The following is a 230686-nucleotide window of genomic DNA, read 5'->3' as shown; positions in this document are numbered from 1 at the left end:
AGATGTGAATTTATCCTGGAACTTCGCCTGGAAAACTGCTAACTCATAAAACAATCGATCCTGAAAAAGATTTCCCTTGGAGCCAACCTCAAACTGTTTACCAACTTCGGGTTGGAGCCCCTCGTTCAGTTCGCCGGTAGTAGCAATCACAATATTTCCGGAAACCGGGGTATTGTAGGCTTTGCTATAAGAAGCATATACCGAAAATTGCTCACTGAAGACCTTATTTATCGCAATATGTGGAGCAACAAGCCCCTCATATCGAGCATGTACATCGCGGTTTAGATCACTTTCAGGATCGTAGAGGCGATCTTCGGTGTCAATACTGCGATTGCTGGTACTGATTCCTGCCGTAAGAGAAAGATCTTCAGGAAAAGCCAGCGTCCATTGCGTAAACAGTGTATTGGTTTTTGACTGAATAGCCTGGTTGCTGCGAATGGCGCCAGTGATATTGTAACCTTCAGGATTCTCCGGATCTTCAACCATCCGGTAGCTCAAACTATTAGCATGCTGCTGCTGAAATTCCAGACCGGCGATACCGTTTAAGGAAATGGTTTCAGCAACATCAAAATGGAAGTCAAACGCGGAACGTATTCCGTAATTAATAGGATCCTTATCGGTCCATCCACCTGCTGAACTGGCGTTGGTACTCCTTCCGGAGCCAAAAACAGTAGTGGCATTCTGCAACCAGGAATTGAACTGGTAGGAATGGCTGAGCCCGGCACGAAAAGCCGTCACCTCGCTATGTGCATTATTCTTGATGTAGCGGGCATTTCCACTGTAATCCTGATTTTGATACTGCTCGATGGTCAACTCCCCGCCTCGCTCATCATAGCTATTGCTGTAGCCGAAATAGGTGCTGATAATCTGATCGTCATTGGGTCTGAAATCAAAAATAGCATTGACGTAGTCTTTTTGTGAAGCATTATGACTCATATAACCATCTGAAGTCTGGTGACCATAATTTACCAGTAATCCCGTACGATCTGTCCCATGTTGAAATTGTGTGGTAAAGCGAGCCAGGCCATAATTACCAATGGTCACATTTTGTTTCAGCGCGGTAATATTAGGCTGGGGTTTTACTGTTTCCAGGTTAATCGCCCCGGCAATAGCAAAACCGTACAAACTTCCAGCGGGACCTTTTACCACGTCTACCTGTCCAAGGCTTGCAAAATCGATATCATCCATCAAGGTGACTCCTTCGGCATCGGTGATCGGGATATTGTTGTAGTAGACTTTGTATCCCTGCCCATCGAAATTGTTGGTCGCTCCACGGAAACCAATTCCGTTTCCATAACCGCGAATATTGAATTGTTGGCCCGAGGAAACCCCGCGACGGTTCATTGTGACGCCGGGAACATTCGTATTGATGGCATCATCCAGGAAGATGCCAGTACCGCGTTCCAGTTCATATTTTTCCACATGGACCACAGAGACCGGTTTCTCCAGCGTTTGTTGACGGTGAAGCAAGCCTGAAAGCTGGACTTCCTCCAGGTCATCAATAGCGGTTCGAAGGGAAATAGTTAGAAATTTAGAACAATCTGATACTTTCAGATCAATAGGTTCATATCCTACAAAAGAAACCTGGAGTTCCAATCCTGTTTCGCAAGGAATGGAAAATTGGCCATTTTCTTTTGTAATATAGATTTCGCCAGTGGTAGTTCGAATACTGGCACCGCGAAGCGGACTGGTTGTTTCGGCATCCTGAACGATACCTTTCACCTGTTGTGGGAAGATAGAAAATCCCACCAGAAAGCCTAAAAAGGCCAGGTAATATTTAATCATTTTTTTACTATTTTAAAATTGTATAAAAATTGGGTGCATCCCATGTCATCACAGGATGTAGATTTTTAAACTCTGAAGAAAATCAGCTGAATTTTGGCGGGGGAATCTGCACGGTTCCAGGCAGACTTTTAAAGAGGTTTTTGTAGAAATCAGGTATTATTTCCTGGGAAACCACAAATTCGGTCGTAGTTTGAAATGCTGGATGTTCGCTTTGCGGGTAGACCTTGATCAGTTTAAAAAGATTGTTTTTGCGAGTATTCTTGAGGTTTTTCAGCACTCGGTCCAAGGCGGAAAAAAGGAAAGTTTCTTTACTGTCATCATAGCAATAAAAGTTAGTTTTATTACCATTTTTTTCGGAAAAGATCACGTCGTACATTCGGCCTTCAAACCGGAATTCATGATCCTCCACCCAGTTCACGTGATCCAATTCTTCCTTCCCAAAACTGATCTTTACAAGGTCCTCTATCTCCAGGCCGTTCTGGATCTTCACGATCGCTTCTCTCCTAATCTGGTGTAAATGAACATAAAAGAAGACCATATATCCTCCAAAATTGAAAAGCAGCGCCAGCAAAATGAAAACCGACAGTGATTTCTGAAATGGTCTTTTTCGAAACATGTTTTTAAAAGTATGAAAATCGCTCGATTTGTAGTTAATACCAGCCCTTTTTCTATTCCGAAGAAGCAGAAAAGATTTTCCCAAACAAAAAATGCCACCTGTAGCAGATGACATTTTTCTAATCAAAATTAAAAACAAACTTACTCTTTCACAGGCTCCTGGATAGTTTCTTTTACCTGGTTCTGGATAACCTGCTTATCGCCCACCACGATCAGCGTCATTTTTTCAGGATCAATGTATTTTTTGGTCATTTTCTGAACATCTTCCGGAGTGACCGCGTTGATATTTTTGACTTTATCAACCAGGAATGATTCCGGCAGATCATGGATATCCAGGAAATTCAGCTGACTAATGATTCCCCCCGGAGTCGAATTCTGAAGTACGTAAAGACCAGATTCATAATTCTGAATACCTTGTAACTCCTCCTGGGTCGGCGCTTCTTCCTGTAAACGTTTGATCTCTTTCGTGATCTCCGAGATAGATGCGCCCGTGTGTTCGGTGGTCACATCGGCGGCTTCGAACCATAAACCAGATTTGTAATTGGCGTATAAAGAACTGTAAGGAGAATAGGTATAGCCTTTGTCTTCCCTGATATTACTGGTGATACGAGAACCAAAAGATCCGCCAAGAAGTGAATTGGTAATGTCCAGGGCGATATAATCTTCATTGGAAGGATCGGCCACTGGCAACCCATAGTAAATAGTCGATTGCGGAGCTCCCGGGCGATCCAGTATGCGGGTGGCACCATTCGACTGGGCCTCTGCGACCGAATAATCTACTGAAGGGCCTTTTTTCCAGTTTCCAAGTTCCTGCTCAACCAGTTGTTTTACGGCATTTGCATCAAACATTCCCACCACATAGACCGTGGTTCGCTGTGCACCGAAATTGTCATTATAAAATGCTTTTACATCCTCCAGAGAATAAGAATCTACCATCTCGCTGGTTGGATAGAGTCTTCCGTAAGGATGGTCTGGATACATTTCAGCAAAAAATTCTTTTCTGGCCTGGGAGCCGGGACGTGACAAAGAAACCGTAAGGTTCCTTTTCATATTGTTTTTCAATCGTTCAAGTTCACTTTCCGGCAGTTTTGGATCGGTTAAAATATCGGTAAGTACCTGTAGCGCTTCCTTAGCAAATTCTGAAAGTACGCTGGTGCTGAGTGTTGTGGTGTGCAATCCTACTCCAACATTCAGGTTACCCCCCATTCCTGCCAGGCGATCTTTTACGGAATAATCTTTATTCGTGCCTTCTTCCATCAAATCGGACAACAGGTCAGAAACCCAAACCTGGTCTTCTTTCTCGTTGATGTTCCCTGTCTTCAGAGTGATATTGATGGTTGCTTTTGGCAGGCTGCCATAAGGCACCAGGACCAGGCTAAGACCATTGTCATAATTCACCACTTCTTTTTCCGGAAGGCTAAATCCCTTGGGTTCTCCTCCAGGTGGCGGAGTTTGTTTTTGAGCGCTGGTAGTAAAAATGCTTAAAAGCGCCAATACGAAAATATATACTGATTGTTTCATTAGTTCACTTTTTCATTGTTAGCAAGAAGCGGATTGACGCGCAAAACGGTGCGATTGGATTTCCGCAGATATTCTGAAACAGTTTTATTAACGGTCTCAGGTGTGATTTTGCGAAATTCTTCCTCAAGATGATTGATCCGTGAAGGATCGTCGTCAAACAGGGCGAAACTGCACAAAAGATCGGCACGTCCCAAACCAAAGGTACTGCCAAGATTATCGTACAACTGTGAACGCATTTTGACCATCGCATTATCCAGCATTTCCTGGGTAACCCCATCTGAAAGACTCGCTACAACTTCATCTACGGCAGTTAAAATATCCTCCTGGGACGTATCTGTGTCGTAAGTGAAATTGAACATCATCTGCATCGGGCCATTGTAATTGAACATGTTCCCAAGGTAATTGATCCCTCCAGAAACATTGGACGTGTAACCCAACTCATCTACCAGTTTTTTCTGAAGTAAGGCGTTGTCGCCTTCGATCAAAATCTGGTTCAATAATCCCATGGCGAAATATTCCGGGGTATTGCGCTCCGGCATGTGGTATGCGATGGCAATTGCAGGTTTATTGGCAAGGGAATCGTTCTTCACGAACATCTTTTCTTCCTGTTGCTTTGGTTCTGAAATATCCGGAATTGGAGGCACTTCCGCAGAAGGGATATTTCCGAAATATTGCTCAATCCAGGCTTTTGCCTGCTGTGGATCAAAATCTCCCACCACTGAAATTGCAGCATTGTTTGGCGCATAATATGTCTTGAAGAAATTTTCCACATCTTCCAGATTGGCCGCATCGAGGTCTTTCAGGTCACCATAAAAATTGTGTGCATTATACCAGTTAGTATTGGCATACTGCGGCATGTCCAGCCAAGGAAATCCGCCATATGGCTGGTTTAAAACGTTCACTTTTACCTCGTTCTTTACCACACCCTGCTGGTTAGTAAGATTATCCTGGGTAATATCCAGGCCACGCATTCTATCGGCTTCCGCCCAGAGCATGGTTTCCAGTTTATTAGAAGGAACGATCTCGAAATAGTTCGTAAAATCAAAACGAGTGGAACCGTTCAATACTCCTCCATTTTGCTGGATTAGTTTAATGAATTCCATTTTGCCCAGGTTTTGAGAGCCCTGGAACATCATGTGTTCAAAAAGGTGCGCGAAACCGGTTCGATCTTTAGGTTCGATCCTGAACCCGATATTGTAATAAACTGCAATAATTGCCGTTGGCGAAGTATCATCTGGCGAAAGGATCACCTTAAGGCCATTATCCAGTTTGTAATATTCCACAGGAACATGGAATTCATTAGATTGCTGTTGGTTGGAATCCTGGGCGAATGCCGGTATAAGCATTCCCAGCATCAACAGCAACGTGACTGTTTTTTTCATAAGCTGTAGTTTATAGTTTAAGAAAGTTTGTAATTACTTGACTCAGAATCAGCCAAAATGTTACAATATTTTCAGGTTTTCTGAATATAATGCGCAAAATTTAGAATAAAAACTTCCATTCGATTAAATTTTAAAGTGCAGACTGTTAAAATAGAGGATTAATTAATAATTTTCATTTTCAAATTTCTGATAAACGTCAAATTACTTCAATCATTCATGTTCAGGATCTTCCGAAAAACCCGAAAATGGTTGCTGAGTCAGCAGAAATTCAGCAAATACTTTATATATGCCTGTGGCGAAGTGCTTTTGATCGTGATCGGGATCCTGATCGCCCTGGCCATCAATAACTGGAATCAATCAAACCAGGCCCGGGACCGGGAAAGGTTTTACCTACAGGGACTACACGATGAGTTTTCTCAAAGCCGCCTTAAATTGTTGAATTTAATGGAAGTGAATCAGAACAGCTATCGCGATGCCAGAAAGCTAGCCGTAATGATGGAACAAAACATCATCTCCAATGAAGCAGAGTTGTCTACACTGCTGTTCAATTCGCTGAGTTACGAGATCGATTACAATCCTAATAATTCGTTAGTAACCGAAATTATCAACACTGGCGGATTAAAGGATATTTCCAACCCGGAACTGCGCAGCCATTTGACCATGTGGGATTCGTACCTCCAAAGTATTCGCAGGCAGGAGAATTCCTTACGCGAGCAACGGGAAAAACTTCTGGATCTCTTTCGGAAAGAAACCTATAGCATCCGGACCATTCTACAAAATACCGATATCAGCGGGCCGGTTTTAGGAAATTCTCAACCAAATCCTGAAATTTCTAATCAGCATATCCTGAAAGACCGGGAATTTGAAAATAATTTACTGATTTAAATAGTTACCGGCCTGAGTTCCGAAAACTATCATTACACCCCACTTTTAAAGGAAATAGACCAGATTCTCGCCACGATCGAAAAGGAGTTGGAAAACTGAGGTTTCAGCAATTATTAATAAAACGCCAAAAATCTAACCGTCACACGTGAAACTTTCTTAAAGCCAGCATCCAGCCTTTTCCTATTGCCTAATTTTAAGGGAGTAAACGGAAGTTTCAATCTTAAAAATCAGACTATGAAAAGTAAAGTTGTCGTGATTACCGGTGCTTCTGCCGGCGTTGGGCGTGCCACTGCGAAAGAATTTGCCAAACAGGGCGCTAAGATCTTATTGATCGCTCGCGGTAGGGATGGCCTGGAAGGAGCAAAAAGAGAAGTGGAAGAAGCTGGCGGGCAGGCGTGGATCTATGAAGCAGATGTCGCCAATGCTGACCAGATTTATACCGCTGCTGATTTTGCTGAAGAAAACCTGGGCCCCATTGACGTCTGGGTTAATAATGCGATGGTTAGCGTTTTCAGTAAAGCGATGGAAATGCATAATGATGAATACAAACGCGTGACTGAAGTAACTTACCTGGGACAGGTTTACGGAACACTTGCGGCATTGCAAAAGATGAAAACAAGAAACTGCGGAAAGATCATTTTGATAGGCTCCGCACTTTCTTACAGGGGAATTCCTTTACAATCGGCATACTGTGCCTCCAAGCATGCAATCCAGGGCTTTTTTGAATCACTCCGCGCAGAGCTGCTGCACGATCAAATCAACGTAGACCTTTCTATCGTACACCTGCCGGCGATGAACACTACACAGTTTGGTTGGGTGAAGACCCGTTTTCAGCAGAAGCCAAAACCCATGGGAAGGATTTTTCAGCCAGAAGTCGCAGCTCGTGCCGTTGTAGAAGTTGCTGAGACTGGAGAACGCCAGCGCCTGGTTGGCTTTCCTACCGTTCAAACCATTTGGGGAAATAAGCTCGCACCCGAATTCTTAGACCATTATATGGCAGAACACGGTTTTAGTGGCCAGCTTACCAACGAGCCGGAAGAAGCCGATCGTAAAGACAATTTATGGGAACCTGTACCGGGTGATCAGGGAACTCATGGAACTTTTGATAAAAAAGCACATAATTTCAGTATTTGGGATACCATACATGATCATCGCAAAAGCCTTGCGCTGGTCGCAGGAACAATTATAGGAGGAGCGGTTTTCAAGTCTTTATTGAAAAGTTGATTCCATTTCAATCCCAAAACCGGAAAAATCAATTGTAAATTCTCAAGTAAATTTTATTAAAAAGAAAACTATGAAGTATCAAAAAGCTGGTTCCACCAACCTTCAAATTCCACCAATCGTTTTTGGAGGGAACGTTTTTGGCTGGACCGCCGATAAAAAAAGATCTTTTGAACTGATGGATGAGATCCTGGATATGGGTTTCAACATGATCGATACCGCTGATGTGTATTCTCGCTGGGCCGATGGTAATTCAGGTGGGGAATCTGAGCTTATCATTGGGGAATATATGAAAGACCGTGGAAACAGGAATAAGATCACTCTTGCAACGAAAGTGGGCTCGAGCATGCAGCAAGGAGGCAATAAAGACATTTCCGAAAAGCATATTTTGAAGGCAGTGGAAGATTCCCTGCAAAGATTGCAGACAGATCATATAGACCTGTATTTCACACATTGGGATGACGATCAAACGCCAATTGAGGAAACGCTGGGTGCTTACCAGAAACTCATTGATCAGGGAAAAGTGCGGTATATAGGCGCGTCGAACTTATCATCTTCCAGGTTAATTGCTTCGCTAAAAGCTGCTGAAAGAGAAGACCTACCGAAATATGAGGTTTTTCAGCCAGAATACAGTTTAATCGAGCGGGAGAAATTCGAAGGAGATATTCAGAAGATCTGTGAAAACTACAATCTGGGTGTCACCAGTTATTTCTCTTTGGCTAGTGGGTTTTTGACCGGAAAATACGCCTCAGAAAAAGATATTAAAGGAACAGGAAGAGAACCATTCTTAAAAGACTATTTTGATGATCGTGGGAAACAGATCCTCCAGACTTTAGAAGAGGTTGCGGAACAATATGAAGTTTCGCAGGCCGCAGTCGCACTTAGATGGATCATGCAGCGACCAGGGATCACCGCTCCCATTGCCAGTGCCACGAAATCTGGTCATCTCCAGGCATTTCGGGAAGCTGTGAGCCTGGAGCTTGACGAGGAATCCATGCGCCAGCTAACAGAGGCCAGTTCTAAAAAGTCTACTGTAGCTTAGCAATTAGCTCGTCCAGGTTTAAGACCAACTGTTCCCCTGATTTCATATGTTTCAGGGTGAATTTTTTCTGGGCCATCTCTTCGTCTCCAGCCAGTACAACAAATGGAATATCCCGTTTATCGGCATATTTCATTTGTTTTCCCATTTTAGCATCGTCCGGATAAAGCTCGGCAATGACGTTTTCGGAACGTAAATTTCGCACCGCCTTCATCGCATACAAAGCTTCTTTTTCACCAAAATTGAGAAATAAGACCTTGGTATTTTGGGTAACGGTCTCCGGAAACAAATTCAATTCTTCGAGCACCAGGTAAATCCGGTCCAGACCAAAGGAAATACCGATCCCGCTCATATTTTTTAAGCCGAAAATCCCGGTAAGGTCGTCGTAACGACCTCCACCACCGATAGAGCCCATTTTCACACCCTCTGGAGCCACAACTTCATAAATAGCACCAGTGTAATAATTAAGTCCGCGGGCCAGGGTCACATCCAGGTCTAAACTGGCCGTTTTAAGCGGCATATTTTCAATAGCCTTCTGAATAAATTCTAATTCTGAAATACCTTTCATTCCTGTTTCCGAAGAGGAAAGAATAGCCTTAATACCTTCCAGTTTTTCTGAAAAATCACCCTGGAGTTTAAAAATCGGTTCAATTTTACTGATCGCGTCTTCAGAAATTCCTTTTTCGCGCATTTCTTTTTTGACTCCCTCCTCGCCTATTTTATCAAGCTTGTCAAGCGCCACGGTGAAATCGATTAGCTTATCTGATTCTCCAATCACTTCCGCAAAACCTGATAAAACTTTACGGTTATTGATCTTGATGGTTACGCCATCTAATTTTAAAGCTGAAAATACGGAATCATACAGCTGCACGAACTCCACTTCCTGCCAGAGACTCGTGCTTCCCACTACATCAGCATCACACTGGTAAAATTCGCGAAATCGACCTTTTTGCGGCCTGTCTGCTCTCCACACCGGTTGGATCTGGTAACGCTTAAAAGGAAACTCGATCTCGTTCTGGTGTTGTACCACGTAACGTGCAAACGGAACGGTAAGATCATACCGTAGCGCCTTTTCGCTAATCGAAGTTGCCAGTTTGTTGGAGTCTTCTTCAGTCAAAGCATTCTTATCAGCTTTCCGTAGAAAATCTCCTGAATTCAGGATTTTAAATATCAGGCGATCACCTTCTTCCCCATATTTTCCCATCAGCGTGGAAGAATTCTCAAAACTTGGAGTTTCAATAGGCTGAAATCCGAATTTTTTAAACTCGCTGCGGATGGTCTCGAAAATATAATCGCGTTTCGCCACTTCAGCAGGAGAAAAATCGCGAGTTCCTTTAGGGATAGATGGTTTTTGCGCCATGGGTCTTTACTTCTTTTTCAGGTTTGCAAATATCTTAAAATTTAGGCGAACCCAAACAAATTTGAAATTTTAAGTAACATTCTGCTACTTTTATAGTCTAACCGGTAACATCAAAACCAACATATGTTTTCACTTTTTAGGGAAAATATCAGGATCGCGCTGAGTTCCATTCGTAACCAGGCGCTCCGAACCATCCTTACCGTTCTTATCATCGCCATCGGGATTACCGCGCTGGTTGGTATTTTAAGTGCCGTTTCAGCTCTGGAAAATACCATTAGCAGTGACTTTGCCTCTATGGGGGCTAATACTTTTAATATTCAGCGATACGATTTTCGCTCCCAGAGCTTCGGAAATAACCAGGATCGTAAGGTCAACCCCATCATTTCTTATAATGAAGTGCGCGAGTTTGAAGACCGCTACCAGTATCCTTTTACTGAAACGGCTATCTCCTTTACGGGCACTGCTTCAGCTGAAGTGAAATATGAGAACGAGAAGACCGATCCTGAAATCCGGGTTTTAGGTGTGAATGAATTCTATTTGAACAATACGGGGCTGGAAGTGGAAGAAGGCCGCCAATTCAACTATTTCGATATTCGGAACAATAATAATGTGGCCATTGTAGGTTCAGATTTCCGAGACGGACTTTTTAAGGGCCTCGATCCCGTTAATAAAACAATTAGTGTACGAGGTGCAAAATTCAAGATCATCGGGATTCTGGAATCTAAGGGAAGTACCTTCGGGAATAACCAGGATCTGCGGGTATTTATCCCAATTCAGCATGCACGCTCCATCTTTTCCCAGCCGAATATCAATTACGATTTGAGTGTACGCGTTTCAAATAAAGAGCTGCTGGAAGAAGCTATGGACGAGGCCATTATCACCTTTAGAAATGTTCGCGGACTGAATCCTGTGGAAGAAAATAATTTCGGGCTGGAACGAAGCGATGATCTCATTAACCGGATTCTTAGTATTACCGGAGCCCTGAATATCGCAGCCTGGATCATCTCGATCATCACAATTTTCGGTTCTTCCATAGCGCTGATGAATATCATGCTGGTAACCGTTACCGAGAGAACCCGCGAGATTGGTGTGCGAAAGGCGCTGGGTGCCAAACGCAATACCATTGCCACCCAATTCTTTTTGGAAACTCTGGTCATTGGCCAGATGGGTGGAATTTTAGGGATTCTGCTTGGGATCGGCATTGGATTTGCCGTCTCCTCTGCCCTGGATTTCAAATTCACCACACCGTGGATGGCTATGTTCTGGGCAACCGCAATTACCGTTCTGGTCGCTATTCTTGCCGGTAGTTATCCTGCTCTTAAAGCCTCCAGGCAAGACCCGATCGAATCGTTGAGATACGAATAAGAATAATAATTATTCCTGGACGACTTCCTGCATGTAGCGATAGAGTTCGCCCTTGGTAATATTGGCTCCCTGTTGGATCAGTGCGAAAATATCCTTATTTCGGTCCTCGGTCAGTGCCTTGGTCGAAGTGTAGATATTCACTTGATCATCCATTAAATTCTGCTGCAGCCAGCCATAACCATTTTGGGTCGTAATATCGATACCTTCTACTTCCACCTTAATGGCGATCAGGTTAATGGTCGCTTCAGAAATATGGAAAAGAAAAAGCTGTTTTTCTGAAATATGCTCCAGGTATTCTACTTTATTCAGAACGCCTTCCCAGATCAGATCACTGAAAATATCCAGTTCTTGTTCGGCTACCTCTGGCTTTTCGGTTTTGATCTTCTGCCATTCATCTGCTGTAATAGACTGGGTTGCCAGGAAATTGATGAATTCCTGGTGCATTTCATCAAACTGTTCTTTGGTAAGTCTTGAGTATTTCATTGGGAATAAGATATAAAAAGAAAAGCCTACTCAGAGTATGAGCAGGCTTTCCTGTTATAAATTCATGCTATTAAGCTTCGGCTACAACGTCAAAAGTGAAGTTGCTTACCACTTCGCGGTGGAAACGAAGGGTAGCATCGTACTGCCCTAAACGTTTAATGTTACCACCAGCAATGTTGATATATTTCTTATCAATTTCAACTCCTTCTTTAGCAAGTGCATCAGCAAGATCTGCATTGGTAATAGAACCAAACAACTTATCTCCGGCACCGGCTTTAGCAGTAAGTTTAATATCAAGGCCGTTCAATTTCTCAGCCTGCTTCTTAGCTTCATCGATATGCTTTTGCTCTTTGTAAGCACGTTGCTTCAAAGTCTCTGCCAGCATTTTCTTAGCTGAAGGAGTCGCAAGCTCAGCAAATCCCTGAGGAATCAGGTAGTTACGACCATATCCGTTCTTCACAGATACCACATCGTCTTTAAAGCCTAAATTATCTACGTCTTGTTTAAGTATTACGTCCATAACTGCCTGTTTTTATTTTAATAAATCACCTACATAAGGCATTAGTGCTAAGTGACGAGCACGCTTTACAGCAGTAGCCACTTTTCTCTGGTATTTCAAAGATGTACCGGTAAGACGACGAGGAAGAAGTTTTCCTTGCTCGTTTACGAAGCTCATCAAGAAATCAGGATCTTTGTAATCGATATACTTGATACCTGATCTTTTGAAACGGCAGTATTTTTTAGCCTTAGTAGTTTCTATGTTAAGCGGAGTTAGATACCTGATCTCTCCGTCTTTTTTTCCTTTTGCCTGTTGTTCAATAGATGTTGCCATGATTACGCTTTTTCCTTGTTACGTTTTCTTCTCTTTTCAGCCCAGGCGACCGCATGCTTGTCTAACTTCACAGTTAGGTAACGCATCATACGTTCGTCTCTTCTGAATTCCAACTCTAAAGGCTCAATAACTTCTCCTGGAGCCTTAAACTCGAATAAGTGATAAAAACCACTCTTTTTGTGCTGGATTGGATACGCTAGCTTTCTAAGCCCCCAATCTTCTTTAGCTACCATCTCGGCCCCTCTAGAAACAAGAAAATCTTCGTATTTCTTAACTGTTTCCTTTATCTGCTCATCAGATAAAACGGGATTCAAGATGAAAACAGTTTCATAATTGTTCATAAATACTTACTTTAAATTAAATCGGCTGCAAAAATAGTATTATTATTTCTATTTTCAAAGCCCGAAATAAAGGATGTAAAACAAATTTTATCGACCACAAACTCAAATTACTTTGTATTTTAATTTATTAATGCCTAATATTGTTAAATCTAACCTGAAATAGACCGTGGAAGAAGTATTACTTAAATGTGCCGTTGTAGATGATTCAAGCCTTCAGCGACTTTCTATTGTAAAGTTGATCAAAGATCATCCCAATTTGAAGTTGGTGGCTGAATACAATAATGCGATCGAAACAAAAAACGGACTTTTAGACACCGAAACCGATCTTATTTTTCTGGATATCGAAATGCCAATTCTTTCCGGTTTTGAGCTGCTTGACAATTTACCGAACAAACCGCAGATTATATTCGTAACCGGTAAAACCAAATATGCCTTTAAAGCTTTCGATTACGATGCCGTGGATTATATTCATAAACCGGTAACCAAAGATCGATTCAATAACGCCGTGAATAAAGCGGTGAATCTTTTTAAACTGAAACACCAGACTCCTATTCAGGAAGACGATGATTTCATCTTCGTAAAGAGTAACCTGAAGAATCGTAAGGTTTTCCTTAGTAAACTGAAATATATACAGGCGCTCGGGGATTATGTGAAGTTCGTTACTGAAAAAGATAATTTTGTCGTACTGGCCACCATGAAGTCTTTTGAAGAACAGTTGCCAAACGACCGATTCCTTCGTACACATAAATCATATATCATAAACCTCGATAAGATCGAACGTTATAACAGTAAAACTATCGAGATCGATAAAGAGAAGTTGCCTCTTAGCAGGCACAAAAAAGCCAACCTGGTAGAGGCGCTGAGTGCCCTTCAGGAAGAATCATAACAACTTGTTTTTCAGAATATACTAAGGGCCATTTTTAGAAAATGGCCTTTTTTTATTGCGGGTCCACGTTAATGATCACCCTCACAGAACGGAACGCAGCGATCGTCCCGAAACTGGATAAAATCCTGTGGACCATTGCTTTGGTTTTTCCTAAAGATTGCTTCTGCGGAATTTTAATCAGGATATTTTTATAATATTCGTTCCTGATCCTTGCCACCGGCGGAAATTCCGGTCCTAATACAAAACGCTCAAAAACTTTCTCCAGAGCAGTTGCCAGCCAGGCTGCCGCATCATTCGTTTTCGAAAAATCCCGACTTTTTACAGTTAAGCGTATTAACCTGAAGTATGGCGGATATTTGTACTGGTAACGCTCTTCCAGTTGTTCACGGTACATTTCCGAAAAATTTCCTGTGGAAACCTGCTGAATGATTCGATGATAGGGATTGTAAGTTTGAATTAGTACTTTTCCGCGTTTTTTGGTTCGCCCGGAACGTCCTGCAACTTGCTGCATGAGCTGGAAACTTCTTTCATGTGCACGAAAATCAGGAAAATTCAGCAAATTATCAGCATTCATGATCCCGACTAAATTCACCTTCCGGAAGTCCAGCCCTTTGGTGAGCATTTGCGTGCCCACTAAAATATCAGTTTCAAAATTCTCAAAAGCCGTAATGATCTTTTCATAAGAATGTTTCCCCCGCGTCGTATCCTGGTCCATTCGGGCGATACGGGCATCCGGGAACAAGGCTCGCAGTTCGGTTTCCACCTGTTCGGTCCCGAATCCCTTAGTAGAGATTTCATCACTTCCGCAGGCCATACATTTTTGCTGCATGGCAATATGATAGCCACAATAATGGCAGCGCAACTGGTTATTATGACTGTGATAAGTTAAACTTACATCACAATTGGGACACTGCGGAGAATGCCCGCAAGTATTGCATTCCAAAATTGGCGAAAATCCGCGTCTATTCTGAAAAAGGATCACCTGTTCCTCCTCTTCCAGAGATTCCTTGATTTCTTCAATCAGCCTTTCAGAAAAATGGCCGGTCATTTTCTTTTTGCGATGCGCCGTTTTGATGTCTACCACTTCCATATCGGGCATCAGAACCTCGCCATATCTCCTGTTAAGCTCGACCAGTGCATATTTATTATGGTCGGCGTTGAAATACGATTCCAGGGAAGGCGTGGCAGAACCGAGCAAAATAGCAGCTTTAAACTGGGCTGCCAGCACTACCGCAGCATCTCGCGCGTGATAACGTGGTGCAGGATCAAATTGTTTAAAGGTAGTTTCATGTTCTTCATCGACGACGATCAATCCCAAATTCTGAAACGGTAAAAAGATACAGGAACGAGCACCAATAATGATCTGTCCTTTTTCTGAATTGCTGAGCACGTGTTTGTAAACTTCTACTCGTTCATTCAAAGAATAGCGGCTATGATAGACCAAAACCTTATCGCCAAAATAATCCTGAAGCCTTTTAATGAGCTGTGTAGTAAGAGCGATTTCCGGCAATAAATAAAGTGCCTGTTTTCCTGTTTTCAGGACATCTTCAATAAGCCTGATATAAATTTCAGTTTTTCCCGAAGAAGTCACCCCGTGTAAAAGGCAAACCTGTTCTTCTGCGAAATAAGATTTTATCTGGTCAAATGCCTGCTGTTGGTATTTATTAAATATGATCTCCTTATTGAAGGTTTCCCCTTTGAAACCTACTCTATCTGTCTGTTCATAGTACTCTTCGAAAATTCCCTTTTTCACCAAGCTCTTTAACACCGCGCTGGTAGCTCCAGACTTGTCGCAAAGCGTTTTAGCCTTCAAAGGTTTCCTGCTATTGGCGGTAAGAGAAAAATAGGTAAGCAGAATTTCTCGTTGCTTAGGGGCGTTGCTCAATTCATCCAACAGCCGGTGCATGGCTGCTTCCGCTTCAAATTCCGAACGCAACCGAACGAACCGAACTTCTTTAGGTTTGTATTGCTCATAAATTTCCTGGTTCAGCTCAACCACTTCCTTTTCTACCAGTAAATTGATAACAGGCAGTACACTTTTCCGATCCAATAATTCCTGAATTTCCTGGATCTTCATGGAGGATTGTCGCTGCAAAGCTTCCACTACCAGGAATTCATCATCATTCAATTTTTCTTCCGGAAAATCAAAGTTCTTCCGTAGCTTTACAATGCTTTCACTTTCCAGCAAAAATGCTCCTGGTAAAGCGGCACGCATCACTTCCCCTTCGGAACAGAGATAGTAGTGTGATATCCAACTCCAGAATTTCAGCTGATGCAGGCTCACCAGCGGCTTTTCATCCAGGATCTGGTGTATGGGTTTCGCCTCATAGACCTGTGGAGGATTCTGATGAATTTTAGCCACAATTCCCGTGTAAATGCGGTTTTTACCAAATTGTACAGCCAGTCGCATTCCCTCACAGATAAATTCAGCTTCAGCATCAGACAAGCTATAGGTAAAGCGTTTATCCAGCGGTAACGGGAGAATAAGGTCTGCGAAATAGGCCATTCAGAATAGGTTAAAATAAAAACTGCCTCTAAAATTTAAGACAGTTTAGACTGTAAATTTAAAATTTTAAAGGCAGTTTCAAACAGTAATTCTATTCGGCTCTTTCCCAGACTTTCGTTTTGTAGAAAAATGCGAGGTAGCCACGAACATTCAACCTATCAGGATCATTTTCATCCAGCCAGATCTTACAGCGGTATTCCTTACCGCTTTTGGGATCAACGATCGTCCCGCCGGAATATTCAGAGCCATTCTTTTCCAGGTCCCACATAAATGTCATTCCTTCAATTGGCTGATCTTTCAGCTCACCATCGCACTCCGAACAAACACGGTCACGATCTTCCTCCTTCATAATCCGGTCTACCTTTCCGAAGTATTTTCCATCTTCCTTATATATTTCAATAATAGAATTGACGGTGCCTTCGTGGTTCCGGTTTTCCCATTTCCCGGTGACTTCCTGCGCGAACAGGCTCTGCCCGAGAAATATCAGCAATATTGGGGCTAAGAAATATCTCATATTATTTGCCTAGCATGGCTTCTTTCAAATCATCATCTGCTGGGCGGTTGGATAGCCAAATCCCGAAAAGCGCTTTTTTGAAATCGAGTCCCTCAATGGTACCAAGCATCTTATCATTTTTGTAGGCTACCACTCCTTTCCCGGGAAGGTACACCAGGTCAAAAACATCGTTTTTATGGATCTCTTCCATAAAGAAGCTGCGGAATTTCTCGATTTTGGTTTCCAGAGGGGCGGTCTTACCGTTAGTAGCATTTTCGAATCCTTCGTTTACGGCATCGATCATTTTATCGCTGGAAATAAGCTTGGAAATAATATGCAATTTGATCGCCATTGGTTTATCTGCACTGGCAATAGTATTGGCATCAGAAGATTTTTCAGTGAGATACAATCCTCCCGCATAGAGGTCGATCCAAAGTTTTTCCCTCACACCTGCTCCATTGAGCATTAGTTCAGTACCCTGAAAGGATTGAGAATTCGGAAGGCTCACATCGCCCACCTTCGTCTGTGCCACGCCAAGGTTTAAACTCAACACTGCAGCCAGTAAAAAAAGCATTTTTTTCATGTTCAATTGGTTTTTGGTTTTTTCTAAAGTTATTTAAATTTTTTCTTCAGTTTTATCAGAGAAGCATTTAATTCGAACCCTAAAAGTAATACATTGGAATTCAGCCAGATGTAAAACATTAAAATCAGTAAAGCTCCTATCGACCCGTATAATTCGTTATATCTCGAAAAATTGGTAATATATAAACTGAATAAATAGGTGGTCAACATGATCAGGATCGTCGTGAAAAGCGCTCCAACCGAAAAGAATCTCGCCTGTCTTGCTTCCCGTGTTCCGAAATAATACAATATTGCCACCGCCGTATAAATTAAAATGATAAAAGCGATGAAATTTATCAAACTGGCTCCAAAACCATTATCGTTTATAACGCCAAGAGTGGTAAGATCATCGATCGCATAGGTTAAATAAACCGCTACGATAACCGAAATAAGCAACAACAGTGCCAATATAAGAGATACCCCTATCGCTACCACGTATTGCCGGATGATCGATCGGTTAGCCTGTGTATGGTAACTGAACTCAAAACCGGTGAAAATAGCATTCACGCCGTTGGTCATCAGGAAAATAGAAAGAACAAAAGACACCGAAAGCAAGCCACCACGAGGGTTTTTCGCAATATCTTCAAAAATATTACCAAAGAAATCCCCTGTCTCCGGCGGAAGCAGTCCATCAATGAAGATCAGAAATTCCAATTGAAAATCATCTATGAAGGTCACATAAGGTATCAGGTTCAAGACAAATAACAGGAATGGAAAGATCGCCATAAAAAAACTAAAAGCGATGGAGCTGGCCCGAGTTGAAAATGTACCTTTTACAATTCCGCCGGTATAAATCACCCAAAGATCCCAAAGAGACAATCCTTCCAGGCCAGGAAGTATGATCTTGTTCGTTTTTCGTTCCCACCAGGATGAAAAACGTTGCAACCACGACTGGATCTCGGTTTGAATGGCCATGTTACACGGCTTTTAAACTAAGATCGAGATTGTATACAGAATGTGTAAGGGCGCCGCTGGAAATAAAGTCCACACCGCATTCAGCATAAGTGCGGGTGGTTTCCAGGGTAATACCGCCGCTGCTTTCCGTAAGACAACGGTCCCCGATGAGTTCCACAGCTTTACGGGTATCTTCAAAACTGAAATTATCGATCAGGATTCGGTAGATACCTTCAGATTTCAGAATTTCCTGAATTTCTCCAAGATTTCTTGCCTCTACAATGATTTTCAAATCCAGGTTATTTTCTTCCAGGTATTTTTTCGTTTTGTTGATCGCTTTGGTAATTCCCCCGGCGAAATCGATATGGTTATCTTTTAGCATTATCATATCATAAAGCGCAAAACGGTGGTTCTCTCCTCCCCCGATCTTTACCGCCCATTTCTCGAGCGCCCTGATCCCGGGAGTGGTTTTACGAGTATCAAGAATCCTGGTTTTGGTGCCTTCCAGTTTTTGCACGAATTCCGAAGTTTTGGTAGCGATGGCGCTCATTCGCTGCATCGCATTCAATACTAGTCTTTCTGCCTTTAGAATAGATTGGGAACTGCCTTCAACGGTAAAGGCGATATCTCCTTTTTTGATCGGTTCACCGTCTGCAATGAAAATTTCCATTTTCAGATCGCTGTCTACATACTCGAAAACTTTTTGTGCAAAGGCTACCCCGGCAAGAATACCGGTGTCTTTAACCAGTAATTTGGCTTTGCCCGTGGCCGAAGCCGGGATGCAGGCCAGTGAGCTGTGATCTCCATCGCCAACATCTTCGCGAATGGCATTTTTTATGATTAATTCAATTTCTTTTTCAAATTGTGCCGGTGAGATCATATTTCTCTGCTTATTTTTGTAAATGTAGTAAAGTCTGTAGTAAAATCACGGGATGACAATAAAATTAGTCTGTATTGGGAAAACTGATAAGAAGGAACTGGAAGCACTGATTTCGGTCTACTCCAACCGACTTCAGCATTATGTGAAATTTGAAACTGAAATCATTCCGGACCTTAAAAAAGTGAAGAACCTGGATGAAAATCAGCAAAAGACCAAGGAAGGGGAATTGATCCTTAGCGGAATACAAAACTCCGATTTTGTGGTGTTGTTGGATGAAAAAGGAAAACAGTTCTCTTCAGAAGATTTTTCAGAATACCTTCAGAAAAGAATGAATACCGGCCTGAAACAACTGGTTTTTGTCATCGGCGGACCGTACGGATTTTCAGAGGAAGTTTATCAAAGAGCCAATTCCAAAATTTCCCTCTCCAAAATGACCTTTTCCCACCAAATGGTGCGCCTGTTTTTTACCGAACAGGTTTACCGGGCTTTTACTATATTAAAGAACGAACCATACCACCACCGATAATATGAAACTTGTATTTGCTACGCACAACCAGCATAAATTTGAAGAAATTAAAAACCTGTTGCCGCCACACATTGAGCTGCTTTCCTTAACTGAAATTGGTTGCGAGGAGGATATTGCCGAAACTGCGGAAACTATTGAAGGAAATGCCCAGCTCAAGGCCGACTATGTTTTTGAACAGTATGGCTACGGTTGTTTTGCTGATGATACTGGGCTGGAAGTCGCGGCTCTTAATGGTGCTCCCGGAGTTTATTCCGCACGATATGCCGGTCCTCAGAAAAATTCAGAAGACAATATGCAGAAATTACTGAAGGAACTGGAAGAAAAACCGGATAGATCTGCTCATTTTAAAACGGTCATTGCTTTCCGAACGGAAAAAGAGCAGAAACAATTTACAGGGATTTGTGAGGGCAGAATCGTGAAAGATCGCAAAGGCTCACAAGGTTTTGGATATGACCCGATCTTTCGTCCCGATGGGAAAGACCAGACATTTGCCGAAATGACGCTGGATGAAAAATCAGAAATCAGCCATCGTGCCCGGGCATTTCGGCAACTGGCAGAATACCTTCAAAAGTAACATTCTGGCCTACTCGGCCATTTATCAGAAAAATAGCACTATATTTGCACGCGATTTCCTCAGGGTGAGGACGTGTTACGGAGAAGTTTAGGGTTTTTTAAGTATGTCGGTTCTCTTCTTGTGTAACATCATAACAAGCAATCGGATACTTATTTTTACATGAACAAATTCCAAACATTAGGCCTGGAAGCAAACCTACTTGAGGCTATTAAAGACCTTGGATTCGAAACTCCAAGTGAAGTACAGGAAAAATCAATCCCAATTCTTTTAGAACGTGATACCGATCTGGTGTCACTGGCTCAAACCGGAACCGGTAAAACTGCCGCTTTTGGATTTCCGCTTATTCAGAAAATTGATTTGAACAGCAGGAAAACCCAGGCTTTGGTCTTGGCTCCTACTCGTGAGCTGTGTTTGCAGATCACTAATGAATTAACTTTGTACGCCAAGTACAAGAAAGGTTTAAATATCACTGCGGTGTATGGTGGCGCCAGTATTACGGAACAATCCCGCCAGTTAAATCGCGGGTCTCAGATCATCGTGGCAACTCCGGGAAGAATGCAGGATATGATTCGCAGAAACCTGGCTGATATCACTGCAATTTCATACTGTGTGCTGGATGAGGCTGATGAAATGCTGAATATGGGCTTCTACGAGGATATTAAATCCATTCTTTCCCATACTCCGAAAGAGAAGAATACCTGGCTTTTTTCCGCAACCATGCCGAAAGAAGTAGCGAAAATTGCCAAAAAATTCATGAGTAATCCTGCGGAAGTGACTGTAGGCTCAAGAAATACGGGAACTGATAAGGTCGCCCACGAATACTACCTGGTGAATCACCGCCTTCGTTATGAGGCCCTGAAACGCCTGGCAGATGCTAATCCTGATATCTTTTCGGTTATTTTCTGTAGAACTAAGAGAGATACACAAAAGATCGCGGAAAAACTGATCGAAGATGGCTACAATGCTGCCGCACTTCACGGCGATCTGAGCCAGAATCAGCGTGACCTCGTTATGAAAAGTTTCAGAACGAGACAAATTCAAATGCTGGTTGCTACAGATGTGGCCGCAAGAGGAATCGATGTAGATGATATCACTCACGTGATCAACTACCAGTTGCCAGATGAGATTGAAACCTACACCCACCGAAGTGGCCGTACTGGTCGTGCCGGTAAAAAAGGGGTTTCCATGGTGATCATTTCCAAGAGCGAACAGCGTAAGATCAAAGCTATCGAAAAGATCATACAGCAGTCTTTTACCCAGAAGCAATTGCCAGACGGGAATGAGATTTGCCGAATCCAGTTGTTCCACCTGGCCAATGACATCAAGAATACCGAGATCAACCATGATATTGACGAATACTTGCCGGCTATCAATGAAACGCTGGCTAATTTTTCCAAAGAAGAATTGATCAAAAAAGTATTTTCAGTAGAATTCACAAGATTCCATAATTATTATCAAAATGCCCCAGATCTTAGCGTTCAGGAGAGCAATAGCTCCAGAGAATCTTCATCTGCTCCGGCCGGAGGAACGAGGTATTTTATCAATATTGGTTCAAAAGATGGCCTGGATTGGAAAAAACTGAAAGACCTTCTGAAAGAAGAATTGAATCTAGGACGCGACGAAGTTTACAAGGTAGACGTAATGGGAAGTTTCTCCTTCTTTAATACAGATGAAAACCTGGAAAAGCAAGTACTGGAAACTTTCAATAATTATGAATACCAGGGGCGCGGCGTGAATGTGGAAGTCACTAAAGACAAGTCAGATAAAGGCGGTGGCCGCGGAAAGAAATTCCGTAAGCCAAAAGGAAAGCCTGGTTTTAAAAGCGATCGTTCCAAAAAGCCGGGAAGAAAGAAAAACATTGAAGGATCTATCAAACGCCGTCGTTCAAAAAGATAGGCGATAGCACTAATCTTTCAGTTTGGCATTGTTTTTTATACAAAATTCCTATTTTTAGGTCCTGTTGTTATGAAAAAAGTCCTACTTCTGTTTTTGCTGTCATTTTCAGCGATATCCTACGCACAGGATACCATTCGCGGAACCATTATGAACGCGGCTGATGATAAACCTATTGAAAATGTTCATATCGTAAACCTGAACCAGGTGGTTGGTTCGGTGAGTGATGAGAAAGGGGAATTTCAGCTGCAGGCCACTGTGAATGATACGCTGTATTTTTCCTATCTAGGGTTCAGGTCTATCAGGGTTCGTGTGACCAATGACTGGCTGAAATACGGCAACGTCAAGGTAAAAATGACCGAAGTAGGTTTTGCCCTGGAAGAAGTGGATGTGAATTCTATAAAACTAACGGGATATTTGGAGATCGACGCGAAGAATATCCCGATTTATGACAATTACCGCTACAGTATTTCCGGTCTTAACAAGGGATACGAGGGAGGTGACAAATCTCCTGGCGCCGTAAGCAAAACCCTAAAATCACTTTCCAATCCTGCCGATCTCGTGTATAATATCTTCGGAAATAAGCCGAGGCAAATGCGTAAACTGCGGCAGATGAAAGCTGATGATAATATCCGGGAACTGCTTCGGAATAAATTTGACCGTGAAACACTGATGGCCTTTCTTCAGGTGAACCGTAATGAAATTGATGAGATTCTGAATAATTGCAACTATTCACAGGATTTCATGAAAACGGCGAACGACCTCCAGATCCTTGATGCGATCAGCAATTGCTATGAAGAATATAAGGTTCTTCAGAAAAGATAGAATTACCGGTTGTTCTCCTCCAGGATATGCTTGAGATTCTTGAGTCCGTTTTCCAGGTTGTTCCCCAGAATTTTTTCAGGAGGGTAAAGTAAACTGATAATGGTTAACGGAAAAGCCAAATGCCCGCGAACGCCCCAGACCATTTTTGTTTTTTCTTCCTCCAGTTCTTTTACCCCAATATAGGTAAGCGCATGTACTTTGATGGGTTTGATGAATAGAATACGTGTTTCCAGAACCCTTCCGAATTTTGCTTTAACAATACGCTGAATGCCTTCGCCTGCTTTGCTATTTCCTTTCCAATAGAAACTGGAGCCCAGTTTGCCGTCCTCTCCCTTGTACTTCTTAATAGCTTCAGGATCCCGACGAAACCAGGGGTTCCAATGTGGTTGGTTGCGTAATTTCCGCACGAAATTAAACACTTCCTCCCGGGAAGCATTGATTACAACAGTCCTGCTTACATCGTAATCTTTTTTCGCCCAGGCATGTAGAAATGCGAAAAAAGTGATGATAGCAATGATTACATAAAAAAATAATGTCATTGGTTGGCTACTAAGGGCAGTAAAAGTTACGAATTATTACGAATTATGGAAACGTTCTATGATTTGATCAGAATTTTTTATCGTTTTTTTAGTCCAAGCCAGTTCAATCTGGAATTTCTCTGCTGCTGAAAGTCTCCACGGAAGGTTGGATCGTCTCATTTTTTCCGTAACCGATTGTAGGATAATCGCTGCGGAAACCGAAATATTGAGGCTTTCCGTAAAACCAACCATCGGGATTTTCAACGTACTGTCAGCTTCCTCCAAAATTTCTTGAGAAAGCCCTTCCCTTTCGGTTCCGAAGAAAAACGCCGCGGGAGTGGAAATATCAAAATCATCCAGCATAACGGCATCTTCATGAGGGCTGGTAGCGACGATACGATATCCTTTCTTACGAAGTGTATGCAGGCAATCTTTCGTAGCACTGTAGCGTTGCACGTCCACCCATTTTTGCGCGCCCATTGCAATTTCCTTATCAATTCTTTTCGGCATACGCTCCTCGATCACATGAATATTCTGAATGCCAAAGACATCACAACTGCGAATCACCGCACTGGTATTATGCAACTGGTACACATCCTGGGTAGCAACGGTAAAAAAATTGGTTCGGTTGGTTAAGACCTGCTCGAACAACTGCCTTCTTCTTGGCGTCAAAAGTTCTTGTAAATGCTGAAGTATCTCTTCTTCTGTCATGCCGTAAAATTAAAAAAGCCCGGAAACATCCGAGCTTTTTCTAATTCAAAATTCGAAATAATTATTCGAAATTCGCTAAGCAGTTAGAAACAGTTCCAAGACTTGTTTGTGTAGTTTGCCAGACCAAAAAGGCTAAAAATTGATCATTTTGAAACTATTTCCCTTACTTACCGAAAGGTTCCGTTGATGCTTATCGTGGTTAGGTTAACACTCAAAACTTAGATAGATTCCCAGAAAACCAAGAATTGGAAAATTCTTGATAACTTGGAAATATTTCCGAAACCTGTGTCTAAGACGTTGAAAATTAAAAAAGGTTGCGCAAAAAACCAATTTATTTTAGGCGCCAACAGTTAGTTTTCTGGCGCTCAGGAATTGAGGGTTAAAACTTTAACAGAATGCTTATAATTTTTACGAGATGAAGAAGATTGTGGTATTAACCGGTGCCGGGATTAGTGCAGAAAGTGGTATCAAAACCTTTCGTGATGCCGACGGGCTTTGGGAAGGTCATGATGTCATGGAAGTAGCCTCTCCACAAGGCTGGGAAAAAAATATGGGACTTGTTCTGGACTTTTACAATCAGCGTCGTAAGCAACTCCTACAGGTTTCTCCCAATGCCGCTCATAAATCGCTGGTGGAACTGGAAGAAAATTTTGATGTGAGCATCATTACACAGAATATTGATGATCTTCATGAACGTGCCGGCAGTTCTAAAGTGGTTCATCTTCATGGCGAACTGCTCAAAGCAAGAAGTACTTTTGATGAAAAGCTGGTGATGGACTGGAAACAGGACATTAAACCTGGTGATTTTTGCGAGCATAATTTCCAGTTACGCCCCCATGTGGTCTGGTTTGGAGAAGCTGTTCCTATGTTTGAAATAGCCGGTAAGATTACTGAAGAGGCTGATATCCTGATGGTAATTGGCACTTCTATGCAGGTCTATCCCGCGGCGAGTCTGGTCCATTTTGTGAAGCCGGAAACCCCTATCTATTTCATAGATCCCAAACCGAATATTCAGCCGTCAAAATACCTGAACATCATTCCGGAAACTGCGGTTAAAGGCGTACCCAAACTGGTAGCTGACTTAAAAGAGCATTCCTAAGGTAAAATATGGGCATTTTTTTTCTGAATTGATCTGATGGCGTATCTTTACGTTTTTCAAAAATTCAGCAACAAATGACACCACTAACGGCCATCTCTCCAATAGACGGAAGATACCACTCCAAAACCAAAAAACTTTCAAAATATTTTAGCGAGGAAGCTTTAATTCGGTACCGTATCCAGGTCGAAGTAGAATATTTCATCGCGCTATACGAGCAGGGTTTACCGCAACTTCAGGATGTTGACATTAATAACTTCAGCAAACTGAGAGATCTTTACGAAAACTTTACGTCACTCGACGCACAGGCTATTAAAAAGATCGAAAAAGTAACCAATCATGATGTAAAGGCCGTTGAATATTTCCTGAAAGAAGAATTTGACAAACTGGGGATGACCTCTTCTAAAGAATTTATCCATTTTGGGCTTACTTCGCAGGATATCAATAATACCGCCATTCCGTTAAGTTTAAAAGATGCAGTGGAACAAGTCTATGTACCGGAACTAGACGAAATCATTGAAAAACTTAGCAGTCTATCCAAAGAGTGGGCTGCAATCCCTTTACTGGCAAGAACCCACGGCCAGCCGGCCTCTCCTACTCGTCTGGGAAAAGAGATCCAGGTATTCGTGGAAAGATTGGAACAGCAGAAAGCACAGCTACTGCAAATTCCTCACGCTGCCAAATTTGGTGGTGCTACCGGGAATTATAACGCTCATCAGGTGGCTTATCCGGAAATAGACTGGAAGGCTTTTGGTGATCATTTTGTAGAAGACATCCTTGGATTGCAGCATTCCTTCCCCACAACTCAGATCGAACACTACGACCATATGGCGGCGCTATTTGATGCGTTAAAAAGGATCAATACGATCCTGATCGATTTGGACCGCGACATTTGGACCTATATTTCGATGGATTATTTTAAGCAGAAGATCAAAAAAGGGGAAATCGGTTCTTCGGCCATGCCACATAAAGTAAATCCTATTGATTTTGAAAACAGTGAAGGAAACCTGGGAATAGCCAATGCCATTTTTGAGCATTTATCGGCAAAGCTTCCTATCAGCAGGTTGCAAAGAGATCTCACCGATAGCACGGTTTTACGAAATGTAGGCGTTCCGGTGGGACATACGCTCATCGCATTCAAATCAACTTTGAAAGGTTTGAATAAACTTTTACTGAATGAGGAAAAACTACATGCCGACCTTGAAAATAACTGGGCGGTGGTAGCAGAAGCGATCCAGACCATTCTTCGACGTGAAGGTTTCAAAAATCCGTATGAAGCACTAAAAGGTCTAACGCGAACCAATGAAAAGATCACGAGTAAGAGTATTGCTGATTTTATTGAAACCCTGGAGGTCAGTACTGAAATCAAGGAAGAGCTCAAAAAAATCACTCCGCAGAATTACACTGGAATATAAAAAAAGCCCCATTTTGGGGCTTTTTCTTTTCAACTAATTAAGGTACTTATTCTGAAATGGAGTCTGTTTCCACCGCAGTGGTATCATCTTCAGAAGATTTTACAGTAGTAGAATCTTTCGTTTTCTTATCATTTCCCATAATTCCGATAAGGCCTTCCAGTCCGCTGGCGTCGATATCTTCTTTTTTCAAAGATTTCATCATTTCCATAATTCCAGCAGGATTCATGTCCTCGCCTAATACGCGGGCCACACCTAAACCTTTGGAATCATCATACCCGTAAACGATCAGTTCATCTATAGCATCATCTTCTCCCGTGAAATAAAGCGCGGCTTTCCTGGTGCCTCCACCGTATTTCATCAATAACTGATATTTTTCATCAGTAAAGATTTCGTCCAGTTTTGCTTTCTCTTTCTTGAATTTTTCAGGATGTTGATCGGCTCTTAAGGCAAGTACATTGATCTTTTTGATAGATTCCATGGTTTCGCGCTTCTCGGCATCCATGGCGTCCAGATTGGCGAACATGCTGGTAGGGACATCCAGTGCCATAAAATCAGCATCTTCCTGGTTATCTACATAGTACTTCTGGATAGATTTATCGTTCTGGCAGGCAGTGATTGCCAGAATACTGAATAATACTGTTAGTTTTTTGATTAGTGTCATGATATTAGGATTTTTTGTTGGCATCTTTCAGTTTTTCAGCTCCAGGCACTTTGAGATCAGCTGTAAGCTTGGATAGTTGGGAAAGGTCTATATCTCCCGTAATACTCAGGATAACAGTCATGGGTTTATTGGAGTTGCTTCCCTGCAGGTACATGAAAAGCTCTTTCACATAATTGTCGTTTTTACCCGGAACCGAATAAAATTTAATATTCTGGCCGTCGTCTTTTACCCGCATCAGTTCTTCCAGTGAACCTTTTTGAAGGTAGGCCTGAACATCTGTAGCCATTTTCTGCATCACATCCGGGTTGGATGATTTGTAGATCTGGATCCGGTCCAGGTTTTCAATAAGCTTCATGTATTCCTGAGCCTCAGGATCACTTTCGCTAAGGTCTACTTTTGCCAGCATTTTGAACATTTTGCTGGTCATGACCATGGCATCTACATCTTTCATGTTCTCATATTTCTCGAAATTCTGAGCCTGAGAAAACAATGGCGCCAGGGCCAGGAGGAGGGTGATTATTATTCTATTCATGATTTCTGGTTTTTAATCTAGTTGAATGATTTTGTTTTTAGTGTTATTGAATTCTTTCAGGTAAACAAGGTCTGCAGTTCCTTCGTTCATAAATTCTGAAACCATTTTCAGGGTTTCCTTGGTTTGCTCCAAAGCCATTTCTTCTTCACTGAGGGAAGCCACCTGCTGCTCCTGCATGGTCCCGGAATGATCATTGAAAAAATAAATTCCAAGCATGATCGCAATCATGGCAGCGATACTGGTCCAGGCGTATTTAGCTTTAGACGCTTTAACCGAATCTTCGGCTTCAAAAGTTTCTTTTTTCTCTCGGCTCACATAAGCAAACATTAGTTTGTAAGCGTAAAGTTCTTCCGGAACCTCATTAGTACTGAAATATTCCCGGAGTTCCTGTTCTTCTGCCAGGCTGGTTTCCCCTTCATCGTACCTGGCCAGCAATTTCTCTAATTTATCCCATTCCATAGTTGTGCTTTTTTACCAGACTTTCCCTGATCGCCTTACGAGCTCTTGAAAGTGCCACCCGGATTGCCGTCTGGTTCATTTCCATTATTTCTGCAATTTCCTCATATTCATACTGTTCCACGTCCCGAAGCTGAAAAATCATACGTTGCTGTTCGGGTAGATCATTTACGATCATGGAGAGCCAGTTCATCTCATCATTCAGCTCGATCTCTTTTTGAAGCGAAACGTGATGGCTTTCATAATTTTGATGAACGATCCGCAAATGGCTATTCTGTTTCGACTTCAACTGGTCCAGACAGTAATTTTTTGTAACTGTCATCGCGAAAGCCTCGACATTGGCATAATGCTTGATTTTCTCTTTGCGGCTCCATAATTTCAAAATAACTTCCTGTGTAGCGTCTTCTGCTGCTTCCTTCGATGTAAGCAAGCGCAGTGCCAAACGGTACATTTTGTCCTTAACAGGATCAATTATTTTCAGGAAGGCGCGTTCTTTCATTGTTGATGGGTTGGTTAGTGAACCTTCTCACCTCTAATACGAATGAGTAATTGTTTTGTTACAAATTATTTTGAAATTCTTTTAAAGTGTCTAATTTTAGAAAAAATTGCTAAACCTTTATTTAACATATACCTATTTTATGAAAATTACTAAATATTTGATGCTCTTCGTTTTTGGAGGGCTGCTGATGACTTCCTGTTCCAAGGAAGATAATGACGATACTCCAGTAGATCCGCCTACCTCTGAAAGAGAGATCACTACAGAACTGGAGGTAAAAGACTTCGTTTGGAAAGGTATGAATGAAATTTACCTTTATAAGTCTCAGATTCCGGAGCTGGCAGATGATTATTTTGATACCCAGGATGAATTATACGACTGGCTGGAAACCTGGGACAGTCCTGAAGACCTGTTCTACGATGGTCTGGTGGCCGAGCAGGATCGTTTCTCTTTCATTACAGATGATTATGTGGAATTGGAAAATATGTTCAGCGGGATTTCTGAAACTACCGGTGTAGATTATAGACTGTACCGTTTTTCTGGCTCTAATGATATTTTCGGGGTTGTGCGCTACATCGTTCCGGGAAGTAATGCCGATGGCCAGAATATTGAACGTGGAGATCTTTTCACCAAGATCAACGGAACCACCCTTACCGTAGATAACTATCGCGAATTGCTTGGAAGTTCTTCTCAAACTTTCACCATTGCTACCATCAACGATAACACGGTAAGTGAAACCGGCGAAGAAGTAACTATTGCAGCTCAAACACTGACCGAAAATCCTATTTTAGTTAAAGAAGTATTAGATGTAGATGGCATCAAAGTGGGATACCTGATGTATAACAGTTTTGTGGCTGATTTTGACGATGAACTGAATGATGCTTTTGCCGAGTTTAAAGCTGAAGGTATCCAGAAGTTGATCCTCGATCTTCGCTACAACGGTGGTGGCCGAGTTAGTTCTGCTACCAGACTTGCCAGTATGATCACCGGCCAGTTTACCGGGGACGTATTTGCAAAACAGCAATGGAACGACAAATACCAGGCTTATTTCCTGGATCAGAATCCTGATAGATTATTCAACTATTTCACTGATGAAATTGACAATGATGTGGCGATCAACAGTCTTAATTTGACAGATCTTTATGTGATTGGTACAGGAAGCACCGCTTCTGCCAGTGAATTGGTTATGAACGGTTTGAGCCCTTACATCGATGTGGTTAAGGTGGGAGACACTACCGTAGGAAAATCCCAGGCTTCGGTAACTCTTTATGATTCACCTAATTTTGGACGGGATAACGCCAATCCAGACCATTTATACGCCATTCAGCCACTGGTTTACGAATCTGTAAATGCTGAAGACAACGTGGTGCCTTATAACGGGTTGATTCCAGATGTAGCTATCGAAGAGCGAATCTCAAATCTTGGAAAATTGGGAGATCCTTCTGAACCACTTCTGGCAGCAGCTATTGATGCGATCAAAAATAACAGAAGATTCTATCCTGAACGAGAGTTCTGGTATAGTGAGTTCAAAGAAACAGGTTTCAATAGCCCTGTATATCAAAGAATGTATATCGATGAACTTCCCGATACAGGCGGCCAGAAATTAGGCGCGAAGCTGGAGAAGAATTAATATTAAATCAGAGTATTTATAAAAAAGCCCCGCAAATTGCGGGGCTTTTTTGATTAGTTGAAATAGACTCCGTTAGGATTGATCTCTACTGAATAGGTATCCAGTAACTGCCCTGAAAGGTCGTATTTGTAAACCGTTCCGTCACCGGTAAAGTCGGCGGTTGGTGAAGAAACAAAGATCGCATCATCAGTCACGTCAAAACCATAGATCGAAGCTGGTTCCGTCAGGCTAAAAGAACTGCTTCCCGGAAGGGCTCCACTACCACTCCATTCGAAAACATCAGAATTAATAATATACAATAAATTTCCTCCCACTACTGAAAGGTTTCCGGCATGTCCAGCGCTGAGCTCAAAATTCCAGGAATCAGACACTTCGTCGCTGTCCAAACTGATTTCAGCAATACTGGAAGCTGTTTCTTCCGAAGCATACGAAGGCTTTCCACCGCTTAAAACGTAAAGATCACCATTGGCCACCACCATAGAATTTGGGACATCCCCTACTTCCAAAGTCTTTTCGACAGTATTGTCTTCAGAATCAATGATGCTTAGAAGATTATTAAATGAAAAACCGCCCTGGTGTGCGACGTACAATTTGTCGTTGATAGCCCGGATGTTTTCAGGCCCCTCTGCTACCGCAATCTTTTCAGCAAGAGTAAAATCTGCAAGCTCAAAAACAGCAACGAAATCATCCTCGCTGTCCATTCCGTCGCCCCAATTCGTCACATATAACTTCCCGTTTGCGATGGCTGCGTAGCGTGGGTTCTGTAAATCAGTACCAATACTGGCCACCTGCTCGAAGGTGTATCGATCTACCACTTCGATCTTGTTGGAAACGTTCAGGATGATAAAAGCAAGATCTTCGTAAAACGCAATAGACTGGGCCGTATCTCCAAGATCAGTTCCGTTTACCGCGCTAAAAACAGATCGTTCCACATTTCCGTCAGCATTGATAAAACTGACCGTGGCGTTGGAAGAGCCAAAATTTCCTTCGTTGAGAACAAAGATTCCGCTGGCAAATGCTGCCTCTGGTTCAGGAGTGGTGGGGGAATCATCCTCGCTACAGGAAAAAAAGAGTAATGACAAGGTTGCAAAAAATAAAAATTTCTTTTTCATGATTAAAAATTGATTGTTAGTAAAGCTTTGTAATTTCTACCTGGCATTATTCGCGAAGGCATACTCTGGTATTCCTTACCGAAAATATTATTGGCCTGGATTTGTAATTTCGTGGCAGGCTTCTTCAATAGCGGAAAACTTACGCCAAAATCAGCGAGATAGTAACCCGCCAACTCGTAATTGTTATCAGAAGAAGTAAAGATTTTTCCATTGTAAAGCGACTGGAAAAAAATTTCCAGATTCCCAATCTGATAGGTCCCTGTCAATGTCGCTTTGTGAAGTGGCGTGTAAATTAACTGGTTTTGGTTCGCCAGGTCGATGGCTTTGGTATAGGCATAAGTGGAGTGCATTTCCAGCTGATTTTTTCCGATCTTCGTTGCGAAATCTGCAAAAAATTCCAGTCCGTAATTCTCAGCTTCGGCAGTGTTTTCCGGTTTCCAGATACCTTCTTCCGAAGGAACCCAGCGAATTAGGTCCCGAATGCTGATATAAAAAACATTCAGTCGAAAACTGACTTTTTTCAGACTGATGGACTGCCCAATTTCTCCCTGCACCGATCTTTCCGGATGGAGATAAGCATTTCCGCCGCTGCTCCAGAACAGGTCATTAAAAGTGGGTATTCGATAATTCCGTGAAAAATTCGCCGAAAGCTGGTAATTTTCTGAAAATCGATATTCTGAACCGATATTGATCAGTAAAGGCGAACCAAAATTGGGAGTGAACTCCTGCCTGAAACTGGCTTCGTATTGAAGATTATCGGTTCTACCATTATATAAGACTGCCAGCCCTGTAGTTTGCCGGTTATTATCAGTGATGCCGGAACCCTTTCCGTCAATTCGGGTATGATCGGCAATAAAATGGATGCGATTCGACCGATTCCATTTGAAACCAAGATCATACTTAAAAATGGCCGTTTTCGCGTCCCCATAAGTAAATGCTTCCCGGTCCCGATTTTCAAAATATCGAAATTCTTCCTTTAAAAAAGCAGTTTTCAGGCTACTGCTCCACCGCCCCTTTAAATATTTCCATTCCAGTAAATTCCGGGAATTCCTGTCGAGATATTTGCTGTTGGACGGAATGTTCATTGTTCCGGAAAAACCTCTATCGCCTTTGTTGTAGCTCGAATATATTTTCAGAAGATGATCTTTGACGATCCAGTGCGCTGCCGAAGCATTTAAGGAATAATTGCTGAAATCCCCATTCGTATTCGAGCGATCAGTTCCCTTATAAGGATAATCATTTTGAGAATCAATTCCCGATAATTTAATCTTTATAGCTGTTTGATCGCTGCTGAAATTACCAGAATAGTTTGCGCTATACGTTTCAAAACTGCCATAACCGATGTTTAAACGCTGAGATTTCGCTCCGTTGAACTGAAAATCATCATGAAGATGTACTGTTCCACCAATGGCACCACTTCCGTAAACCACGCTTCCAGCGCCGGGACGTACGTTTATTGCGTCATAAGCGGCAGCATTGATCGTATTAAAATCGGTCTGCCCCGTAAATTGAGAATTGATGTTTATGCCATTCCAGACCACGGCTGTTTGCGAAGCACCCGTTCCTCTAACCGATACTGAGGAGACCATTCCGTAGCCGTTTTCACGAAAAAAATAGGGAGAATTGAATTTCAATACATTGGTAAGTAGTGGTTCGCTTCGTTGTAATGCAGCAGAATCGACCGTTTTTACAAACTGCCCCGTGGAATTGGATTTCAGTTTGACATCTGCCAGCCGAATCTCGTCGAGGTACTCAATAGTATCCTGGGCATACGACTGAAGCCAGAAAATAAAAAATAGTATGAAAAACAGGTTCTTTGCCATGATCTGTGACTTTTATCCCGAAAGTCATTCGATGTTAGTTTGAACTCTGGCAGGTCTCCTGGCTCGCGTACTGCAAAATACCTTCCCAACAAAAAACGTCAGTGGTTTGAAGCGTTTTGCAGCCGCCCGTGCGGGCTTAGCTTACAGTTGCGGGAACAGCTCAGGCATTTACCTGATTCCCTTTTAATCGGTACAGAAATTCGATACCGAACCAAAATTTCAGTGCGAAAATAAACAATTCAACGAGACGGTAGCGACAAAAATTTAAATAATCTTACTTTTGAACATCAAATGAACGTTTTGAGAAAACACTACCTGATCATTCTATTCATTCTATGCCTGGCTTGTAAAAACGAGAAACAGCCGGCAATTTCCGAAGCTATTAAGCCTTCTGAAAATTTGGTTGAAGATGCGGAAGGCTTTAGTTTGCAAACCTATCCCGGCTATAAGATCCTGAAGGTCCAAACTCCCTGGCCTGATGCTGAAAACGCATTTACCTATCTGCTCTATTCGAAAAAGGAAGACATTCCCGAAAATGCCGAATACGATGTGGCGCTTCAGGTTCCTGTCAAAAATCTTGTGGTTACTTCCACCACGCATATCCCGGCGTTGGAAGCTTTGAATGTTTCAGAAAAACTGATCGGTTTTCCAGGCCTGGATTACATTTCTTCGGAAAAAACTCGCAAACTGATCGATTCCGGAAATATTACTGAAATTGGCCAAAACGAAAATTTAAATACCGAAGTTTTGATCAACCTGGATCCCGCCGTAGTGGTTGGATTCGCGATCAATGCTTCCAATAAAAGCCTGGAAACCGTTTCTAAAACCGGAATCCCCGTGATCTATAATGGTGACTGGACGGAGACCACGCCACTGGGAAAAGCTGAATGGATTAAGTTCTTTGGGGCATTGTTCCAAAAGGATTCCCTGGCTGCTGAAACTTATAATTCGATCAAAACAGCCTATTTAGAGGCCGAAGAACTCGCCAAAACAGCTGATGATAGGCCTAAAGTGATTGGCGGTTCCATGTTCAATGACCAGTGGTACATGCCGTACGGAAATTCCTGGCAGGCGCAGTTCATCAAAGATGCCAATGCCGATTATCTGTATGCTGAAACTACAGGTGAAGGCAGCCTGTCACTGGCATTTGAAAGTGTGCTGGAGAAAAGCCAGGATGCCGATTTTTGGGTGAGCACGGGACAATTTAAAACGTATCAGGACCTGGCAGATCAGTCCCCACATTACTCTCAATTTAAGGCCGTTCAGGAGAAAAATGTGTATAGCGTCAGCCTTGCCACCGGCGCAACCGGCGGCGTGATATTTTACGAACTGGGACCACAGCGCCCAGACCTTGTGTTAAAAGACCTGATCCATATTTTTCATCCGTCTCTCTTAAAAAATTACGAAACGGTGTTTTTTAAACCGCTTTCTGAGTGATGCTTAAAAGAACGTACATCCTGGGAATTCTTTTTCTGATCGCACTGGTCATTTTTACCAGCATGCTTAATATCAGCCTGGGATCGGTTAAAATTCCTTTTTCTGAAGTTTTTGCCAGTCTAACCGGTCAAAAAGTTGAAAAGGAAACCTGGAACTATATCATTTTGAATTACCGCCTGCCAAAAGCACTTACGGCAATCATTTCCGGCTCTGGACTTGCCCTTAGCGGTTTGTTGATGCAAACTCTTTTCCGTAATCCACTGGCTGGACCTTACGTATTGGGTCTGAGCAGTGGGGCTAGCCTGGGAGTCGCGTTGCTATTTATGGGTGCCTCTATTTTTGGTGCTACGGCATCGGTTATATTTCTTTCCAGCTGGAGCCTGGTGGTGGCTTCAAGTTTGGGAAGCTTGCTGGTGCTGCTGGCTGTTATCCTGGCTTCGATTCGTTTGCGTGATACCATGGCGATTCTCATCATTGGTTTGATGTTCGCCAGTTTTACCGCCGCAATCGTAAGCGTCCTGGCCTATTTTAGCCCAGCATCACAATTACAGCAATACGTTTTCTGGTCTTACGGAAGCCTCGGAAACCTCGCCTGGGACCAGGTAAGCATTTTGGGACTGTTCTGGTTTGCCGGAATTCTGATCAGTATTTTCAGCATCAAAAACCTCAATTCTTTGTTATTGGGAGAAAACTACGCGAGAAGTCTCGGGACAAATATTCAGAAAAACAGATTTTTGATTATCCTGGCCACCAGTTTACTAGCTGGTAGCATCACCGCTTTCGCAGGCCCGATCGCATTCATTGGCTTGGCAGTTCCTCACTTGATCAGGCAGGTTATCCCTTCCGCAAACCACGTCACACTGGTTCCGGCCGTTCTTTTTGGTGGCGCGATCCTGATGCTTGTTTGTGATATGATCGCCCAGTTGCCGGGAAGTGAATATAGCCTTCCTATTAACGCTATTACCTCCATCATTGGAGCGCCGGTGGTCATTTGGTTGCTGGTTCGAAAAAGAAAATTCAATTTTTGATGACTTCGGAAACTTCCCATATTGTCCTCGAAACTCGTGAGCTGGAGATTGGTTATCGAAAGAAAAAAGAACTGATTTCCATTGCAAAAAATATTGATTTATCGATTGCTGAAGGGGAATTAGTAGCGGTTATCGGGGAAAATGGCTCTGGTAAATCCACCTTATTAAAAACTTTAAGCGGTATTATTGAAAGCATTAAAGGTCAGTATTTTATAAATTCAAAGGATATTTCAAAATCTGAGCCATCAGAATTGGCAAAAGAGATCAGCCTGGTCTTGACGGAGCAAAGTGTTTCCAGAAATCTTACGGTAGCGGAACTGGTGGCTTTAGGCCGGCAGCCGTACACCAACTGGATTGGCCGTCTTACCCAAAAGGATCTTTCAGCCATCATGAAGGCCATGCAACAGGTAGGTCTTGAGGATATTCGCCACAAAAAGTGCTATGAGTTGAGCGACGGACAATTTCAGAAAGTGTTGATCGCCCGTGCTCTTGCCCAGGACACTCCTCTTATCATTCTGGATGAACCCACCACTCACCTTGATCTTTATCATAAGGCTTATGTTTTGAATCTTCTGAAACAAATTAGCCGGAATACCGGTAAAGCCATTTTGTTTGCCACGCATGAAATCAACCTGGCGCTGCAGCTATGCGATAAACTGGCCATTTTGAAAGACGGAAAAGTTCAGTTTGGTACGCCAAAAGAACTTATTTCCCAGGAAGCATTTCATTCCCTATTCCCGGAAAGTCTTATTTACTTCGACAAAACTTCGTCCAGCTTCAAAGTGAAGTAATTTTTAATAAGTTTTTTTCAGCAAATTCGAGCTGCAAGCAGATTTCGGTATCTTTGAAAAAATCATCATTTTTATGAGCGACGTTTTAATATTTCTACTCATTTTCATCATTGCGCTGGGTCTGGGAATCTTTTTCGGAAGACTGATTGCAAACCTGAAATCTAAATCGGAAGCAGGAAGATTGGAAGAGCGAAACAATCAATTATCACTTCACATAGAAGATCTTAAAAAACAACATTCCAGCGATTTAAATAATTTAAAAAATGATTTTGAAAATCAGCGGAATGAGTATCGTGCACAAATTACAAAGCTGGAAGAATCTCTTAATAAGGTTCGGCAGGAAAAGGAAAATATCGGGTTACAGCTCACCAGGAAAATTTCGGAATTTAATAATCTCCAGGAACGAAACGAAGAACAGAAAGCTGAAGTAGAAAAGCTGAATGAAAAATTTCAGAAAGAATTTGAAAATCTGGCCAATAAAATACTGGACCAAAAATCTGAAAAATTCACCTCTCTCAATAAGCAAAATATTGAGAATATTCTGACTCCGTTAAACGAAAAGATCAAGGAGTTCGAAGAAAAAGTGACCGTTACCAATACAGAATCTATTAGGAGACATGCCGAATTAGGTGAAAAATTGAAGAATCTTCACGAACAGAACGTGCGTATTAGCGAAGAAGCTACCAATCTGACCAAAGCCCTTAAAGGAGATACGAAAATGCAGGGGAACTGGGGAGAAATGGTACTGGAAAGGGTTCTGGAACGAAGCGGATTACAGAAAGACAGCGAATATTTCGTGCAGCAAAGTTTCAATACTGAGGAAGGGCGCCGCGTGATGCCCGATGTGATCATCCATATGCCAGGCGATAAAAAGATGATCGTAGATTCCAAAGTTTCCCTAATTGCCTATGAACGCTACATAAACGAAGTAGATGAGCAGGAAAAGACCGCACATCTTAAAAATCATCTTATTTCAGTAAAAAACAGGGTGAATGAATTGAGCAATAAAAATTATCACACTCTGTACCAAATGGACAGTCCTGATTTTGTGCTGCTTTTCATCCCGATCGAAGCCGCTTTTGCCATTGCTTCTAACGAGCAGCCGAATCTCTACAGCGACGCCTTTGAAAAAAACATCATTATCGTCACTCCAACCACGCTCCTGGCCGTTTTGAAAACGATAGACAGTATGTGGCAGAATGAGAAACAAAAACAAAATGCGATACAAATAGCCACTCAGGCAGGTGCTTTATATGATTCTTTCGTGAATCTGACCGATGAATTGCTGAAAATTGGTCGGCAAATTGGTACGGTTCAAAATTCTTATGAAGGTGCCATGAAAAAGCTTACCGGAAAAGGAAATCTGATCCGCAGAGTAGAAAAGCTGAAAAAACTCGGTGCCAAAGCTAGTAAGCAAATGGACCAGAAACTTTTGAACAGGGCTGAAATTGAACAAGAAGACGAGGAAGAAAGTGTTGAAAATCCAACTTTAAATCTCGAATAATTGTGAAAAAGATCTTCTATTCCCTTCTGTTATTCTTCTTCGTTAGCACGCTACAGGCCCAGAAAGTGTATTTTCCACCTGCTGGCGAATGGCAAACAAAAACCTCAAAAGAATTCGATCTTGATTTTTCAGAAGCGATACAATTTGCTGAAGAAAATGAATATTCTGAATCCCGAGACCTGAGACAGGCCATTTTAAAGGGGTTTCAAAGCGAACCCTATCATCAATTGCTTGGACCGGTAAAAAGACGGGGCGGCCCTGCCGGATTAATTCTTAAGAATGGCTATATCGTTGCGCAGTGGGGAGCTGTAGATCGTGTGGATATGACCTTCAGCGTAACTAAAAGCTTTCTTTCAACCACAGCCCTGATTGCGCTTCAGCAGGAAAAGATTAAAAATGTTAATGATTCCGTAGCCCGATATATTTGGGATGGAACTTTTGAAGGATCTCATAATTCCAAAATCACCTGGAAGCACCTTCTTCAGCAAAATTCTGACTGGAGCGGGGAACTTTGGGGTTCTTATGATTGGGCAGACAGACCTCCCAGAGATCAGAACATTGACCAGTGGCGTTCACGAGCATTGCACGAACCGGGATCTTATTTTAAATATAATGATGTACGGGTGAATGTTCTCGCCTATTCCCTGCTGAATATTTTTCGCGAGCCCTTGCCGAAGGTTTTGAAAAACAACATTATGGATCCTATTGGAGCTTCTTCGTCCTGGCGATGGTTTGGGTACGAGAATTCCTGGACTGCGATCGACGGGCTCCAAATGCAATCGGTAAGCGGGGGCGGGCATTCCGGGGGTGGGATGTTCATCAGTACCACAGATATGGCAAGATTCGGTTTACTTTTTATGAATAACGGTAACTGGAATGGCCAGCAATTGCTCCATCCTGATCTGATCGAGGAAGCTGGCATGCCTTCCGAAGCCAATAGCAATTACGGGTATATGTGGTGGTTGAATGCAGCTGGTGATCGCCATATGGAAGCAATTGACTCAGAAATTTTCTACGCTGCCGGTTTTGGCGGAAATTTTATCGTGGTAGATCAAAAAAGAAAAATGGTGATCGTAACCCGCTGGCTAGAACCATCAAAATTCGAAGAATTCCTCAATCTAGTTTATAAAGATTTATAATGAAGAAAACCCTGTTTTACATACTGGGCGGTATTTTTGTGCTCTGGCTATTATATTACGCTTTCATTTATTTCGTGCCCTATAGCGAAGGAACCAGGACCGGCGAATTGATCAAATTCAGTCGCAAAGGCGTTGTTTCCAAGACCTGGGAAGGTGAGATCAGCCAGGGAATCAGCGGTGCTCAGATCTTTCAATTTTCAGTTTTAGATAAGGATGACGAGGTAATTGACAAGTTACAGCAATATGAAGGGAGTTACGTACGCCTAACTTATATTGAGCGTTTTTCCACCTTTTTCTTCTGGGGTGACACCAAATATTTTATTACAGAAGTAGAACAGGCACAAAGTCCGCATTTCAGAAATTAAGTTTATGAACGATTTTAAAACCGTAAAAGAAAGCCAGGTCGTCATTTCAGAGTTGATGCTTCCCTCCCATTCTAATTTCAACGGTAAGATTCACGGAGGCTATATTCTCTCCCTGCTTGACCAGATCGCGTTTGCCTGTGCTTCCAAACATTCGGGGAAATATTGCGTAACGGCCAGTGTGGATACGGTAGATTTTCTGAAGCCTATTGAAATTGGGGAGCTGGTTACGATGCGTGCTTCGGTAAATTTTGTAGGCCATAGTTCGATGGTTATCGGTATTCGGGTGGAAGCTGAAAATATTCAGACCGGCCAGCGAAAACACTGTAATTCCTCCTATTTTACCATGGTCGCCAAAGATCAGGAAGGAAAATCAGTGAATGTTCCCGGTTTGATCCTGCAATCTGAAAATGAGATCAGGCGTTTTGCGAAAAGTATCAAGCGGAAGGATATGAAAAAGAAACGGAGTAAGGAATTTCATGAAACCGATTTTTCTTCCCACGAATATCATGATATCCTGGAGGAGTACAAAGTACAAATCAGGAAAAACTCTTGAAATTTAACGGATTTATAGTCGGAATTTTTTGCATGATTGCCGGTGCTTATTTTTTTCCGGAAGGCACCGATCTACTACCGTTAAAGACGATTATCGACATCGGGATAGGACTGATTTTCCTTTTTTACGGACTCAAACTCTCCCCTTCTGAATTTAAGGCCGGTATTCTGAATTACAGGATTCACCTGTTGATACACCTATCTACTTTCCTCTTATTTCCGCTGCTTTGTCTCGCCTGTCTCCCTTTATTTCCGGAAGGTATTCATTCCAATTTCTGGATCGCCCTGTTTTTCCTGGGAACGTTGCCTTCAACCGTTTCATCTTCGGTCGTGATGGTCTCGCTAGCTAAAGGAAATGTACCTGCCGCAATATTCAATGCCAGTCTTTCCGGGTTGATCGGGATTTTTGCGACTCCATTTTGGCTCAGTTTGATCTTAGGAAAAACCGGAGAATTTGATTTTTTAAATGTGGTGCAAAAACTGGTTATCCAGATCATTGTTCCCCTGGTAATAGGCTTGTTTCTGCAACGATTGTTGGGGAACTGGGCGAAAAAATATTCCAAACAATTGGGATTGTTAGACAAGGGCACAATCCTGCTTATTGTGTATTCAAGTTTTAGCGAATCTTTCGGCTCCGGATTATTCACTAGCGCATCAAAATTTCAACTGCTGAAATTAGTGATACTGGTCGTTATTTTCTTCTTGTTCGTCTATTTTCTATTAGGATATGTAGCTGAAAAACTTAATTTAAAAACTGAAGATAAGATCACGGCGCAATTCTGCGGAACCAAAAAATCACTGGTTCACGGTTCCGTTATGATCAAGGTCATATTCGGGCAAAGCGCCAGTGCGGGATTACTCCTGCTGCCAATAATGCTTTACCACTCCATGCAACTGATACTTATTTCCTGGTTTGCGGAAAAATATCGTCGCAGGGAAGCTTCACCAAAATAATGTAATATAGGTGATGGTCATAGCACCTAATAGCACAATGATTAAGTTTCCTAAGGATTCAAAGGACGTACTACGTAATAACTGAGGAAACTCTTTAGTAGGGTTAGCAGATTTTCTCATGGGTCGTTTGGTTTTATCCTAATTTCAAAACAAATTTCTTTTTTAGCAAATTTTTAACATTCTAAAAATCATAAAATTTATTTCAGCAGATTTTTAAGCCTTAAAATCAGCATTTTGACAAAATTGTTTATTGGCTATCTTAAACTTTTACTAAATCGCATATCTAATGAAATCGGGTTGTCGTTATAAGAGAAAGTTTAATAACTTGGTGAACATGAACGGCAAAATTTTTATACGGACTTTTACCGCCTTTCTTCTCGGTGGAATTTTCCTACTTTCAGGATGCAACAATCAGTCAGAGAAACATGCTGAAAAGCGAGTGGAAGAAAAAATCAGTGAACCTGAAAAACTTCCGGTCAAAAAACATAAAGAATGTTTTGCGATGGAAAATAGCAAGGATTCGATCTATCTTTCCATAACGGTTACTGAAGATCATATGGTTTCCGGAGATCTTAGTTACAACTTGTATGAAAAAGATAGCAATCGTGGGGAGATACAGGGAAGATTTTCCGGAGACAGCCTTTTTGCCGATTATTCTTTTAATTCGGAAGGGCAACAATCTACCCGGGAAGTTTTTTTCCTAAAAACCGCTGACGGCTTAAAGGAGGGTTTTGGCCCCATTATCAGCAAAGGCAACCGTACACAATTTGATGATCATCAAAATTTACAGATCAATAACAATATTGTGTTACAGAGAGTGGATTGTCGTGACTAAGGCTGAAAATAAGGCGCGATGGACATGATTTCAATAGTGAAAATGATCCATCCAATGATCAGCAATAAACCGCCAAACGGGGTGACCGGCCCCAGAAAGCTAAGTTTTTTCCCTCTGGAAGCAAACCACGTAAGTCCATAAATACTGAAGGAGAACAGAAAAACGCCGATTATTACTGCCCAGGCAAATAGCACCTGTCCTGTTTCCAAAAACGGAAAGGCAATTCCGCTTACCAATAGCAAAATGGCATGGTACATCTGGTAACGCACCCCTGTTTCAAAACTTTTCAGCTGGTCATCATTGAAAGATCTTTTTAAGGCATGGGCTCCAAAAGCACCCAAAATCACTGCCAGCGTTCCATACATCCCGCCGAAAAACAAAACCAATTCTCTCATTTCAAGTATATATTCCGTATAAAGTAATAAAAAACGGACCTGAAATAGGTCCGTTTTAATGTAATATTATGATCAACTTATTTACTTAAGTACATTTTTCTACGAGTATAGATCTCGTAAAAATCATCATCTCTCAAACTGTCAATGAATAAGATACTTTCACCGGTACTCTTCATCTCAGGCCCCAGTTGCTTATTCACTTTATGGAATTTATTAAAAGAGAAAACGGGTTGCTTGATCGCATATCCATCCAGTTTTGGTTCAAATTTGAAATCTTTCAGTTTCTTTTCGCCGAGCATTACCTTGGTCGCATAGTTTACATAAGGCTCTTTATAGGCTTTTGCAATAAAAGGAACCGTACGAGATGCTCTCGGGTTCGCCTCAATAATATAAACCTGATCATCTTTAATTGCAAACTGAATATTGATCAAACCAACCGTGTTCAGCGCTAAAGCGATCTTCTTCGTATGGTCTTTGATCTGTTGCAGCACAAGATCTCCTAAAGTGAAAGGAGGTAGCAACGCGTTGGAATCACCGGAATGTATTCCACAAGGCTCCACATGCTCCATGATCCCGATAATATAAACATCTTCGCCATCGCAGATCGCATCAGCTTCGGCCTCAATGGCTCCGTCCAGGTAATGATCTAGTAATAGTTTATTATTCGGAATTTTTCTTAGAAGGTCAATTACGTGAGCTTCCAGATCTTCCTTGTTGATGACGATCTTCATACCCTGACCACCCAGAACGTATGAAGGTCTTACCAGAATTGGAAAATTCAGATCGTCTGCCAGTTTTAAGGCTTCTTCAGCAGTTTCCGCTGTTCCGAATTCAGGATAAGGAATATCATTTTCCTGAAGCAGTGTGGAAAAACTTCCGCGGTCTTCTGCAAGATCCAGCGCCTTAAAGCTGGTTCCCATGATTTTTATTCCGTAGCGATCCAGTTTTTCAGCTAATTTCAAAGCAGTCTGGCCACCAAGCTGCACGATCACTCCTTCGGGTTTTTCATGCTGAATGATGTCATAGATGTGTTCCCAGAAAACCGGTTCAAAATAAAGTTTATCAGCAATATCAAAATCGGTAGAAACAGTCTCCGGGTTACAGTTGATCATGATGGTTTCATAACCGCATTCCGCAGCTGCCAACACCCCGTGCACACAGCTATAATCAAATTCAATTCCCTGCCCGATCCTGTTAGGACCAGATCCCAGAACCACAATTTTCTTTTTATCTGAAGATTCGCTCTCATTTGCAACGTAAGATTGCCCTTCCTTGCTCACGATCTCTTCCTCGAAAGTGGAATAATAATAGGGAGTTTCCGCTTTAAATTCGGCGGCGCAGGTGTCTACGAGTTTGTACACCCGTTTTACGCCAAGCTCTTCGCGTTTTTTATAAACGTCGCTCTCCAGGCAATCCAGCATATGAGCGATCTGCCTGTCAGCAAAACCTTTTTGCTTCGCCTCCAGCAATAGATCTTTTTGAACCGAATTTATATCGAACTTGGTTATTTCAGTTTCCAGGACATAAAGTTCCTCGAACTGCTTCAGGAACCACATATCGATCTTGGTGATATCGTGAATTCGGCTCAGCGGGATTCCCATTTGTATGGCATCATACAATACAAAAACGCGGTCCCAGCTTGGATTGGTTAATTTATCGATAATCTGGTCGTAGTTTTTATAGCCTTTTCCGTCGGCACCCAGACCATTTCTTTTGATTTCAAGAGATTGTGTGGCTTTATGAAGCGCTTCCTGGAAGGAGCGCCCAATTCCCATTACTTCTCCAACAGATTTCATCTGTAGACCGAGTTTTCTTTCGGCACCTTCAAATTTGTCGAAATTCCAACGTGGAATTTTAACGATCACATAGTCTAAAGAAGGTTCAAACAATGCAGAAGTAGATTTGGTGATCTGGTTATCCAGCTCATCCAGGTTATAACCTAATGCAAGTTTTGTTGCGATCTTTGCAATAGGGTAACCCGTCGCTTTGGAAGCCAAGGCAGAAGATCTGGATACGCGAGGATTGATCTCAATTGCATAAATATCTTCCTTTTCATCAGGGCTTACTGCGAACTGTACGTTACATCCTCCTGCGAAATCACCAATACTGCGCATCATCTTGATCGCCATATCACGCATTCTTTGGAAAGCGGTGTCACTAAGGGTCATGGCCGGAGCCACAGTTATGGAATCTCCCGTGTGAATCCCCATAGGATCCATATTTTCAATGGTACAGATGATTACCACGTTATCATTCTTGTCACGAAGCAGTTCTAACTCGTACTCTTTCCAGCCAAGTAGGGCTTTATCGATGAGTACTTCATGTATAGGGGATGCTTCCAGGCCTCGGGTAAGCATTTCGTCAAATTCTTCCGCTTTATGTACGAAACCAGCTCCACCCCCTCCAAGGGTGTAAGATGCACGAATTACCAGCGGATAACCAAATTCCTGCGCAACTTCTTTCCCCTGTAGATAAGAAGTAACGATCTTAGCAGGAGCCACCGGGATATTAATACGAGACATCAATTGCTTGAACTCTTCACGATCTTCACAAATATTGATCGCATCAATATCAACACCTATCAGGCGAACATTGAAATCTTTCCATATTCCTTTCTCATCAGCTTCAATACAAAGGTTCAGAGCGGTTTGCCCACCCATTGTTGGAAGTACAGCATCAATTTCCGGATGTTCCTTCAGAATTTCAACCAGCGATTTGGTAGTAAGCGGTTTTAGATATACATGATCGGCCATGGAAGGATCGGTCATGATGGTCGCCGGGTTGGAATTGATGAGGATGGTTTTGATCCCGTCTTCACGTAAAGATCTTAAAGACTGAGTTCCTGAATAATCGAATTCACAGGCCTGCCCAATGATAATAGGACCGGAACCTATGATAAGTACGCATTTGATTTCTTTGTTTTTAGGCATTTTTCTAAGTTGTGTTGCAGTAAAATTAAGAAGTGAAAGGATATAAAAAAAGGCGTTACCCAAAAAGTAACACCTTTATTTATTTCGTAAAGCGTGATTCATTAGTGTTTGTGTCTGTTTTCAGAAGATACAGATAATTTTTTTCTACCTTTTGCTCTTCTTCTTGCAAGGACTTTTCTTCCGTTAGCACTAGACATACGCTCTCTGAAGCCGTGCTTATTTTTTCTCTTCCTTTTAGATGGTTGAAACGTTCTTTTCATTTTAAATATCTTTTATCTTCTGTAAAACTCGTTTTTGGCTGTCTTTAAAACTGCGTGCAAATATACAAAGCTTTTTATCTACTGCAAATACTAATTAAAAATAATTTCGAATAGTTTTTATTACCTTTGCAGCCTGAAAAACCAAAGCGCAAATGTTTCATAAAAATATCAAATTAGTTCTTGCAGGCCTGGTAATCGCTGCCGCAGTATGGCAATTTATTGAAGGTCACATAGGTAATGGTATTTCTCTTATTCTCCTAGCCGGAATTTTTATCTTCCTTTATTTCAAAAACGAAATCATCCTTCTTGCCTTTTTGCGCCTGAGAAAACAGGATTTTGAAGGAGCAAAAAAATGGCTTGATAAAATTAAAGACCCGGAAAAAGCGCTAACGCAGAAACAACAGGGCTATTACTGGTACCTTCACGGTCTCATGGTTTCGCAATCTAATATCACTCAAGCTGAAAAGCATTTCAGAAAAGCGATCAGGCTTGGCTTAAGTATGGATCATGACCTGGCAATGGCGAAACTAAATCTTGCAGGGATCGCTATGACCAAACGTCGTAAACGAGAGGCTACCATGCTTTTAGCTGAAGCAAAGAAGCTGGATAAACATGGAATGATGGCCGATCAAATTCGCATGATGAAAGACCAAATGAAACGTATCTAAGTTGTTAATTTTTGAAAAATTATCTTAACTGATATTTTCAACTAATTTCTGTGCTTTTCAACGAGTAAATTTCTACTGAAGATAAGCTTAGACTAATTTCGCAAATGTTACGCCCCACAAACATTTGCATGAAGAGACTTTTACTTGTTTTTCTTTTTTTAAGCCCCACCCTTTTTGCTCAGATCATACAAGAGCCTGAGCCAGAGAAAGTTTACTTCTCTGAAGCTTTGGCCATGCATCTCGATGATTATAACAAAAAAGCTGATTTGGCTTACCGCTTCCGCGATTATGACAAAGCGGAACAACTTTTTGACTCTCTTACCAATAATCTTCTGGAGGGTTCCTATATGAATGATTTTGAATTTCATACACTGGCCCGAAAAAACAATACTATACGTCTTTCAGATTTTGACAAACCGGTTTTCCTAATCACCTACGCTTCATGGTGTGTCCCCGGAAAAGGACAAATTCCGGCCTTGAACAAACTCGCTAATCAATTTGCCGGCCGTATCGATTTTGTAGTCCTTTTTTGGGACAAAAAAGATAAGGTCGAGGAACTTTCCAGCCAGTTCAATGAGCAGATCAAGGTTGTGTATGTAGATGAAACTAAAAACAATGGTGCTTACGTGGTTAAACAACTGAAGCACTCTCTTGGCCTTCCAACCTGTTTTCTGATGACTGCCGATAAGCGTATCGCAGATATTCGCAGAAGTGTTTTCCCAGCCTTTAACGCTGCGGAGGAAACAGCCTACCGCGAAAATTACCAGCAAATGGAAGCTTCCATCGCCAACAATCTCATCAACAAATACGAAGATGATTATGTTGGCAATGAATAGATCTTATTTTACTGCTGGATAATAACCTTCTTCCGGAATTGAAATATAATAGGCTTTTCTTGAAGCGTTCTTTAAATGGTCATCCCGCAGCCAGGGATTATGGATTTTCAGAGTCTTATAATTGATCCCGAATTTCTCAGCAAAATCTGGAAAATCCTTTACCACTGTATCTACTCTTACCTTTTTAACAGGAACAGGCTGATATAGATCATCTGGCTGGTAATCGAAACCATATTTTTCTGGATTGTTCATGATCTCTTTCAAAGCAAGGATTCTGAAAACATATCTTCCGGTCTCCTCCCCTAGCAATAGATCATAATAACCTGACACTTTCTGGCGGCCGAGTTGTTTATCAACACCATATTGCCCTGCGTTGTAAGAGGCCGCAGCCAGGGTCCAGCTACCAAAGCGTTCTTTGGCCTTCTTCAAATAATCACTTGCAACGCGTGTAGATTTTTCAATATTATAACGTTCATCCACGTTATCGTTAATCTCCAGTCCATACTCCTTCCCGGTACCTTCCATTAATTGCCAAAAACCTACTGCACCTGCGGGTGAAACAGCCTGTGTGAGCCCGCTTTCAATCACCGCCAGATATTTAAAATCTTCTGGTACACCTTCTTCTTTCAAAATCTCTTCGATTACTGGGAAATACTTATTCGCTCTTTTGATTAATAAAAGTGCGTTTGATTGCCAGTACGTATTTACCAGTAATTCCCTGTCTAATCGTTCATATACATCAGGATCATTTAATGGGGCGCTTTCTCCAGCAAAAGATGCTTTTTCAGGCACTGGCAGCGCTTTGATACGGTACGTTTCTGCAACACTTTTTTCAGAAATTGTGGAATTGACATTCGTTTCATTTGGTTCCTCAACACGATTTGGCTGCTGCACGGCGTTGATGCTCAAGGCACTCACGCTCAGTACTCCTATTACAATTCCTATTGTTTTTACAGTTTTCATATTAGCTGATTTTTTCTTTTTTAATTTTTTTCTTCAATTTTCCGGTTAGGATCAAATCGGGTAAATTTTCGTTAAACCATCGAAAACGGTTGACGATCATAATATGAGTTCCACCCTTCACTAAAATTGCATCTTTCACATATTTCACCGGAAAGACTTCATCTTTATCACCGTGAATATGAATAACCTTTTCATCTGGCAATTCGCATTTCCAGGTAAGCATTTGCTTAATAGCCCAATCCAGGTATTGCTTATCAGTAATCGAAATATATTGCTTGTATAATTTCGCACGCTTTTTCAGAAAATTTCCTACTGCTACTTTTTCGAACTGATCTACATAATTTACCAAACCTGTAGGCAAAATTTTAAATAAACCTGTTTTCGCAGCAAACTTCATCCTTGGTGGAAGCTCATCGGTACATTTCACACTGGAAATAATGATGAGGCGTTTTAAATCAAGGAACTTTGCCATTTCCTGGACGATGACACCACCAAAAGATACGCCAATGAGTACGGCATGCTCATGTTTAACAAATTTCGACATCTTTTCAGCATAGGCCTCGAGGCTTTCATCCCGATCTGGCATTTGCCATTCCAAAAGGTGCATCTCGAACCGGCTTTCGTCTAGTATAAGATTCTCAAAAATAGAAGGAGCCGCAGCCATACCAGGCATGAAATAAACATGAGTGATTTTTGAAGCTTCCGTCATTTTAACAAGTGTATAACAGCAAAAATTCGGCTTAAAGCGTAAATTTACTATTCAAAATTACCGGATTACTACCGACTTTCAAATAAACCTTACCTATTATTATGGAAAAAGTTTTTCACCCAGCGAATTCGCGCGGGAAAGCCGATTTTGGATGGCTTAAGGCAAATTATTCATTCAGCTTCGCCAATTTTTTTGATCCTAATAAGACCAATTTTGGGCTTTTACGGGTTCTGAATGATGATACTGTAGCAGCAGGTATGGGTTTCGGGACACATCCGCACCGGGATATGGAAATTATCACCATTCCCCTTTCTGGCCAGGTACGTCATCGCGATAGTATGGACCACACCAAAGTGGTGAAAGCAGGAGAAGTTCAGGTAATGAGCGCCGGAACCGGTGTGGAACACAGTGAAATGAATCCTTCACAACACGATCTCAATATGCTTCAGATCTGGATATTCCCCGAAAAACAAGGCCTGGAACCACGATATGACCAGAAAAATTATGAGCATTTACTTCAAAAGAATGAGCTAATTGACCTCGTTACTCCAAAATCAGACCAAAAGGAAGAGGCTGTTTGGATCAACCAGAACGCCTACCTAAAGCTAGGAGAATTTGAAAGTGGCAGGAAAATTGCTTATAATCTTCAGAATCAAGAACATGGCGTTTATATATTCTTAATTGATGGAAGCCTGAAAATTGACGATCATACTCTGGAAAAACGAGACGCCATGGGTGTTTGGAAAACTTCCAGCCTTACAATTGAAGTCTTAAAACAATCAAAGGTTCTTTTAATCGAAGTGCCTATGAGTTAAAATAAAACTATGAGCAGCACTGATTTAGTCATTACAGATAACGAATTTCTAAGGCAATTTGAGACCCGGTTCGGCGACGAACTGGCGACTATAGAATATTCTCAGCAGGAACGCAAGATCTTTCTCACAAAGATAAAATTACCTGAAAACGCAAAAGACCAGCAGGAAGAATTTATCAAAGCGGTGCTGGAAGAAATTAAAACGAGGAATACCAGAGTTGTTCCCACTAGTCCTGAAATTGCTGGTTTTATGCGGCGGAATCGCAGAAAATACAAAGATCTGCTTCCGGTAGGGATCAATATTTAAATCAGCTCAATACCGCTTGCGGCTCCGTGACATATTCAAAACGAACAAGCCCGTCTTCATCAATTTTTGTCAGCTTAATTTGTTGAAGTGTATTGACTAATTCAGGATTCCAGGGAGTTTTCACCTTCACATAGTTTTCCGTAAAACCGTGAATATAACCTTCTTTGTTCTCCCCTTCAAAAAGAACTGTCCTAAGCGTTCCAAGCTGACTTTCATAAAAGGCCCTTCTCTTCTTAGCTGAGAGACCTCTGAGCATTTTACTGCGCTTTTTCCGAACCTTTAAAGGAACCACTCCATCCATTTCTGCGGCTGGCGTATTATCTCTTTCCGAATAGGTGAAAACATGCAGGTACGAAATATCCAATTCGTTCAGAAAATTATAGGTTTCGAGGAAATGTTCTTCGCTCTCGCCCGGAAAACCTACAATCACATCCACACCTATACAGGCATGTGGCATCACTTTTCTGATCTGCGACACTCGGTCTACATACAGATCACTCAGGTAGCGCCTGCGCATTTTCTTCAGAATATCATCGCTTCCACTTTGTAATGGAATGTGGAAATGCGGAACAAACGTACGGCTGGAAGCCACAAAATCGATCGTTTCATTTTTCAGCAGGTTGGGCTCAATGGAAGAAATTCTCAAACGTTCGATACCTTCCACTTCATCCAGTGCTTTCACCAGATCCAGAAAAGTATGCTCATGCTTCTTATTCCCGAATTCGCCTTTTCCGTAATCACCAATATTGACGCCAGTAAGCACAATTTCCTTGATTCCCTGTTCTGAAATTTCCGCGGCATTTATTAGCACATTTTCCAGTTTATCACTTCGGGAAATTCCACGTGCCAGCGGAATCGTACAGTACGTGCATTTATAATCACATCCATCCTGAACCTTCAGGAACGCGCGGGTCCTATCCCCAATGGAATAAGAACCAACGTAAAAATCGGCTTCATTGATCTCACAGGAATGCACTTCACCGTGATCATTTTTAGTAAGATCGTTCAGATAATCGGTGATCTTGAATTTTTCAGTAGCCCCAAGGACCAAATCCACCCCGTCTACTGCGGCAAGTTCTTCGGGTTTTAGCTGGGCATAACAACCAACGGCGATCAGGAACGCATTTTCATTGGCTTTCTGCGCCTGTTTAACGATGGTTTTAAAACGCTTATCGGCATTTTCAGTAACTGAACAGGTATTGATGACATAAATATCCGCTTCTTCTGAAAATTCAACCCTCTCAAAGCCTTCATTTTCAAAGGAACGAGCAATGGTAGACGTTTCTGAAAAATTCAGTTTACATCCAAGGGTATAAAACGCTACTTTCTTCTGTTTGGTCATAATCCTAATTCTCTGCAAGCCAATTTGGGCCTGCAAAGATACCAACTAAAATGATTTCTGAAAAACCTTTCACAAGACGAATTCCTTACAAATATTTGATTTTCAACTATTGTATCAAAAATATTTGTATTTTTAGAATTGTTCAGCTAATGAAAATGCAATCTGCAAACCCCAACCAAAGTGCTGTTTCCTTGCGGAAAAAGCCCAGAAGTCGAAGATCCTACTCCAGCACCCTAAGGATGGAGAGAGACTTTCAAAAAGGTCGTTTAACTGAAGCGGACCTAGAAGAATTTCAGAAAAGTATTATTGAGTTCAATAAAAAGCGTCAATATCGCACGCTGGCGGTGTTCGCCATGATCGTGCTCAGTATGGGTGTGGCCTGGTATCTCTTTTTATATTAGAATCTCCGCCATTTCGCAGTTTCTTCGAAAACATGTTCCAGGATGTTCTTATCGGCATCTGTTAATTCCAGGTTTCGCCTTTTAAGAACCAATTCTGCTGTTTCAAATACTTTGTCGAGTTTATATACGCTCATACCGGCGCTTCCACCCCAGCTGAAACTCGGAACAAAATTTCGTGGAAAACCACTTCCGAAGATATTGGCACTCACACCAATTACCGTCCCGGTATTAAACATGGTATTAATAGCGCATTTACTATGATCCCCCATGATCAATCCGCAGAACTGAAGTCCGGTTTTTGAAAAACCCTCTTTATCATAATCCCAAAGCCTTACTTCCGCATAATTATTTTTGAGATTTGAATTATTGGTATCTGCACCCAGATTACACCATTCACCCAGCACCGAGTTCCCCAGGAAGCCGTCGTGGCCTTTATTGGAGTTCTGGAACATGACCGAATTATTGATCTCTCCTCCGGCTTTGCAATTGGGACCAATAGTCGTAGGGCCATAAATCTTTGCACCCATTTTAATGATTGCATGATCTCCTAAAGCAAAGGGCCCACGAATGTGCGTTCCCTCCATCACCATCGCATTTTTACCAATATAGATCGGGCCTGAACTCGCATTCAGCGAACAAAATTCGACTTCTGCACCTTCTTCAATAAAAATAGACTCTGGATTTTTCGCGTGTACGTGCTGCGGAATTGGCTGGGAAGTTCTTCCCGTGGTGAGCAGCTTAAAATCGGCTTCAATAGCCGCAGCATTTTTGGAGAAAATATCCCAGGTATGCTGAATTTGAAGAATTTCACGGGTATATGGAACATCTTTGTAAGAATCGGTTTCTTCAAAATAAACCAAAACCTGAGCATCCTGAACGAGTCGTTCTCCCGGTTTCAGTTCCTGAATTGCCTGTATTAAATCTTCATCAGGACACAGGGAAGCATCTATAAAAATATTGGAGCTTTCTTTTTGAGCTGGCCATTTACCACGGAGATAATCCTGAGTCTGGATGGCTAATTTGGTTTCTAAAACATGTTGCCATTTTTCTCTAATGGTTAGAATTCCCACCCGGATTTCAGCCACCGGCCGTGTAAAAGTAAATGGCAGCAAGTTATTCCTGGATGGACCGTCAAAAAGAATATAATTCATCAATTCTGATTTTGATTCAAAAATAAGAGTTCCTGAAAATATCAGCGTTTAGATTAGGTTAAAATAAAAAAGCCGCATATAGCGGCTTTGTATCTTGAATCTAAGCGTAGAAATTATTTTTTCTTGAACTTAGCGTATTTGTTCTTGAACTTGTCAATTCTACCAGCACTATCAACCAATTTGGTTTGCCCAGTGTAGTATGGGTGTGAAGTTCTGGAAATTTCCAGTTTTACCAACGGGTACTCAGTTCCTTCAACTTCAATAGTTTCTTTGGTCTTAGCAGTAGACTTTGTAATGAATACGTCATCATTAGACATATCTTTAAAAGCTACTAATCTATAATTTTCCGGATGGATTCCCTGCTTCATCGCTTTGATCTTTATAATTTTTCGAGGTGCAAATTTAAATAATATTTCTTCATGAGCAAATAGCTTCAGAAAAAAATTTAGAAATTTCTCGTGTAACGTTTTCCTATATTTGTTAACTAACTGCTAAATTAACTATCTAAACAATCAAAATTATGGAAAGTCCCGCAAAAAAAGTATCGGTTGCTTATGGTATATACCTTGGCGTCGCACTGATCCTTATTACTGTTTTAGCTTATGCGTTTGACCTGGCCCTGTTCACCAAGTGGTGGTTCGGGATCCTGATCATTCTGTTCACCATTATCATGGGAGGTTTTGCTGCCAGTAAAGCGAAAAAAGCAAGCACCGAACTATTCTCGTTCAAAAAAGCCTTTGGCTCTTATTTTCTAACCATTTTCATCGGAACCTTCATCGGTCTCCTATTCTCGTTCTTACTATTCAACGTGGTCGATCCTGCTGCTTCTGAAACGCTTACCGAACTTACAATGGAATCTACCCGTTCCATGATGGAACGCTTTGGCGCTCCGGAAGACCAGATCAATGAAGCCTTGCGCAATATGCAGGATAACAACCAGTTTTCACTGGTAAACCAATTAAAAGGTTACGCTTTTCAACTGGTATTGTATGCATTGTTAGGACTTATTGTATCTTTGATCGTTCGTGAGAAAGAGCAAGTAAACGTCTAAGAATGCAAATATCGGTTGTAATACCACTTCTAAACGAAGAACAATCTTTAGTAGAATTATATAATTGGATCGCAAAAGTCTTGCGATCCAATTCCTTTTCATATGAGATCATTTTCATAGATGATGGTAGTACCGATAATTCCTGGAAAACCATTGAATCGCTTTCGCTGAATGATGAAAACGTCAAAGGCATTCGTTTCAATAGAAATTATGGCAAATCGCAGGCTCTACATGCCGGTTTCCTTAAAGCCTCCGGTGACGTGGTCATCACGATGGATGCTGATCTTCAGGACAATCCGGAAGAGATCCCGGAACTTTACCGAATGATCACCCAGGAAGATTACCAGCTGGTGTCAGGCTGGAAGAAAAAAAGATACGATAATGTGCTCACGAAGAATATTCCTTCCAAAATCTTCAACGCAGCCGCCAGAAAAACTTCCGGAGTCCAATTACACGATTTTAATTGCGGACTCAAGGCCTACAAGCAGGAAGTCATCAAGAATATCGACGTTTACGGTGAAATGCATCGATATATCCCGGTTTTAGCCAAAAATGCAGGCTTTTACCGCATAACTGAAAAAGAAGTAAAGCACCAGGCCCGTAAGTACGGAAAGACGAAGTTTGGGATCAATCGGTTCATTTACGGTTTTCTGGATCTCATTAGTATCTGGTTTTTATCCAAATTTGGCCGCCGCCCCATGCATCTTTTCGGCTCCCTGGGGGTTTTGATGTTCATTATCGGTTTTATTTCCGCAGGCTGGATCGGCTTTTCCAAATTATACAAGCTTTACCATCATCAGCCCAATACATTAGTGGCGCTCAATCCCTGGTTTTACATAGCTCTTACCGTAATGATCATTGGAACGCAGTTTTTCCTTGCCGGTTTCCTCGGTGAATTGATCCTGAGATCGAAAAGAGATAAAGAACGCTACCTCATTCGTAAAACCACAGCGAATATTTAAGGCCTTTACAGGAATTATCTTATTTTTGTTTTTCCAATAAATTGAACCAACATGGCGAATATCAAACCTGAAATTCTTCAGAAAGCCGACGCGTGGCTTAGCGACACATTTGACGAAGAGACAAAAGCGGAAATCAGCCGAATGAAAGCTGAAAATCCGCAGGAACTGGAAGAAAGCTTTTATAAAAATGCCGAATTCGGAACCGGTGGCATGCGCGGCATCATGGGTGTGGGTACCAACCGCATCAATAAATATACGTTGGGAAAAAACACTCAGGGTCTTTCAGATTATCTGAAGAAGTCTTTTCCTGGCGAAGAATTAAAGGTTGCGATTGCTTATGATTGCCGCAATAACAGTCAAAAACTGGCACAGGTGGTAGCTGATGTTTTTTCAGCGAACGGGATTAAGGTCTTTCTGTTTTCAGAATTACGCCCTACGCCCGAATTATCATTTGCTGTAAAGGAGCTTGGATGTCACTGCGGAATCGTTCTTACTGCCAGTCACAACCCGCCGGAATACAACGGTTATAAAGTCTACTGGCAGGATGGTGGCCAATTAGTTCCTCCCCAGGACAAAGAATTGGTGGATTTGATCAATAATCTGGAATATGAAAAGATCAATTTTGAGGCAAATTCAGCATTGATCGAGAAAATTGATAAAAAAGTGGACGAGTCTTTTGCTGAAGCTTCAGTCAAAAACGGAAGTTTTGATATGGAAGCTTCCGCTAGGCAAAATCTGAAAATCGTCTTCACTTCTCTACACGGAACTTCGATCACACAGGTTCCGGACGTTTTGCAGAAAGCCGGTTTTACTGATGTGCATATCGTTGAGGAACAAAAGGAACCAAACGGCAATTTTCCAACTGTAAAATCTCCGAATCCTGAAGAGCCGGCAGCCCTGAAAATGGCGCTGGAACTGGCAGATGCCAAGGATGCCGATATCGTGATTGGTACAGATCCCGATTGTGATCGCCTTGGAGTGGCTGTTCGTGATCTTGATAATAAAATGATCCTTCTTAATGGAAACCAGACCATGTTACTCATGTCCTGGTACCTGCTTGAAAAATGGAAAAAAGAGAACCGGATCCAGGGCAAGGAATTTATGGCTTCTACCATAGTTTCTACGCCCATGCTGAAAAACCTGGTGGAAGATTATGGTGTGGAATACAAAGAAGTTCTTACCGGTTTCAAATGGATCGCAAAACTGATTAAAGATCACCCGGAATTGAATTTCATCGGAGGGGGTGAAGAGAGTTTTGGTTACATGGTAGGAGATTTTGTGCGTGACAAAGACGCTGTCACTTCTACCCTTCTGGCCTGTGAGATCGCTGCTGACCTCAAATCTAAAGGCAGCTCGTTCTACCAGCAGCTCCTCGAACTTTATGTAAAATACGGTTTGTATAAGGAAGAATTGATCTCGTTAGTAAAAAAAGGAATTCAGGGTGAAAAAGAGATCAAGCAAATGCTGATCAACCTGCGTGAAAATCCCTGGGAAATGGTTGATGGTGAACAGGTGGTGTTAGTGGAAGATTACCAGTCTTCCGTAGCCAAAAACGTTCAGAACCATACGGAACATCCCATCGATATTCCCAAGTCAAATGTTCTGATTTATTATACGGAAGCCGGTACAAAGATCGCGGCAAGACCAAGCGGCACCGAACCGAAGATCAAATTTTACATCAGCGTGAATACTGATCTTGCTGCTGTTTCAGAATATGAAAAAACCGAAAAGGAACTTTCAGAAAAAATTCAACGAATCAAATCAGAACTCAGTCTGGGTTAAGCAAAGTTTTAAATGACCTATTTTCGAAAAATCATTCAGTTCGCGAAACCTTATAAGATTTACGCGATACTGAATATCATTTGTAATATTTTCTATGCGATCTTCAGTACGCTGTCGTTCATCGCGCTCATTCCAGTGATTAAGGTCCTGTTTGACAAGACCGAACGGGTAAACGAACAACCTGTCTGGGAAGGAATTGGTCATTTAAAAGACTACGCCGTTGATTATTTCAATTTCTATGTGACACAACGCGTGAATGAAGACGAGATTTCTGCACTCATCTTTATTTGCGGTATCGTGGTAGCCCTGTTTTTCCTGAAAAACCTGTTTGGCTACCTGTCATCTTTTTTTCTCACCTTTCTTCGGAACGGTGTACTAAAGGATGTTCGCGATGCACTCTACCATAAGATCCTGGAACTCCCGGTAAGCTATTTTTCTGAAAAGAAAAAAGGAGATATTATTTCCCGAATTACTGCGGATGTCAATGAAGTTCAGGTTTCGTTTTTATCGGTTTTGGAACTCATCGTTCGGGAGCCGTTGACGATACTTTTCACTATTCTGGCCATGTTGCTGATGAGCGCCAAGCTCACCCTGTTCGTATTTGTTTTTTTGCCTATTTCCGGATTTGTTATTTCATTAATTGGAAAAAAACTAAAAAAACAGTCCAATTTAGCGCAGCAGGAAAACGGGCATTTTTTGGGAATCGTGGAAGAGACACTTTCCAGTTTAAAAATCATCAAAGGCTTTAATGCAGAGAAGCGTTTTGATGCCCGTTTTAAGGAATCCACCAGCAGGCTCAATAATATTCTGAATAGCCTCATAAATCGCCAAAATTTAGCTTCCCCTACCAGTGAATTCCTCGGGATCTTTGTGATCGTGATCATTTTATGGTTCGGTGGAAACATGGTACTGGTAGATGGTACACTTGATGCGGCTACTTTTATAGCGTTCCTGGGTCTCGCTTATAATATTTTAACTCCCGCCAAACAAATTTCCAAAGCTTCCTACAGCGTGAAGAAAGGAAATGCGGCTGCGGAAAGAATCCTAGAAATCCTGGAAACCCCTTCCAATCTTACCGATGCCCCTGATGCGATTGAAAAAAGAGCGTTCGACGAAAAAATTAGTATCGATCAGGTAAACTTCAGTTACGAAGACGAAAAGGTGTTGAAAAACTTCAGCATAGAAGTACCAAAGGGAAAAACCGTCGCACTGGTGGGTCAATCTGGTTCAGGAAAATCAACCATTGCCAACCTGATCACCCGTTTTTATGACGTTCAGAAAGGTTCGATTTCCATGGACGGTATAGATATCAAAAAAATTAAAAAATCATCACTGCGCAACCTCATGGGCTTGGTCACTCAGGACAGTATTCTCTTTAATGATACGGTGCGGAATAATATTATCTTGGGAAAACCAGATGCCAGCGATGAAGAAATTATCGATGCACTCAAGGTTGCCAATGCCTGGGAATTTGTGAAAGATTTGCCCCAGCAACTGGAAACCAATATTGGGGACAGCGGGAATAAATTAAGTGGCGGGCAGAAACAACGTTTATCTATTGCCCGGGCCGTGCTGAAGAATCCACCACTAATGATCCTCGACGAAGCCACTTCGGCCCTGGATACCGAAAGTGAAAAACTGGTTCAGAAAGCCCTGGAAAATATGATGAAAAATCGTACTTCAGTAGTAATTGCCCACCGACTTTCCACCATCCAGAACGCTGATAATATCGTGGTCATGCAACGTGGGGAGATCGTGGAACAGGGAAAACATCAGGAATTGATCGCCAAAAACGGAACCTACAAAAAGCTGGTGGAAATGCAATCTTTTGACTAGTTCTTCTGCTGAATTTCTCCCAATTCCAATGCTTGCTCATAGTTCACCGAAATACTGGAAAATGCATTGAAAAATTTTCGACCATCCAGTCTTTTCAGGATTAACCTGGTATAAGCTTTTTTAGTTTTTACGGCACTAACATATAATGGAACGCCATGCAGGCTTTTGAAATTGACAACTCCATTTTTCTTTAAAATGAAGTTTTTCTGAGGTGCTAGCAATGATTCCAAATGATGATATTCAGAAACATGAAGGACGAAACGATCGCCAATAACTGGTTTTTTATCCTGAGCCAGAGCAGAAAAACCCATTAATATCACAAAAAGAAGAATTTGAAGATTTCTCATTTTTAACCATCTTTTTGACTAAAATCTTAAAATTTACGGTGTAAAACAAGAGAAATGAAAAAACGGATGGTAGGTCCATCCGTTTTTTATCAATATACCGTTTCCACTTTGGGGCTGCTGGAAACGATCTTTGAATTCAATCTTAAGGGCAAAAAAAGGTTGAATTATTTCGTAATGAGGTAAATGTAGGAATCAAACCTATACGTCACAAATAAAATATGCTTTTTGTCAATATTTTATGTATTTCATCGATTTAAGAAGTGTTATTTGTAAGATTTTACTTTCTTTTCAGAGGTAGAGATTTAAATTTTTCTTTATACCACCTTTTACTACCTTTATCGCCCGATCTAAATTCCAATAATCTTTAAAATTGAATAATTCCGAAGAGCAATTTATAGCAAGGCTCCAGGACGATAAGACTGCGAGGGAAGCTTTCAGTGAGCTGGTAAACAATTACCAGCAGCGGCTCTACTGGCATATTAGGAACATGGTCAAAGATCATGATGATGCAGATGATGTGCTCCAGAATACCTTTCTAAAGGTGTATCGAAATATCAAGAAATTCAAAGGAGACAGTAAGCTCTACAGCTGGATGTACCGCATCGCTACCAATGAAGCCATTACTTTTTTAAATCATAAAGCCCGCAGACTAAAGATTTCTTCGGAAGAACTTCAGGAAAAGATCATCGATAACCTGGAAAGTGATGTGTATTTCGAAGGTGATGAGATCCAGCTAAAATTACAAAAAGCCATCGCGACCCTTCCTGAAAAACAACAGCAGGTTTTCAATATGAAATATTTTCAGGAACTAAAATACCGGGAAATTTCAGAAATCCTGGAAACAAGTGAAGGAGCCTTGAAAGCCTCCTATCATATCGCGGTGAAAAAGATTGAAGAATTTTTAAAAACCAATTAAACCTTTTAAAATACCAATAGTCAAAAGACCACATGAAGAAGAAATTTTCAAAATATGATCAGGATTCAGGCTTTCGAGTGCCAGGTAACTATTTTAGTGACCTGTCTTCTCGTATTATGAATGAGCTGGATGACACACAGAACATTCCTGTCGCTGAGCCCGGTTTTGGCCTTCCTGATGACTATTTTGAAAATCTTGAACAGAAAATTTTCTCGAAAATAGACCGGCCTGAACCGAAAGTTGTGCCGTTCTATCGAGGGAAATTCTGGACGTATGCTGCTGCAGTCGTGGTTATTGGCCTTTTGTTATTCGCAAATCTTTTCAAATCGAAACCTTCTCAAGCTGTGAGCTGGGATGATATAGAAGTTTCCGTAATGGAAGATTATATTGATGAAGGTTACGATATGGGCATTATTGACCTCGACACCGATGACTATTCAGAATTTATTTTTGATGATGGCAAACTTGTTGATGATGCCGACTTTGAAAACGTGAATTCGGATGCCGTGTATGATTATCTCGAAGAAAACCTTGATGATCGGGCAGATATACTGGAATAATATGAAAAATCTAATTTTTACCATTTTCCTGGTAGTGGCCTTTGGCCAGGTTGTTAGTGCTCAGGAAGAAGATCCTCAGGAGCGCTATGAGCGCATCAAAGCTTTGAAAGTCGCCTATTTTACACAGGAAATGAAATTCAGTGATAAGGTTGCTGAAAAGTTCTGGCCCATCTACAATCAATATGAGGTGGAGCGGCGGAAATTATACGAGCGAGAACACATTGAACTCAATAACGTGGAATGTATGAGCGAGGACGAGGCAGATAAGCTGATGACCGAGTTCCTAACCGTGGAAAGTGAAGAGTATAAGATCAAAAAGCAGCTGTTTCGGGATCTGAAGAATATTATGTCAGCCAAAGACATTATCAAACTCCAGCAGCTGGAAGATGAATTTCACAAAAAATTGATTAAAGAATACCGGTCTAAAAAAGACCGCGGACAGTCCTAAGAAATGAGTAGGTAACGCTATTCATATTTAGTTTTTTGGTTAGTTAGTAGTTGATAATCCGGCAATCTTCATTGATTGTCGGATTATTATTTTACCGAAAATCTAACCGGGCAATTCGTCCTTTTCCAGCGGCATAGGCGGTAGAATCATTTAAAAACCGGATCGTGTAAAATCCTTCTTCGGATAGATTTTTCCAGGTCTCTCCCCCATCTGAAGTATAATCGATTCCCGTAAAACCAACCGCCACAATATGCTTTGCATCACCATTTGGAAAGTAACGTACACTGCTTTTGTAGCCGGGATTATTTCCATCGGCAATCAGTTTCCAGGTCTTCCCTCCATCCGAAGTAATTGCCTTATTTCCAGAATTTCCTTCCGGTTTGGTATAATCTCCACCGATAATGATTCCGTTTTCCGCATCATAAAAGTCCATGGAATATCCACCCTGTGTAGGTTCTCCCTGTAGTAGCGGGGTGTCGAAAACTTCCCAGGTATGACCTTTATCAGTAGAATGATAGATTCGTGATTTAACGCCACCACTAAGAACCCAGGCCTCGTCTCCCTGAATGGCGATATTAGAATTGCTGGCAGCAAAAGCTGCTTCACCTTCTTCAGCTTTTGGCAACATACTGCAATCTAATTTTTCCCAGTTTTGCCCCCCATCGCGTGTCACGATCATAGAAAGGCATTTATCGGTTGGATCACCAATGGCGATTCCTTCATTCTCATTCCAAAATGCCACGGCGTCATAAAAAGCTTTTTCATGGTCTTCCTGGTAAACCAGTTTCATCTTCCCATCATCGCCGGTTTTGTACAGTAAGGCAGGACTTCCAACGCTCAGCATAAAGAAATCATTTGCTGTACTCGCCAGCGAACGAAATTCCGGAGTGATCGTATCGAATTCCTGAGTGCTGATTTTCCAGACTTTATTAGCGGAATTGAACAAACCGTAGGAACCCTTGTTTGCGGCAAAAACCACGTTTTTTCCAATAATTTCGATAGCTCTGATGCTCAGTGAATCATTTTCAAGTATCGGCTCAATGTTGACCTGGGTATATTTTTTAGAAAGTTTAGGTGTATCGGCTTCTTCGGAAGTGTTCTTTTGCTCGTTTTTACAGGCTACAAGCAAAATCAATAAAAGCGGAAAGAGTTTTCTCATGATTGCATTTTGAATCAAATATAAAGGTTTCCCTTTCAAAAAAACGTACCTTTGCGGCCTTAAAAAACAGAATTATGCGATTACACCGAAACCTTGTTTTTGCTACAATAGATGCCCTTTCAGAAATATTTAATGAAGGAAGCTATGCCGATAAGGTCATTGAAAAAACGCTGAAGCGCGATAAGCGCTGGGGTTCTCGAGATCGCAGTTTTATTGCTGAAACTACCTATGATATCGTTCGCTGGAAAAGATTGTATTCCGAAATTGCAGATGTCAAACAGCCATTCAAACGCGAAGATCTTTTTAGAATGTTTACCGTTTGGGCGGTGCTGCGAGGAATTGAGCTACCAGACTGGCCGCAATTTGCCGGCACCCCGGAACGACGGATCAAAGGTCGCTTTGATGAGCTGAGTAAAACCCGGAAATACCGTGAATCTATTCCAGACTGGATGGATGAATTAGGTGAAAAGGAACTCGGAGCAGATACCTGGACCAGGGAAATCAAAGCTTTGAATAACCAGGCGCCGGTAGTCATTCGGGCAAACCGTTTGAAGATCACTCCAAAAGATCTGGTGGCTGTTTTGGCACAGGAAGAAATTGAAACCCACAACCTGAAGAATTATCCCGATGCCCTTGTTTTGAAAGAGCGGGCAAACATCTTTAAAACTAAGGCTTTCCAAAATGGACTTTTTGAGGTTCAGGATGCCAGTTCGCAAAGGGTTGCCGATTTCCTTGATGTGAAACCTGGAATGCGTGTGGTAGATACCTGTGCCGGCGCGGGAGGAAAATCCCTTCACCTGGCTGCTTTGATGGAAAACAAAGGCCAGATCATCGCTTTGGATATCTACGGAAATAAACTGAAGGAATTAAAACGCCGCGCGAAAAGAGCCGGTGCACATAATATCGAAACGCGTAGTATCGATAATAATAAAGTGATCAAGAAGCTTTACAACTCTGCTGATCGTGTACTGATCGATGCGCCATGTAGCGGTCTGGGAGTTCTGAGCAGGAATCCCGATGCTAAATGGAAACTTCAGCCGGAGTTCCTGGATAAAATTCGGGAAACGCAACAGCAAATTCTTCAGCAGTATTCAAAAATGCTTAAAAAAGGTGGGAAAATGGTCTATGCCACCTGTTCTGTTCTGCCTTCAGAAAATCAAAAACAGGTAGAGTTTTTCCTGAATTCCGACGAAGGAAAAGATTTCAAACTGCTGAAAGATGAAAAGATCCTTTCAAGTGACAGCGGTTATGACGGTTTTTACATGGCGCTTCTGGAGAAAAAATAGTTTTTCAATCAATAGATTTTAAGATAAGGCTGCCATCCTGGCCATGGATGAAAGTGCCAGTAACCTCTTCATTATGATCCAGTGCATTGGTGAGTGCGTCACAAAGTGAATTGCAGTCAATATCATATTCCGATAATAATGAGTATTGCCCATTTGCATCAGCGATAGCAAAATTGGTATTCTCCCATTTTAATTTGATAGTAAAATGTTCATCAGGATTCACCGCCTCTTTTGATATAACCTTTACCAATGTAAATTGTACAGAACTGGCATCCTGTGGTGGATTTTTTACCTTTTTCTTTCTCACTTTTAACTGATAAATATATCCAGACTCGTAATCGAAGCCCGCTATATTATCATAAAAGTTTTCCCACCGGCCGGAACCTATGTCATCCCCTGCCTGTACCAGCATTACCAGCATTGGCTCCATTCCAAAAGCAGATTGCTTGTAGTGATTGATCCGTATCTGTTCCGTACCAGTATTTTCTTCGAGACCCTGGATCGAACAAGTTTGAGCTAGAAATATCAACATCATCCCTAGCCAGAAACGGATATTTAGTTGGAAGAAAATCACGATGAAAACATTTGATAAAAGATACAAAATTTGTCTTTCAGGAAGAATTTTCCTTTCTTAAATTTTCATTTTAACCGACAAAAAAATCATAAATTTGTTCCTTTCAAAAACAACACAAACAACGACTAAATGATCCTTTTCTTCGGAAACCAACTTACGAAAGTTTATGCGGTAGAAACGCATTCTGAACTTTCGGCTCAGGAAATTAGTAAGCTTAACTGGCTTTTCGGAAATACTCAACAAATCAATAAATCTGCGCTGGCAGATTTTTTTGTTGGTCCGCGTGCCGCCATGATCACTCCCTGGAGTACCAATGCCGTGGAAATCACCCAAAATATGGGTATTCACGGTATCATTCGTATCGAGGAATTTATGCGCGTGGATGAACATTTTCACGATTTTGACCCGATGCTTTCCCAGAAGTATAAGAAACTGGATCAGGATATTTTTGATATCCATATCAATCCCGACCCCATCAAAGAGATTGACAATATTGCGGAATATAACCTGCAGGAAGGCCTCGCGCTGAATGACGAAGAAGTAAAATACCTCGAATCTCTTTCTGAAAAACTGGGAAGAAAATTAACCGATTCTGAAGTCTTCGGCTTTTCACAGGTGAATTCGGAACATTGCCGCCATAAGATCTTCAACGGCACTTTTGTGATCGACGGAAAAGAAAAGCCGCAATCGCTTTTCAAAATGATCAGGAAAACTTCGGAAGCACATCCCAATGAGATCGTTTCTGCCTACCGTGATAACGTTGCTTTTATCAAAGGTCCCAAACTGGAACAATTCGCACCAAAATCGGCTGATATTCCAGATTATTATCAGAACACCGAATTTGATTCGGTTATTTCTTTAAAAGCTGAAACCCACAATTTCCCGACAACTGTAGAACCTTTCAATGGTGCTGCCACAGGAAGCGGTGGTGAAATTCGTGATCGGCTTGCAGGTGGTAAAGGCTCTTTGCCACTGGCCGGAACTGCAGTTTATATGACGTCTTATTCGCGACTTCAGAAGGATCGTAAATGGGAAAATGGAATGAAGGAAAGAAACTGGTTGTACCAAACGCCGATGAATATCCTTATCAAAGCTTCCAATGGAGCTTCAGATTTTGGAAATAAATTCGGTCAACCGCTTATTTCGGGATCTGTGCTAACCTTCGAACATGAAGAACACGATCGCAAACTGGGATATGACAAAGTCATCATGCTTGCCGGCGGTATTGGCTACGGGAAAGCCGACCAGGCCAAAAAAGATACTCCTCAGAAAAATGATAAAATCGTCATTCTTGGAGGAGAAAATTATCGAATTGGGATGGGTGGTGCTGCTGTATCTTCTGCCGATACAGGAGAATTCAGCAGCGGTATTGAACTAAACGCTATTCAACGTTCCAATCCAGAAATGCAGAAAAGAGCGGCCAATGCCATACGCGGAATGGTGGAAGCTGAAACTAATCCAATCGTTTCCATACATGATCACGGTGCCGGCGGGCACTTAAATTGTCTTAGTGAACTGGTAGAAGAAACCGGTGGAAAAATCGACCTGGACGCCTTGCCCGTAGGAGATCCTACGCTTTCCGCAAAAGAAATCATCGGTAACGAATCTCAGGAACGAATGGGACTGGTAATTGGAGAAGCTGAAATTGCAAAATTGAAACGCATTGCCGATCGCGAACGTTCGCCAATGTATATGGTTGGGAATGTGACCGGCGATCACCGCTTTGTTTTTGAAGGTTCTGAATCTGGTAAAAAACCGATGGATCTCGATCTTTCTGATATGTTCGGAAGTTCTCCGAAAACAATCATGAATGATCAATCAATAGACAGAAAATATCAGCCACTCTCCTATTCTCCTGAAAAAATTCAGGAATACCTGGAGCAGGTCCTTCAATTGGAAGCTGTTGCCTGTAAAGACTGGTTGACCAATAAAGTTGACAGATGCGTTTCCGGACGCGTGGCAAAACAGCAAACTGCCGGGCCGTTGCAACTTCCTCTGAACAACGTGGGAGTTATGGCGCTGGACTACAAAGGAAAAAACGGAGTGGCAACCTCAATTGGTCATTCCCCCGTTTCTGCGTTGGTTGATCCGGTTGCCGGTTCCAGAAATTCAATCGGTGAAGCATTATCCAACATCATTTTTGCTCCTTTAGAAAAAGGAATAAAATCGGTTTCTCTTTCTGCGAACTGGATGTGGCCGTGTAATAATGAAGGTGAAGATGCTCGTTTATATGATGCTGTGGAAGCAGTTTCAGAATTTGCGATTGATCTTGGAATTAATGTGCCTACCGGAAAAGATTCCCTTTCCATGAAGCAGCGCTATAAAGATGGGGAAGTTCTATCACCAGGTACAGTCATTATTTCGGCTACCGGGCATTGCGATGATATTACAAAAGTTATTGAGCCGGTTTTCCAGAGAAACGCCGGAGATATTTACTATATCAATCTTTCACAGGACAGCTTTAAACTGGGTGGATCATCTTTTGCCCAAATTCTGAATAAAGTTGGAGATGAAGTTCCAACAATCAAAGATTCGAAAAAATTCAAGAACGCTTTCAACGCGATCCAAACAATGATCAAGAAGGATATGATCGTTGCTGGACATGATGTGGCCTCTGGAGGGTTGATCACTACCCTGCTGGAAATGTGTTTTGCCGATGTGAACCTTTCAGCAGATCTTGACCTTTCTGGTTTAGCAGAAACAGATTCAGCAAAATTGTTGTTTAATGAAAACTGCGGAATCGTTTTTCAGGCTTCAAATGACATGGCTGAACAATTTCTGAAAGAAGTAGGCGTAGCATGTTTTAAAATCGGAAAAGTAGCGCCGGGCACTTCCTTAAAGATTCAGAATAATGACGATTCATTCGAATTTGATATTCCGAAGTTGAGAGACAAGTGGTATCAAACCTCTTTCCTGCTTGATGAAAAACAAAGCGGAAAGGATAAAGCTGCTGAGCGTTACCATAACTATAAAGAACAGCCGTTAGAATTTAAATTTCCTGCTCATTTCACTGGAGCATTACCAGAAATCAATTCAGACAAACCGAAGATCAAAGCAGCGATCATTCGCGAAAAAGGTTCAAATTCTGAAAGGGAAATGGCCAGAGCCATGCACCTTGCCGGTTTTGATGTAAAAGATGTTCATATGACCGATCTGATCACCGGTCGCGAAACACTGGAAGATATCAAATTCATTGCTGCCGTTGGAGGATTCTCCAATTCTGATGTTTTGGGAAGCGCTAAAGGTTGGGCCGGCGCATTCCTATATAATGAAAAAGCGAAAAAAGCACTGGACGATTTTTTTGCCAAAGATGATACGTTATCGCTTGGGGTTTGTAATGGTTGCCAGCTTTTCATTGAATTGGGATTGATCAATCCCAATCATGATCAGAAACCAAAGATGCTCCATAACGAATCGCATAAATTCGAATGTAACTTCACTTCCGTAGAAATTCAGAAGAATAATTCGGTCATGTTATCTTCTCTGGCAGGATCAAAACTGGGAATTTGGGCAGCACACGGCGAGGGAAAATTCAGTTTTCCGTATGAGGAAGAAAAATACCAGATCGTTGGAAAATATGGCTACGAAGGCTACCCTGCCAACCCAAATGGTTCGCACTACAACACCGCAATGCTGACCGATGATTCCGGAAGACACCTCGTCATGATGCCTCATTTAGAGCGTTCTACCTTCCCATGGAACTGGGCTTATTACCCAAAAGATCGCAACGACGCGGTTTCTCCATGGCTGGAAGCATTTGTAAATGCCCGAAAATGGCTGGAGAAAAAATAGTATTTTAAAACATTAAAATTTTGAGGGGATGCTAAAAACATCCCTTCTTTTTTGAATATTCAATTTGAAGTAGACCGCTTTTTTGCTATTTTGCAAGGTATATCTGAAAACTACCCTTTTTCATGAACGAGATTAAGAGACTTTTTGATTTCCCCTATTTTCAATTAGAAAATCATCCTTTAAATACTGCTTTAGCTACGAAATACGACGGAAAGTGGGAGAAGCTTTCCACGAAACAATATATAGACAAAGCCAATACCTTAAGTCGGGGTTTACTGCGTTTAGGAGTTCAGCCCAACGACAAGATTGCTGTGATCTCCTCCACCAACCGCAACGAATGGAGCATCCTGGACATCGGTGTTTTACAGATCGGTGCTCAAAATGTTCCTATTTATCCAACTATTTCCGAAGAAGATTATGAATATGTGCTGAACCATAGCGGCGCAAGCATTTGTTTTGTTTCTGATACGGAAGTACTGGAGAAAGTCCAGAGCATTCGGAATAATACACAGTTGAAGGAAGTTTACAGCTTTGACCAAATTTCTTCATGTCCCAACTGGAGTGAAGTGCTGCAGCAGGGAGAAGATAAAAGCAACCAGGATGAAGTAGAAAAACTGAAAAAAAGCGTCAAAGCTGAAGATCTTGCCACGCTTATCTACACTTCCGGAACAACCGGAAGGCCTAAAGGCGTGATGCTGAGCCATGAAAATATCGTAAGCAATGTTTTGGGAAGCGCGCCACGGGTGCCATTTGAAACGGGTACGTATGTTGCCCTAAGCTTCCTGCCCGTTTGCCACATATTTGAACGCATGATCCTCTATCTATACCAGTACTACGCGGTTTCGATCTATTTTGCGGAATCTATCGATAAGATCAGTGATAACCTGAAAGAAGTAAAACCACACGTGATCACGGCAGTACCGAGATTGCTGGAAAAGGTATACGACAAGATCATAGCCAAGGGAACAGCTTTGGAAGGGATTAAGAAGAACCTCTTTTTCTGGGCTGTGGAACTGGGTCACGAATACGAACCATACGGAGCTAATGGTTGGTGGTACGAATTGAAGCTGAAAATTGCCAGGAAACTGATTTTCTCCAAGTGGAAAGAAGGACTTGGAAATAATATTGAATTAATAGTCTCCGGAAGTGCTGCCCTGCAGCCCCGACTGGCGAGAGTATTTGCAGCTGCAGGAATCCCGGTTATGGAAGGTTACGGCTTAACCGAAACCTCTCCTGTAATTGCGGTGAATGACGAGCGCGATCACGGTTTCCGAATTGGGACTGTTGGAAAGGTACTCCATAATGTGGAAGTGAAAATCGCCGAAGATGGTGAGATCATGGCTAAAGGACCTAACGTAATGAAAGGTTATTTCAAAGACCAGGAAAAGACAGATGAAGTTCTGGATGCCGATGGATTTTTCCATACCGGTGACATCGGAGAATTAGATAAGGATGGCTTCCTCAAGATCACAGACCGTAAAAAAGAAATGTTCAAAACATCTGGCGGGAAGTACGTAGCCCCACAATTGATCGAAAATACGATGAAACAGTCTCGTTTTATCGAACAGATCATGGTGGTTGGTGAAGGTGAGAAAATGCCAGCCGCTCTTATTCAGCCTAATTTTGAATTTATTGAAGATTGGGCCAGAAGGAAGAATATTGACCTCGGAGATGGAAGCCAAAAGGATATAGCCAATAACAAAATGGTTCATAACAGGATCCAGGAAGAAATTGATTTCTACAACCAGAAATTCGGAAAATGGGAACGGGTAAAGACCTTTGCTATGACTCCCGAAGTCTGGAGCGTGGAAGAAGGTCATCTTACACCCACCATGAAACTAAAAAGACGGAATGTAAGAGATCGCTATAAAGACCTGTACGAAGGACTTTATGGACGTTAAATTTACAATTTGATAATTTTCACCCCCAACTCTCCCCTGCGGAGAGTTTTTTTATGAAAAAAATTAAAGATTTTTTAATCTATTTATTATGCATGCATAATATTTTTTACTAATTTTGGAAGACTCCAATGAGTAAAATGAAAGAAAAGACGATCGATTACGTACTGCGTGCCACGTGGATGGGCGTTTCCAAAATGTATAATGAGGAAGCCGGGAAAGCCGGTAGTACGATGGCAACAGGTTTTGCTCTTTTGAGCATCGATCCTGAAAACGGAACCCCTTCTACTTCGCTCGGCCCCAAAATGGGTATGGAAGCCACCAGTCTTTCCAGAATCCTAAAAACTATGGAAGAAAAAGGTCTGATTATTAGGAAGCGAAATCCTAATGACGGGCGGAGCGTATTGATTCATCTTACTGATTTTGGTAAGGAAATGCGGGATTATTCCAAACGTGTGGTGCTTCGGTTTGACGAGGCGGTGAAAGAAAATGTTTCCGAAGAGGACCTGAAAACCTTTATTGAGGTTGCCAATACGATTATGGATCTTATTTCAGATAAAAAGATCTATACCGAAGAAATTCAAGTGAATACAAATAACAATTAATCAAAAAATAGCTGAACCAAATAATGAAACGACGAATTAACAAAGTTGCAGTGATTGGTTCCGGGATTATGGGTAGTGGTATTGCCTGCCATTTCGCCAATATTGGCGTAGAGGTATTACTGCTGGACATTGTTCCGCGAGAACTGAATGAAAAAGAGAAACAGAAAGGCCTGAGCCTGGAGGATAAGGTGGTTCGCAACAGGATCGTAAATGATTCTTCGCAAAGTGCCTTAAAGTCCAAACCTTCACCGATCTATCACCAGAAATTTGCCAGCAGGATCCATACCGGAAACCTGGAAGATGATATTCAGAAGGTTTCTGAGGTAGACTGGATCATCGAGGTCGTTATTGAGAGACTTGATATTAAAAAACAGGTTTTTGACAATCTTGAAAAACACAGAAAGCAAGGTACTTTGATCACTTCAAATACTTCTGGAATTCCTATTCATTTTATGACAGAAGGAAGAAGTGATGACTTCAAAAAACATTTCTGCGGTACGCACTTTTTCAATCCCCCGAGATATTTAAGATTATTTGAAATTATTCCTGGACCAGATACTTCTGAAGAAGTCCTGGATTTTCTTCATATGTATGGAGAGAAATTCCTGGGAAAGAAGCCTGTTCTGGCAAAGGATACTCCTGCATTTATCGGTAACCGAATCGGTATTTTCAGCATTATGAGCCTTTTCCACCAGGTCAAGGAAATGGGAATGACGATTGAAGAAGTTGACAAACTTACCGGTCCAGTGATCGGGCGTCAGAAGTCCGCTACCTTCAGAACCGTTGACGTGGTTGGTTTAGACACACTGGTGCACGTTGCTAACGGTCTTTACGAAAACGTTCCCGAAGATGAAGCACATGACCTGTTCGCTCTGCCAAATTTCATCAATACCATGATGGAAAATAAATGGCTTGGTAGTAAAACCGGTCAGGGTTTCTATAAAAAGATTAAAAAGGATGATGGTTCCAGCGAGATCAAAAGCCTGGACCTTGATTCTATGGAATACCGCGATCAGAAAAGAGCTTCTTTCACGACTCTTGAAATGACCAAAACCATTGATAATGTTGCTGATCGTTTTGAGGTTCTGATCAATGGAAAGGATAAAGCCGGAGATTTCTATAGAAAGAATTTCTCGGCATTATTCGCTTATGTTTCCAATCGAATTCCTGAAATCACCGATGAACTTTACAAGATCGATGATGCCATGCGTGCCGGTTTTGGCTGGGAACATGGTCCATTCCAAATATGGGATGCGATTGGCGTGAAGAAAGGAATTGAAATGATGAAGGAAGAAGGTTACGAGCCGAATTCCTGGGTGACCGAAATGTTGGAAAAAGGCAGCGATAGCTTTTATACCGTGCAGGAAGGAAATACCTATTATTACGATATCGACCAGAAAAAACAGGTAAAAGTTCCTGGTCAGGATGCGTTTATCATCCTGGATAATATTCGCGAATCAAAAGAAGTATTTAAAAATAGCGGTGTTGTAGTAGAAGATCTTGGCGACGGAATTTTGAACGTAGAATTCCGCAGCAAGATGAATTCTATTGGTGGTGATGTGCTGGATGGGATCAATAAAGCCATCGATATAGCTGAAAAAGAGTATCAGGGATTGGTTGTTGCCAATAATGGAAAGAACTTCTCTGTAGGCGCGAATATCGGGATGATCTTTATGATGGCCGTAGAGCAGGAATATGACGAGCTCAACATGGCTATTAAATATTTCCAGGATACGATGATGCGTATGAGATATTCGGCAATTCCTACTGTTGCCGCTCCACATGCAATGACGCTTGGTGGTGGTTGCGAATTATCGCTTCATGCTGACAGAGTTGTTGCAGCTGCTGAAACGTATATTGGTTTAGTGGAATTTGGGGTCGGGGTTATTCCTGGCGGTGGTGGAACCAAAGAAATGACGGTTCGTGCTTCAGACACTTATCAGAAAGATGATGTGGAATTGAACAGATTGAGAGAACATTTCCTAACGATCGGTATGGCGAAGGTTTCAACTTCAGCTTATGAAGCATATGATCTCAACATACTTCAGAAAGGAAAAGATATTGTGGTGGTCAATCCAGATCGCCAATTAGCGATCGCCAAGAAACAGGCATTGTTAATGGCTGAGAATGGTTATACCAGGCCTATTGAAAGAACCGATATCAAAGTTCTTGGTAAGCAGGCATTAGGAGCATTCCTTGTGGGAACTGACCAGATGAGAGCCGGAAAGTATATTTCAGAACATGATCAGAAGATCGCAAACAAACTGGCATATGTTATGGCCGGAGGTGACCTTTCTGCCAACCAGGAAGTTAGTGAACGATATTTGCTGGATCTTGAAAGAGAAGCCTTCCTATCACTTACCGGGGAAAGAAAGACGCTGGAAAGACTCCAGCACATGCTGAAGAAGGGGAAACCGCTTCGTAATTAAGTAGATTGTAAAACTGTAGACTGTATACTGAGCATTCATGAATTACTTCAGAGATTTAAAAGTTTGGCAGAAATCAATTCAATTAAGCAATCTGATTTATTCTGCAACCAAAGAATTTCCAAAAGAAGAAATCTATGGATTAACATCTCAGATAAGAAGATCTTCAGTTTCAATATCTTCAAATATAGCTGAAGGTTGCGGTAGAGAGTCGAAAAAAGAATTTAAAAATTTTCTTGGAATAGCTTTGGGATCAGCTTTTGAATTAGAAACTCAAATGATCATTGCGCTGAACCAAAACTTCTTAGATAAAATTGAGTTTGATGAATTTGAAAAAGAGATTCAGCATATTCAAAATATGATTATCAAATTACAATCAACCCTTTAGCATTATACAATATTCAAAATACAATATACAATGAAAAGAACTGCATATATAGTCAAAGCATACAGAACCGCGGTGGGAAAAGCGCCACGAGGAGTATTTCGCTTTAAGCGTCCTGACGAACTGGCTGCAGAAACCATCGAATATATGATGGATAAGCTGCCTGAATTTGACAAAAAACGAATCGACGATGTAATCGTTGGTAACGCGATGCCTGAAGCGGAACAGGGACTGAACGTTGGCCGTTTGATCTCTTTGATGGGCTTGAACACTGTTGAAGTTCCAGGAATGACCGTAAACCGCTACTGCGCTTCCGGTTTGGAAACGATCGCTATAGCATCGGCTAAAATCCAGTCTGGAATGGCTGATTGTATTATTGCTGGCGGTGCGGAATCTATGAGTTACATTCCAATGGGAGGTTACAAACCGGTTCCAGATTACAAAGTAGCGAAGGAAGGTCACGAAGACTATTACTGGGGTATGGGTTTAACTGCGGAAGCAGTGGCCAAGAAATATAATGTTTCGCGTGAAGACCAAGATGAATTCGCATTCAATTCGCATCAAAAAGCGATTAAAGCTCAGGCTGAAGATCGTTTTCAGGATCAGATCGTTCCGATTAAGATCGATGAGACCTATGTAGATAGCGACAATAAAAAGAAAACCAGATCGTATACGGTGAGCAAAGATGAAGGTCCGCGTAAGGACACTTCCATCGAAGTTTTGAATAAACTACGCCCTGTATTTGAGGAAGGTGGAAGCGTAACTGCAGGTAACTCTTCTCAGATGAGTGATGGAGCCGCTTTTGTGATGGTCATGAGTGAAGAAATGGTGAAAGTACTGAATGTTGAACCAATTGCCAGGCTAGTCTCCTACTCTGCTGTTGGTGTAGAACCAAGAATCATGGGGATCGGACCAGTTTATGCAATTCCTGAAGCTGTTAAAAAAGCTGGAATAAAGCAGGATGACCTGCAGTTAATTGAGTTGAACGAAGCCTTCGCCTCTCAGTCATTGGCTGTAATCCGTGAACTTGGACTTGATAAGGATCGACTAAATGTGAATGGTGGAGCAATTTCAATGGGTCATCCTCTTGGATGTACCGGGGCTAAATTGTCGGTTCAGATCTTTGACGAAATGAGAAAACGAAATCTTCAGAATAAATATGCGATGGTAACCATGTGTGTTGGTACGGGACAGGGTGCTGCCGGAGTTTATGAATTCCTTAATTAGATATGAGATCTTAGAAGTAAGATTTTAGAAATAATAAAAAACAAATAAGAAATAAATGAGGTGAAAGGATCTAAGATCTAACATCTCAAATCTAACAGCTACAAAAATGAGCACAGAAACTGAAAATAAAGAGATATTGCGCGGTGGGCAATTCCTGGTAAAAGATACCGACTGCAACGAAATCTTCACTCCTGAAGATTTTACCGAGGAGCAGCAAATGATGAAAGATTCCGTAAAGGAATTTGTAGATCGTGAGATCTGGCCGAACAAGGAAGAGTTCGAAAAGAAAAATTATGCGTTGACTGAAGAGATCATGCGTAAAGCAGGTGAACTCGGATTTCTTGGTGTAGCGGTTCCGGAAGAATTTGAAGGTCTGGGAATGGGGTTTGTTTCAACCATGCTGGTTTGTGATTATATTTCCGGGGCTACCGGATCGATCGCGACTGCTTTTGGAGCACATACTGGTATTGGAACAATGCCAATCCTACTTTACGGTACTGAAGAGCAGAAAAAGAAATACATCCCAAAGCTTGCCACAGGTGAATGGTTTGGTGCATATTGCCTGACTGAGCCAGATGCAGGTAGTGATGCGAATTCAGGAAAAACGAAAGCAGTTCTTTCTGAAGACGGAAAATCATACAAGATCAGCGGACAGAAAATGTGGATCTCCAACGCGGGATTTGCCAATTTATTCGTGGTTTTTGCAAGAATTGAAGATGACAAGAATATCACCGGATTCATCGTTGAAAATGATCCTGATAATGGGATCACATTTGGTGAAGAAGAGAAGAAATTAGGAATTCACGCATCTTCTACAAGACAGGTTTTCTTTAATGAAACAGTCGTTCCAGTTGAAAATATGCTTTCTGAAAGAGGAAATGGTTTCAAGATCGCCATGAACGCTCTAAATGTAGGCCGTATCAAGCTTGCTGCTGCTTCTTTGGATGCACAACGACGTGTAACCGACCTGGCTACAAAATATGCCAATGACCGTGTTCAGTTTAAGACACCAATCGCGAAATTTGGAGCAATAAAGGCGAAATTAGCCAATATGGCTACCTCAGCATGGGTCGGAGAATCGGCTTCTTACAGGGCTGCAAAGAATATCCAGGATCGTATTGACATTCGTGTTGAAAACGGGGAATCTCACGAGGCTGCAGAATTGAAGAGTTTCGAAGAATACGCTATCGAATGTTCTATTCTGAAAGTGGCTTGTTCAGAAGATATTCAGAATTGTAGTGACGAGGGAATCCAGATCTATGGCGGAATGGGCTTTTCAGCCGATACTCCAATGGAATCTGCTTGGAGAGATGCTCGTATTGCCAGAATTTATGAAGGTACGAACGAGATCAACCGTATGCTTTCCGTAGGAATGCTGGTCAAAAAGGCCATGAAAGGTCATGTGGATCTTTTAGGTCCTGCCATGAAGGTTGCTGATGAATTAACCGGAATTCCTTCTATGGAAACTCCAGATTATTCTGAAACGCTTTCTGAAGAAAAAGCGATGATCGCCAAACTGAAAAAAGTCTTCTTGATGGTTGCTGGTAGCGCCGTTCAAAAATTCGGACCTCAGCTGGAAGAACATCAGCAGTTACTGTTAGCTGCTTCAGATATTCTTATTGAAGTTTACATGGCAGAATCGGCTATTCTTAGAGCTGAAAAGAATGCTAAGAAGAATGGTGCAGAGAGCCAGAAATATGAAATTGCCATGGCCAAATTGTATTTATACAATGCCGTGGACACCATCACCATGAAAGCGAAGGAAGGAATTGTATCTTTTGCTGAAGGTGACGAACAACGTATGATGTTGATGGGTCTTAAACGATTCACCAAATATCACAATCAGCCGAATGTGGTGGAACTTAGAACCATGATCGCTGAAAAATTAACTGCTGAAAATAAGTATTGTTTCTAGTGAGACATTCTATTGAACTGAAAAGCCATTCTGAAAAGAGTGGCTTTTTTATTTCATGCCTTTGACCTTCATATCAAGCACAAAAACCGAATTGGACGCCGTTATGAAAAGCTTGTTCCTGTCCTTTCCGCCAAAAGTTACATTGGCTGTCCAATCCCTTTCGATAGGAATATGTTTGACCTTCTCCCCTTTTGGATTGAAAACTGTCAAACCTTTCCCGGTTAGATACACATTCCCGTTTTCATCTATCGTCATCCCGTCACTACCCATTTCGGTAAACAGTTTTTTATTCCGAAGTGTCCCATCCTCTGCGATATCATACGAATAGGTTTTACTATCGCCAATATCAGCAATGTATAGCTTTCGGTCCTTTGAGGAACCGATAATACCATTTGGTTGAACCAGTCCTTCTGCAGCTACTGACAGTTTCTTATACGGACTCAAATAATAAACTCTTTGCTCGGTAATTTCAGGTTCTTTTCGCTCCCAGTAATCTCGTTGATAATAGGGATCGGTAAAATAAATACCGCCATTTCCATCAACCCAGATATCGTTGGGACCATTCAGCCTTTTCCCTTCATAATCCTTTACTAAAGTCTGATGATTCTTATCATCATCAATTTTCCATAATTCTGAATTTTCATCGGCCGCGGCTAATAGACTTCCCTGACTATCGAAATACATGCCATTGGCTCTGCCCGCATTTTCCATATAGACTGAAATTTCATTAGTTTGGGCATCCCATTTTAAAATCCTGTTGTTTGGCTGATCGGTAAAAAAAACATTTCCAGCTGCATCTGCAGCAGGGCCTTCAGTAAAACTGAATTCATCAGAAATCAGCACCGGTTTTTCCTCGTTATTAACAATTGGCTTTTCAGTTTTACAGCTGGAAATGACCAAAACCAAGACGAAAGCGAGTAGTTTGAATGTGTTCAAAATATAAATTTTATAGGGAATGTACGAATTCCACGAAATCCTTATAGGTTAAAATTTGTAAAATCGGTTCGTGGTCTTCATTTGGTTTTAGTAGTTTTAAAATAGCAAAATCCACTGAAATGATCGATCTGGAAAGAAACGCTCTGAATTACCTGATCATCGGAATTGTAGTTCTGATCGTAAGCTTCAGTATTTCGTTTTATATTCTGAAAAAAGTGGGAAAAAATCCACGAAACATACTTCCGGTAAATTTTGCTCAAAAAATTCGAATTCCTTTACTGATCTTTCTGGCGGCGCTCATTTGCAAGATTGCGTTGATCAGCGACATTTTTCGGTTCGAGGCGACCAAGGAAGTGGTTGGCCATCTTAGCACCGTTTGCATCATCCTGACAATTGCCTGGATCCTCATCCTGATATTTAAGGTTTTTAAAGCCCGGATGCTTCGGAAATACGATATCGAGGGCACGAATAATCTCAAGGCCCGAAAGGTTTATACGCAATACATGATCCTGGAAAATATCATCATTTTCATTATTGTGATCCTCGCTATCGGGATTGCGCTGATGAGTTTTGAAAGTATTCGCTCTGTAGGCGTAAGTCTTTTAACCTCAGCTGGAATTGCTGGTATCATCATTGGTCTGGCCGCGCAGAAAGCCATCGGAACCCTGCTGGCGGGGATCCAGATCGCCCTCACCCAGCCCATCCGTGTGGATGATGTAGTGATCGTGGAAGGGGAATGGGGATGGATCGAGGAGATCAATCTTACCTATGTGGTGGTGAGAATCTGGGATAAACGCCGTTTGATAGTTCCAACCACTTATTTTATTGAAAACACTTTCCAGAACTGGACGCGAACTTCCGCAGATATCCTGGGAACGGTCTTCATTTATACCGATTACGGAATCCCTTTTGAAGCCGTAAGAAATGAACTTTCAAGGCTGCTGAAGGAGACTGATCTCTGGGATGGAAATGTAAACGTCATGCAGGTCACCAATGCCACGGAAAAAACCATAGAACTTAGAATGCTCGTAAGCGCTAAAGACTCTCCTACTGCGTGGGATCTCCGGGTGTATCTCCGGGAAAAACTGGTGGATTTTATTCAAAAAAATTACCCGGAATTTCTTCCGAAAACCCGGGTAAGTTTAGAAAAGCAATCAGAAAATTAATTATTCCTGAAAGATCATATTCTCTTTAGCAATTCCTTTGCTGAAATTGGCTGCGGTTTCGATCAAAGCCAGGTGCGAATAGGCCTGAGGGAAATTCCCCAGTAATCGTTTCGTCTTAAAGTCGATATCTTCACTAAATAGCCCGAGGTGGTTGCTATAAGAAAGCAGGCGATCAAACATTTGTTTCGCTTTATCTTTCTCACCGATCTTATATAAACTGTCAATAAGCCAGAAGGTACAAATCGTGAAGGAGGAAGAAGGTTCCCCAAAATCATCTTTATTCTTATAGCGGAACATCAGCCCATCCTGACACAGTTCTTTCTCAGTTGCCTGAACGGTGCTAACAAATCTTGGATCATCTGCTTCGATAAAACCATAGCTTTGCATCAGCAAGGTCGAGGCATCAAGATCTGAAGATCCATAATATTGCACATAAGCCTGCTTCTCTTCATTCCAGCCATTCTCATAGATATCCTGATAAATTTCTTCACGAACGGCTTTCCATTTGGTATCATTGATACCCATTCTCAACACTTCTCCAATTTTGATCGCACGATCCATCGCTACCCAGCAAAGCAGTTTTGAGAATACGAAATGACGGTCTTCCGTACGAAGTTCCCAGATTCCTTTATCTGGTTTTCGCCAGTTCTCCTCAACGATCATGACAATTCCTCGAACGACGGTCCACAATTGTTCTGAGTTTTCCAGAGAAGTTTCGAACATTAGGAATTGCTGGTATATCACTTCCATCAAAATTCCGTAGATATCATTCTGCTTTTGGATATAAGCCGCATTCCCCGTACGAACAGGTTTGGACCCTTTATATCCTTTCATATGGCTCAATATGTGCTCGGTTAGCTCTTTTTCACCATTGATGCCGTACATGATCTGGATCTTCTCATCCTTATCAGGGATAATATCGATAATGAACTGAAGGAAATCCCTGGCCGACTTGATGTGTCCCAGGCCTGCCATTACCTTGATCACCATCGAAGCATCACGAATCCAGCAGAAACGGTAATCCCAGTTACGTTCTTCCCCAATGGTTTCGGGAAGCGAGGTGGTTGCTGCAGCAAGTACAGCTCCAGATTTTTTATAGCTCAACGCCTTTAGAACAAGCGCTGAACGCATGATCTCATTTCCGTAGTGAGTATAGCGAGTAGTCTTTTCGCTCCAGTTCATCCAGTATACCTTGGTACGCTGGAATTTCAGGTACGAACGGTCTAAGGATTGTTCGATCAGTTTTTCGTGATAGCCAATGAGGCAGTAGGCATTGCCGGTTAATTCTACTTCCTGCCTGTTCAAAATACTATTCAGGTCAAAAGAAGAATAAAAGAACAGCGAATCGTATTTGCCTTTTTTGGTATAACTTTTTATATAATCACCTTTATTCTCGTTGTAGGTCTGCTCTTTTCCGAATTCCAGACGAGGATCATATACTAATGTAAATTTTGGTTTTCCGCTAATCAGCCTGAAAAACCGGATAATGTCTGGCGGGGCATAATATGTGCCGTCTTCGCGGGGGTAGCGCGGCATGAAATCAATCAGCTGAAAAGAATCGGTCCCATTATCGAATACCGTGCTCAGGATATTTGTTTCCCAAAGGTATTCCTGTTTGATCTCGTAAGAATCATCTATCTGAATCTCAAAACTTCCGCCAATTTCGTCATCAAGTATCTTGGCAAATATTGCTGAAGAATCAAAATTGGGCATACAGCACCATTCAATAGAACCATATTTGGAAACAAGAGCCGCACTTTTACAATTTCCAATTATACCATAATCGAGGTTATCCATATATCTTAAAAATCTTATAAATCAATTGTGTTCTGAAATGAATTTCGGAAATTTAAGAAAAATCAAATTCGTCACAACAGTTTTACAGCAATTATGAGCAAAACCATCATTATTTCCAATAGATTACCTCTTCAAATATCGATCGATCAGCATAAGCTGGAAGTCACTCCCAGCGTTGGAGGCCTCGCAACCGGCTTAAAATCATTCCATAAGGACGGGGATAGCGTTTGGATTGGCTGGCCCGGACTCACGGAGGAAGAAATTCCTGAAGAACTGAAGGAACAGGTCCAGGAAAAGGCCCGGGAAGAGAATTGTGTGGCGGTACATTTGAATGCCGCTGAAATTGATGGTTTTTACTATGGTTTCAGTAACCGCACTATCTGGCCCCTATTCCATTATTTTATGGAATATACCGAATCTGACGACACTTACTGGGAATATTATAAAACCGTCAATCAGAAATACGCCGATGAAATTCTTAAACATTACGAAGAAGGCGACGTGATCTGGGTACATGATTACCAGTTGCTGCTGGTCCCGAATATGATCCGGGAACAGGCACCCGACGCCGTTATTGGCTTTTTTAACCATATTCCTTTTCCGTCTTACGAGGTGTTTCGTACCCTTCCATGGAGAGATGAAGTGTTGCAGGGAGTTCTCGGTGCCGATCTCATCGGGTTTCATACCTACGATTATGAACGTCATTTCCTGAGTTCCGTAAGTCGGATCCTGCGTCACCAGGTCGACTTCAATGAAATCACCCTTCCGGATCGTATCGTAAAGGTCGATTCTTTCCCAATGGGGATCGATTATGAGAAATTTGAAAAAGCTGCTTTAGAACATTATAAAAGTACTTCTGAAGAACAATCTGAACTACAGAGAAGACTGGATCACCACCTGGAAGCGACGCCTGATGCGAAGATGATCCTGAGCATCGATAGGCTGGATTATACCAAAGGGATTGCTCACCGAATTCGGGCGTACGAATATTTCTTAGACAAGTATCCGGAATTCATCGAAAAGGTACGACTGGTCATGCTGGCTGTTCCTTCACGCTCCAATGTGCCGCAATACCAAAAACTGAAAAGAGAAGTGGATGAGCTGGTGGGAAGGATCAACGGGAAATTCAGCACCGTTAGCTGGACCCCAATTTGGTATTTCTATCGTTCCATGCCTTTTGAAAACCTAATAGATCTATACACTTCATGCGATATTGCCCTCCTCACTCCTATTCGGGACGGGATGAACCTCGTGGCGAAAGAATATATCGCGACCAGAACAAACCATACCGGTGTGCTTATATTAAGTGAAATGGCCGGAGCAGCGCACGAAATGAATGAAGCACTGATCATCAATCCGAATAATTTTGACCAGGTTGCACAGGCTTTAAAAACTGCGTTTGAGATGCCCGAAGAGGAACAGATCCAACGAAATAAAATGCTTCAGAAAAGATTACGCCGATATGGCGTAGAGAAATGGGCGCAGGATTTTATGAAAGCGCTGAAGCATACCCGGGAAAATCGTGATTCCTTTAAATCGATCAAGATTACCGAAAAGATTTCCGAAGAGATCATGCAACAGTTTGAAAATGCTGAAAAGCGAATCTTGTTCATCGATTACGACGGGACCTTGGTAAACTTCACCGATAAACCTGAAAATGCCAAACCCGATGCAGAACTCAAAGAACTTATCCGTGAGATCAACAAAGATGAAAATACTCACGTAGTGCTTATCAGCGGAAGAGACAAGAATACTTTGGGCAGTTGGTGGCAGGATGTTCCTGTAGAGCTGATTTCGGAGCACGGCGTTTGGTTCCGTAAAATTGATGGCGACTGGGAACTTTCAGAAAATGTCAAAAGCGAATGGATGGATGCAGTTAGGCCCGTAATCGAGAATTTTGTGGACCGCACTCCTGGAACCTTTATTGAAGAAAAGAATTATTCCCTTGCCTGGCATTATCGAAAGGCCGATCCTCAACTGGGCGAAATCAGGGCGAATGAACTCAGCAATACACTCAAAGAATTGATTAGCAACCGTGGCCTGAGTGTTCTTGAAGGGAACAAAGTGCTGGAAATTAAAAGCAGTGGTGTGAACAAGGGGAAAGCTTCTTCGAAAATGTTGGTTGGCCAGCACTACGATTTCATATTTGCCATTGGAGATGACTGGACAGATGAATATATGTTCCGTGAACTCCCGGAAGATTCATATACCGTTAAAGTGGGAATCAAAAAGACCAGCGCCCGGTATTATGTAGAAGGAACCGGAAAGGTACGCGAATTACTTTCAAGCTTTAAAAAGCATCAGCAATAAGCTGTTAAAATATTTAATAAATGTCTGAAAAGTTTAAATATACATTAACTGAGACTTTTCGCTAACGGCCTGATTTCTGTTTAATTTTACTGGAAATATTTATTAGACACAAATTAAAACTTAACTCTATGAAATCAGGAAAATTGTTATTAGGACTTGCTTCTGGCGCGCTTGCCGGAGCAGTTGCAGGAATATTGTTCGCCCCTAAGAAAGGGAAAGATACAAGAGCTGCGATCTCTCAAAAAGGAGATGATTATATTAAGGGAGCTAACAGAAGTATCAATGATTTTACAGATTCTTTGAATCATAAAGTAGAAGCATTGAAATCAAGAACAAAGGCGAACTTATCCAACAGTAAGTCCAAGCAGAAAATAAATGAAGCGAAAGCTGAAATGCACGATATGCAGGCTTAATTTTAAGTTAGTTTGATTAATAAACCCCGGTGTTGCAGAACATCGGGGTTTTTCTTTTTAAAATAGTCTAAAAGTGAGTACTTTAGAAGGCCTAAAAAATAATTATGAAAAGAAACTACCTATTTGGCCTGCTTTCAGGCTTTATTTTACTGAATTCTTCACAAACTTTTGCCCAGGAAACCGATTCCAGGATTTACGATATTATTCAAAAAATATCAGCTGATAGTATCGAAAATAGTATTCGAACACTGGCTGGTTTCGGAACAAGGAATACCTTCAGCGACACTGTTTCAGACACCCGTGGGATTGGCGCTGCAAGAAGATGGATCAAAAGCAAATTCGAAAATATTTCCGGAGATTGTGAAAACTGCCTGGAAGTCTTTTATCAGAAGGAATTGGTAACTCCGGAAGACGGAGAGCGCATTCCGCATAAAGCTTATGTCGTGAATGTGGTCGCCATTCAGAAGGGTTCCAAATATCCGAACCGGTATATCATCATGAGCGGCGACATTGATTCCCGGGCCAGTAACGCCACCGATTTTACGACCGATGCCCCCGGTGCAAACGACAACGCCAGCGGAATGGCAGGAACTATTGAAGCAGCTCGCGTTTTGTCACAATATGACTTTGAGAATAGCATTGTATATCTTGGTCTTTCTGGGGAAGAGCAGGGTCTTTTTGGAGGTCAGGCTGTGGCTGAATATGCCAAAGAGCAGGGCTGGGAAATCATAGGTGTTTTGAACAATGACATGATTGGAAATATAGAAGGTGTAGACGGAATCATCGATAACCGCAGTTTCAGGATTTTTTCGGAACCAGTATCGCAAACCGAAACCGAGAGGGAACGAAGAATGAGAAGATATTATGGTGGTGAAGTTGATGGAATTTCCAGGCAACTAGCCCGGTATATCCATAAAACTACTCAAACTTATATGCCTGAAATGAACCCGATGATGATTTACAGGCTCGATCGGTTTGGAAGAGGTGGCCACCATCGCCCTTTCAATGATCTTGGATTCGCGGGAGTTCGTATTATGGAAGCACACGAAAATTATAATAGGCAGCATCAGGATATTCGCGAAGAAAACGGAATCAAATACGGCGATGTGGTAGAAGGTGTCAATTTTGACTATGCGAAAAAGCTTACGGCTGTCAATGCCATTAACCTGGCAAGCCTCGCCTGGGCACCACCTGCTCCGGGAAATGTGGAGATTGGAGGTGCTGTGGCCCCGGCTGCAAAATTAAAATGGGAAAAAGTCAATGGAAACATAGCCGGATATAAGATTTACTGGCGTGATACCACCAGCCCGGTTTGGCAATATTCCCGATTTGTTGGAGATGTAACCGAATTTACCCTGGAAGGTATCGTGATAGACAACTTCTTTTTTGGAGTTTCCAGCGTGGGAGCGAACGGATTTGAAAGTCCGGTGGTCTTCCCTTCCGGTGTATTCAGATAATTATGTAATTATGAAAAAAATAAGCCTGAGCATTGGGGTCTTTTTAATGATCCTCTTCGCAGCCTGCAAAGATCAGAAAGAGTCAAAGGAAGAGCCTGTAAGAGCCTCTTCCGAAGAAAGCCAGGATATCACTGAACTATCTGACTCTCCGCGACACCATGAGTGGATAGACCTGGAACAGGACGGTCGAACCTTGAAAGCTTTTGTGGTGTATCCCGAAAAAAAGGAAAAAGCAAAGCCCGTTTTAGTCATTCATGAAAACCGGGGTTTAAATGATTGGGCGCGGGTTTTCGCTGATAAACTTGCTGAAAAAGGATACCTCGTTATAGCGCCAGACCTGATCTCCAACACGGTTCCCGGCAAAGAGTTGACCAGTGATATGGATAGCCCGGATGAGGCTAGAACTGCCATTTATCGCCTGGATCCTGAACAGGTAACTAAAGATCTTGATGCCTGTTATGATTATATTCGAAAAGATCCGGCAGGAACAGGGGAAGTTGCCGTGGTTGGATTTTGTTGGGGTGGATCCCAGACTTTTCGATATGCTACGCATAATCCAGAAATCACTTCTGCACATGTATTTTATGGAACTGCTCCGGAAGCCGATTCCTTATTGGCAAAGATCGAAACTCCTGTGTATGGATATTATGGTGGGAATGACAACCGTGTGAACTCCACTCTGGAAAGAACAAAAGCTCAGATGGATTCCCTAGGTAAAGCTTTCGAATATGAGATTTATGAAAGTGCCGGTCATGCGTTTATGCGTAGTGGTCATGAAGCAAATGGGGAGCCTGGAAATAAGAAGGCCCATGACCAGGCCTGGGACAGGATGCTGAAATTCCTGAAATAATATTTTTAGCTGAAAAATGAAAAGCCGGGCCTTGTCCCGGCTTTTTTATTTCAATGAATTAATTAACAATACTTTACCGTAAACTTAGAAAAAATTTGCAGCCGCACCGGTTAATTTAGTTATACTAATCAACAATCTAATTCATTATGGCTGAAATAAGAGTAGAAAAAAAAAGACCGGTATGGCCATGGTTACTGGTGATCATTGTTCTTGCCATCCTGGCATTTTTATATTTCTACGGAAGTACGGAAACTGATGATAACAATGAGACTGAAACCATTGATGACGTAACCGCTATGACCATCCCGCAACATCACGTCATACAAACAAAAACAATTTAACCAAAAGATCAAGTTATGAGTACAGAGGTAAAGAAACACTTATATTATTTAAGTGAACTGAAGGATTATAAGGTTAATTCTCACGACAAAGATATTACGGGCTGGCCCGTGAAAGATCTCGACAACAGAACCATAGGAAAAGTAGATAACCTTTTAGTGAATATTGACTTGGGGAAGGTGGTATATGTAGATGTGGAAGTTGACCATTCCATTATCAGCGCGAACCATGATCCCTACGCACCGAATCATCGCGAGAATTTGCGGGAGTTCATTAATAAGGATGGAGAAAATCACATTATCATTCCTATTGGTCTGATCGATATTCACGCTACAGATAAATATGTGTACACGGAAACGATCGATTATCAGACTTTTGCCGAAACAAAAAGATATCGCTCCGGAACTGCTATTAGTCGGGAATATGAGGAAGATGTCCTGCACTCGTATGATCGCCGAAATTATTCCGAAACAGAGGACTTAAAACGTACCCGAACTGCTTATGAAAATGATTCTATTCGCGAAGCAGAACTAAGAGAAGAACAACTAAGACGGGAACGGCTGCAGGAAGAGCAACAACGTCTTCGGGAAGCTGAAGTTCGTCGCGATGAATTCCCACATTCCAGCGAAACGGTAGAGGAGCGTATGGAACGTGAACGGGCAAACATGAAATATCGATCAGATGATCGCAAAACCGGTATCAATGATGTGGACAGACCTGTTAATCGCGATTACGATCCAGATCTAACTTATGATGAATCTCGCGACTGGGAACACGATAATCACGATCCTTTAGAAGATGATCCTTACCGCAAAAGAAGGCGCGTACCCAGAGAAAAAGACGATACTTTTTACAACCGAAGGGAATTTCGGGAAAAAGATTACCGATAATAAAAAAGAGGAGATTGCATCTCCTCTTTTTTTATATAATTCCAATTTCTTTAGAATGCTGAATGGCCTCATCGCTCTTTTTAAAATAGCAGGTTGCTGTACCCATACTTTCCATATTCCGAAGAACGGAAACCACTTTCTCTTTTTTCTTTTGCCCTGTCTGCCGGATGTAAACCACCCTGATATTTTTCGGAAAAGTTTTAATGATGCGTTCGTATAAAAAAGGGTCGTGTTGGGAATCATCTCCCAACAGTACATATTCCAGGTGCGGATAAAAACTCAGAATATCCTTGATCTTAATAAATTTATGATCGTGATTGCCCCTGCCCGTGGCCACAAAATCTCTTAAACCGGTTTTGATCTTTTTCAGCTTGATGACCGCTTTAGGAAGGTCGTGTAGAACAGCAAATTCCGCAATGAAATCATACAGGTTCCATTCGCTGCTGGATACATAGAAAAAAGAATTCGTAGCTTTCGAGCTCTCCTGCCCTGCCTGGCTAAGTTCCTGGTAGTGCCGAACCACATCATCAAAAACCTTTCGTGTATTGACATTCTTAGAGAGCATCACGTAGAGTTTCTTAAAAAAATTGTTGCTATGGGAGATCAGAAAGGTATCGTCAATATCTGAAATGATCCCGAGTTTACTGGGATAAGGTTTCAGCAGTTCTCCCCTTTCCACGATGCCAAATTGGCCAAATTTACAGGTAACCTCATAATTATGCCATCCCGGTTCCAGTTCTTCGTCATACGGAATCGTAAACCTGAAGTACCCATCTTCAAGCGTTTTAGTAGTGACTTCCAGATCACGAAATTTCAGGTTGATCTTATAATTTTCCAGTGGCTTGATTCGGAATTTATGCAGAATGGCATACGCATGCTTCAAACCTTTTTTTTCGATGCTATATTTATCTGGCGCCCAGGACTGGAAAAGGTGGCCAAAAACTATTAATTCTTCATCGTTAACATAACCTCGATAAAGCTTAAGATCCAGTTTCAAAATATTGGCCTTTTTTTAAAATTTCCTTCCTTCCAAATTACTTAATTTAGAGTAACTATCAGGATAATATGGTGAATTTTAAGGAAGTTTTATTGGTCGTGAATCCCATTTCCGGAGACATTTCCAAAGATAAAGCACAACGACAGGTAGAACAGGAAGTAAAGCAGCATAATGCTCATTTTCATCTTTATAAAACTACCGGGGAAAATGATGCGGAGGAGATCAAGGAGCTCGTAAAAGAAAGAGAAATAGACCGCCTGGTCATTGCCGGCGGTGACGGCACCATCAATCTGGTGGCAGATGCTGTAAAAGATTTTGATGTTTCTATAGGGTTGATTCCCGCAGGTTCTGCAAACGGGTTATGTACCAACCTGCAAATTCCGCAGCAATTGGAACAACAGGTACAAATTGCACTCAGTGATCATTGTATCGAACTCGACATGCTGTGCCTGAACGAAAAAATTTGCCTGCACCTGAGTGATCTCGGTATCAACGCTGAATTGATCCGTAATTATGAGGGTAGCAATATCCGCGGAAAGTTTGGCTATCTACTGCAAACTATTCCCACCCTGATCAAAAGTGAGTATCCTTTTGAATTTCGTATCGAAACCGATGGGAAAGAATTTGTGAGGGAAGGCGTGTTACTCGGTATCGCAAACGCGAATAAATACGGCACCGGTGCCAACGTCAATCCGGAAGGAAAGCCCAATGACGGTATCTTCGAAATACTTGTTTTTAAGCGCCTGAATTTTTTCGATATTCTGAAAACTCTTCGGAATGAATCACGTATCGATCCTGAATTTCTGGAAACCATTCCCACCACTGAAGCAACCATTACCTGTAAACCACCGATTTCTTTTCAGATAGACGGCGAATTCATAGGTAAAGAAACGAAGATCGATGTTTCCATCATTCCGCAGAAATTAAAGGTGGCCGTTCCAGTAAATTACAATCCTTAGGGCTGATCGATCACCGGAAGAAACACATCTGCCCGCCATTGGGGAGCGTGAATATCGGTTTTTGGGTTGTTATAAAAAATTTCCAGGGGAAGTGCACTGGTTTTAAGATTCTGAGCCCTGGCTTGTGCAATGAGATCGTACCAGGCAAGGTCAGAAATTCGGTAATTTCCATGGAAAACAGCCTGTAGCGACAAGGATGATGGTACCTGCCGAAATTCCACTTTTCCTTCGGGCCGGATATCCTGTGCTAGATTTACGGGAAAACAGAAGTCAAAATCTACTTTATCATTCTGGCGGTCCCAGGCAGTAATTTTTACAAAGGGATTTCCAGTTAACTTCAACTGGTGATCCAGAACGTATTCTTCCAGGTAACCAATGGTCTGCACCATTTCCATGGCTTTTGACTGTACCGGAATAGCTTCGGAATGATGGCAGATGCAATCAAAGGCCGGAGACATTTTCAAACTGTCTTCCAGCTTGACGGAGTATGAAGATTGCTGCTTTTTCAGGTTTTTCATTAAGTCCAGCATATCTGTTTTGATGCTGTCTATAAAAACATTTTCAGCAAAAGGGTTTAAAATCTGAAACCTATTTTTAAAGCGATCCTTATTGCTTCTCACCCAGACTTTGACCTTTGTAATGGAATCAGTATCCGACTCAAAATTCCATAAAAAATCCAGTCTGGCATTTTCGGTTTGTAAAGACTGGGAAATGGCGTCAAATTCTCGAACACCGGTTTGTTCCAATTTCGAGTATTCCTTATTCAGCTCCTTCCAATGACTGATCTCCCGAAAAGCCACACCCTGTCCATATCGCGTCTCGAACTGAAATTCATAATCATACTGCTTCACGAAGAAAAACCAGATCATGCCGGCGATAAGCAGGAACAGCACAATAGAAACGATCTTATTCATCTATTTCGAAGCAATTTCTCCATCTGCCTCTTTTTCTGAGGTCATTTGAAGCTTATTCACCACGAAATTCCCTAGCGCACGTCCCTGTACAAGACCAACTTCAATGGCCGAACGATAATGAATCCCGCCATAAAGCCTGCTTCTCGCAGCTTCTGCCGAAGCTTCATTGAAAGATTTGAAAGAACGCATTGGTAAACCAAAATCTTCTTCCGTATCATCATCAAAAGCGAAATTATCACCGAAAATACTGGTTAGCGAAATCGCTGCGGCTCCGGAAACGACCGAATGACCGCTGGTGTACTCCGGAAATGGCGGAGTTTGCAGTACAGATTGCCAGTTTTCATCTACGTACTTATTGATGAGGGTTTCTGGCCTCACCAGGTTGCTACGGTATTTTTCGTCCCAACAGCTAATGAAAGCATCAGCAATGGCTACGGAAGTTTTTGCATAGGCATAAACAGATTTATCAAAATCAGCATCGGCTTTTTTGCAGGCGATCTTGGTGATCCCGATCCAGTGACCTCCCGGTGTAATTTTCTTGGTTGCAAACATCAGGTGACCTCGAAGAATGGAAACATACGGGTTACAGTCCCAGAATTTAGCAATAGCCATTTTCTCACTGTTTTCCTCATCTTCGGCAATCTCTTCCCGGATATTATAAACTTCCATTAGTTCATTATGGAATTTGCTGCCTTCCTCCATGGAAAATTCCGGAGGCGGCGCAGGCTTAAACTGATCTGCTGCGTTGATTGCGAAAGGACGAATTTTCATCCAGTGTGGCTCGATCCCATCCATATAGGAAGGCGGAGTGGGCTGCCATCTTGCCTCTTCTTCCGTATGAACCGAAAATTTAGGCATGGTACGAGTTTCAGCGTAATTATCCTGTTTCATCCAGTCTTTGATATGCTGTGCGACTTTAAGGCCATAAGCTTCGGAAACCTTGAATGTTTCTTCATCTATTTCCTTCCAGTTCTGGAAAATACTGTCTCTTTTAGACTTCAGCATATCTTCGGAAAAAACCAGGCTCGTGCCAATATCATAAAAAGCCACAAGCGCGGCGATCTTGCCATTTGTTTTTTCAGATTCCGGTGCGGGCACTGGCTTGAGATTGGTAAGCTGTCCGGCAAGACTCTGGTAGGCAGGATCAAACTGAGCTATGGTCTCATATGCGGCGATATTGGTATAAGCGTATACGCGGCTGGCAACCGGCGGTGAAAAAATATCATGGACCATCGTCTTACTCACATAATCATTGGCATTGTGAAAATCGTTTGCCGTAACTTCGATCTCTTGCTTTTCAGAACAGGAGATCAGTAAGAACGATAGCATCGCAAAAACCAGGATTTTATTCATTGACCGATGTAATTTCATACAATAAGACTTTGGAATTATTGGAAGTTACCAGCAAATATGGCTTCTTCCCTATTTCAATTACTGAAAGATTTTTAACAGAATTTTGTGATAAATTTAAACCAATTTCAACGGAATTCAGAATTTTATCCTTGTTAAAATAAAGGAGTCCGCCTAAACCGTCGAACTTACCGTGATACGGGGTAACACCGAAATAGTTTCCCGCAAAAAGAACTTCTTCTTTTCCATCTTGATCGAAATCATAGCGAAGCATGCTTCTAATCGGTGCAACCTGCAGCTGGGAAGGGAAAGCGTGGAAAACGAATTTTCCATCCCTGTTTTCGAGGTAACCGGAAGCCAGCGTGTGAATCTCGAACAAGGTCGCATCATTCAGTTCTTCAGGAGTGAAGATCTCATTCACGGCTTTCCCCGCAAATTTTTGATAGGAAGTAAATCGTTTCCTCAATAAGGTGCTTAGTTGCGCGGAAAGATCGTCCAGACCTCCAATGAAATAATATTTATCATTTTTTTCAGCAGCGATCAACGTTTCAGTAAGGCCATTCCCATCAAAATCACTGTAATACATCCGCAGAGGCGTTTTCTCATCAGCTTTCAGCTTGGTATTCAGTCCCCAGTTACCCAAAAGATAATCTTCATCCCCATCGCCATCTGCATCAAATGGCTGGATGCTTTGCCACATACCATTCAGCTTTTCGGAAATCAAGTCTTGTGTCACGTCCTCAAATTTTCCACTGTTATTTCTGAAAAACCGTGGTGACATCCACTCTCCTACCAAGATCAAATCCAGGTTACCGTCCTGATCGAAGTCTGTCCAGCTGGCATCGTTCACCATCCCGATATTCTCAAATTCTGCATGCTGAAGTTTCGTGAACTGTCTATTTTCATTTAGAAGCAATGCAGATTTTGGCATATTTCCGTAGTCATAATTAACTGAATTTGCGCCAATAAATACATCCAGGTCACCGTCTTTATCGAAATCGGCTGATTTGACTATCGATGAATTGGCAAAGGTTTCCGGGAAAAGAGTGTCTTTTACAAAACCATTTTCAGTACCAAGATACAATCGATCTAACAGCCAGTTATTCGCCCCAACCGATTCTCCTCCACCGGAAGCTACCAAAATGTCTATTTTTCCATCGTTATTGAAATCTCCCGCAGTAGCGGAAACATCTTCGGCAAGGGAATCTTCAGCAATACTTTCATAGCTTTTAGCGTGGAAACCATCAGTTCCCTGGATAAAAATCTGCGCCGGTTGGAAACGGGAGGCCCCGAAAAAAACATCTTCCAATCCGTCATTATTAACATCAGCAACTGTTACTGCAGGACCAAGATCAGAAAACTTATGAGGAATCAGTTTCTGCATATCAAAATCACTGAAATCATTTTCCAGGTGTTCATAATTCAAGCCAAAATCATTGGCCAGTAACTTAAATAGTTGGCTCTCATTATTGTATTTAAAATTCTTAAAATCAGTATCTTGAATAAAATCCTTATAATGAACCTGTAACAATTGATTTGGTTTGACATTTTTCAAAGTCAAGGACTTTCCTCCAGGCCATTCCAGGTGTAAAGAATCTATTTTCACGTCTTTCGGAATTCCAAAGTGTAGAATAGGTTGGGAAGCTGACTGGTAGGATCTGGTGGCATATAATTGCCGGATTTGGGTTCCTTCGCTTGTAAATAACACGCCAGTGGAACCGATCCCAAAGGTATTACCAGAATCATTTCTGAAACTTACCTGTAGATAATTTCCATCTGCCTGGTCATTGCGATAAATGCTAACCGGGCTGTTCACGTTGTTGGTCACGATATCGAGATCTCCGTCGTTGTCCAGATCGCCATAAGCTACACCTGTAGAAATAATCGAATCGTTCTTGATCCAGTTTTTAGTATCATCTTCGAACATTCCGTTTCCCATTCCACGAAAGAAATAATTGGTAACCCTGCCTTCAGGCATCAGGTCCAACGCCTGGTTATCGACCAGAGTGGTTTGATCCAGTTTTTTCTGTATCTGCTCATTTGAAATGAACTTAACGTAATCCAGATCGTTCGGTCGTTTCGGAATTCCATTGGTAATGAACAGATCTATTTTCCCGTCCTGGTCATAATCAGCAAAAAGTGGCCCCCAACTCCAGTCAGTAGCAGCGACGCCGCTCATAAGCGCGGTTTCGGTAAAGAACTGGCCGTGATTATTCAGCTGTAGCATATTACGGGTATATTGTGGCTGGTAACCCAATTTCCCGGTTTTCAGTTCATGTACGTTGTAACTATCGTCACCGGCACTTGCTTTGAGTACGGTTTCATCTTCCGCCAGCATATCCAGGGTCATGAGGTCTACATAGCCGTCATTATTGATATCTGCAGCATCGTTGCCCATTGAAAAACGGGAAATATGCCCAAACTGATCTTTCAGGCTCTCGCTAAATGTGCCATCGCCGTTGTTGATATAGAAATAATCATCTTCGTGAAAATCATTCCCCACGTAGATATCTGTAAAGCCGTCGTTATTAAAATCGGCCGTAGTAAGTCCCAAACCATAACTGTTAGCACCACCAAAGATTCCCGCTTCCTCACTGATATCGGTAAATTTCCCGCCATCGTTGCGCATCAGCTTGTCGCCACTTTCATACACTCGTTTTTCGCGAATGCTCGAAGGCCCAAAAGATTCATTGGTGTGCACGGCATGATTTAAAATATACACATCTAAATCGCCGTCATTATCAAAATCGAAAAAAGCTGCCTGAGACGAAAAACTTTCCTCATTAAGCCCGTATTTGGCCGACATTTCAGTGAAGGTAAGATCACCATTGTTAATGAATAACTCATTGTGACCGCGAAATCCATTAACGCCAACTACTGCTGAAACATAAATATCCAGGAGTCCGTCGCCATTCACGTCGGCCATCGTACAACCTGTATTCCAGCTGCTTTCACCGGCAACTCCGGCTTCTTCTGTTACGTCTTCAAATTCAAAATTGCCTTTATTCAGAAACAATTTATTTTTTACCTGGTTACCCGTAAGATAAATATCGGCCAGTCCATCATTATTGATATCGCCAATACTTACCCCCCCGCCGTTGTAAAAATACAGGTAGTCGAGAATATTCGCATCCCGGTTTTCCGTTAGCTGGTTGGTAAAGTTCAGACCGGTTTCTTCTGCGGAAGGATTGCTGAAGAATGTCTCAGGAACCTCCGATTCCTGTTCCTTCTGGCAGGAAACAATTGCCATCAGGCCGAAACAAATTGCCGAAAATTTAATTGATCTCAAAAACTCTAGGTTTTTCATTGTTAATAGCTGCGATTACGAAAGTCTTGCCGTTCTTATCATGGAATTGCTTCAGGAATTTGATTTCTTCCTTAATATTAAAACCACTTTTCGAATAATCCTGCCAGTCAAAATTCATTTTTCCATCCCCCAGTAAAACATTTCCGTAGCTGGCATCCAGGCGTGAAAACTGTGGTTTAAACTCGAAATCATTACCGCCCATTACCAGGTCCAGGTTTCCGTCGTTGTTCACATCCGTACAGGTAATTCCGCAAACACAGGAAAACTGGGCACGGGCAGGCAGTTTCTGAATTCGGAACTGACCGTTGCCATCATTGACTGCGATCACTGATTCAGAAATCACTGCTTTTTTAATGATTGAATTCTTGATCCTGTCTGAAGGAATTAACTCCTGTATCGTCCTTTTGGCATAATCTGAAGCTTTCAGGTTTCCTTTCTTTAAGAAAACAAGCTGCGAGATCATTTCGCTTTTCATATGCAAGGGATAATCCTTCCCGTCTTTTTGTTTGGTAACGATCTGTTCAATGGTTCCGTTATTGTCAAAATCGTTTACCCACATTTTCATCGGCTCCTTTTCAGAAGTTTTGTAGGGCACATTTTCGCCTTTATTACCCAGCACAAGGTCCATATCCCCGTCATTATCAAGATCTGCCGCTTCCACCGTATTCCACCAGCCCTCGTAATCCTGGAGGTTGCTTTTCAGGTAGCTCAGGCGTCTACCGGAATTGGTAAAAACCCGTGGCGCTCCCCAATCAGAAACCGTTACAAGGTCTTTCTTTCCATCGCCATTTATATCTTCCCAGATGGCAGCGGTAATCATTCCGGCGTATTTGAGATCATAAGCAATGCGCTCCGTTGCGTTCACAAACTCCCCATTTCCACGATTTTCTAGGAACAAATGCTGCGGATCAATTCCGTAATTCACCGCTACACTGCGCGATGCCACAAAAATATCCATGTCGCCATCGCCATCAAAATCATAAGGTGCGATCGCGGAAATATTCTGGTTGACGGCCGGGATGGTTTTATCTGTATTGCTAAAATTGCCTTTCCCGTCATTCAAATATAATCGGGGACGGTAATTCTTCTCCTCGCCGATCTCGTTTCCGCCGGACCCAATCATCAAATCCAGGTCCCCGTCACCATCAGCGTCGAAAAAGGCGGCTGCAGTATCTTCATAATTGGAATCGGCATCCAGGTTTTTCTGAACGCTTTTCTGAAGTTTGCCATTCCCACGATTCAGGTAAATGGTACCGGGCTGTTTTTTTGCGCCCCCAATGAATACATCTTCGTTTCCATCTCCGTTTATATCACCAACAGCCATTGCCGGACCTTCCTGCGAAAGTTTTTTATAGATCATTCCTTCGTAATCAAAATCAGTATAACTGTTCTCCTGGTGACTTTCCAGTGACTGGTTTGGAATTTCTGTAAGTAATCTTTGTTTTTTTTCTGGTTTCGGGGCTTTATATGCTTCATTCGCCTTCTGGATATCCAGTGTTAAAAGCTGGTTTACGGGAATATTCTTTAAAAGTTGCGACCTGTTATTAGGCCATACGATCCGGAGGGAATCAATATTTTCGGTCTTTCCGAGGCCAATATTCAGCACATAATCCATAGAAGACTGAAACCCTCGCGAGGGATTTTGTTCCTGCATCATAACTTCTTCACCGTGATAAAGCCGGATGATGCTGCCAATGCCAAACTGGTTCTTTTCAGAACCTTTTAATTTCAACCGCAGAAAGTTATGTCCCTTGTGTTTTTCAGAATTATTGCGATATACAAAAGAGGTCATATTCACATTATTGACCACCAGATCCAGGTCACCATCATTATCCAGGTCACCGTAAGCACAACCGTTTGATAAACTGGGTGTTCCCATTCCCCAATCTTTCGCTGCATCTTTGAATTTCAGGTCGCCAGTATTGTGAAATGCATAGTTGGGCAATGGTGTCACCGGCATTTTCTTGATAATGCTGTCTATCGCCTCTTTTTTCCCTGTAAGAGCCATTTTCTGAATGATCTCATTGGCAAAAAACTGTACAAAATCGAGATCGGTAAGGTCATGGTTGATCCCGTTAGTCACGTAAATATCACGAAGACCGTCGTTATCCATGTCAAAAATGAGGCCGGCCCAGCTCCAATCGGTACTTTCCACGCCGCTAAAATGGGCAATTTCAGAAAAGGAATTGTTCCCGTTGTTCAGCTGTAGTGTATTGTGGATATACTGCTGAAAAAAGTCCTTACTTTGTTTCAGTTTAAAGACGTTATACCCCTCAAATTCCATAACTGATTTTACCCGTTCTTCCGAATCGGGAAGCATATCAGTAATAAAAATATCGGCAAAACCATCATTATTGATATCGGCCATATCAATTCCCATCGCCGAAAGACACAGGTGCGAAGTCCAGTTTTCAATATCTTCCGTAAAAGTACCATCCTGGTTGTTGATGTATAGGTAATCTCTTTCGTAAAAATCGTTGGAAACGTAAATATCGGGATACAGGTCGTTGTTGAAATCGCTTACCATGACGCCAAGACCGAAACCGATCAGGCTTCCGTAGATATTGGCCTCCTCGCTAACATCAGTAAACTTCCCGTCATCATTTCTTAAAAGCATATCGCCAACCCCACGGAAGATCTTTGGAACGCCCTCCCAGTCCTGGGCCCGAACGTTTCGCTGTTCCGCATACCCAAGGCTGCTTACAGGAATATTGCTGTTATTCAAGATATAGGCGTCCAGATCCCCATCTTTGTCATAATCGAAGAACGCGGCATGCGTGCTAAATCCCGTTTCGGCAAGGTTGTATTCTTTGGCCATTTCAGTGAACGTGAGATCGCCGTTATTAATGAACAGGTCGTTATTGTGGTTGTCACCTTCCATGTTCCCGGCATTGCTCACATAGATATCCAACAGGCCGTCATTATTGATATCAACCATATTCACGCCGGTAGACCAGGGTTTGTTGCCGGCAACTCCAGCCCTTTCTGTAATATCTTCAAACTGAAAATTTCCTTTGTTCAGGTACAGCTTATTGCTGGTCATGTTTCCGGTGAAATAAATATCCGGAAGCCCGTCATTGTTGATGTCTCCAATGGCCACGCCACCGCCGTTGTAGAAATTCCGGTACCTGAAAATGTTGAAATCAGGTTTGTTCTTGACCTCATTGAAAAAATCGACTCCGGTAGAATCAGCAGACATCAGCGTGAAAAGGGCATTTTCATTCAGTTCTTCGGAAGCGCTCTTTTCTTCTTTCCGATCATCAGATTTACAGGCTGAAAATAACGCGATTCCCAATCCTAAAAAACAGGATATCCAATTAGTCTTTATGTTCATTTTCTGATAGATTAAGTTCCAGAACGGCCGGTTCACCTCCATTGAAGGTCACCACAAGATGCGGCCGGCCGTTAATATTGATTTTTTGAATATTTCTCGCCGGCCCCTGAAGGAACGGTGTATTTGTTGAATTTTTGAATGCTCCTTCGGAATTATTTAAAAGCAAAGCTCCATGAAGTGCATCCAACCTCCCCAATTGCGTACTGATTTCGTAATTATTCCCAACCAGGTACAGATCTGGGAAACCATCGCCATTAAAATCTTCCACCGCGATGTCAAAAACCGAAGAAACCTGAGCTTCAAATCCCAGACGGTGCTTTTTAAACTGAAGATCTCCCGTATTCTCAAAATAGCAGCTTCCCAATTCGTAAACCTTACGAAGACTCGCGTTTTCCAGCTTTTCCTCCGGAAAGATAGAAGAAAATTCAGCCTGTGCATATGACTGGTAGGTGGTGAATTTTTTCTTCAGAAATGGCATCTGGCGATCCAGCTCGTCTTTGGAAGCAAAAGGAGTTTCCTCATTTTTATAAAAATACGTGATAACCGGATCTTTCGAACCATTCTCGTCAAAATCATTCAGGTACAAACTCAATGGTTGTTCCACCGAAGCTTCCAGCCTACTGTTCAACCCCCAGTTTCCTGCAACCAGGTCCAAATCACCGTCCTGGTCAAAATCGGCAACGCGAATACAGTTCCACCAGCCATTGCTATTTCCAAGTTGACTATCCAGTTTTCGTAAAGATCTACCTTTTTCATTGATCAAAATGGTGATGGGCATCCAGTAGCCGGCTAGCACCACGTCTAGAAAACCATCCTGATTCAGGTCTATCCATTCCATATCATGCACCATTCCTGCACTTCCAAAATCTTCAGAAAACTGCTGGGTAACATCAGAAAACTGACCTTTCCCGTTATTCAGGAATAAATACTGCCGCGGGATTTCCCCAAATTTTCCGGGAACCACATCAGCGCTTATCGCAACATCCAGGGCGCCGTCATTATTAAAATCAACGGCCTTCACGCGGGACGCATTCAGTTCGATATTTTGAAAAGCCAGGCTGTCTTCTGTAAATTTGCCATTTTCCTGAAAGTACAATCTTGGCTTCAGCGCAGCTCCTTTCTGAAATTCATTTCCTCCGGAAACCATCAGGATATCGTTGAGGCCATCGCCATTAGCATCAAAAATCACCTGATCAGTGTTCTCAGCAATCGCATTGCCAGCGAGCATATTTTCCAATTTTGTAAATGTTCCTTCCAGATCCTGCAAATAAACTTCTGCTTGCTGAGATTTTCCGCCGCCAAAAATGATATCTTCCAATCCGTCATTATTCAAATCACCCACGCTACAACGCGGAGAAAGATTCGTCGATGCATAAGGAATGAGCACTTCGCGGTTAAATTCTAAGCTGGACTGCTCTTCATGCACATAATCAAAAACAGCATCTTTTGGCTCTAGAAAGTTAGAGTTTTCTTTTCTGACAGGCTTGCTGGGAGCCTTTACGGCATTGCTATAGTCCAACACCAGCTTTTGATTGGCTGCTACCGATCGAAGAATTTCTGAAGAAGCATCTGGCCAAACGATCCTTAAAGAATCTATTTTCTTATGCTTGTCCAAACCAAAATGTAATCCTGGGGCCAGCGATGAAAGATAGCCGCGCGTGAGATAATGCTCCCGAAACTGTAGATTGCCTTTAGTGTAAACAAATACTTTCGCGCCTATCCCGTTTCTGTTATTAGCCGAACCGTTAAGTTCAACATCCAGGAAATTGGTGCTTTCTGAGTTCATATTATTTCTATATACGAAAGCTTCCTCATCGGTATTATTCACCACCAGGTCCAGGTTCCCATCATTGTCGAGATCGGCATAAACAAAGCCGTGGCTGAAACTGGAAATATTTTCGATCCACTCCCCATTGCGATCTTCAAAAACATGATCTCCATTATTCTGAAAAAAGCAATTTGGCACCTTTTTCTCCGGAAGTTCCTGGATGATCTTTTCAAAATTTGCATTTTCACCCTGGCTTAGCTGTTTCTGAATTTTTTCATTCGAAATAAACCGGATATAATCCATGTCGTTCGTAGCGCCCTTGATCCCGTTGGTAATGTAAACATCCTGGAAGGAATCGTTGTCAAAATCAGCAAACAAGGCTCCCCATGACCATTCAGAAGCTGCAATACCGCTCAAAAAGGCTGTTTCTGAAAAACCGGAACCATTATTTAGCTGCAAGGTATTTTGCATGTATTGCGGGTTGAAACCATTTCTCAGGTAATTGCTGTAGGTCTGGTAAGGATGTTCGAGACCAGAAGTTTTATAGGTCTCCAGATCCTGCGGAAGCATATCCAAAGAAAGAATATCAGGCAGGCCGTCGTTATTCACATCGGCGATGTCATTGCCCATAGAGAAATGAGTGGTGTGACCAATACCTCCGTGCTCTTCCGCATTAATATCGCGGAAAGTTTTATCCTGCTGGTTGATATAGACGTAATCATTTTCAAAAAAATCATTCCCTATGTAGAGATCGGGGAAACCATCAGCGTTGAGATCGCCCACTGAAATTCCAAGCCCGTAACCAATAATTCCCTGGTGCAAACCGACTTCGGCAGAGACATCTCGAAATTTTCCATTTTCATTTTCGTACAGCCGGTCGCCAGATTTGGCATCCACGGAATTTCTTTTTGAACCGCGGCCATAATTGCGATTGGGATGCGTGGAATGATTGAGCAAATACATATCCAGATCACCATCCAGGTCATAATCAAAAAAAGCCGACTGTGTGGAATATCCCTGAAAAGCCAAACCAAATGCTTCAGCTTGTTCCTTAAATTTCGGAACGCCGTTGCCGTCTACTCCCAGATTCAGATACAAGCGATTGTGATCACGCGGATCTGACAGTTCACTGACCTTGCAAACATACAGGTCCATCAAACCATCATTATTAATATCTACATTGGAGACACCGGTCGTCCAGCCGGAAGTATTATCGATCCCGGTAAGGCTTGTCACGTCTTCAAACTGAAAATTGCCTTTATTGAGATATAGCCTATCAGCAGTTTGATTGCCGGTAAAATACAGGTCGATGAGGCCGTCCCGGTTAAAATCGGCCGCGGCAACACCCGCGCCATTGTAGTAATAGAGATAATTGAAAATATTAAACGGAGATTCCGGATCAAGATCATTCGAAAAGCTGATGCCGGTTTGAGAAGCGGGCAATCTTTCAAATAAGAAAGAGTCTTTCTTGCATGACGCAAAAAAGCAGATGCAGGTAATTACTAAAAAAAACCTGAAATATTTATCCATCACACAAATCTGCCCTTTAATTTCTTCGAATATATAAAAACTGATGTAAATTTTTTAACAAATCTATAACAAAAAAGAGGGCCGAAGCCCTCTTTCCTATTTTGGTTACCTAAGTAATTAATAACCCGGATTTTGCGTTAAGTTCGGATTGGAAATAATTGCCGAAGCCGGGATTGGGAATAATGTTCTGAATTCTTCCGTATTATCTTTGAATTCCCAGGTTTCAGTAAACTTACCGAAACGGATCAGGTCATTCCTTCTCCAGAACTCTCCGTACATCTCTCTACCTCGTTCATCGATAAGATCATCAGCTGAAACTGAAGTTAATGGAGTGGCTTTACGAATCGTTCTTAACTCGTTAACGATCTCCAGTGCATCACCGCCACCGCCGTTCATAGCTGCTTCAGCCTTCATCAATAAAGCATCTGCATAACGGAAGATGATTTTATGACCGGTGTACGACCCGTTGGATGGGTGATATTTCAACATACGAACTCCAGTGCTCTGCCCGTTACCAAGCAGTCCTGGTAATTCTTTGGTGAAAATAAGGTCTTTACCAACTTCAGCCTGAAGCTTGGAACCATCGATCGCGTATTGCTGGCCAATTAGAAGACCGAAACCAATTTGTGAACCGTCAAGCATTCCGTCGCCGTCTTCATCCAGGTCATCTGGCACACCGTCACCGTCGAAATCTACTCCAACAGCGCTACCGGCTTTTGGAACAAAACCACGTCTTTCTTCCTGGCCGTCACCTTCGTAATTGGAGTTTGGATCTCCTTCAAAAAGATCATAAAATTCAGAAAGTGTGGTGAAACCATTCCATCCTCCACCACTGTTAGCCGGAGTTGTTTGGTTATAATGCAATGTATTCCAGATCACGTTTCCAACACCTGAATTGGTGTACCAGATAGTTTCATTATCGATCTTATCAGAGAAAATCCCGAAATATCCGTCAACCAATCCAAAGCCCATGCCTTCAATAGCATCGACATGGCTCACCACTTCCTGCATATCACTGGCAGCAGGAGAACCTGAACCGGTGTAAATATGCTTATTAAGGTATAATTTTGCCAATAGGAAATGAGCAGCTGCTTTAGTAGCCTTATTCGTTCCAGTTCCCGGTCCAACAGCTTCCAAATTGGAAACTGCCACATTCAGGTCATTCACGATAAAATCAAAAGCTTCAGTTCTTGTAAGTACTCGAGGATCTACATCGATTCCTTCGTCTGGCTCTCTAAAAGGCACCTGCCCGTAAAGATCCATCACCCAAAACATACTGAAGGCACGAAGAAAACGAGCCTCTGCTTCCTGAGAGGCAGATGGATTACTTCTGGAATCAATTACTTCCGTAGTACGGAAAACATTTGAGTTCTGTTCGTTCCATACATCACGCACGTACGGGTGAATTGGCGACCAGGAATGCTGGTGCAAAGTTCTCCAAACCCCGTTATCTCCCCAGTCGGTTCCACGAGTAGGCACTAAATATTCATCTGAACTTACTTCGTTCAGTGCATACAGGTTTGCCTGGTTTTCCAGCTGTCCGCGTACGGCATCATAAATACCGTTTAAGGTCGCATCAACATCTGAAACCCCGGTGAACTCCCCTGTCTGGTTTACAATTATCGAATCGGTCTCCTCGATCTCGAGGTCTGTACAGGAACTGATTCCCAACGCACAGAAGGCCGCGACTATTAAATTTAATCTATAATTTTTCATTATCAATTTTTTAGAATTTAGCATTTAAACCGAAAGTGAATGTTCTTGGCCTTGGGAAAGAGGTATAATCGATCCCGGCTGTTGGCAGATTGTTCAAAGGAGTCTGCGTGTTAACTTCCGGATCAAGTCCACTATAATCTGTAATCACAAACAGGTTTTGACCATTTACATACAGTCTCAGGTTATCCAGGAATGAATTCTCATTCAGATCAAAAGTATAACCAATGCTGGCGTTCTGAAGTCTTAAGAAATCACCTTTTTCCAGGAATCTTGTAGATACGTCTGGAGCGTTCGCTGGAGATTCACCCGAGGTCAGTACATCAGTCGTCACATTTCGACCACTGTTGATACTACCTGCTGTAAAGAAGGCGTTCGCGGTGTTGTTATAAATATAGAAACCGTACTGCCCAGAGAAGAACAAAGATGCGTCAAAGTTCTTGTATTCCGCACGAGTGTTAATACCAAGGTTTGTAGTTGGCAGGGCGCTCTTGTCTACGAATTCCTGCTGATCTCCGTTTGGATAAATTGAAATTCCGTTAGCATCGTATCCGGCGAATTCTCTTAAATAATAGGAGAACAATGGTCTTCCTTCAGCAAGCAGCTGAGCGAAAGCACCGGTAAGACCCTGGCCAGAGATCTGAGCAGTCTCGATAAGACCGTCAAAGTTTCTAAGCTCGTTATCGTTATAAGAAATATTGAAACCAAGATTCCAGAAGAAATCTTCTGAATCAAGAATATCATATTCAATAGCGAATTCCACCCCTTTATTGATCACGTTTCCATCAATATTCGTAAACGAGTAGGCGGCTGGACTCGGCTGTGCGTTCTGAGCCAAGAGCAATAGGTCCTGAGTATCCTTATAATAGAAATCCAGACTACCAGAAAGACGATCGTTTGCAAAACCGAAATCTACCCCTACGTTAGCCTGAGAAGTTTCTTCCCATTTAAGGTCTGGGTTGGCGAAACCGGCAGTTCCTAATCCACCACCGTTGATGTTTCCACCGTTATCGATTCCATAACCATTCAGGATTCGTCTTGTAGTAAAGTTTCCGTATCCAAGTCCTTCCTGGTTACCGGTGATCCCGTATCCTAGACGAAGTTTGAACGTAGAAAAGCTATCTGGCATAAAAGCCTCTTCATCGATCTTCCATGCGAAAGCTGCTGAAGGGAAGTAACCGTAACGATTTTCAGGTCCAAATCTTGAAGAACCATCAGCTCTCATTGTGAAAGTAAACAAATACTTATCCATTAAAGAGTAGTTCAAACGAGTGAAGAATGACTGAAGTTCATCAGTATTGTCATAAAGACCACCAGTAATCGTTCTGGTACTGATCCCCGAAGGAGCAGTTTGAGAGATTCCTGTTTCCACATCAGGGAATAAGGCATCGATCAGGAAACCGGAATCGCTATAACGCAATTGCTGGTATGATCTATTGATAGCTCCTTCCAAAGCTCCAAGATCACTTCTGAACTGGCTAACCATTTGGTCCATATTGGTAGAAGCAAATCCAAAAGCCGAAGCATTTCTTCCTTCTCTATGGAAATCCTGGAAGGAATAACCTAATAATGCAGAGAAATTAGAATTTTCGAACTCTTTCTCGTAGTTCACTACGAAATCCAACAAGCGGTTGGTCGCTTCCAGATCGTAAAGAAGTCCGCGGCCGTTCCCTGGAGCACCGTTGGCGAAACCAACAACATCTCCGGAAACCACGGCTGTTTTTTCAGCTTTTGACTTATCATAACCTAAGGTCACTTTAGCGTTCAGGTTATCCAGAATATCATAATCCGCTGAAAAGTTGATCAATGCTCTGTTAGTCTCGGTTTGATCCTGAACATATTCAAGGATCTGTAACGGGTTGATCGCATTTCCAACAGGATCGAAACTTAATTCCGCAGGCCATGTAGGGTTCGCATAATAAGCAGCCCCCAATAAATCCCCGGTTGAACCGGCATTATTACTAATTGGCGCTGCCATATCATCTACTTTTGAAAGCGTAGCCTGAAGCGAAAGATTTAATTTATCATCAAAGAATCTATGGTTTGCATTCAACCTTCCGGTTAAACGTTCCATTTCAGAATTTTCCACAACTCCTTCAATATTATTATAACCTAATGAAAGACGAAGGTTTCCAGATTTGTAACTGTTCATAAAGGAAAAAGCGTGGTTCTGAGAGAAGGCAGTTCTGGTAATCACATCCTGCCAGTCAGTATCTGCTCCAAAATCCTGTGCATCGCGGTCTCCTCCATACTGTTCCACAGCATTCAGGAATTGCTCACGATTCAGCAGATCATACGTATTAGAAGCATTGGCAACACTTACGGAAGCATCATATGAAAATGAAGTTCCGCGCATTCCACGACCAGATTTGGTCTGGATGATCACCACCCCATTGGCACCTCTGGAACCATAGATCGCAGTAGCTGAAGCATCTTTCAAAACACTGATACTTTCGATATCGCTTGGATTTAAGAAGTTCAAAGGGTTTCTTGCTGAACCAGAACCAACACCAAGGTCACCAGTACCTGAAGTCGTGTCGTCTCCTGCCAATGGCACACCGTCTACTACGAATAGCGGGTTGTTATTAGAACGTACCGAAGTCGTACCCCGAATACGCAGGGCGATTCCGGCACCTGGCTCTCCACTGGCCTGGGTGATCTGCACCCCGGCGGTTTTACCCTGGATCAATTCCTCGGGAGAAGAAATATTCCCTTTGTTGAAGTCTTCTGAACTTACCGAAGCTACGGCCCCGGTCGCATCCCGAACGGTTGTTTGACCGTACCCAATCAGTACGACTTCATCGAGTTCGGAGGCATCGGTCGTCATGTTCACATCAATAGTCGAACGACCTCCAACTCCAAGTTCCTGAGTTTCAAAACCCACGAAACTAAAAACGAGAGTAGCATCTCCGGGAACATTGTTCAATGTGTAATTCCCGTCAAAATCGGTAGTAGTACCGTTAGAAGTTCCCTTTACTGAAACGTTCACTCCTGGCAGCGGCCCACTCTCGTCGGTTACCGTACCAGAAACAGTTTGCGCCTGCGCCATGCTGAATGTAAGCATAGCGATAGCGCACAAGAGGCTCCTGAAAATAAGTTTTTTCATAAGAAATAGTTTAATTTGGATAGTTTAATTAAAGCTCACAACAGTTATAAATGTATATAAATATTTGTTAATAAAGCAGCCAAAATGCAAATTTTCCACGAAAACGATTTCGCTAAATTTATAAGCGTAAATTTTACTTTTTATAATCTGAGGTCAATAAAACTCATTATTCTCAGTTTTAGAATAACTTACTATAAGATTCGTAAAATCAAAAAACCGAAACCAGAGCATGTACTCCAATTTCGGTTTTTGAAATTGTTAATAAAATGTGGAATTCTAAATCATAAGGACATGGCTTTTCCACCTCCTAATTCTTCTACAGGACCACAAGGAATATATTGACCTGGCACGGGATCGTACCACATCACTTCTTCCCCTATTACTTCACTGTTTTTCCAGGCCCAGATCGCCATTTCCCGAACACTGGTTAGATAGGCCAGCGCTCCAGCGTCAGGATCCATCGGCATTTCTGATTCCTGTTCCTGCATATCCTGGGTTTCTGTGTTTCGTTTGGCATACTCCTCCTTTTCAGCTGGAGTGGCCTTCAGGTATTTCTTCACGATATTCTCAAAATCTTCATCGGTTCCGTCTTCATGGGCCTTATCATATTCATTTTTAAAAGCTGCGGAAAAAGCTTCGGAAGATTTTACAAAATGATCTCTCCTGTCCAGGTCTGCCACCACGTCCATATACGAATCGATGAACTGAGCGATGTTCAGATCAGAAGCTCCGGGAGTATCGGTCTTTGGAATGATCACGTCCAGGATCCTTTTCAGTGCAAAACCATGGGAAGCCGATAGGAACACCGGTTGCCATTCGTAATCTGGTTCATTCTTGCAGCTTTGCAGCAAACTCAGTGTGGAAGGTCCAACGATAAAAATTCCTGCTCCCAGACCTATATTTTTTAATGCTTTTCTTCTGTCCATAATTCTGAAATTTTATGCGTTGGATTTTTTAAAGTTTTTAGAAGCATGATCGGCTGCCCTGGCGGTTAGTGCCATATAGGTAAGCGACGGATTCACGCAGGAAGCAGATGTCATACAGGCTCCATCTGTCACATACACATTAGGAACTTCATGAACCTGGTTATTTCCGTTTAAAACAGAGGTTTTAGGATCTCTTCCCATTCTGGCGGTTCCCATTTCGTGAATTCCCAATCCTGGTGCTCCGATATCATCATAAGACGAAATCTCTTTAAATCCTGCTTTTTCCAGCATCTGGATGGCCTGCTCTCTCATATCCTTTCGCATTTTCAACTCGTTTTCCTTGAATTCAGCATCAAACGTGATGGTTGGTAGTCCCCATTCATCCAGTTTGTCATAATCGAGAGTCATTTTATTTTCATGATACGGTAAAGTTTCTCCGAAAGCTAACAGTCCCATCGTCCATCCTCCCGGCTCGGTGAGTTTTTCCTTCAGTTCTTTTCCGTAACCCACTTCAGCAATCATATCCTGCCAGTTTCCGCGGCTGGCACCACCCTGGTAACCGTAGCCACGTACAAAATCAAGATTGTCTTTATTTCCTTCTAGGTTTCTGAAACGAGGCAGGTATATTCCGTTAGGTTTTCGTCCTTTATAATAAGAATCCTGGAAACCGTCATATTTACCCGAAGCACCAACTCGGAAGTGGTGGTCCATAATATTGTGTCCCAGTTCCCCACTGTCATTTCCTAGTCCGTTTGGAAAACGGTCAGATTTTGACTGCATCAGAATGCTGGTAGAAGCCATAGCCGATGCGCAAAGGAAGATCACATTTGCATAATATTCGAATTCTTCCTTGGTTTCCGTATCGATCACTTTGACGCCTTTCGCACGTTTGGTTTCTGGATCATAAATTACTTCGGAAACTATCGAATAAGGTCTCAGATCCATATTTCCGGTCTTGGCAGCAGCCGGCAGTGTAGAAGAGTTACTGCTGAAGTATCCTCCATAAGGACAACCTCTGATACATCGGTTTCTAAACTGGCATTTATTTCTACCTTCAAATTTCTTATCTCCGGTAATATGCGCTACCCTTCCGGAAGTCATGACCCTTCCGTTGAAGTTATCTGAAATACTGGTTCTGAAATAATCCTCCACGCAGTTCAGATCCATAGGCGGCAGGAATTGCCCGTCTGGCAACTGGCTCAATCCAAGTTTTTCCCCACAAACCCCAATAAAAGATTCTACTTTATCATACCACGGCGAAATGTCTTTATAACGAATTGGCCAGTCAACACCATGACCATCCAGTTTATTAGCCGCAAAATCGAGGTCGCTCCAGCGATAGCTGTGCCTACCCCACATAATTGATCTTCCCCCCACGTGATACCCGCGCATCCAGTCAAAACGCTTCGTTTCATTATAAGGATGCTTTATATCATCAACAAACCAGTGCCTGCTGGACTCGGTAACTGTATAACCGGTACGAGCCTGCTTCTCCTGTCTTTTAACTTCTTCACGTGGAAGTTGTCCTTTATATTTATAATCCCACGGATCGTCGTTCATCGTAGGATAATCTTTAACGTGTTCCACCATTCGGCCTCTTTCCAACACCAGTGTTTTAAAGCCTTTTTCGGTTAGTTCTTTTGCGGCCCAGCCTCCGCTGATACCTGTTCCAACAACTATCGCGTCATAGCTGTCATTTTCATAAAAATTGCTCACAATTGTATTGTTTATTGATAATATTAGGGTTCGAAGTCTGTCAAATATATAAATTTAACCCCAAAATTTTACATCTTTAAAAAAAAGACTACATTTAAAATTCATTATTCATAGGCAAATAACTAAAACCTTTTAGCGTCAAACAAAATGAGACTACACTACTTCAAAGTATCGCAGTTGCTGATACTCAGCTTTTTATTGGTGAGCTTTACCTTCACCTCCTGCAAAGACAATAACAATAAGGAACAACAGGGAGAAACCGCCAATGTGGATTCTACCGCGACAGACAGCCTTTTCTTTAAACTTTCACTGGCAGAATGGTCTTTGAACAAACCAATTTTCGCCGGAGAACTGGATCCTATGGATTTTGCCGAAAAAGCCCATGAATACGGTTTTGAAGGCCTGGAATACGTTACCGCTTTTTACGCACAGAGGATCAAGGATGCAGAAGATCCAGAAGCTGAAATGCAGGCCGTATTAGATACCCTGAAAGCAAAAAGTGAAGAATTTGGTCTTCGCAATTTGTTGCTTATGGTCGATGCGGAAGGCGACCTGGCCGCCAATGATTCCGTAGCGCGAAATCAGGCAGTTGAAAATCATAAAAAATGGGTAGATGCCGCAGCATTTCTAGGCTGTCATTCCATTCGTGTGAACCTATTCGGCAGTGATGAAGCCGAAGAATGGAAAACCAATTCTATAGATGGCTTGTCAAAACTGGCGACTTATGCTGAAGACAAAGACATTAATATTCTCGTAGAAAATCATGGCTACCTTTCATCTGATGCGGATCTTCTGGTGGAGGTGATGAAGGGCGTTGGTATGGAAAACGTGGGAACACTTCCTGATTTTGGTAATTTTTGCCTGAAACGTGAAGGCGGCGAACGATGGGAAGCTAAATGTATTGAGGAATACCCAAGGTATGAAGGTGTTGAAAAAATGATGCCTTATGCCAAAGCTGTAAGCGCTAAATCTTACACCTTCGATGATGCCGGAGAGGAAGAGTTGATAGATTACAAAAAGATGCTGAAGATTGTGAAAGATGCGGGCTACACTGGTTTTATCGGGGTAGAATTTGAAGGAACCGACATTTCTCCTGAGGAAGGTATCATGGATACTAAAAACTTATTGATCAATTCAGCCAAACAACTCTAACCCTACAAAATAAGTATCGAAATGAGTAAACTCGTACGCTTTCAACTATCCCTCATGATGTTCCTGGAATTCTTCATCTGGGGCGGATGGTTCGTAACCTTAGGTACCTTTTTAGATTTTAACCTGAATGCATCGGGTGCACAGATCGCTACCGCCTTCTCCACCCAGTCCTGGGGAGCCATTATTGCTCCTTTTATTATTGGGCTTATCGCAGATCGTTTTTTCAACGCGGAAAAGATCCTGGGAATCCTGCATCTGGCAGGCGCCGTACTGATGTATTTAATGTATAACAGCACCAATTTTGCAGAATTTTATCCACTTGTCCTGGGTTATATGATTGCCTACATGCCTACTCTGGCGCTGGTAAATTCCGTTAGTTTCAACCAGATGAAAGACCCTGCAAAAGAGTTTTCATTTATTCGTGTTTTTGGAACTATTGGCTGGATCGTGGCCGGTCTGGTAATTAGTTACGTATTCTTTTGGGATGCTCCGGAAGCTCGAGAAGAGGGAATGCTAAGAAACACCTTCCTAATGGTTGGAATCGCTTCAGCATTTTTGGGGCTTTTCAGCTTTACCTTACCTAAAACTCCGCCAACAGTAGACCGTTCTAAAAAAGTAAGCCTGGTAGAAACCTTAGGTTTGGATGCGCTAAGCCTTCTGAAAAGTAAAAATTTCCTGGTTTTCTTTTTGGCTTCCGTATTAATATGTATCCCTCTGGCTTTTTATTACCAAAACGCCAACTTATTTTTATCTGAAATCGGTACGGAAAATCCAACCGGGTTGATGACCATAGGTCAGGCTTCTGAAGTACTTTTTATGCTACTGCTCCCCTTCTTCTTTAAAAGATTCGGTTTTAAAATGACCATTATCGCGGGGATGATTGCCTGGACCATACGTTATCTGTTATTCGCTTATGGTGATGCCGGCGAGCTCGTTTTTATGCTCATCCTGGGAATTGCTCTTCACGGCCTGTGCTATGACTTTTTCTTTGTGGCCGGCCAGATCTATACCGATTTTAAAGCAGGTGAAAAATTCAAAAGTTCCGCGCAGGGATTGATCACACTCGCCACCTATGGCGTGGGAATGCTGATTGGTTTTTACGTGGCAGGACTTATTAGCGATTCCAACCTGGTGGGCGAAAAACTCCACGATTGGAAATCCATTTGGATCTTCCCGGCAGCCTTTGCATTTGGAGTAATGATCCTTTTCGCCTTATTTTTCAGAAACGAAAAAATAGATAAAAGTCAAATAGAAATTTAAAAACTGTTTATGAGTAAGATTAAACTGGGGATTTTAGGCGGTGGAGAAGATTCACTAATCGGCGTACTTCACCGCGTAGCGTCTTCCATGTTCGATAAATATGAAGTTGTAGGAGGCGTTTTTGACCCTACTTATGACAAAAGTCTCAACTTCGGAAAAAAACTGGGCCTGGATCCTGATCGGCTTTACCGTGACCTGGATCATCTGGTGGAAGAGGAAAATAAGCGTGCTGAAGAAGACCGAATTCAGGTAATTTCAGTGCTTACACCTAACTTCCTGCATTTCCCGATGGCCAAAAAACTCGTGGAAAACAACTTTCACGTCATTTGCGAAAAGCCACTCACCACCACTTATGAAGAAGCCAAGGTTCTGGTAGATCTGCAAGCCGAAAAAGGTAAAATTTTCGGGGTCACCTACACCTACACCGGCTACCCGATGGTGCGACAGATGAAGCAAATGATCGCTGACGGAGTCATAGGGAAAATTCAAAAAGTAGACGTCCAGTATTACCAGGGATGGATCAACCCCATCATCCACGATAAGGAAAAACGTTCGAGTACCTGGAGGCTGGACCCTGGTAAATCAGGCATTAGCTGCTGCATTGGTGATATCGGGACCCATGCTTTCAATATGGTGGAATACGTGACCGGTCAGCAGGTAGAACAGATCCTGGCCGACCTTAATTACCTGTACGAAGATAATCCTATGGATATTGACGGAACAGTGCTGCTCCGTTTTTCAGGTAAAGCAAAAGGCGTTCTCAGAGCCAGCCAGATCGCTACCGGTGAAGAAAACAATTTCACCGTACAGATTTATGGAGAGAAAGGCGGGCTCAAATGGCAACAGGAGAACCCAAATTATCTCTATTTAATGGTAGACGGAAAACCACTTCAGGTGTTAAAACCAGGCCATGTTTACAATTCAGATTTTTCTCTGGAAGGCACCAAGCTGCCACCGGGACACCCGGAAGGTATTTTTGATTCCATGGGAAATATTTACTTGGGAATTGCCAATGCCATCAATGGTAAGAAGAAATTTGACGGTGCCTATCCCCTTTTACAGGAAGGTGCCCGCGGAATGAAATTTATTGAAAAGACCGTTGCTTCTCACAAAGAGGGCAATGTGTGGATAAAACTTGATGATTAATGATGAAGACAATTAAAGGACCTGCCGTATTTCTCGCGCAGTTCATGGACGATAAAGCACCTTTTAATTCTCTGGACGGCCTATGTAAATGGGCTTCGGAATTAGGTTATAAAGGAATTCAGATCCCTACCTGGGAAACCCGGCTAATCAACCTTAAACAGGCTGCTGAAAGTGAAACGTATTGTCAGGAGCTAAAAGGAAAAGTAGAAAGTTATGGCCTGCAGATCACTGAATTAAGTACTCACCTGCAGGGACAACTGGTTGCCGTGCATCCGGCTTATGACCTGATGTTCGATAATTTCGCTCCAGATGATTATAAGAACAATCCCAAAGCCAGAACCGAGTGGGCCGTCAATCAGTTAAAATATGCTGCAAAAGCAAGCAGATTCCTTGGTTTAGACGTTCATGGCACTTTCAGCGGTTCGCTACTTTGGCACACCGCTCACCCATGGCCACAGCGTCCTGATGGCCTGGTGGAAATGGGCTTCGAGGAACTGGCAAAAAGATGGATGCCTATTCTGAATGAATTTGATGAAAATGGCGTGGATGTTTGCTATGAAATTCATCCCGGGGAAGATCTTCATGATGGTGATACATTTGAGCGATTTCTGGATGCCACTCACAATCACAAAAGAGTGAACATTCTTTACGATCCTAGCCACTTCGTGTTACAGCAGCTGGATTATATTGAATATATCGATCACTATCATGAGTACATTAAAATGTTCCATGTCAAGGATGCTGAATTTAATCCAACCGGTAAAAAAGGCATGTTCGGAGGTTATAATGACTGGCGTGATCGAGCCGGAAGATATCGGCACCCGGGAGACGGGCAGGTAGATTTCCAGACGGTTTTCTCTAAGCTTACTGAATATGGCTGTGATGTTTGGGCAGTGCTCGAGTGGGAATGCTGTATCAAGTCTCCTGAACAGGGAGCACGCGAAGGTGCGCCTTTCATCGCCAAGAACATCATTGAAGCCACCCAAAAAAGATTTGACGATTTCGCTGGTTCTGAAATTGATGAAAACCGACTTAAAAAAATACTTGGACTTAAAACCGACTAGCATGAAAAGAATAATATTGGCAGCCGGCTGTTTTGCAATGCTCGCTACAACCGCCTGCAAGAATAATAATGATCAGGAGGCTAATGAAAGAGATCAGGCCATGGTCACCGATACCACTGCTCAAACCACGAAAGATGAATGGAAAGATCTTTTTAATGGGGAAAATCTCGAAGGCTGGAAAGCTTATAATAAAGATAGTATTTCAAGCCAGTGGCGCGTGGAAGATGGAGCTCTTGTCTTCACTCCTGCTGAAGAGCGAAATGGTGCAGAAAACCTGATTTCAAAAGAAGAATTTGAAAATTTCGAACTTAAGATAGACTGGAAAATTTCCGAAGGAGGAAATAGCGGGATCATGTGGGCCGTTCAGGAAGATGAAAAATATGGTGAACCCTATTTAACCGGCCCTGAAATTCAGGTGCTGGACGATGAGCGCCATCCTGATGCAAAAAATGGTCCTAACCGGCTTTCGGGCTCTCTATATGATATGGTGCCCCCGGCAAAAAATGTAGTGAATCCTGCTGGAGAGTGGAACCAGGAGGTCATTCATATCGATCATCAGAAAAATGAGGGCTGGGTGGAACTTAATGGTGAGCGAATCGTAGAATTCCCGGTAAACGGAGAAGGCTGGAACGAATTGGTTCAGAATTCCAAATTTGCCAGTTGGGACGCTTTTGCTAAAGAGACCAAAGGTCATCTGGCATTGCAGGACCATGGCCATGCCGTTTCATTTAAAAATATCAAGATTAAAGAACTGTAAAAAGTTTATTAGTTGAATCCAAAAAGCCATCCTCATCCGGATGGCTTTTTTCTTGCGGAAATGTTCGCTTTTGTTAATCTTATGGAAAGACAGGCGCCGCATTGTTAAGCTATCCTTAAATCTTTGGTAACTGCAGGTTTTAGGGTTACTTTAGATTCGATTTAACTGAAAAATAAACCAATCGAATGATTATGAAACGTATTAGTTTATCCCTGATTTTTTGTGCTGGTCTGGTACTTACCGGATGTAAAGACAACAAAAAAGAAAACGATGAGATGGATTCCATGGATAAAGAGTCAAATACTGAAATGACTTCAGACATGGATCAAAAAGACATGGAAGTTAAAAAGGCAAAAGTGACGCTTCAGGCCACCAACGATTCAGGTCTTACCGGAAATGTGGTATTTACCCAGGAAGACGGTGAAGTTTCTATGACCGCCATGATTTCTGGTCTTGCTGAAGGCGAACATGCCATCCACATCCACGAACAGGGCGATTGTAGCGCGGCAGATGGTTCTTCCGCAAAAGGTCACTGGAATCCAACCGGAGAGCAACATGGTAAGTGGGGTGACTCTAAAGGATACCACAAAGGTGATATCGGGAATTTCAAAGTAGACGCCAATGGTAATGGAACCATTAGCATGAGCACCGATGAATGGTGTATTGGTTGTGGAGACAAGAATAAGGATATTCTTGGACATGCCATCATCGTACATAACGGAGTGGATGATTTTACTTCTCAGCCATCAGGAGCTGCTGGAGACCGCGTAGGTTGTGGTGTGATCGAAGAGAGCACTGGAATGAGCAGTGATATGGATACTGAACAATAGATTTTTTTGAATATTAAGAATAAGCGGCTTAGCGGCCGCTTTTTTTATTTCGGTGTAATCCATATATTTAAAACTTCAATTCCTAACCTATGCAACAAGACGGACTCATCCTGGAACTTCAGAATGGCAATGAAAAAGCCTTTGAAAGAATTTATGAACTCTATTCTGAAAGTGTCTACGGAATCATTTACAGTATCGTTCATGACGAAACGATAGCCGAAGAAATCATGCAGGATGTTTTTCTGAAAATTTGGGAAAATGCCGCCTCCTACAATTCCAGTAAAGGGCGATTCTTCACCTGGATTCTCAACATCGCCCGGAATGCATCGATAGATCAGATACGCTCCAAAAGCCATAAGAACAAACAGAAAAACCTTGCAGCAGATAATTTCGTAGATATTTTAGAGAACAAATCGCATTTCTCTTCCACGACAGATGCCATTGGGATCTCTAAATATATTAATGTTTTGAAGCCAATATGTAAAAAGCTTATTGACCTGTTGTTCTTCAAAGGTTTTACTCAAAAAGAAACCGCCGAAGAACTCGAAATGCCCCTGGGAACGGTCAAGACCAAGAACAGAGCCTGCATAAACAAGCTTCGTGAAATTTTAGCAGAATAATATGGATATACAGGAATATATATCATCCGGAATTCTCGAACTCTATGTTTACGGTGCCTTAACAGAACCGGAAAGCAGAGAGGTAACGGAAGCTTTAAAAGAGTATCCGGAAATTCGCAAAGAAGTAGAAGAAATTGAAAAAGCACTGATAAGTCTTTCATCCGCTGCTGCCCCATCATATGATCCAGAAGCATTACTGGCGAGTATCAAGCGCAAAATGGGCGGCGAAAAAACCGAAACTCCGGTAAAACGCCTCGAGCCACAGGAAAAAACCCATTGGACCGCCTATATTGGCTGGGCCGCCTGTCTCCTTGCCATCGTTGGCCTTTTCTTCATGATTGGTGACAACAACTCCCTGCGGGAACAACTTAATTCTGAGCAGGCACGAAATGCACAAATGGAGCAACAGATCGCTGATGCCCGTGAGAACGCTGATAAAGCGGAAGAATTACTGGCGGTACTCAGAAATAAGGAAATCACACGTATTTCTCTTGAAGGCCAGACAGCCGCTCCGGGAGCTTATGCCTCCGTATATTGGAATAAAAAGGAAAACAAGGCATATATAGATGCGAAAGACCTTCCGGAACCTCCGAGAGGAAAAGTATACCAGGTTTGGTCATTGAAACTGAACCCGCTTACTCCTACCAGTATTGGTTTACTGGATGAGTTTGACCAGGATGATAACAAGATTTTCCAACTGGATAATGCGAACGAATCAGAAGCATTCGGTATTACACTGGAACCTGAAGGTGGAAGCGATGCGCCTACCATGGAACAATTATATGTTCTGGGAGCGGTTGCTGCAACACCATAAGCTCAAATTATACCAAATGAAAAGCCCGGATCCCTCCGGGCTTTTCTCATAAACGCCCGAAGGACTCTCCGGGGGGAGGTTGCCACTTCAGACGTTTAACCAACCAAAAAAATCAAAAACTCAAATCGTCAATCTGACCAAAAAAGTTTTACAAATAGGTATTTGTATCTAGATATACGTAGAGTTCTGATCCCCGGTTTTAGAGAAGTGCTATTTTAACAGTTTTTATCAGTGTTCCAGCCAGGTTTTGAAGTCTTTAACCCGTTCCCGGCTTACGATAACCTGGGAATCTGTGTGACCTGCCAGCTTTAATTCCAGTCGGGAATTAGTATACGAAATAATGTCTTCGATCGCCCTGATGTTGATGATGTGTTTTCGGCTTACACGGAAGAAAACTTCAGGATCCAGCTCTTTCTCCAAATTTTCCAGAGATTGATCTAACAGGTAATTCCGGCCGCCCTGGCTCTGAATGTAAGTAGCTTTATTTTCTGAATAAAAACAGGAAATTTCCGAAGTATTGATCAGTTTCAAATGCTGGCCAACCTGTGCAGTGAAACGGTTACGATAGGTTTTAGAAGATTTCAATCCCAGTAGTTCCTGAAGTTTTCCCACTTCTACCTGCTCACTCCGTTTTTCGAAATTGGTCTGGTATTTTTCGATAGCCGCTTTCAGTTCTTCTTCATCAATAGGTTTCAGCAGGTAATCTATACTATTTACTTTAAAGGCCTGCAACGCATATTCGTCGTAGGCGGTGGTAAAAATAATCGCGCTCTGGACTTTTACGTGTTCAAAAATTTCAAAAGAAACCCCGTCGCTCAGCTGGATATCCAGGAAAATGAGATCGGGATCCTTATTGGCCGAAAGCCAGTTCACCGCTTCTGCAACCGAGTGTAACATAACATCGGTTTCCAGACCGATCCTGCCTAGCATGCGCTGCAGTCTTCTGGCCGCGGGTCTTTCGTCTTCAATTATAATTGCAGTCATCTATTCCCAGCGCTTTTGATTGTCTTTTTCCATATATTCCCGGATCTTGCGCTCTTCCCATTCTTTATTGAATACTGGATTCAACCTAAAGGTTTTCATGGCGTCAAAAGCCAGACCTATTCCCCAGCCGAAAGTTGCCCAGAGAAACCAGGGATAAGCCCATTCATTCGTGTAGTAATTAATACCGGCTAACAAGATGTTGATTACGATGAAGGTAAAAAGATGATTATAGAATTCCCGCAATTCTTTGACGCGTTTCTGGGCTTCCAGATATTTCTGATTAGTTTTTTCCATGACCTGTATGATTTTGAAATTTTTCTTTTTTAATGATCTCTTCGATCTTGCGACGTTCCCAGTCTTTACCTAGGAATGGGCTCCATTCGAAAGCGGCCATCCCGTGGAATAGCAATCCCAGCCCCCAACCCAGCATTGGGAAGAAGAACCAGTAAAAGCTGGTAGTTAGAAAATTGATGATTGCCAGGGCTGGAATAATGATGCAGTAAGCGGTAAGGTTTCCGTAAAATGCACGTTGATTTTTAACCATTTCCTTAGCTCTTAGATAAGAATCAGCTTCGTACTGATCCTGAATGCTTGGTGCTTCCATAATAGTGATTTTAGTTAGTAGTGGTAATGCCACTTTAAATTCGGTGGCAGTTGTGGTAATCGTTACCTGCCGGTGCGTCACCAGGTCGTAGCGGGCTTTAATATTGGCCAGGCCTACTCCGCTCCCTTTTTTAAGAATTTCCTTCGGCTGGAGATTATTGGCAATGATTAGCTGACCTTCTTCTTCCATAATGCGGATTCTTAAGGGCGACTGGGCAGATACCTGGTTGTGTTTGATCGTATTTTCGAGCAGTAACTGCAGGGAAAGGGGAACGATTTTGGCTTCCGGATTTTTGATTTGATCAGGAATTTCAAAGATCAGTCCTTCCTCGAAACGCACTTTGAGTAATTCTGAATAAGTTCTGGCAAATTTGATCTCCTCTTCCAGGCTCACCAGTTCTTTATTCTTCTGCTCCAAAACATAGCGATAAATTTTAGAAAGAGAACTGGTAAATCGCTGCGCCATAGCTGGGTTTTCTTCTATCAGGGAACTCAGAACATTTAAGCTGTTAAACAGAAAATGAGGATCCAGCTGATTTTTCAAGGCATCGAATTTGGCCGAAGCAGTCCCGGCAATGATCTTCTGCTCCTTAACCTTTTTGTCCTGAAGTGCTTTATAAAAGTAGAACAGGTGAAATCCCAGCGCGACGATCGTGGTAAACAACAACGGAAAAAAATAATAGCTGATGCTTTCTTCCGCTAGAAAATCATCCAGTGCCTGATTATTGAAAATGGTTTTGTCTACCAGCCTGCAAAAGAAAAAACCGGAAAGCGTCAAAACGATGGAGCCAAAACTGGCCATGGCCACCTTCTTCAAATTGGCGTTCTCCCATCCTACTCTTTTTCCATATTGCCAGAAAAACAGACTGTTTAGAAAAGTTATGACGAATGAATAGAAAAAATAAGTGCCCCAATAGGCAGGTTCCAGCATTTTATGGTAACGAAAACCGTTGAATGTCGTGTCCAGCGCGATGACGACCAGCGAAACGACTAAACTGATTTTCAATATTTTCAGGATAAATTTCATGAGCTTCAATTGTACTGCGAATGTGAATTAATTTTCAGGCTTCGGAAAAAAGGCTTTACTGAATTGTCAAAATCTCGTACTGAATCGTTCTACAAAACCGCAATTGTTGATTTCCTTTCCGAAAATTAAAAAATCTTTAACATTAAAATGAATATCTTGAAAGCTAATCAAGAAACTATTACTATGACCATTTTTGAAGCATTGCGCCAGGAACATGAGATCCAGCGTGATTTGATACAAAAACTTATTGAAACACACGGAGATACCGAGGAGCGAAAAAAACTTTTCAAAATATTAAAGCACGAACTGGAGATTCATGCTGACGCGGAAGAGCGTTTCTTCTATGTGCCGCTTATTCAGAAGGATCTTACACAGGAAAAGGCACGTCACAGTGTTGCAGAACACCATGAAATGGATGAGCTGGTAGAGCAGCTGGAAGACACCGAAATGGATGCTTCTAATTGGCTGAAGATCGCCAAAGACCTGGAACACCAGTTGATCCATCATTTAGATGAAGAAGAACAGGAAGTTTTCCAGATGGCCGGTAAAGCTCTTACAGAGAACCAAAAGACCAGCCTGGCGAGCGATTACAATAAATACATTAAGGAGAACAGGTAAATTTACACCTTATCCCTCTCGATCTCCATGCTTTTTTCATGCCCCTTAAAGGGCCTGATGATGAGGCGTGCCGCTTTATCAAAATTGATATAGTTATACGTCCAGTTAAAGAAGGTCACGATCCTGTTTCTGAAACCAATAAGGAACCAAAGGTGAATGAACATCCAGACGAACCAGGCGAAAAAGCCGGAGAATTTCCATTTATGAAGATCAACCACGGCCCGGTTGCGACCAACTGTGGCCATGGTTCCTTTATCAAAATATTCAAAAGGTTCCAGTTTCTCTCCTTTGATCAGCTTTTTTAAATTTTTTGCAAGATGTTTCCCCTGCTGGATAGCGGGTTGGGCAACCATGGGATGTCCTTTTGGGTACTCCTCTGTTTTCATAAGAGCAATATCTCCAATAGCAAAAACCGTGTCGTAGCCATTCACCTGGTTGAAAACGTTTACTTCGTAACGATTGGCTTTTTCTACCATTGCTGAGGCATTCAGACCTTTTACCGGCGCCCCGGTCACTCCGGCAGACCAGATAAAGGTTTCACTCTTGATGGCAAGATCGGTATTCGTGGTCACCAGGTGGCCGTCATAATTCTTTACCATCGTATTCAGGTGAATTTTAACACCCAGTTCTTCCAGAAACTTTTGTGCTTTTCGAGAGGCCTGTTCACTCATTGGCGGCAAAACACGATCCATGCCCTCCAGTAAGTGAATGTTCATTTCGGCGGGATTCAGGTCTGGATAATCCTTCGGAAGGATATTATTCCGAAGTTCGGCGATGGCTCCACTCAACTCCACACCCGTTGGCCCGGCTCCGGCGAGTACAAAATTCAGAAGCGCTTTCCGCTCTTCAGGATCCTCCGTAATCGTGGCCTGTTCGAGATTTTCCAGGATCAAACTCCGAATATTCAATGCCTGCGGAACGGTTTTCATCCACATCCCGTTTTCCTCGATGCTGTCATTTCCGAAGAAATTGGTCTTCGATCCCGTCGCGATCACCAGGTAATCATATATCAGTTCCCCGATATTGGTATGAATGGTATTGGTTTCTGCTTCGATCGATTTTACTTCGGCCATTCGAAAAAAACAGTTCTTACTGTTGCGCGTGATCTTCCGAAGTGGATAGGCAATGGAATCTGGCTCAAGACCCGAGGTGGAAACCTGGTATAACAACGGTTGAAAAGTATGGTAGTTATGCCGATCCAGTAAAACCATCTGGACGTCTTCTTTGAGTAGTTTGCGGGCCAGTGCCATTCCGGCAAAACCTCCTCCAATTATTACGATTCTCGGTAATTCGGTGCTTGGGATATTCATAAAAAGGTTGGTTTTAATCAAATTTACCAATTCGTTACGCGCTGAACGAGCGATTAACTTTAAATTAAAGTTTTTTGTAACATAGTAGGAAAATTCACTACCTATTAAGGCCAACCAGAAGAATTGTGAATAAAGAATTAGAACATCAGTTCGTAAAAAAACTGGAAAAACATCAGAACATTGCGCATAAGATTTGCCGGATCTATACAGATGATCAGGACTCGCACAATGATCTTTTCCAGGAGATCACGATTCAGCTCTGGAAAGCTTACCCAAAGTTCCGGGGAGATTCCAAATTTAGTACCTGGATGTACAGGGTAGCGCTGAACACGGCCATCACGCTGTATCGAAAGAAAAAACGCAACATTAAAACGCAGGATTATGATACGGTGCATTTCAGGATCAAAGCAGAAGAATATGACGGGCAAATTGAACAGAACCTGAAACTGATGTACGACGCGATCAAGCAACTGAATGATATTGACAAGGCCCTGGTCTTTCTGTACTTGGAAGATCGAAATTATGCCGAAATAGCTGAAACCCTCGGAATTACTGAGGTGAACGCACGAGTGAAAATGAACAGGGTGAAAACAAAACTAAAGAACATTATTAATCCGTAGGACACATGGATGAATTAGATCTGTTAAAAAAGGATTGGAAAAAGCAGGACAAGACCCTGCCCCATCTCTCCTATGACGAAATATACAAAATGCTATGGAAGCGCAGTTCTTCCATCGTTAAATGGATATTCATCATCAGTATACTTGAATTCCTTCTGGGAACGATTCTAAACCTGGTGCTCGCCGATGATGAGTACTGGGAAAAGATGCGGGAATTTGATATGACCGAATTTTCGATTGTCGTCTACATTATCAGTTACGCGATCACCTTTTATTTTATCTATAAATTCTACACGAACTATCGTCGAATTTCGGCCAATGCCACTGCAAAGAAATTGATGGAAGACATCTTGAAAACGCGTAAAACCGTTAAATTCTACATCGCTTTCGTACTGATTTCCAGCGGCATTTCGTTCCTGGTAGGCTTATTCCTGGTCATTCGCCACCATATGCAAACCATGACCGCGGAACCAGGAAGCAATATGCAGTTTGAAACCAACCAGTGGCTACTGTTCATCGGGGCGATCATCTTGATTTTAGGCGTGTTCCTGCTGATCGTTTGGTGTATTTACCGCCTGATCTACGGAATTTTACTGAAAAGACTTCAGAGAAATTACCGGGAACTCAAGAAACTAGAAATGTAATTTTAGTAGCCCCAGCGGCGCTGTTCGTTCAGTTCTTCCATGGCCTTGATCTCTTCCGTAGGGATCACTTTCAGGAAACTTGGGTGCTGCTCAATCGCAAATTCCAGTTTTTCCACGATCTCTTCAATAGAGTCATTTTCATAATCGATCTCCAAAGGCGGTTTGATCTGGAAACTCTGCAGAATTCCCCGCTTTTTGATACGCAGTCCTTTTTTGTCAAAAGATCGTCGGAAGCCATCAATAACGATCGGGATCACAAGCGGTTTATGATTCTTGATGATATGCGCAGTTCCCTTCCGAATAGGTTTGAAAGGTTTGGTTGTTCCCTGCGGAAAGGTGATCACCCAGCCATCGTCCAGCGCCTTCCCGATGTTTTCCGTATCGTTAGGGTTCACTTCGCGTTTTATTGATTTGCCTTTCTCTCTCCAGGTACGCTCCACGGTGACTGCTCCGGCATAGGCCATGATACGAGCCAAAAGTCCTGCTTTCATCGTCTCCTTTGCCGCAACGTAATAAATATTCATTTTAGGTTGCCAGATGTAGCCAATGTTTTTAATGCTATCCACTCGTCCGCTCAAACTGGCGTTGAAAACGTGGAACATGGCCGTGACATCGGCGAAATAGGTTTGATGGTTCGAGACAAATAAAACATTGGTTGCAGGAAGATTTTTTATGATTTCTGAACCTTCAATTTGCAGTTCGTTGAATCCGCGATAGCGCCGGTGAGTCAGCACTCCGAAAACCCGGATCAACCACTTTTTTAAGATTAAATAATGACCAAAAGGATTCTTTTTGAATAATCCCATTTTTCTGCTTGTTTATACCCTACCTATACAAGTCGGCAAATATATGAATTTGTTTAAATTTTAAACTTTCCTTAACATTTCTCGAATTTCACTCAGCATCATTCCAGTCGCCCCCCAAACGATCTGTTCGTTCAGTTTGTAAGCAGGAACATTAATATTGGTTGCGTAGGACGTGGTTAATCGCTGTTCCACCAGAGTCGCATCACTTAAAAAATCGGCAAGGCGCACCTCAAGGATCTCCTCCACTTCTGTTTCCTGCGGAACCAGTGCCGGTTTTTCTTCCATTATCCCAAGGAACGGATATACCCAAAAATTGGAAGGCGGGATGTACAACCTGGTTAAGGCGCGAAGCACCTGGATCTGATGTCTCGGGATGCCAACCTCTTCTTCAGTTTCTCTCAGGGCCGTATGGGAAAGGTCCTGGTCTTCTGCTTCCACCCTCCCGCCGGGAAATCCTACTTGGTTGTAATGCACGCCTTTATAGGTTTTCCGAAGAATCAATACAAAGTTCGTTTCCCCGGCATCCGGATAAAAAACCGCCATAACTGCGGCTTCATTCGGGTTTCTTCTGGCAATATCTATAGACTTCAGTTCCTCAATCCGCATCATGGGAGCCAGTTTTAGTTGGGCTTGTTCTCCCGGAAGTGGCATTTTTTTTAATTTTGGAACTGCATTCTTAAAATCTTCAAACCTCATGCTTATAAATCGCTACCTAATCGTTTTTATGCTTCTTTTCATTTTCGCAAGCTGTGAAGATAAGGAATCTTCTTCAAAAAAAGAGCCTGAACTTACCGCAAAAGAACGGGCTGAGCAGCGAAAACAGGATTCAATTCAGCACTACCGGGACAGTCTTTTCAAAGCTCGAAAAGCAGAGTTAAAAGAGGAACATGAAGTGACCAAAATTGAAAAAAACCCCATGTTCCCGATCGCTCAGGAAGAGCTGATTCCAACTCTTACAAAATATGGTAAAGAAAACCCGGAAACCCGAATCAGGATCAAAACCGAATATGGAAATATAGACGTTCAGCTTTACCGGGACACCCCCCTTCACCGGGCCAATTTTATCATGCTGGTCAAAAATGGCTATTTTGACGATACAGTATTTCACCGAGTAGCTCCCGGATTTGTGATACAGGGTGGGAATTCAGACAGCCAGTCGACTGCTACCATGCGCGGACAGGTAGGAGACTATCTCATCCCGAACGAGCTGGAACCAGGGCATACCCACTCTTATGGAGCCTTCTCCATGGCGAAATATGCTGAACAAAACATCAGTAAGGCTTCATCTCCATTTGAATTCTTTATTGTAATGGCCAAAAACGGAACGCCTCACCTCAATGATGAGCATACTGTGCTGGGACGCGTAGTTTCCGGAATGGATGTGGCCGAGAAGATCAGCCAGGTTAAAACAGGAGAATCAGAATGGCCAATTCGGGACATTCATATGGATATCGAGATTTTAGACTAGGATCATTGCTGCGTGTAATAATTGTAATCGTCGATCACCCGTTTCACGAATTCCATTGGGCGTTCTTCAAAACGAACATCGAGAACTTCAGCCAGCCTGTCGCTTAAATTCAGAATTATATGGTGTTCGTTGCGGCTACGGGCACGAGTATAGAGAGCTTTCACTTCCTGAATATCCTTATCGCTCAACACGGTAACCTGAGGATATTTCGGAACATAATTCTTACTGACTTCAGTCATCAGAGTACTGGAAATACTATACTTCCTACGCAGATTGATCACCGTGGTTCCGGCCGCAATATCGCCAAGTCGCTGCCCTTTTCCGTTGAAGAGAATACACACCACCGCCACTGCTCCACTGCTCAGGCTGATATCAATAATCCTAAGCAACCAGCGCACGAGATAATTGGAAAAGGAAGGCCTGCTCCCATCCTTTCGAACAACCTGAATCTGGAGTAAGGCTTTGCCAGGTGTTTTTCCATTCCATAAACTTTCCCAAAGGATGAAATACAGTAAAGCCGGTAAACCCAGTACCATGTACATGATCATGGTGGAACTTTCGCCAACCGCCCCCATTACAACCATAGCAATGATAAAATAGGCCGCAATAATAGTGGCGTCTACGATGAATGCGAGGATGCGTTCCCCTATCCCGGCAATGTTTTGTTCGATACTGATATTTTGAGCAGTCTCGATTTGAAAGTTATCCATGAAATATGTTTCTTTGAGTATTAATCAAAAAACAATGCGCGAAGCGGCTTTTGTGAGGCAAAATAAGGATAAATGGGGGAAGTATGAAAGCATCCTTCAGAATAAAAATCGCATTGCTCCGGAAGAACTTTCAGGGATCTATATTGAATTGAGCGACGACCTGAGTTACGCTAAAACCTATTATTCTGGCAGTAATACCGTTGCTTACCTGAACGGTCTTGCTTCCGCAGCGCACCAAAAGATCTATAAGAACAAAAAAGAATCTGGAAATAGGTTCGTAAAATTTTACACCAAAGAGTTTCCACTTCATTTTTACCGCTTTCGCCACCAGTTATGGCTGAGTTTTGCCATTTTTGCCCTGTTTACCCTTATTGGTGCATACAGCGCCGCCACCAACGGAGCTTTCGTTCGTTCGATCCTTGGCGATGCATATGTGAACATGACTTTGGAAAATATTGCCAACCAGGATCCTATGGCTGTCTATAAACAGGCCGCGCAAACTGATATGTTCCTGGGAATCACAATCAACAATATCAGGGTCGCTTTAACGACCTTTTCCTTTGGCGTACTGGCAGGGCTTGGCAGCGTTTATTTACTGATGCAAAATGCCGTGATGCTTGGCAGTTTTCAGTATTTCTTTTACGATAAAGGTTTGCTTTGGGAATCTGCCAGAACGATCTGGATTCACGGAACTATCGAAATTTCTGTCATCATCATCGCCGGCTGTGCTGGTCTCGTCGTGGGCCGCGGAATACTTTTCCCAGGTACCTATTCCCGGTTAAAATCGTTTATGATGGCCATTAAAGACGGACTCAAAATCGTCATGAGCACCATCCCATTTTTTATCGTAGCAGGTTTCCTGGAAGGCTTTGTAACCAGAATGACCTCGATGCCAGACTGGCTCGCGATATTAATCATCAGCAGTTCGTTAATGCTGATACTTTTTTATTACGTTTATTACCCGATTTATTTACATAAAAGAACCGAAAATGACCAAAGAACCTATCAGGTTTAAAAAAGAACGGGAACTGGGAGAAATTCTTAGCGCCACGTTTAAATTTCTAAGAGAAAATTATAAAGCGCTGTTTGGCGTACTCCTTAAGACAACCGGGCCTGCACTCGCATTATTGCTATTGAGCCTGGCATTCTATTCTTTCCAGACCGTTGGCAGTATTGGGGTTCAATCAATGTTCAGCGGTGGAACGGCATTGCTGGCAACCGCTATTTTACTGATCACTTACCTGGTTTATTACGCCGCGCTTACCGGGACCATTTACCACAGTATTCGATCCTATATTTCTCATGAAGGACAAATCATTCCGCAGGAGGTGTATTCCGGGGTGAAAAGCGATTTCGGCAACCTGCTCGCCATTTCAGTAATCTCCGGTTTGCTGGTGTTTTTCGGATTTTTATTACTGCTGATCCCTGGTATTTATGTGGCCGTACCACTTAGCCTGGCGCCAGCCATCATTGTTTTCCGGAACAAATCGGTTTTCGACGCCATTTCAGATTGTTTTGAACTGGTTAAAAATAACTGGTGGGCTACTTTCGGGAGCATTATCGTTATCAGCATCATTGTGTATATCGTTGGCCTCGTGTTCCAAATTCCTACGATCATTTATTTCATCATCAAAACGATGACCGTTTTTCAGGAAGGCACTCTTGCTGATCCCAGCTCCATGTTCGATACTGGTTACATCATTATGAACATCATTTCCTCGATGATCCAGTATATAATCTACGGAATCACTCCCATTGGTTTTGCTTTTGTGTATTTCCATTTGAATGAAAAGAAACATTTTACAGGAACTTACGAAACCATTCAAAACCTCGGAAAGAAAGACTAATTCTTGAAAAAGCTGTTATTCCTTTTCCTGCTATTGCTGCCTTTTCTGAATTTTTCTCAGGAAAGTGATACACTGGTGGACGAAAGGAAGGTACTGATGGACAGCTCGCAGGCAATGCCGCTCAGGTTCGACGAATCGTATTTCGAAAAACTGAAAGATGACCCAGATTTTTCCTATATCGATCACCAAACAACAGAAAGCTGGTGGTCCCGGTTCAAAAACTGGCTGAACAAACAGTATCAGCGACTGGTTAATTGGTTATTTGGCAGTTATTCCCCGGGCTCATTCCTGGCATTTATAATTCAATTACTGCCTTATTTGCTGATAGGTATACTGGTAGCCCTCATCATCTGGTTGTTTACCAAACTCAACCCGGCTCGTAATTATTCCAGGAACCAGGGTACGCCAGGCGTACTTTTGAACGATGAGGAACAGCTCGTCAAAAATGAAGATTTGGATCAATTGATTCAGCGAGCTGTTGCAGAGCAGCATTATCGATTAGCCGTTCGTTATTATTACCTCGCGCAACTTCGGAAATTGGATGACCTGAAGATGATTGTATATGAATTTCAGAAGACCAATATGGAATACGCTGCTGAAATCGAAGATGAACTCGTGAAACAACAGTTTTTGCAGAATACACGCTTTTATGAATTCATCTGGTACGGTGGATTTCAGGTCTCAGAAGCCGACTTTGAGGTCGCCCAGCGCAGTTTTCAGAAGATGGACCAAATAATTAAGAATACCGCGGCATGAGCAAGACCTATAAAATAGCGCTCGGTGTCTTTTTCCTGCTACTGGCAGGGCTTGTATGGCTGGAAGCGAATGAACCCGAACCCATCAACTGGAGTGAAAGTTATTCGGCAAATGACAAGATTCCTCTCGGAACGTATCTTTTTTATGAAAATTGGAAAAATCAGGATCCATCGATCAGAAAAATTGAAGTACCACCTTATGAATACCTGGAAAAACAGCCTGATTCCGGCACCTATTTCTTTCTGAACAATGTAGTGAACTTTGATAAAAGTGAAATGGAACAGCTTCTTTCCTGGGTGGCCAACGGGAATCAACTCATGATCAGTTCCCACGGTTTTGGACAGGCCCTGGAAGATACCTTGGGAATACGCACAGCCGCGTCATACCTTGCTGAAAATTTTGAATTTAAGTCGAAACCACAAGTCAACCTGGTCAATCCTTCACTAGCGCTTCCGGAAGACGGGTTTTTTGATTACGAAGTGAGCAGTTTTTATTTTACCAAATTTGATACACTCAAGCATACGGTTCTCGGAAATTTGGATCCCGGAAAAGGCCGAAAACGAGTGAATTTTCTGAAAGTCCCCTTCGGTAAGGGCCAGGTATTTCTTCACAGTACACCGGAAGCATTCAGCAATTTCTTTATGCTGAAAGGGGAAAATAAAATCTATGTGGAAAACCTGCTGAGTTATTTCCGCGGAAAAAATATACTTTGGGACGCTTATTATAAAAGCGGTAAAAGTTTTTATACTTCCCCGCTCTATATTTTGCTGAATAATCGCTCCCTGAAATGGGCTTATTATTTTATACTCATTTCGGCGATCCTGTTCATTTTATTTGAAGGAAAAAGAAAACAACGCGCCATCCCGGTAAAGCTTCCGCTTCAAAATCGCTCGTATGAATACACCCAAACCATAGGTGAACTTTTTATTGAAGACAAGTCTTTTTATCGGCTAGGAATCAATAAGATAAAATTATTCATGGAATATTTACGGAGTCATTTAAAGCTCGATATTTCAAGCGTAAATGCTTCAGACAGAGTGAAAGTCCTGGCTGCCAGAAGTGGAAATTCCCAGGAAGACACCAAAGAGTTAGTAGAATTAATCAATAGCTTTCAGCAGGAGAAAAGAAACGATAAAGAGGCTTTTCTGAAACTGAGCCGAAGCATTAATGCCTTTAAAAACAATTATGGAAAATCAAACCAACGATAACGAAAACCTGGATTTCCAGAACCGAATTCCGCTGGAAGATCTGAAAAATTCGGTCTCCCAGTTAAAAGCTCAACTTTCACAGGTGATCGTGGGCCAGGAAACCTTTGTGGAATTACTGATCGCCGGACTTCTTTCCAACGGCCACGTGCTGATCGAAGGGGTTCCGGGAGTTGCCAAGACGGTCACGGCGAAACTCTTTGCTCGCTGCCTGCAAACCGATTTTAGCAGGATACAGTTCACGCCAGATCTAATGCCGAGTGATGTATTGGGAACTTCCGTTTTCAACGCAAAATCAGCTGAATTTGAATTTAAAGCCGGTCCTATTTTTTCCAACATCATTCTGATCGACGAGATCAATCGTGCTCCCGCTAAAACCCAGGCAGCACTTTTTGAAGTGATGGAAGAACGACAGGTAACGATCGATGGCAAACGCTATGAAATGAAACCTCCTTTTATGGTACTGGCTACCCAAAACCCCATTGAGCAGGAAGGGACTTACGCACTTCCGGAAGCGCAACTGGACCGTTTTATCTTCAAAATTGAAGTGCCCTATCCGGCTCTTGAAGATGAGATCAGGATTCTACAGTCACATCATGAACGCAAAGGCAGACTGCCGGAAAGCGAGATCGAAGCAGTTCTCAGTCCGGCAAAACTGGAAGAATTAAGAATCCAGATCCACGAAATTGTAATCGAAGAAAAACTTCTGTCATATATTGCCGAGATCGTTCATAAAACGCGTAATCATCCGCATTTGTACCTGGGTGCGAGTCCGCGGGCATCGATTGCCGTAATGCGTGCTTCCAAGGCTTTTGCGGCAATAGACGGCCGGGATTTTGTAAAACCGGAAGACATTCAAAAAGCCCTGGTTCCTGTCATGGGTCATCGCTTAATTATTTCACCTGACCGTGAAATGGAAGGAATGACGAGCGCGTCAGTTATTGAAATGATTCGCCAATCTGTTGAAATCCCACGCTAGTGCTGAAATTCCTGCGATCATTATATTTAAGTTCCAGGCTGTTTTACGCCCTATTCGGCATTTCGCTGCTCTTTTTGGTTTCATTCTGGTTCAGCCCGTTATATCCTGTAACCTGGATCTTAACCGCTGCCCTGGTTGTGATCCTATTGGCCGAGATCGTCCTACTCTACCGGGAAAATGGAATGATTGCGGAAAGAATTCTACCGGAAAAATTCTCTAATTCTGATGAAAACATCGTTCAGGTGAGCATTAGGAATCGCTATAATTTCCCCATTTCAACGGAAGTTATCGATGAGATCCCGGTACAGTTTCAGAAAAGGGATTTCCTGAAAAAGTTCCTGTTACCAGCCCGGGGAGCGTACCAGTTCGAATACCTTTTAAGACCGGTGCAGCGCGGTGTGTATATTTTTGGGAATATGAACGTTTTCGCAGCTACATTCCTGAAACTGGTGAAAAGACGTTATGTTTTCAATAAAGATCAGGAAGTAAAAGTTTACCCGTCCTTCATCCAGATGAAAAAACTGGATTTCCTGGCTAGTGACCGGAAGGTCCCACAGTATGGCCTGAAAAAAATCAGGCGGATTGGTCATACCATGGAGTTTGAACAAATCAAGGAATATGTTCGCGGCGACGATGTTCGTACCATTAACTGGAAAGCTTCTGCGAAACATTCCAGACTGATGGTCAACCAGTTCCAGGATGAAAAAGCACAACCGGTCTATTCTATTATTGATGGCGGCCGACTTATGAAAATGCCTTTTGAAGGCTTGAGCCTGCTGGATTATGCCATTAACAGCAGCCTGGCTTTTTCGAATGTAGCCCTGAAGAAAAAGGATCGCGTGGGATTCATGGCTTTTTCTAAAAATCTGGACCTTTTCCTGAAAGCCAATTCCCGCTATTCCCAGCTCAACCAGATCATGGAACTGCTTTACAATTTGAAAACCGATTTCCTGGATAGTGATTTCGGCTTCTTGTATTCCAGGATCCGGAAAAGGGTTCCCAACCGAAGCCTTTTAATGCTATATACCAATTTTGAGCATATTTCGTCTTTAAAACGCCAATTGCCTTATCTTAAAGCCATCGCTAAAAAACATTTATTGGTAGTGATCTTTTTTGAAAATACCGAAGTGCTTAAATTAACTGAAGAACCTGCCAACAATCTTACCGAAAGTGCCCATCAGGTCATGGCCGAACAATTCGTGCAGGACAAAAAACTGATGCTTTCAGAACTTCAGAAACACGGAATACAGGCCGTTCTTACCAAACCAAAAGATCTCAGCACTTCCAGCATTAACAAATACCTTGAAATCAAGGCGCGAGGCTTATTGTAACAATTCAGCAGCAAAAATTGACAATTCGGTCAATGCTTTTTAAAAATCAGGTAAAGCAGGCGTAGGTTTGAAAGGAATTTAAAACTTACCATTATGAAAACAATCGCCTTACTCCTTGCCTTTTTAACAGGATCTGTACTCTTTGCTCAATCCGAAACCAACGACTCCCTGAAACCCGGGACTATTCACGTCAGCATCCCTAATGTATCCAGCGACCAAGGGGAAGTCTTACTGGCTTTATACCAAAAAGATAATTTTCTAAGCCACGCACCCAAGTTCCACGCTATGTCTAAAATCGAAAACGGTGTTGCAGAGGCTACCTTTGAAAATGTTCCTGAAGGCACTTACGCCATCGTTCTGTATCACGACAAAAATGGCAATAAACAAATGGATTTCGATGCCAACGGAATGCCTCTGGAAGACTATGGAGGCAGCGGTAATGCAATGTCTTATGGCCCACCAAACTGGGAAGACTGTAAATTTGATTTTCACCAGGAAAAACTGGAAATGGAGATCAGGTTATAAAAATTAATTCCTCACAAATGGCCGCTGGTATCAGCGGCCATTTTTTTATAGATAAAACAAACTTAAAATTTTAATCATATAAGAAAAATCTATTTAAATTTGCACTATAAATTGTGACTACATGACTATTACCCAACTCCACTATGTCCTTGCGGTAGCAGAACATAAGAACTTTACGAAAGCCGCCCAAAAGGTTTTTGTAACCCAGCCTACATTGAGCATGCAGATCCAGAAACTGGAAGAAGAACTGGAAGTAACCATTTTTGACCGGTCCAAAAAACCGATACAGTTGACAGAGGTGGGCGAAAAGATCGTTCAGCAGGCACGGAATATTGTGAATGAAAGCGATCGTATACAGGATATCGTAGACCAACAGAAAGGATTTATAGGAGGAGTTTTCAGGCTGGGAGTGATTCCCACGGTAATGCCCACACTACTCCCGATGTTTATTGGGCATTTCATGAAAAAATATCCGAAGGTCAAACTTAAGATTGAAGAACTACATACCGAAGCGATCCTCGAAAAATTAAAGGAAGGTCATTTAGATGCAGCCATAGCGGCAACTCCGTTAAAAATCGAAGGTATTAAAGAAAACGCTCTATATTATGAACCGTTTGTAGCCTATATTCCCGAAAATCACCCTTTATCCGGCATGGGAAAGCTGGAAGTGAACGACTTGGATATCAACGAATTGCTATTACTGGAGGACGGGCATTGTTTTAAAGATGGTATCATCAACCTTTGCAAAGCTTCTCGAGAATATGATGAAGATCAGCTTCAGTTAGAAAGCGGTAGTTTTGAAACACTTGTGAAACTGGCCAACGAAGGTCTCGGCATGACCTTGTTGCCTTACCTGCATACGCTGGACCTGCACGAGAGTGAGAAAAAAAATCTGAAAATGTTCAAAGATCCGGTACCGGCCAGGGAAGTAAGTCTTATTTACAATCGCAGCGAACTGAAGATGCAGATTATTGAGGCAATAAGAAGTACTATTGCCGGCGTGGTCAAAGGCGCGATCACCTTTCAGAACGTGCAGATCATCAGCCCTCTAAAACGTCAAAAAGAACTTTCTCATTAATTAAAAAGCGGCTAAAAAGCCGCTTTTTTTAAGTATTTAAATAAATTAAACATTGATTTAATTCTGGATTCTGCCTGGTTAGTGCGATAATCCAAAGTCTTAATTCCTCAATTTCATGAGGTAATAAACGTTGAATTGCCTTTTTAACCTCTTTGCAGAACAAGTTTGCATCAAAACTGACCTTGTCAAGTACAATTTTGGTGTATTCAAACATCGCTCTCGCCATAATTTGATACTGATTTAAGTTAAAGTTAGGTTGATAAATGCGTAGAAGTTTACAATAGGCAAACAGATTTTTCGGATGTTGTAATATAGCGAATTATCCTCAAAAGTGCTGTTTTCAGAAACTATTTTAACATATTAAAATCGATTATCCCCGCTGATGATATCGCCTAAACCTCCTAAAATACTGCCCTCGCCCTTATCTTTACCTCCGCACTGGGGAGCCGCCTGTAACACCCTGTTCGCAAGTCGGCTAAATGGCAGGGACTGGATATAAACCGTTCCAGGACCGGTAAGCGTGGCGAAGAATAAACCTTCTCCACCAAAGATCGTATTCCGAATACCACCAACAAATTCAATATCATAATCCACGGTTTGCGTAAACCCGATGATACAACCCGTATCTACCCGAAGGCGTTCGCCCGGAGCTAGTTCTTTTTTTGCCATAGTTCCGCCGGCATGGACAAAAGCCATCCCATCTCCCTCAACTTTCTGCATGATGAAACCTTCACCTCCAAAAAATCCTCTTCCCAGTTTCCTGCTAAACTCGATACCAATGGAAACTCCTTTCGCTGCACAGAGAAATGCATCCTTCTGGCAAATGAACTTACCGTTGAAACGAGTAAGGTCAATAGGAATAATCTTTCCGGGGTACGGCGAGGCAAAGCTGATCTTCTTTTTTCCGGAACCAATATTGGAAAATACCGTCATAAAAAGACTTTCACCGGTAAGCAGGCGTTTTCCAGCACCCAGTATCTTACCGAGAAAACCTTCATCCTGTTTAGAACCGTCACCAAAGATGGTATCCATCCTGATGCCGTCGTCCATCATCATAAAATTACCCGCTTCGGCGATCGCTGCTTCCTGAGGGTCCAGTTCCAGTTCGACATACTGCATTTCTTCCCCAAATATCTCGTAATCTATTTCGTGTGCATTCATTTTCGTGGTTTTGATTGACAAATGATTTATTATAGGTTACTGAAAATGGAGATTTGTTACATCAGGATTTCAATTTAACGGTCCATTCGAATTCAAAAACCGATACTTCAACCCCATCAGAATTGGTACCTATGGAAGTCATCCAACAGGTTTGCCCCTGCCCGGTTTGTATAGTTTTTTGCACGGCTTCGGTGATCTTCTGGCCATCATAACATTTGAACCTGATCTTTCCGGTGGCTTTCTTTTTAAAAACCGATTTATTCTGAGCCACGAGCATCGAAATCTGCTTTCCCTCCTGTTGTATTTTCGACATTACCAGGGCCCCGGTGCTTAGTTCCGCTGCCATAGCCTGGACTGCAAAATACATGGAACGAAAAGGGTTCTGATTGATCCAGCGATGCGTAACACCTACCTCACACTCGGTATTATCTATGGCTTTTACGCGTACACCGCATAACCATGCGCTTGGCAATTTGAGCATTACGAACTGGTTGATCTTGGATGCTGTGAATTTCATATATGTTTTTTAGGCTCCTCTAAATTACTAAGAATTCCGAAATCTCTAAATCTTAATTAAATGTTAAATTTAAGTACTTTGTTTTGCATAATACCTTCTTTTAGATATATATTTGCATAAGAACCTAATAGGTTATAGAAATCATCAATCAATTACATCATGAAAAAATCATCTCACATTCAAACAGTTGCGCTTCCAGAAGCGCATTTAAAAGTTCAGAAAATGAAAATGTACCTGGCCATCAGCCTCATTTACATATTGTTTCTCAGCGCCATTTTTCTATAGTATTATCCTTTTAAAGAACCATCTAATGACCACACAAATCATCAATCAGAATAAAACCCTTGCAGCCGTCCTCCATCTATCGGTCTTTACCAAGTACTTTTTTCCCCTGGGGAACTTTCTATTTCCCATGCTCTTATGGCTGGCGAAAAAACAGTATCCGTTTGTGGATCAACACGGTAGAAATGCGTTGAACTTCCAGATTAGCACTTTTTTATACACTGTTTTTCTTTTGGCGGTAGGCGCTGCCACCTTTTTCTATTTTGGGGTGAGCATGACTATGGACCATCTTTGGATCTTCCATGATCACCATTTCGAAGTAGACAGTTTTTCAGATGCACTTCCTTTTTTCATCATTATCGTGGTGTTGGGATTACTGCTATTAGGCTTATTCGTACTGGAAATTTTTGCTGTGATCATGGCGGCAATGAATGCCAGCGACGGAAAACCATACAAGTATCCACTAAGCATCAATTTCCTGGGTTCGTCATCAATTTCTGTAGATCATACCAAAGAAGAAACAGCATGAAATCAACAGTCATCATAACACTCATCGTATTTGGCATGCTGGGCTTTTCATCACAAGCCCAGCAACCAAATGACAAGATCCAGATCATGCTGGTGGGTTATGCCCACTGGGGGCAACTGGATGACGGAAGTGAACAGGCCAGTATGTTCAGCCCGGCTAAGCAGGAGTCCATTGAACAGCTCACTTCCAGTATCCAAAATTTTGATCCTGAAATGATCATGGTAGAACTTGCACCCGAGCAACAAAAATGGTGTGACAGTCTCTTTAACCTCTATAAGAAGGACAAGCTGAAATTAGAGGATTTCGAGTATGGTTCGGGCGAAACCTACCAGGTGGGCTTCAGATTGGGAAAGGCTTTAAAACTTCAGCATATCTACGGAATTGATTTCGATAATTCCACCTTGCAATCGCTTCTGAAGTCTGGTGTACATTACGAGAAGTTCGAAGAACAGCTGAAATTGCTTCAGCAGAAAGCCAGGCCGATGGGAAAACTGGTTCAGCAGGACAGTCTGTCGCTGTATGATTTTACCAGGGAGATCAATAAGCCGGAAATGCTGGAACTTACACACCGACTCATTTTTAATTTGCCTGCGTATGTCCAAAATGGAGAATGGGACGAAAATGGAATTGGTTACCACCAACTGGATCAAACTGAAAAGCAGTATGCGGGGGCAGAATACATTAGTTTATTTTATAACCGAAACCTGAAGATCTATTCCAACATCCTGAATACCCAGCTGGAAACCGGTGCCAGGAGAATCTACCTGCAAATGGGACAGGCACATATCGGGGTGTTGAAGGACCTACTGGAAAATAATCCAAATTACGAGATCATCGATCCATTAACATACATCAATTAACCATCATCAATAATCATCAATTAATCAATCAAAAAATGAACAGTTCAATTACACCCAAAAACAAACAACATGAAGATTGAAAATACCAAAGCTCAGATGCGCAAGGGTGTTCTGGAATACTGCATTCTCTCGATTTTAAGAGACGAAGACGCCTACGTCGCAGAAATTCTGGACACGCTTAAAGACGCAAAGTTACTGGTGGTTGAGGGCACGATTTACCCTTTGCTAACCAGGCTCAAAAACGCCGGACTTCTCTCCTATCGCTGGGAAGAATCTACCAGTGGGCCGCCTAGAAAATACTATGGGCTTACAGAAACCGGGAAAATATTTCTCAGGGAACTTACTGGAACCTGGGATGAATTACAATCTGCAGTAAACATCGTAACCTCTCAAAAAAAGAAAAATCATGAATAAGACAGTTAATATAAATTTAGCCGGTATTTTCTTTCATATAGATGAAGATGCCTACGCCAGGCTCCAACGTTACCTGGAGACCATTAAACGATCCTTTTCGGAGACGCAGGGTCGGGACGAGATCATCTCAGATATTGAGGCTCGTATTGCTGAATTATTCAATGAAAAAGTTCAGGATACCCGCCAGGTAATTGGTATGAAAGAGGTGGAAGAAGTCATCGCCGTAATGGGGCAACCGGAAGATTACATGGTGGATGAGGAGATCTTTGAGGATGGTCCTAAAGCCAGAACAAGCAGCAATTCCAGTCGCTCTACCGGGAAGCAACTTTTCAGAGATACCGAACATGGTTATGTAGGAGGGGTTTCATCTGGCCTTGGGCATTATTTGGGTATTGAAGCCATCTGGGTGCGAATTCTGTGGGTGCTGCTCACCATTTTCTCCAGCGGGGCTTTCATTTTGATCTATATCGCCTTCTGGATCTTTGTTCCGGAAGCAAAAACCACAGCTGATAAGCTTTCAATGCGCGGAGAGGAGGTAAACGTAAGCAATATCGAAAAAAAGATTCGCGAGGGTTTTCAGGAGGTTTCAGATAGTATAAAAAGTGTAGACTATGAGAAATACGGCAACAAAGCACGTGCCGGCGCCAGCTCTGCAGCTACAAACCTTGGTAACGCTATCAAGTTCTGTCTGAAACTTATCGTAAAATTCATTGGCGTCATGTTGTTGCTAACCGCAGGAAGCGTGATCATAGGCTTATTCATCGCTTTTTTCGTGGTGGGAACCTTCGGAATTGTAGATGCCCCGTGGACCGATTATGTAGACATGATGGTGACCGGTGCGCCGCTATGGGTCATCTCCCTGCTCTCCTTCCTGGCTGTCGGGATTCCGTTTTTCTTCCTGTTCATTCTTGGACTGAAGATACTCGTTCGAAACCTGAAGTCTATTGGTCGAATTGCGCTATTATCACTTCTTGGGCTTTGGCTACTGGCAGTTATTGGTCTTACAGTAATCGGAATTAGCCAGGCTACCAACAGGGCTTTTGATGCAGAAGTGGTACAGACCGAAAAACTCTCGATAACAGTAACAGATACACTTCATTTGAGAATGGACGAGTCTGATTCCTATTATCGCCATTCCTGGAGAGGTGACAACTTCCCCTTCGTGATTAAGAAAGATGAACAAGGGAACCCGCTTCTCTTCAGCAATGATATCAGGCTGATCATTAAATCTACCAAAGATTCGGTGGGGAAACTGGAGATCATTAAAAAAGCCGAAGGTAAAAACTACCAGGATGCCCGTGACCGTGCGGAAGACATCATTTACAATACCAGCTTTGTTGGAAATGAACTCCTGCTGGATAACTTCTTCTCCACTAATGTGAAGAATAAATTCCGTGACCAGGAAGTACAGGTTACCCTATTCCTTCCGGAAGGGAGCATATTGTATGCCGATGAGAATACCGGGAGGTTTCACATGAATTCCAGTTATTATAACGATATCCTGGTTTCAGGCCAGGAAGAACATTACCTGGAGATCAGGGAAAATGAGGCATTCTGCGGGGATTGCCCGGAAGATACCTGGATGGAGGAAGATGAAGGGGATAGCGATGATAACTCCTGGGAAGAACAGGAACAGTCACAGGATACCGATTTTTCAGATGATTTTGACAATACACCCGCAAGAGGGGAAGTAGATTCAACCGCTACACGCCAGCAAAATGCGCCGGCGGTTCAGCAGGACAGTACCATTATAAATCCATAGACCATGAGTTCACTAATCAACCTTTTATTAAGTTTAATCATGGGGATTTTCTTTGGACATGAGTCAGAAAACTCATCAACCGCACAAAACGAGGATTGGAAACCCAGGACCGAAATCCTGCTACACCTCGAAGAACAGCAGCAACTGCTTGAATGTTAATGAAAAAAGCCTCCAATCGGAGGCTTTTCTTATATTTGAGTAAATCTATTTTTATGCTAAAAAAATTACCGCTGCTCCTACTCGTTCTTTTCAGCACTATCCAGGCCCAGGAAAAAGTGCGGGGAAGCCGGAACGTAAAAAGCGAGCAATTCAACCTCACTCCTTTTCACAGTATCCAGGTCTCCGGAGATTTTGAAGTAGGGATCCTGAAGGGCGGCCGGCCTATGATGGAAGTCAAGGCTGACGATAACCTCATTGACCTCATCCAAAGTGAAGTGGTGAACGGCGTGCTCTACATCAAACCTGCAAAAGACTTTAAAAGGGTGAAAAAACAGGAAATTACCATCACGTATTCTGATACGCTCAAGAACATTGCCCTGGCTGATGACGTCGAACTGGAATCCCTTCAGGACTTGTATGTAAACGATTTTCAGTTGGAAACCAAAGATGACTCCAAGGCATTTTTGACCATTACCGCTACTAATTTCAATTTGATCCACGGGGATGACGCGCGAGCCGAGATCAATCTTACCGCACAGGAAGTGTATTTTCAGCTTAATCAGTCTTCCAAAATCGAAGCATTGGTAAATACCCCGCTATTCAAGGTGGATATTTATGAAAAAGCCGATGCCAGGATAGATGGAGATATTCAGGATTTTCAGCTAAGGGCTGACCAATCCTCCAAGTTTGACGGGGAAGACCTTAGTTGTGTTCGGGCGAATGTCCTTTCACAGGGGAATTCCCAAAGCGCCGTAAACGTTAGTGAAACACTGGAACTGGTAGCCAAGGGAGATAGCAAGACCGAGATCTACGGCCAGCCTTCCATTAAACTGAATGAACTGGCAGATGAAGCGGTAATTGCCAAAAAAGAAAAGAACAAAGGCCTTTTCTAATTATTAAACTTTTCTGAAAAACAGATTCTCACTTTCGCTTTTGCTGTAATTTTAATTTTTAAAACTGAAAAAAATGAAAGCAATTTTGAAATACAGCCTGATTTTAGGGCTCATGCTCACACTCCTCAATTCCTGCAGAAATACTTCAGAAACCGATGACGAGCAAACTGAACTGGAACAGATGATGAACGATCCGGAAAATAAAGTGGAAATCAAGGACGGCGGGGATAAGATCAAGATCGAAACCAAAGACGGCGACCAGATCAAGATCAAGAAAGAAGATGGTGACTACAAGAAAAAAGTCGAGACCGCCGAAGGGGAAGAATACAAACTGAAGATAGACGAAGATGGCGAGGTCAAGGAAAAGACCGATAATTAGCATTTTCTCTGTACCAGAAACAAAAAAGTCCCGCCAGAATGCGGGACTTTTTCAATATATATACTTCAACTAATTATACTTCTTCGGTTTTGGTCTGAGCCTCTTCGATCTCTTCTTCACTTTCGATTTCGGCAAGGTAACGTTCCGCATCCAGGGCCGCCATACAACCTGTTCCGGCAGCGGTAACCGCCTGGCGATAAATCTTGTCCTGCACATCTCCGGAAGCAAACACGCCCGGCAAATTGGTTTTGGTGCTCTTGCTATCGGTGATCAGGTAGCCGGTATCGTCCATTTTTAGAACACCTTTAAAAATATCGGTATTCGGTTTATGACCAATAGCTACAAAGAATCCGGTGATTGGAATTTCCTCTTTTTCGCCGGTCTGGTTATTGACCATTCGAAGTCCTTCCACTACCTGGTCCCCCAGGATCTCGTCCACTTCCGTATTGTAACGCAGATCGATATTTTTGGTATTCGTCACACGGTGCTGCATGGCTTTGGAAGCTTTCATGTGGTCCTTACGAACCAGCATGGTCACTTTATTACAAATATTGGCGAGATAGGTAGCTTCCTCGGCAGCGGTATCTCCACCCCCAACGATCGCCACATCCTGACCTTTATAAAAGAATCCGTCACAAACCGCACAGGCCGAAACCCCTCCACCACGCAGGCGTTGCTCACTCGGAAGACCCAAATATTTGGCAGTGGCACCGGTTGAGATGATCACTGTTTCAGCTTCCACCCATTTATTATTATCGATACAGGCGCGGTGGATACCACCCACTTTTTCTGAAAAATCCACTTCTGTAACCATTCCCATGCGAACTTCAGTTCCAAAACGTTCCGCCTGCTTCTGAAGATCCATCATCATCTGGGGACCGTCGATCCCTTCCGGGTATCCAGGGAAATTATCCACTTCCGTGGTAGTGGTTAGCTGGCCTCCCGGCTCCATCCCGGTGTACATTACCGGCTTAAGATCAGCTCTTGATGCGTAGATGGCCGCGGTATAACCTGCAGGACCAGAACCTATAATCAAACATTTTATTCTTTCTACAGTATCGCTCATTTTTGTCTTTTTTGATGTTGCTAAATTAGCCAGATTTTAAAAAAACCCGGGCCTTATGTTATTAAGATCGTTTATTTGTTGATAAACTCTAAAAATCTGTCTGAAATACCCTCGTTTCCTATCAAATTTAAAAGATAAAATTACCTTTGCCAAGCATGGAAATGAGTTTGTTCAACATACTGGATATCCTGGGAACCATCGCTTTTGCTATTTCTGGTGCGCTGGCAGCCATGAACCGCAGGCTGGACCTCTTTGGGATCTTCATCATCGCTTTCGTAACGGCGATTGGTGGTGGCACCCTTCGGGATGTGCTCATTGGCCAGACGCCGGTTACTTGGATGGAAAACCTGCTCTACATTTACATTATCGCTCTTTCCGCCATTTTTGCCATCGTTTTCCGGAATAAGCTCGATTACCTGAAAAAATCGCTGTTCCTTTTCGATACCATTGGCCTCGGGGTTTTTACCATTACCGGAGTTGAGACCGGCATTCAGAATGAACTTGCCCCCATTATCTCCATCGCTCTGGGCGGAATGACCGGTGCTTTTGGCGGGGTGATAAGGGATATTCTCTGTAATGAAATTCCAGTCATCTTCCGCAAGGCTGAAATTTACGCCACTGCCTGTTTCATTGGTGGTTTCTTTTTCGTCCTCATGTACCGTTACGACATTCCCATGGATATCATTTACGTGGTCACTTCGCTTACGGTGATCGGCATCAGGCTACTCGCCGTAAAATATCATATCACCCTGCCTCATTTTTATCCTACACGGAAAAAATCCTGATGAGGAACACTGGCATTTCCGCCGAGCAAAAGTAGCCGAATCCAGCGGCCTGCTCAGTAACAAGAGTTACAATGCCCGTTTATCCTTCGGTACTTTCCTGCTGAATATATTCCTGGATATTCTCAATCACCTTTTCTGAAAGGCGGTTTTTGGTTTGCAGACTCCATCCGGCACTGACCTTGTTGGAAATAACCTGATCGTAACCGGAAAATTTTTCGGGCAAAGAAGCCATGGCATCGCCATCAAAAATGGCAAAATTGCCCTCATTTTGGAGCCAGTTTTCAAAAGCATCCAGCTCAAACGGTCGGCCCAGAGAAGTATTGATCAGGATCTTAGCCTTACCTAATTGTTCAAATTGGGAATAGTTCAGCAATTCGGTGTGCTTTGGAAGATGGATACTGATCACATCACAGGTCTTCAGCAGCTCTTCCAGCTCCAGGAATTTTACACCTTTCTGCTCATAGTCGGCTTTTCGGGTCCTGCTGAAATAATAAATTGAGGGTTGAAATGGCTGGAGATAATCGGCCAGTAACTGCCCGGTAACTCCTAGCCCGATAATGCCAATTTTCAAACTATTCAGTTCAACCGGTTCATTTTTCCATATTTTCCCCTTGTATCCATTCAGCAGTTGTATCAATTCTGATATGATAAATTCCCCCACTCCGGGATCCCCGTAATCGAAAATACCGGTCACCGTAATCCCTTTTGACCTGGCATGATCTACGGCCACGTTAGCCGATTCAACGTCGTACAGACTACAGGCCATCCCAATGTAGCGAAGATTGGGAGCGGCATCAATCACTTCTGCAGAAATTTCGGTATGCCAGGAAACCAGGATAGCCTCGGCATTTTTTGCCCTGTCTATGATGGTTTGCTGGTCTTCAGGATAGTCTGAAAAAACTTCTACCTCATCTGCAAAATCATGAAGCCTCTTCACAGAGGCTTCGTTCATCTTGGTTTCGTCGATACAAACCAGTTTTTTAAATTTCATAGTCGAAATTTTCGCGTTTCCAGGAGTTAGTATGTAGGACTCCTGAAATCACTATTATAACGGGATATTCCCGTGTTTTCTATCGGGTCTTAAAACCGATTTTGTTTCCAGTGCACTGAAAGCTTTGATCAGTTTACGGCGCGTATCTTTCGGCATGATCACCTCATCGATAAAGCCCCGTTGGGCCGCTTCAAACGGAGTAGCGAACTTTTCAGCATATTCGGCCTCTTTTTCAGCCAGCTTCTTTTCCGAATCTTCCGCTTCCTTGATCTCTTTTCTGAAAATGATTTCCGAAGCCCCCTTGGCTCCCATTACGGCAATTTCCGCAGTAGGCCAGGCAAAATTGAAATCGGCACCGATATGCTTGGAATTCATCACATCATACGCGCCCCCATATGCTTTTCGGGTGATCACCGTTACTTTTGGAACCGTAGCTTCGCTCAACGCGTACAGGAGTTTTGCTCCGTGCAAAATGATCCCGTTCCACTCCTGGTCGGTTCCCGGTAAAAATCCAGGTACATCTACCAGCACGAGTAACGGAATATTAAAACAATCGCAAAAACGGGTGAATCTTGCGGCTTTTTTCGAAGAATCTACATCGAGTACTCCGGCAAGGCTCATAGGCTGGTTCGCGATCACTCCAACACTTCGGCCGCCAATTCTTGCAAATCCCACGATAATATTATCAGCATAATTTTTATGGATCTCAAAAAAAGACTCTTCATCGATGATCCCCTGGATCACCTCGTGCATATCATAAGGCTTGTTCGAACTGTCTGGAACGATACCTTCCAGGACTTCGCGATGTTCATCTCCCGGCTCAAACGGTAGCTTTTCAGGAGCCTCTTTGTTGCTCTGTGGCATGTAACTGATAAGCTGCTTGATATTTTCGAGACATACGATATCATTGGCGCAGGTCACGTGTGTCACCCCAGACTTGGTGGAATGCGTGCTAGCGCCTCCCAGTTCTTCGGAAGTCACTTCCTCGTTGGTCACTGTTTTCACGACGTTAGGGCCAGTCACAAACATGTAGGAAGTGTCCTCAACCATCAGGGTAAAATCGGTCATGGCTGGGGAGTAAACCGCACCACCGGCACAAGGCCCCATAATTGCCGAAATTTGAGGGATCACCCCCGAAGCTTTAACATTCCTATGAAAAATATCAGCATAGCCTCCGAGCGAACGAACACCTTCCTGTATCCTTGCTCCGCCGGAATCATTGAGACCAATGATCGGGGCCCCAACTTTTACGGCCATATCCATGATTTTACAAATCTTTTCAGCATGAGTTTCTGAAAGCGAACCTCCAAAAACCGTAAAATCCTGTGCAAAGACATAGACGAGTCGGTCGTTGATCGTCCCGTAACCGGTAACTACACCATCACCGTAGAACTTCTGCTGATCCATTCCGAAATGGGTCGTACGATGGGTCACCAGGATACCGATTTCTTCGAATGAATTTTCGTCAAGGAGATATTCTACCCGCTCCCGGGCCGTTAATTTCTTCTTTTCGTGCTGTTTGGCTATTCTTTTTTCGCCACCACCCTTATGGGCTTCCGCGATCTTTTCTTTCAATTTATCCAGATTCTTACTCATTGGGCAGAATTCAAATTTTTAGTTAGGCCTGATTTTTAGGAATTCGAAGCTGTTCCTTGTCTTCCAAATATTGTTTCAGTGCGATCAGAGCCGCGAGGCGGGCTTCTTTTTCATTATTTTCTTTCAGGGCTTCCGGCGAATAGTATTCCTTTACAAAATGCGTATTAAAATCACCACTTCGGAAGGCATCATGCTGAAAGACAAATTTCCCGAAAGGCAACGTGGTACTCACGCCCTCCACGAGATAATCATCTATGGCTTCCAGCATCATTTCAATAGCTTCTTCCCGGGTCTTTCCGTAAGTGATCAGCTTCGCCAGCATGGGATCATAATAGATTGGTACCTCCATCCCCTCTTCAAAACCATTGTCAAGACGAATACCGTTTCCTGAAGGCGTTTCATATTTCACTAATTTCCCGGTGCTGGGCATAAAATCTTCAAGAGGATCTTCCGCATACACCCGCAGTTCCATCGCATGACCTTTGATGCTCAGGTCGTCCTGGGAAAATGACAATTCTTCTCCCCTAGCGATACGTACCTGTTGTTCCACCAGGTCAATACCGGTAATATATTCGGTCACCGGGTGTTCCACCTGCAAACGCGTGTTCATTTCCAGAAAATAAAAGTTTCGGTTTTCATCAAAAATGAATTCCACCGTTCCCGCGCCCACGTAATCGCAGGATTGAGCAACCTTTACGGCCGCTTCTCCCATTTCTTTCCGAAGTTTTTCATCGAGTACTACAGATGGAGCCTCCTCCACAACCTTTTGATGGCGCCGCTGGATGCTGCATTCCCTTTCGAACAAATGAAGGTAATTGCCGTGAGTATCGCATAAAACCTGAATTTCGATATGCCGTGGTGAGGTCACATATTTTTCAATAAAAACAGAACCATCTCCAAATGCTGATTCTGCTTCGGAAATCGCTCTTTTCATCTGGTCTTCCAGTTCCTTCTCTTCGTTCACCACGCGCATTCCTTTTCCGCCACCTCCGGCAGAAGCTTTTATCAGAATAGGAAACCCGATATCTTGGGCAATTTCCCTGGCCTTTTTGGTATCGGTAATCGCTTTATCAATTCCCGGCACCAGTGGAATATCGTATTTTTTAACGGCATCTTTGGCAGCGAGCTTGCTGCCCATGATCTCGATAGCTTTTGAACCAGGGCCAATCCACGTAATTCCGTTTTCCTCCACTTTACGGGCAAAATCTGCATTTTCACTAAGGAAACCATAACCGGGATGAATGCCATCCACGCTCAGTTCTTTGGAAACTTCAATGATCTTATCGGCCCGAAGGTAAGATTCGCTGGAGGGCGCTTTTCCAATGCATACCGCTTCATCTGCGAACTTCACATGCGGCGCATTCCTATCGGCTTCAGAAAAGACCGCAACGGTCGCGATTCCCATTTTTTTTATGGTTTTCATTACGCGCAGGGCGATCTCTCCCCTGTTAGCCACTAATATTTTTTTCATGCTGAAAATTTCTCGATTTGAATTCTTCTACTCCATTTCGATCAAGAGCTCATTCTTGTCTACGGTGTCTCCTTTCTGAACACTGATTGATTTCACTACTCCGTCTCTAGGAGCTGTTAATGTGTTCTCCATTTTCATCGCTTCCAGCACCAGGAGATACTGGCCTTCGGTAACCTGGTCACCTTCCTGTACATTCACTTCGAGGATGAGGCCGGGCATTGGGGCCTTGATATCGTTTACCTGCTGGGCGCTTCCCAGGGAAAGCCCCATGTCTTCGATCAACTGGTCCAGTTCGTTCTGGATCTTCACCGAATAATTATTGGCATTGATAGTTACTTCATACTGCCGGTTCAGGAAATCAGGTTTTGAGATATTAGCCCTGAAGGAGCGATTCTCCTTCAGAAGGTGGAAATGAGTAGCATCTGTTTGCTGGGCGTCCAGCTCTTCGATCTCCTTTTGTGAGAATTCAAATGAAAAGCTGTCGTTAACTTTTACCTTGTATTTTTTATCCATACACTCGTTTCAGATTAAGCTGAGAACGTAAAGATAAAAATATCTGGCTTCTGAAATGTTGCAGAAATCTCAAAATAATGGTAAATCTGATACGTTTTCAATTCAGAAGTTCGTTCTAAGAATCGAAAATTTTAAAATTCGGCAAGATTTTCAGTAAATAAAAAACCCGGAACTCACGCCCCGGGTCAACCACAGTCAAATTATGAACTCGCTATTGGAAATCTTTAATAGCGTCGCTCAGGTCAAAAACTTTCGCATCTTTAAACTCTTTATCGAGAATACTGCTTCCGGCAGCTGATCTATACCCTCCGGCACAATGCACTACCAGTGGCTTATCTTTTGGTAATTCATCCTTTCGATCTCTCAGTTCGTTCAACGGGATCGCTATAGCGCTTTCAAAGATCTTTCCTTCTTCCACCTCGCTGTTGTTCCTGATATCTACTATCGTATACTCATCCTGGTGATTTTTAAATTCTTCCACATCCAGTTTTTCCATCGTTTTGGAAACCGATTGAGAGAGGGTCACCACGGCCTTGATCTGTTTTTCATATCCAATCTTGGCAGTTCTTTCCAGCAATCCTTCCAGTTGATCTACAGAATCGAGCACCAGGTAAAAAGGTTCTTCCGGTTGTACGATCGCTCCCAGCCAGGTCTCATATTTGTCGCTTTCTGAACGCGCCATGATATTGATGCTATTAGCGAGGTGTCCCGACTTAAAATCATCGGCATCGCGCACATCTACTACCAGCACTCCTTCTTCCACTGAAGTTACATCCAACTGAAGTTTATTCGCCCATTTGGTGCGCTGTACATTCTCAGGGCCGGTTTTATTAATATCCACATTAAACCCGAAATAAGAAGGAATAAATGGCTGATCCTTTAGAATCTCTTCCACGAATTCTTCTTCGGTTTGTTCTTTGAAAGCCCAGTTGCCCATGCGTTCGTTTCCAAGCGTGCTTGAAGATGCATCACTCATATTTTTTCCGCATAACGAACCGGCTCCATGCGCGGGATAGACTACGGCATCATCCGGCAAATCGGTAAACTTGTTCTTAATGGTATGGTACATATCCTTGGCCAGTTCCACGCGTTTTGCTTTCATGTTTCCGGCTTTCTCCCGTAGGTCCGGGCGGCCCACATTCCCAATGAACAAGGTATCGCCGGTGAAAAGCGCGGTATCCTCGCCATCTTTGGCCACTACTGTAATACTATCTGGCGAATGTCCAGGAGTATTCCTGGCGCTGAAACTGGCTTTTCCAATTTTCACCTCATCGCCCTCATCAAAAGACTGGTGAGGATAATCTGCTCCAACGAGCTTGCTCACGTAGATCGTCGCTCCGGTTTCCTCATGTATCTGCATATGGCTACTCACAAAATCGGCATGTGGATGTGTTTCAAACACTGCCACTATTTCGGCATTCTGCTCTTCGGCGTATTGGTAATACTGCATCGGGTTTCTCGAAGGGTCTACCAGGGCCATTTTTCCGTCGCTTACGATCGCATACGAATAATGAGCCAGAGGAGCATCTTTAAATTGTTTTATAGTCATGATATCTGTATTTATGTGTGTTTAACTTTTACTTTTTTTAAACGGAAAAGCCATCTGGCTGGTAAAATTCTGCGGAAACTCCTCATCCCCGCTAAAGCCTAATTCGATCTCTTTTCCACTCTTCGGGAGATAGGCGGTACCGAAAAGATAATCCCAAATGCTCAGGCTCAGGCCGAAATTCATCCCGTAAGGATGCGATTCCGGTAGTTCCTTGGAGTGATGCCAGATGTGCATTTTCGGGTTATTGAAAATGTACCCCAGCGGGCCGTATCCCCAACCGACATTGGCATGGTTCAGATGCCCTACCAGCACCGTGAACATGTGTACAATGAAGAATTCCTGTATCCCGAAACCAATCATCGCCAGCGGGGTATACTGAACCGTTTTATACACAATCGTTTCCATAAAATGAAATCGAAACTGCGCGGCGAAGCCCATTTCCTTTACGCTGTGGTGAATTTTATGAAATTCCCACAACCACGGCCTTCGGTGTAACTGCCTGTGCACATTCCACTGTACAAAATCTGCCACCAGGAACATAATAAGCAGCTGTGACCAGGCTGGCAAACCATCTACTTCAATGGCCACGATGTTCTCCATTCCGAAGAGACCAAGAAAATCATTGAATAATTCCACTCCCACATTGCTCAAGGCATTATAACCTATGAGTGAGAAAAGGAAGAAATTGAAAAAGATATAAAATCCGTCCAGCCAGAATCCTTTTCGGAAAAGCTGCTGCTCCTTCCTCCAGGGATTCACAATTTCCAGCAACCAAACCAATAGCGATAAACCTATGAGCCAGTAGAAATAACTGGTCCAGGTAGGATTAACGATTTCCTGATACAGGTAATGAAAATACCCAGTAAAAGACTCGCTGATGATTTGTACGTACTTTTCCAAATTTTAAAAATCTAAAACAAAAATATAAATAATGGGTAGTTAGGGCAGTAACTTTTGTTACAAGTCTCTACCGGCACTTTCTAAGTGTTTTCTTAAATACCTGACGGAAAATGTTACAGGGAGTTAATCTTTTTGGGCAGCGACGAAATTCCCGGTAATTTTAAGAAAAAAGAACAGCTATGAAAAAGATCAATTTCAACCACCATTTTGGCCTCGGGGGAGTAGCCATGGGAAATGGTTTTAAGGTCCTTACCGATCAGGAATCTGAGCAAACCCTACAAGCAGCATGGAATGCCGGGGTTCGCTATTATGATACTTCGCCATGGTATGGCCTGGGTTTGAGCGAAAGGCGTTTCGGGCATTTTCTGCACAATCAGAACCGGGATGACTACACGCTCACCACAAAAGTAGGCCGCGTATTAAAAGCTTCGGAAAAAATTCCGGATACCATGTGGAACAAGCCTTCACCTTTCGATTATAAGTATGATTATACGGCTGAAGCCGTTCAGCGCTCCCTGGAAGACAGCTACCAGCGACTGGGAATTGAACGCATCGATTATGTTTTTATCCACGATCTCTCGCCAGATCACAATGAGGAATATGAAGAAGGCACTACCTGGGAAGACCATTTTGAAGTGGCTAAAAGAGGAGCCATGCCTTATCTCGAAAGCCTGAAAAAAGAAGGTGTGATCAAAGGCTGGGGATTGGGCGTTAATACGATCGAACCAATATTACGCACCCTAAATACCGAATTTGAACCCGATCTCTTTCTTTCTGCTATTTCCTATAGCTTGATAGATCACCAAGAAGCATTGGATAAGCTTTTCCCGGCTATTGAAGAACATGGCTGCGGTCTCATTGCCGCCGCTCCTTTCAATGCAGGATTACTTTCGGGAAAAGAACGATATAATTACGGTGGTGATATGCCTGATGAAAAGGTGCAAAAACTTAATGCGATCAAAAAGATCGCCAGTAAATATGATGTTGATTTAAGCAAAGCTTCCATTCAGTTTTCGTATTCTCCGGAAGTGGTAAGTTGTGTGCTGGCCGGGGCAAGCGAACCAAAACAGGTTGAAGAGAACATGCAGGCATTTGATTATAAGATTCCCAAAGAATTCTGGCAAGACCTGAAAAATGAGGGCATAATTGATGAAAGAGCCGAAACCCCAGGCTAATGTAACTTTTGTCACATTCGCTTCCGTTTGCAATAAGTACATTGCCGCTGTGAATTGGAAAAACTTCATAGCGGCATTTTTATTAATGGTGTATTGCGGAAGCTACGCCTTGGCGGAACTTCAGCTTCCCGCGATCTTCTCTTCTAGTGTGGTCACGGTCATCAATCCGAATTGTAAAAAATACCAGCTTCAGAAGTCCCACAAAAATCAGCAGCAGATCAACGAATTTTCGCATTTTAAATTCCAGGATCAGCTCTGTCATATTTCTTTTCTCCTACCCCAGGTTCCAGATCTGCGGGTGAACAAGCAGGTGGAAAAACCCATTTTTGAACACCTATTAAAATCATATTCATTTTCTAATTTACCGCAACCTCCACCTCCCCGGGTTTAATTGATAAAATCGAACTTTTTTATCAATTTAAACCTTTATTCAAATGGAAAAATCTATTGCGGTACACCGTGGAAGCGTGCGCATTTTGCGCATTTTCCTAAGCGGAATCTTCCTGGTGGCCGGCTTCAATCATCTAATACACACAAAAAAAACAGTAGCCAAACTGGAACAGGCTAAGTTTAAAGGATTTGCACATTTTTTCGGCGATCCTGAAACTCTGATCATCCTCTCGGGAGTAGTCATGCTTATAGCAGGCCTGGCTTTCATCCTTGGTTTTTACACCCGTTATGCGGCGATCATTCTCGCCTTGGTCTTACTACCAATCACCCTTTCGGTTCAGGTTGGACAAATCGAAACTCTGGGACCATTATTCAAGAATATTGCCATTATGGGCGGACTACTATTTTTTATAATTAATAAAACACCTAACATTTTAAAACTCTCAAAATGAAAAGTATATCAAAAATTATCGCAATCATTGGTTTAATATTGTTCAGCGGTATACAGGCCAACGCACAAAACGCAGAAATACAGGAACACAATTATGTTGTGCTGACTAAAAAAGTACCACAGCTCAAACCCATTCTTCTCACAGCAGAAGATCTTCGGAAAGAAGACGGCGATCATTTTGGCCAGTTCGAAGTGATAGTTTGTGGGAAGACTGTAGAGGAACTTACCGATGCGGAAACCATGGCTCCATTTCTTCAGCAGGCCAAAGAGCTTGGCGTTATCATTAACGCCTGCGGATTTTCCCTGAAGAAATTCGAGGTGGATGCTTCCAAACTTCCGGAAGGGATTAAAGTCGTGAAAAACGGAATATTATATGATTTTCAGCTTCAGAAGAAAGGTTTCATGAGCCTGGGCTTATAAACCGAAAATATTCAGAAGTTCATAGGCTGCCGGCAACCGGCAGCCTATTTTATTTTCAGCTGTAGGTAATGTTTCCGGCCAACACTCAGGAAAAACAAGAGGTAACCCAGACAGCACATGACTGCAGCTGCCAGATAGACATTGTTTACGCCGGTCGTAAAATATACACCAAGATAGATCAGCAGGACCAACATGGATACAGGAAAAAAATAGGATGAGAATACGAACCCCTCTATTTTCACATGTTCCAGTTCATCAGGTTGAAGGTGCAGCATTAGTTTATTACTGCGACACCAATCTATTTTCGCTACCAGTTCCTGCTCTCCCTCTGGGACTTCAAAAGCGATGACCTGGCGATCTTCAATCGTTCCAAGCTTTTTACCATTCAGGAAAATGGCAACTTTCCTGGCTTTATTAGCCCATTCGGTTTCGCGATGCACAACGATTTTTGGCATATCCTTTCTGTAACATTTGTTACAATTTGTCTTTCAAATAACAATTAATTTTGACAAATTTTGTGTTAAACCCCAATTACACAATACTATACAACGAGGCGCCGAGTTCCTTCCCTACAAGTCGGCGCCTTTTTTATTTATAGAAATCTGCAATATCATCCAACTTCTTCCTGTAAATATCAGGCACCAGAGCATCTTCTGCAGGATAACCAACTGGCAACAGTAAAAAAGCTCGTTCATTCTCCGGCCTGCCCAGGATTCTGGCCAGAAAATTCATGGGGCTGGGCGTATGGGTAAGTGTGACCAAACCGGCTTGGTGGATCGCAGTGATAAGCATACCACAGGCTATTCCAACCGATTCATTGACGTAATAATTGGTCTGCTTCTCCTCCTTTTCATTCAATTCATACGATTCTTTGAAAACCACGATCAGCCAGGGAGCAATTTCCAGAAATGCCTTTTCGCTATCAGTTCCCAGCGGTTCCAGGTCCTTCAGCCAGCGATCGCTCATTCGCGATTCGTAATTTCGCTTTTCTTCCTCTTCAGCAGCCCGCCGAATATCACTTTTCAACTGCTGGTTAGAAATCGCACAGAATTTCCACGGTTGCTTATGAGCTCCGGAAGGTGCAGTTCCTGCACTTAAAAGAAGATTTTTAATGATTTCCTCGGAAACTTCCTTGTCTGAAAAATGCCTTACGGAGCGGCGTTTATCCAGAAATTCATAAAACTCCCTGCTGCGGCTGAAACTTTCTTTTTCTGAAAGTATTTGTTGCTCGTATGGGATGTGTTGGTAACCGTTGATAATTTTTGCGCTGGCCATGAATGAATCTTTCCTTCAAAATTAAAGAATTCACCCTAAATTTCTGAAAAATGGGGTCAGGCTTTCAGAAAACTTCCCAGTTTCCGAAGTAACGTCTTTTTGACCCCGGTAAATGGCGGCCGCAGAAAATCGGTAGGTGCAAAGGAATATTGTTTCATGACCGCTTTTTTCTTGGAGAAAGTTTCAAAGCCATCAAAACCGTGGTAATGGCCCATCCCGCTATCTCCATTTCCACCGAAGGGCAGATTATGCTGAGCCAGGTGGTAAATAGTATCATTAATGGTCACGCCACCGGAATTCGTTTCCTGAAGCATTCTTCGAATGCGTTTCTTATTGGAATCGAAATAGTACAAAGCCAATGGCCTGGGATTGGATTCCACATAGGAGATCCACCCGCTAAGAGATTCTATATTCAGCACCGGAAGCAAGGGCCCGAAAATTTCTTCCTGCATGATTCTCATGTCCTCCTGTACGCCAAAAATCAAATAAGGAAAAAACTGCCTGTCTTCCGGCTCAGAATCCCACAATGGCACCAGTTTCGCTCCTTTTTCTTCGGCGTCTTTTAGCAGTGACTGCAAGCGTTCGTAATGCTTATCATTAATGATCCATGTATACTGCCCGGCATCCAGCAATTCCTGAAAATGCTGTTGCATAAAATTCCGAGCCTGTTCTTCAATCTGGGTATTCAGACTTTCCGGACACATTAGATAATCTGGAGCCACACAGGTTTGCCCGGCATTGAAAAGTTTTCCTGTAAGTATTCGTTTTACAGCTCTTTCCACTGAATAAGAAGGATGAATAATGGCCGGTGATTTACCGCCAAGTTCCAGCGTTACCGGCGTTAAATTAGGTGCGGCAGCTTCCATAACCTTTTTTCCGGTTGTGGTAGAACCGGTGAAAAACAGGTGATCAAAACCAAGTGCAGAAAAATTCCTGGCCGTATCGGCATCACCGGTCACGCAGCTTACATAGGCCTCGTCAAAATTCGCATTCAGTAAGCGCTTTAGTAAACCGGCAGAATGTGGCGCAATTTCCGAAGGTTTTAGCAGGATATGGTTTCCAGCAGCCAGCGCATCTATCATTGGGCTCAGGCACAGCATTAACTGGTAATTCCATGCTCCCATGATGCCTACGCAACCTTTTGGTTGATATTGGTAAAAAGCTTTCGCGGGATATAAAAACCAGGAACCACTCACACGCCGACTTTTCATCCAGCTTTTTAAGTTCTTGATCGCATGCCTGATCTCGTCCTGTAAGGGGTAAATTTCCAGCAACAAGGTCTCGTCATGAGATCGCCAGCCAAAATCCCGCGCTACAGCATGTATCAATTCTTCCTGATGCTCCTCAAGGATCGAAGAGAGTTTCCGAAGCGCCTCTATTCGCCGTTCATAACCGGGAACTTCTCGTTTAAAGGCCTGTTTTTGCCTAAATAAAAGTTGTTCCAGTTCGCTGCGATCCATTATTTTTTCTGAAATAATCCCACTGTCAGATTCTGTTTGGCGCCCCAGGGAGTTACATGGTCAATATTGCGAACGCTCAAAGCTTCAAAATGTGGAGCCAGCAACCTGGTCATTTCTTCAGAAGAATACTGCTTAATGGGCAAACCACTACATTTCTCCGGACCGTTTTCTGAAAATGTCGCCAAAAAAACATATCCGCCAGATTTTACAGCCTTCTGAAGGATCTTAAGATAATCCTGCACAGCCTCTTCGGCAGTTAAAAAATGAAACGTAACGCGATCATGCCAGAGATCATATTTTGTGGAAGCTTCGAACTTCGTCACATCGCTCACGATCCAGTCGATTTTTGAAGCATTTGCACCCAGGCGGGTTTTCGCACGATCAATCACATTGGCTGCGATGTCCAGCACACTGAGGTTCTCATAATCTCTTTCGAGCAGGGCTTCAGCCAGAATACTGTCGCCACCGCCAATATCGATGATCGCCGCTTCATGAGGCAATCCAAGGGACTCAATGATATTTAGTGAAAATTCTGGTTCTGACTGGTACCAGCTGGTCTCTTCAAAATTTTTGGATTCATAGATCCCTTCCCAGTAGTTCTTATCTCCTTTCATGTATTTAATTGAATTCTGAACAATCTTCGCTTGGAACATTCACACCGGCTGCCTGCTGGTAAACCAGTTCGGCGCCATGGTGGCCGGCCAGTGTAAGCGTTACCGATCCTGCCAGCATTAGCAAAGCTACGATGTAATAGGCAGATTTTTTCCTAAATGATTCCACGTACCTCAGCAAAAGATCCAGCACCAAGGCCATAGAAAATATCCAGGCAGTAGTAGTGGCCAGGTTTTCATGTTCTTTAAGTACCGTTGGGTCACAAAGTTGCCTGGAAACGATCCCATCTGCCTGGTCACCAGTATAAACCGCGATCCAAACACTGATTACCCCCAGAATAAGCAAAATGCTGCCTCCTTCAGAATAAGTGACCTTTTTAGACCACAAACTCACAATCTTAAAAAGGGTCGCAATCAGCAACAGGACAATCGGAAAATGAACGAACAGAGGGTGGTAAACCTCTGTTCGGAAAAATTCTGGTAATTCGTTCATTTTTATTCCATGATATTAACTGAAATAGGGTCTAATCTTTTACCCTGTTTTTCAACCTCAACTTCGACCTTCTGCCCTTCTTCCAGTTCAGAAAACTCCACACTGCTACCATTGCGGGTGAGCTTCGTACTATCGGTGAAATACAGTTCCAGGGTTTTATCGTCTGCCGTATTAACGTAGATTTCAGATTTTGCCGCTTCCACCTCTTTGATCGTTCCCTGGTATGTTCCAGATTCTACTACATCTGTACTTTCCCCGCAGGCAAAGAACAAAAGAATAGTACTGAATAGCATTCCTTTTAAAATCGCATTTTTCATAATTTCGCTTTTTAAATCCAGCTTTAAATTACAGCAATTCCATGGGACGCCCATATTTTTCAATGGCTTTATCATTTATTTAGCGTTCCGCAGCGATCCACCATTCTTTCTGCTGGTAATCTTCGGAAAAATTATAAACTTCTCCAATCATTGGAGAAACCACATATAGCTCTTTTTCCGAAGCAGCACGATGAAAACGCTGCAAAGGCTCATTCCAGGGATGCATCGCCAGGGCGAATTTGGAATGATGCACCGGAATGGCCATTTTCGCCTGCAGGTCTAAAGCAGCCTGTACGCTTTGTTCCGGAAACATATGGATCTCCGGCCAGTTCTCATTGTACTGCCCGCATTCCATTACGGCCAGGTCGAACGGTCCAAAACGCTTCCCTATATCCTGAAAACTGTTGGAATAGCCACTGTCTCCTCCCAGATACACCTGGAATTCTTCAAACTGCAGGATAAAGGAAGACCATAAAGTTTTAAATCTGCTGAAACTTCTTCCGGAAAAATGCCTGGCGGGTGCGGCGGTAATTTTCAATGCATTCCAAAATTCCGCTGAATCCCACCAGTTCAGCTCAGTAATTATTGTTTCCGAAAAACCCCATTTTTGCAAGTGACTCCCTACCCCGAGACTGGTCACAATCTTGCTCACTTTCGGTTTCAGTTTGGAAACGGTGAGATAATCGAGATGATCGTAATGATCGTGCGTCAGCAGTAACAGGTCAATTTTCGGCATATCTTCCGCCTTATACACATCGGCACCGGGAAAAGCTTTTCCGAAGAAACTAACCGGCGCGGCATTCCCGCTGAAAACGGGGTCTATAAGAATGGTTTTTCCGTGCAGTTTCAACAGGTAAGAAGAATGGCCAAACCACACAAAAGCCTGCTGCGGCAGTTCGTTCAAATTGGTTGAAACGCTGGGCAGGTTCTGCTGTGGGCGAACATTTGCCGGTTTATTCATGAATTTCCAAAGCATTTTCAGAAAACTGGAATTTTCCGGACTTACCTGCGTGGGAAGTACATTCTGAAAGGCTCCATTTTCATAATTATTGCAACTTTCTATTCGCGCCTGTCGCTCTCCGCCGGGATTCGCACCAAATTGTTTTAGCATATTATTTCGTATCTGTTTCGTTATTGGAAAACCGGATCATATTAAAAGATTTCATGAGGTGGAAAAGTCCGGGTAAAATTACCGCTCCACCAATAATCAATGAAATTCCCAGCACATTAATAACACTTTCGGGTGCCGCGCCTTCCAGCATATTGATCTCTCCTTTTGCGGTAATGATCAGGCTGGGGAAATGGGTATGTACCGCGGCAAATAATACCAGCAAAATCTGGATTCCAGCGAGTATTCGGGTTTGTGTGCGATATTGTTTTTTGATTCCTCGCCAAAGCGGAAACAGTAACACCGCGGAAAGAAAAATTGCCAGTAAGGAATAGGTATTCCGAAGGAAATCCTGCACAAAGACCATTTCCTGAAAATAGCCATATAACAAAACCATCCCACCTATGATCACCAGAACCATGGTAGCAATTGCCGATTTCCTACTGTACATTTTACGCACCTCCCCTGAGGTTTCCCCAATTAGCAAGGTGGAAGCCAGAAAAGCGCACAATGCCGCATAAAAAAGCCCTGTAAGGATTGTGAAGATATTCAGCCAGGGATTCATGAAAATCTGTTGAAAACTCACTTCGCCATTTTCAGCAAATACGATCTTTCCGCTCACCAGTGCTCCGAAAGACATTCCGAGGAAAATGGGAGTGATCAAACTGGATATACGGAACATTCGGTTATACCAAACCTGTGACTGTCCCACTACTGCGTCATAATGCCGAAAAATGAAGGCGACTCCGCGCATGGTGATCCCGAGCAAAACCAAGGTTAATGGAATATGCAGGTAAATAATGATGATATTAAAATATTCCGGAAAAGCGATCCATAAGATAACGATCAGGATGATCAGCCAGATGTGGTTGGCTTCCCAGATTGGTCCCATGACCTTGTAGATGGTATCGCGATTCAGCCGTTGATTTTCCCTGGAGGAAAAAAGCTCTACGATACCTGCACCAAAATCGGCTCCTCCCAGAAAAACATAGAGAAAGATCGAAAAAAAGGTAAAAAACAGAACGACGTACAGCATGTTATTCGGTTGTTTGATTAAGCACCCTGATCTGCCTTTGCATCAACCAGAAAACGGTGATCGCTAAAATGAGATAAACCACAACGTACAGGTAAAAACTAAATTGCAGCCCCGGCATTGGAGTCACAGCCTCACTGGTTCGCATCACCTGGTACACGATCCAGGGCTGCCGGCCCACCTCTGTCACTACCCAGCCCGCCTCTAAAGCCAAAAAGCCCAACGGACTCATCAGCGCGAAAAGCCACCAAAAACTGCGTTTATCCAGCCAGCTTTTTTTTCTGAAACTGATAAAAAACAAGATCCCGGCAAGCATCATCAAGGTTCCAATTCCTACCATTACCTGAAAGGCATAATGTACGATCGAAACCGGCGGATGATCCTCTTTCGGAAAATCATTGAGCCCCTGAACTTCCGCATCAAAATCTCCAAAGGCCAAAAATGACAGGGCTTTCGGAATTTCGATCTTTCCATTGACTTCCTGATTTTCTTCATCCACAATTCCACCTATAAACAAAGGTGCACCGGCTTCGGTCTCGTAATGAGCTTCCATGGCAGCAAGCTTTACAGGTTGGCGCTTGGCTACATCTTTCGCAGAAAGGTCTCCGCTAATTGGCTGAAGAATGGCAGCCACCGCACCAAAGAACAACGCAATTTTAAAAGCCTCCTTATGCAGTTCCGGCCTTTTATTCCGAAGTATCTGGAAAGCATGAATCCCGGCCACCGCAAAACCGGTAGCGGCAAAAGCAGCCAGGGTCATATGCACCGCCTGGCTCAACCAGGCAGCATTAAAAAAGGCAGCAACAGGATCGATATTTACAAATTCCCCATTCACTACTTCAAAACCAGCGGGTGAATTCATCCAGGCATTGGCAGATACCACCAGTATTCCTGACAGAACCCCGGAAATACCAATTATGATACCGGTGAACCAGTGAAAACGCTCTGGTAATTTATTCCAGCCATACAGGTAAAATCCAAGAGCGATGGCTTCTACAAAGAATGCAGCGCCTTCCAGTGAAAAAGGCATTCCAATCACCGGGCCGGCATGTTTCATAAATTCTGGCCATAACATTCCCAGTTCAAAGGAAAGCGCCGTTCCAGAAACTGCTCCGGTAACGAAAAAAATCGCCACACCGCGTTGCCAGGCTTTCGTTAAATTAAGGTATACTTCCTTTCGGGTATTCAGCCATTTTTTGTGGGAAATGATCATGAAGAACGGCATCACCATCCCAATACACGCAAAAATAATATGGAAGCCGAGCGTGAAGGCCATTTGAAGTCTGGCAAAATCCAGGTTTTCCATAGGGCAATTTTTTGAAAGAGATCAGGAGATACATCGGCCTGATACTCCTCTTTTTCGGCTAGTAAATTTACGGAAAAAGCCTCGTTAAACCTGATGAAAGTCAGTTTGATTTCAGAAGAAATTTCAAAAAAATAAAGAAAACCCGGGCGCTGAATCAATTGCCTAACCATTCTAAAAGATCGGGATGATCTTAAAGAGAAATGTTCCTGAATTTGATCTAAGCCTTTGATGGTAATAGTAGCTTTACTAAGTAACTTTATAACCTCAACTTTTGGATTCAAGAACTACAGCAACCCGGGTAACCCTTAGAGTTTAAGATTCATTGTGTTGCCAATGACCTATAAAAATATAGATGATAATTGAAAGCTTGTGTAACAAATGTTACATAGCCATCAAAGCGTCAATTCTTTGTAAATTATATAGATTCCCATGACCAGTACAAACCAGCCGAAAGCTTTCTTCAGTTTGCTTCCGTCGAAGAACTTATTCAGGTATACTCCCAAAACGATTCCACTCATGGATAGTGCAGTGAAGATGAGCAAAAACACCCAATCTATCTGCATATGAGTGACATCACCCAGAAAACCGAGTAAGGAATTGATGGCGATAATCAGTAAAGAGGTTCCAACAGCTTTTTTCATGGAAAGTCCGGCCAGGATCACCAAAATAGGAATGATGATAAAACCTCCTCCTGCTCCAACAACTCCTGTTATTAGACCGGTGAAGACTCCCAGAACTGGAAGCATGAATGTACTCTTCTCAGCTTTCGAAACGTCGGAACTTTCCTTTAAGTCGCTTTTTTTATCCAGGATCATGGAAAAGGATGCCAGTAACATGATGACTGCAAAAAAGAGCATGATCACGATATCTTTGGTAAGCATGAAATCTCCGATCTGCGCAATTTCTTCCGGAATGGCAGGCACTATGAATTTTCGGGTGCTAAAAACGGCGATCACGGCCGGGATGGCAAACGTCAGCGCAGTTTTAAATTTGACATTCTTCTTCTGAATATTCTTTCCGGCACCCACCAGAGAAGAGCTTCCCACTACAAATAAGGAATAGGCTGTTGCCGTAACCGGGTTAATAGATAAAAGGTACACGAGAACCGGTACCGTTAAGATAGAACCGCCACCTCCAATCAATCCCAAAACCAGACCTATAAAAACGGCCCCTACATAGCCTAAAATTTGCATTAAATCCATATCAAAATTTTCAGGACAAAAGTAGCAGGTGGAGTTGGGCGTTGCAGTAACAAACGTTACACAGCTAAAGATCGATGACCTGTATCTGGTTCCTTTGCAGCTTGATCTTGCCTTCCAGCTCGAGCTTTTTCAGTAGCCTGCTCACTACAACCCTCGAAGTATGAAGATCATAGGCAATCTGCTGATGGGTATTCTGGATAGTCTCATCGCCTGTTATTTTGGCTTTGTCACGAAGGTAGCGCATCAGGCGCTCATCCATATTTAGAAAGGCAATGGTATCAATGGTATCCAACATTTCGCTGAGCCGGGTAGAATAAGACTCAAATACGAAGTTTCTCCAGCTTTTGTATTTCGCCGTCCATTCCTCCATTTTCCCGATTGGGATCATGATAAGATGCGTATCGGTTTCAGCAACCGCGCGCACCTCGCTTTTCGTTTGTCCCAGGCAGCAACTCAGGGTCATGGCACAGGTATCGCCACGTTCCAGGAAATACAGCAACAGTTCATTGCCTTCAGAATCTTCTCTCAGGATCTTGATCGCACCGGTTAGCATTAGCGGCATACTGTTCACATAGCTCCCAATATCCATGATCTTTTCGCCGGCCGGAACACTGCGATACGTGCCAACTTCCACGATCTCTTCCAGGAGTTCCTTTTCAAATAAAAATCCGTAAGCTTCTTTGAGTTCTTTTTCCATCCACCCTATTTTTTTTAAAAGTAACAAGAATATTTGGGACAGCATCCTAGCGGAATGGTAGGGAATTGACAATTCTGCTGCTGTTCAATCTTATAGAAATGATAAAATTTCCTCTATTTATCAAAATTTAAATATAATGCCCTTTTTTCTTCAGAAGCTTTAACGAGCGTTTACCACCTTTCCCGGCTAACTAAAATTAACTTTCAGTAAAATCTTAAAAATTGAATGAAATGGCAGATGAAAAGAATATTAAGACGATCAATCCCGCTACGGAAGAAATTTTGAAGACGTACGAATGGATGAGCGATGCTGAAATGGATCAGGCTATTGAAGAATGTCACAACGCTTACCTGAAATGGCGATTGGTAACACCCAAAGATCGGGCAAAGATTATCAGCAAAATTGGAGAAAAACTAACTGCACACAAAGAGGAGTTCGCTCAATTGATGACCAGTGAAATGGGAAAATTAGTGGAACAGGGAAAACAGGAAATGGAGCTTTGTGCAGCTATTTGCGAGTATACGGCCAAAAACGGACCGGAAGCGCTGCAGGACGAAGAACGCGAGTTACCAGAAGGTGGAAAAGGCCTCATTACCTATTCACCTCTTGGAGTGATCTACGGAATTCAGCCATGGAATTTCCCATGTTACCAGGCGATCAGGTATTCAATCGCTAATTTGATGGCGGGAAACGGAGTGCTGCTGAAACATGCTGAAAATGTCACCGGCAGTGCCTTACTTCTGGAAAAAATTTACCGCGAAGCCGGAGTTCCTGAAAATCTCTTTAAAGTTTTACTGATCACCCACGACCAGAGTGACCAGGTAATCGAAAATGATCTTGTTCGGGGCGTAACTTTGACAGGAAGTGCTAAAGCTGGTAAAACCATCGCGAAAAAAGCCGGGGAAAAACTGAAGAAAACCGTTTTGGAACTTGGAAGTAATGATGCCTACATCGTACTGGAAGACGCCGATGTTCCCAAGGCTGTTGAAACCTGCGTAAACGGCAGGGTTTACAATAACGGGGAAACCTGTGTGGCCGCCAAGCGATTTATTGTAACCGATAAGGTTTATGAGGAATTCAAAAAGGCTTTCGTTGACCAAATGAAAAACGTTAAATACGGAGATCCAACGAAAGAAGATTCAGACATTGGTCCTATGGCCCGAAAAGATCTGCGTGATACGGTTCATAAGCAGGTGCAGGAAAGTGTAAAAAAAGGAGCGAAAATATTGTGCGGTGGGGAATTACCAGATGAAAAAGGATATTTCTACCCTGCTACTGTTTTGGAAAACCTGGAACCGGGTCAGCCAGCATATGATGATGAAATCTTTGGTCCCGTTGCTTCGCTCATTCGGGCAAAGAATGCAGAAGATGCCCTGAGAATTGCCAATAGTTCCAGATTCGGACTGGGTGGCGCGATTTTTTCCAAAGATGAACAAAAAGCAAAAGATCTGGCCAAGCACTATTTTGATACAGGAATGGTATTCATCAATAGTTTTGGCCTGGCTAAACCAAATATGCCTTTCGGAGGAGTAAAAGATTCCGGATACGGTCGTGAGCACGGTGGTTTCGGACTTCATGAGTTTGTAAATACAAAAGCCGTGATGTTCGCCTAATTTTAATGTGATCTGAAAAATTGAAAAGCCGGGTTTTCCCGGCTTTTTTTATGATATAAAAATTTTCACAATTGGCAGTTTAACGAATTGTTTTTCAGCTATATTAGACCTATTATTCAATATAACATGCAGGTTACTATTTTCGGCTTTCAGCATAGAAAATCTATGCAGATCGGCACCAGGTTTACCTATAATTTCGAACTCAAGGAACATCTGAAGAAACTCGAGGATATTCACTGGTCGAAGACTCATAGCTGTTTTTACCTGGCAGCTACTCCTTTGAATTTTGAGAAACTGGTGGTTCACCTTCAGCAAATTGAAAAAGACCTGGTCCTGGATCTACCCAGCCTGAACGATTTTCTGGATAATATGAAAGGATACTCTAACCTACATATTGTAAATTTTCGACATTACCTGAAAGGAAAGCGTTACAGCCAAAGTACCATTAAAACCTACCTCAGTTTTACTGCCGATTTTTTGATGTTCCACACCGGAAAAATGACTTTTTCCCGCAGCGATGTGGAAAGGTTTATGGAAAGTGAAATTGCCGGTAATAAAAGAAGTATCAGCACTCACCGGCAGGCTATCAGTGCTCTAAAATTATATTTTGAATTTTCTGATCAGGCCGAATTCGATCTATCCACGCTTCATCGCCCGAAGAAAAGCAAATATGTTCCTACAGTTTTAAGCAAGGAAGAAGTGCTGGATCTTCTTAGACTCACCCGAAATCTTAAACATCGGTGTGTGATCGCCTTAATCTATTCCAGCGGTTTAAGAATTGGGGAGCTCGTTAGCCTCGAATTGCGGGATATCGATATTGACAGGAAGCAAATTCTGGTTCGACAGTCCAAAGGTCGAAAAGATCGCTATGTGATGCTGGCGGAAAGTATTCTTCCCCTACTCTACAATTACCTGCAAACCTATGAGCCCAAAAGATATTTTGCCGAGGGTTTTAATGGAAACCGTTATTCTACTTCGGCCATTAGGACCTTTCTGAAAGATTCTTGTGAAAGAGCGAAAATTCGTAAGCATGTGACTCCGCACACTTTGCGTCACAGTTTTGCGACTCATATGCTGGAGAATGGGACCGACCTACGATATATTCAGGAACTACTGGGCCATTCTAAACCGGAGACCACAATGATCTATACGCATGTTGCGCAGAAGGATGTCGTAAAAATCCAGAGTCCGCTAGACGCCAGTATTAAAAAGCTGCTGGAGCAGGCGGATAATGGCAACACAAACCTGCGTTTATCCCGCAATATTCTCGGATAAAAAACTATATTTAGGGAGATATAACGAGTTGTAGCAAATTTTACTAATGAGAATACTCCTTCTAATCTTTTTACTCTTTACACAAATTTCAATTGGACAAATTGTTCAACACGAACCAAGAAAGGCGTTTGTGATAACTTTAAATGTTCCAGAGAATACTAGGAATATGAATTCTGCTTTTAAAAAATTTGCTTTAGCAAATGATTTAAAGAGATTAATTTGCTACAGAGATGGTGAAATATCCAGCGATTTAAAATTTGATTCAAAAGGTAATGTTGTTTCAAAAATTGAAGTTGATAATAAAATAGTTCCAAAAAGTGAATATGAATATTTTAAAAATGGAGAGATTAAAAAAAATAAACATTATTCTCCTAATGGGAATTTTTATTATGGGTTCGAATATGAATACCTAGATAATAAGAAAATAACTTATAAAAATCCTGGTAAAATTTTGTACTCAGTAGAAGAAAATTATCCTCTTAAAAAAATGAAAATCACAACTGATTATAGAGAAGATGATGGATACACCTCTAAAAAGATTGAATATTACGATGGCAATAATCAAATTAAAAAGAAAGAAGAGTTTTACAACGGAGAATTCTCTAGAGAATTTGTGTATTACACAAAAAAGAGCAAAGATTATGTAGATGAAATTTCTTACTCAGAAAATGGAAAAAAATTCGTCAATACAGAAAAGATATGGAGTAATGATGTTTATAGCGAAAATGGAAATCTTCTGTTAGATTATTCAGGAGAGACTTTAAACTCAAGACTTGAATACAATAAAAAAAATAGATTAATATCAAGAACTTATTATTTGGATGGACAAAATCCACGGGAAAAAATAGAATATCGATATAGAAATGATACCATTTTAGTCAGTAAAAAGATTGATTACCTACTAGAAGATAGATCCATAAATTATGAGTTTTTATACGATGATAAAAACCACCTTAAAAAAGTGATTAAAACAACCGACAAAGGAGAAGAAGTATTCTCTTATAAATATACGTTTAAGTAAAACTTGCAACAACAAAGAACTAAGGTAAAATCCAAGTCCTTTTAAGCTAATTTGGACATATAATTTTCCTGGTAAAAACTACCTGATTTGGCGATGGCAAATGCCTGCTTCAGGAGCTTATTACAAACGGCTATTAGTGCCAGTTTCTTACTCTTACCTTTCTCTACAATCCGCTCATAAATTTCCCTGCAGGCCTTGTTGGTTTTGCAAGCAGTGAAGCTGCACATAAATAGTAGATTCCGAAGCTTTCGATTCCCGACCTTGCTTATTCGACTGCGTCCTCTTACACTGGTTCCGGATTGCCTGATCGTTGGAGTGATCCCGGTAAAACAACAAAGCTGCCTGGCATTCTCAAAACTGGTAAATCCATCTGTAAGAACTATTAAGAGCATCGCCGTCTTCTTTCCCATCCCTGGAATACTAGTTAATTGCTCCAGTTGCTTTTCCTGGGTTTTTCTAACTAAGGATTCTAGCTTGGTCTCAATCTGGGCTAATTCCTTCTCTAATTGCTTTAGCGAACGATTCAGAGATCGAGTGACAATCTTTGAAGGCGTACCGAGAGCTTTCTCCCCATGGATCTTATTCTTAACAGCAGTGCGTTGTTTCAAATAAAGATCCTGAAGACTTAGTAGCTGCAAACACTCTGCCTGCACGGCATTCCTGGCTGTATACAATGGAACTTTAGTAGCCTGTGCATATTCACAGATGGCTTTGGCATCACTCTTATCGGTCTTGATCTTGGAGAGTCTCATCTGAATAAAACGCTTGACCGAAAGTGGATTCACAACCGATACCGTTATACCTTTCTCATATAAATACTGGGCTAATCTATAATGATAATAACCAGTGGCTTCCATTACTACCAGGCTGTCATTCTTGAGGAACTTCAGCAAGCCTTTAAAGCCTTTTACGTCATTGGAGAATTGATCGTGCTTTCCATCTTGATCTACTACATCAAAGAATGATTTACTAATGTCTACTCCGTAAAAATGTTTAATTTTATCCATAAGAGAATGATTGGAAAGAACAGCTACTTTGGTTTTCATCGACTTAAAAACGAGATCCAGGTCTCACAGAACTAAACGAAATTAAAGTAGAAAAGAGAGGGGATTATCATTGTTGACGGAATCTCTAGTTCCCACGGTTCATGTAATCTTATTCCTCTCTTTTGTTCTTTCTGTTTAACTATCAAAATTTAGAGAAATTAAACTTAAGACGGTTCATCGCAAATAGGCGGTATCTGACAAAAATCCGTTAACTTTCAATTCCTAACAAGGTTAGTGCTAGCGGACAAATCCTAACGGATTTATCCGCCAACTTGCGATAACCGTATTCCAAGATCAAATCCAAGCTATTTTTAAACAATTTTATGCGGCATATTTACACAAATCAACATAGGGTGTGCCTCGTTTGATCACCGCAAATACTCTAGATAACAACTTGTTTCGAACATTATTCAAGGCAATCATTTTCGGCTTTCCTTCTGCCACTTTTCGCTGGTAATATGCTCGTAATTCTCCATCATGCTGGATCGCTGATACACTGGCCATACTCAGCAGACTTTTCATTTTTCGGTCACTCAGGGGATGTCCTTTAGCTCGTTTAAATACACTGGTTCCTGAACTGTGCTCGAAGGGTGCTGTTCCGCAGTAACTCGAGAACTGCCGCCAGCTACTAAAACGTTCAAAATTACAGGTGTGATACAGTAGTTGGCAGGCCAGAATCCGTCCTACGCCTTTCAGGCTGGTCAGAAGTTTGTAGTTCTTCCCCAGATCTTCTTCTCGTTTCAATAACTGATCAATCTGCTTTTCCAGTTTCAGAATTTGCTTGCTTAAATAAGCGATCGTGTGCTTTAAGCTTTTGCAGCTTACATCTGTTGACGGACTCGATAAAAGGCCGCTCAGCTCTTCTAAAGTACCCATAAGTCCTGAACGATTTCGAACTAACTGATCCCTTAAACTTAAAAGTCTACCCAGCTCTAATAAGGCTTCATCCCGAATGCTACTGCACTCTAACTCTTCCCGGTGCAACCAGGCATATCTGGCAATCAGTTCTGCATCTACACGATCAGTTTTCATTCTCACTAATCCAGAAGATCTTTTAACCACGATTGGATTCTCTTGCACATACACTAAACCGTTAGTCTGCATGAAGATCGCCAGCTTTAAAGAATAATTCCCGGTATGCTCAAAACAGTATAAAACTGATTTTTCATTATCGCAGAATTTACCAACCCATTTGATAAGGGAAATATAGCCTGATTTTGTATTATCGAATACCCGATGTTTACTATGATTATGAATAAAAACATCTAAAGTCTTTTTGGATACATCGATCCCTACGGCTAACTCGCAATTTTTCATATCTTTAAAATCAGTTAAATGAAGTTGCGGAAACTATCTCCTTTAACGGGTCCTAATAGACCTGGTATTCCAATTAGTTCTTCGCAACATTAGTAGAAGCTAAGGGGACTCTTACGATTAATAGGACTGAAACTAGAGACCGTTATAGTTCTCCCCTTAGTTCTCTCTTAAGATAGAAAACAAAGTAAAGGAGACCGTTGCCAGCAATATTTTAATTATGATAAAACGTTTAATCAAAGATTTAACCTACAATAAAATTTCTCTAAAAGAGGGATTAAATAGAGCTAAAATTATAGCATTCGAAATTAAAAATGATGAATTTAAAAATTGGCTTAATTCAGAGTTAAATGGTTATAAATTAAAAGATTTGCCAGAGTATCGTAAAATTTCTTGTGAAGTTGTAGCTGATATACAAAATCCTTTTCACGGCAAAAGAACAATTCCTTACGATTTAAGTGCCTGGGATAAGGAATTACAAGGAATGATTTACAAATTTAATGTATTACAAAGTATTCCTACAATAGAAACTAATTTAAAAAATGTTGAACCTACAGCTAATTCCTATTTGTACGAATATATGCCAATAGGATTGGTGCAGCAGTTTAAAGAAATGACGACAGATGGAGAAGATATTGTTTCAATTAGAAGAAAATTTCAAGCAGGTCAGGTTTTTAATATTCTTGAAATTACAAAGCAAAAATTAGTAGATACACTATTAGAATTAAATGAAAAGTTTCCTGATCTAGAAGATGACTACGAAGATAATCCTCAAAATTCAGAAATTGCTAAAACAATTATAAACAACAATATTTTAGGAGATACTTCCAATTCTAATATAAGTTTTGGAGATAACGTCAAACAAATTTTCCATAACAAAAGGGATCAAAAAATCCAGGCTTTTTTAAACCTATTGCAAGAATTAAATATTGACAATGAAGAAGTTAAAAAAGCAGAGCGAATTATTGATGAAAATAAAGATTCTCCGTCCTTAGGAAAAAAACTCTTGAATTGGACTGGCAATATTGCTTCAAAATCTATAGAAAAAGGTATTGAATTAAAAATTCCAATGATAATAGATAAAATTCAAGATTTGCTATAAAATACTGCAGGCAACAACGGCTCATCGCAAATAACGGGTATTGCCGAAAAAGTGTAATTTTAGAAACCAGGAAAGAAAACAATTAATCCGACAACTCCTCGTCCCAACTCCCGCAACTTGCGATAGCCGAGACCGTTAGCTGCAATTTTAAAAATGAAAATTTACCACTTAATTTTAATAAGTTTTTTACTGATCCAATGTGCTGAAAATAATAATCGAAAAGCTGATAATGAGTCTTTTTTAGCAAAAAAATCGGTTAATGACACAAATACTATTTCTGTTAGTAATCATATAGTTGAAAAAATCAAAAACTATTATTTGAATGGTGAAGGTGCTAAATTTCAATTTGAAAGTAATGATTTTGACTCATTAAAAGAATTAATATTTAAAAGCAGTGATAATTTTACTTTGATGAGAATTGAAATTCCTAAGAAAGAAATTATTTCGGATTCTATAAGAGCTATATTATTTCCTGATTTTAATAATGATGGATTAAAAGATGTTGTTATTAATGTATATCGAGAAGGTGGTTGGGGAGGTGGAAATGTCTTTGATAATGAAATTTTTGTTTTTAAAAATGAAGAAAATAGCTTCATACTTAAAAGTGTGAATAATTCTAAAAAATTAACCGATTGTGATACTGGGCAATTTTCATTAGTCGGACTAAAAAAAGGAAAATTAATAGGAAATTCATTTTGTTATACTCCTGATGATGGACATTGTTGCCCTTCTCTTAAATATTATACCGTATTGTCGGAGGAGAATTGGAAGCTAAAACACTTTACAAGTGAAGAAACATATTAAAACAGCAGCTAACAACGGTTAATCGCCAATAAGCGGCACCGTTAGTAAGAAAATAATTAACTTGACCAACGAAACATTACTAAGCTGACAAATCCGCGTCCCCTACTCCGCCAACTGGCGATAACCGTATTCCAAGATCAAATCCAAGCTATTTTTAAACAATTTTATGCGGCATATTTACACAAATCAACATAGGGTGTGCCTCGTTTGATCACCGCAAATACTCTAGATAACAACTTGTTTCGAACATTATTCAAGGCAATCATTTTCGGCTTTCCTTCTGCCACTTTTCGCTGGTAATATGCTCGTAATTCTCCATCATGCTGGATCGCTGATACACTGGCCATACTCAGCAGACTTTTCATTTTTCGGTCACTCAGGGGATGTCCTTTAGCTCGTTTAAATACACTGGTTCCTGAACTGTGCTCGAAGGGTGCTGTTCCGCAGTAACTCGAGAACTGCCGCCAGCTACTAAAACGTTCAAAATTACAGGTGTGATACAGTAGTTGGCAGGCCAGAATCCGTCCTACGCCTTTCAGGCTGGTCAGAAGTTTGTAGTTCTTCCCCAGATCTTCTTCTCGTTTCAATAACTGATCAATCTGCTTTTCCAGTTTCAGAATTTGCTTGCTTAAATAAGCGATCGTGTGCTTTAAGCTTTTGCAGCTTACATCTGTTGACGGACTCGATAAAAGGCCGCTCAGCTCTTCTAAAGTACCCATAAGTCCTGAACGATTTCGAACTAACTGATCCCTTAAACTTAAAAGTCTACCCAGCTCTAATAAGGCTTCATCCCGAATGCTACTGCACTCTAACTCTTCCCGGTGCAACCAGGCATATCTGGCAATCAGTTCTGCATCTACACGATCAGTTTTCATTCTCACTAATCCAGAAGATCTTTTAACCACGATTGGATTCTCTTGCACATACACTAAACCGTTAGTCTGCATGAAGATCGCCAGCTTTAAAGAATAATTCCCGGTATGCTCAAAACAGTATAAAACTGATTTTTCATTATCGCAGAATTTACCAACCCATTTGATAAGGGAAATATAGCCTGATTTTGTATTATCGAATACCCGATGTTTACTATGATTATGAATAAAAACATCTAAAGTCTTTTTGGATACATCGATCCCTACGGCTAACTCGCAATTTTTCATATCTTTAAAATCAGTTAAATGAAGTTGCGGAAACTATCTCCTTTAACGGGTCCTAATAGACCTGGTATTCCAATTAGTTCTTCGCAACATTAGTAGAAGCTAAGGGGACTCTTACGATTAATAGGACTGAAACTAGAGACCGTTATAGTTCTCCCCTTAGTTCTCTCTTAAGATAGAAAACAAAGTAAAGGAGACCGTTGTGTGTAATTAATCATATTATGGATTCTCCTTTAAAACAAGCCACTTTCATAAGAATAAAAGAACATTCAAAAGAAAATTTAGGATCTGGAACAGATGAAACTAAAATTGCAAAATTAGAATCTGCTCTAAAAATTAAGATTCCAGAAGAATATAGAATTTTCCTAGAAGAAATCGGATATGCAGAAATTTATGGAGATCAGATTTATTCGATTTATAACATTCCCGATGAAATTCCTTGTCATGGATTACACTGGTTAAATAAGAAGAATGAATATCTATCAGATGGATTTATTCGATTTTTCTCAAATGATATTGATGGAAGGTTTTATATTCATGAGCAGAGTGGTAAAGTTTACCTCAATTCAAAAGATAATTTGTTTGCAAAATCATTTTTCGATTTTATAAACAAAATGTTATCTCTATAAATATTTCTCTCTAAATGTATAAAGGAATTCAAATAACAAATCTAGAATTCTACAATTCACTATTTGAATCAGAAGAATTCACTTCTTATCTAGGAAAAGCAACCTTAGCTTCTGGAAAATTAGAAGTTGAATTAATTCATTTTCTCAAAAGAAAGAATATAAATTTAAAAAGTGAGAAAAGCTCTCTTGGCATGCTGATCCAGATTGTTGAAGAAAATAAGCTACTTGATCAAAATGCTATTGAAACTTTGAAATTATTGAAAACGCAGAGAAATTATTTAATACATAATATTTACGGCCTTTTCAGTGATCTGAAAGAACAAACTATCTTAGAAAAGAAAGATTTAATTGACACAGATGTTGAATCCTTTATTGATAAAGTTTGGCTATTAAATGAAAACCTAATTAATGTTTCCAAGATCATACAAGAATCGTGAAGATTAACTACACACAACAGCGATTAACGAGGCCAATATGCGGTATTCCAGGAAAAAGAATAACTTAGAACTCCAAACCACAAAACAACAAGCCGACTACTCCGTGTGCTAAATTCCGCACACTGGCGTTAATCGCGGCCGTTAGCTCCAAGCGTCACAAAAATTATGACTGAAAAAAAGATTGAAAATTTTATAGATTCAAATGATAAAGATTTAAATAAAGACTATTTAGATAAACTTCTAGAAAAGCTTAAAACAGTCAAAAGTGAAAATAATAAGATTCAACTATGGATGATTATTCTCGTTGTCATCTATTACGGTTTGGATTTTCAATTAATTTCAGACTTAAATTATGGTCCGTTAAGTATTAAAAGTGATCACGAATTTATAAGATTATTCATTCCTCCATTATTTACATATTTTCTATTGCAATTTGCAACACTTAATGCTCAAAGAGGTGCTTTAATAAAAAGCGTAAGAGTGTTTGGAAGAAAAATTTATAAACTTGAAAATAACATAAAAGAAAAGTCTTTTTATAGTAATGAATTTCTTCATTTAATTATGCCTTTTTCATTAGCTGAGGAAACTCAAAGTAAATATTTAGGTGATAATAATTGGGTTACGACCATACTGAGTATACCCTTATTTTTAATATTTATTAGTCCGTTAATATTTGAATATTACGCCATAAAAAATTTGATTTTAAATAATGAAGCTACCTTGTTTAACATCACAATTATTGCATTTACTATTTGGCTAGTAATTGTAATTATTGGTTATTATTTTAAACTTATTAGACTAAGTGTGAGAGAAGTAAAACAAGATTTTAAAAGAACTCCAACGCCAGGAGCTAACAACGGTTAATCGCCAATAGCCGGCACCGTCAGAAAGAAAATAATTAACTTGATCAACCAATCAATACTAAGCCGACAAATCCGCGTCCCTTACTCCGCCAACTGGCGATAACCGTATTCCAAGATCAAATCCAAGCTATTTTTAAACAATTTTATGCGGCATATTTACACAAATCAACATAGGGTGTGCCTCGTTTGATCACCGCAAATACTCTAGATAACAACTTGTTTCGAACATTATTCAAGGCAATCATTTTCGGCTTTCCTTCTGCCACTTTTCGCTGGTAATATGCTCGTAATTCTCCATCATGCTGGATCGCTGATACACTGGCCATACTCAGCAGACTTTTCATTTTTCGGTCACTCAGGGGATGTCCTTTAGCTCGTTTAAATACACTGGTTCCTGAACTGTGCTCGAAGGGTGCTGTTCCGCAGTAACTCGAGAACTGCCGCCAGCTACTAAAACGTTCAAAATTACAGGTGTGATACAGTAGTTGGCAGGCCAGAATCCGTCCTACGCCTTTCAGGCTGGTCAGAAGTTTGTAGTTCTTCCCCAGATCTTCTTCTCGTTTCAATAACTGATCAATCTGCTTTTCCAGTTTCAGAATTTGCTTGCTTAAATAAGCGATCGTGTGCTTTAAGCTTTTGCAGCTTACATCTGTTGACGGACTCGATAAAAGGCCGCTCAGCTCTTCTAAAGTACCCATAAGTCCTGAACGATTTCGAACTAACTGATCCCTTAAACTTAAAAGTCTACCCAGCTCTAATAAGGCTTCATCCCGAATGCTACTGCACTCTAACTCTTCCCGGTGCAACCAGGCATATCTGGCAATCAGTTCTGCATCTACACGATCAGTTTTCATTCTCACTAATCCAGAAGATCTTTTAACCACGATTGGATTCTCTTGCACATACACTAAACCGTTAGTCTGCATGAAGATCGCCAGCTTTAAAGAATAATTCCCGGTATGCTCAAAACAGTATAAAACTGATTTTTCATTATCGCAGAATTTACCAACCCATTTGATAAGGGAAATATAGCCTGATTTTGTATTATCGAATACCCGATGTTTACTATGATTATGAATAAAAACATCTAAAGTCTTTTTGGATACATCGATCCCTACGGCTAACTCGCAATTTTTCATATCTTTAAAATCAGTTAAATGAAGTTGCGGAAACTATCTCCTTTAACGGGTCCTAATAGACCTGGTATTCCAATTAGTTCTTCGCAACATTAGTAGAAGCTAAGGGGACTCTTACGATTAATAGGACTGAAACTAGAGACCGTTATAGTTCTCCCCTTAGTTCTCTCTTAAGATAGAAAACAAAGTAAAGGAGACCGTTGGCAACAATATTTTCACACGAAATATTTGCTATTGATTCAATTTTGGTGCAATTTTACATCAAACATAACAATCATGGCTAGACAAAGTATTTCATTTACAGAACCAAATGACGAGTGGCTGAAATCTCAAATTGAGAGTAAAGAATATTCAAGTAAAAGTGAATTGGTTAATGACCTAATAAGACAAGCTAGAAATCAGCAAATTCAAATTAATTATATTAAAAGTAAATTAGAAAAAGCTGAAAAAAGCGGGTTTACAAATGACAGTAAAGAACAGATTTTAGCAAAATCAAAGTCTTTACTTAATGAGTAAATATAAGTTAAGTAACATCGCAAAAGAAGATTTAATTCGGATTCATCAATTTGGCGTAAAAAGATTTGGAGTCACTCAAGCAGATAAATATTTCGAAACATTTTTTGAATATTTTGATCTCATTGCTGAGCAACCATTTACTTTCGAAGCAGTTGATTTTATAAAACCTGGATATAGGAGATGTGTATGCGGATCTGATAGTATTTACTACCGTATAGAAAATAATATTGTTGAGATAATGACAATTATTGGAAAACAAGATTTAAAAAGTATCTAAACTAAATCCAGTGAAAAAATACAGTTGCCAACAGCGGTTCATCTCAAATTCTGGGTAATTGTAGAAAAAGTGTAATTTTAGAAACCAAGAACCAAAACGGTAATCCGACAAGTCCGCGTCCCTACTCCCGCAACTTGCGATAACCGCAAACCGTTGTAAACAAGGCCATAAAATAATTTTATATTTCTCATCGATTACTATTCACATTAATTTAAATGTAATTTTAACTAATTTTTTAGTTCAACTAATATTTTAGTTTTATATTTATCTGCACACTTAATATTCTAATCTAAAATCCTTGTATGAGATTTTCAAGAAATACCATTTTCATTCTTCTCCTATTTTTTTGTTCCAAAGCATTTTCCCAAAACTCTTCGGGAATAATTACTTACAAAGGAGTCGTTAACAAAAAGTTTATAGATAGTTTTTAGTAGATCTAAAGAAGAAAGATATGCCAATGGCAAGCAAGCAAACATTGGTAAAGGCTTTGACAAATTCACAACCTGAAGAGTTTATCCTAAAAATTAAAAATAACGAATCCTATTATCAGCATATACCATCCTTAAAACAGGAAGGCTTTTATATGGGGAGTAGAGCTGGTACAACCCCATATTATTCCAACAACGCGACGGATACTATTATTAAAATGAGTCGCTCCTTGGGTTATATATCTCAGCCACAATTAGATTGGCAACTAACAAACAAAACTAAAATGATAGGAGATTATAAATGCTATAGAGCGAGCATAAAAGAGAAATTGTATAGCAGGCAAGGATATTATTATTATAAGGATGTGATTGCCTGGTTTACTCCAGAAATCCCTTTAAATTTTGGACCCAAGAATTACAAAGGTTTACCTGGATTAATTCTACAAATCGAGGATAATGAATATACTTTAACTGCAACAAAAATAAACCTAAATCCATCTGAAGAATTTAAAATTGAAAGACCGAAAAAAAACGCTAAAGTGATAACGAAACAGGAGTCATTTGATCGCATTAAGGAAATGGAAGATGATAGGCAAAAGTCTTTCTCTGCTAAAAATCGATAATCTTCCTATTCTAATTCCCGCTTATGATTTACAGGATATTTATATTCCTTCTACTATTTTTATTTATTCCATTTGAAGCCTTTTCTCAAAGGTCCTTAACAGGTAAGGTTACTGACAGTTTGAATAACCCTCTCGCAGGTGCCAACCTTATAGCAGAGCCAAGAGATTCCTTAAAACAACTAAAATTTGCTATTACCGGAGATGACGGAAAATTCAGCTTGCAGCTAGAAAATATATACTACACCGTTACAGCAAGTTTTATGGGATTTGAGCCCAATAGTTTCGAAATAAAACCGTCCGCAAATATGAGCAAAGATATCGTACTGAATCCCAAAGCAGAGGGACTTGAAGAAGTACTTATCGAGATGCCGGTTGTTGTCAAAGAAGATACAATAGTTTATAATGTCGACAAGTTGGTGACAGGTGAAGAACGTAAACTTAAAGATATTCTTAAAAAATTGCCGGGAGTAGAAGTAGATAGAGATGGTACTATCAGGGTGCGAGGTAAAGAGGTCACAGTCATGCTAGTAGAAAATAAAAAGTTTTTTGGAGGCGGGTCTAAACTAGCTGCTGAAAATATCCCAGCAGATGCAATAGATCAGATTGAAGTGCTTGATAATTACAATGAAGTCGCTTTTTTGAAGAATGTTTCTGACAGCAAAGAAATGGCTATGAACGTCAAACTTAAAGAAGATAAGAAGAATTTCGCCTTTGGAGATGTTGAGGCTGGCAAAGGTAATAAAGACTTTTACAGGGCACATGGGAATCTTTTTTATTACAGCCCTAAGACTAACCTAAATGTTATTGGTAATCTAAACAACATACGTGAACAGGTACTAACTTATGAGCAATATTTTAACTTTAAAGGAGGGTTGAATTCCGTTTTTAATCAGGGGAGCACAGATTTAAACTCTTCAAATATTGATTTTACGCAGTTTCTGGAGAGCCAAGATGTTGTAGAGAGCAGGAGGCAATTTGGGGCTTTAAATATTTCACAGGAGGTCAATAATAAATTGGATATTTCTGCTTACGGCTTATTTTCTAAAACAAACGAAAAAACGTTTGTGGAGGCTATAAATCGATATAATTCATTTAGTGAAATTAGTGAGAATTCATCCGCAATAGATAATGTAATAGGAATCGGTAATATCCAAGCGGTATATTTACCAAACCTGACTGATCAATGGTATTTTAAAAGCCTGTTTAAGAGAACGGACAACAAGTATAAGAAACGAATAAATTCAGTTGTAGATTCATTAAACAATACATTTTTAACCAATGAAGATGTCAGAGGATCTTTTTTTAACCAAAGCATAGAATGGCACAGAAAATCCTCAAAGGAGCATACTTTTTCTGCTGCTGTTAATTATACTTTTGAAAAACGGTTGCCAGAGATCTTATGGGAAACTTCAGATCCCATTTTGCAGGGACTGGTTCCAATTGTAGAGCAACCTGTATATTTAATAAATCAAAAAAAAAGGGTTAAAAATAATCAGTTTAATGCATTTTTTAAGCATTATTGGGTACTTAACAAGAATCATCACATTTACACGACACTAGGTAATACCTACCTAAACAATAAATTTCAAACTCATGAATATCAAAATCTAGATGATGGAAGTTTTAATGATTTCTCAAATGATAATTTTGGAAATGATTTGGATTTTACTCTGAACGATTTATTCTTAGGATTACACTATAAGTTTCAGTTGGGGATCTTTTCATTTGATCAGGGGTCATATTTACATCAATATAGTTGGAAAGTTAGCCAGGCGGATCTTGTCACAAAAAATAAAATACTGATTTTACCAAGTCTGCGGGCTGAAGCTAAACTCAGCCAGACCAAGGACTTTGAATTTGAATATCAGCTTAAATCCTCATTTTCTGATGCTCCACAATTTGCCAGTAGATATTATCTACGTACCTACAATAGTGTTGCTCAAGGAAATGAAAATATTGAAAACGGATTAAGCCATAATTTTAAATTCCGATTTAATAAATTCAGTACTTACAGGGGCTTTCAATATTATGCAGTCGCAAATTATACCCAGCAGGTTCAGGGAGTTGTGAATTCGGTAAACTATGAAGGTATAAACCAGAGTATAATACCTATTCTGCTGCAAGACCCTGAAACTCGATGGAGTATTTATGGTAGATTAAGTAAAAAAATTAGCGAAATCGACTTTCGAGGAGGAACACGTTATAATGCTTCGAGATATAAACAAATAGTAAACAGTAATTTAGTCGAAAATACAAACACTAATTTTTCTTACAATATTTCGGGTAAAGCATTATTTGATAATTTCCCAATCATTGAGCTGGGTTTTCGCCAAATTTTCGGCAGTTATAAATTAAGTGGAAGAAAATCGAAGTTTATTACCAATGAACCTTTCTTAAATGTTGATTATGATTTTTGGAAAGGCTTTATTTTCTCATTTGATTATACAGCATATAGGTATAAAAACAAAGATTTAAATCTGAGTAACAATTACGAAATTGCCAATACTTCTCTATATTATAACAAAGGTAACAGCGCGTGGAGTTTTGAAGTGGAAGCACAAAATCTATTTGATGTTGAATTTAAAAGTCGCAATAGTTTCTCTTCTTACATCATTTCAGATAATCGAACCTATATCTTACCTAGGATAATTATGTTTACCATTGGATATAAATTATAGTCTAACAGTCAAAATAAAAACTAAATTACGTAAATGGCCCAGTTTACAACAAAGAACTAAGGTAAAATCCAAGTCCTTTTAAGCTAATTTGGACATATAATTTTCCTGGTAAAAACTACCTGATTTGGCGATGGCAAATGCCTGCTTCAGGAGCTTATTACAAACGGCTATTAGTGCCAGTTTCTTACTCTTACCTTTCTCTACAATCCGCTCATAAATTTCCCTGCAGGCCTTGTTGGTTTTGCAAGCAGTGAAGCTGCACATAAATAGTAGATTCCGAAGCTTTCGATTCCCGACCTTGCTTATTCGACTGCGTCCTCTTACACTGGTTCCGGATTGCCTGATCGTTGGAGTGATCCCGGTAAAACAACAAAGCTGCCTGGCATTCTCAAAACTGGTAAATCCATCTGTAAGAACTATTAAGAGCATCGCCGTCTTCTTTCCCATCCCTGGAATACTAGTTAATTGCTCCAGTTGCTTTTCCTGGGTTTTTCTAACTAAGGATTCTAGCTTGGTCTCAATCTGGGCTAATTCCTTCTCTAATTGCTTTAGCGAACGATTCAGAGATCGAGTGACAATCTTTGAAGGCGTACCGAGAGCTTTCTCCCCATGGATCTTATTCTTAACAGCAGTGCGTTGTTTCAAATAAAGATCCTGAAGACTTAGTAGCTGCAAACACTCTGCCTGCACGGCATTCCTGGCTGTATACAATGGAACTTTAGTAGCCTGTGCATATTCACAGATGGCTTTGGCATCACTCTTATCGGTCTTGATCTTGGAGAGTCTCATCTGAATAAAACGCTTGACCGAAAGTGGATTCACAACCGATACCGTTATACCTTTCTCATATAAATACTGGGCTAATCTATAATGATAATAACCAGTGGCTTCCATTACTACCAGGCTGTCATTCTTGAGGAACTTCAGCAAGCCTTTAAAGCCTTTTACGTCATTGGAGAATTGATCGTGCTTTCCATCTTGATCTACTACATCAAAGAATGATTTACTAATGTCTACTCCGTAAAAATGTTTAATTTTATCCATAAGAGAATGATTGGAAAGAACAGCTACTTTGGTTTTCATCGACTTAAAAACGAGATCCAGGTCTCACAGAACTAAACGAAATTAAAGTAGAAAAGAGAGGGGATTATCATTGTTGACGGAATCTCTAGTTCCCACGGTTCATGTAATCTTATTCCTCTCTTTTGTTCTTTCTGTTTAACTATCAAAATTTAGAGAAATTAAACTTAAGACGGTTCATCGCCAATAAGCGGTAGCGTTAGAAAGAAAATAATTAACTTGACCAACAAACCAATACTAAGCCGACAAATCCGCGTCCCTTACTCCGCCAACTGGCGATAACCGTATTCCAAGATCAAATCCAAGCTATTTTTAAACAATTTTATGCGGCATATTTACACAAATCAACATAGGGTGTGCCTCGTTTGATCACCGCAAATACTCTAGATAACAACTTGTTTCGAACATTATTCAAGGCAATCATTTTCGGCTTTCCTTCTGCCACTTTTCGCTGGTAATATGCTCGTAATTCTCCATCATGCTGGATCGCTGATACACTGGCCATACTCAGCAGACTTTTCATTTTTCGGTCACTCAGGGGATGTCCTTTAGCTCGTTTAAATACACTGGTTCCTGAACTGTGCTCGAAGGGTGCTGTTCCGCAGTAACTCGAGAACTGCCGCCAGCTACTAAAACGTTCAAAATTACAGGTGTGATACAGTAGTTGGCAGGCCAGAATCCGTCCTACGCCTTTCAGGCTGGTCAGAAGTTTGTAGTTCTTCCCCAGATCTTCTTCTCGTTTCAATAACTGATCAATCTGCTTTTCCAGTTTCAGAATTTGCTTGCTTAAATAAGCGATCGTGTGCTTTAAGCTTTTGCAGCTTACATCTGTTGACGGACTCGATAAAAGGCCGCTCAGCTCTTCTAAAGTACCCATAAGTCCTGAACGATTTCGAACTAACTGATCCCTTAAACTTAAAAGTCTACCCAGCTCTAATAAGGCTTCATCCCGAATGCTACTGCACTCTAACTCTTCCCGGTGCAACCAGGCATATCTGGCAATCAGTTCTGCATCTACACGATCAGTTTTCATTCTCACTAATCCAGAAGATCTTTTAACCACGATTGGATTCTCTTGCACATACACTAAACCGTTAGTCTGCATGAAGATCGCCAGCTTTAAAGAATAATTCCCGGTATGCTCAAAACAGTATAAAACTGATTTTTCATTATCGCAGAATTTACCAACCCATTTGATAAGGGAAATATAGCCTGATTTTGTATTATCGAATACCCGATGTTTACTATGATTATGAATAAAAACATCTAAAGTCTTTTTGGATACATCGATCCCTACGGCTAACTCGCAATTTTTCATATCTTTAAAATCAGTTAAATGAAGTTGCGGAAACTATCTCCTTTAACGGGTCCTAATAGACCTGGTATTCCAATTAGTTCTTCGCAACATTAGTAGAAGCTAAGGGGACTCTTACGATTAATAGGACTGAAACTAGAGACCGTTATAGTTCTCCCCTTAGTTCTCTCTTAAGATAGAAAACAAAGTAAAGGAGACCGTTGTGGCCAATTATAATCGTGATTTTCCTTTTAATTGAGATAAATTGATTTTACCTTTGATAATATCAAATGATACTATCAAAATGAAACCTCCATACGAGATTACCGCAAAAATCTTAAGAATTATAACTTCAATTTCTGAGAAATTAGGAGCTATTAATGCAACTTATCTGAATAAACCTTCTCCTAAATTAAGAAAAGAGAACAAGATTAAAACAATTCATTCTTCGTTAAAGATTGAAGGAAATACATTGACTGAAGAACAGATAACTGCACTTTTAGAAAACAAAAGAATTATCGGTCCGAAGAAAGATGTAAAAGAGGTTTTAAATGCAATTGAGATTTATGAACACCTAGAAAATTATGATCCATTTAATGAAAAATCATTTTTGAAATGTCATAAAGATCTAATGCAAAACCTAATAGATGATGCAGGAAAATACCGAAAACAAGGTGTTGGAATAATGAAAGGTTCTGCAGTAGAACATTATGCTCCACCCTATCAAAATGTACCTTTCTTAATGAAAGATTTATTCGAGTATTTACAGATATCAGAAGAAATTGAATTGGTAAAAAGCTGTGTATTTCATTATGAAATGGAATTCATTCACCCATTTTTAGATGGAAATGGAAGAATGGGCAGATTGTGGCAAACATTAATTTTAATGCAAAAATATCCTGTATTTGAATATCTGCCTTTCGAGACATTAATTAGCAATGACCAGGAAAAATATTATTCTGCATTATCAGATAGTGATAAAGCTGGAAACTCGACAGCATTTATAGAATATATGCTAGGAGTGATTGATAAATCACTAGAAGAATTGCTCAATTTCACTAATAGAACTCTGACTGAAAAAGACCGATTGGAATATTTCTTATCTCTAAATAAGAGAGAATTTACCAGAAAAGATTATATGGAAGTTTTCAAAGATATCTCCGGAGCAACGGCAAGTAGAGATCTAAAGAAAGGTGTGGAACAAAATTTATTCAAAAAGATTGGTGATAAAAACAAAACTCGATATAAGATATAACTGGCCACAACAGCGATTAACGAAGCCAATATGCGGCATTCCAGGAAAAATAATAACTTAGAACTCCAAACTACAAAACAACAAGCCGACTACTCCGCGTGCTAATTTCCGCACACTGGCGTTAATCGCAGCCGTTGGCACTAATTTTTTGAACGTATGAAGAAAATCTATAAATTATTAATTATTCTTTTCGTCATACTTGTACAGAGTTGCACAAAGAAAGAAGATGACTTGATTAGTCAAAATTGCGAAATAGATTGTACGGAAATTATAGGGAAATTAATGACAGATAATGGAACAACTCCAATTTCTAATCATAAAATTACTGTTGTTTGGGACAATTCAAGTTTAGGATCAGGAACTATAAGAACAAAAGCCATGACGAGAACCAACTCTAATGGCGAATTTTATTTTAATTTTTACATTCGAGATGACGAATTAAAAGATGGTGTTTATAGAATGTATTACGATGAACTTAATGGCGATAATTTTATCAGGGCTGACCTAAATGGAATAGATGTTTTCCAGATAAAACGTGATACCACATTAGTTCGTAACCATAACATTCCGAAAAAAGCATTCTTAAATTTGACAATATTAAATTTAGAAGATATTCAAACAAATAACAGTTTTTTTATAAACTTTGAATTTGTAAAACCGCCAGGCTATTCTCAATCTATTAGCGGGATTAATAGAGGATGGTCTAATGAATTTGAGAGTAATCAATTAATTGAGATCGCAGGGAATCAACCTGTGATAATTGAAGTTATTAGAGAGATTGACAATGTTCAAACTACAAAATATGACACTTTATTTGTCAATTCGGGAACCACATCAAATTTTACCGTAGATGTTAATAACTAAAAAACTAGTACCAACAGCGGTTCATCTCAAATTACGGGTGTTCGAGGAAAAAGTGTAATTTTAGAAACCAACAAACAAACCGGTAAGCCGACAAGCCCGCGTCCCTATTCCCGCAACTTGCGATAACCGCAAACCGTTGTACACAATAATATTATGAGAATTCTGCTACTATTTTTTTTAATAATTCTTTCTAATAATTCATTTGCATGTGAATGCTCGGAATTAAATAAAAATAATGTAAATGAGTTTAAAGCTAATGTTGATTATATAATAATCGGAACAGTAATAAATCAGTTGAATCCTGAAAAAACTGAATATCTAGATTATAATTGGGAAAAAGAAAAAGAAGCTTATGATATTATTGTAAAAGTAAAAAAGGTTTTTAAAGGTAGTATTCAGTCAGATACACTTTACATTACCCAGTACCCAAATAGTAATTGCTCAAGAACATTTAGTGCAGGAAAAGATTACATCTTCACCGGAAAAGAAATTAAAAAATTCATTAATACTAATATCAATTCTAAGAGAAATTACGGCAAACTACATGATCCTATTTCAGATTCCGACAGTATTCCGATCGTAGAAATGGAAAATATACCACCGCCAGAATATAAATTTGAAAGAGGAATTTTATATGTTGATTTTGAAAATACTGATCAATGGAATTTGCTTTTAAAAAAACATCCAATGATTTTGACAAATCAATGCTATTCTTATAATATTGATGATGAACTTGGCCAAGTGTTAATTAGGTAAATATTACTGTGTACAACAACGGTTATCACAAATAGCGGGCAACCTTTCAAAGAAAATAATTAACTTGATCAACAAATCAGGTCCAAAGCCGACAAGTCCGCGTCCCTTACTCCGCCAACTGGCGATAACCGAGAACGTTAGCCATAATTATTAAAAAATTCATCTGAAATTGAAAAGAATTTTAATTACTTCACTGTTAGCTTTAATTTTTGCAGCTTGTCACGAGGAAAAATCTCAAATTGATATTTGGATTCACGAATTGGGTATTAATCCGACCGAAATTAAAAATATTGATACTCTAAAATACGATAAAGGGAATATTAAAAGTCTAACATTTCACAAATCAGCAAATGACTATTATAAATTTGTACTCTACGAAAGTGGTTTTAAAAAACAATTCTATCGAATTAAAAATGGCCAATTTCACGGTAAAGCTATAGATTGGTTTGAAAATGGAAATAAGAAATGGACAAGGGAATATGAAGAAGGGAATTTAATCGGGCACAATATTTCTTTTCAAGAAAATGGTTTTAGGGAGCAGGATTATAATACAGAGGATAATTCCGTCACATACTTTTTTCAAAATGGAAATCCAAGAGCGGTTTATACAGATTTTTCAACCACCTTCTACTACGACAACAGAAGTAAATTTGAGGTTTATACACACGAATTAAACTCAAAAAATGAAAATACAGGAAGAGGTAAAGTGGAATTTTATAGTGAAAATCAGGATTTAGTTTTTGAAGGGACTTATGATAACAATATTTTCTCCAAAAATGGTACTAAATTTAATGGAGAGATTACTAGTTATTTTAATAATGGCGAACCCTCTTTAAATTTTTATTTAAAAGATGGAATTATTCAAGGTAGATACTTCACATACCACGGAAATGGAAATTTAAAATACGAAGGAGAAACGATTGATGCTAAACAAATTTATTATAAAAGTTATTATCCGAATGGCAAACCTGAATATGAATTTGATAAATTAAATAATATCGAGAGAATTTGGGATGAAAATGGTAAACGGATAGAATAACTATGGCTAACATCGGTTCACCGCAAATAACGGGTATTCCAGAAAAAGTGTAATTTTAGAAATCAAGAAAAAAACAGGTAAGCCGACAAGTCCGCGTCCCTACTCCCGCAACTTGCGGTAACCGTAACCGTTACCCGCAAGCAAAGAAAAATCGTAACAATGAACAAAATCTGTGGAATATTAATTTTAGCCATTTTGATAATTGGTTGTAAAGAAGACAAAAAGCAAAAGCAATTAACTTCTAATCAAACCAAATTCAATCAGGAGTTAGCAAAGGAACTTAGAAGAATTGCTGAAATTGATCAAATTGCTGCCTACATTCCACAAGGTGAATACAAAAAATTAAGCCAGGAAGAATGGAATGAATTTAAAGACAGCGTTTTTACTACTAATCAAAAAAGAATTGAAGAAATTTTTAACGAATACGGCTTTGTTGGATATGATTTAGTTGGTGAAAAAGGTTCACAAGATTTTTGGCTAGTAGTTCAACACTCAGATCATAATCCAGAATTTCAAAAGAAAGTTTTAGAAAAAATGAAACAAGAGGTTGAACAAGGAAATGCAGATTCCAAAAGTTATGCTTTATTAGTAGATCGCGTTAAACTTAATACAGGTAAAAGGCAGATCTATGGAACTCAAGTTGATTATAATTTCAAATTAGCACAAGCCTATCCAAAAAAATTGGCAGATAGTCTAAATGTAAACCAAAGAAGAAAATCGGTCGGGCTTGAACCTATTGAGGTCTATCTTAATAGAATGTCAGAAATGCATTTTGAAATGAATAAAGAGGGGTATATTAAAAATGGAATAAACGAACCTAAATTATATGAGGTAGACTAATTTGCCAGCGGGTAACAGCGGTTCATCTCAAATTCCGGGTAATTGTGGAAAAATTGTAATTTTAGAAACCAAGAAACAAACCGGTAAGCCGACAAGTCCGCGTCCCTACTCCCGCAACTTGCGATAACCGCAAACCGTTGGCAACAAGCTATAGAAAAATCTGCCTTAATGAATTTTAATAAAAAAGATTATTTAGACATATTCGAAAACGCCATAAGTTGGATTGTAGTTTTAGCAATGTTCATTTACGGTTTTGGCAAACTCTTCCAATTTGAGGGAGCTGCTGAAATTGATAAAACGGTCTCCGAATTAAATGGCATGCAATTAATGTGGGCGTTTTACGGTTATTCAAAATCATTTGCAATTACACTTGGTATTTTCGAAGTCATTGGCGGCTTATTAATTTTAATAAAAAGAACTAGAATTATTGGTTGTTTATTTACGTCAACAATCTTGATAAATGTTATTCTTCAAGACATATTTTTTGAAATTCATTTAGGGGCTTTAAAAGCTGCCATTTTATACCAAGTCCTAATTTTAATTATCCTATGGATAAATAAAGAAAAAGTTATTAGGAGTATTAAAACCTTATTAGAAGCAAGAAAAATTCAACAGACAAAAACGAAATTTGCTATAAAACTTGTAGTCGCTTTTGTAATATTTGTGGGTTTGAGAATATTAGAATATTACGGAACAATTAAATGGTAAGAAAAAAATCAAATTTATCCATTGAACTTATCAGTCGATATTGCGTGTTCGCAATTTTAAATATGTACGCAGTAAGAAAGCTTTTCGGAGGTCAGTTTTATATGAAAGGAGAACTTCCTTTAGATGTTGCAAATATGACCTTAGGTGAAGTAGATAGTTTTTCCTTAGGGTGGACATTTATGGGCTATTCTATCTATTATGTTGCCATTATTGGAATTATTCAATTAATTGGAGCCTGGTTACTCCTTTGGAATAGAACAAAGCTTATTGGTGCATTTATATTAGTTCCTATTATGGTAAATATTATAATTTTTGATCTAATATTTATTAAAATATATACTGCTGCAGTTTTATCAATTATAATTTTCGGTTTATTAATTTTAATATTTCAGTTTAATAATCAAAAACTATTTGCTGCAATAAAAATATTAACATCCAACAATTTACAGACATCTTCTAAAAATGTTCTAATCAATATTGGGGCAAGTCTAATTGCTTTGGCGATGATATTCTTATTTTGCTATTCGATAGAACTTTTAACGTGGCAAACATAATTTCAAAAAGTCGTAAAATCGCCAGTTGCCAACAAAGAACTAAGGTAAAATCCAAGTCCTTTTAAGCTAATTTGGACATATAATTTTCCTGGTAAAAACTACCTGATTTGGCGATGGCAAATGCCTGCTTCAGGAGCTTATTACAAACGGCTATTAGTGCCAGTTTCTTACTCTTACCTTTCTCTACAATCCGCTCATAAATTTCCCTGCAGGCCTTGTTGGTTTTGCAAGCAGTGAAGCTGCACATAAATAGTAGATTCCGAAGCTTTCGATTCCCGACCTTGCTTATTCGACTGCGTCCTCTTACACTGGTTCCGGATTGCCTGATCGTTGGAGTGATCCCGGTAAAACAACAAAGCTGCCTGGCATTCTCAAAACTGGTAAATCCATCTGTAAGAACTATTAAGAGCATCGCCGTCTTCTTTCCCATCCCTGGAATACTAGTTAATTGCTCCAGTTGCTTTTCCTGGGTTTTTCTAACTAAGGATTCTAGCTTGGTCTCAATCTGGGCTAATTCCTTCTCTAATTGCTTTAGCGAACGATTCAGAGATCGAGTGACAATCTTTGAAGGCGTACCGAGAGCTTTCTCCCCATGGATCTTATTCTTAACAGCAGTGCGTTGTTTCAAATAAAGATCCTGAAGACTTAGTAGCTGCAAACACTCTGCCTGCACGGCATTCCTGGCTGTATACAATGGAACTTTAGTAGCCTGTGCATATTCACAGATGGCTTTGGCATCACTCTTATCGGTCTTGATCTTGGAGAGTCTCATCTGAATAAAACGCTTGACCGAAAGTGGATTCACAACCGATACCGTTATACCTTTCTCATATAAATACTGGGCTAATCTATAATGATAATAACCAGTGGCTTCCATTACTACCAGGCTGTCATTCTTGAGGAACTTCAGCAAGCCTTTAAAGCCTTTTACGTCATTGGAGAATTGATCGTGCTTTCCATCTTGATCTACTACATCAAAGAATGATTTACTAATGTCTACTCCGTAAAAATGTTTAATTTTATCCATAAGAGAATGATTGGAAAGAACAGCTACTTTGGTTTTCATCGACTTAAAAACGAGATCCAGGTCTCACAGAACTAAACGAAATTAAAGTAGAAAAGAGAGGGGATTATCATTGTTGACGGAATCTCTAGTTCCCACGGTTCATGTAATCTTATTCCTCTCTTTTGTTCTTTCTGTTTAACTATCAAAATTTAGAGAAATTAAACTTAAGACGGTTCATCGCCAATAAGCGGCACCGTAAGAAAGAAAATATTTAACTTGACCAAGAACAAAATACCAAGCCGACAAATCCGTGTCCCGCACTCCGCCAACTGGCGATAGCCGAGACCGTTAGGTGTAATTTTTCAACTTGCGGAAGTTACCAATTTTGGGTATATTTGATAAAAGATGAAAAATGAATAAAAACACGTCCATATCATTAGGTGATTACTTTGACCAATTTGTAAGAAGTAGAATAAATGAAGGTAGATACAAAAATGTTAGCGAAGTAATTCGTGCAGGATTGAGATTATTAGAAGAGGAAGAAAGTAAAGTTGCTGTATTAAAAAATGCAATTCAGGAAGGAATTGATAGTGGAATTGATTATGATTTTGATCCAAAAAAACATCTTGATTCTTTAAAATCAAATAAACGACTGAATGGCTAAATATTATTTGACCAAAAAAGCAGTCGTTGATTTGACTAATATTTGGGATTATACAAAAAAAATGGTCAGAAAAACAAGCTGACAATTACTACCAAAATCTGATTGAAAGTTTTGAGGAAATAACTCAAAAACCATTCTTGGGAAAGAATTATGAAGGAATTACATCTGGATTACTCGGATTAAAAGTAAAAAAACATATTATTTTTTATCGTGAGATTTCTAAAGATCAGATCGAAATCACAAGAATATTACACGGAAGTATGGATTTAAAAAGAAGGATTCGAGAATAAAAAACTACACCTAACAGCGGTTCATCTCAAATTCCGGGTATTGTAGAAAAAGTGTAATTTTAGAAACCAGGAAAGAGAACAATAAACCGACAACTCCGCGTCCAGACTCCCGCAACTTGCGATAGCCGAGACCGTTGCCACGCATTTTGAAGAAAGTTTATTACATATCATTAATTATCGGACTTTTAGTTCAAACAGTTTCTGCACAGGTAAAGATTAATTCAGAAACTAAAGAAAAATCTGATTTAAAAAAAATCTATAAAATTGAAATAGATAACTATCAAAAAGTTCAACTATTCAGGACTGATTATGATCAATATTATGGATTTCTAATTAATAAAGTTTGGAAACAAAAAAGACATAAAAGAACAAATGATTCTATAATCCAGAAAATTAAAATTCCGAACAAAGAAGTAAAGGAATTAATGATCAATTTGGAGAAAAACGGATTTGAATCTTTAATTGACTGCTATAAAATTAAAGATTGTATTTCCGGATTGGATGGAACAACTATAACATTTTCCTTTCAAGAATCTGATAAAAGAAATGTAGCATCAAATTGGGAATTAAATTCTGACTATTATTACAAACAGAATAAAGTGGAAGTACCAGGTGAAGTTCTAAAGGCACGAAAAATCTACAAAATCATTAATGATAAATATGATCTAGAAAATGTTTTTTCAACTTTTTTGAATAGACTTCCTAAAGGAGAATATTCTTATGGTATGCTGATTATGACAAAAAAATAACAAAACGCGAGGCAACATCGGTTCATCTCAAATTATTGATGTTTTAGAAAAAATTGTAATTTTAGTAATCAGGAAACAAAAACGGTAATTCTACAAATCCGAGTCCCTACTCCAGCAACTTGCGGTGATCTTAATCGAGATAAGCAATTTTACTATAATTATGAAAAATAGAAATTCAATAATATTACTGTATTTTTTGTTGCTCACGACTAAAACAATTTTAGCTCAAGATAAAATTGACCAATTTTTAAAGAATCAGCCAATTATTGATGTTCATATACATATCACAAAAGGTTATGCCGACAACGAAGATTACAATAAAATAAATGCAGATATAGACATTGCCAAAATTGAATGGATGGGTCAGCGTTTTGACGAAAACAATATTGTTTTGGCTTTGGGTGGCGGACCGATGAAATATGCAAAATTATGGCAGGAGTTAGATAAAAGACACTGGAGCGGTCCAAGATTTCCATGTAATCCGCTTAGAGAACAGGACGAACCTTGTGAAAACGAACTCCCAAACCTAAAAGAGCTGGACAGTCTTTTTAAAAATGGAACATTTAAATATCTCGGTGAAACTTCATTTCATAGTATGGGAATTCATCCTGCAGATGAAAGATTCAATCCTTATTGGGAGTTAGCTGAAAAATATCAAATTCCGATTGGATTTCACGCTGATGCTGGCCCTTTCCGAAGAAACATGGAAGAAACACCAAATTGGAACGAAGAATATGGAAATCCTTTATTATTACTTCCTGTCTTAGAGAAATACCCAAAACTGAAAATTTATTTAATGCATTATCCCGGCAGATATTTTAACGAATGCATTGAAGTAATGAAAAAATATGAGCAAATATACTGTGAGATAACTGCCGTTAGTATGTTTGCTCCAAAAGAAAAATGGGAACCTAAAGTAAAAAAATTATATGAAGAAGGATTAGGAGATAGATTAATGTTTGGTTCGGATTACGTTGGAACCATCAGGAAAAATATTGAAATAATTTATAATTTAGATTGGCTATCTGAAGAACAAAAAAGAGACGTTTATTACAATAACGCAGCGAAATTCTTAAATCTTACTGAATTGGAAATTACAAGGCATCATAAAATGGTCGAATAAAAACTGCGTACAACAAGATTACCACAAATGGCGGATTTAATAGAAAAAAACTAATTAGTTTCCCTAACAACCCAAACTATAAGCCGACAAATCCAAATCCATTATTCCGCGCCACTTGTCGTTGAACGTAACCATTAGGCTCAATTATTTAAAGAATGATGAAAATAGTATCAAGTTCTGGAAAGGGAAATTTTAAATTAACTAAAAACGACAAAGAAATCTGTGAGTTAGTTTATAGTAATTGGTTTTCAGATGAAGCTAAAACGGTTCTAAACGGAAATAATATCGAAATCAAACCTAAAAATATTTGGACAAGTAAGGTTGACATTTACAAGAATGACAATAATATCGGAGATATAACTTTTAACCTAAAAAGTCAAATGATTATTCGATTAGAAAATCCAAATGGAAAGGAATTTAATTTTGTATTGAAAAATAGGTCCAAGTATAGAGTGAAATTTGAAGTTTATAACGAATCCAAAACCCTTCAGTTTTCGCTTAATTCTGTTAATAATTGGAGTAAGCTGAATTACGATTATAATATTGAGCTGGCAGACATTAATTCAGAATTTGAATTAAATGAGCTCTTAGTTTATTGTGGTTATGCGACTAATCTATATCTAGCCATAATTAGTGCCGTATAATAGTGATAAAATTGCAACACTTAAAAGCGTATATTACAAATATAGGGTACTCTGGAAAAAAGGTTTAATTTAAATAAGCCGGCAGATCCCCGTCCCTTACTCCACCAACTGGTCTTAATCGCAACCCTTAGCTGCAATAGCTCAAAAAAAGTAAAATAACAATTTTTCATAAGCAGACAATTCAATGAGGTTCAGTTAATTAGCACCTTGTATTTTAAAAACCTTATTTGCTAATTATTACCTTTGAGAAAATTTATTCAGCTATCTAAATAACAAGATGAAAAAATTTAAAGATGTTGATGAGTACATAAAATCGTTTCCAAAACCTATTCAAATTATTCTAGAAAAAATCCGAGCTACAATTTTAGAAAATGCTCCTGGTGCAATAGAATTGATTTCATATAATATGCCTGGATATAAATTGAATAAAAAGCCTTTAGTATATTTTGCTGCCTATAATAAGCATATTGGTTTATATGCTACTCCCTCCGGACATAAAGAATTTGAAGAAAAACTTTCAGAATATAAACAAGGAAAGGGATCTGTTCAATTCCCTTTAGATAAAGACATTCCTTATCATCTAATTGCAGATATTGTAAAATTTCGGGTGAAAGAAACTAAGTCAAATTGAATTTTTCTATACATTACTTAATGCTATCGCTACAGCCGGTAAAATCGGTTCATTCCCAATTATGGATATTATAAAAAAAGTGATTTTAGAAACCAAGCAACAAACCGGTAAGCCAACAAATCTGCGTCCCCTACTTTGTTAACTGGCGATATCAGAGACCGTTGCTAGCTTTTAAAAATTTAGAAATGAAATAAAATGAATATTTGTAAAAATTGTCAGAACAAATTTTCAGGAAACTACTGCAATAATTGTGGTGAAAAAATTATTAGCGATGAAGATTTTTCCATTACAAATATTCTCAGTCAGGCTGTTGGAGCCATAACAAATTTCGATTCTAAACTTTTAAGAACTTTTCAAATAATGGGTAATAATCCTGGCATTCTTTCTTCAAAAATTGTTTCAGGAATTAGAGTTCCATTCTTAAAACCTTTTCAAATATTTGTTATTTGTAACGTATTGTTTTTTATTTTTTTGTCCGATACAGATTTGTTTAGAACACCGGCTAAATGGTTTTTTAATGAGAATTTTCAATATTTCGGAACCACAGTAATAGACAAAGTTTCAATTATTATGAGGAAGGAAAATTTATCTTTTACAGAAGTTCAAAGTAAATATGATTCCATTTCCTCAAATCTTTCAAAATCCCTGCTTATTATATTGATTCCGTTTATTGCTTCCATAGGCATAATGATTAAAAGAAATTTACAATTCGGAAAGCATTTAATTCTAGCGACAATTTATTTTTCGCAACTTTTACTATGCACAACGATATTGTATTTAATAACAACCAATTTGCCGGTTCCAAATAAATGGTTTTTCACAGTCCCTGCCGTATTAGTGGCCATTGCATATTACGTTTTGTCTATAAAAAAATTCTACAATAAAAGTCTATTGTTTTCGATTGCATTTGGAATTTTTGGGATTTTTTTGATTGGGATTTTTATAAATTTTTATAGAAGTTTAATCAATATAATTTCATTATCACTATTATAAATCAGTGGCCAACAGCGGTTCATCTCAAATTCCGGGTATCGCGGAAAAGTGCAAATTAGAGTCCAAGAAACTAACCTTTTAAACCGACAAAATCGGTTACCGCAAATAGATAGCACCGTTATTAAGAAAATAATTAATTTGACTAACAAACCAATTGAAAATGGTACGATGTTAATGGAATTTGAGGCTATCTTCTCCGGGAGGCTGCATATTTCCAGTGATTTAACAAAAAAAGACAAGTACTGCAGAAGTTTTATAGTTATTGGAGTATAAACTCAAGGTTTTTGGTAAAAACTTTTTCGATAAAAATAACTACCTAATTCAAAGTTGAACAGTTCGCTTTCATTAATCCGTAATCTGGCGCAGAAGCTCGATTTACGACAATTTTAAATATTCCTTAATTTGATTTTTATAACTCTTTCCAATCGGAATTTGATGCTCTCTAATTTGTATCCTATTACCTTGAATGGTCTCAATTTTATTTTGAGCGACAATAAAAGATTTATGAACCTGGAAAAATCTTTTAGCGTCGAGCAAATCTAAAACATCCGATATTTTTTCTCTGATCAATAGTTGATCTTCAGTTAAAACCAACTTACAATAATTTCCGGCGGCTTCCACAAACAAAATATCCTTCAAATTAACCTGCGTGTATTTCTTATCGCTATAAAGAAAAACCTGGTTTTCTTCTGAATTTGTAGAGATTCCAGGCTGAATTGTACTTTTTCCTTGGTTAACTTTATGGACTGCTTTTAAAAACCGCTCAAAACTGAATGGTTTCAATAAATAATCCACTACCGCTAATTCATAACCCGTTAAGGCATGTTCTTTATGCGCTGTGGTTACAATAATTTGTGGGCCATTTTGCAAAGTTCTTAGAAAGTCAAAACCTTTTAATTTTGGCATATTGAGATCTAAAAAAATGAGATCTACTGAATGCGTTCTGAGGTATTCCAAGGCTTCGATAGCATCGTAACATTGCTTTGCCAATTGCATGTTAGGTAATAGCACGGCATAACCTTTAATGATGTCGTGGGCTATAGGTTCATCGTCTATAATTAAATAGGTCATAGCTGTAATTCTAGTTGGGCTTTGTACACCGAATCTGCTTTATCAATCCTTAGCATATGCTTTTCAGGATAGGCCAATTGAAGTCTTCTCTTGAGATTATTTAAACCAATCCCCGATTGACCTAAACTTTCCGCAGCGTCAAAATTGTTTTCAATTACAAAAATGAAACTAGACTGATTTACTTTTAAATCTATATGAACATAGGCCTTTTCCCTCAAATTTTCAACTCCATGTTTAAAAGCATTTTCCAATAAGATGATCAATAGGAGCGGCCTGATCTTAATATTTTCTTTTTCAATAGCAGTATGGAACTGGACAGTGATCTCTTTATGATATCTTATGGTATGTAATTCAATATAATTCTTCAGATAGGTCACTTCTTCAGAAATAGTCACAACATTTTTTTCTCCTTCATATATACTGTAACGCATCAATTCGGAAAGCTTTAATATTATTTTTTTTACTGCTGCTGTGTCTTTATCTACAAGGCCATATATATTATTCAGCATATTAAAAAAGAAGTGAGGATTTACCTGACTTTGTAAATGCAGCAATTCATTTTTCCTGTTTTCATTTCTAATATTCAACAGTGATTGAAATTGTTTAATGAGCCAAATCAAAGCGGCTACCAGTAATAAGATATAATATATTATCACTATGATGCCCACTGCAGAAGGATATTCCCCAAGAAAAATAACCGAATCCTTTCCCAGAATTATAAGCTCGTAGGTCGTGATAGCCAAAGGCACCAGAATACTTCCCAAAATAACTACCCTAACAGGAAGATATTTGTCTCTTAAAATAGATTTCATTTGGCAAAAATAGTTGAAATAGCCCAGCAGTAAACGAATTGTGATCAACGAGTCCTACCTGACGATGAAGGGCGTACTATCCGGGATGTTTGATATAGAAGGCTATTGAATGATTATTCAGCACAAATAGACCTATGTACATCACAAATAATTATCCAGAGCAGAACTGCACAATATATTTGGTGCTCATCAATCAATAAGTGAACATTAAATCATTAAAAATGAAACAAAAAATCATACGCTATTTCAAGAATGTATTTGGAACCATACTGGTTTTAACAATCATCGGGATCATAGTAGTCATTTCTTTAAACGGAAGCCTGGAATATGGAAACAACCCGTTGAATGTAAATTTGGAAAAGGAAGGACCTTACGTATTTTACGATTCAGACAGCAGCCTCACTGTAAACTATATCCGCGGAAATAAAACCGACGGTTTCTACCTGGAGCAAACCATTCATTCAGCTAATGCAACAGTCCCACTAAGCTGTAAGTTCCCTTTAGATTCCTCAAGCTTTAGTTTTGAACTTACTTCAGATTTTGAAGTGCCAGCATCTTCTTATTCAGATAACCAGCCCATATTGGCAATTTCAGATATAGAAAGCGGTTACAAGACTTTTCGAGATTTTCTGATCACCCATAAAGTGATTGATCACCAATTAAACTGGACTTTTGATCAAGGCCATCTTGTGCTAGTTGGTGATTTTGTAGACAGAGGTTTCTCAACGACTCAGGTGCTATGGTTCATTTATAAATTAGAGCAGGAAGCAAAAGAACAAGGTGGACAGGTACACTTTATTATAGGAAATCACGAACTGTATAATATGCAGGGAAAATATCAATCTGCTTCCTATAAGTATTATGCCGTTGCGTCAATTCTGGAAAAACAACACCATGAGCTTTATAATAAACGCTCGTTTATAGGCAGATGGATGGCCTCAAAAAATTCAATGGAGCGCATTAATGGCCATTTATTCGCTCATGGAGGAATACATCCTGAGATGGCACAGTATGATATCACTCTGGAGGAAGTGAATCAAATTAATCGCCAAAACTATTCCAAGTCTTATTATCCCAAACCCGAAGAAACTGTAGAACAATTAATTATTTCCAATAGAAAAGGAATATGTTGGTACAGAGGTTATTTTAAAGATGATCTATCCCAGGAAGACGTTGAAAAAGGATTGAAAATGTTTGACGCAACAGCAATTATTGTAGGGCATACCATTCAATGGCGGGTTAACAAATTGTATGATGGAAAAGTAATTGCTATCGATGTAAAACATCCTAAGGACTATAATAAAAACTGGCCCAGCAAAGACTCTGAAGGCTTATTAATAACTACTGAAAATTATTTCAGGCTCAAAGGAAACGGGGAGCGAATAAAATTATAAAACATCTTATGAAAACTAAAATATACCATCTTTTAACGAAGCGCTACATGGCTGTATTAACCATGCTCATTGCTCCTCTTTTCGGTTTTATAGATCGTAATTTCGTGTACTTCTTTGGGTTGGGAGTCGCCGTTTTACTACTATGGTCCAGTAATTTCAACTGGTCAAAATTTGGCATGGGAAAGAAGATTACCAGAAAAACGCTTATTCAGAGTATTTTTTTAACGGCACTAATTTTTATCGCTTTCGGAATTTTTATAGATCCGATCCTTCAGCATTATTTTGGAAACTTTGATTTATCTTCCGTAGAAGATATTAGAGGAAACTTACTTGGGTATAGCATTTTAATGATTGTTATGTGGGTTTTCGCCGCCTTTGGAGAGGAATTTTTATTTAGAGGTTTCTATATGAAAAGTCTGGCAGAATTATTTGGAAACATCCATAAATCCTGGTTGTTAGCAGCATTCATCACCTCAATATATTTTGGAGTTTCCCATGCTTATCAAGGTTTGGTAGGAGTCATCTCCGTGTTTTTATGGTCGTTTTTGATATCCATACTATTCTGTAAAAACCGGCAAAATTTGCTTCTGCTCGTCTTGGTGCATGGATTTAGCGATACGATTGGGCTTACACTGATTTATTTAAATAAAGATCATCTTATTTCGGAATGGATTACAAAAATATTCTGGCAGAATTGATACAATCACCAACATCAGTTATTACCAACCGGTTTCAAAAATAAACAGCCTAAAATTTTACAAACCAAAGCGTTAGAATAAATATTGATCTTTCAACCTTTCAAGGGACAATAATTTATTCTCAATAATAGTCGAAATTATTCCGTTTTATCCCTGCAAAGAATAAATAATTGTACTAATTTACATCAATCAATTTCTATAAAAATGGAAAACAAAAAAATTCAATTATTACAATTAAGTTCCATAGGTTTACTATTAATCGCTCTATCTCAAATAATTTGGCATTTTTTCGAAATCCCCGATTTTTATAATGGAATATTCATGGGAATTGGGATTGGTCTCATGCTATTTGCCCTGATGAAAAGAAGAAAAATCAAAACTTCCTAAGAGTTGATTTCCTACGCAGTTTATACAGATACAAACGGAAAGGTCTGCGTGACCTGAAGCGGTAAATAAAAAAGCAGGTATATTAACCTGCTTTTTTACTATAATTTAAATTTTATCCCGAGCCTGCCGTTATGGTATCCGTGATTAGAATCTCCATCATCTCCCTGGAGGCGATTGGTGAATTCCGTGCTGAAATTTGCGTAGACCGATAAGTTTTTGGTAAAGCGGTATTCTAACCCACCTAAGCCGTTAAGACCTGCCCTGTTCACATTCTCTTCTCCCAAAGAATTTTTTGGTGCGCTACCCAAATAATTCAATTCCAGGCCACCAAGAGCAAACAAATTTGAATTAAAAAGACGATAATTCAGGGCAGTGGACAAAAGGTATCGATCTGAATCGTCGAGTTTTGCATATAGCAATTCCGAAGTTAAACCAAAGTTCTCATTAAACCCCGTATCGAAAGTCAAACCCAGATAAATTCCATCGCCATCATGGCCTCCTGGATTATATTTTTCCTTAATCTGGCCTACATTGGCTAAATCAAATTTGGAAGTAATGAATCCGGAAGTAAATCCAAATTGGGAATTTTTTTCGGCAGATGATGATTCCTGCGCGTTAGCAGATTGGATGATGATAGCAAATAAGGCTATTACACTAATTTTTCTAAACATTAATTTACTTTTTCTGTTAAGGTTGAAAATGATTGAAGTCCGCGAAAATAAAAAAACAATCCTGTAATAACGTCTTAACCTAAAATAATTTGATAAATTGATTTTGAATGTATCTCGCCTAATTCCCATTCGAGTCTAATTTCAATTTTATAAGTATATTACTCTCTGAACATTAGTAGAAATAAGCACTCTGCCCCTAACCCAATCCTTGCTGGAAAATTTTTATGAAATAGATGAAAAGTAATCGAAATTTAAGGCTCCTAATCTATATTGGATGCTGCGTCATACTGCATTTTCCGGGAGTTTCTCAAAATACTAACCAACAAAAATATCTTGAAAAAACTGGGATTCTAGACAGTCTTTATTCTGAACGTCTTTCCGAATACCGAAAAATCTATATTCAGTTTCCGGCTGATTATAATCCGAAGGCCAATAAAAAATATCCTGTAGCATATATTCTTGACGGAGAAGTCCTGTTACCTACAGTTAAAAATTTCCAGAACTTTTATAGCGGTGGTTTTACTCCTGAAATGATCCTGGTAGGTATCTCGAATGCAACGCATCGAACACGAGACCTCACAATTTCGGAAATCACTGAGAAATATGGCAATTCCTTTCCTGAAGAAAATGGTCAAGCTGAAAATTTTACTGCTTTTCTGGAAGAAGAACTCTTTCCTTTTATAGATCAAAAATATCCGGTTACGACTTATCGAACATTGATCGGCCACTCATATGGAGGTTTGTTTACGCTGAATACCTTGGTAAAACATCCCGATTTATTCACCAATTATCTGGCGATCGACCCTAGCCTGGATTGGGATGCCCAAAAATTGCTAAAGGAATCAAAAGTAAAATTAGCCCAAAATAATTATGCTGGAAAAAATCTGTTTATGTCCTTAAATGGCCAATTAGACATGCAAAATCCCAACATAAGCCTGGAAAATGTCATGCAGGATACGACCAATTTTACGGTATTCGCCAGGTCTAATATCGAATTCTCGAATTTGCTAAAGGAAAACGCTGCAAACGGATTGACCTATAATTGGAAATTTTATCCCAGGGATATTCATGGTACCGTGGCTTTTCCTTCAATCATGGACGGGTTAATTGCGCTATTTGACTGGTTCCAAATGGAGAATACTGCCAAATTCAATTCCCCAGATACTTCAGTAGAAGAACTTTCAGACATCATAAGCCACCGGGCTAAGAAGCTTGAAAACCATTTTGGGTACCAGGTTCCACCATATCCCGAAGAACTTCTCAATGCTTTAGGGTACATGAGTTTAGACATGGAACAGCTCATAAAGTCAAAGATGTTTTTTGAATTCGGCATTGAATTTTATCCGGATAGTCCCAATGTTTACGATTCGATGTCTGAATTCTATGAAAGAACCGGCGACGACGAAAACGCGATTCAGTTTGCGGAAAAAGCCAATTCTCTTAGCAATGACGACTATTTTAAAGAAAGATTACAAAAACTAAAGCAGCAATAAACCGGCAATTATGGGGGTTAGACCTTCCATTCATTCATCATTCCTGACTTGTTCTTAAGAAGACCGAAAAGCCTCTTTTTCATTTGAATAACCGGGTAATTATCAGGAAATTTAGCAAGCCTATTTTCAGAAATATTGAAGAATTTTTTTACTAAAAGAAGCATCCTAATCATAGCACTGATCGTACTGAAATTCGTGCTTCAGTACCTGTTATTAAGTCCTGAATATGACCTGCAGCGAGACGAATACCTGCATCTTGACCTGGGAAATCACCTGGCTTGGGGATATTTATCGGTTCCGCCACTTACCTCCTGGATATCGAGGTTGATTTACCTATTAGGGAATTCCGTTTTTTGGGTCAAGTTCTTCCCTGCCCTTTTCGGCGCCTTAACGATCCTGGTCGTCCTGAAAATAATTGAAGAATTAAAAGGAAACCTATTTGCTTTAGCCTTAGGCGGAACCTGTGTGCTCTTTTCGGCCATTTTGAGCCTGAACACTTTGTACCAGCCAAATTCCTTCGATGTCTTGAGCTGGACACTCTTGTATTATATTCTGATCAAATATTTCCATACTGAAAATTCAAAATGGCTGGTGGTTGCCGCTGTCGTTTTTGCCTTCGGGTTTCTCAATAAATACAATATCGTTTTTCAGGTTTTAGGACTAATCCCAGCCATTTTGTTGAGCCAGCAACGCAGGATTTTCGGTAAGAAACAACTGTATATCGCTGCATTTTTCGGTCTTCTACTAATTAGCCCAAACATCCTGTGGCAGTATCAGAACAACTTTCCGGTGATTCACCATCTCAATGAATTGACCGCCACACAGCTCGTGAATGTAGATAGGTTTGGTTTTTTGAAATCTCAAATTCTATTTTTCATCGGCTCCCTCCTAATAATCCTTGCCGGTTTATACAGTCTCCTAGCATACCGCCCTTTTAAAAAATACAGACTATTCTTCTGGTCATTCTTCTTTACCCTGCTAATTTTCCTTTACTTTCAGGCTAAAGATTACTATGCCATCGGGTTGTATCCTGTGTACATTGCCTTCGGAGCAACTTTTCTGGCTAATCAATTACAAACCGGAAGAAAACGCTATTTAAAACCAGTTTTGCTTTTGATCCCGATCATCTTTTTTGTTCCCATGTATCATATTGCGTTTCCCAATAAGAGTCCGCAGTATATTGTGGAACATTCAGAAAAATATAAAAAACTGGGTTTGCTGCGCTGGGAAGATGGTCAAGATCATTCGCTGCCGCAGGATTATGCCGATATGCTTGGTTGGAAGGAATTGGCTAAAAAAGTTGATTCGGTTTACCGCCATATGCCAGATCGCAGGCCAACACTCATACTTTGTGATAATTATGGCCAGGCCGGTGCGATCAATTATTATACTGAAAATGATCTACAGGCGGTTTCTTTCAATGCAGATTACATCAACTGGTTCGACCTTGAGAAGCCCTATAAAAACCTCATCAGGATTAAGAATTATGAAGAAAAAAATGCAGAATTTAAGGAGACCAGTCCTTATTTTGAACATGCTGTTCTGGCTGATTCGATAACCAATCCATACGCCAGGGAATACAGAACCTTAATATTTGCGTTTGAAGGCGCTAAAATTGATATGAATCGCCGGCTTAAAATTGAAATCGAGGAAGTAAAAAACGAATGGCGATAAACTTCATTATCGATAAGACAGAAATGCGAGAAGGTTACGACCGAATTATTCCAATTTGAACTATTAAAATATCATCTTACTTGTCTAGTGAGGCTCCAATTAGAAAACTGACGGTCAATGAATCTGGTTCAAACTTCAGATGAAAAAATTTAGCGGAAAGATTCAAGTTCAGATAGTTTTTTAAAACAACACCTTAATTATTTATTCAGCAAAATCAACATATTCAGCTAATATTAAGCGACTTATCGCTAAATGATTTCTTTTAGTTACAACCGCTAGAACCATTTGTCAGGAATGTTGTTATTCCTAATCTCTGCTGCAAAAAGAATGAAACACTACCTATGAACAAATTTTTTAGGATTATAATGGTCAAAATACCGCCGACTTCCCAAAGAGACTCGCTGAACTCCTTGGAATTTATTTTCGGAAAAAGCCGTGAATGAGACTTTATAATTTGAATATTCCAACCGCTGCAATTTGTGTGCTACCGGTAGATAAAAAACCTTTGTATATCTTTCAGTTGAAAGAGGACAGCTCATCATTCAAAACCTGATGGGCAACCCACATAATTCAATACACTCTAAATGGATGATCTTATTTTTTAAAAATTAAGGAAGCCTTGGGAAAGTATGGGGCGAAAGCAAATTATGGTACAGTGGAATTATAATTAAATTGGAAAATGTGGAAGATTTGAAACAGAACTTTCAAAGCAATTATGATTAAACACGTTTTAAAATTTATAAATTACTCATCGTAACCGGAAAATAACATGGCCACTACTTCGGAAAGATTAGCATACTGTAAAAAGCTTTTACTACAGGCTCAAACGAACCGGCAGATCAAAAATTTCAATTTAAGAAATAGAGAAGAGTCCAGATTCAACGATTTTTCACAGCATATCGTCATAAGTGGGGAGCCAAGAGGCGGTACCACCTGGCTTATGGAAATACTGAAACAGGATTCAGATGCTTTGATTTGGGAGCCATTACATCCACAACGCCTGGAAAAATATCCCCATAATCTGGCAAACCGCGTAGGTCATATCCCGTACATTCCGGAGAACGCCGAATTAGAACCTGCCCAGCGTTATTTCCAGGAACTATTCCGCGGTCAGCTGCCATATGGTTTGCATGTAAATTCAAAATACGGTCACCAGCTCAGGCGAAGCACCAGCCTCCTCTTCAAATTCTGTCGGGCCAATATGCTTTTACCCTGGCTTACCAGGCAATTTCCTTCGATCAGGCCCATATATCTTATCCGCCATCCCCTGTCTGTCATTTCTTCGCAATTTCGGCATCCGGCATTTCAAAATCTGAATGTTGCCAATAACCTTTTTGAAATTCGAAAAAATGAGGATCCAGCCTTTTCTGAAATTTTCGAAAAGTATTCAGATAAGATTAATAGCATCAAATCCAGGGAATCCTTATTCGCAAACTGGTGGGCAATTCAAAACCTGCTTCCGCTAAAAGATGAGAATAAACGATGGCTTACCATATCGTATGAATCACTCTTCCTAAGGCCAACCCTGGAACTCGAAAAAATTTCTGATTACTTGAATAAGCCAATGACCAGGTTTGCAATGCATAAAATAAACATGCCAAGTTCCACGACTAGAGATGGATCTGGTATTCTGGAAAACAAAGATCAGTTACAGAATTTCAAAAGGCATCTCTCCGCCTCCCAAATAAAAGAAATTCTGGATATCGTGAACAGCTACGGAATAGATTGCTATTCTGATGCCATGGAACCCGATTATAAGAAACTCGGATATTCGTAAAGGTAGATTTTTCGTTGAAGGCCACTCTTTTACTGAAATTTTTGTAGATTAAAATCCAGGGATTAATCAACCATCGATAATTTTACAGAACTAAAAAACCTGTAACAGCTGGTTTTCTGGCTCCCTACAATTACCAAAACTGAAATTCAACAAATTAGATTCTCATTTCATCATTATGAAAAATAGCTTTTTAGGCCTTTTACTTCTTTTATTCTCAAACGCCCTTTTTGCCCAGGATTTTCAATCAAAAACAACCTTGGAAAAGGAAATTATAGGAATATGGCACTTAGAGAAATCTCCTGAAGACAAGTATGTTTTTTCCAGCGATGGATCTATGAAACATTTTATAGGTGACTCTCTCATAAAAACTACCAAATATCGTATCGTGAAAACCTGTAATGAGGAAGAACGTCCCGAAAACGAATTTTTCTTAAAGGAAACAGATGAGAATGCTTATGTGAACTGCTACTATATTGATGCGGTTAATTATGATCATAACGGCCTTATGACCTTGATGACCCAAAGCCGTGGAAACATCCTGGTATTTAAAAAAGAAGAATCCAAATAATTAGATTTCTTAAGACTCCTTATTTTTCAGAATTAAAATGACGCCAATCCGATATTTTAAAAACCTCCTGCTATTTCAACGGAAAATTTTTTCGGTCAGTCTGGTTAGTTCCGTAATAATTGCGCTTTTGATTGGTGATTTCAAAATGCTGGGAGTTTTCTACCTTCTAATCGCTCCGCTTGCGCACAGCCTTATTTACGAGTTTGGAAACAGCCAGAGATACTTTTACTATTTCAATCTGGGCTTCCGCAGAAATGTTTTATGGCTTTCCACGACCATATCCGGTTTATGCTTATTATTAGCTTTCTCTCTTTTATGAATACGCTGCATGTAGATAGCATCAGAAAAGTATATGCTGAAAAAGTGATTTTGAGCGACATCTTCCTGTCGTGTTCTCCAGGAGAAATAGTTGGATTATTAGGTAGAAACGGTTCTGGCAAGTCAACACTTCTGAAGATCATATTTGGAGTAGAAGCTTCGGAAAACCGATTTGTGCGCATAGGCAACAAGGTATTGCAGAATTTTTCCTCCTCCTCCAAACTGATCAATTACCTTGCTCAAGATCATTTTCTGCCGGAAGGACTGAAAGTAAAACATCTTATTTCCCTGTTTCTTCCGAAGAGCAAAAGAAAATTATTACTGGAACAGGAGTTTATAAGACCTTTGACGGAAAGGAAGGTCCAAAATCTTTCGGGCGGACAAAAAAGACTAGTAGAAATCCTGTTATTAATATATTCTGAAGCTGATTATGTCTTATTAGATGAACCATTTAACGGGGTGAGCCCTATACTTCGGGAATCGATCACCCAGATCCTCCAACAGGAGAAAACAAGAAAAGGCTTCATCATTACAGATCATGACTACAGAAATGTCCTAAAAATTGCCGATAGAACGCTGCTTCTGGAAAATGCTTGTTTGAAGGAAATCAAGGCTACCGAAGACCTGGTAAGGTTTAGCTATATTGGGGGAAATTCAGTATAAAATAATACTATCTAAAAGATGCCATTTTCATGATAAAAATTCGCCATAACAGTCATGCTGATGATTAGAATCATAGCCATCATTGCCCTGCTGATTGGGATTATCGCCATTGGGCAGATTGTTTTAGGGAATTAATTGTTTACATACCAAACCACGTTTAAATCACTTGAAAATAAATAGTTGTGACGAATATTTCCTCTAATATTGTAAACCGTTATAAATTTGAATCTATTATATAGATATATCTCAAATTCTTATAAATTAGCCAAGTTGTTATTGGAAACAGCTTTCGGTACACTTACAAACCATATTCATGTTTATAAGAAATGTTTTCACCCTTCTATTATTCATAACCTTAATTTTTCCTAATTGCCATTTAAATTCCCAAACAGGAATTACGCCACGTGATCTAAAAAAGGGTTTTATAAAGAACCAGGGGCAGATTATTGATCAGTATGGAAACCCTAATGATTCTGTATTATTTTTACTGAATACAAAAGGCTTGAACATACATTTAAAACAAAATGGTTTTTCCTACGATGTTTACCAGCCTCAAAAAAAAATTAATACCCAAACTTCTCCAAAATTTCTGGAACCAGCGTTTAGAAAGGCTATTTCAAAAAATGCTGAAAATATTTATCAAAGAATAGATTTTACATTTTTGAATACTTGTAGAAATTTGGTTATTCAGGAAATCTCACCAGTTTCATACTGTTCTAATTATTATAATGTTCCCGGAAGAGAGGAAGGTATTATTAACGTTCCATCTTATAAAAAGGTAATTTATAAAAACCTATATAAAGGTATTGACCTCGAGTTCGTTATTCCGGAAGATTCAACAAAACCGGTAGAGTACAATTTTATCATTTCGCCTGATGGTGATATTTCTGAAATACAATTTAAACTCTCAGGGCCAGAGGTTTCAATTAATGACAATTCGCTGTCTATAGATCTGATCTCCGGAACACTTCAAGAAATGATTCCACAAAGTTGGATAGAAAAAAATTCCAAAAAAACAGAAGTGACCGTGAACTATAAAAAGCTCGGGGAAAATGTTTATGGTTTTCAACTTAATCAATTTCTTCCAATGAAAGGAAAGCTAATTATTGATCCAACGCCTGTTCGTAAATGGGCTACTTATTTTGGAGGCGACATGGCTGAAGGTTCCTATTCTTCGAGTATGGATTATGATTCTTTGGGAAATACATATTATGTAGGTTGGACTACTAGTGATAATATGGCTACAGTGGGAAGTTTTCAAACTTATAATTTTATTGCTGAATCCCACCTCAATCCCCAAACAGGGATACTTGCAAAATTCGATCCTTCTGGAAACCTTGTATGGTCAAGCTATTATGGTGGAAAGGGCCCTACAGAATTTCTAGGCGTCAAAGTAGATTCCCATGATAATATTATTGGTGTAGGATATACTTTTTCTGATACTCATATTGCTACAACAAATGCTCTCCAGGCACAAATAGGTGGAGAGCATGATGGTTTTGTTGTAAAATTCGACTCAGAGGGGCGCCGTGCATGGGGAAGCTACTATGGAGGGGTTGACCAGGATGTAGTAAAAGCGGTAACGGTAGACAAAAATGATCATATTTATTTGCTGGGGTCCACCAAAAGCTCAGATAATATATTATATGGCAGCAATTCATTTGATACCAAAAAAGATGGCCAGGAAGGTTTTCTGGCGCGGCTGGATCAGAATGGAAACATTCAGTGGAGCTCATATTATGGGGGCGAGGGCGAGGATAGTTTTACCAGCATTGATATAGGCCCAGATTCAAAACTCTATGCTCTTGGATATACAAATAGTTCCAGCGAAATTGCCACCAACGGAACCTATAAACCAAATATCACACCTAACGGTCCGCAAACAGGCGATATGATTGATTCGTTTTTAGTAAAATTCAGTTTAGAAGGAAATCGATTATGGGGTAGCTATTTCGGTGGAAATGCTATAGATTGGGGTTTGGATTTAAAAGTTGATAATGATTCTAATATTATAATTGCTGGAGCTACTCAAAGCAATACGGAAATTGGTCAAACTACCTCCCATCAAAGCGAAAAAGGAGGAGATTCAGCAGATTGGGACGATTTTCTTGCAAAATTCAGCAGTTCCGGGAAACTGCTCTGGTCAACCTATTACGGCGGGCTCGAAAGGGAAAACTACACGTCCTGCGCCGTTGAAACCGATAAATCTAATAACATTTATTTAGTTGGAGGGACTTCCAGTTCGAACAATATATCAACTCCATGTAGTTATAAGGAAACTTTCGATGGTTATGAAAATGCTTTTTTAGCAAAATTTGACGAATTCGGAAATTGTATTTGGGGGACATACTACGGCAAGAACCAGGTGATTGCAACTGATGTTAAAAAATTCGGGGAATTTATTTATATTTTTGGAATAACCAGTAGTAATGAAGGAATAGCATCGGAGAACTCCTACCAGTCGCAAATTAAATACGAAGACAATTTTATTGTCAAATTTTCAAAGGGTGAAGATGAAGTTGAAGTTGAGGCTCCTAAAATTGTTTGTCAGAATCAATCTTTAAATCTTTACGCTTCCGGTGGAATTAGTTACAGATGGTCTGGACCTAATAATTTCTCCAGCATAGAGGCAAATCCTGTAATTCCAGAAGTAACACAGGATAATACGGGAATTTATGAAGTATCTATCGAAACTCAATCAGGATGTGATCAAATTAGAAAATTTATGATTGAAGTAACAGAACCACCAATGGCTCATGAAGTTCCAACCTTGTTTGCCTGTGATGATAACAATGATGGATTCTCTGAATATTTTGATACATCTGGTATTGATGCAACCCTGCTCTCCGGTCAGACCAATATGGATATAACCTACTATGATGAAGATGGAGAAGAATTAGGTAACGTGCTGTCAAATCCCTTTACAAATACCATTAAAAATGAACAAACCTTACGAGCAAGAGTCACCAACACTTTCTCTGGATGTTACGCTGAAACTTTTATTAAACTAAAGACCACTTCCGCTCCAATGATCAATACTCCAGATGATCTTTATAGCTGTAATGAAGAAAATGGATATGCCTATTTTGACACATCAGACATTGAAAATCAAATCCTTAATAGCCAAAATGGGCTAAAAGTATTTTATTATGATGAGAATAGAAATCAGCTATCATCCCCTATTGCTACAAATTTCAGAAATACCGTTCCATGGCAACAAGAAATTTTTATAAGAGTGGAGGATGAAAATAACAAAATATGTCAGGCAGAAACGAGCTTTTTATTGATTGTAAATCAAATGCCTGAAATTAATCTGGAAGAAAAATATTATTTATGCGATTTAGAAAATTTTATTAGTCTAAATGCCAATGAAGATTTTGACAGTTGGGAATGGACTCAGGAAGATGGTACGGTCATTTCTACCGAAAATACTGTGTCCCTAGAAAATGCTGGTTTTTATACCCTCAAGGTTACAAAGTATACAAATGGAATAATTTGTCAAAAATCATTTGATGTAGAGTTAATTAGATCCACTTTACCGCGTATAGATTATGTAACTGTAAATAGTCTATCAAATAATAACTCTCTTGAAATTATAGCCTCTGGAGATGGCGAATTTGAATACTCTATAGATGGAATACAGTTTCAAAATGAAAATGTATTCCTGGATCTTCCTGGCGGCACTTATATTGCTGAAGTAAGGGATAAATTAGGATGCGGCTCAGATTTTAAAAGAGTTAGCATCTTCGATTATCCTAAATTTTTCACCCCAAATAATGATGGATATAATGATTTTTGGCAACTTCAGGGTACAGAGGGATTGTCACCTTCTAAAATTCGGATATTTGATAGGTACGGGAAACTACTAAAAGAATTATCTTCTCAAAGCCGTGGTTGGGATGGAACGTTTAATGGCCATCCAATGCCTTCTGATGATTACTGGTTCCAAACTTACCTTAGTAACGAAACAAATATTAAAGGCCACTTTTCTTTGATTCGGGAATAATTATTTCCCATTTCATCCAGCAGTATTTTTTAGCGCCTTCCTTTCATTTCGTATTTTTGGGAAAAGCAGTAATTCCATGATGCAAAAATCGGTATTTGAAATCTCAAAAATGGATTGCCCTTCGGAAGAGAACCTGATCCGTATGAAACTAGACGGCATTTCCGGTATTAAAAACCTGGATTTTGATATTCCAAACCGCAGGCTACAGGTATTTCATCAGGGTGAAGTTCAGGAGATCGAAAAATCCATTTTGGACCTTAACCTTGGCGGCAAAAGACTGCAAACGCAAGAAACCGATCAAACTGATTTTTCTGAAAACACCCAACAGAAGAAACTGCTCTGGTCTGTCCTAATCATCAATTTCCTGTTTTTTATCATCGAAATGACCACGGGTTTCTTCTCTAAATCGATGGGTCTGGTCGCCGATAGCCTGGACATGCTGGCCGATTCTTTCGTTTACGGTATCAGCCTTTTTGCAGTGGGAGGTTCTGTTCTTCTGAAAAAGAAAATCGCCAGGCTGGCAGGAATTTTTCAGCTGATCCTGGCAATTATTGGCTTCGGGGAGGTGTTGCGCCGATTCTTTTCCGAAGAAAAAATGCCTGATTTTACCATGATGATCATCGTATCTATTTTTGCTTTGATCGCCAACGGGATTTGTCTTTACCTGCTTCAGCAATCAAAAAGCAAACAGGAAGCGCACATGAAAGCGAGCATGATCTTTACGTCCAATGATGTCATTATTAATCTTGGGGTCATCCTCGCGGCACTGCTGGTTCACTGGCTCAATTCGAATAAACCTGACCTTGTAATAGGTTCGATCGTTTTTATCCTGGTCGTGCAGGGTGCCATTAGGATACTGAAACTGGGCAAGTAGCGCCACAATATTTAGAACGATATTCGGAATCGTATGCTCCTCCCGAATTGATCACCGCAAAGGCCTGTTTTAGCAGTTTATTGGAAACGGCGATCAAGGCCAGTTTTTTACTTTTTCCTCGGGCTACGATTCGGTCGTACAATTCTTTACAGGATTTATTCAGTTTACTGGCTGAAAAACTACAGAGAAAAAGCAGATTCCGAAGCTTCCCATTCCCGGTTTTACTAATCCGGCTGCGACCGCGAATACTGCTTCCGGAAGTCCTGATAACCGGAGTAATGCCGGCATAGCAGCTAAGCTGTCGCGAATTCTGGAAACTCGTAAAACCCCTGGTCATCACGATCAGGAGGATAGCGGTCTTTTTTCCAATTCCGGGAATACTGGTGAGGAGTTCCAATTGTTCCCGGCGTTCATCCAGGATCAGGGATTCCAGTTTTTCCTCCAGGGATTTCAATTCCGCATCTATAGACTCCAGCATCTTTAATAAACTGTTGCATACGGCTTCTGAAGGAAATCCCAAAACTTCTTCTCCATGTAAGCGGTTCCTGATCGCCGTGCGCTGTTTGAGCCACAACTCCTGAAGGCTCAGTAACTGGGAACTTTCTACCTGCCAGGCTTCTCGCGCGGTATAGAGACGGACTTCATTCCGAAGGGCATATTCACAAATTTCCTGTGCATCGGTTTTATCGGTCTTGATCCTGGAAAGCTTCATCTGTAGAAATCGTTTTACGGAAAGTGGATTCACCGCTGCCACCCGGATATGCTTTCTGCATAAGAACTGGGCAAGGCCGTGATGATAATATCCCGTTGCCTCCATGACCACCAGACTTTCCGAAGAGAGCAATTTTAAAAATTTTTCAAAACCGGCGGCATCATTGGAAAACTGCCAATGATTCCCCTCCTCGTCCACCACATCAAAATAACTTTTGCTGATATCTACTCCAAAAACACGCTTCATCACAACAGTTTTTATAGAAACCTGCTCTATTTAATGGCTATCTTTGAAAAGAGGGGACTATCGTTGTTGACGGAATCGTGGTTCCAGCGGTTCATCTAATCTTGTTCCTCGATCAAAATCTGATTCAAATCAAAGCTCCTTTGAAGCCGGCTTCAGCACAAATATCTGTTGAGAAATCGAATTGTAACGATTTTTATTTTACTCATTTTCAGTTCTAGTTTTCTGAAAATCAGCCACACTATCAAATCAAGCAAAAATAAGCCTTACTATTTCTACGGATTTCCCTTCTTTTTTTCATTTGAAATCCCTTAAATTGGCTTTATTAACCATAAGCGTTATGCCGGGAGAAATTCGGAATAATCGCGAAATCAAAACTGGAATTATTATCTCGAAGTATGTAAAGAAAACACCGGGCCTTTTAAAATCCGAAGTTTTCACAGGTCTTCTGGCTCCTCTTTGCAGACAGAGAACGCGTAGTTCATCACTTATTTCCCACAGTCTTCCCATTCAATCACGCTACTGATGGGAGGCGAAGGAAGCATGTCACAGGCCAACCAGAGCCTGAAGCTTAACCGCTCGATGTTACGACGGAAAAGTTTCCGCGACCGGAAGGATTTGATGCGATCTTTCGCTGGAACTACCGTGGTGGATTTTGAAGAACTATCGCCGGAAGAAATGCTAATGATCAAGGAAGAGATCAGGGCGAAAGCCAGGAAAGAGCGCAAAAAACTGATCATTGTTTATTTGTTTTCAGTAGTTCTAACCATCATAATTATAGCCTGGATCTTCCAGTATGCCTAGTATTTTTTAAAATTGACTCCCTGGCAGAAAAACACTATTTTAGTTGCACAGCTGGTTCTCATAGCCACCATTCAATTGAAAACGTTTTCCCCTACTTCCGTTTTCGTGGACTATAGCAAAGCTTTAATTCCGTAAATATGAAAAATTTCCTATTCTGCTGCTGCATACTGGTTTCCAGTATTTTGACCGCTCAGGAAGTGAGTAAGGAACCGGTTCTGGACAGCGTTCTCCAATTATCAAAAGAGGAACAATTAAAAATGTTGTATTCCAATCCACAGGTTTTGAGAACCCGTAAAAAGTCTTACGAAACACAGGATGCCTACAACGATGAATTGAAATTGTACAATGATGCCATCGAACTGCATCCCGAAAATGAGATTTTATATGGTTTTCGTGGAAATTTCTTCCTGACCACCAGGGAATTTGGAAAGGCTATTGATGATTTTTCAAAAAGCCTGGAATTGACAGATAATATGGATATTCAGCTATATTCTTATATGAATCGTGCTACCGCTTATCTCAATATCCGAAATTTTCAAAAAGGATATGAAGACTTGCTGAAGGCTTATGAGATCGATCCTACCAATGTGGGAATTTTGATCAACCTTGGGGCGGTGACTGATGAGATCGGGAAAGGTGATGAAACGATTTTCTATCTCGAAAAAGCCATCCAGCTCAATCCTGACTTCTACCCGGCTTATGGCAATCTGGGTTTCAAATACCAGGAAATGGGCGACCATGTCAAGGCCATTGAATATTACGATAAGGTCCTGGAATTAAAACCGGGCGAACCATTGGGTTACAGTAACCGGGCGTTTAACAAGTTGAAAATTGGCGATCTGGAAGGAGCATATCGGGATATCAATATTTCCATTAGTCTGTATCCTGAAAATTCCTATGCCTATATGGTAAGAGCGCTAATTTATGTAGAGGGAGGTAAACTGGAAGAAGCCTGTGACGACCTCGATCACGCTTTGGATGAAGGTTTTACTGAAATGTATGGTGATAAAGTCATTCAATTGAAAAAACAATATTGCGCGAATTTCTAAGTTTTAATCGAATAGAAATTACCATTTCAACTCAAAAATCACTTTGTTCACGGCTCCAAATTTTAAGTTTTTCAGGGAAATCAATTCCGTAAATACACCCATTTGTTTACTGATCGGTTTTTGCTACAATCTTCCTTATGCCCTGCTAATTTTCTGCAGTTTTGGGATTTTCCTGGGCGTGCTCGCCTTCGATTATTTCAAAAAGCCACAATACTATCTCTACTATAACCTTGGTTTCACCAAAACAGCCTTGATCAGAAACACGTTTATACTGAATCTGGTCCTGGCATTCCTGATATTGCTCTGTTCAAAACTGATTGGATGAGTCTCAAACTGGAAAATATTTCAAAAGGCTTCGGAAGAAAACCGCTACTCAATGAGGTATTTCTCGAAATCGACAACAATGAGATTGTAGGGCTTTTTGGCCGTAATGGAACCGGAAAATCAACCTTGCTGAAGATCATTTTCGGTTTACTGAAGCCCGATTCCGGAATAATTCTGATGGACGGTAAAGACTTTCCTTGCAGGAAGATTATTGCCTCGGGAAAAATCGCTTTTCTTCCACAGGATTCCTTTCTTCCGAAGAACAGGAAAGTAAGAGAGATCATCCCATTATTTTTTCCAAATGGGAATGACCAGGATAAGGTTTTTTATGCTAAAGGCGTTGCTGATTTTTGCCATAAAAAGATCGGTGACCTGTCACTGGGCCAGCTTCGATACCTGGAAGTTCTTTTGATCGGAAACCTTCAGCATCCTTACCTCCTGCTCGACGAGCCGTTTTCCATGATCGAACCTGTTTATAAAGAATACATTCAGAATTTTATTTTAACATTGAAGAACTCCAAAGGCATTTTATTAACAGATCATTATTACCTGGATGTGCTGAAGGTATCCAATCGAAATTTATTGCTGAAAGACCAGGGATTGCTCCCTATTCAAAATGAAAACGATCTGATTACCAATCGATACCTCACCAAAAACTAAACTTTTCATGAGAAGATTCTACCAGCTACTTATTGTCATTCTGTTACTTACCACATTTAAACTTTCCGCACAGGACACCCGGCATTTCAATTCCCTCACCACCGGGATCGGATTTGGTTACAGCGAAGGCAAACAGGAAAGTGGTTTTGGGCTGGTTTATGAAATTGGCTACCAGAGAAGTTTTGGGAGAAGCAACAGGTTTCGGTTTAATCCCAACCTACAATACGGTGGGTTTCTTCCTTTTGCGACCACTGATATGCCAGATCAGCTATACCGGTTGAGCACGTTGGCACTTGACCTGCACTACGACCTCGCCAGGTTTCAATCGCTATCGCTTGTCACGACTCCAGGAATTTTTGGTTCCTATTCCCGCGGACTCACCGGAACCGGTGGAATGAACGGTATAAGCTCTTCAGAATATTTTCAGTCGTTCTATTTCGGTGGAAAATTTTCTCTGGGTATCAGGATTTCAAAACCTAATAAAAGACTGGCCTACGAAATAAGACCACTGAATATCCATTTCGGCTCAAAATATTTTCTTTATAATTCCATCATGTTCAAGGTCCATATCAAACTGGATTCCCTCGAAAACTGATCTTAAAGCAAGGTATTTGAATACTTTAGAGCGGAACCTGTAATATTTTCAAAAAAAGCTCTACCTTAAAATCATTCAGAAATCAGAAGGTTTTACCATGCTTTGCATTGGCTCATCTTTATAAATTTTGATAGTTATAGCTTAGACATTATGAAGAATCTTGTACTATTTATTGCGCTCATCCTGGTTCAGGCATCCTGCAAAAAGAAATCTTATCAAATCCGTTTGGAGGGAAAATGGGTCGTGTACAAAATGAAACTTGCCGGGAGGGAAATACAGGACCAGCTCAATAACCAGTTGTCTACCTTAAGCTTTTACCGCAACGACAGCATTCAATACCCTGCAATACGTTTTTACGATTCCTTGTTCATTGTGCCCGGGCATCAACAGGAAAATTACAAATTTCGATTTTCCATAAATGCAGATTCCACAAAACTGACCATCACACAAAATGAAGAACTAACAGATTCGGTTTCAGAAAAAGTTCCCAGCCTGTTCCTGGGAGAATTTGACCTGAAGACCAGGCGCTATGAGCAACAAATGGAATTAAGAGCAGATTCGCTGGAGATTACCTTAATTGAATCAGAAAAATATGCCAGTTATTCGCGCGGGAATTCCAAGCTGGATTAGTTGTGAGATTGGAATATATTAATCGGGAATTTATAGTAACTTGAAACAAGTTTAAGAATATACAAAATGGCAAAACACCGCATTTACTCCATGTCATTCGCGAGCGTCTATCCGCACTACATCGCTAAAGCCGAAAAGAAAGGCCGTACACAGCAGGAAGTTCACGAGGTCATCAAATGGCTCACTGGTTATAACGAAGAACAGCTGCAACAGGTATTGGAGAAAAAAACCAATTTTGAAGATTTTTTTGACCAGGCTCCGGAGATGAACCCAAATGCCTCGAAAATAACCGGTGTGATCTGCGGTTATCGCGTGGAAGATATAGAAGATCCTTTGATGCAGAAAGTTCGCTATCTCGATAAAATGATCGACGAACTGGCGAAAGGTCGTAAAATGGAAAAGATCCTTCGCACTTGATAAATAACCCATAAAAAGCATTATGAAATTTTTTAAACTCTTTATTTTGATCCTGATCAGTTCACAAATACATGCTCAAAAGCTTCCGGGAAAATGGTTGATGTACACACCTGGAGACACCTATATGATCCCCGCCGTGCCAATTTTTGAATTTCAGAACGACAGTATCACCACCTATAATTTTGATGAAATTTACAGTCAGGCGCCCTACCGTGTGGAGAATGACATTCTTTATACCTCCAATAATCGCATGGGCAGGATTCGCTTTATTACTGAAAACGAGCTGGTTTGTAGTCTCGAAAATGGCGGAGATTTTCATTGGACAAGGATTCGCCCTACAGAAACCAATTTGAGCGAAGAAGCGCTTGCTGAACTTCAATTTAAGCTGAAAACGAATGAATCCAAAAAGGAGATTTTAGTGGATTTAGGGGAGCAAAATTCGGAAAATGACGGTTTCAGGCTGGAAAGGATCGGGGATTCTTATTTCCTTAGTTTTTATAAACGGAAGAAACGAAGCAAGGTGCTGTTTATCCAAAAAGTAACCTATTCTGAAATTGTGCTTGCCGGCTATCCCGGTCAACCGGAAATGACCGCGCAGCTCATTACAGAATAAATATCCGATAATTTAATACTTATGAAATAACTTTCGTAATTTAGCAGAAGTTATTTCGTAATTATGTTAGCAGATCTTGGGTATTTATCAGTAGGCTCGCAAATGCGGGGAATTTATGAGCAATTGCAGGTAGCGGGAGATCGCACCTACGAATTATCGGGCTTGCCTTTTCGGTCCAGCTGGTTTGGCATCTACTATTTACTCTCAAAATCAGAGCGTGCGCTTAGTGTTTCTGAAATTACCGAAGCGATTTCCTATACCCGCATTACCGTTAAGAACGTGGTACGTGAACTAAAATCCGAAGGTTTGGTGGAAATACATAAAAACCCTTCAGACAGCAGATCAAAACTCATTAGTCTTACTTCAAAAGGTCGTGACCATCTTCCGCAACTCGAAGAATTATGGAATGTTTTTGACCAGCAATTGGAAGAGTTATTCCAGCAAAAAGACTTTCTGAATAGCTTAAAAAGAGTAAATGAACGGCTACAGGGAGAATCGTTTGATAAAAAAGTACTGCGGGAGTATTTCAATTTCAGCATAAGGCCCGCCAGGAATGAAGAGTTTTCGCAAATTGGCGCTTTAATGGTCGAGGTCTATTCCGCATTAAAAGGGTTTCCCAAGCCGGCTGAGCAGCCTGCCTATTACGATCTGCTTCGGAATGTAGGAAAGCTCACTGAAAATGAAACCATAGAATTACTGATCGCAGTCTCAGAACAGGGAAAAATAGGCGGCGCTGTGGTATTCTTTAAGGATATGAAGGATTATGGTTCCGGAGGTACGGCAACGGGAGAGCTTCATTCCAGCGGTTTTCGCCTGCTCGCGGTAGATCCTAACCTGCGCGGATTGGGAATAGGAAAAATGCTTACTGCTGAATGTATCCAGAAAGCACGCGATAATCAATCCAGGCAGGTCATTATCCACACTACCAAAGCGATGAAAACAGCCTGGAATATGTATGAAAACATGGGTTTCAAACGTTCGGGTGATCTCGATTTCATGCAGGGAAAACTTCCGGTTTTCGGGTTTCGACTACTACTGCAATGATCACTTAATCCAGATCTTTTGAGTGACGAAGGATTTGAGCTGGAAATTATTATATTTACAGGAAACCGTTATTTCTGAATCTTTTGTTTTCCAAAACCAATCTGTAAAACATCATGCGAAAATTTTATTTCCTGCTGGCATTTTTGATAGCAACCGCTTGCCAGAATTCCCAATCTCAAAAAAAGGATTCTCCAAAACCAACAGTTGAGAAGCCTGTAATTTCTTCGGAAATTGCTGCACTGAATACACCAGAAAAACGAGAGGCATTTTTGGTAGATATTTTTAAAAAGGATCAAAATTTTCGCAAGAATGAAAAGAGCTCCGTTCTTGAAACCTATGGTTCTGATTCAGAAGAATACCGGGATTTCATCAGGCAATACCAGGAAATAGATGAGACAAATCGGGAAAAGATCCATGCCTACCTGCAAAAATTCGGCTATCCAATCGATCCGGAGTTTTCCAGAAAAGCTAAAGATGCACCGTGGCTCGTGATCCATCACATGACCGATGTTCAACAGCGAAAAAGCTATTTCCCCTACTTAGATACTGCTTTTCACAAAAAGGCTCTGAACGTCGAACAGTTAGACTTGTACCTGGGCTGAACCTATGAATTTCAGTTTGGTGAATACCCGCATTGGAAAACACGATATAAACCCATCGACAAAGTTGAGTGGCTGATCGAAGAATTGGAATTAAAATCGGTTTCTGACAGTTTGTAGCCGTTGTTCTTTCAGAAAAAAGCTTTACATTGCCAATCCTATTTTAGCTTTAACCGATAGCCGTACGGTTCAATTATGGCAATCCCTACTAGACGGTTAGTAAACAGGAAGTCTCAGTTTCTGAAATTTCAGAATTTGGCTTGTGGCCTATGAAATCTGATCAATTTAAATTTATCAATACTAACAATCATCAACTTTATGAAATTCAACAAGTTTTCTAAACCTGTTCGGCACTTCAGCCTTTTAGGGTTTTTCCTATGCATCTGTCAATTGGGAAACGCACAGTTATCAGCATCCTTTTACACGAACAATCACCTCTCTAAGGTAGGTGTTGGCTATGAATTCAATGAAAAATTATGGTCAGAGGTTCGATTCTATTCCGGCACCAATATTCATGGGATCACCCCGGAAGTTGTCCTGAATTATAATTTTCGGCGGAAGGAATATTACGATGCCTATATCGGCGGCGGGCTGGTAGTGAACTATTTCGACGGGATCGTTATCCAGGCGGGTGTGCTGATCAAACCCATTCAAGAATTGCCCAATCTCTCGCTTATCATTGAATTGCAACCGCTCTACGAAGGAGGATATAACCAAATGTTCCTGAATGGATTTGGAGGACTTCGGTTTCGGTTTTAATAGAATCGGAATTATTCCCTAATTTGGTAAACCTGTAAATTCTATTATATTCAGCAATTTGAATTCAGCTGCTGGAGATTCCAGTTTTTCTGAAAAAACCTATGAAAAAACATACATGAAATTTCACCATTTTTGCTTTTTCCTGCTTTTTGCCAGCTTCCAAACCTTCGCACAGCAAACTATTGGCATCCCGGAAAACAGGCTCTCAGAAAGGTTCTACGAAAATCTGGATTCTTTAACTAATAGATATAATCTACCCGATCTTCGCGAAACCGAACAGTCAGCTTTAAGAATCTGGACAAATCAGGAGATCATCAATTTGGGAAGTGACAACCAGTTTCTTTTTTATACCAGGAAAAAGGGCGACCTGATCCTCAAAACTGCGAAACTGGAACAGATTTCCGTAGATTCGATAATCGGTGAAATCGATAAAAACCTGGACTGGTTTCATGAAAATTCGAAATATCACCTGGATGCTTTCCCAAATTTTATCGAAATACAGACGGGAAAAAACTATCACGTCATCTCCTTCTACAAAAATCAGCAAATACAAAAACTGATCTCTTCGCTTCGGAATGAACTGGACATTCATTCCATCAGGCAGCGATTGATTGAGGAGCTCGAACCCGGAAACTACCAGTGGGGAATGAGTTCCTTGCATATTGATCACCTGGTACCGGGAGATGCTGATGGATTTTACAAAAAGATCCTTCCGGAGATTATGGAGAAATTCGGACTTTCTTCTGAAACTCCCGCCACCAAAATGCCTTTGGTGATGATCAATAAAAAACCGGCATTTTTGAAAGACCTGAATGAACTGGAAATGGGTGAAGTGGAAAAATATGAACTGCTTCAGGATGCTACAGCTACCGCCCTATACGGTTTCCGCGCTTCCTACGGCGTGATCCTGGTCAAAACAAGGTAAGCTGGAATTTAAGGAGTTTTCAGGCATTTCGTAAAAGTTAATCTTTAACTTGCAGGAAATTTCACGCCTAACAACCGCTCTTATGAATATCGAAATTTACCAGGTAGACGCATTCACTAAGGAAGTTTTCGCTGGAAATCCTGCCGCTGTCTGCCTGCTGGACCACTGGCTGGAAGCTGAACTGATGCAGAATATTGCCATGGAAAACAATCTTGCAGAAACTGCTTTCGTAGTCAAAGCTGATGAAAACTACCAGATTCGCTGGTTCACTCCTACTGTTGAAGTGGATCTTTGTGGTCATGCCACACTCGCCGCGGCTCATGTACTTTACCATGAAAAAAGTTTTCAGGGAGAACAGCTGCATTTTTGGAGCGATCGCAGCGGCCAGTTACTGGTAAAAAAGGATGGAGAACGACTTCAGCTGGATTTCCCGGCCGATTCTATTTCTGAGATCCCTGTCACTCCCGAACTCCAAAGCTGTTTTTCAGTAAAACCGCTGAAGATCTTTAAAGGAAAGACCGACTATATGTTCATTTTCAAGACCGAGGAAAGTATTCGGAATATATCACCCAATCTTTCAGCGATCGCATCGCTGGACGCACGCGGGCTTATTGCCAGCGCTCCAGGTAAAAAAGTAGATTTTGTTTCCCGCTTTTTCGCACCACAATCTGGCATTATCGAAGATCCCGTAACGGGTTCCGCCCATACGAGCCTCACGCCCTACTGGTCTGCCCAATTAGGGAAACAGGAACTGGAAGCTTTACAACTTTCAACCAGAGGCGGTCATTTGTTTTGTTCCATGGAAAAAGATCGAGTACTTATCAGTGGGTATTCCAGGCTTTATCTCAGGGGAGAGATCGTGGTGTAACGACAATCGATTTAAAAAATTTGACGTAGCTTGAAAAGGTATTTGCAAAAATTCAGTTAATCCTCCATGCGTTCAATTGTTCTTCTTCCCTATTTCAGCAGGAAATTACCTAAGTATTTTTCATTGTTCCTGGCTTCTGTTGAAAAGAACCGGGACACCGATTTCCTGATTTTCACTAATCTGAAAAATCCGGAACAACTTCCGAAAAACGTGATCTGGAAAAAGGGGCAACTAAAGGATATCAACACGCGAACCCTGCAGCAAACCGGGATTGATCCCGGAATCACACGTGCCTATAAGCTCTGCGATCTAAAACCTTTTTACGGGTTGATTTTCAGTGATCTCATCGATCACTATGATTACTGGGCCTATGGGGATATGGATGTCATCTTCGGAAATTTGGATCAGTTCCTGCAGAAGATCTGCCGGGAAGAACGATACGACATCATTTCTTTTCGCGTAAACTGGCTTTCAGGCTGTTTATGTTTCTTCCGAAATGATCCAAAAATCAATCAGCTTTGCCTGCAATCCCGGGACTGGAAAGAAGTTTTGTCAACACCAGAGCATTACTTTGGCTATGATGAAGTTTCCTGGAAAAATGGAAGAATGATCTTTTGGAAATTGGTAAATGGCCAGGACCTTATCGAGCTGCAAACCGATGTTCAAAGCTTTACGGAAGTGGTGATGACTGCCCCCGGTTTGAAAATGCATTTCGGGGACCTGGTAAAGGAATCGATCGAAGAGCATATGCTCCTGGAAATATCAGCTGAAAAAGTGCTTATTGGCAGCCGTTTCCAGAAAGGTTTTCAGGCGGCATATGAGATGGCGGCCTATCACCTGGTTAGTGAAAAGAACCGGCCTTACTTCCGTTTTCCGGCCTGGAAGAAAGTCCCGGAAAGATATTACATCTCCAGAAGTGGCTTCAGCAGGAAACCCGCACGATCTACTGCGGAAAAACTGTCACATTCAGCCCACCTACTCTTCCGAAGCTATCCTTTATATTATTTCAAGAAAATTCGGAAAAAACTAAGAGGTAAAAATTAAGTAGTTCCATTCCGCGATTTTCTGAAATGCAGTATCTTAGGTAAAAAATACCATGAAATCAAAGGTACTCCTGGTGGTCTGCATTTTAACCGGATTGATCTTTATCAACGCGGGGCTTAATAAATTTTTCAACTACATGCCAGTTCCGGAAGATCTTCCGGAAGACCTGATGAAACTGATGCAAGCGATGATGACCATCAAATGGTTGATGCCATTGGTTGCAATCGCTGAAATTCTAGGCGGGATTTTAATAGTTCCAGCAAGAACACGTGCCGTAGGCGCCCTGATCCTTTTCCCAATTATGATCGGGATCCTCCTTACCCACTTCTATTTTGCGCCCGATGGCCTGCTGTTACCGGTTATTCTGGCAATTGTAGTAGGCTGGATCCTGTTTGAAAATCGGAATAAATATGCCGAACTTTTCAAATAAGTCCTAAATTCTTTGAGCATGAAAAAATCGATCGCGGTAGATATGGATGGCGTTCTTGCCGATGTGGAAACCCATTTTCTCAATTGGTACAACGAGAAGAATGCGGCTCATCTTCAGCGGCGTGACATCAAAGGGAAAACGGAGGCAGAAGCTTTTCCAAAACCAGGAATCGTCAGGGAATATGCCAGCACAAAAGGCTTTTTCAGCTCTGTTCCCCTCATGCCAAACGCGGTTGAAGGTCTGAAAATACTGAACGAACATTTTGATGTTTTCATCGTTTCAGCGGCAATGGAATTCCCCCAAAGCCTGGTTGAAAAAAGGGACTGGCTGGAAATGCATTTTCCCTTCATCCACTGGCAGCAAATCGTTTTCTGCGGAAGCAAACGCGTAATTTCAACTGATTTTATGATAGACGATCACCCCAAGAACCTCAATCCGTTCAAAGGTACCGGTTTGCTGTTCGAAGCCTTTCATAATGTGGATATTCCGCATAATAACCGGGTAAAATCCTGGCAGGAAATTCTTCAGTATTTTAAATTATCTTCAAGCTAGAAATGGAAAAAAAATATACTGTTCCCGCTCAAACCAAGATTGGCCATGTGCACCTGAAAGTCTCCAATATCGAAAAGGCGCTTGAATTCTATTGTGACCTGTTGGGCTTTGAAATCATGATGAGAATGGGAGAAAATGCGGCATTTCTTTCCGCGGGAGGTTACCATCACCATATTGGCCTGAATACCTGGTATAGCCAGGATGGAAAACCGCCAGCACCCGGGAATACCGGGCTTTTTCATACAGCGATCTGTTACCCCGAAAGAAAAGATCTTGCACAGATCTACCAGCGTTTACAGGAAGCCGGCTATCAGCTAACCGGTGCGGCTGATCATGGCGTTTCCGAAGCTTTGTACCTAAATGATCCAGATCAGAACGGGGTGGAATTATACTGGGATCGGCCAAAGGAAGAATGGCCTTTATCGCCAGACGGTTCGCTAAACATGTATACCAGGCCCTTAGATCTTCCAAATTTACTGGCGGAAATAAAAAATGAATAAGCGAACCAAAAATACCGTTCAGCTATTTGATAAATATGCTGAAAGTTACGCGCAGCGCTTCATGGACGTTTCGCTATATGCTCCATCCCTGAAAGAGTTCTGCAGGTTGCTGCCCCCTCATGGGAGTATGCTGGAATTAGGCTGCGGTCCTGGAAATGTTACAGCTTTTCTTCTGAAACAGCGCGAAGACCTCCAAATCCTGGCTACCGATCTTTCCGAAGAAATGCTGAAAATCACCCGGAAAAATCTACCCGGAATAAGTTGTAGACCATTGAATTTCAAAGAGCTGGAAAATTGGCCACATAGATATGAGGCGGTAATGGCAGCTTTTTGTCTGCCTTATCTCAACCAGGCTGAAACGGCCAGTTTTATGCATCAGCTTGCCGTTATTTTGGAACCTGGTGGCATAATCTATATGAGTTTGATGGAAGGCGATCACGAACTTTCCGGAATGCAGAAATCATCGAATGGTCAGGACGAAATGATGATTTTTTATCATTCCAGGGATTGGTTACTGGCACAGCTGCAGGAAAAAGGTTTCGAAGTCGTATTCGACCAATTGATTGATCAACCTGAAGAGCATCGATCATCAGGTAAAGATCTCGTCATTATCGCCAGAAGTTTAACAGGAGATTAGTGAAAATAAAAAGCGGTATTCGTATCATCGAATTATGAAAGTTTCCAAAAAAGACATTTCCTATTTCAGTATCCAGCTGGGCATTCTCTTCGGGTATTTCATCCCAATCAACCTCACCGAATTCCCCATTCCGATACTCTTAACCGCAGTTTCCCTGGTCCTGTTATTAATGGGTTTTGCGATGGCTGTCATTGCCATTTTTCAGCTGAGCAAAAAGTTGTCTCCTTTTCCCTCTCCTGCAAAAAATGCGGTACTACAAACAAGAGGGGTTTACAAACTGTCAAGACATCCTATATATACCGGACTATTCCTCATGACGCTCGCCTTCGGAATTATGACCGGTTCGTTATGGAAAATCCTGTTTTCAGTAGTATTGCTGGCCTTTTTTTATGTCAAATCGAATTACGAGGAAGAACTGCTTTCTGAAAAGTTTCAGGAATACGAAAGCTACCAAAAGAAAACTGGTCGCTTCTTTCCGAAATTTTAAAGCGCCGCCAGAAGGCGGCGCTTCAGTTTTCCGGCTTATTCAGATTGGTTCCTGGGTAAACCTTCCTGCAGTACATTCCGTATGCCTTCCAGGTGATCACCGAAAGCCATTAACTGGGAAAGCAACTGCGCCATTTCATTCTGGCTACCCAAACCTTTAAGTTTATTATTCTTTCTGAAGGTTTCCTTGATGCTGTTCCAGCGAGCCTGTTCGTCTTCAGAGATCGTTCCGTAAAGTTCCTTAAACTTGAGCAAATTGGCTTCCGCGGCCATGGTGAGCGTTTGCGATTCATTCTCATAGTGGGACAATAACAAAGTTTGCAGTTCTTGCTCGTTCATGATCGGTACCACCTTGGCCACCAGCTTATTCATATCCCGATAGGATCCCTGCAACTTGAATGCCGGTTCCTCGCGGTAATCATCTTCCATTCCAGCCGAGCGAATATACGCTTCGTTCACTCGCAAGACGATATTCCTAATTGCGATGACCTTTTCCAGTACCTGCCGGTAATCCTCGATTTCCTGCCGGGTGTGATTACCCTGTAATTCTGTAATTTCAGATTTGTTCTCCACGGCTTCCAGCAGTGCATAGACATCGTCAAAATTACGCGATCGCAACTGCTGCAAAACCGGGTTCGACGTTAATGAATTCTCGATGAGGCTGAGCTTGAACAGATGCGCGGTATCGCCAATGATATCACCTAAATTGTAAATATCGGCCCTGTTCGCAAGCATATCCGGAATTCTGAATTTTTCACCGCTCTCGGTATACGGATTCCCGGCCATGACCACACAGAATTTTTTTCCGCGCAGGTCATAGGTTTTTGGTTTCCCATTGTAAACTCCTTCAATCTTCCTCGTTCCGTCTGCCAGGGAAATGAATTTCTGAAGAAACTCTGCACTCGAATGCTGGATATCATCCAGGTACAACATCACATTATTGCCCATTTCAAAGGCCAGATTAAGCTTCTTCAGCTCTTCTCTTGCAGCCGAGTTCGTTGCCGCTTCCGGATCTACCGAGGTAACATCGTGCCCAATGGCGGGGCAATTGATCTTCATGAAGACGAGGCCGAGGCGGTTAGAAATGTACTCCATCAGCGTGGTTTTTCCGTAACCAGGTGGTGAAACCAGCAGCAACATTCCCATACGATCGGTTCTTCGCCCTTCGCCAACGCTTCCCAGCTGCTTGGCCAGGTTTTCGCCGAATAAGGGAAAATAGACCTGGTTGATCAGCTTATTCCTCACGAAAGAAGTTAGCACGCGCGGGCGAAATTCTTCCAGTTTCAGCTGGTCTTTTAAAGCTTCGGTAACCTGGTGCCGCGCTTCTCTAAATGCCATAAAACCCGGAACCTGCTCATTAAAGTAGCCTTGCAATCGTTGGGTAAAATGATGGTAATTGAATTGATAAGTTCCCTCATTGATCCCAGGATGGTCCCCTTTTAAACCGCTGATCAAAGCATCTGGCCGGGCCTGGATACTCTCATGCTGATGCTGCGGAAAGAGAATCATGCAAACAGCCTCTTCGATATAAGCTGAAAGCTGTGGCAGGTCCTGACTTCTGATAAAGGCCAAAAGCCATTGTCGAACCAATTTTACCCTGGCCGAATACAATTCAATACTTTCCAGTCCAGACTGAAATTTCTGATCGGCTTTTTCCTTTTTAAGCATGGCCTGGAAATCAGCCGAAAGTTGCATCGCGGTAGGACTTGCCGTAAAACGGTCGTCACTTTGCAATTCTTCGAAAAGATAATTTGCTACTTCCAGCGAAACTTCCGCAGGAAAAAGACCGGAACTTTGGCCAAAATCAGCAATGGACTGATCCAGTTCTGCGATAAGAAAATCATATTCGCGGGTATCCGGAAAATAACTTAAGACCTGTCCTGAAGCCTTGATCGCATTATCGTAAGATTTTTTAGCGTCCTCTTCCAGTTGCTCCCAGAAATACCTTCCGAACGCCCTGATCTCCGGCCTGTGTTTCAGTATTCCTAGTTCAGAGTCTTTCTGTACCAGCACCTTCAGGATCTTTGATGCATCCAGGTCGTGCACGCCTTTGATATAACCTTCGCTATAATTTCCAGCCGATTCTTCCTGAACCAGTTTCAGCAATTGATCTTCCGTAAGTGAGCGAAGTTCTTTAACATCAATACCCTTGAATATCTTAAAAGCCAGAAAAGAAGAACGGTAGACCTCTTTATTTTCAGAAATGAATTCCTGGTCCCAGAATTCCCTGTTTTGGTTCAGCACTTCATTTTCCAGCGGCTGAAAAAAATCGGTTCCATTTAGATGGTAAAACAACCGGTTATTCTTGAAAACAATGCTCAGGTCCAGTTCCTGCTTATTCACACCAAATTTATGGTTACCCAGTTTGATGATGTTTTCACCGTCCTCATACAACTCCTGTTTATCCTTCAGTTTCCTGAGGGCATCTTCCCTGCTGGTTTTCAAAGCCGTTTCGATCTCTTCGGCATTCCCGCTGTCGTCCAGCTCGCGAAGTTGCTCCACGATATCGCGGAGTTTGTTCACCATGAGATCTGACGCGAAATAACCATTGATCTCCGAAGCCGATTTCAGGCTTTCCCCTTTCTTGGAAATACTTTTCAGAATTCTGCCCGCGGCATTCTGAAGGGAAATGGCCTTTTTGTTTCGCTTTTCATTGATCGCACTTTTCTTGCTTTCAAATGCATTGTAAACCTCTTCCCTTTTTTCAATAATTTCCTCGATGAAATCTTCAAAATCTGCAAATTTTCCTTCCAGCTCTTCCAGCTGGATGGCGATCTTTGCCTGGAATTCGTCACATTTTTCCGGGGTACCGGCGATATCGAGGTAATTGATGATGCTCTGATCAATCAATTTCAACTGTGCCGCAAAATCAGCTTTCGCTTCCTTCCCGCCCAGGCTTTTACGCTTGTTCTTGATCGACGCTTTCAACTGGTTGATCGTGGCAAAAATGAGCGAAATATTATCGATGATCCTGGTAGAATGCGAAGTATCCTCGATTTCCAGGTTTGAAACGATGTCGATAAGCATTTCGAGATCCTGCCCGATCTGGTTCACTTCTTCTTCCAGCTGCTTCGCTTCGATGACCTTAGTGAGGTTTTCCAGCTTTTCCTGTTTTTCCTGAACCTGCAAATGGTAAGGTTGCAGGGCTTTTTCCTGAAGAAGGAACTCCACGCATCGCCGGGAAATGGTGGCATTGTATTCTACGATTTCTGCTTCCAGCTGCTGCAGAAGCGCTTCATCAACATACCTGATCTCATACAACCCGATCACCTCCCCTCGAATAGCTCGCAATTCGGATAGCAGGGCTACAAACTCCTGAATGTTTTTAAAAGAAGTACTCTTGATCTTGCTGAAAAGTTCTCCGGCACGCTCCCGGATAGCCTTGGTTTGTGCCGCCGCATTTTTCTTTAGTTCCACAACCTTCTGAAACTCGTCAATCGCTGAATTAGCAGCCTGGTGGATCGATTGTAATGGTTGAACCAGTCCGGCAGCTTCCTCGTGGTCCAGCCAGTAATAAGCGTCCAAAATATTCTTGGAAATTTTGGCAATATCGGCATACAAACCGTCATAATTATCTTCCTTGTTCAAGAGGTTGAGCAATTCGGTGGCTTCGGCCATTGCTGACACAATATCCTTGTTCCCCACTTTATACAGGAACGAATCCTGGTGTTCCGAAGGTAAGATATCACCTTCCAGGTACGGGGTCTGCCACACCTGTATCATGTGATGTTTGGTCTGATCATCTTCCGGTTTAAAATAGCATAGTTCTCCACCGGCAAGAATGGTAAACCCTCCGCAAATAATAGGCGTTTTGATCTCCTGTTCTATCAGGTTATAATCCATCAACACATAGACGCCTTCCGCAGCAGAATAAAAGAGAAACAAGAAGTCTTCTCCGTTTGGGGAAGGAATTGCTCCCTGGTATTTCAGGTTTTCTACCTCGTTGCTGAACTGGTGAAATTCGCCGGTCTGCAAATAATAGCCATCAGGAAATATGATTCCCTGGTCGTCTGGCAACAACACGGCAGCTTCCTGCAGCGAATCGATCTTCTGGACTTCCTGGACCTTGTGGTTGTACACGAAATAGCGCGGTGCCTCCTGGAAAGGTTTGATCTCCAGGGCAATCAGGTTACCAAGATCGGCAAAGCGAATCTGGCCGTCATCCAGCGTCTGGTCTTTATAATCTACCGGTTCGGAATAAATCCCTTTTCCGTCGCTGGTATTATCCTCAATCTTGATAGTAAGATCTCCGCCAACGGTTTCCACGAATACTTTATCGAGAATTGCCACGTGCGGGTGTTCCCCGTAGCGCTGCATATCCCGGGTGGCCTCCTTCCAGGTAAATTGGTGTTGTGCCGGAAATTTGAATTCGTGCTCACTGCGATTGTCGATATACTCCAAATGGTCTTCTTTAATGAGCCATTTAAAAGTTTTAATATCGGTCACGCTGTCGCTGAGCTGAAACACCATATGGAGGTAATTCCCCATTTTGGCGAATTTGGCAAATATCGTATTTCGGTAATATTTATAAAGATTCTCAAAATCGCTTTTGAAGGTGGGATCCTGTAAAAGATCTGCTTCAATTGGTTCGAATTTCTCACCGTCATAGCGGTACAGGCTGAAAACATCAGAAAGAGCGATCTCGGTACGCAATCCAAAGTGCACATTATATCCAAAAATGCAAATATTGCCCAGCGAAACCATATCCCTGGCGATGCAACTGTTGCCGGTACTTACGCGATGGTTGGCGATCAAACGGGTTTCCAGCGAACCAAAAACCTGTTTCCGGGAATCATTCAGCCGGGCAAGTCTTTCCTGCAGATCAGTTTTATGGCCTGCAAGCCTTTTCCTGATGATCTCGTAAGTTCCACCATCCAGCGCATCAGAACGATGCTGATTTTCATTATTTTGATCCATATAGATTCAATAGCATTTAGTGCGGAAGTTTTCCGCTTTGCGAAAAAAGTTTTAAAAAAGCAACATTTGGGTTGCCTCACGACAACCCGAAATTGCTTAAACTTTCAAAGTTGACAGTCGCTGGTCTGAAAGTCCCAGGCCTTTTGCCAGGTTGAACAGGTTGCCGAGCATGGTCTGTTCATTAGAATCGTTAGATCGGGACTGCAGTTCCATAAGCAGTTTAGCGATCGTCAGGTTTTTGATATCTTCGGAAGAGATGCCGTATTTTTCAGAGAACTCCCGAACTTTTGTTAGCAGATTTCCTTTGATATCGTCACTTCCTAGAATCGAATCTTTCAGATCCTGAATATTGGAACTGTTCTGCACCAGCCTGTCAATACCTTTACCACGAGTGATCTGCCCTATGATCTGGTCAAAGAACATGGTTTCTCCACCCACAATATCTATCTTGGCAGCCTTCAGTGCGTCGCTGATCACGGTTGCCTGAGCGTCTGCGATCTCTTTCTGAATATTGATATTGGCAAGGTCTACCTGCAGTTCCTTATCCAATCGCAATTTGAATTCTTCGTGGTCTTTTCCAACCCCGTCCAGCTTTTTCATCGCAGCAGCTTTTTCTTCAATTCCGGCTGCATCTGCCAGTGCTTTCTCTTTAATAACTTCCGCAGCGGCTTTTCCTTCTTTCCTACTGGCCTCTGCTTTGGCTTCGATTCCAGCAGCTTCCGCCTTGGCTTTTTTCTCGATGATATGAGCTTCCACCAGACCCTGTCTTTCGCTGGCATCAGCTTTCGCGTGCATCACTTCAGCTTCTGAAAGACCAATGGTCGCTTCTTCTTTCGCCTTGGCTTCCGCGATAGTTTTACGGGCTTCAGCTTCTTTCTGGCTGGCTTCTTTCTGGGCCTGAGCCTCGATGTTCAATTCTTCAGCCCGTTGTTTTGCCGCTTCTTTCTTGGCTTCCGCAGCTTTGATCGTTTTGATCAGTTCCTCCTGGGCGCTGGCTTCCGCATTAGTAATTTTAACCTGCTTGTCCCGGTCAGCCGTTTTGAAGGCCTGGATATCTTTCATATTCTCCTGCTCTTCCACCACTCCTTTTTCCAGCATTACCCGGTCTTTGATCACATCCTGGATGTTCTTTTTCTCCACTTCCACAACCTTCTCTTTCTCGATCTGTGCCAAGGTCACGATTCGCTCGCGCTCGGTCACTTCCAGCATGCGGTCTTTTTCTACTCTTTCAGATTCTATGGCGTCTGTGCGCTCTTTGTTTTTAGCGGCCACGATGATCTGCCTGTTCATGTTTTCTTCCGCGACCTTCACTTTTTCTTCGGTGGCGATCCTGGCTGTTTCAGATTTCAGTCTTTCTTCTTCGGAAACTTTGCTGATCTCTGCCTCTTCTCTGGCCTTGATATTGGCGATCTCTCTTTTCTGAGCTTCTTCTTTTTCAGCTAACTGCTTATCGAGTTCCAGGATGGCCTCTCGAGCCTCGACATCCTGCTTGCGAATGGTCTTTTCCTCGTCGCGCTTGATCAGGTTGGCTTTCATGTTCTGAACCGCGGTAAGCTCGGTGATCTTCTTAATACCTTCCGCATCGAGGATATTATCGGCTTTCAGGTGTGAGATCGGGGTTTGTTCCAGGAAATCAATCGCACAATCCTCCAGGGTGTACCCATTTAGATCGGTCCCAATAATATTCACAATTTCATCACGGAATTCGCGACGGGCTTCATACAACTCAATAAAATCGAATTTTTTACCTACGGTTTTCAAGGCTTCGGAAAATTTTGCCTCAAAAAGATCTTCTAGCGTTTCGATCCTGGAAGCGCGGTCCACACCAATGGTCTGAGCCACTCTTTTGATGAAGGAAACATCATTGTTCACCCGAACGAAGAAGGCGACCTTAATATCTGCCCGCATGTTGTCCTTACAAATAAGACCTTCGTGAGCGAGGCGCTCGATCTGGATCTTCTTCACCGAAATATCCATAACTTCCACCTTGTGAAAAACCGGAACTACATAAAGCCCTTTATCTGTGGCTACTTTTGTTCCTCCAAAACCGGTTCTTACAATAGCCCGGCCCTGTGGTACTTTCTTGTAAAACATTGCGATAATCGCAAAGTATACGACGATCAGGAACAAAACGATCCCTAATCCAATTCCTATAATTGGTAGTATTTGATTCATAAAAATGATTTTTTAGTCCTGATAGGATTGTACGAGAAAGTAGTTCCTATCAGCAGATTGCTTAATGATTAGTATTTTTTCCTGGTAAGCCAGCGGTTCACCGTTCAGCGATTTCACGTAAACAGAGAGCGAATCACCATCTATATGTACTTCCGCATTTCCCATTTTCTCGCCCGAGATACTGGAGAGTAAAACGCCTTTTCTTCCAACAAAATCTTTGGCAGCATCCCCATCTTTATTGAGATTCCTGAAGAAGCTCTTAAAAGGAGTGGTGAATATTTTGGTTAGGAAAAGAGCCGGAATGAAAACGGCCAGTAAGATCACGAACCCAAAGAAATTGCTGTAACTTGAGGTTAGCGCGGTAAGCAGCACCGTGCTGAACCACCAGATAAAGATGAAACAGGTAAAGGTGAACATGAATGGCAGCCCTACAAAATTGAAATAGACCAGCAGGATCTGCCACCATTTTAAAGGTTGTATTCTTTTTCCCACTACCTGTTCCTTGGTGAGCTCCGCATTCGAGACGTCCTGGAAGTCCATGTTCGCGCCGTCTGTTGCCAGGTCGGTATCGATATCCAAATCTGTATCAATATCCACGTCCATATCCAGGTCGAAGTCGATCCCACTGATCATCGTGAGAATCCAGTAGATCAGCAACAAGATCAGGAAAATAGTGAGTGTAAGATTTACCTCAGAGAATAATATTTGGAATAATTCTGCCACGTTCTGTTAACTTTTGTCTTCATCTTTTAAGCCCAGTTGATCCTTCAACTTGTCGAGATCGCTATCGGCTTTAGCTTCCGTAGAATTTGCCGCTTTTTCCAGCTCTTCATCGATTGATTTACTGGCGTTGGCAATATCGCCGTAGGCCTCGGCCAGCGCCTCTTCCTGCGCTACTTTTTCTTTCATTCGTTCCAGCATCGAAACGGTCCCGCTACTGTCAATTTCTGCCATTTGCTTATTTAGGCTTTTAGTAGCATTACTCACTTTCACGCGAGCTTTCAGGGTTCTGAGTTCATTTTCCCAGTTACTGATGTTGGCCTTGATAGACTGGATATTCTGCTCGAGCTGCGAAACATTATCATTGAATTTCTTGGTTTCAGCCTCGGCGCGCTCCACGTGTCGCTGGGCTTCTTCCTTTTTTACAAGGGCTTCTTTTGCCAGGCGATCAGCTTCAGCAGCATCCATCTCGCCGCGCTGTCCTTTTTTCAGAATCAACACCGCCTTCTGGTGATAATCTTCTTTTTTATCCAGGAATTCTTCCTGGTCATTTTTAGCACGGATTGCGAGTGCCTTAACCCGAGCCAGAGCCTCCAGATTCTTATCCAGGTCCAGTTTAAGATCCCTGATCCCCTGTTCGGTCAATTTGATGGGGTCTTCCATTTTATCTAAAGCAGAATTTGCTTCTGCCTCTCCTATTTTAAAAAGTCGTTTAAAGATATTCATAACGGTATGGTTTAATATTTAGAGAATTCAATAATTTTTTCTGAGTATTCGCTCATCAGGAGGCTCAAGGAATTCAGCGAGCCCTCGAGTTCATTAAGGTCAAGATTTTCGATTTGCAGCGTATCGCGGAAAATGACCTTCTGGCCAGATTCATCCAGGACAAAGGCTCCATGAATGATATCACGATTCTTCTGAAGCAGGCTGCGAAAAATCTTTTCAGACTGGTTATTCACCCGGAAAATGAATTGTTCTATGATCAGGATTGGCGGTGCCACTCCCAGGATCAGGTTCTTGAATCCCGCGTTTTCCTTTTGGATCACCAGGATTCCCTCCTCTTCATTTTCAAAAGTGATGTCAAGGTTAAGCTCCAGAAGAAAGTTTCTGGTAACCTGAAAGTAATTTTGCATGTGAAACAGTTTTGATTAGGATTGATTTTCAGATTTTAATATTACGAAAAAACTCAGCGCTTTTTAAGGTATTATTAACATAATTACCAGACTAATTATAAATGCGATCATAATTTTAATTTTTTTAGTGATTAGAACATAATTTGAAAAGAAACCTATAACTACCAATTTTAATAGTATAAATTTTCTATATTAGCTAATATTGTTAGTTAAAGATACTAATTAAAATTATAATTGCAAATATTTTTAGCATAAATGAGTTTTTTTGGGAAAAATATTAGAAAGATTAGGAATGTAAAAAAGCTTAGTCAGCAGGCGTTTGCGGAGTTATTTGATCTGAAGCGAGCTACTTTAGGTGCTTATGAGGAAGAACGAAGCGAACCAAAATTGGAAACGATCATTAAGATTGCT

225 protein-coding genes and 1 riboswitch (2 of these 226 cut by a window edge) are annotated in these 230686 nt (G+C 41.1%); of the genes, 136 read left to right on the top strand and 89 right to left on the bottom strand.

The annotated features are described in order from the left end of the window. The 4 genes from GRFL_RS14770 to GRFL_RS14755 all read right to left on the bottom strand — a co-directional run. Positions 1-1785: the 5' portion of a TonB-dependent receptor gene (locus tag GRFL_RS14770; protein WP_083645353.1), read on the bottom strand. 576 nt of this gene lie to the left of the window's left edge; the window shows 1785 of its 2361 coding nt (coding positions 1-1785); its start codon is at positions 1783-1785; its stop codon lies off the left edge, out of view. 82 nt (positions 1786-1867) lie between these two features. Then, the gene (locus GRFL_RS14765) at positions 1868-2401 is read right to left on the bottom strand and encodes a hypothetical protein (protein WP_139839218.1); all 534 of its coding nucleotides are present in this window, start codon (positions 2399-2401) and stop codon (positions 1868-1870) included. Between the two features lie 140 nt (positions 2402-2541). Continuing rightward, a complete protein-coding gene (locus GRFL_RS14760) occupies positions 2542-3921 on the bottom strand; it encodes a M16 family metallopeptidase (protein WP_083645351.1) in 1380 nt (459 codons plus the stop codon). Beyond that, positions 3921-5303: a M16 family metallopeptidase gene (locus GRFL_RS14755; protein ID WP_083645350.1), complete on the bottom strand. Its 1383-nt coding sequence runs from the start codon at positions 5301-5303 to the stop codon at positions 3921-3923. The genes GRFL_RS14760 and GRFL_RS14755 overlap by 1 nt, the downstream gene beginning before the upstream one ends. A gap of 216 nt (positions 5304-5519) precedes the next feature. On the opposite strand from GRFL_RS14755, the gene GRFL_RS14750 reads away from it, so the two are divergent. From GRFL_RS14750 to GRFL_RS14740, 3 genes are all read left to right on the top strand, one after another. Then, the gene (locus GRFL_RS14750) at positions 5520-6188 is read left to right on the top strand and encodes a DUF6090 family protein (RefSeq protein WP_083645349.1); all 669 of its coding nucleotides are present in this window, start codon (positions 5520-5522) and stop codon (positions 6186-6188) included. A 234-nt stretch (positions 6189-6422) separates the two neighbouring features. Beyond that, on the top strand, positions 6423-7412 hold the full coding sequence (locus GRFL_RS14745; protein WP_083646177.1) for an SDR family oxidoreductase: 990 nt from the start codon (positions 6423-6425) through the stop codon (positions 7410-7412). Positions 7413-7482: 70 nt separating this feature from the next. Continuing rightward, positions 7483-8451 carry an aldo/keto reductase gene (locus GRFL_RS14740; protein WP_083645348.1) on the top strand — a complete coding sequence of 323 codons (969 nt, stop codon included), beginning with the start codon at positions 7483-7485 and terminating at the stop codon, positions 8449-8451. Here the strand turns inward: GRFL_RS14740 and hisS are convergent. Next, complete coding sequence (hisS, locus tag GRFL_RS14735; RefSeq protein ID WP_083645347.1) at positions 8438-9808, bottom strand: histidine--tRNA ligase; 1371 nt, start codon at positions 9806-9808, stop codon at positions 8438-8440. The two genes, GRFL_RS14740 and hisS, sit on opposite strands and share 14 nt — an antisense overlap. Before the next feature lie 123 nt (positions 9809-9931). Here hisS and GRFL_RS14730 point away from each other — a divergent pair, with 123 nt between their 5' ends. Further along, positions 9932-11173, top strand: coding sequence for an ABC transporter permease (locus tag GRFL_RS14730; RefSeq protein ID WP_083645346.1), 1242 nt, complete (start codon positions 9932-9934; stop codon positions 11171-11173). A 9-nt stretch (positions 11174-11182) separates the two neighbouring features. On the opposite strand, the gene GRFL_RS14725 is transcribed toward GRFL_RS14730, so the two are convergent. The 4 genes from GRFL_RS14725 to rpsF all read right to left on the bottom strand — a co-directional run bounded on the left by GRFL_RS14725 (position 11183) and on the right by rpsF (position 12829). Further along, positions 11183-11656: a DUF6495 family protein gene (locus tag GRFL_RS14725; protein ID WP_083645345.1), complete on the bottom strand. Its 474-nt coding sequence runs from the start codon at positions 11654-11656 to the stop codon at positions 11183-11185. A 70-nt stretch (positions 11657-11726) separates the two neighbouring features. Further along, entirely contained in the window at positions 11727-12176 is a 450-nt protein-coding gene (gene rplI, locus GRFL_RS14720) for a 50S ribosomal protein L9 (protein WP_083645344.1), read from the bottom strand. 12 nt (positions 12177-12188) lie between these two features. After that, the gene (gene rpsR, locus GRFL_RS14715) at positions 12189-12488 is read right to left on the bottom strand and encodes a 30S ribosomal protein S18 (protein WP_083645343.1); all 300 of its coding nucleotides are present in this window, start codon (positions 12486-12488) and stop codon (positions 12189-12191) included. 2 nt (positions 12489-12490) lie between these two features. Then, entirely contained in the window at positions 12491-12829 is a 339-nt protein-coding gene (gene rpsF, locus GRFL_RS14710; RefSeq protein ID WP_083645342.1) for a 30S ribosomal protein S6, read from the bottom strand. 166 nt (positions 12830-12995) lie between these two features. Between rpsF and GRFL_RS14705 the strand changes: the two genes are divergently transcribed. Then, positions 12996-13715, top strand: a complete 720-nt coding sequence (locus tag GRFL_RS14705; protein WP_083645341.1) for a LytR/AlgR family response regulator transcription factor — start codon at positions 12996-12998, stop codon at positions 13713-13715. A 52-nt stretch (positions 13716-13767) separates the two neighbouring features. On the opposite strand, the gene priA is transcribed toward GRFL_RS14705, so the two are convergent. The 5 genes from priA to nadC all read right to left on the bottom strand — a co-directional run bounded on the left by priA (position 13768) and on the right by nadC (position 19109). Then, positions 13768-16221: a replication restart helicase PriA gene (priA, locus tag GRFL_RS14700; protein WP_083645340.1), complete on the bottom strand. Its 2454-nt coding sequence runs from the start codon at positions 16219-16221 to the stop codon at positions 13768-13770. A 91-nt stretch (positions 16222-16312) separates the two neighbouring features. Continuing rightward, a complete protein-coding gene (locus GRFL_RS14695) occupies positions 16313-16735 on the bottom strand; it encodes a DUF2147 domain-containing protein (RefSeq protein WP_083645339.1) in 423 nt (140 codons plus the stop codon). A gap of 1 nt (position 16736) precedes the next feature. After that, positions 16737-17297 carry a chalcone isomerase family protein gene (locus GRFL_RS14690; protein ID WP_083645338.1) on the bottom strand — a complete coding sequence of 187 codons (561 nt, stop codon included), beginning with the start codon at positions 17295-17297 and terminating at the stop codon, positions 16737-16739. A 29-nt stretch (positions 17298-17326) separates the two neighbouring features. Beyond that, positions 17327-18250 carry a YihY/virulence factor BrkB family protein gene (locus GRFL_RS14685; RefSeq protein WP_083645337.1) on the bottom strand — a complete coding sequence of 308 codons (924 nt, stop codon included), beginning with the start codon at positions 18248-18250 and terminating at the stop codon, positions 17327-17329. Position 18251: 1 nt separating this feature from the next. After that, complete coding sequence (nadC, locus tag GRFL_RS14680) at positions 18252-19109, bottom strand: carboxylating nicotinate-nucleotide diphosphorylase (protein ID WP_083645336.1); 858 nt, start codon at positions 19107-19109, stop codon at positions 18252-18254. 52 nt (positions 19110-19161) lie between these two features. On the opposite strand from nadC, the gene rlmH reads away from it, so the two are divergent. The 4 genes from rlmH (at position 19162) to GRFL_RS14660 (ending at position 22927) form a co-directional block, all read left to right on the top strand. Next, the gene (gene rlmH / locus GRFL_RS14675; protein ID WP_083645335.1) at positions 19162-19635 is read left to right on the top strand and encodes a 23S rRNA (pseudouridine(1915)-N(3))-methyltransferase RlmH; all 474 of its coding nucleotides are present in this window, start codon (positions 19162-19164) and stop codon (positions 19633-19635) included. Position 19636: 1 nt separating this feature from the next. Then, positions 19637-20209: a non-canonical purine NTP diphosphatase gene (locus GRFL_RS14670; protein ID WP_083645334.1), complete on the top strand. Its 573-nt coding sequence runs from the start codon at positions 19637-19639 to the stop codon at positions 20207-20209. Positions 20210-20368: 159 nt separating this feature from the next. Then, positions 20369-22105 carry a DEAD/DEAH box helicase gene (locus GRFL_RS14665; RefSeq protein WP_083645333.1) on the top strand — a complete coding sequence of 579 codons (1737 nt, stop codon included), beginning with the start codon at positions 20369-20371 and terminating at the stop codon, positions 22103-22105. 69 nt (positions 22106-22174) lie between these two features. Continuing rightward, positions 22175-22927, top strand: coding sequence for a carboxypeptidase-like regulatory domain-containing protein (locus GRFL_RS14660; protein ID WP_083645332.1), 753 nt, complete (start codon positions 22175-22177; stop codon positions 22925-22927). Between the two features lie 2 nt (positions 22928-22929). Here GRFL_RS14660 and GRFL_RS14655 read toward each other — a convergent pair whose 3' ends face one another. Both GRFL_RS14655 and GRFL_RS14650 read right to left on the bottom strand, forming a co-directional pair. Then, positions 22930-23466: an SRPBCC family protein gene (locus GRFL_RS14655; RefSeq protein ID WP_083645331.1), complete on the bottom strand. Its 537-nt coding sequence runs from the start codon at positions 23464-23466 to the stop codon at positions 22930-22932. A gap of 36 nt (positions 23467-23502) precedes the next feature. Further along, positions 23503-24156 carry a TrmH family RNA methyltransferase gene (locus tag GRFL_RS14650; protein ID WP_083645330.1) on the bottom strand — a complete coding sequence of 218 codons (654 nt, stop codon included), beginning with the start codon at positions 24154-24156 and terminating at the stop codon, positions 23503-23505. Between the two features lie 415 nt (positions 24157-24571). On the opposite strand from GRFL_RS14650, the gene GRFL_RS14645 reads away from it, so the two are divergent. Then, positions 24572-25255 carry an SIR2 family NAD-dependent protein deacylase gene (locus GRFL_RS14645; protein WP_083645329.1) on the top strand — a complete coding sequence of 228 codons (684 nt, stop codon included), beginning with the start codon at positions 24572-24574 and terminating at the stop codon, positions 25253-25255. A gap of 74 nt (positions 25256-25329) precedes the next feature. Continuing rightward, entirely contained in the window at positions 25330-26667 is a 1338-nt protein-coding gene (gene purB, locus GRFL_RS14640) for an adenylosuccinate lyase (RefSeq protein WP_083645328.1), read from the top strand. 46 nt (positions 26668-26713) lie between these two features. Here purB and GRFL_RS14635 read toward each other — a convergent pair whose 3' ends face one another. The 4 genes from GRFL_RS14635 to GRFL_RS14620 are packed head-to-tail and all read right to left on the bottom strand — an operon-like array spanning position 26714 to position 28815. Then, the gene (locus GRFL_RS14635) at positions 26714-27328 is read right to left on the bottom strand and encodes a DUF4252 domain-containing protein (protein WP_083646176.1); all 615 of its coding nucleotides are present in this window, start codon (positions 27326-27328) and stop codon (positions 26714-26716) included. Between the two features lie 4 nt (positions 27329-27332). Beyond that, on the bottom strand, positions 27333-27860 hold the full coding sequence (locus GRFL_RS14630; protein ID WP_083645327.1) for a DUF4252 domain-containing protein: 528 nt from the start codon (positions 27858-27860) through the stop codon (positions 27333-27335). Between the two features lie 12 nt (positions 27861-27872). Beyond that, on the bottom strand, positions 27873-28319 hold the full coding sequence (locus GRFL_RS14625; protein ID WP_083645326.1) for a hypothetical protein: 447 nt from the start codon (positions 28317-28319) through the stop codon (positions 27873-27875). Further along, complete coding sequence (locus GRFL_RS14620; RefSeq protein ID WP_083645325.1) at positions 28306-28815, bottom strand: RNA polymerase sigma factor; 510 nt, start codon at positions 28813-28815, stop codon at positions 28306-28308. The genes GRFL_RS14625 and GRFL_RS14620 overlap by 14 nt, the downstream gene beginning before the upstream one ends. 139 nt (positions 28816-28954) lie before the next feature. Here GRFL_RS14620 and GRFL_RS14615 point away from each other — a divergent pair, with 139 nt between their 5' ends. Further along, entirely contained in the window at positions 28955-30442 is a 1488-nt protein-coding gene (locus GRFL_RS14615; protein WP_083645324.1) for a S41 family peptidase, read from the top strand. 53 nt (positions 30443-30495) lie between these two features. Here the strand turns inward: GRFL_RS14615 and GRFL_RS14610 are convergent, their stop codons facing one another. Further along, a complete protein-coding gene (locus GRFL_RS14610) occupies positions 30496-31554 on the bottom strand; it encodes a YncE family protein (protein WP_083645323.1) in 1059 nt (352 codons plus the stop codon). 2 nt (positions 31555-31556) lie between these two features. After that, positions 31557-33377: a TonB-dependent receptor plug domain-containing protein gene (locus tag GRFL_RS14605; protein WP_083645322.1), complete on the bottom strand. Its 1821-nt coding sequence runs from the start codon at positions 33375-33377 to the stop codon at positions 31557-31559. Between the two features lie 31 nt (positions 33378-33408). After that, a riboswitch (cobalamin riboswitch) is annotated at positions 33409-33608 on the bottom strand. Positions 33609-33668: 60 nt separating this feature from the next. Between GRFL_RS14605 and GRFL_RS14600 the strand changes: the two genes are divergently transcribed. The 9 genes from GRFL_RS14600 to GRFL_RS14560 all read left to right on the top strand — a co-directional run bounded on the left by GRFL_RS14600 (position 33669) and on the right by GRFL_RS14560 (position 41982). Further along, positions 33669-34814 carry an ABC transporter substrate-binding protein gene (locus GRFL_RS14600; protein WP_083645321.1) on the top strand — a complete coding sequence of 382 codons (1146 nt, stop codon included), beginning with the start codon at positions 33669-33671 and terminating at the stop codon, positions 34812-34814. Beyond that, positions 34814-35842 (top strand): iron ABC transporter permease, encoded by a 1029-nt coding sequence (locus GRFL_RS14595; RefSeq protein WP_083645320.1) that lies wholly within the window; start codon positions 34814-34816, stop codon positions 35840-35842. Before GRFL_RS14600 ends, GRFL_RS14595 begins: the two co-directional genes overlap by 1 nt. Beyond that, on the top strand, positions 35842-36633 hold the full coding sequence (locus GRFL_RS14590; protein WP_083645319.1) for an ABC transporter ATP-binding protein: 792 nt from the start codon (positions 35842-35844) through the stop codon (positions 36631-36633). The genes GRFL_RS14595 and GRFL_RS14590 overlap by 1 nt, the downstream gene beginning before the upstream one ends. A 73-nt stretch (positions 36634-36706) precedes the next feature. Then, positions 36707-38137, top strand: a complete 1431-nt coding sequence (locus tag GRFL_RS14585) for a DNA recombination protein RmuC (protein ID WP_083645318.1) — start codon at positions 36707-36709, stop codon at positions 38135-38137. 2 nt (positions 38138-38139) lie between these two features. Further along, positions 38140-39276, top strand: a complete 1137-nt coding sequence (locus GRFL_RS14580) for a serine hydrolase domain-containing protein (RefSeq protein WP_083645317.1) — start codon at positions 38140-38142, stop codon at positions 39274-39276. Next, positions 39276-39641: a 6-phosphogluconate dehydrogenase gene (locus GRFL_RS14575; protein ID WP_083645316.1), complete on the top strand. Its 366-nt coding sequence runs from the start codon at positions 39276-39278 to the stop codon at positions 39639-39641. The genes GRFL_RS14580 and GRFL_RS14575 overlap by 1 nt, the downstream gene beginning before the upstream one ends. A 4-nt stretch (positions 39642-39645) precedes the next feature. Continuing rightward, positions 39646-40194, top strand: a complete 549-nt coding sequence (locus GRFL_RS14570; RefSeq protein WP_083645315.1) for an acyl-CoA thioesterase — start codon at positions 39646-39648, stop codon at positions 40192-40194. Continuing rightward, complete coding sequence (locus GRFL_RS14565; RefSeq protein WP_083645314.1) at positions 40191-41147, top strand: bile acid:sodium symporter family protein; 957 nt, start codon at positions 40191-40193, stop codon at positions 41145-41147. The genes GRFL_RS14570 and GRFL_RS14565 overlap by 4 nt, the downstream gene beginning before the upstream one ends. A gap of 334 nt (positions 41148-41481) precedes the next feature. Continuing rightward, positions 41482-41982, top strand: a complete 501-nt coding sequence (locus GRFL_RS14560; RefSeq protein WP_139839219.1) for a hypothetical protein — start codon at positions 41482-41484, stop codon at positions 41980-41982. Here the strand turns inward: GRFL_RS14560 and GRFL_RS14555 are convergent. The 3 genes from GRFL_RS14555 to rpmH form a co-directional block, all read right to left on the bottom strand. After that, a complete protein-coding gene (locus tag GRFL_RS14555; RefSeq protein ID WP_083645312.1) occupies positions 41979-42377 on the bottom strand; it encodes a DUF423 domain-containing protein in 399 nt (132 codons plus the stop codon). The two genes, GRFL_RS14560 and GRFL_RS14555, sit on opposite strands and share 4 nt — an antisense overlap. Positions 42378-42454: 77 nt before the next feature. Further along, entirely contained in the window at positions 42455-45307 is a 2853-nt protein-coding gene (carB, locus tag GRFL_RS14550; RefSeq protein ID WP_083645311.1) for a carbamoyl-phosphate synthase large subunit, read from the bottom strand. A 101-nt stretch (positions 45308-45408) separates the two neighbouring features. Beyond that, the gene (gene rpmH / locus GRFL_RS14545; RefSeq protein WP_083645310.1) at positions 45409-45567 is read right to left on the bottom strand and encodes a 50S ribosomal protein L34; all 159 of its coding nucleotides are present in this window, start codon (positions 45565-45567) and stop codon (positions 45409-45411) included. Positions 45568-45719: 152 nt separating this feature from the next. On the opposite strand from rpmH, the gene GRFL_RS14540 reads away from it, so the two are divergent. Together GRFL_RS14540 and GRFL_RS14535 are read left to right on the top strand one after the other, a co-directional pair. Next, positions 45720-46235 carry a tetratricopeptide repeat protein gene (locus GRFL_RS14540; protein ID WP_083645309.1) on the top strand — a complete coding sequence of 172 codons (516 nt, stop codon included), beginning with the start codon at positions 45720-45722 and terminating at the stop codon, positions 46233-46235. A gap of 128 nt (positions 46236-46363) precedes the next feature. Then, positions 46364-47071 (top strand): TlpA family protein disulfide reductase, encoded by a 708-nt coding sequence (locus GRFL_RS14535; RefSeq protein ID WP_083645308.1) that lies wholly within the window; start codon positions 46364-46366, stop codon positions 47069-47071. Between the two features lie 3 nt (positions 47072-47074). Here GRFL_RS14535 and GRFL_RS14530 read toward each other — a convergent pair whose 3' ends face one another. Together GRFL_RS14530 and GRFL_RS14525 are read right to left on the bottom strand one after the other, a co-directional pair. Continuing rightward, the gene (locus tag GRFL_RS14530) at positions 47075-48034 is read right to left on the bottom strand and encodes a lytic transglycosylase domain-containing protein (protein ID WP_083645307.1); all 960 of its coding nucleotides are present in this window, start codon (positions 48032-48034) and stop codon (positions 47075-47077) included. Position 48035: 1 nt separating this feature from the next. Further along, on the bottom strand, positions 48036-48743 hold the full coding sequence (locus tag GRFL_RS14525) for an alpha/beta hydrolase (RefSeq protein ID WP_083645306.1): 708 nt from the start codon (positions 48741-48743) through the stop codon (positions 48036-48038). A 101-nt stretch (positions 48744-48844) separates the two neighbouring features. Here GRFL_RS14525 and GRFL_RS14520 point away from each other — a divergent pair, with 101 nt between their 5' ends. Both GRFL_RS14520 and GRFL_RS14515 read left to right on the top strand, forming a co-directional pair. Further along, positions 48845-49558, top strand: coding sequence for a pirin family protein (locus tag GRFL_RS14520; protein ID WP_083645305.1), 714 nt, complete (start codon positions 48845-48847; stop codon positions 49556-49558). 9 nt (positions 49559-49567) lie between these two features. Further along, positions 49568-49864 (top strand): N-acetyltransferase, encoded by a 297-nt coding sequence (locus GRFL_RS14515; protein WP_083645304.1) that lies wholly within the window; start codon positions 49568-49570, stop codon positions 49862-49864. A 1-nt stretch (position 49865) separates the two neighbouring features. Here GRFL_RS14515 and mtaB read toward each other — a convergent pair whose 3' ends face one another. Next, entirely contained in the window at positions 49866-51206 is a 1341-nt protein-coding gene (gene mtaB / locus GRFL_RS14510; RefSeq protein WP_083645303.1) for a tRNA (N(6)-L-threonylcarbamoyladenosine(37)-C(2))-methylthiotransferase MtaB, read from the bottom strand. A gap of 239 nt (positions 51207-51445) precedes the next feature. Here mtaB and GRFL_RS18035 point away from each other — a divergent pair, with 239 nt between their 5' ends. After that, entirely contained in the window at positions 51446-51607 is a 162-nt protein-coding gene (locus GRFL_RS18035; RefSeq protein WP_157493004.1) for a hypothetical protein, read from the top strand. Here GRFL_RS18035 and GRFL_RS14500 read toward each other — a convergent pair. Together GRFL_RS14500 and GRFL_RS14495 are read right to left on the bottom strand one after the other, a co-directional pair. After that, a complete protein-coding gene (locus tag GRFL_RS14500) occupies positions 51604-52758 on the bottom strand; it encodes a GlmU family protein (RefSeq protein WP_083645301.1) in 1155 nt (384 codons plus the stop codon). The genes GRFL_RS18035 and GRFL_RS14500 overlap by 4 nt on opposite strands. 113 nt (positions 52759-52871) lie before the next feature. Beyond that, on the bottom strand, positions 52872-53126 hold the full coding sequence (locus tag GRFL_RS14495) for a type B 50S ribosomal protein L31 (RefSeq protein WP_083645300.1): 255 nt from the start codon (positions 53124-53126) through the stop codon (positions 52872-52874). A gap of 152 nt (positions 53127-53278) precedes the next feature. Between GRFL_RS14495 and GRFL_RS14490 the strand changes: the two genes are divergently transcribed. The 4 genes from GRFL_RS14490 to GRFL_RS14475 are packed head-to-tail and all read left to right on the top strand — an operon-like array spanning position 53279 to position 58389. Then, positions 53279-53809 carry a DUF4199 domain-containing protein gene (locus tag GRFL_RS14490; RefSeq protein WP_083645299.1) on the top strand — a complete coding sequence of 177 codons (531 nt, stop codon included), beginning with the start codon at positions 53279-53281 and terminating at the stop codon, positions 53807-53809. A 2-nt stretch (positions 53810-53811) separates the two neighbouring features. Continuing rightward, complete coding sequence (locus tag GRFL_RS14485; protein ID WP_083645298.1) at positions 53812-54771, top strand: glycosyltransferase family 2 protein; 960 nt, start codon at positions 53812-53814, stop codon at positions 54769-54771. Positions 54772-54822: 51 nt separating this feature from the next. Beyond that, positions 54823-56553 carry a phospho-sugar mutase gene (locus GRFL_RS14480; RefSeq protein ID WP_083645297.1) on the top strand — a complete coding sequence of 577 codons (1731 nt, stop codon included), beginning with the start codon at positions 54823-54825 and terminating at the stop codon, positions 56551-56553. Positions 56554-56565: 12 nt separating this feature from the next. Further along, positions 56566-58389, top strand: coding sequence for an ABC transporter ATP-binding protein (locus GRFL_RS14475; protein ID WP_083645296.1), 1824 nt, complete (start codon positions 56566-56568; stop codon positions 58387-58389). Here GRFL_RS14475 and GRFL_RS14470 read toward each other — a convergent pair. After that, the gene (locus tag GRFL_RS14470; RefSeq protein WP_083645295.1) at positions 58386-58736 is read right to left on the bottom strand and encodes a hypothetical protein; all 351 of its coding nucleotides are present in this window, start codon (positions 58734-58736) and stop codon (positions 58386-58388) included. The genes GRFL_RS14475 and GRFL_RS14470 overlap by 4 nt on opposite strands. Before the next feature lie 370 nt (positions 58737-59106). Here GRFL_RS14470 and GRFL_RS14465 point away from each other — a divergent pair, with 370 nt between their 5' ends. Genes GRFL_RS14465 through GRFL_RS14455 form a run of 3 tightly spaced genes read left to right on the top strand, consistent with a single transcriptional unit; the run spans position 59107 to position 60660 of the window. Beyond that, complete coding sequence (locus GRFL_RS14465; RefSeq protein ID WP_083645294.1) at positions 59107-59652, top strand: RNA polymerase sigma factor; 546 nt, start codon at positions 59107-59109, stop codon at positions 59650-59652. 32 nt (positions 59653-59684) lie between these two features. Further along, the gene (locus GRFL_RS14460; protein ID WP_083645293.1) at positions 59685-60212 is read left to right on the top strand and encodes a hypothetical protein; all 528 of its coding nucleotides are present in this window, start codon (positions 59685-59687) and stop codon (positions 60210-60212) included. Position 60213: 1 nt separating this feature from the next. Then, positions 60214-60660 (top strand): hypothetical protein, encoded by a 447-nt coding sequence (locus tag GRFL_RS14455; protein WP_083646174.1) that lies wholly within the window; start codon positions 60214-60216, stop codon positions 60658-60660. A gap of 91 nt (positions 60661-60751) precedes the next feature. On the opposite strand, the gene GRFL_RS14450 is transcribed toward GRFL_RS14455, so the two are convergent. After that, the gene (locus GRFL_RS14450; RefSeq protein ID WP_083645292.1) at positions 60752-61819 is read right to left on the bottom strand and encodes a WD40/YVTN/BNR-like repeat-containing protein; all 1068 of its coding nucleotides are present in this window, start codon (positions 61817-61819) and stop codon (positions 60752-60754) included. A 74-nt stretch (positions 61820-61893) separates the two neighbouring features. Here GRFL_RS14450 and GRFL_RS14445 point away from each other — a divergent pair, with 74 nt between their 5' ends. Beyond that, entirely contained in the window at positions 61894-63105 is a 1212-nt protein-coding gene (locus tag GRFL_RS14445) for an RsmB/NOP family class I SAM-dependent RNA methyltransferase (protein WP_083646172.1), read from the top strand. Between the two features lie 4 nt (positions 63106-63109). Here the strand turns inward: GRFL_RS14445 and GRFL_RS14440 are convergent, their stop codons facing one another. Next, the gene (locus GRFL_RS14440; protein ID WP_158091615.1) at positions 63110-63706 is read right to left on the bottom strand and encodes a DUF4377 domain-containing protein; all 597 of its coding nucleotides are present in this window, start codon (positions 63704-63706) and stop codon (positions 63110-63112) included. Between the two features lie 102 nt (positions 63707-63808). Here GRFL_RS14440 and purL point away from each other — a divergent pair, with 102 nt between their 5' ends. The 7 genes from purL (at position 63809) to GRFL_RS14405 (ending at position 75927) form a co-directional block, all read left to right on the top strand. After that, positions 63809-67471 carry a phosphoribosylformylglycinamidine synthase gene (purL, locus tag GRFL_RS14435; protein ID WP_083645290.1) on the top strand — a complete coding sequence of 1221 codons (3663 nt, stop codon included), beginning with the start codon at positions 63809-63811 and terminating at the stop codon, positions 67469-67471. Positions 67472-67593: 122 nt separating this feature from the next. After that, positions 67594-69372: an AMP-dependent synthetase/ligase gene (locus tag GRFL_RS14430; RefSeq protein WP_083645289.1), complete on the top strand. Its 1779-nt coding sequence runs from the start codon at positions 67594-67596 to the stop codon at positions 69370-69372. Between the two features lie 137 nt (positions 69373-69509). Further along, complete coding sequence (locus tag GRFL_RS14425; protein WP_083646170.1) at positions 69510-69974, top strand: MarR family winged helix-turn-helix transcriptional regulator; 465 nt, start codon at positions 69510-69512, stop codon at positions 69972-69974. Between the two features lie 23 nt (positions 69975-69997). After that, positions 69998-72403, top strand: a complete 2406-nt coding sequence (locus GRFL_RS14420) for a 3-hydroxyacyl-CoA dehydrogenase/enoyl-CoA hydratase family protein (RefSeq protein WP_083645288.1) — start codon at positions 69998-70000, stop codon at positions 72401-72403. Positions 72404-72440: 37 nt separating this feature from the next. Further along, positions 72441-72788 (top strand): four helix bundle protein, encoded by a 348-nt coding sequence (locus tag GRFL_RS14415; protein ID WP_083645287.1) that lies wholly within the window; start codon positions 72441-72443, stop codon positions 72786-72788. Positions 72789-72818: 30 nt separating this feature from the next. Then, positions 72819-74012, top strand: coding sequence for an acetyl-CoA C-acyltransferase (locus GRFL_RS14410; RefSeq protein ID WP_083645286.1), 1194 nt, complete (start codon positions 72819-72821; stop codon positions 74010-74012). 106 nt (positions 74013-74118) lie between these two features. Beyond that, entirely contained in the window at positions 74119-75927 is a 1809-nt protein-coding gene (locus GRFL_RS14405; protein WP_083645285.1) for an acyl-CoA dehydrogenase family protein, read from the top strand. Positions 75928-75975: 48 nt separating this feature from the next. Here the strand turns inward: GRFL_RS14405 and GRFL_RS14400 are convergent, their stop codons facing one another. Further along, positions 75976-76863: an SMP-30/gluconolactonase/LRE family protein gene (locus GRFL_RS14400; RefSeq protein ID WP_083645284.1), complete on the bottom strand. Its 888-nt coding sequence runs from the start codon at positions 76861-76863 to the stop codon at positions 75976-75978. A 119-nt stretch (positions 76864-76982) separates the two neighbouring features. Here GRFL_RS14400 and GRFL_RS14395 point away from each other — a divergent pair, with 119 nt between their 5' ends. Beyond that, on the top strand, positions 76983-78029 hold the full coding sequence (locus GRFL_RS14395; RefSeq protein ID WP_083645283.1) for a mechanosensitive ion channel family protein: 1047 nt from the start codon (positions 76983-76985) through the stop codon (positions 78027-78029). On the opposite strand, the gene GRFL_RS14390 is transcribed toward GRFL_RS14395, so the two are convergent. Next, positions 78030-79826: a glycoside hydrolase family 15 protein gene (locus GRFL_RS14390; protein ID WP_083645282.1), complete on the bottom strand. Its 1797-nt coding sequence runs from the start codon at positions 79824-79826 to the stop codon at positions 78030-78032. It lies immediately after the preceding gene. A gap of 93 nt (positions 79827-79919) precedes the next feature. Here GRFL_RS14390 and GRFL_RS14385 point away from each other — a divergent pair, with 93 nt between their 5' ends. The 6 genes from GRFL_RS14385 to GRFL_RS14360 all read left to right on the top strand — a co-directional run bounded on the left by GRFL_RS14385 (position 79920) and on the right by GRFL_RS14360 (position 86085). After that, on the top strand, positions 79920-82136 hold the full coding sequence (locus GRFL_RS14385) for a bifunctional alpha,alpha-trehalose-phosphate synthase (UDP-forming)/trehalose-phosphatase (RefSeq protein WP_083645281.1): 2217 nt from the start codon (positions 79920-79922) through the stop codon (positions 82134-82136). 128 nt (positions 82137-82264) lie between these two features. Beyond that, on the top strand, positions 82265-82549 hold the full coding sequence (locus GRFL_RS14380; protein WP_083645280.1) for a YtxH domain-containing protein: 285 nt from the start codon (positions 82265-82267) through the stop codon (positions 82547-82549). 104 nt (positions 82550-82653) lie between these two features. After that, positions 82654-84006: a M28 family metallopeptidase gene (locus tag GRFL_RS14375; protein WP_083645279.1), complete on the top strand. Its 1353-nt coding sequence runs from the start codon at positions 82654-82656 to the stop codon at positions 84004-84006. A gap of 10 nt (positions 84007-84016) precedes the next feature. Beyond that, positions 84017-84856, top strand: coding sequence for a dienelactone hydrolase family protein (locus tag GRFL_RS14370; protein WP_083646168.1), 840 nt, complete (start codon positions 84017-84019; stop codon positions 84854-84856). A 146-nt stretch (positions 84857-85002) separates the two neighbouring features. Further along, on the top strand, positions 85003-85197 hold the full coding sequence (locus GRFL_RS14365; protein WP_083645278.1) for a hypothetical protein: 195 nt from the start codon (positions 85003-85005) through the stop codon (positions 85195-85197). 15 nt (positions 85198-85212) lie between these two features. Then, positions 85213-86085 carry a hypothetical protein gene (locus GRFL_RS14360; protein ID WP_083645277.1) on the top strand — a complete coding sequence of 291 codons (873 nt, stop codon included), beginning with the start codon at positions 85213-85215 and terminating at the stop codon, positions 86083-86085. A gap of 31 nt (positions 86086-86116) precedes the next feature. On the opposite strand, the gene GRFL_RS14355 is transcribed toward GRFL_RS14360, so the two are convergent. After that, on the bottom strand, positions 86117-87082 hold the full coding sequence (locus tag GRFL_RS14355) for an App1 family protein (RefSeq protein ID WP_083645276.1): 966 nt from the start codon (positions 87080-87082) through the stop codon (positions 86117-86119). 68 nt (positions 87083-87150) lie between these two features. On the opposite strand from GRFL_RS14355, the gene GRFL_RS14350 reads away from it, so the two are divergent. Then, positions 87151-88041: a diacylglycerol/lipid kinase family protein gene (locus GRFL_RS14350; protein ID WP_083645275.1), complete on the top strand. Its 891-nt coding sequence runs from the start codon at positions 87151-87153 to the stop codon at positions 88039-88041. Here the strand turns inward: GRFL_RS14350 and GRFL_RS14345 are convergent. From GRFL_RS14345 to GRFL_RS14305, 9 genes are all read right to left on the bottom strand, one after another. Then, positions 88038-88955 carry a GyrI-like domain-containing protein gene (locus tag GRFL_RS14345; RefSeq protein ID WP_083645274.1) on the bottom strand — a complete coding sequence of 306 codons (918 nt, stop codon included), beginning with the start codon at positions 88953-88955 and terminating at the stop codon, positions 88038-88040. The two genes, GRFL_RS14350 and GRFL_RS14345, sit on opposite strands and share 4 nt — an antisense overlap. Continuing rightward, positions 88956-90308 carry a vanadium-dependent haloperoxidase gene (locus tag GRFL_RS14340; RefSeq protein WP_083645273.1) on the bottom strand — a complete coding sequence of 451 codons (1353 nt, stop codon included), beginning with the start codon at positions 90306-90308 and terminating at the stop codon, positions 88956-88958. Further along, complete coding sequence (locus tag GRFL_RS14335; protein WP_479873013.1) at positions 90301-93555, bottom strand: VCBS repeat-containing protein; 3255 nt, start codon at positions 93553-93555, stop codon at positions 90301-90303. The genes GRFL_RS14340 and GRFL_RS14335 overlap by 8 nt, the downstream gene beginning before the upstream one ends. A gap of 25 nt (positions 93556-93580) precedes the next feature. Then, on the bottom strand, positions 93581-96946 hold the full coding sequence (locus GRFL_RS14330) for a VCBS repeat-containing protein (RefSeq protein ID WP_083646166.1): 3366 nt from the start codon (positions 96944-96946) through the stop codon (positions 93581-93583). Further along, a complete protein-coding gene (locus GRFL_RS14325) occupies positions 96930-100157 on the bottom strand; it encodes a VCBS repeat-containing protein (RefSeq protein ID WP_236995804.1) in 3228 nt (1075 codons plus the stop codon). Before GRFL_RS14325 ends, GRFL_RS14330 begins: the two co-directional genes overlap by 17 nt. 204 nt (positions 100158-100361) lie before the next feature. After that, the gene (locus tag GRFL_RS14320) at positions 100362-101960 is read right to left on the bottom strand and encodes a RagB/SusD family nutrient uptake outer membrane protein (protein ID WP_083646164.1); all 1599 of its coding nucleotides are present in this window, start codon (positions 101958-101960) and stop codon (positions 100362-100364) included. Positions 101961-101970: 10 nt separating this feature from the next. Further along, on the bottom strand, positions 101971-105063 hold the full coding sequence (locus GRFL_RS14315) for a SusC/RagA family TonB-linked outer membrane protein (RefSeq protein WP_083645270.1): 3093 nt from the start codon (positions 105061-105063) through the stop codon (positions 101971-101973). Positions 105064-105344: 281 nt separating this feature from the next. Further along, positions 105345-105989 carry a gluconate 2-dehydrogenase subunit 3 family protein gene (locus tag GRFL_RS14310; RefSeq protein ID WP_083645269.1) on the bottom strand — a complete coding sequence of 215 codons (645 nt, stop codon included), beginning with the start codon at positions 105987-105989 and terminating at the stop codon, positions 105345-105347. A 12-nt stretch (positions 105990-106001) separates the two neighbouring features. Then, positions 106002-107705, bottom strand: coding sequence for a GMC oxidoreductase (locus GRFL_RS14305; RefSeq protein WP_083645268.1), 1704 nt, complete (start codon positions 107703-107705; stop codon positions 106002-106004). Between the two features lie 147 nt (positions 107706-107852). Here GRFL_RS14305 and GRFL_RS14300 point away from each other — a divergent pair, with 147 nt between their 5' ends. From GRFL_RS14300 to GRFL_RS14265, 8 genes are all read left to right on the top strand, one after another. Then, on the top strand, positions 107853-108857 hold the full coding sequence (locus GRFL_RS14300; protein WP_083645267.1) for a sugar phosphate isomerase/epimerase family protein: 1005 nt from the start codon (positions 107853-107855) through the stop codon (positions 108855-108857). 21 nt (positions 108858-108878) lie between these two features. Continuing rightward, positions 108879-110117 (top strand): MFS transporter, encoded by a 1239-nt coding sequence (locus tag GRFL_RS14295; protein WP_083645266.1) that lies wholly within the window; start codon positions 108879-108881, stop codon positions 110115-110117. A gap of 9 nt (positions 110118-110126) precedes the next feature. Continuing rightward, positions 110127-111263: a Gfo/Idh/MocA family protein gene (locus GRFL_RS14290; protein ID WP_083645265.1), complete on the top strand. Its 1137-nt coding sequence runs from the start codon at positions 110127-110129 to the stop codon at positions 111261-111263. 2 nt (positions 111264-111265) lie between these two features. Next, positions 111266-112327, top strand: a complete 1062-nt coding sequence (locus GRFL_RS14285) for a sugar phosphate isomerase/epimerase family protein (RefSeq protein ID WP_083645264.1) — start codon at positions 111266-111268, stop codon at positions 112325-112327. A 1-nt stretch (position 112328) separates the two neighbouring features. Beyond that, complete coding sequence (locus GRFL_RS14280) at positions 112329-113084, top strand: 3-keto-disaccharide hydrolase (protein ID WP_083646162.1); 756 nt, start codon at positions 112329-112331, stop codon at positions 113082-113084. 191 nt (positions 113085-113275) lie between these two features. Beyond that, positions 113276-113914: a superoxide dismutase family protein gene (locus GRFL_RS14275; RefSeq protein ID WP_083646161.1), complete on the top strand. Its 639-nt coding sequence runs from the start codon at positions 113276-113278 to the stop codon at positions 113912-113914. 89 nt (positions 113915-114003) lie between these two features. Continuing rightward, positions 114004-114534 carry an RNA polymerase sigma factor gene (locus GRFL_RS14270; RefSeq protein ID WP_083645263.1) on the top strand — a complete coding sequence of 177 codons (531 nt, stop codon included), beginning with the start codon at positions 114004-114006 and terminating at the stop codon, positions 114532-114534. A gap of 1 nt (position 114535) precedes the next feature. Next, a complete protein-coding gene (locus tag GRFL_RS14265) occupies positions 114536-115348 on the top strand; it encodes an anti-sigma factor (RefSeq protein WP_083645262.1) in 813 nt (270 codons plus the stop codon). Between the two features lie 228 nt (positions 115349-115576). On the opposite strand, the gene GRFL_RS14260 is transcribed toward GRFL_RS14265, so the two are convergent. From GRFL_RS14260 to GRFL_RS14250, 3 genes are read right to left on the bottom strand one after another with little or no spacing between them, the layout of a single operon-like run. Continuing rightward, positions 115577-116332 (bottom strand): LytR/AlgR family response regulator transcription factor, encoded by a 756-nt coding sequence (locus GRFL_RS14260; RefSeq protein WP_083645261.1) that lies wholly within the window; start codon positions 116330-116332, stop codon positions 115577-115579. After that, positions 116333-116626 carry a 2TM domain-containing protein gene (locus GRFL_RS14255; RefSeq protein ID WP_083645260.1) on the bottom strand — a complete coding sequence of 98 codons (294 nt, stop codon included), beginning with the start codon at positions 116624-116626 and terminating at the stop codon, positions 116333-116335. Then, positions 116613-117962 carry a 2TM domain-containing protein gene (locus tag GRFL_RS14250; protein ID WP_083645259.1) on the bottom strand — a complete coding sequence of 450 codons (1350 nt, stop codon included), beginning with the start codon at positions 117960-117962 and terminating at the stop codon, positions 116613-116615. The genes GRFL_RS14255 and GRFL_RS14250 overlap by 14 nt, the downstream gene beginning before the upstream one ends. 183 nt (positions 117963-118145) lie before the next feature. On the opposite strand from GRFL_RS14250, the gene GRFL_RS14245 reads away from it, so the two are divergent. After that, positions 118146-118580: a hemerythrin domain-containing protein gene (locus GRFL_RS14245; protein WP_083646159.1), complete on the top strand. Its 435-nt coding sequence runs from the start codon at positions 118146-118148 to the stop codon at positions 118578-118580. Between the two features lie 2 nt (positions 118581-118582). Here the strand turns inward: GRFL_RS14245 and GRFL_RS14240 are convergent, their stop codons facing one another. Continuing rightward, complete coding sequence (locus tag GRFL_RS14240; RefSeq protein ID WP_083646157.1) at positions 118583-119890, bottom strand: NAD(P)/FAD-dependent oxidoreductase; 1308 nt, start codon at positions 119888-119890, stop codon at positions 118583-118585. 125 nt (positions 119891-120015) lie between these two features. Here GRFL_RS14240 and GRFL_RS14235 point away from each other — a divergent pair, with 125 nt between their 5' ends. Then, a complete protein-coding gene (locus GRFL_RS14235; protein ID WP_083645258.1) occupies positions 120016-120510 on the top strand; it encodes an RNA polymerase sigma factor in 495 nt (164 codons plus the stop codon). A 5-nt stretch (positions 120511-120515) separates the two neighbouring features. After that, entirely contained in the window at positions 120516-121154 is a 639-nt protein-coding gene (locus GRFL_RS14230) for a hypothetical protein (RefSeq protein WP_083645257.1), read from the top strand. A 2-nt stretch (positions 121155-121156) separates the two neighbouring features. Here GRFL_RS14230 and GRFL_RS14225 read toward each other — a convergent pair whose 3' ends face one another. Together GRFL_RS14225 and GRFL_RS14220 are read right to left on the bottom strand one after the other, a co-directional pair. After that, positions 121157-121960: a lysophospholipid acyltransferase family protein gene (locus GRFL_RS14225; RefSeq protein ID WP_083645256.1), complete on the bottom strand. Its 804-nt coding sequence runs from the start codon at positions 121958-121960 to the stop codon at positions 121157-121159. Positions 121961-122020: 60 nt separating this feature from the next. Continuing rightward, the gene (locus tag GRFL_RS14220; RefSeq protein WP_341475752.1) at positions 122021-122611 is read right to left on the bottom strand and encodes an NUDIX hydrolase; all 591 of its coding nucleotides are present in this window, start codon (positions 122609-122611) and stop codon (positions 122021-122023) included. 73 nt (positions 122612-122684) lie between these two features. Here GRFL_RS14220 and GRFL_RS14215 point away from each other — a divergent pair, with 73 nt between their 5' ends. Continuing rightward, a complete protein-coding gene (locus GRFL_RS14215) occupies positions 122685-123428 on the top strand; it encodes a peptidylprolyl isomerase (protein WP_236995803.1) in 744 nt (247 codons plus the stop codon). A gap of 2 nt (positions 123429-123430) precedes the next feature. Here the strand turns inward: GRFL_RS14215 and GRFL_RS14210 are convergent, their stop codons facing one another. After that, on the bottom strand, positions 123431-124138 hold the full coding sequence (locus GRFL_RS14210; RefSeq protein WP_083645253.1) for an RDD family protein: 708 nt from the start codon (positions 124136-124138) through the stop codon (positions 123431-123433). Positions 124139-124172: 34 nt separating this feature from the next. On the opposite strand from GRFL_RS14210, the gene GRFL_RS14205 reads away from it, so the two are divergent. From GRFL_RS14205 to GRFL_RS14170, 8 genes are all read left to right on the top strand, one after another. Then, the gene (locus GRFL_RS14205; RefSeq protein WP_083646155.1) at positions 124173-125153 is read left to right on the top strand and encodes a stage II sporulation protein M; all 981 of its coding nucleotides are present in this window, start codon (positions 124173-124175) and stop codon (positions 125151-125153) included. Further along, a complete protein-coding gene (locus GRFL_RS14200) occupies positions 125128-125985 on the top strand; it encodes a hypothetical protein (protein ID WP_083645252.1) in 858 nt (285 codons plus the stop codon). The genes GRFL_RS14205 and GRFL_RS14200 overlap by 26 nt, the downstream gene beginning before the upstream one ends. Positions 125986-125988: 3 nt before the next feature. Continuing rightward, positions 125989-126741, top strand: a complete 753-nt coding sequence (locus GRFL_RS14195; RefSeq protein ID WP_086047675.1) for a DUF4129 domain-containing protein — start codon at positions 125989-125991, stop codon at positions 126739-126741. Next, a complete protein-coding gene (locus GRFL_RS14190; RefSeq protein WP_083645250.1) occupies positions 126738-127949 on the top strand; it encodes a DUF4350 domain-containing protein in 1212 nt (403 codons plus the stop codon). Before GRFL_RS14195 ends, GRFL_RS14190 begins: the two co-directional genes overlap by 4 nt. After that, entirely contained in the window at positions 127927-128925 is a 999-nt protein-coding gene (locus tag GRFL_RS14185; RefSeq protein WP_083646153.1) for an AAA family ATPase, read from the top strand. Before GRFL_RS14190 ends, GRFL_RS14185 begins: the two co-directional genes overlap by 23 nt. Next, positions 128925-130256, top strand: coding sequence for a DUF58 domain-containing protein (locus GRFL_RS14180; protein WP_083645249.1), 1332 nt, complete (start codon positions 128925-128927; stop codon positions 130254-130256). The genes GRFL_RS14185 and GRFL_RS14180 overlap by 1 nt, the downstream gene beginning before the upstream one ends. A 93-nt stretch (positions 130257-130349) precedes the next feature. Next, entirely contained in the window at positions 130350-130781 is a 432-nt protein-coding gene (locus GRFL_RS14175) for a DUF2141 domain-containing protein (RefSeq protein ID WP_083645248.1), read from the top strand. A 121-nt stretch (positions 130782-130902) separates the two neighbouring features. Further along, complete coding sequence (locus GRFL_RS14170) at positions 130903-131859, top strand: hydrogen peroxide-inducible genes activator (protein ID WP_083645247.1); 957 nt, start codon at positions 130903-130905, stop codon at positions 131857-131859. Positions 131860-131887: 28 nt separating this feature from the next. On the opposite strand, the gene GRFL_RS14165 is transcribed toward GRFL_RS14170, so the two are convergent. The 3 genes from GRFL_RS14165 to GRFL_RS14155 all read right to left on the bottom strand — a co-directional run bounded on the left by GRFL_RS14165 (position 131888) and on the right by GRFL_RS14155 (position 133537). Further along, positions 131888-132085, bottom strand: coding sequence for a hypothetical protein (locus GRFL_RS14165; RefSeq protein WP_083645246.1), 198 nt, complete (start codon positions 132083-132085; stop codon positions 131888-131890). Positions 132086-132219: 134 nt separating this feature from the next. Next, on the bottom strand, positions 132220-133020 hold the full coding sequence (locus GRFL_RS14160) for a TIGR00266 family protein (RefSeq protein WP_083645245.1): 801 nt from the start codon (positions 133018-133020) through the stop codon (positions 132220-132222). A 61-nt stretch (positions 133021-133081) separates the two neighbouring features. Continuing rightward, positions 133082-133537: a DUF4442 domain-containing protein gene (locus GRFL_RS14155; protein ID WP_083645244.1), complete on the bottom strand. Its 456-nt coding sequence runs from the start codon at positions 133535-133537 to the stop codon at positions 133082-133084. A gap of 159 nt (positions 133538-133696) precedes the next feature. Here GRFL_RS14155 and GRFL_RS18305 point away from each other — a divergent pair, with 159 nt between their 5' ends. The 8 genes from GRFL_RS18305 (at position 133697) to GRFL_RS14125 (ending at position 138815) form a co-directional block, all read left to right on the top strand. Continuing rightward, positions 133697-133822, top strand: a complete 126-nt coding sequence (locus GRFL_RS18305) for a hypothetical protein (protein ID WP_257787365.1) — start codon at positions 133697-133699, stop codon at positions 133820-133822. Positions 133823-133847: 25 nt separating this feature from the next. Next, complete coding sequence (locus tag GRFL_RS14150) at positions 133848-134348, top strand: DUF4870 domain-containing protein (RefSeq protein WP_083645243.1); 501 nt, start codon at positions 133848-133850, stop codon at positions 134346-134348. Then, entirely contained in the window at positions 134345-135208 is an 864-nt protein-coding gene (locus GRFL_RS14145) for a DUF5694 domain-containing protein (RefSeq protein ID WP_083645242.1), read from the top strand. Before GRFL_RS14150 ends, GRFL_RS14145 begins: the two co-directional genes overlap by 4 nt. Positions 135209-135277: 69 nt before the next feature. Next, entirely contained in the window at positions 135278-135622 is a 345-nt protein-coding gene (locus GRFL_RS14140; protein WP_083645241.1) for a PadR family transcriptional regulator, read from the top strand. Continuing rightward, positions 135615-137384, top strand: coding sequence for a PspC domain-containing protein (locus tag GRFL_RS14135; protein WP_083645240.1), 1770 nt, complete (start codon positions 135615-135617; stop codon positions 137382-137384). The genes GRFL_RS14140 and GRFL_RS14135 overlap by 8 nt, the downstream gene beginning before the upstream one ends. Before the next feature lie 3 nt (positions 137385-137387). After that, positions 137388-137543, top strand: a complete 156-nt coding sequence (locus GRFL_RS18030) for a hypothetical protein (protein WP_157493003.1) — start codon at positions 137388-137390, stop codon at positions 137541-137543. A 53-nt stretch (positions 137544-137596) separates the two neighbouring features. Beyond that, a complete protein-coding gene (locus GRFL_RS14130; protein WP_158091616.1) occupies positions 137597-138436 on the top strand; it encodes a GIN domain-containing protein in 840 nt (279 codons plus the stop codon). Positions 138437-138509: 73 nt separating this feature from the next. Beyond that, positions 138510-138815: a hypothetical protein gene (locus GRFL_RS14125; RefSeq protein ID WP_083645238.1), complete on the top strand. Its 306-nt coding sequence runs from the start codon at positions 138510-138512 to the stop codon at positions 138813-138815. 73 nt (positions 138816-138888) lie between these two features. Here GRFL_RS14125 and trxB read toward each other — a convergent pair whose 3' ends face one another. Next, on the bottom strand, positions 138889-139881 hold the full coding sequence (gene trxB, locus GRFL_RS14120) for a thioredoxin-disulfide reductase (RefSeq protein ID WP_083645237.1): 993 nt from the start codon (positions 139879-139881) through the stop codon (positions 138889-138891). Between the two features lie 155 nt (positions 139882-140036). On the opposite strand from trxB, the gene GRFL_RS14115 reads away from it, so the two are divergent. After that, positions 140037-140666, top strand: a complete 630-nt coding sequence (locus tag GRFL_RS14115) for a trimeric intracellular cation channel family protein (RefSeq protein ID WP_083645236.1) — start codon at positions 140037-140039, stop codon at positions 140664-140666. Positions 140667-140745: 79 nt separating this feature from the next. Here the strand turns inward: GRFL_RS14115 and GRFL_RS14110 are convergent, their stop codons facing one another. From GRFL_RS14110 to GRFL_RS14085, 6 genes are all read right to left on the bottom strand, one after another. Further along, entirely contained in the window at positions 140746-141657 is a 912-nt protein-coding gene (locus tag GRFL_RS14110) for an NAD(P)-dependent oxidoreductase (RefSeq protein WP_083645235.1), read from the bottom strand. Positions 141658-141711: 54 nt separating this feature from the next. Beyond that, the gene (locus tag GRFL_RS14105) at positions 141712-143253 is read right to left on the bottom strand and encodes an acyl-CoA carboxylase subunit beta (RefSeq protein ID WP_083645234.1); all 1542 of its coding nucleotides are present in this window, start codon (positions 143251-143253) and stop codon (positions 141712-141714) included. A 22-nt stretch (positions 143254-143275) separates the two neighbouring features. After that, positions 143276-144724, bottom strand: coding sequence for an acetyl-CoA carboxylase biotin carboxylase subunit (gene accC, locus GRFL_RS14100; RefSeq protein WP_083645233.1), 1449 nt, complete (start codon positions 144722-144724; stop codon positions 143276-143278). Between the two features lie 27 nt (positions 144725-144751). After that, complete coding sequence (locus GRFL_RS14095; RefSeq protein ID WP_083645232.1) at positions 144752-145237, bottom strand: acyl-CoA carboxylase biotin carboxyl carrier protein subunit; 486 nt, start codon at positions 145235-145237, stop codon at positions 144752-144754. A gap of 211 nt (positions 145238-145448) precedes the next feature. Then, on the bottom strand, positions 145449-146786 hold the full coding sequence (locus tag GRFL_RS14090; RefSeq protein WP_083645231.1) for an MBL fold metallo-hydrolase: 1338 nt from the start codon (positions 146784-146786) through the stop codon (positions 145449-145451). Positions 146787-146807: 21 nt separating this feature from the next. After that, entirely contained in the window at positions 146808-147686 is an 879-nt protein-coding gene (locus GRFL_RS14085; RefSeq protein ID WP_083645230.1) for a sterol desaturase family protein, read from the bottom strand. Positions 147687-147865: 179 nt separating this feature from the next. On the opposite strand from GRFL_RS14085, the gene GRFL_RS14080 reads away from it, so the two are divergent. The 4 genes from GRFL_RS14080 to GRFL_RS14065 are packed head-to-tail and all read left to right on the top strand — an operon-like array spanning position 147866 to position 150122. Continuing rightward, entirely contained in the window at positions 147866-148861 is a 996-nt protein-coding gene (locus tag GRFL_RS14080; RefSeq protein ID WP_083645229.1) for an aldo/keto reductase, read from the top strand. Next, complete coding sequence (locus GRFL_RS14075; RefSeq protein ID WP_139839221.1) at positions 148836-149252, top strand: hypothetical protein; 417 nt, start codon at positions 148836-148838, stop codon at positions 149250-149252. The genes GRFL_RS14080 and GRFL_RS14075 overlap by 26 nt, the downstream gene beginning before the upstream one ends. 43 nt (positions 149253-149295) lie before the next feature. Then, entirely contained in the window at positions 149296-149703 is a 408-nt protein-coding gene (locus tag GRFL_RS14070) for a DoxX family protein (RefSeq protein WP_083645227.1), read from the top strand. Then, positions 149700-150122, top strand: a complete 423-nt coding sequence (locus tag GRFL_RS14065) for a DsrE family protein (RefSeq protein WP_083645226.1) — start codon at positions 149700-149702, stop codon at positions 150120-150122. The genes GRFL_RS14070 and GRFL_RS14065 overlap by 4 nt, the downstream gene beginning before the upstream one ends. A gap of 44 nt (positions 150123-150166) precedes the next feature. On the opposite strand, the gene GRFL_RS14060 is transcribed toward GRFL_RS14065, so the two are convergent. The 11 genes from GRFL_RS14060 to GRFL_RS14010 form a co-directional block, all read right to left on the bottom strand. Then, positions 150167-150577, bottom strand: a complete 411-nt coding sequence (locus GRFL_RS14060) for a hypothetical protein (RefSeq protein WP_083645225.1) — start codon at positions 150575-150577, stop codon at positions 150167-150169. Between the two features lie 133 nt (positions 150578-150710). Then, entirely contained in the window at positions 150711-151397 is a 687-nt protein-coding gene (locus GRFL_RS14055) for a nitroreductase family protein (RefSeq protein WP_083645224.1), read from the bottom strand. A gap of 56 nt (positions 151398-151453) precedes the next feature. Further along, positions 151454-152857, bottom strand: coding sequence for a coniferyl aldehyde dehydrogenase (locus GRFL_RS14050; protein ID WP_083645223.1), 1404 nt, complete (start codon positions 152855-152857; stop codon positions 151454-151456). Further along, positions 152857-153471, bottom strand: a complete 615-nt coding sequence (locus GRFL_RS14045; RefSeq protein ID WP_083646151.1) for a class I SAM-dependent methyltransferase — start codon at positions 153469-153471, stop codon at positions 152857-152859. The genes GRFL_RS14050 and GRFL_RS14045 overlap by 1 nt, the downstream gene beginning before the upstream one ends. 4 nt (positions 153472-153475) lie before the next feature. After that, positions 153476-153961 carry a DUF2231 domain-containing protein gene (locus tag GRFL_RS14040; RefSeq protein WP_083645222.1) on the bottom strand — a complete coding sequence of 162 codons (486 nt, stop codon included), beginning with the start codon at positions 153959-153961 and terminating at the stop codon, positions 153476-153478. Between the two features lie 2 nt (positions 153962-153963). Next, positions 153964-154278, bottom strand: coding sequence for a hypothetical protein (locus GRFL_RS14035; protein WP_083646149.1), 315 nt, complete (start codon positions 154276-154278; stop codon positions 153964-153966). A gap of 79 nt (positions 154279-154357) precedes the next feature. Continuing rightward, positions 154358-155389 carry an MBL fold metallo-hydrolase gene (locus GRFL_RS14030; RefSeq protein WP_083645221.1) on the bottom strand — a complete coding sequence of 344 codons (1032 nt, stop codon included), beginning with the start codon at positions 155387-155389 and terminating at the stop codon, positions 154358-154360. Between the two features lies 1 nt (position 155390). Then, positions 155391-156422, bottom strand: a complete 1032-nt coding sequence (locus tag GRFL_RS14025; protein WP_083645220.1) for a cytochrome d ubiquinol oxidase subunit II — start codon at positions 156420-156422, stop codon at positions 155391-155393. A 1-nt stretch (position 156423) separates the two neighbouring features. Further along, the gene (locus GRFL_RS14020; RefSeq protein WP_083645219.1) at positions 156424-157725 is read right to left on the bottom strand and encodes a cytochrome ubiquinol oxidase subunit I; all 1302 of its coding nucleotides are present in this window, start codon (positions 157723-157725) and stop codon (positions 156424-156426) included. Between the two features lie 392 nt (positions 157726-158117). Continuing rightward, positions 158118-158927, bottom strand: coding sequence for a sulfite exporter TauE/SafE family protein (locus GRFL_RS14015; RefSeq protein WP_083645218.1), 810 nt, complete (start codon positions 158925-158927; stop codon positions 158118-158120). A 64-nt stretch (positions 158928-158991) separates the two neighbouring features. Then, on the bottom strand, positions 158992-159624 hold the full coding sequence (locus tag GRFL_RS14010) for a Crp/Fnr family transcriptional regulator (protein WP_083645217.1): 633 nt from the start codon (positions 159622-159624) through the stop codon (positions 158992-158994). Positions 159625-159854: 230 nt separating this feature from the next. On the opposite strand from GRFL_RS14010, the gene GRFL_RS14005 reads away from it, so the two are divergent. From GRFL_RS14005 to GRFL_RS13995, 3 genes are all read left to right on the top strand, one after another. Next, positions 159855-161237 (top strand): NAD-dependent succinate-semialdehyde dehydrogenase, encoded by a 1383-nt coding sequence (locus tag GRFL_RS14005; RefSeq protein WP_083645216.1) that lies wholly within the window; start codon positions 159855-159857, stop codon positions 161235-161237. A gap of 126 nt (positions 161238-161363) precedes the next feature. Then, positions 161364-162512 (top strand): site-specific tyrosine recombinase/integron integrase, encoded by a 1149-nt coding sequence (gene xerA / locus GRFL_RS14000; RefSeq protein ID WP_083645215.1) that lies wholly within the window; start codon positions 161364-161366, stop codon positions 162510-162512. Positions 162513-162558: 46 nt separating this feature from the next. Next, a complete protein-coding gene (locus GRFL_RS13995) occupies positions 162559-163533 on the top strand; it encodes a hypothetical protein (protein ID WP_139839223.1) in 975 nt (324 codons plus the stop codon). Positions 163534-163574: 41 nt separating this feature from the next. On the opposite strand, the gene GRFL_RS13990 is transcribed toward GRFL_RS13995, so the two are convergent. Continuing rightward, positions 163575-164540 (bottom strand): IS110 family RNA-guided transposase, encoded by a 966-nt coding sequence (locus GRFL_RS13990; protein ID WP_083646147.1) that lies wholly within the window; start codon positions 164538-164540, stop codon positions 163575-163577. A 360-nt stretch (positions 164541-164900) separates the two neighbouring features. Continuing rightward, positions 164901-165896: an IS110 family RNA-guided transposase gene (locus GRFL_RS13985; protein WP_083645204.1), complete on the bottom strand. Its 996-nt coding sequence runs from the start codon at positions 165894-165896 to the stop codon at positions 164901-164903. 217 nt (positions 165897-166113) lie between these two features. Here GRFL_RS13985 and GRFL_RS13980 point away from each other — a divergent pair, with 217 nt between their 5' ends. Continuing rightward, positions 166114-166995, top strand: a complete 882-nt coding sequence (locus GRFL_RS13980; RefSeq protein ID WP_083645213.1) for an AbiTii domain-containing protein — start codon at positions 166114-166116, stop codon at positions 166993-166995. 153 nt (positions 166996-167148) lie between these two features. Further along, complete coding sequence (locus GRFL_RS13975) at positions 167149-167799, top strand: SH2 domain-containing protein (RefSeq protein ID WP_083645212.1); 651 nt, start codon at positions 167149-167151, stop codon at positions 167797-167799. 164 nt (positions 167800-167963) lie between these two features. On the opposite strand, the gene GRFL_RS13970 is transcribed toward GRFL_RS13975, so the two are convergent. Next, a complete protein-coding gene (locus tag GRFL_RS13970; RefSeq protein ID WP_083645204.1) occupies positions 167964-168959 on the bottom strand; it encodes an IS110 family RNA-guided transposase in 996 nt (331 codons plus the stop codon). A gap of 218 nt (positions 168960-169177) precedes the next feature. Here GRFL_RS13970 and GRFL_RS13965 point away from each other — a divergent pair, with 218 nt between their 5' ends. The 3 genes from GRFL_RS13965 (at position 169178) to GRFL_RS13955 (ending at position 170886) form a co-directional block, all read left to right on the top strand. Beyond that, positions 169178-169585 carry an SMI1/KNR4 family protein gene (locus GRFL_RS13965; protein WP_083645211.1) on the top strand — a complete coding sequence of 136 codons (408 nt, stop codon included), beginning with the start codon at positions 169178-169180 and terminating at the stop codon, positions 169583-169585. 14 nt (positions 169586-169599) lie between these two features. Next, on the top strand, positions 169600-170022 hold the full coding sequence (locus tag GRFL_RS13960; RefSeq protein WP_083645210.1) for a hypothetical protein: 423 nt from the start codon (positions 169600-169602) through the stop codon (positions 170020-170022). A gap of 165 nt (positions 170023-170187) precedes the next feature. Beyond that, on the top strand, positions 170188-170886 hold the full coding sequence (locus GRFL_RS13955) for a hypothetical protein (RefSeq protein WP_083645209.1): 699 nt from the start codon (positions 170188-170190) through the stop codon (positions 170884-170886). Between the two features lie 142 nt (positions 170887-171028). Here the strand turns inward: GRFL_RS13955 and GRFL_RS13950 are convergent, their stop codons facing one another. Then, positions 171029-172024, bottom strand: coding sequence for an IS110 family RNA-guided transposase (locus tag GRFL_RS13950; protein WP_083645204.1), 996 nt, complete (start codon positions 172022-172024; stop codon positions 171029-171031). 273 nt (positions 172025-172297) lie between these two features. Between GRFL_RS13950 and GRFL_RS13945 the strand changes: the two genes are divergently transcribed. The 4 genes from GRFL_RS13945 to GRFL_RS13930 all read left to right on the top strand — a co-directional run bounded on the left by GRFL_RS13945 (position 172298) and on the right by GRFL_RS13930 (position 176543). Beyond that, the gene (locus GRFL_RS13945; RefSeq protein ID WP_083645208.1) at positions 172298-172537 is read left to right on the top strand and encodes a ribbon-helix-helix domain-containing protein; all 240 of its coding nucleotides are present in this window, start codon (positions 172298-172300) and stop codon (positions 172535-172537) included. Beyond that, positions 172530-172814 (top strand): type II toxin-antitoxin system RelE/ParE family toxin, encoded by a 285-nt coding sequence (locus GRFL_RS13940; RefSeq protein ID WP_083645207.1) that lies wholly within the window; start codon positions 172530-172532, stop codon positions 172812-172814. Before GRFL_RS13945 ends, GRFL_RS13940 begins: the two co-directional genes overlap by 8 nt. A 457-nt stretch (positions 172815-173271) precedes the next feature. Beyond that, positions 173272-173865, top strand: coding sequence for a GLPGLI family protein (locus tag GRFL_RS13935; protein ID WP_158091650.1), 594 nt, complete (start codon positions 173272-173274; stop codon positions 173863-173865). Between the two features lie 23 nt (positions 173866-173888). Next, positions 173889-176543, top strand: a complete 2655-nt coding sequence (locus GRFL_RS13930; protein ID WP_083645205.1) for a carboxypeptidase-like regulatory domain-containing protein — start codon at positions 173889-173891, stop codon at positions 176541-176543. Positions 176544-176621: 78 nt separating this feature from the next. Here GRFL_RS13930 and GRFL_RS13925 read toward each other — a convergent pair whose 3' ends face one another. Beyond that, complete coding sequence (locus GRFL_RS13925) at positions 176622-177587, bottom strand: IS110 family RNA-guided transposase (protein WP_083646147.1); 966 nt, start codon at positions 177585-177587, stop codon at positions 176622-176624. A gap of 358 nt (positions 177588-177945) precedes the next feature. Continuing rightward, positions 177946-178941 (bottom strand): IS110 family RNA-guided transposase, encoded by a 996-nt coding sequence (locus tag GRFL_RS13920; protein ID WP_083645204.1) that lies wholly within the window; start codon positions 178939-178941, stop codon positions 177946-177948. Positions 178942-179221: 280 nt separating this feature from the next. On the opposite strand from GRFL_RS13920, the gene GRFL_RS13915 reads away from it, so the two are divergent. From GRFL_RS13915 to GRFL_RS13885, 7 genes are all read left to right on the top strand, one after another. Next, a complete protein-coding gene (locus GRFL_RS13915; RefSeq protein ID WP_083645203.1) occupies positions 179222-180172 on the top strand; it encodes a Fic family protein in 951 nt (316 codons plus the stop codon). A gap of 156 nt (positions 180173-180328) precedes the next feature. Beyond that, positions 180329-181036 (top strand): hypothetical protein, encoded by a 708-nt coding sequence (locus GRFL_RS13910; RefSeq protein WP_083645202.1) that lies wholly within the window; start codon positions 180329-180331, stop codon positions 181034-181036. Between the two features lie 153 nt (positions 181037-181189). After that, a complete protein-coding gene (locus GRFL_RS13905; protein ID WP_083645201.1) occupies positions 181190-181792 on the top strand; it encodes a hypothetical protein in 603 nt (200 codons plus the stop codon). Between the two features lie 169 nt (positions 181793-181961). Further along, complete coding sequence (locus tag GRFL_RS13900; RefSeq protein ID WP_083645200.1) at positions 181962-182831, top strand: toxin-antitoxin system YwqK family antitoxin; 870 nt, start codon at positions 181962-181964, stop codon at positions 182829-182831. A gap of 159 nt (positions 182832-182990) precedes the next feature. Next, positions 182991-183671: a DUF6624 domain-containing protein gene (locus GRFL_RS13895; RefSeq protein ID WP_083645199.1), complete on the top strand. Its 681-nt coding sequence runs from the start codon at positions 182991-182993 to the stop codon at positions 183669-183671. 168 nt (positions 183672-183839) lie between these two features. Next, on the top strand, positions 183840-184379 hold the full coding sequence (locus GRFL_RS13890; protein WP_083645198.1) for a hypothetical protein: 540 nt from the start codon (positions 183840-183842) through the stop codon (positions 184377-184379). 62 nt (positions 184380-184441) lie between these two features. After that, positions 184442-184933, top strand: a complete 492-nt coding sequence (locus tag GRFL_RS13885) for a hypothetical protein (RefSeq protein WP_083645197.1) — start codon at positions 184442-184444, stop codon at positions 184931-184933. Between the two features lie 61 nt (positions 184934-184994). Here GRFL_RS13885 and GRFL_RS13880 read toward each other — a convergent pair whose 3' ends face one another. Next, a complete protein-coding gene (locus tag GRFL_RS13880) occupies positions 184995-185960 on the bottom strand; it encodes an IS110 family RNA-guided transposase (protein WP_083646147.1) in 966 nt (321 codons plus the stop codon). 391 nt (positions 185961-186351) lie between these two features. Between GRFL_RS13880 and GRFL_RS13875 the strand changes: the two genes are divergently transcribed. The 7 genes from GRFL_RS13875 to GRFL_RS13845 all read left to right on the top strand — a co-directional run bounded on the left by GRFL_RS13875 (position 186352) and on the right by GRFL_RS13845 (position 191033). Further along, complete coding sequence (locus tag GRFL_RS13875; RefSeq protein WP_083645196.1) at positions 186352-186603, top strand: type II toxin-antitoxin system ParD family antitoxin; 252 nt, start codon at positions 186352-186354, stop codon at positions 186601-186603. A 38-nt stretch (positions 186604-186641) separates the two neighbouring features. Then, complete coding sequence (locus tag GRFL_RS13870; RefSeq protein WP_341475774.1) at positions 186642-186893, top strand: type II toxin-antitoxin system RelE/ParE family toxin; 252 nt, start codon at positions 186642-186644, stop codon at positions 186891-186893. Between the two features lie 146 nt (positions 186894-187039). Then, a complete protein-coding gene (locus GRFL_RS13865) occupies positions 187040-187642 on the top strand; it encodes a hypothetical protein (protein WP_083645195.1) in 603 nt (200 codons plus the stop codon). Positions 187643-187802: 160 nt separating this feature from the next. Continuing rightward, on the top strand, positions 187803-188765 hold the full coding sequence (locus GRFL_RS13860) for an amidohydrolase family protein (RefSeq protein ID WP_083645194.1): 963 nt from the start codon (positions 187803-187805) through the stop codon (positions 188763-188765). Positions 188766-188920: 155 nt separating this feature from the next. Further along, entirely contained in the window at positions 188921-189409 is a 489-nt protein-coding gene (locus tag GRFL_RS13855) for an aminotransferase (RefSeq protein ID WP_236995802.1), read from the top strand. A 277-nt stretch (positions 189410-189686) separates the two neighbouring features. Beyond that, complete coding sequence (locus GRFL_RS13850) at positions 189687-190040, top strand: iron chaperone (RefSeq protein WP_083645193.1); 354 nt, start codon at positions 189687-189689, stop codon at positions 190038-190040. 195 nt (positions 190041-190235) lie between these two features. Further along, a complete protein-coding gene (locus GRFL_RS13845) occupies positions 190236-191033 on the top strand; it encodes a DUF3667 domain-containing protein (protein ID WP_083645192.1) in 798 nt (265 codons plus the stop codon). 375 nt (positions 191034-191408) lie between these two features. Here the strand turns inward: GRFL_RS13845 and GRFL_RS13840 are convergent, their stop codons facing one another. Together GRFL_RS13840 and GRFL_RS13835 are read right to left on the bottom strand one after the other, a co-directional pair. Next, entirely contained in the window at positions 191409-192104 is a 696-nt protein-coding gene (locus GRFL_RS13840) for a LytR/AlgR family response regulator transcription factor (RefSeq protein ID WP_083645191.1), read from the bottom strand. Continuing rightward, the gene (locus tag GRFL_RS13835) at positions 192101-192916 is read right to left on the bottom strand and encodes a sensor histidine kinase (protein WP_083645190.1); all 816 of its coding nucleotides are present in this window, start codon (positions 192914-192916) and stop codon (positions 192101-192103) included. The genes GRFL_RS13840 and GRFL_RS13835 overlap by 4 nt, the downstream gene beginning before the upstream one ends. 221 nt (positions 192917-193137) lie before the next feature. Between GRFL_RS13835 and GRFL_RS13830 the strand changes: the two genes are divergently transcribed. After that, entirely contained in the window at positions 193138-194310 is a 1173-nt protein-coding gene (locus GRFL_RS13830) for a metallophosphoesterase (protein WP_083646143.1), read from the top strand. A gap of 8 nt (positions 194311-194318) precedes the next feature. Then, on the top strand, positions 194319-195008 hold the full coding sequence (locus GRFL_RS13825; RefSeq protein ID WP_083645189.1) for a CPBP family intramembrane glutamic endopeptidase: 690 nt from the start codon (positions 194319-194321) through the stop codon (positions 195006-195008). A 485-nt stretch (positions 195009-195493) separates the two neighbouring features. Here the strand turns inward: GRFL_RS13825 and GRFL_RS13815 are convergent, their stop codons facing one another. Further along, positions 195494-196066, bottom strand: a complete 573-nt coding sequence (locus GRFL_RS13815; protein ID WP_083645187.1) for an outer membrane beta-barrel protein — start codon at positions 196064-196066, stop codon at positions 195494-195496. A 233-nt stretch (positions 196067-196299) separates the two neighbouring features. Here GRFL_RS13815 and GRFL_RS13810 point away from each other — a divergent pair, with 233 nt between their 5' ends. From GRFL_RS13810 to GRFL_RS13775, 7 genes are all read left to right on the top strand, one after another. Continuing rightward, complete coding sequence (locus tag GRFL_RS13810; protein ID WP_083645186.1) at positions 196300-197559, top strand: alpha/beta hydrolase-fold protein; 1260 nt, start codon at positions 196300-196302, stop codon at positions 197557-197559. Positions 197560-197694: 135 nt separating this feature from the next. Next, positions 197695-199233, top strand: coding sequence for an ArnT family glycosyltransferase (locus GRFL_RS13805; protein WP_083645185.1), 1539 nt, complete (start codon positions 197695-197697; stop codon positions 199231-199233). A gap of 769 nt (positions 199234-200002) precedes the next feature. Continuing rightward, entirely contained in the window at positions 200003-201010 is a 1008-nt protein-coding gene (locus tag GRFL_RS13800; RefSeq protein WP_083645184.1) for a sulfotransferase domain-containing protein, read from the top strand. A 256-nt stretch (positions 201011-201266) separates the two neighbouring features. Next, positions 201267-201578, top strand: a complete 312-nt coding sequence (locus GRFL_RS13795) for a hypothetical protein (RefSeq protein WP_139839250.1) — start codon at positions 201267-201269, stop codon at positions 201576-201578. Between the two features lie 261 nt (positions 201579-201839). Next, positions 201840-202559 (top strand): ATP-binding cassette domain-containing protein, encoded by a 720-nt coding sequence (locus GRFL_RS13785; RefSeq protein WP_236995801.1) that lies wholly within the window; start codon positions 201840-201842, stop codon positions 202557-202559. Positions 202560-202872: 313 nt separating this feature from the next. After that, positions 202873-206565 carry a T9SS type B sorting domain-containing protein gene (locus GRFL_RS13780; RefSeq protein ID WP_083645180.1) on the top strand — a complete coding sequence of 1231 codons (3693 nt, stop codon included), beginning with the start codon at positions 202873-202875 and terminating at the stop codon, positions 206563-206565. A gap of 79 nt (positions 206566-206644) precedes the next feature. Beyond that, positions 206645-207439, top strand: a complete 795-nt coding sequence (locus tag GRFL_RS13775; RefSeq protein ID WP_083646141.1) for a cation efflux transmembrane domain-containing protein — start codon at positions 206645-206647, stop codon at positions 207437-207439. Here the strand turns inward: GRFL_RS13775 and GRFL_RS13770 are convergent. After that, on the bottom strand, positions 207414-208397 hold the full coding sequence (locus tag GRFL_RS13770) for a transposase (RefSeq protein ID WP_083645179.1): 984 nt from the start codon (positions 208395-208397) through the stop codon (positions 207414-207416). The genes GRFL_RS13775 and GRFL_RS13770 overlap by 26 nt on opposite strands. Before the next feature lie 522 nt (positions 208398-208919). Here GRFL_RS13770 and GRFL_RS13765 point away from each other — a divergent pair. From GRFL_RS13765 to GRFL_RS13675, 18 genes are all read left to right on the top strand, one after another. Next, entirely contained in the window at positions 208920-209198 is a 279-nt protein-coding gene (locus GRFL_RS13765) for a hypothetical protein (protein ID WP_083645178.1), read from the top strand. 137 nt (positions 209199-209335) lie between these two features. Then, complete coding sequence (locus GRFL_RS13760) at positions 209336-210247, top strand: tetratricopeptide repeat protein (protein WP_083645177.1); 912 nt, start codon at positions 209336-209338, stop codon at positions 210245-210247. Positions 210248-210568: 321 nt separating this feature from the next. Further along, complete coding sequence (locus GRFL_RS13750; RefSeq protein ID WP_083645175.1) at positions 210569-211231, top strand: ATP-binding cassette domain-containing protein; 663 nt, start codon at positions 210569-210571, stop codon at positions 211229-211231. A 7-nt stretch (positions 211232-211238) separates the two neighbouring features. Beyond that, positions 211239-211826 (top strand): hypothetical protein, encoded by a 588-nt coding sequence (locus tag GRFL_RS13745; RefSeq protein WP_083645174.1) that lies wholly within the window; start codon positions 211239-211241, stop codon positions 211824-211826. Positions 211827-211976: 150 nt separating this feature from the next. Beyond that, positions 211977-212456 (top strand): hypothetical protein, encoded by a 480-nt coding sequence (locus GRFL_RS13740; protein ID WP_083645173.1) that lies wholly within the window; start codon positions 211977-211979, stop codon positions 212454-212456. A gap of 66 nt (positions 212457-212522) precedes the next feature. After that, positions 212523-212873, top strand: coding sequence for a DUF2200 domain-containing protein (locus tag GRFL_RS13735; RefSeq protein WP_083645172.1), 351 nt, complete (start codon positions 212523-212525; stop codon positions 212871-212873). Between the two features lie 22 nt (positions 212874-212895). Then, positions 212896-213486, top strand: a complete 591-nt coding sequence (locus tag GRFL_RS13730) for a hypothetical protein (protein WP_083645171.1) — start codon at positions 212896-212898, stop codon at positions 213484-213486. A 63-nt stretch (positions 213487-213549) separates the two neighbouring features. Further along, on the top strand, positions 213550-214530 hold the full coding sequence (locus tag GRFL_RS18025; protein ID WP_139839251.1) for a helix-turn-helix domain-containing GNAT family N-acetyltransferase: 981 nt from the start codon (positions 213550-213552) through the stop codon (positions 214528-214530). A 113-nt stretch (positions 214531-214643) separates the two neighbouring features. Continuing rightward, positions 214644-215132, top strand: coding sequence for a hypothetical protein (locus GRFL_RS13720; protein ID WP_083645170.1), 489 nt, complete (start codon positions 214644-214646; stop codon positions 215130-215132). Between the two features lie 315 nt (positions 215133-215447). Next, entirely contained in the window at positions 215448-215888 is a 441-nt protein-coding gene (locus tag GRFL_RS13715; protein ID WP_083645169.1) for a hypothetical protein, read from the top strand. Between the two features lie 115 nt (positions 215889-216003). Beyond that, the gene (locus GRFL_RS13710; protein WP_139839252.1) at positions 216004-216813 is read left to right on the top strand and encodes a hypothetical protein; all 810 of its coding nucleotides are present in this window, start codon (positions 216004-216006) and stop codon (positions 216811-216813) included. Between the two features lie 82 nt (positions 216814-216895). Beyond that, positions 216896-217681: a PhzF family phenazine biosynthesis protein gene (locus GRFL_RS13705; RefSeq protein ID WP_083645167.1), complete on the top strand. Its 786-nt coding sequence runs from the start codon at positions 216896-216898 to the stop codon at positions 217679-217681. Between the two features lie 66 nt (positions 217682-217747). Continuing rightward, positions 217748-218725 (top strand): DUF6625 family protein, encoded by a 978-nt coding sequence (locus GRFL_RS13700; protein ID WP_083645166.1) that lies wholly within the window; start codon positions 217748-217750, stop codon positions 218723-218725. Positions 218726-218777: 52 nt separating this feature from the next. Next, the gene (locus GRFL_RS13695; RefSeq protein WP_083645165.1) at positions 218778-219155 is read left to right on the top strand and encodes a DoxX family membrane protein; all 378 of its coding nucleotides are present in this window, start codon (positions 218778-218780) and stop codon (positions 219153-219155) included. A gap of 18 nt (positions 219156-219173) precedes the next feature. Beyond that, a complete protein-coding gene (locus GRFL_RS13690) occupies positions 219174-219707 on the top strand; it encodes a 5' nucleotidase, NT5C type (protein WP_083645164.1) in 534 nt (177 codons plus the stop codon). Between the two features lie 2 nt (positions 219708-219709). After that, positions 219710-220207 (top strand): VOC family protein, encoded by a 498-nt coding sequence (locus tag GRFL_RS13685; protein WP_083645163.1) that lies wholly within the window; start codon positions 219710-219712, stop codon positions 220205-220207. Then, positions 220200-220844, top strand: a complete 645-nt coding sequence (locus tag GRFL_RS13680) for a class I SAM-dependent DNA methyltransferase (protein ID WP_083645162.1) — start codon at positions 220200-220202, stop codon at positions 220842-220844. Before GRFL_RS13685 ends, GRFL_RS13680 begins: the two co-directional genes overlap by 8 nt. Before the next feature lie 34 nt (positions 220845-220878). Then, positions 220879-221331, top strand: coding sequence for a methyltransferase family protein (locus GRFL_RS13675; RefSeq protein WP_083645161.1), 453 nt, complete (start codon positions 220879-220881; stop codon positions 221329-221331). A gap of 35 nt (positions 221332-221366) precedes the next feature. Here GRFL_RS13675 and GRFL_RS13670 read toward each other — a convergent pair whose 3' ends face one another. The 5 genes from GRFL_RS13670 to GRFL_RS13650 all read right to left on the bottom strand — a co-directional run bounded on the left by GRFL_RS13670 (position 221367) and on the right by GRFL_RS13650 (position 230275). After that, the gene (locus GRFL_RS13670; RefSeq protein WP_083645160.1) at positions 221367-226247 is read right to left on the bottom strand and encodes a DNA repair ATPase; all 4881 of its coding nucleotides are present in this window, start codon (positions 226245-226247) and stop codon (positions 221367-221369) included. A 96-nt stretch (positions 226248-226343) separates the two neighbouring features. Continuing rightward, complete coding sequence (locus tag GRFL_RS13665; RefSeq protein WP_083645159.1) at positions 226344-228422, bottom strand: flotillin family protein; 2079 nt, start codon at positions 228420-228422, stop codon at positions 226344-226346. 12 nt (positions 228423-228434) lie between these two features. Further along, positions 228435-229055: a hypothetical protein gene (locus tag GRFL_RS13660; protein WP_423738277.1), complete on the bottom strand. Its 621-nt coding sequence runs from the start codon at positions 229053-229055 to the stop codon at positions 228435-228437. Between the two features lie 96 nt (positions 229056-229151). After that, positions 229152-229868, bottom strand: a complete 717-nt coding sequence (locus tag GRFL_RS13655; RefSeq protein ID WP_083645157.1) for a PspA/IM30 family protein — start codon at positions 229866-229868, stop codon at positions 229152-229154. 11 nt (positions 229869-229879) lie between these two features. Beyond that, a complete protein-coding gene (locus GRFL_RS13650; protein ID WP_083645156.1) occupies positions 229880-230275 on the bottom strand; it encodes a CesT family type III secretion system chaperone in 396 nt (131 codons plus the stop codon). 255 nt (positions 230276-230530) lie between these two features. Here GRFL_RS13650 and GRFL_RS13645 point away from each other — a divergent pair, with 255 nt between their 5' ends. Beyond that, positions 230531-230686, top strand: partial view of a helix-turn-helix domain-containing protein gene (locus tag GRFL_RS13645; protein ID WP_083645155.1) — the 5' portion only. The gene runs 597 nt beyond the window's last position; only the first 156 of its 753 coding nucleotides appear in the window; its start codon is at positions 230531-230533; its stop codon lies off the right edge, out of view.

Source organism: Christiangramia flava JLT2011 (assembly GCF_001951155.1).
Lineage (GTDB): Bacteria > Bacteroidota > Bacteroidia > Flavobacteriales > Flavobacteriaceae > Christiangramia > Christiangramia flava.
The sequence above is the reverse complement of the archived record's forward strand: the minus strand, read 5'-3'. Positions and strand labels throughout refer to the sequence as shown.

What these genes read in the sequence shown, in the direction of transcription:
- GRFL_RS14765 (WP_139839218.1), bottom strand. Translation starts at nt 2,401, where the DNA reads ATGTTTCGAAAAAGACCATTTCAGAAATCACTGTCGGTTTTCATTTTG.
- GRFL_RS14760 (WP_083645351.1), bottom strand. Translation starts at nt 3,921, where the DNA reads ATGAAACAATCAGTATATATTTTCGTATTGGCGCTTTTAAGCATTTTT.
- GRFL_RS14755 (WP_083645350.1), bottom strand. Translation starts at nt 5,303, where the DNA reads ATGAAAAAAACAGTCACGTTGCTGTTGATGCTGGGAATGCTTATACCG.
- GRFL_RS14750 (WP_083645349.1), top strand. Translation starts at nt 5,520, where the DNA reads ATGTTCAGGATCTTCCGAAAAACCCGAAAATGGTTGCTGAGTCAGCAG.
- GRFL_RS14745 (WP_083646177.1), top strand. Translation starts at nt 6,423, where the DNA reads ATGAAAAGTAAAGTTGTCGTGATTACCGGTGCTTCTGCCGGCGTTGGG.
- GRFL_RS14740 (WP_083645348.1), top strand. Translation starts at nt 7,483, where the DNA reads ATGAAGTATCAAAAAGCTGGTTCCACCAACCTTCAAATTCCACCAATC.
- hisS (WP_083645347.1), bottom strand. Translation starts at nt 9,808, where the DNA reads ATGGCGCAAAAACCATCTATCCCTAAAGGAACTCGCGATTTTTCTCCT.
- GRFL_RS14730 (WP_083645346.1), top strand. Translation starts at nt 9,932, where the DNA reads ATGTTTTCACTTTTTAGGGAAAATATCAGGATCGCGCTGAGTTCCATT.
- GRFL_RS14725 (WP_083645345.1), bottom strand. Translation starts at nt 11,656, where the DNA reads ATGAAATACTCAAGACTTACCAAAGAACAGTTTGATGAAATGCACCAG.
- rplI (WP_083645344.1), bottom strand. Translation starts at nt 12,176, where the DNA reads ATGGACGTAATACTTAAACAAGACGTAGATAATTTAGGCTTTAAAGAC.
- rpsR (WP_083645343.1), bottom strand. Translation starts at nt 12,488, where the DNA reads ATGGCAACATCTATTGAACAACAGGCAAAAGGAAAAAAAGACGGAGAG.
- rpsF (WP_083645342.1), bottom strand. Translation starts at nt 12,829, where the DNA reads ATGAACAATTATGAAACTGTTTTCATCTTGAATCCCGTTTTATCTGAT.
- priA (WP_083645340.1), bottom strand. Translation starts at nt 16,221, where the DNA reads ATGGCCTATTTCGCAGACCTTATTCTCCCGTTACCGCTGGATAAACGC.
- GRFL_RS14695 (WP_083645339.1), bottom strand. Translation starts at nt 16,735, where the DNA reads ATGAGATATTTCTTAGCCCCAATATTGCTGATATTTCTCGGGCAGAGC.
- GRFL_RS14690 (WP_083645338.1), bottom strand. Translation starts at nt 17,297, where the DNA reads ATGAAAAAAATGCTTTTTTTACTGGCTGCAGTGTTGAGTTTAAACCTT.
- GRFL_RS14685 (WP_083645337.1), bottom strand. Translation starts at nt 18,250, where the DNA reads ATGGCCATTCAAACCGAGATCCAGTCGTGGTTGCAACGTTTTTCATCC.
- nadC (WP_083645336.1), bottom strand. Translation starts at nt 19,109, where the DNA reads ATGATCTCACCGGCACAATTTGAAAAAGAAATTGAATTAATCATAAAA.
- rlmH (WP_083645335.1), top strand. Translation starts at nt 19,162, where the DNA reads ATGACAATAAAATTAGTCTGTATTGGGAAAACTGATAAGAAGGAACTG.
- GRFL_RS14670 (WP_083645334.1), top strand. Translation starts at nt 19,637, where the DNA reads ATGAAACTTGTATTTGCTACGCACAACCAGCATAAATTTGAAGAAATT.
- GRFL_RS14665 (WP_083645333.1), top strand. Translation starts at nt 20,369, where the DNA reads ATGAACAAATTCCAAACATTAGGCCTGGAAGCAAACCTACTTGAGGCT.
- GRFL_RS14660 (WP_083645332.1), top strand. Translation starts at nt 22,175, where the DNA reads ATGAAAAAAGTCCTACTTCTGTTTTTGCTGTCATTTTCAGCGATATCC.
- GRFL_RS14655 (WP_083645331.1), bottom strand. Translation starts at nt 23,466, where the DNA reads ATGACATTATTTTTTTATGTAATCATTGCTATCATCACTTTTTTCGCA.
- GRFL_RS14650 (WP_083645330.1), bottom strand. Translation starts at nt 24,156, where the DNA reads ATGACAGAAGAAGAGATACTTCAGCATTTACAAGAACTTTTGACGCCA.
- GRFL_RS14645 (WP_083645329.1), top strand. Translation starts at nt 24,572, where the DNA reads ATGAAGAAGATTGTGGTATTAACCGGTGCCGGGATTAGTGCAGAAAGT.
- purB (WP_083645328.1), top strand. Translation starts at nt 25,330, where the DNA reads ATGACACCACTAACGGCCATCTCTCCAATAGACGGAAGATACCACTCC.
- GRFL_RS14635 (WP_083646176.1), bottom strand. Translation starts at nt 27,328, where the DNA reads ATGACACTAATCAAAAAACTAACAGTATTATTCAGTATTCTGGCAATC.
- GRFL_RS14630 (WP_083645327.1), bottom strand. Translation starts at nt 27,860, where the DNA reads ATGAATAGAATAATAATCACCCTCCTCCTGGCCCTGGCGCCATTGTTT.
- GRFL_RS14625 (WP_083645326.1), bottom strand. Translation starts at nt 28,319, where the DNA reads ATGGAATGGGATAAATTAGAGAAATTGCTGGCCAGGTACGATGAAGGG.
- GRFL_RS14620 (WP_083645325.1), bottom strand. Translation starts at nt 28,815, where the DNA reads ATGAAAGAACGCGCCTTCCTGAAAATAATTGATCCTGTTAAGGACAAA.
- GRFL_RS14615 (WP_083645324.1), top strand. Translation starts at nt 28,955, where the DNA reads ATGAAAATTACTAAATATTTGATGCTCTTCGTTTTTGGAGGGCTGCTG.
- GRFL_RS14610 (WP_083645323.1), bottom strand. Translation starts at nt 31,554, where the DNA reads ATGAAAAAGAAATTTTTATTTTTTGCAACCTTGTCATTACTCTTTTTT.
- GRFL_RS14605 (WP_083645322.1), bottom strand. Translation starts at nt 33,377, where the DNA reads ATGGCAAAGAACCTGTTTTTCATACTATTTTTTATTTTCTGGCTTCAG.
- GRFL_RS14600 (WP_083645321.1), top strand. Translation starts at nt 33,669, where the DNA reads ATGAACGTTTTGAGAAAACACTACCTGATCATTCTATTCATTCTATGC.
- GRFL_RS14595 (WP_083645320.1), top strand. Translation starts at nt 34,814, where the DNA reads ATGCTTAAAAGAACGTACATCCTGGGAATTCTTTTTCTGATCGCACTG.
- GRFL_RS14590 (WP_083645319.1), top strand. Translation starts at nt 35,842, where the DNA reads ATGACTTCGGAAACTTCCCATATTGTCCTCGAAACTCGTGAGCTGGAG.
- GRFL_RS14585 (WP_083645318.1), top strand. Translation starts at nt 36,707, where the DNA reads ATGAGCGACGTTTTAATATTTCTACTCATTTTCATCATTGCGCTGGGT.
- GRFL_RS14575 (WP_083645316.1), top strand. Translation starts at nt 39,276, where the DNA reads ATGAAGAAAACCCTGTTTTACATACTGGGCGGTATTTTTGTGCTCTGG.
- GRFL_RS14570 (WP_083645315.1), top strand. Translation starts at nt 39,646, where the DNA reads ATGAACGATTTTAAAACCGTAAAAGAAAGCCAGGTCGTCATTTCAGAG.
- GRFL_RS14560 (WP_139839219.1), top strand. Translation starts at nt 41,482, where the DNA reads ATGAACGGCAAAATTTTTATACGGACTTTTACCGCCTTTCTTCTCGGT.
- GRFL_RS14555 (WP_083645312.1), bottom strand. Translation starts at nt 42,377, where the DNA reads ATGAGAGAATTGGTTTTGTTTTTCGGCGGGATGTATGGAACGCTGGCA.
- carB (WP_083645311.1), bottom strand. Translation starts at nt 45,307, where the DNA reads ATGCCTAAAAACAAAGAAATCAAATGCGTACTTATCATAGGTTCCGGT.
- rpmH (WP_083645310.1), bottom strand. Translation starts at nt 45,567, where the DNA reads ATGAAAAGAACGTTTCAACCATCTAAAAGGAAGAGAAAAAATAAGCAC.
- GRFL_RS14540 (WP_083645309.1), top strand. Translation starts at nt 45,720, where the DNA reads ATGTTTCATAAAAATATCAAATTAGTTCTTGCAGGCCTGGTAATCGCT.
- GRFL_RS14535 (WP_083645308.1), top strand. Translation starts at nt 46,364, where the DNA reads ATGAAGAGACTTTTACTTGTTTTTCTTTTTTTAAGCCCCACCCTTTTT.
- GRFL_RS14530 (WP_083645307.1), bottom strand. Translation starts at nt 48,034, where the DNA reads ATGAAAACTGTAAAAACAATAGGAATTGTAATAGGAGTACTGAGCGTG.
- GRFL_RS14525 (WP_083645306.1), bottom strand. Translation starts at nt 48,743, where the DNA reads ATGACGGAAGCTTCAAAAATCACTCATGTTTATTTCATGCCTGGTATG.
- GRFL_RS14520 (WP_083645305.1), top strand. Translation starts at nt 48,845, where the DNA reads ATGGAAAAAGTTTTTCACCCAGCGAATTCGCGCGGGAAAGCCGATTTT.
- GRFL_RS14515 (WP_083645304.1), top strand. Translation starts at nt 49,568, where the DNA reads ATGAGCAGCACTGATTTAGTCATTACAGATAACGAATTTCTAAGGCAA.
- mtaB (WP_083645303.1), bottom strand. Translation starts at nt 51,206, where the DNA reads ATGACCAAACAGAAGAAAGTAGCGTTTTATACCCTTGGATGTAAACTG.
- GRFL_RS18035 (WP_157493004.1), top strand. Translation starts at nt 51,446, where the DNA reads ATGGAGAGAGACTTTCAAAAAGGTCGTTTAACTGAAGCGGACCTAGAA.
- GRFL_RS14500 (WP_083645301.1), bottom strand. Translation starts at nt 52,758, where the DNA reads ATGAATTATATTCTTTTTGACGGTCCATCCAGGAATAACTTGCTGCCA.
- GRFL_RS14495 (WP_083645300.1), bottom strand. Translation starts at nt 53,126, where the DNA reads ATGAAGCAGGGAATCCATCCGGAAAATTATAGATTAGTAGCTTTTAAA.
- GRFL_RS14490 (WP_083645299.1), top strand. Translation starts at nt 53,279, where the DNA reads ATGGAAAGTCCCGCAAAAAAAGTATCGGTTGCTTATGGTATATACCTT.
- GRFL_RS14485 (WP_083645298.1), top strand. Translation starts at nt 53,812, where the DNA reads ATGCAAATATCGGTTGTAATACCACTTCTAAACGAAGAACAATCTTTA.
- GRFL_RS14480 (WP_083645297.1), top strand. Translation starts at nt 54,823, where the DNA reads ATGGCGAATATCAAACCTGAAATTCTTCAGAAAGCCGACGCGTGGCTT.
- GRFL_RS14475 (WP_083645296.1), top strand. Translation starts at nt 56,566, where the DNA reads ATGACCTATTTTCGAAAAATCATTCAGTTCGCGAAACCTTATAAGATT.
- GRFL_RS14470 (WP_083645295.1), bottom strand. Translation starts at nt 58,736, where the DNA reads ATGAGAAATCTTCAAATTCTTCTTTTTGTGATATTAATGGGTTTTTCT.
- GRFL_RS14460 (WP_083645293.1), top strand. Translation starts at nt 59,685, where the DNA reads ATGAAGAAGAAATTTTCAAAATATGATCAGGATTCAGGCTTTCGAGTG.
- GRFL_RS14455 (WP_083646174.1), top strand. Translation starts at nt 60,214, where the DNA reads ATGAAAAATCTAATTTTTACCATTTTCCTGGTAGTGGCCTTTGGCCAG.
- GRFL_RS14450 (WP_083645292.1), bottom strand. Translation starts at nt 61,819, where the DNA reads ATGAGAAAACTCTTTCCGCTTTTATTGATTTTGCTTGTAGCCTGTAAA.
- GRFL_RS14445 (WP_083646172.1), top strand. Translation starts at nt 61,894, where the DNA reads ATGCGATTACACCGAAACCTTGTTTTTGCTACAATAGATGCCCTTTCA.
- purL (WP_083645290.1), top strand. Translation starts at nt 63,809, where the DNA reads ATGATCCTTTTCTTCGGAAACCAACTTACGAAAGTTTATGCGGTAGAA.
- GRFL_RS14430 (WP_083645289.1), top strand. Translation starts at nt 67,594, where the DNA reads ATGAACGAGATTAAGAGACTTTTTGATTTCCCCTATTTTCAATTAGAA.
- GRFL_RS14425 (WP_083646170.1), top strand. Translation starts at nt 69,510, where the DNA reads ATGAAAGAAAAGACGATCGATTACGTACTGCGTGCCACGTGGATGGGC.
- GRFL_RS14420 (WP_083645288.1), top strand. Translation starts at nt 69,998, where the DNA reads ATGAAACGACGAATTAACAAAGTTGCAGTGATTGGTTCCGGGATTATG.
- GRFL_RS14415 (WP_083645287.1), top strand. Translation starts at nt 72,441, where the DNA reads ATGAATTACTTCAGAGATTTAAAAGTTTGGCAGAAATCAATTCAATTA.
- GRFL_RS14410 (WP_083645286.1), top strand. Translation starts at nt 72,819, where the DNA reads ATGAAAAGAACTGCATATATAGTCAAAGCATACAGAACCGCGGTGGGA.
- GRFL_RS14405 (WP_083645285.1), top strand. Translation starts at nt 74,119, where the DNA reads ATGAGCACAGAAACTGAAAATAAAGAGATATTGCGCGGTGGGCAATTC.
- GRFL_RS14395 (WP_083645283.1), top strand. Translation starts at nt 76,983, where the DNA reads ATGATCGATCTGGAAAGAAACGCTCTGAATTACCTGATCATCGGAATT.
- GRFL_RS14390 (WP_083645282.1), bottom strand. Translation starts at nt 79,826, where the DNA reads ATGGATAACCTCGATTATGGTATAATTGGAAATTGTAAAAGTGCGGCT.
- GRFL_RS14385 (WP_083645281.1), top strand. Translation starts at nt 79,920, where the DNA reads ATGAGCAAAACCATCATTATTTCCAATAGATTACCTCTTCAAATATCG.
- GRFL_RS14380 (WP_083645280.1), top strand. Translation starts at nt 82,265, where the DNA reads ATGAAATCAGGAAAATTGTTATTAGGACTTGCTTCTGGCGCGCTTGCC.
- GRFL_RS14375 (WP_083645279.1), top strand. Translation starts at nt 82,654, where the DNA reads ATGAAAAGAAACTACCTATTTGGCCTGCTTTCAGGCTTTATTTTACTG.
- GRFL_RS14370 (WP_083646168.1), top strand. Translation starts at nt 84,017, where the DNA reads ATGAAAAAAATAAGCCTGAGCATTGGGGTCTTTTTAATGATCCTCTTC.
- GRFL_RS14365 (WP_083645278.1), top strand. Translation starts at nt 85,003, where the DNA reads ATGGCTGAAATAAGAGTAGAAAAAAAAAGACCGGTATGGCCATGGTTA.
- GRFL_RS14360 (WP_083645277.1), top strand. Translation starts at nt 85,213, where the DNA reads ATGAGTACAGAGGTAAAGAAACACTTATATTATTTAAGTGAACTGAAG.
- GRFL_RS14350 (WP_083645275.1), top strand. Translation starts at nt 87,151, where the DNA reads ATGGTGAATTTTAAGGAAGTTTTATTGGTCGTGAATCCCATTTCCGGA.
- GRFL_RS14345 (WP_083645274.1), bottom strand. Translation starts at nt 88,955, where the DNA reads ATGAATAAGATCGTTTCTATTGTGCTGTTCCTGCTTATCGCCGGCATG.
- GRFL_RS14340 (WP_083645273.1), bottom strand. Translation starts at nt 90,308, where the DNA reads ATGAATAAAATCCTGGTTTTTGCGATGCTATCGTTCTTACTGATCTCC.
- GRFL_RS14335 (WP_479873013.1), bottom strand. Translation starts at nt 93,555, where the DNA reads ATGGCAATTGTTTCCTGCCAGAAGGAACAGGAATCGGAGGTTCCTGAG.
- GRFL_RS14330 (WP_083646166.1), bottom strand. Translation starts at nt 96,946, where the DNA reads ATGAACATAAAGACTAATTGGATATCCTGTTTTTTAGGATTGGGAATC.
- GRFL_RS14320 (WP_083646164.1), bottom strand. Translation starts at nt 101,960, where the DNA reads ATGAAAAATTATAGATTAAATTTAATAGTCGCGGCCTTCTGTGCGTTG.
- GRFL_RS14315 (WP_083645270.1), bottom strand. Translation starts at nt 105,063, where the DNA reads ATGAAAAAACTTATTTTCAGGAGCCTCTTGTGCGCTATCGCTATGCTT.
- GRFL_RS14310 (WP_083645269.1), bottom strand. Translation starts at nt 105,989, where the DNA reads ATGGACAGAAGAAAAGCATTAAAAAATATAGGTCTGGGAGCAGGAATT.
- GRFL_RS14300 (WP_083645267.1), top strand. Translation starts at nt 107,853, where the DNA reads ATGAGACTACACTACTTCAAAGTATCGCAGTTGCTGATACTCAGCTTT.
- GRFL_RS14295 (WP_083645266.1), top strand. Translation starts at nt 108,879, where the DNA reads ATGAGTAAACTCGTACGCTTTCAACTATCCCTCATGATGTTCCTGGAA.
- GRFL_RS14290 (WP_083645265.1), top strand. Translation starts at nt 110,127, where the DNA reads ATGAGTAAGATTAAACTGGGGATTTTAGGCGGTGGAGAAGATTCACTA.
- GRFL_RS14285 (WP_083645264.1), top strand. Translation starts at nt 111,266, where the DNA reads ATGAAGACAATTAAAGGACCTGCCGTATTTCTCGCGCAGTTCATGGAC.
- GRFL_RS14280 (WP_083646162.1), top strand. Translation starts at nt 112,329, where the DNA reads ATGAAAAGAATAATATTGGCAGCCGGCTGTTTTGCAATGCTCGCTACA.
- GRFL_RS14275 (WP_083646161.1), top strand. Translation starts at nt 113,276, where the DNA reads ATGAAACGTATTAGTTTATCCCTGATTTTTTGTGCTGGTCTGGTACTT.
- GRFL_RS14270 (WP_083645263.1), top strand. Translation starts at nt 114,004, where the DNA reads ATGCAACAAGACGGACTCATCCTGGAACTTCAGAATGGCAATGAAAAA.
- GRFL_RS14265 (WP_083645262.1), top strand. Translation starts at nt 114,536, where the DNA reads ATGGATATACAGGAATATATATCATCCGGAATTCTCGAACTCTATGTT.
- GRFL_RS14260 (WP_083645261.1), bottom strand. Translation starts at nt 116,332, where the DNA reads ATGACTGCAATTATAATTGAAGACGAAAGACCCGCGGCCAGAAGACTG.
- GRFL_RS14255 (WP_083645260.1), bottom strand. Translation starts at nt 116,626, where the DNA reads ATGGAAAAAACTAATCAGAAATATCTGGAAGCCCAGAAACGCGTCAAA.
- GRFL_RS14250 (WP_083645259.1), bottom strand. Translation starts at nt 117,962, where the DNA reads ATGAAATTTATCCTGAAAATATTGAAAATCAGTTTAGTCGTTTCGCTG.
- GRFL_RS14245 (WP_083646159.1), top strand. Translation starts at nt 118,146, where the DNA reads ATGACCATTTTTGAAGCATTGCGCCAGGAACATGAGATCCAGCGTGAT.
- GRFL_RS14240 (WP_083646157.1), bottom strand. Translation starts at nt 119,890, where the DNA reads ATGAATATCCCAAGCACCGAATTACCGAGAATCGTAATAATTGGAGGA.
- GRFL_RS14230 (WP_083645257.1), top strand. Translation starts at nt 120,516, where the DNA reads ATGGATGAATTAGATCTGTTAAAAAAGGATTGGAAAAAGCAGGACAAG.
- GRFL_RS14225 (WP_083645256.1), bottom strand. Translation starts at nt 121,960, where the DNA reads ATGGGATTATTCAAAAAGAATCCTTTTGGTCATTATTTAATCTTAAAA.
- GRFL_RS14220 (WP_341475752.1), bottom strand. Translation starts at nt 122,611, where the DNA reads ATGCCACTTCCGGGAGAACAAGCCCAACTAAAACTGGCTCCCATGATG.
- GRFL_RS14215 (WP_236995803.1), top strand. Translation starts at nt 122,685, where the DNA reads ATGCTTCTTTTCATTTTCGCAAGCTGTGAAGATAAGGAATCTTCTTCA.
- GRFL_RS14210 (WP_083645253.1), bottom strand. Translation starts at nt 124,138, where the DNA reads ATGGATAACTTTCAAATCGAGACTGCTCAAAATATCAGTATCGAACAA.
- GRFL_RS14205 (WP_083646155.1), top strand. Translation starts at nt 124,173, where the DNA reads ATGCGCGAAGCGGCTTTTGTGAGGCAAAATAAGGATAAATGGGGGAAG.
- GRFL_RS14200 (WP_083645252.1), top strand. Translation starts at nt 125,128, where the DNA reads ATGACCAAAGAACCTATCAGGTTTAAAAAAGAACGGGAACTGGGAGAA.
- GRFL_RS14190 (WP_083645250.1), top strand. Translation starts at nt 126,738, where the DNA reads ATGAGCAAGACCTATAAAATAGCGCTCGGTGTCTTTTTCCTGCTACTG.
- GRFL_RS14185 (WP_083646153.1), top strand. Translation starts at nt 127,927, where the DNA reads ATGGAAAATCAAACCAACGATAACGAAAACCTGGATTTCCAGAACCGA.
- GRFL_RS14175 (WP_083645248.1), top strand. Translation starts at nt 130,350, where the DNA reads ATGAAAACAATCGCCTTACTCCTTGCCTTTTTAACAGGATCTGTACTC.
- GRFL_RS14170 (WP_083645247.1), top strand. Translation starts at nt 130,903, where the DNA reads ATGACTATTACCCAACTCCACTATGTCCTTGCGGTAGCAGAACATAAG.
- GRFL_RS14165 (WP_083645246.1), bottom strand. Translation starts at nt 132,085, where the DNA reads ATGGCGAGAGCGATGTTTGAATACACCAAAATTGTACTTGACAAGGTC.
- GRFL_RS14160 (WP_083645245.1), bottom strand. Translation starts at nt 133,020, where the DNA reads ATGAATGCACACGAAATAGATTACGAGATATTTGGGGAAGAAATGCAG.
- GRFL_RS14155 (WP_083645244.1), bottom strand. Translation starts at nt 133,537, where the DNA reads ATGAAATTCACAGCATCCAAGATCAACCAGTTCGTAATGCTCAAATTG.
- GRFL_RS18305 (WP_257787365.1), top strand. Translation starts at nt 133,697, where the DNA reads ATGAAAAAATCATCTCACATTCAAACAGTTGCGCTTCCAGAAGCGCAT.
- GRFL_RS14150 (WP_083645243.1), top strand. Translation starts at nt 133,848, where the DNA reads ATGACCACACAAATCATCAATCAGAATAAAACCCTTGCAGCCGTCCTC.
- GRFL_RS14145 (WP_083645242.1), top strand. Translation starts at nt 134,345, where the DNA reads ATGAAATCAACAGTCATCATAACACTCATCGTATTTGGCATGCTGGGC.
- GRFL_RS14140 (WP_083645241.1), top strand. Translation starts at nt 135,278, where the DNA reads ATGAAGATTGAAAATACCAAAGCTCAGATGCGCAAGGGTGTTCTGGAA.
- GRFL_RS14135 (WP_083645240.1), top strand. Translation starts at nt 135,615, where the DNA reads ATGAATAAGACAGTTAATATAAATTTAGCCGGTATTTTCTTTCATATA.
- GRFL_RS18030 (WP_157493003.1), top strand. Translation starts at nt 137,388, where the DNA reads ATGAGTTCACTAATCAACCTTTTATTAAGTTTAATCATGGGGATTTTC.
- GRFL_RS14130 (WP_158091616.1), top strand. Translation starts at nt 137,597, where the DNA reads ATGCTAAAAAAATTACCGCTGCTCCTACTCGTTCTTTTCAGCACTATC.
- GRFL_RS14125 (WP_083645238.1), top strand. Translation starts at nt 138,510, where the DNA reads ATGAAAGCAATTTTGAAATACAGCCTGATTTTAGGGCTCATGCTCACA.
- trxB (WP_083645237.1), bottom strand. Translation starts at nt 139,881, where the DNA reads ATGAGCGATACTGTAGAAAGAATAAAATGTTTGATTATAGGTTCTGGT.
- GRFL_RS14115 (WP_083645236.1), top strand. Translation starts at nt 140,037, where the DNA reads ATGGAAATGAGTTTGTTCAACATACTGGATATCCTGGGAACCATCGCT.
- GRFL_RS14110 (WP_083645235.1), bottom strand. Translation starts at nt 141,657, where the DNA reads ATGAAATTTAAAAAACTGGTTTGTATCGACGAAACCAAGATGAACGAA.
- GRFL_RS14105 (WP_083645234.1), bottom strand. Translation starts at nt 143,253, where the DNA reads ATGAGTAAGAATCTGGATAAATTGAAAGAAAAGATCGCGGAAGCCCAT.
- accC (WP_083645233.1), bottom strand. Translation starts at nt 144,724, where the DNA reads ATGAAAAAAATATTAGTGGCTAACAGGGGAGAGATCGCCCTGCGCGTA.
- GRFL_RS14095 (WP_083645232.1), bottom strand. Translation starts at nt 145,237, where the DNA reads ATGGATAAAAAATACAAGGTAAAAGTTAACGACAGCTTTTCATTTGAA.
- GRFL_RS14090 (WP_083645231.1), bottom strand. Translation starts at nt 146,786, where the DNA reads ATGACTATAAAACAATTTAAAGATGCTCCTCTGGCTCATTATTCGTAT.
- GRFL_RS14080 (WP_083645229.1), top strand. Translation starts at nt 147,866, where the DNA reads ATGAAAAAGATCAATTTCAACCACCATTTTGGCCTCGGGGGAGTAGCC.
- GRFL_RS14075 (WP_139839221.1), top strand. Translation starts at nt 148,836, where the DNA reads ATGAAAGAGCCGAAACCCCAGGCTAATGTAACTTTTGTCACATTCGCT.
- GRFL_RS14070 (WP_083645227.1), top strand. Translation starts at nt 149,296, where the DNA reads ATGGAAAAATCTATTGCGGTACACCGTGGAAGCGTGCGCATTTTGCGC.
- GRFL_RS14065 (WP_083645226.1), top strand. Translation starts at nt 149,700, where the DNA reads ATGAAAAGTATATCAAAAATTATCGCAATCATTGGTTTAATATTGTTC.
- GRFL_RS14060 (WP_083645225.1), bottom strand. Translation starts at nt 150,577, where the DNA reads ATGCCAAAAATCGTTGTGCATCGCGAAACCGAATGGGCTAATAAAGCC.
- GRFL_RS14055 (WP_083645224.1), bottom strand. Translation starts at nt 151,397, where the DNA reads ATGGCCAGCGCAAAAATTATCAACGGTTACCAACACATCCCATACGAG.
- GRFL_RS14050 (WP_083645223.1), bottom strand. Translation starts at nt 152,857, where the DNA reads ATGGATCGCAGCGAACTGGAACAACTTTTATTTAGGCAAAAACAGGCC.
- GRFL_RS14045 (WP_083646151.1), bottom strand. Translation starts at nt 153,471, where the DNA reads ATGAAAGGAGATAAGAACTACTGGGAAGGGATCTATGAATCCAAAAAT.
- GRFL_RS14040 (WP_083645222.1), bottom strand. Translation starts at nt 153,961, where the DNA reads ATGAACGAATTACCAGAATTTTTCCGAACAGAGGTTTACCACCCTCTG.
- GRFL_RS14035 (WP_083646149.1), bottom strand. Translation starts at nt 154,278, where the DNA reads ATGAAAAATGCGATTTTAAAAGGAATGCTATTCAGTACTATTCTTTTG.
- GRFL_RS14030 (WP_083645221.1), bottom strand. Translation starts at nt 155,389, where the DNA reads ATGCTAAAACAATTTGGTGCGAATCCCGGCGGAGAGCGACAGGCGCGA.
- GRFL_RS14025 (WP_083645220.1), bottom strand. Translation starts at nt 156,422, where the DNA reads ATGCTGTACGTCGTTCTGTTTTTTACCTTTTTTTCGATCTTTCTCTAT.
- GRFL_RS14020 (WP_083645219.1), bottom strand. Translation starts at nt 157,725, where the DNA reads ATGGAAAACCTGGATTTTGCCAGACTTCAAATGGCCTTCACGCTCGGC.
- GRFL_RS14015 (WP_083645218.1), bottom strand. Translation starts at nt 158,927, where the DNA reads ATGGATTTAATGCAAATTTTAGGCTATGTAGGGGCCGTTTTTATAGGT.
- GRFL_RS14010 (WP_083645217.1), bottom strand. Translation starts at nt 159,624, where the DNA reads ATGGAAAAAGAACTCAAAGAAGCTTACGGATTTTTATTTGAAAAGGAA.
- GRFL_RS14005 (WP_083645216.1), top strand. Translation starts at nt 159,855, where the DNA reads ATGGCAGATGAAAAGAATATTAAGACGATCAATCCCGCTACGGAAGAA.
- xerA (WP_083645215.1), top strand. Translation starts at nt 161,364, where the DNA reads ATGCAGGTTACTATTTTCGGCTTTCAGCATAGAAAATCTATGCAGATC.
- GRFL_RS13995 (WP_139839223.1), top strand. Translation starts at nt 162,559, where the DNA reads ATGAGAATACTCCTTCTAATCTTTTTACTCTTTACACAAATTTCAATT.
- GRFL_RS13990 (WP_083646147.1), bottom strand. Translation starts at nt 164,540, where the DNA reads ATGGATAAAATTAAACATTTTTACGGAGTAGACATTAGTAAATCATTC.
- GRFL_RS13985 (WP_083645204.1), bottom strand. Translation starts at nt 165,896, where the DNA reads ATGAAAAATTGCGAGTTAGCCGTAGGGATCGATGTATCCAAAAAGACT.
- GRFL_RS13980 (WP_083645213.1), top strand. Translation starts at nt 166,114, where the DNA reads ATGATAAAACGTTTAATCAAAGATTTAACCTACAATAAAATTTCTCTA.
- GRFL_RS13975 (WP_083645212.1), top strand. Translation starts at nt 167,149, where the DNA reads ATGAAAATTTACCACTTAATTTTAATAAGTTTTTTACTGATCCAATGT.
- GRFL_RS13970 (WP_083645204.1), bottom strand. Translation starts at nt 168,959, where the DNA reads ATGAAAAATTGCGAGTTAGCCGTAGGGATCGATGTATCCAAAAAGACT.
- GRFL_RS13965 (WP_083645211.1), top strand. Translation starts at nt 169,178, where the DNA reads ATGGATTCTCCTTTAAAACAAGCCACTTTCATAAGAATAAAAGAACAT.
- GRFL_RS13960 (WP_083645210.1), top strand. Translation starts at nt 169,600, where the DNA reads ATGTATAAAGGAATTCAAATAACAAATCTAGAATTCTACAATTCACTA.
- GRFL_RS13955 (WP_083645209.1), top strand. Translation starts at nt 170,188, where the DNA reads ATGACTGAAAAAAAGATTGAAAATTTTATAGATTCAAATGATAAAGAT.
- GRFL_RS13950 (WP_083645204.1), bottom strand. Translation starts at nt 172,024, where the DNA reads ATGAAAAATTGCGAGTTAGCCGTAGGGATCGATGTATCCAAAAAGACT.
- GRFL_RS13945 (WP_083645208.1), top strand. Translation starts at nt 172,298, where the DNA reads ATGGCTAGACAAAGTATTTCATTTACAGAACCAAATGACGAGTGGCTG.
- GRFL_RS13940 (WP_083645207.1), top strand. Translation starts at nt 172,530, where the DNA reads ATGAGTAAATATAAGTTAAGTAACATCGCAAAAGAAGATTTAATTCGG.
- GRFL_RS13935 (WP_158091650.1), top strand. Translation starts at nt 173,272, where the DNA reads ATGGCAAGCAAGCAAACATTGGTAAAGGCTTTGACAAATTCACAACCT.
- GRFL_RS13930 (WP_083645205.1), top strand. Translation starts at nt 173,889, where the DNA reads ATGATTTACAGGATATTTATATTCCTTCTACTATTTTTATTTATTCCA.
- GRFL_RS13925 (WP_083646147.1), bottom strand. Translation starts at nt 177,587, where the DNA reads ATGGATAAAATTAAACATTTTTACGGAGTAGACATTAGTAAATCATTC.
- GRFL_RS13920 (WP_083645204.1), bottom strand. Translation starts at nt 178,941, where the DNA reads ATGAAAAATTGCGAGTTAGCCGTAGGGATCGATGTATCCAAAAAGACT.
- GRFL_RS13915 (WP_083645203.1), top strand. Translation starts at nt 179,222, where the DNA reads ATGAAACCTCCATACGAGATTACCGCAAAAATCTTAAGAATTATAACT.
- GRFL_RS13910 (WP_083645202.1), top strand. Translation starts at nt 180,329, where the DNA reads ATGAAGAAAATCTATAAATTATTAATTATTCTTTTCGTCATACTTGTA.
- GRFL_RS13905 (WP_083645201.1), top strand. Translation starts at nt 181,190, where the DNA reads ATGAGAATTCTGCTACTATTTTTTTTAATAATTCTTTCTAATAATTCA.
- GRFL_RS13895 (WP_083645199.1), top strand. Translation starts at nt 182,991, where the DNA reads ATGAACAAAATCTGTGGAATATTAATTTTAGCCATTTTGATAATTGGT.
- GRFL_RS13890 (WP_083645198.1), top strand. Translation starts at nt 183,840, where the DNA reads ATGAATTTTAATAAAAAAGATTATTTAGACATATTCGAAAACGCCATA.
- GRFL_RS13885 (WP_083645197.1), top strand. Translation starts at nt 184,442, where the DNA reads ATGTACGCAGTAAGAAAGCTTTTCGGAGGTCAGTTTTATATGAAAGGA.
- GRFL_RS13880 (WP_083646147.1), bottom strand. Translation starts at nt 185,960, where the DNA reads ATGGATAAAATTAAACATTTTTACGGAGTAGACATTAGTAAATCATTC.
- GRFL_RS13875 (WP_083645196.1), top strand. Translation starts at nt 186,352, where the DNA reads ATGAATAAAAACACGTCCATATCATTAGGTGATTACTTTGACCAATTT.
- GRFL_RS13860 (WP_083645194.1), top strand. Translation starts at nt 187,803, where the DNA reads ATGAAAAATAGAAATTCAATAATATTACTGTATTTTTTGTTGCTCACG.
- GRFL_RS13855 (WP_236995802.1), top strand. Translation starts at nt 188,921, where the DNA reads ATGATGAAAATAGTATCAAGTTCTGGAAAGGGAAATTTTAAATTAACT.
- GRFL_RS13850 (WP_083645193.1), top strand. Translation starts at nt 189,687, where the DNA reads ATGAAAAAATTTAAAGATGTTGATGAGTACATAAAATCGTTTCCAAAA.
- GRFL_RS13845 (WP_083645192.1), top strand. Translation starts at nt 190,236, where the DNA reads ATGAATATTTGTAAAAATTGTCAGAACAAATTTTCAGGAAACTACTGC.
- GRFL_RS13840 (WP_083645191.1), bottom strand. Translation starts at nt 192,104, where the DNA reads ATGACCTATTTAATTATAGACGATGAACCTATAGCCCACGACATCATT.
- GRFL_RS13835 (WP_083645190.1), bottom strand. Translation starts at nt 192,916, where the DNA reads ATGAAATCTATTTTAAGAGACAAATATCTTCCTGTTAGGGTAGTTATT.
- GRFL_RS13830 (WP_083646143.1), top strand. Translation starts at nt 193,138, where the DNA reads ATGAAACAAAAAATCATACGCTATTTCAAGAATGTATTTGGAACCATA.
- GRFL_RS13825 (WP_083645189.1), top strand. Translation starts at nt 194,319, where the DNA reads ATGAAAACTAAAATATACCATCTTTTAACGAAGCGCTACATGGCTGTA.
- GRFL_RS13815 (WP_083645187.1), bottom strand. Translation starts at nt 196,066, where the DNA reads ATGTTTAGAAAAATTAGTGTAATAGCCTTATTTGCTATCATCATCCAA.
- GRFL_RS13810 (WP_083645186.1), top strand. Translation starts at nt 196,300, where the DNA reads ATGAAAAGTAATCGAAATTTAAGGCTCCTAATCTATATTGGATGCTGC.
- GRFL_RS13800 (WP_083645184.1), top strand. Translation starts at nt 200,003, where the DNA reads ATGGCCACTACTTCGGAAAGATTAGCATACTGTAAAAAGCTTTTACTA.
- GRFL_RS13785 (WP_236995801.1), top strand. Translation starts at nt 201,840, where the DNA reads ATGGCTTTCCACGACCATATCCGGTTTATGCTTATTATTAGCTTTCTC.
- GRFL_RS13780 (WP_083645180.1), top strand. Translation starts at nt 202,873, where the DNA reads ATGTTTATAAGAAATGTTTTCACCCTTCTATTATTCATAACCTTAATT.
- GRFL_RS13775 (WP_083646141.1), top strand. Translation starts at nt 206,645, where the DNA reads ATGCAAAAATCGGTATTTGAAATCTCAAAAATGGATTGCCCTTCGGAA.
- GRFL_RS13770 (WP_083645179.1), bottom strand. Translation starts at nt 208,397, where the DNA reads ATGAAGCGTGTTTTTGGAGTAGATATCAGCAAAAGTTATTTTGATGTG.
- GRFL_RS13765 (WP_083645178.1), top strand. Translation starts at nt 208,920, where the DNA reads ATGGGAGGCGAAGGAAGCATGTCACAGGCCAACCAGAGCCTGAAGCTT.
- GRFL_RS13760 (WP_083645177.1), top strand. Translation starts at nt 209,336, where the DNA reads ATGAAAAATTTCCTATTCTGCTGCTGCATACTGGTTTCCAGTATTTTG.
- GRFL_RS13750 (WP_083645175.1), top strand. Translation starts at nt 210,569, where the DNA reads ATGAGTCTCAAACTGGAAAATATTTCAAAAGGCTTCGGAAGAAAACCG.
- GRFL_RS13745 (WP_083645174.1), top strand. Translation starts at nt 211,239, where the DNA reads ATGAGAAGATTCTACCAGCTACTTATTGTCATTCTGTTACTTACCACA.
- GRFL_RS13740 (WP_083645173.1), top strand. Translation starts at nt 211,977, where the DNA reads ATGAAGAATCTTGTACTATTTATTGCGCTCATCCTGGTTCAGGCATCC.
- GRFL_RS13735 (WP_083645172.1), top strand. Translation starts at nt 212,523, where the DNA reads ATGGCAAAACACCGCATTTACTCCATGTCATTCGCGAGCGTCTATCCG.
- GRFL_RS13730 (WP_083645171.1), top strand. Translation starts at nt 212,896, where the DNA reads ATGAAATTTTTTAAACTCTTTATTTTGATCCTGATCAGTTCACAAATA.
- GRFL_RS18025 (WP_139839251.1), top strand. Translation starts at nt 213,550, where the DNA reads ATGTTAGCAGATCTTGGGTATTTATCAGTAGGCTCGCAAATGCGGGGA.
- GRFL_RS13720 (WP_083645170.1), top strand. Translation starts at nt 214,644, where the DNA reads ATGCGAAAATTTTATTTCCTGCTGGCATTTTTGATAGCAACCGCTTGC.
- GRFL_RS13715 (WP_083645169.1), top strand. Translation starts at nt 215,448, where the DNA reads ATGAAATTCAACAAGTTTTCTAAACCTGTTCGGCACTTCAGCCTTTTA.
- GRFL_RS13710 (WP_139839252.1), top strand. Translation starts at nt 216,004, where the DNA reads ATGAAATTTCACCATTTTTGCTTTTTCCTGCTTTTTGCCAGCTTCCAA.
- GRFL_RS13705 (WP_083645167.1), top strand. Translation starts at nt 216,896, where the DNA reads ATGAATATCGAAATTTACCAGGTAGACGCATTCACTAAGGAAGTTTTC.
- GRFL_RS13700 (WP_083645166.1), top strand. Translation starts at nt 217,748, where the DNA reads ATGCGTTCAATTGTTCTTCTTCCCTATTTCAGCAGGAAATTACCTAAG.
- GRFL_RS13695 (WP_083645165.1), top strand. Translation starts at nt 218,778, where the DNA reads ATGAAATCAAAGGTACTCCTGGTGGTCTGCATTTTAACCGGATTGATC.
- GRFL_RS13690 (WP_083645164.1), top strand. Translation starts at nt 219,174, where the DNA reads ATGAAAAAATCGATCGCGGTAGATATGGATGGCGTTCTTGCCGATGTG.
- GRFL_RS13685 (WP_083645163.1), top strand. Translation starts at nt 219,710, where the DNA reads ATGGAAAAAAAATATACTGTTCCCGCTCAAACCAAGATTGGCCATGTG.
- GRFL_RS13680 (WP_083645162.1), top strand. Translation starts at nt 220,200, where the DNA reads ATGAATAAGCGAACCAAAAATACCGTTCAGCTATTTGATAAATATGCT.
- GRFL_RS13675 (WP_083645161.1), top strand. Translation starts at nt 220,879, where the DNA reads ATGAAAGTTTCCAAAAAAGACATTTCCTATTTCAGTATCCAGCTGGGC.
- GRFL_RS13670 (WP_083645160.1), bottom strand. Translation starts at nt 226,247, where the DNA reads ATGGATCAAAATAATGAAAATCAGCATCGTTCTGATGCGCTGGATGGT.
- GRFL_RS13665 (WP_083645159.1), bottom strand. Translation starts at nt 228,422, where the DNA reads ATGAATCAAATACTACCAATTATAGGAATTGGATTAGGGATCGTTTTG.
- GRFL_RS13660 (WP_423738277.1), bottom strand. Translation starts at nt 229,055, where the DNA reads ATGATCAGTGGGATCGACTTCGACCTGGATATGGACGTGGATATTGAT.
- GRFL_RS13655 (WP_083645157.1), bottom strand. Translation starts at nt 229,868, where the DNA reads ATGAATATCTTTAAACGACTTTTTAAAATAGGAGAGGCAGAAGCAAAT.
- GRFL_RS13650 (WP_083645156.1), bottom strand. Translation starts at nt 230,275, where the DNA reads ATGCAAAATTACTTTCAGGTTACCAGAAACTTTCTTCTGGAGCTTAAC.